Below are 230686 nucleotides of genomic sequence, written 5' to 3' on the forward strand. Positions count from 1 at the left end.
GCACGATGAGACACTCGATAGCAGCAACAGTGAAGCAAAACCAGTACATCCTACGTGTATACAGCAGTATCCCCACAGCGAAGACCAGCAATGACATTATCAGCATTGACGCGAACAAAAACATAATGAAAGTTGGCAGTGGTCCTACTATCACAACATTTTTGGCTAGGAGAAACTGCCCAAGTGAGGTAACGAAAAAGAACAGGCCAGCAACAATGTGCAAGGCTGAAAGCACTCTGACGTGAGTTTTGTCGGTCTCGTTGGTCATGGAATGTCCATGTTCTCAGTTGGATAACGGCGGCGACGACCGGGCCGCCGTGGTCGATCGCTGACTTCAACATGACGCGAGCGGCGGCTCCGCGTCAATCGCTTGGTTATCGGGCTTCGGACCCTGTAAAGACTATTCCGCTGGCTCGCCATCGACCTTGGATGTCGCGATGAGCATAAGCGCCATCCATTCCAGAATGGCCTGAAACACAAGTGCGAAGCGAAGCCCCACCACGACGCCAACGACAGCAAGCACCATCGCGCTGATGAAACCAAAGTACAAACCGACGTATCCAAAGACGACTGCGAAGATTGGAACGGACACATAGGGCGTCTGCTTCATCGCCACACGTAGCCGCTCAATGCACTCGCCATTTCGCTGTGTGTCGTTTGCGTAGTGATTCATGACGCTACTATCCCTTATCCGACAACGTTCGCCGTCACCGGCCGGCGAGAGTGAAACTAGCCATCGAAAAACGCATTGCCGCCGCTCCAGTGCACGGCTTGGAAATCCGGCGTCTACCCTGATATCTCAGTCAGCCCTCAATCGTACGGAGGATCCGAGCAGGGTTGCCAACAGCAACGACGTTTGCCGGTAGATCCCGCGTGACCACTGCACCTGCGCCAACCACCGTATTGTTGCCGATCGTTACACCAGGACAGACGATAACTCCGCCCCCAAGCCAAACGTTATCGCCAATGATGATCGGCTGAGAGCCTTCCCACTTCGCTTGGCGGGGCAACGGTTCAATTGGGTGAGTCGCCGTTAGCAGTTGGACGTTAGGTCCGATTTGAACGTCATCACCAATCTCAATCTTGCCGACGTCGAGGCAAATCAGACCCCAATTAGCAAAGGTACGGGCGCCAATGTGCGTCTGATACCCGTAGTCACACCGAAGCGGTGGGCGAATGACCGTGCCCTCGCCGACGCTTCCAAACAGTTCGCGCAAAATTCGGTCCTGGACTAGTTTGTCGTCACCGTTGGTTGCATTGAATGCAGCGATGAGTTTCGCCGCGTGGTTACCATCACGAACGAGTTCCGGATCGTCGGCAATGTATTGGTCACCGGCGAGCATTCGCTCGCGATTCGAACGACCATCGGGTTGGAATCGTTCATTCATGTATTGACGCCAGTAAACAAGGTTGCCGCCAAGAGAAAGCCTTCACGTGTTCGGATAACTCTGAATTCTTCAGTGGTTTGGGAAGAATGCCCGTCCGCTCTCCAGATTCGCCCCTAGCCGAAATCCCCTCCGGTGAGCGGTATTTTAACCGTTCTCCCCGAGTCGGGTGAACGACAAATCCACGCAATGCAAACCGATGGATACGCGTTGACCCTTTGCCTTCCTTCGGCACCAACTAGCAAAGGTCAGGCATGTTTTGAGGTGCGTTTCCGCATCCAGAATGACTGAAATTACACCGGTGTAACGGAGTTCAGCGAATCAGGGTGGAAGCCCAGTTTTGCCCGTTGAACGGGAGACGCTTGCCGCCGATCGTTGACGGCACGGCAGATCCATCCGTCGAAACGATCACCGACAAAAACCGCATCCAACGCGGCCGAACCGGCGAGCGCCTCGGGTGACGGTCACTCCGCCGCGCAGCACTCGCTGGGCGAGCAGATCGAAGCGGACAAGTATCTCCGCAGCGTCAAAGCCGCCGAAGGTCGCATGAGCCTGAAGCAAAAGATCGGCCTGGGCCGCTTCGTGCCGCCGGGGCGTTCGGATGACCGGACAATTGATTGGAGTCGACGGCAAGCCACTGACCAGCCGACACGAAAAGACGCGGCGGTCGCCGCTGGCCAAGTACGCCGCCGCCCAGACCACACCGGGCAACCGCCGGCACTGGGAAATGGAGGACCTACGGCCGGGAAAAGACCTCCGTCCCCTTTGGGGTCTCCTGTTGGTCACCTGGGCAAGAAACGCCTGATTCGAAAGAGTGGCGATTCAGGGCGCGAAAGCTCGCGTCTGCGATCAGGCTCCATCGCTCGAGAGCCGGATCGCGGTGATCGGCCAGAGATCTTCGAGCTTCGGATTTTCTACCAGAAGAAAGATCGGTGCCGAACTTGATTGCCCCATCCCCTTCGATCGGTTGGGGTGGGGGATGCAGATGTCGAAAGCCCGCGAAATGCGGGCTAAAACAGCGGAGGGCACGGGACTCGAACCCGCAGCCCCTTACGGGGTACCTCAGTTCCAGTGAGGCCGCTCACCAATTCGCTTACCCTCCTGCGGACGATCAGGCCGACGCGAGCGAAATCATCGCCCGATTCGATTGATCGTCAGTTCGCAAGCTTAGCTCCTGCGATCAGCTTCAAGAAGGCCTCGTTGTTTTCAAAACGGCCGAGCTGCTTGGTCAATTGTTCCATCGCGTCGATCGGATGCATTTCGCTTAGCGTTCGACGCAGCATGGTGACCGTTTCGTACGTTTCTTCGTCATGCAGCAATTCTTCGCGACGCGTTCCACTTTGGCTGATATCGATCGAGGGCCAAATGCGTCGGTCGGCCATCCGCCGATCCAAGACCAGTTCCATGTTCCCGGTTCCTTTGAACTCTTGGAAAATGGCTTCGTCCATGCGGCTGTTGGTGTCGACCAGGCAGGTACCGACGATGGTCAGCGAACCGCCTTCTTGGAACGCACGTGCGGTCGCAAACAGCTTCTTCGGGATATCCATTGCTTTGATATCCAGACCGCCCGACATTGTCGCGCGGCCGCGGCCGGTGCTGCCGACCCATTTATTGAAGGCACGGGCCAGGCGGGTGATCGAATCGAGCATCAAGAAGACGTCTTCGCCACGTTCGGCCAAACGCTTGGCCCGGTCGATAACCAGCTGGCTGAGACGGACGTGGCTGTCAACGTCCATGTCCAGGCTGCTGGCGATGACTTGTCCGCCCTGGACATTGCGGCGCATGTCGGTGACTTCTTCGGGCCGCTCGTCGATCAGCAGCACCATCAGCTTCAGGTCGGGATGGTTCTGTGCGATCCCGGCAGCGATGTTTTGCAGCATGATCGTTTTTCCGCTGCGTGGCGGCGCGACGATCAAGGCACGTTGGCCTTTGCCCAGCGGTGCCAGCAAATCGATCACACGGTTGGTCACCGGTTTTTGGCCGACTTCCAGGTGCAGCCATTCTTCCGGGTTGATCGCGGTCAAGCTGTCAAAGTTCTTCACGTTCAAATAGTCTTCCGGCGGCATGCCTTCGACTTCGGTGATTTCTTTGACGCGAGGACCCTGTTGGCGACGTGCCTGTTGGACCATCCCCTTGATGTAGACGCCCTGCCGAAGGCCGAAGCGTTCGATCATCGTCCCCGGCACGAAGGGATCGCTCCGTTCGCGGGTGTAATCGTTTTCTTCGCTGCGCAGGAAACCGTATCCATTGGGATGCAGTTCCAGGATGCCTTCACCGGCTTCCATGGGCGCATCTGATTGGAAATCGGCGTCACCGTTGGCCTGCGGGTTACCGCCATTGCCGCCACGACGGCGACGTCGGCCTCTCGATTTGGGCGCTCCATTATCGTTGCCCTGGCCATTGCCAGAGCCACTTCGGCTCCTGGGAGCCCTTTTCTTTTTCGCCATTTGTCATCCAAACCGCACGTTCATTCCGCGCAATCGCGGCCTAAACGTAAGCATCAAGAAAGGTCGCTGTGGTCCGAGAAAGGGAAAGAAAAACTCCGTCCGGTGCCGCGACAACGCAGCCGGTGGAATTAAATTGTTCTGGAATCGGTTTTGTTTCTGGAAAGTCAGTCAGATTCAGCCCGGCAAGGACCGATCTGTCGGCCAGTCATGACGACTCAGGGCCGTGACTCGTTAGATTTTCAACGGGTGAATTTCGGCTCCGCTCCGATTAAAACCCGGCCAGCGATCGATACCTGTGATCATGCCGTGCGATGCCGCCCATTTCGATTCATGTCGGGCGACGGATCAGAGAGAGACACTCCCGTGTCTGATTGGGAATGTCGACGGGATCAAATCCCGAGTCCCATGTTCTGCTCCCAAATATAGAACCCGTTCGCCCAATGTCAAGAGAAGATGTCGCGGGCAACTTGGGGGGATCGCGGCGACGCCGGCAGAGTTTGATGCGATAGCGGAGCCGACATTGGTCCGCCGACGTTGGGGCATTCGGGGGGATTTGCCGGAAAACTTTGCCTGGTCGGCAATTTCGGTTCAAGCGGTACGACCGTGGCCGTCGATGGTGGGTGATGGGGCGATCTGTCTGCCGTCGCTGAGGCAGCCCTAGACGCCACCCACCAAATTTCGCTACCTCCCCCAAGAACCATGATCCGGTCCCAATACCGGTTCGACGCGAAAAAGGAATTTTGCGATGTGCCGTCTCCTAACAAAACACGCCGCCATGACCGCGATCGCCATGGTCGTCGCGCTGGCCGGCTCATTCGCTGTGGCCGCCGAATCCGGCATCCCCTGGCAATCCAATTTGAAGCAGGCCCACGCCGAAGCCAGCCGTGACGGCAAGCTGCTGTTATTGCACTTTTACGGTGACAACTGTCCTTGGTGCGATCGGTTGGAAGCCGGTGCATTCCAGAACGGTGCCGTCGCCGCTGCGATCACATCGAAATACGTGCCGGTGAAAATTCACGTCGGCAAAGATCCCGCTATCGCAAAGATGTTCCAGGTCAAAAGTTTGCCGACCGACGTGGTGGTGACGCTGAAGGGCGAAAAGTTATCGCACAAGGTCAGCCCACAAGACCCGCGTCAGTACGTGGCGATGCTGAACACCGCGGCCGCATCGGCCGGCCCCGCCGCCGAACCCCAGACCATGATGGCGGCAAGCCAGCCGGCACCGACGCCCTCCCCTGCACCGGCGGCGACGCCGGAGCCGGCACCGGTGGTTTCGACCGTTGCGGGACAGACCAACAATCAATTTGCGTTGCCCAAAGCGGCAATCGCACCCGGCGGTGTTCAGGCGACGGCCGCCGGCGCTCGCACCGATGCAATGACGTTGGACATGCCGGCGCAGATCGCCGTGCCACCGACCGCCAATCAGCCCGCGGCCGCATCACCCCAAACGCCCGCGGTTCCACCCGCCGCAACCGATGCTGAGGCGGACGTCGCGGCCGCAGCCCCGGCTGTCGCGCCCAGCGATGACCTGCCTCCGCTGGCGCTGGAAGGTTACTGTGCCGTCAGTATCAACGAAGACTACGCTTGGGTCGAAGGCAAGCCCGAGCACGGCGTCCTGCACCTGGGACGCCTGTACTTATTCAGCAGTGCCGAAAACAAGCAAAAGTTCTTGGCTGATCCGAAACCCTACACGCCGGTGATGAACGAAATCGACGTGGTGCGGTTCTTCGAAGAAAAACGCATCGTTCCCGGAAAGCGTGATTATGGCGTGAAGGATCCGATTCATGGCCGCATGTTCTTCTTCGCTGACCAAGCGGCACGTGACCACTTTGAAAACCAATTCGAACGGTACACCGATGCCGCCATCGAAGTGATGGACCAAGCGATCGGCGACGCTAACCCGTAATGCTGGGATCAGCTTCGCCGCTGTCGCGGGCCCGTCGATCGGTTGTGGTTGGGCGCGAAAGGCTTGGCCGCGTGCCATGCCCCGAAGAAACCCATCAGTACCGGTTCACCGGTGAACGCTGCGACTGGGGCGTCGCATAGGACGGTCGAATCCCGTTCAGGATGGACACACCGGCGACGAAGCACATCGCGGCGACCAGCATGACCATGGTGCGGGCGGCGGTTCGTCCGAAACGCTCGTCCACGGCGCGGACGGATCGTAATTGAAAGGGCACTTGCCAGGGACCTAGCGCGACCGCCGTGGCGACGACCGCCAAAACCAGGGCGATGCCGCCCACCAGAGAATCGCCGTAACTCAAGAATCAAAATCGCGTTGACGGAGCCGGCGGCGAATCTGGCGGATCTGCAGTCGCGCCGATTCAACGTCCGGGTTGATGCTGAGACAGCGTTGCAGGGCACGCAACGCACCTTCGGGATCACCCAGGATCAGTCGGCATTTCGCCAAGCCTTGCCACGCCGGGTAATGGAATCGGCACCGCCAAAGGCATGCGTGATAGGCGGCTCGGGCTTGGTCGTAATTTTCCAAACCGTGCCAACAGATCGCCAATTGGTGATGGGCTTCGGCATACATCGGCGCTTGGTCGCACAGAATCATCGACGGTGCCAACGCGGCGGCGTGTTCGCCACCATCGTTCAGGTGCATCAGCTTCAGCAATTGCTGGTGATGCCGCGGGGCGGCCGAACGAATCAGCAACGCGCCAAAGGCGTCATCGGCGGCCAAGCGGACACCGCGGTCGGGATCGCTGATCGCACGTCCCAGCGGGTCGATCGTTCGGTGGTCTCCCAGCATGCCAAGTGCCAACGCAGCGGCACGACGCATTTCCACGTCGCCGCGTAACAGCAGCGACGCGATGGTCGTTACCGAGTAGTGTTCGTCAACTTGGGATGCGAATCGTGTCGAATCGGCCGTCGCCAAAAATTTGCGATAGGCGGTCGTCAGCCGGGTCGTCCGAACAACAGGTGAGGTCACAGCAATATCCGTCAAAGGGTGATGTTCGCAGTTCGGTCGCGAGCATCCTAGGCAGGTCAGCCGGAACGGCAACCAGGCATCCTTTGGCGGTTCAGGTCACCCGAAACGGTTGCGGCAGTCAAGACAACCCCGTCACTGCCGACGAGTCTAATTACGGGACCACCGCCCAACAACTCGCTAAGATGAATCCCAGGTGAATGTCCCGTGTCGGGCCGTCGGAGGGGACGGATGGCAAATCAGGTCGGGTCTCCAAAACTGCCTAAATTGCGTAATTGTTGCCGTGTTTTCTCTCTCGAATTCGACCGGATTTATTTCATCGGCCGGACACTTTCGATCCACGGGGCGTCGGCCGGCCTGGGCGGGGCTATGGGGCGTTTTGCTAGCGTCATGTTTCGCCTCCTCGCCCGATGCGGCGACACCGGAATCGATCGTCGCCGATCGCGAAGCCTATCGGACCTTGGCCAGCCCGATGACGATGCGGGCCGAAGGCCAGACCATCGGCCAGGTGGTCGACCAACTGGCGACCACGCGAACCCTGAATTTGTGGCGTCAGCGGGATCTGGACTGGGACGCCGAACTGCCCGAAATCAGTTTGGGACCCAGCGTTGCCGCCGCACTGCAGCAGGTCGTCGATCGGTTGGACGCCACCTTGGTCGTGCGCAGCGGCGTGGTGCTGGTCGGTCGGTCGGCCTGGATCGAGCGTAATTTGGCCGAATTGCATCGGGCCGAACTGGGTGGGGCCCAACTGAATGAGGCGCGTACCGTGGGCTCGCAGCGACGCACCACGGGGGCATCGGTTGCCCGCCCCGCCGCCCACTTGGTATCCATCCGCTGGCCCGACCTGATCACCCCGTCCGAGTTGGTCCGTCTGGCCCGGCGTGCCGATGGCGTGCACACCGCGGAACTGTCCCCTTCGGACATCGCCAGTCGACCCGAAGTTGATGATGAGTTTCCACATGATCTGTGGCCGGCCGGTCAGTTGATAAGGGTTGCACCGGAGTCGGTGGAATCATTGGTGCGAAGCCAGTTTGCCGCACAGTCTGAACCATCCGAGGCGTGGCAGGATCGCTATCCCGGCGTGATCGGCAGTGGTCGTTGGGGACGGCGGGTACGCACCGCTGTGGGAGCGGGCAGAATGTCGACCGCCAATGGAACCGTGACACTGACCGGAACCGCGGCGACGCACCGGGTAGCATTGCAAACACTGTTGCAAGCGTTCTTGGCGCGGGCGAAATCGGCGACAACGGGCAAAGCGGCCACATTTGATTTCAAGGTGGAAAATCAACCGGCGTCCCACGTGCTGGAATCGCTGGCGCACGCCGCCGAAGTTCCATTGCAGGTCGAAATCGATGAGCCGGCTCGGGTGCAACAGCGTGTGACGTTTTCGGCTGAAAAGAAAACGTTGGAGCAGTTGGCTCAGCAGGCGGCATCCGAAGCGGGTTTGCAGATCCAATTCCAAGCCGATCGCTGGATCATCCGCTGATGTAGGTGGCGGCCTGGATCGCCGATTCGAAGGTCATCGATTCCATCGCCTGTTGGCTGATTCGCACTTGGTCCACCGCATCGCTGCGGATCGGTCGAGCGATCTGAATGGTCGACTGGGACAGATCGATTCTTTCGCCACTTTCGCGTTGCAGAACGGGCATCGCATAGCCATCGCGTGGTCGGCGGATGACGGTCGCCATCGTGCCATCGGTCAGTTCCACGGTGCTGCCCAGCGGAAACAGGGTTTGGGTCAACAGGAATGCGCGAATCACGGTTGGTTCGAACAGACCATGTCGGGCCTGGTGCAACAGGATCCCGATCGCGTCGTGTGGCAGAATCCCAGGGCGACGATCGGTCGGCAGGATCAGTTGCAGGTAGGCATCGACCACGTTCAAGATTCGTGCGTACGGGTGAATCCGATTGCCCGATAGCCCGCGGGGAAATCCGACGCCGTTGTACTGCTCGTGAACTTGTTCGACGGCCAAGCGAATATGGCTGGCGACTTCGCCGACTTCGCTCAAGCACTGTTCCGACAGGATCGGGTGCTTGCGATAGGTCCATTGTTCGTCTTCGCTGAGCACGACGCCGACATGACGAAACTTTTCGTCCATCATGAAAAGGCCCACGTCGTGCAGCAGTCCGGTCGTCCCGATTTCGGATACCGCCTTGCCGTCGAGTCCCATTTCAACGGCGACCGCCATTCCCAGGTTGGCCAATTTCACGCTGCGTTCGGTCAAGTCACATTGTTCTTGGGCGCTTCCGAAGACGCTGACGGTTTGGTCGTGATCGTCGATCAGATTGCTGGTGAAACGCTGCGAAAGATCGTCGATGGCCTCGATCGTTTTCAATTGGTGTTTGGAAACCGCTTCGCGAATCTCATCCACCTGCTCGATGGCCGACGCGTAATCTTTCTTCAACGATTCATATCGCTTTTCATCCAACGGTTCGTCGAATCGATCCACCAAGAAGTTTCGCAGCGGCCGCCCCGAATCGAGTGCGGACTGTTCGGATTCCGCGTGCGTCGTGCGTTTGGCGGACGGCTCCTTGCGTTTGGAATCGTCTTTTTGGAATTGAGCCGCGTCTTTGGGGTGAACCTCCACCTGTTCGATCCCGCGGTCCACAAGGCCCGCGATGACCGATTCGGTGATCTCGGTGTTTGCACCGAGCAACAGCACACCCGATTGATCAACGATCGGATGCGAACAGACCACCCCGGACTGTAGGTCCTCGACCCAAATCGTCACATTCGCTGATTGCCCCATCAGCGGATCTCCCCATTTTGTCTGGTAACGTCCACAATAGGCTCTGGCAAAGCGCGAGGGTTGCACCGAGTCTGGTGCGTTTCCGCTTCGATTTTCTTGCCCTGCATAATGCAACGCTAGGTTCAAAACGCACTGATTGCCCTATGAATTCGCCCTTTCCGGCACAGAATGCGGGTGGCCGCTACGACGTGGTGGTCATCGGCGGAGGGATCGTAGGGTTGGCGACGGCCGTGACGGTTTTGCAGCGTCATCCGGAGTGTCGGCTGGCGGTGTTGGAGGCCGAGTCCGACGTCGGACGACATCAGAGCGGCAATAACTCCGGCGTGATCCATTCAGGTCTGTATTATCGTCCCGGATCGACCAAAGCAAAAACCTGTCGCGAAGGCAAGCAATTGCTGGAGCAGTTTTGCCGAGACGAGGGCGTTCGCTGGGACCGCTGTGGCAAGGTGGTCGTCGCCGTCAACGCGGACGAACGACAGCGGCTGGACCAGATCGCCGATCGGGCAACACAAAACGGCGTGGAGTTCGAGCGGATTGATACGGACCGGCTACGCCAGCTGGAACCGGCCGCGGCGGGGCTTGCCGCACTGCATGTGCCCGAAACCGGGATCGTCGATTATCCCGAAGTCTGCCGCGCCATGGTGCGCCGAATCCGTGCGGCCGGCGGACAGGTGATCACCGATTTTCGTGTCGATGCGATCGATGTGGCGGGGACCGATGTCGTGCTGAAAGCCGTCCAGCACGATGATCCGATCCGCTGCGACCGGTACGTCAATTGTGGCGGACTGCAATGTGATCGAATTGCTCGTGCCGCTGGGGTAAAGACCGACGTTCGCATCGTTCCGTTTCGCGGGGAGTATTACGAACTGAAATCGGAAAGCCAGCGGTTGTGTCGAAATCTGATCTATCCGGTGCCCGACCCCAGCTTTCCCTTTTTGGGCGTCCACTTCACGCGGATGATACAGGGAGGCGTTGAATGTGGTCCGAACGCGGTCCTGGCGATGGCACGGCACGGATACCGCTGGTCTGATGTGAATGTTTCAGACCTGGCGGAAACGCTTTCCTTCGCTGGTTTTCGAAAGCTGGCCGGAAAGCATTGGCGGATGGGGGCCGGCGAGATGTATCGCTCGTTCAGCAAGCACGCCTTCACTCGGGCGCTGCAGAAGTTGATCCCGTCGATCCGTTCCACCGATTTAAAGCCGGGACGTTCCGGTGTCCGCGCACAGGCGGTTACACCGGAGGGTGTGCTGGTGGATGATTTTCTGATCCAACGTGGGCCTCGATCGGTCCACGTGCTGAACGCACCGTCACCCGCCGCAACCGCATCGCTGGCGATCGCCCGTCACGTCGTCGACCGATTTGAATCGGAGGAAGACTGATGAACGGTTTGGGCGACCGGGAAACGGCGATCCACGCTGCCGATGATGTTCGGCAGGTTTAGTTGTCGACGCAGGTTTCCAAGAACCGGGCCAGACGGTGGAAATCGCTGTCGGGCTGGATGAAGCGGACCTTGGTGACCAGGGTTTCGGGGTCCACCAATTCTTGGAACGGCACAAAGTGCAGATCCAATTGTCCGGAGACCGACACCATAACACCGTTCAGCTTTTCTTCCACCAAGGCGCGATACGCACCAACGCCCAACTGGGACCCCAGCATGATGTCGTAGGCGTGCGGCGGTGCACAACGTGATTCGTAACCCAATTGCAACCCGTTCACCTTGCGAGTCCGGCCGGTGCGTTCGTTGTATCGTGCCGACAATAACCCGGACATCATGGCGGCCAGATTGACCGAGGAGATGTTAATGTGGCCGTGATCGTCGCGGCTGATGCCTTCCAGGTATTTCGACGGCAGGTATTCCGCCATGCCTTCGGCGACCACGATTGTTCCGTACTGGCGTCCTTCGCGTTCGCGGGCCAGCATCATGTCGACCATGCGATCGATGACCCGATCCAACGCCATGATCTTGCGTGTTTCTCCGGTTTCTTGGCTGACCACTTCTTCATCGGCCATGGCACCGCGGATGTCTTCGACGCTGAGGACCATGCTGGCTTCACCGGCGATCGCCGCACCATAGGCCAACCAGCCGGCACTGCGCCCCATCGCTTCGCACAGGAAGTAGGCCCGGCCGGCGGCGGCGTCAAAGTTCAGGTTGCGGATTTCTTCGGCCAGGGTTTCCACGGCGGTGAAGAAGCCGAAGGTGAAGTCGATGCCGCTGTAATCGTTGTCGATCGTCTTGGGCAAGTGGACGACGGGAAAACGCCTGGCTTCGGCCGGCAACCCGTCCTGGAACATCTTCAGCTTGTTGGCGGTCTTCAGCGTGTCATCGCCACCGATGCTGATCAGGGCGTCAATCTCCAGACTGCACAGACCTTCATAAACCCGCCGCAGGGGCGCGACCAGTTCCGGATCCTTCAGGTTCTCGGGGCTGCTGACGTGGCGGCCGGGGTTGGTGCGAGCCGTTCCGATCATGATCCCGCGACTGCTGCGGGCGTTGGTCAGCGTGTCATGGCTGAATCGGATGTAGTCGGTGCCTTCCTGCAGCGGTCCGGCGGCGCTGTATTCGGCCAGCCGACTGTAGCCGTGCTTGATGCCGAAGACCTGGGCGCCTTCTTCCAGAAACGAGAATGCCGCCGTGCTAATCACCGCGTTGGCTGCCGGTGCGGGGCCGCCGGCGAACAGGATGGCGACGCGTTTGATATCGAGGCTGTGATGATCAGAGGAAACTGGCATGACGAATCGGCTCGCGTGAACTGGATCGGCGACCAGGACGCCGGTCTTCATCGGACCGATTACGTCACCCGTTCGCTCGCGTGGTTTGGTTTTGGAGTCGGAAATTCTAGGCTTCTGGGGGCGACCGCCAAGACGGCTGGTCCCACCTGGGGTGAATCGCGGCCCTGTCGCGGGTGGATTCTAGGTGGCGTCGGCTTGTTCGATCGCCTCCTCGATGGTCGCCTGATATTCGGCGTCGGTCAGGTCGAAAATTTCTCGCAAACGCCCCAGAAGTTCCAGACGTTGGCCGTCCAGCGGTTCGTCGGCGGTGGCGGCCAAGAAGACGATCTGCAGGGCCAAACGCCGTTGCTGTTGGGTCCAGCGGCGGCTGACCGTCAAGATGTAGTGATCCGGCTTGATCCGGTTGTCGACGGCGATGGAACACAGTTGTCCCAATTCTTCGCGGTCGATCGGACGCTGCAAAAGATCGTTGGAAAGCGAAATCAGGGTGTCGATTTCGCCCGGTGTGATCTGTTGGTCGATCAGCACCGTCAAAATAGCCGACCGCAGGGCTTCGTCTTTGAATTGGGCTTCTTTGGCCGCTTCGTGGCTGTCGCGGTCCATCTCCAAAACGCTCAGATCCCAGGTGGCGTCACATCCGTCGCACTGGATGAATTCCTCGGCCGCCCCGACCGGCACGGTGGGGATGAAGTAAAGCGTCAGGAACGGTCGACGCGATCGGCGACGGTAAAACTCCGTCGTCCCGCATTGGGGGCAATAGAAACTGCCTCGGTCGCGGGTTCGGGTCAAGTTCATGGTGCCGATCAGGATCATTGACGGCGGGACCTCGCAGGAAAAGGAATCACCACGGGCGGCGGGTCACCGGCGAATACCCCACAAACGGGGCCCGGGCCACGCAACCGTCCCATGGCGGTTCGAAATGATTGGTTTGATTGAATCGAATGCGAAAGGCTTGACGATACAAGATCGACGTCCGCTGTTCATTCGACGCAGGAATCCCGTCCGCCATGGCCATTTTGCCGGTCAACACGACGCGCACCAGTACGCCACTTGCGACCCAGCGGCTGTTGTTCCAGCTGAACGCCGACCAAGTCGAACTGCAGCGGACCTATGATCAGCTGAGCACGGGCCGGCGTGTTTTGCGAGTCTCCGATGACCCCGCGTCCGCCGGACGCGCGTTGGTACTGCAACGTGGCATCGACCGCACCGACCAGTTGCAACGTAACGCCCAGGCGACCGAAGCATTCTATCAGTCGACCGATGATGCGTTGGCACGAATCGACGATGCTTTGATCCAGGCCCGCGGTGTCGCGGTCGAAGCGGCCCAAAACGTGTTGTCCGAAGACGAGCGGGCGGCGTTGAGCGCGACCGTCCAGCAGGCCCTGAATTCGGTCTTCACGGCGGGAAACGTGATGTTTCGCGACCACCAATTGCTGGGCGGGATCCTGGAAAGTGAAAACGCACTGAACTGGATCGACGGAGGCGTAAATTTTTCGGGGACCGAAGCGGTCGGGAACACCAAACTGGGCGGCGGTGTTTCCACCGCGATCAACGTCAGTGCGTCCGAAAGTTTGGGGCTGCTGTCGACCGTGGTCACCGGTGATTCGTTGGGGGCCGGGCTGGCCCGCGACACGCGGTTGGTGGATATGAAAGGCGGCGAAGGCGTTCAGCCGGGCATCATCCGTGTCAGCGACGGTGGTAACTTTCAAACCATCGACCTCAGCCGTGCCGCGACCATCGGCGATGTGGAAGACATCATCGACCAATACGATCTGAACGGTCGCCGATTGTCGTTTTCGATCACCAACGACACCGTCCGTCTGGAGTACAGCGACGGGCTGCCGGGGACTCTGGCCGTGGACGACGTGCCTGGTGGTACAACGGCCAGCGACTTGGGACTTTTCAACCCACAAGGGTTCACCGCGCCGCCGTTGACCGGGACGGGGATGGCGCCCCGGGTGACCACCGAAACGCGGATCGACCAATTGGCCGACGGTGCGGGGCTGGATCTGACCGGTGGACTTCAAATCAGCCGCGGTGGTCAAGATTTTGACATCGACTTGTCGGAGGCGGAGACGCTGGGTGACGTTCTGATCGCGATCAACCGCAGCGACGCCGATGTCCAAGCGGAACTGGATCAATCGGCCGGACGCATCGTGCTGAAAGCCCAGCGAAGCGGCGTCGATTATTCGATCGGTGAAAACGGCGGCGTTGCAGCCAGCAGCCTGGGGATTCGGTCCTCCGACGAACAGACTCGGCTGAGCGAACTCGGGGGCGGTCGAGGGTTGGTGCTGAACAGTCAAGACGATGATTTGGTCATCACCCGTCCCGACGGCGTCCAGCTGGGCATCAATCTGGAAGGTGCCGAGACGATCCAGGACGTCATCGATCTGATCAGCAATCATCCCGACAACCAGGACAGCCTACGCGTGCTGGTGCGTTTGAATGCGGTGGGCAACGGTTTGGAACTGGAAGCCCCGCCGGGCGCGGGAAACTTGGAAGTTTCACAACCCGGGCTGTCCGACGCGGGTTCACAGTTGGGGCTGATCCCCGACGGGGAAACCGTGGGCACCGGGGAATTGTCCGGCGGCTCGATGCGCTTGGTCGGTGGGGACTATGACCCACAGGAAGCCGGCGGAGCCCTTGATACGTTGATCCGGCTGCAACGTGCGGTGTTGGATGGTGACGTCGAAGAAATCTCGTTGTTGCAAGATCGCCTGGACGTTGATTTGGACCGATCCAGCCGGACCCGCGGCAGGGTCGGTGTGTGGAGCCAGAACCTGCAGCAACTCAGTGACGCCAGCGCCCAAGAATCTTTGCTGCTTCAGTCGCAACTGTCCGACGAAATCGACGCCGACTTGGCCACCGTGATCAGCGAAATGACGTCCCGGCAAACGGCGCTCGAAGCGTCCATGCGGCTGATCGGACAGACGTCACAAATCACGGTTCTGAACTATCTGTAGCGATGGTCGACTTTCCGTTGACGCCGTCCGTTCGGCCAAGCTGCACTTTCCGCATCGGTTTGTAACGAATTTGTCGATTCGATGAATGAACCGGTCGATACACCTAATGAACCGCGGATGTCCCTCGGTTCGATCTGCTGATTGACGCCTTCAAATGATCCGCAGCCATGCGTATTGAAACCAACCGATTCGGTAACCTTGTTCTGAACACCGAAGATCTGTTTCTGTTTCCACAGGGATTGATCGGTTTGGAAACGCTGCGGCAGTGGGCCCTGATTCCCGATCAACAGAACGACGCGGTGGCCTGGCTGCAAAGCGCCTCGCGCGGTGATCGGGCGATTCCGTTGATCAGCCCACGTGCTTTCTTTCCCGACTATCGGGTACACGTTGCCAGGCGTGAAATGGCGTCGCTTCACATGCGGCCCGGCGCCGAATTGTACGTGATGACGACGGTGTCCGGTCATGTCGGAAAATTGACGACGAACCTTCGTGCACCGTTGCTGTTGAACCTGGACAAGCGTCTGGGATGCCAAGTGATCACCAACGATGACCAGCCGATTCGGCAAGCGTTGCCGCTGGGCGCCCAAGGCCAGTTTGACATCGCACGCGCCGCCTGAATTGCGGGCAACGGTACGTCGCATTCTTTAAGATCCGAACGGGATCGCACGGGTATTGCTCGCCATCGGCGTTTCGCCCGGCGACGCGCATCACAATGGTCGCGCTGGTGACCCATCGTGGCGGAGTCACGATTGCGTTGTCCATTTTTCGGTTCGTCCCGACCAGCGTTTGCGGTCAACTCGCGTGGGCGATAAGGCCTAGCGGGTGGTCGAGCTGTCTGCGTGTGATTCGGCCATGGTTCAGCCGCATGCTGCGCGTGCCGTCATTGCTTCACCGATCGGACGAACCGAACGTTCTCTCGGTTCAAACCGCATCAACATGGTTGCAGTCGTTTCAAGGGGCGCGGCCGGGCGTTCCGTCAGAACCGGAAATGGTGGACCTTCAAAGGTGGTGGATCAATTGTCGCGCACTGTGCGTCGATAGCATGTCGTAGCGAGCGAGTTCTCCGGCGACCCCGTCGTTCGGACGGTCCGTCCCTGAGACCGACCCACAGGTCGAACTTGCACGCGGTGCCAAGACATCGATTCAACATGTGTTCGGTTTCGACGTCACGCCTTCAGTACCCTGCCCTTCATGTATCGAGGCCATCATGCTGGTCCTTTCACGACACCGCGACGAAAGCATCATGATCGGCGACGACGTCGTCGTGACCATCGTTGATATCCGTGGCGACAAAGTCCGTCTGGGAATCGACGCCCCGCAGTCCATCCCGGTGCACCGTCAAGAAGTTTACGACGCGATCCAACGCGAAAACAAACGCGCGACGCAGACCGGCAGCGGGGCGACCAAAGACGTCCGTCCGCCTCGGAACTGACGCGACCGTTGGGAATCATCCGATCCCCTATCGATCGGATGGAATCAGCGTTGACGAATCAGCCGACCGGGTCGATGCAATTCGATGGCGTCTGATTCGGTATTCCCATCGCCTTGCTGCGCTGGATGACGCATCGTTGCGCTCGGCGTTCGTGACGGATCGATGCACCGGAGTTCATGGTGATGGTCGCGTCCCCGAAGTGATGGGGCGCTACAAATGGATCGATTCCACGGGGACTTCCAACCAGTCGGTGATCAACACCCGCTGGATCAGCTTGTCGGGCAAATGCTTGACGACGACGTCCATCAGACGCGCGCGAACTTCGGCCTGCTTGGGATCTTGCAGCCACTGGACGTCGGCGGTTCGCAGCATACGCTCGGAATCTTCGACGATTTCCATTTTCATCTTTTCCAGTTGCTCGCGACCTTCCATATGTTTGGCCGGGTCGACGACCGCGTGCAATCGAAAATGATAAACGCTGTCTTTGTCCGTGACGGGTTGAAACCGGAAGTTGCCGATTTCGACGGCCGAGCTTTTCAAGTGTTTCAATCGGGCGACGCGGCTGCGCACGTACCCAATCACGGCGGCGTGAATTGCCACCATGATTAGGATCAGACCCGCAGCCCAAAAACGTCGAATGAAACTCACCTGAAAATTCCCCTCAGCAGTGCGTTGCTGCCGTCGATGGTCGCCGTCCTTGGGACTTGGTTCCCCGAAATCAAAGCTTCCTGCAGCCCAAGGCTAGGTCACCGACGATGACCGGCGGCCGAGGGACGAGAGAAATGAGTGGACAATCCGGGCGGTTCTTTCGACGTTTTGATCGCACAACCCGCATCGTCGCTACGTCCCCACCGAATCGGTGATGACGCGACGGGGCATTCCACTTCGGCAGACCTTTCGCTCGCGGATTGCCATCATGCCGGGGATGATCCAAACTTCCCCGCCATGAACGCTGCAAAAAACTCTTCCGCCGATTCCGGGGCCGACCCTGGTTCGGCGGCCCAAAATGTCGTCGCGATTCCTGCCGCCAACGGTGGACCCGCTTTTCGCTGCGGTTCTGGTCAACCGCTGATGCTGATCGCCGGCCCTTGCGTTTTGCAAGACGAAGACACTTCGATGCGGATCGCGGAGGTTTTGGCGGCGATCAATCAATCCGATCAGGTCAACGTGGTGTTCAAGGCCTCCTTTGACAAAGCCAACCGCACCAGCGCCGCGGCCAAGCGGGGCCCCGGGCTGGAACAAGGCGTGGAGATGCTTCGGCGGATCGGTCAGGCCAGCGGTTTGCCGGTGACCACCGACGTGCATTTACCCACACAATGCGGCGTGGCGGCTGAAGTCTGTTCGATCTTGCAGATCCCCGCGTTCCTCGCACGTCAAACCGATCTGGTCGTGGCGGCGGCGGAAACCGGACGCCCGGTGAATGTGAAAAAAGGCCAATTCATGGCCCCCGAAGACATGCGTCACGTCGTCGCCAAAGCAACCGGGGCGGGCGACGGCGGCGTCTTGTTGTGCGAACGTGGGACGTTTTTTGGCTACGGCCGTCTGGTCAACGACATGGCGGGTCTGGTCACCATGCGAAATATGGGTGTGCCGGTGGTGTTCGATGCCACGCACAGCGTCCAGCGACCCGGCGGACTGGGCGATGCGACCGGCGGCAACCGAGAGATGGTCGAACCGTTGGCCCGCGCCGCCGTATCAGTGGGTATCGACGCATTGTTTTTTGAAACCCACCCCCAGCCGGAACGGTCGCCCAGCGACGGTCCGAACATGATCCCGCTGGACCAGTTCCGCCCGCTGATCGATCGGCTGTTGCGATTGCGGCAGTGCGTCAACGAACTGGCGTCGATCCGCTAGCCTGTGACGGGCGGCCCATGCGAATCCGCTTGTCCGTTCCATTCCATCGCCGTTCTTTTCCACCGGTTTGTGCGTTTCTGCCGTGTCATTGCTCCGCCCCCTAAGCCTATTGCTGGTCGTCTGTCTGTTCGCCGGTTGCGGTGACGATCGAGATCTTGTGCGAGAAATCCAGGCCTCCCGTCAGGCTCGGGTTCAAACCGAATCAAAACAGGATCATTTGGGCGAAGCGTTCAGCTTGTTGCAGCGTTTGGTCGAATTGAACCCGACCCGGGCCCAGCAACAGATCCGTTTTCACCTGAACCAGTGGTTGCAGACCCGCGGCGACGTTCCGGCATCAGGAACACCGGAGATCGCGTCGACGCTGCGTGGCGTGGTCCCGCCGGAAGTCTTGGACGAACAAATCGGCGGCACGAATTTCGTCGGCGGCGATGTGAAGCACCTGCGTGATGCCTATCTGTTTCGTCAGATCGTCCAGTGGGTGGACCGTCCCGGCGAAACGGATCCGTTGTGGATGTCGTGGTTCGAAGACGGGGCCGGCGGATTGGACCCCGACTCGCTGGATTCGCTGCAGACCGCTTCGCGACTGTTCGATTGGACGGTGCGAAATGTTGCCTTGCAGCCTCGCGTGTTGACCCAACCGGCACCGGAGCCGCCACCGTTGCCCGAAGGTTTGGAGTTTCGCGGTGCCGGTTATCGGCAAAGCGATTACGAAACGATTTGGCGTGGCACCGGCGATGGACTGCAACGAGCCGGCGTCTTTGAACAACTGTGTCGCCAAGCCGGATTGGCCGCTGCCATCTTGGCGGTGCCTTCGGATGATTCCGGTCGACTGACGCCGTGGGCGGTGGGAGTCATGATCGGTAACGAAGTCTATTTATTCGAGCCCGAATTGGGGCTGCCGATCCCAGGGCCGGACCAAGTGGGCATCGCCACGCTGAAACAAGCCCGTCGTGACGAATCGGTGTTGCGGCGATTGAAGGTCCCGGGTTTTTTCGATTATCCGTTCGACAAGGCCGACGTCCAGCAAGTCACCGCGATGTTGAACCTGATGCCCGAGGCGGTCGCAACGCGGATGAAGTTGTTGCAGGAATCGTTGACCGGCCAGCGACGGATGACTTTGTACGTCGACGCCGACGATTCCAGCGAACGCTGGGATGCCATCGCGGGCGTCGCCGGGGCACGCTGGTGGCCGGTCCCGATCCAGGCGGAGATCTACCGAGCGGCGATGGAAAACCAGGCCATGCGAGACCCGTTCTTTGCGTTCTGGTACCAGTCGCAGTGGCTGATCATGGATGCCCAGGCGGAGATGCCACAAATGTTGTCTCAAGGCCGATGGCGACACCTGCACGGTGAATTTTCGGATGACGAAGACGATTTGACCGAGGGCGCGCGGACGCTGTACCTGAGTCAACGGGCTCCCGAGTTTGAAATCGCCGACTTGAGGATCGATTTGGAACTGCAAAAGGCTTACGGTCTGCGTCGGGAATTGGGTATGGACAACCAGCAGTTCGAAGCCCAGATCGCTCAGGTGCAAAGGTTGATGCGTCAGGGAAAGCGAACCGCCACCTATTGGCTAAGTCTGGTTCAGTACGACGACGGCCGCATCGAAACCGCTCGCAACTGGTTCGACAAGCGAGTGTTGGATCCGAACCAACCGACGCCGTGGGAACCCGCCGCACGGTACAACCTGGCTCGTACCGAAGAACAGCTGGGACAGACCGAGGCCGCCGTGAAGCTGTTGAAAACTGTCGGTGATCCCCAAGAACAGGGGAACCGGATCCGCGCGCGTCTGATCGGACGTGACTGATTTGGCAACCTCCCCCGCACCGCCGGATCGCCCCACGGTGGCGATCGTCGCTTGGCAAGCGATTGGAACGGTTGCCCCTGGTGCGGGTGTGCCCGTCGGCGGAATGGAAACGGCCGCGTGGACGTTTGCCACCGGCCTGGCACGCGACGAACGATGGCGTCCGATCTTCGTCGCACGCTCCACGCGGCGTTTGCCAAACACTCATCCCACCGGCGTGACCATCGCCGCCCATGTCGATCGCTGGATGCCCGTGCGACGTGCCGTGGCCTCGGCACTGTCTGACCGGCCGGTACGTTGGACCCCGCGGCTGATCTGGCAAGTCTTTTGCCTGGCGATCACCAAGCCGTTTCGCGCCGCCGATCCGATGCTGCGAAAACCGGATCCCAGATTGGCGAAATTGGATCCGCCGGACGTTTGGATCACGATGGGCGTCAATGCCGAATCGGCGGGCGTGATCGCCACCGCTGGTGATCAGCAACGGCCCTCGCTGGTGCTGGTGCAAAGCAACGAAGACCTCAATCCACGATTCGCCGACGACCCCCATTTCACGTCAAAGTATGGCGTCCAATCGGCCGACGTCATGTTTGCGATTCGCAACGCCACTCATTTCGTCTGTCAGAATCAATGGCAATGCGATCAATTGCAAAAACACTTTGGACGTGATTCTTTTCTGATTCGAAACGCCATTGATTTGCATCATTTCAATCAGTTGCGAGAACGTTTCGGGCCGACATCACCACGCGACGATGAATCGAATGCATCGTCCACGCTACCCTTCGACCAGCGTCCGGTTGATGTTTTATGGATCGGAAGATTCGAGAATTTCCACAAACGAATCACCACGGCAATTCAGATTGCGCGGCAAAGTCCGTCACTGAAGTTTTGCTTCATCGCCAACCCATCGGATCCGGCGGTCGAAGCGGATGTCCTTGCTGATCCGCCCGATAACGTTCGCTTCATCAGTCGGGTGCCCGCGAAAGAGATGCCGAACCAGTTTGCCCAAGCCAAAACGTTTCTTTGCACCGGAGATCCGCGTTACGAAGGGTTTCCCAATGTGCTGCTTCAGGCGGCGGCGATGGGGACGCCGATCGTGTCGTTGGCTGATTTTGACCAGTTTTTTCAGCGATCGGGGGCCGGAGTCGTTTGTGATGATCCGCGGAACGTGCCCGAGGTGCTTTCCGAATTCGTTACTCGACGGCGAAGCGTGGATCATTCGAAGGTATACGATTATCTGGAGACACATCACAGCGAACCGGTCATTTGTCGCCACCTGGCCGATTTGCTGGATCGCTGCCTTGACGACGTTCGGTAAGCGGTCGATACCGGATCTTAGTTCTGCCAACTTTTGAAAGGCCATCTCTGCCGTGCGATTTTTCGTCATCGCCCGCATTTTGCGGGAACTGTTCCGCGGTCCCGTTACCCCCGGGAAACGTCTGGAAGCCCTTCAAAAACTGGGGCAACAGTTGGTTCCGGGATACCGATTCATGTGGCCAAATCCGGACTGGTGCCTTCGCGAATCGTTCGACGCCTACCTTCGCCAACAAGGCGAAATGGACGGCTTCAACACGCACAAACGATGGATGTTGTCACAACTGTTGCGAATGACCTGGCAAGTCCCCGGTGACACTGCCGAATGCGGCGTGTATCGAGGATCGACATCGGTTTTGATTTGTCAAAGCAACCAGCGGTCTTCGCTGAATCGACATCACTATCTGTTTGATTCGTTTTGTGGGCTGAGCGCCCCTGATGCCAAACAGGACGGTGATTACTGGACCGAGGGCGATTTGTCGGTCAGCGAGCAAACGGCTCGCGATGCTTTGGCAAAGTTCGACCAAACGACTTTTTTGACCGGCTGGATACCGGAACGGTTTGGCGAAGTTGGCACCAAACGTTTCAGTTTCGTTCACGTCGACGTGGATTTGTACGAACCGACGCGACAGAGTGTTGAATTCTTTTACGACCGATTGAATCCGGGCGGCATATTGTTGTGTGACGACTACGCGACGGAATTTTGCCCCGGCGCCACACGTGCGTGCGATGAAGTCTTGGCCGACAAGCCCGAAAAAATGATCGCCCTGTCGCCCGGTGGTGGATTCATGATCAAAGGGTTGGAAACCGAAGCGGAGCCTTTCGCAACTTGAATCGCATCGTGGGCGGCGGATCGTTCTTCAGTGTTTGATCTGATCGTCCATCAATTCGCGACAGCGGACCATCGCCGGTTGCCAACGTCCGGCTTTTGCGTCATCGATGACCGACCGCAGCGCAGACGTCGCGTCGGTTGATAACTGACCGGCGCTGGCTTTGGTTTCGACTTGGTCTTGCAATTGTCCGATTGCGTCATCGTTGCGTCGGTTACACGCGTTGTACAACGCCATCGTCAAATCGTAGCCGTCGTCGGACAGCGGAGTCGTGCGAGGCCAAAAGCTGACGGCCAATCCGATCATCACGATGGCGGCAATCGAAAACCACAACCAGGGTGTCGACCAAACGGAGCGGTTTTGATTCACAGTCGACTCCAGTCGATTTGTTCGCGTTCGTTCATGCTGGACATCTCCGCCCACAAGATCAGATCGACGAAATTTGTGACGAAGCGTACTGATCCGTCGCCGTAAGCCACGTTGCCGCCGCCAACGTGCTGGCTGTACATCTGGCCGACGTGATAGGTCGGGAAATTGATCGGGTGGATGATGGGTTGCCCGGTGATATCCAATTCGCCTCCGGACGGACCGGCGTGCACCAACGTCAACGTCGCCGCGGCGTCGGCACCGTTTTCAGGCGACAGGAACTGTGGGTGCGTGAACGCCCCGGGCACGACACCGACCCACGTTTTTTCGCTGAGCGCCGATGCGTGTTCGCCGAAGAAAATCGTCTGGCTGGTGCCGTCGGTCACATCGCGAAATCGAGTGCGTGAATTTCGATAGAACGGGCCATCGGCAACGCGACTGGCGTCGCCGTCAATCTGTACCGTCCGAGTGGTGCCCTGATAGATATCGTCGAAAACGATTCCCACCGCGGCGGAACCGCATTCGCCCCAGCAGCTTTCTTGGCCATGGCTGGCCACGTAATGACTGCGGCCGACACGGATGTTGCGACCGGATATCGACAACGCATTTCCCGATTCATTCAAAACCTCGAAAGGTTGGTCACCACCGGTCGACGAGGGACACAGGTACATCGGTATGGTCGCCGCGATCGCGGCTTCGTTTTCCGGGTCCCAAACCGGTCGATCAAAGCGAATCTGATCCGCAACGGCGGTCTGTTCGGCGAAGGGCAGCAGCATCGATCCCCAGCCCCATCCCGAGCCCGCGTCCCAGGTCGTCGAATCGATGGTGACCCACGAGGGAACGCTTCCATTGCTGGTCGGATGCGATTGGTAGCCCGGTGGGAACTGCTTGAACGCCGAAGCGTAGTTGTGCGACGCCAGTGCGATTTGCCGCAGGTTGTTGCTGCATTCCATCCGCCGTGCCGCTTCACGCGCACCTTGGACCGCCGGCAACAAGAGTCCCACTAAGACGCCGATGATGGCGATCACCACCAGCAGTTCGACCAGGGTGAAAGCACCGCGTCGCGATTTGCGGTGGGTGGGAGCGTCATGCAGGCTGCGGAATCGAAAAACAGGAAAGATCATCAGGGCAACGCCAAAGCGAAAGGATGAACATGCGGCCGCGGTCACGATTGTCGCCCGGCCCGAGACCGGGGTTTAGCGCAAGCTAACATTTGCGGCGGTGTTGAAAGCCGACACTCTGATGGACTTTGAAAAAGCCATGCATCGTGCGGCTCCCTGAGTTAGCCTGTGCTAACTTTCTGAGGTGATGCTAGACCGCGCGGGCTGTGGCGGCAAGGGTGTGGCTGAAAAAATGTCGCACCTGGTTGAGTACGTCGTCCCGGGATAGGAGGACAGGTTCCACCTGAAAACGTCTTCGGCCCAACGGGTACACTTTATGGTTTTTGGCTGCCAGACTATGTCGCGCGGCGTTCGACATGCCGTCGGGCCAAAAAACAGCCGCTTTTTGGTTGGCGTTTGCTCCCGATTCCCGATCCAAATTCTTGCGATCCGATTTTTCCCGATCCTGTGACAGCGAACTCACACCAGCGGACCCGCGACGACCACGCCAGCGAAACGGCGGAGGACTATGTGGAAGCGATTGCCGATGCGATCGCCAAAAATGGGGTTTGCCGATCGGTGGACTTGGTGAATTTCTTTTCGGTGACGCATGCGACGGTGAATCGAACCGTGGCGCGTCTTCAGCGAGACGGTTATGTGACCACGGCGGCGTATCAGCCGATCGAATTGACCGAGGCGGGACGCCGCTTGGCGACACAAAGTCGACGTCGACACGCGGTGGTCTACGCATTCTTACGCGCGATGGGGGTCAGCGAGTCATCGGCCGCCGCCGACAGCGAAGGCATCGAACATCATGTCAGTGATGAAACCCTGGCGATGATGAAACGCGTGGTCGAAAAGGGATGGCCCCAGGCCTAGGCATGCTCGGTTGAGGCTAGGCTTGCTCGCTTGACGGATTCAGCGGTTTTTCCCACCGCTGGCCTTGTTGGGCGATCGTGAACTTTAGGTTCGTCAGTTGCTCGATGCGTTTGGTGTCATCTTGGTCGACGCTGGTTTCGACTTCGAAAATTCGACGATTCGGCAGTCCGCTAACGATCGATGCGATCAAGTACGATTCGTGTGACAGATCCGCGTCGGTACTGTCCATGCCACCGGTGCGAAAGGAACTGGACAAGTCCAGGATGGCTTTGTCCACGTTCATGACCTGGGATTCCGGGTCGCTGATCCACAGGACGACCTCGGCCAGAACGGTCCCACTGCGGTGATCGATTAGTTGGTGTTGTTCCAAGTCCAGGTGAGACATGGCGGACGCTTGACGAGCCGTTCGTGGGTAGATCGCAAACGAGTCGGTGCGAGTGGAGCGCCGCAGCATCAAGCTTTCACGACCCACCGGCGGACGATAGGTGCTGGTCGCCGCGGTCAGCGCCTTGGCGGTAATGGTGGGGGTGAAGCCTTGCCGCGACAGCAGCGAACTGGTGCGGGCGTCATGGCTGGGGACGCCAATCCCGTGACCGATCGGGGAAAGTCCCGCATAGCCGCACGTCTTGTCACGCAGCGGCCCGGTCAGCAATCGGGTGAAGCCTTTGCGGCTGGCCGCCGACTGAACCTCACGCAGCAGGTCGTCGCACATGGCCAGGCCCCCGTCGCCATCGAAGCAAATGGCGGCCAACACGGCATCATGGGGGGCCGCGGGGTCTTCGACGTGATAGGGGCCCAGTTCGCTGGTGAACGCTTCGTCGGCCGACAGAAAGTGGGCCCAGGCGTGGGGACGGTTTTCTTCGTCCACGGCGACCAGTAACTGGGTTGCATCAAAAAAAGTTCGCGCCAGAATCGACTGTTCGATCATCGGCACACTGACCGACGGCGGCGGGCCGACGGCGGACCAGTGTCGGATCCAAACTTCCAGCAGACCCGGCAGGTCCGCGTTACAAAATGTCCGAATTGCGGTCATGTAGAAGTCGGATTTGATGCGGTGGTTGGTGGATTGCCCAGCGTGTCAGCCGGAATTGACCCGACGGGGCCGTGTTGCAATGGATTCGGCCGGTTCGGTCACGATCTGTAAATTTTTAGCTTAGCCCGATTTTATCCCCGCCCGATGGGGCCGTTTGCGATGCCACGATCCAACAAAAATCGCCCCCACAAACTTCCCAGCGATCACCGTGCCCAGCAAGGCGGCATGCTGTTTCTGTTGTCGTTGGTGATCTTTTTTCTATCCAGTCTGTTGTTGTACGGGTTGTACGCGTATTGGCGTCGCGATGATCCACAGTCGCAGATGCCGCTGCCACTGACTTTTTTGATCAGCACGGGGTGTCTGCTGGCGATCAGCGGGCTCGTTCATGCGGCGACCCGGACCGTTCGACGACAGAAACGATGGCAGACCAGTATCTTACTGATTACCAGCAGCATCGCAGCGGTCCTGTTCATGTACGTCCAATTTCGATCGATGCGGACGATGATGTCGGGTTCCGATGTCGCCGAAGGGATCGGCCGCGGCGTGATCGGAATGGTGTTCGTGTTAGCGTTCTTGCATGCCCTGCATGTGGCCGGCGGGATCATTTCCCTGGCAATCGTTTCGGTGCGTTCGGTGTTGGGAAAGTACGATCATGAACGACACTGGCCGGTCGATTTCGCTGCCCACTACTGGCATTTCTTAGACGTGGTTTGGCTGATGATGCTGGCGACGTTTTGGATGACCACCGGCGGATTCGCTTAATCGATTTGCAACCGAATTTCTTCTTCGGCGTTCGCATTTCCGCTGGCCTGGAAATAAACCAAACGCCACCGGCGTGCTTGATCCTTATCGGCCATGTCGCGCAACCAGGGCAAAGCCGCCTTCCAATCCGCGGCCATGTGATCGCGGGCCATCTGATTCAGTTGATCCGGGGTGGCCTGGACGCCCTGACGCAGTCGTTCGTTCATCTTTTGGGTGCGATGAAACAACGATCGCTTCAACGCTTTTGCCTGGACGTATTGATCCAGCCATTGATCCGAGTCCGTCGTGGCACCCAGTTGCGCGTCACAGCGTGCCAGCAGGTACAGCGTTGCGACGTCTTTTTCGAACGTCTGCAATATGGGCAACAACGTCTCCTTGGCCTCCTGTGCCCTGCCCTGCTGCAACAGCGTTTTCCCCAGCATCAATCGCGCATCGTACAGTTCGGGTTGCAATCGAAGTGCTTGACGCAAATCAGGTTCGGCTTCCGCGGGGCGATTCAAATCGGTCAATAGCTGCGCCCGCCACATCAATGCTTCCGCGTCGTCGGGACGTCGTCGGATCAGTCGTTTGGCAATCGGCAGCGCGACGTCTTGGCGGTTTTGGCGTGCCAGGACTTCGATCAGCCCCAGTCGTGCGTTGTCAAAGTCGGGGTCCAAGCGTAACGCTTCGCGAAAGTACGTCTCGGCGGTGACGTAATCGCTTTGCGTGTTCAGCATTGCGCCCATATAGAACCGGGGCGTGGCTTGGCTCGGTTCGGACTGCATCCACTGCGAAAGAACGCCGCCGGCGGCGGCAAAGTTTTGCGTGTTCAGCTGGCCGATGGTCCACGCTTCAAACAACGCGTTCGTGTCGTCAGGGGCGCCTTCCAACAAACGCTGAAGTTTCGACGAACTGGCTTCGCCTGTTTCCTGCAACTGCAGCAATTCGGCTTCGCGGTCCAACCTTGGGAATTCGCCGGGTTCTGCGTCGACCGCCGCCAGTGTTTGATCGGCCAGTGTGTATTGCAGTTTCAATCGCGCGATTCGTGCGCGTTTGACGGCTTGTTCGGCTGGCGAAAGCGGCCAAACGCGTCGCTGTATGACTTCAGCGGCCGCGTCGTACTGCTGCGACGCCAATAGGTTGTCGTACTGTGATTCGACCTTTGCGTCCCAGCGGCCGATTCCCCACAGCACCGCGACAATCAACAAGGCGACCAGGGCGACGCCCAGTACCAACAATCGCCCGGGAGACGACCGCGGCTTGGTCGTGGGCGATTCGGGATCGTTGCCACGGTCGGCATCTTTATCGCCGGCAACCTGGGATGCTTGTCGGCCTGGGGGATTCCGTTTGCGATTCATCGGGGCGTTGGGCAAGCGTCACTGGGCCGCCGCTGGTTCGGCGGATTCGTCAGACGGAACAGGCCCGTCGATCGTGCGATTCATCCACCAAACGTACTCGGTTTGCGGCGTCATTTCGACGGTCAGTGGTGGAACATAAAGATCCAAATCGCCATCGCGGTCGATATCGATCAGTCGGCAGGTCGCCGCGTGGCACCGGTCGGTTTCCAAAACATGCGGTGCAAATTCCATGTCTTCGGTCTGTTCCAGCCACACGACCGACGGAAAGGAACCCGGGGGATAAGCGTCAACCTGATGCTGTGACAAAAGCGAACAGGCCGCGATATCCAAATCACCATCTTGGTCGATGTCGCCGACCGTCGCGGTGTACACCCCGGGCATGGGAAATAACTCGTGGGGCGTTAACGGAAACGTGCCTTCGTTTTCCAACCATCCGATGTGGTGAAACGGTTTGGCCATGTTGTCATCAAAGGTGTCGCCGCAGGTGTAAACCACATCCAGATCGCCATCTTTGTCCAGATCGACCACTTCGATCCCGCTGCTGCCGAGTGTCGGTGTGTTGCCGGTGTGCAGATTCTTTCGTTCCAGCTGCCCATCGCCACGGTTCAAATACAAGTCGATTGATTCGGCGTTCTGGGTCACCAGGGTGATCAGGTCATCCAAGCCATCGTCGTTGAAATCGGCAATCAGAATTTCGATGCATCCATCACGTGGGTCCAGGACCTCCGTTTCGAATTGTGGGATGCCGTTTTGGATTCCAGTCTGACGCATGATTTCGACGCCACCGGAGAAATACAGACCGAAATCCGCGATGATCAGGTCCAAGTCACCGTCCCCGTCGTAATCAAACGGCAGGGCGTCGGCCACCCGTGTCAGGCCCAAACGCAGTGCATGTCGGCGAAAGCCACCATCGCTTTGTCCCTGCAACCACCACACCGAACCTTGACGTTCATCTTGGGGTGCCATCGAACCCAAGTCGGAAACGACATAGTCCATGATTCCGTCGGCGTCCAAATCGGCTTCATGGATTCGTGACGGATTTCCGCCGCGGCCCAACAGCGTCGACGTCACGTCGACTTTGGACGCTTCGCCCGATTCGGAACGATGGAACTCCAGACGCTTGATGACGCCGGTCCACAAATCAGTCACCGCCATCGAAATCGCGTCTTCGGGAGTGCGTTTGTCGGCCAGCGGCAACGTCGATGACACCGCCATCAAGTCCTTTTCGCCGTCCCATCGCAGCGGCACGGCCTGGAACGTGGTGTCCAGCGATTTCACTGGTGGCGGAAACTGATATCCCGGCGGCGCGTCTTTGACAAAGTAGTCGACGATCGCCTGGTAATCGGGAATCACCAAGTCGTTGCGTCTGGATTGGTGATAAAGAGCGATCTTGTCCAGCACCTGTTGGGGCCAGTATCCGGCTGGCAAGTGCGTGGGGTCCGGCATCGGGTGACAGTCACCACAGAACGCCCGAATGGACGCGATGTCAGTGGGCGGTGCATCATTGGCGGCGACCCGGTGAAGCGGCAAGTCGTGCCGCTTCGATTGCGACGCGGCAACGAATGCCGCCGACGATGCACGCCGGTTGGGGCCTGAGGAATCGGACGCAGAAGGCCGTGGCAACGCCAACGTGGTGGCGGCCCAAACGGCAACGCCGAACAGGAAAAAGTTTCCGATTCGGCGTTTGGAAGTCCAGAATGCCGGACGAACTTTGGTGTCCGGCGTGGTGGGATCGGCGTGACGTGGATTCAAAGGTGGGTTGCCTTCGACTGCGCCGATGCCCGGCGATCAGATCGACGGTGTCGGCTCGTAAGGGATGTCTTCGATCAGGTCCATCGGTCGCGGGGCGACGTGCAGGCCGGCATCGCTGAGGATCGCATCGACGGCTTCTTGGCCGGCCTGAACGATACTTTCGCGGGTTTGACCTTTATAGTTCGCCGTGCTGGCGGCCGGGCCGATCGGACCGTCGAACTCCGACGAATCCAGATGCTTGACCAGTGCGACCAAGTCCAACAGACCTTGTTTTTCGGGCAGCACGCGGTCGGTCGGCTTCGCCGTCGATGCGTCGACCGAATCGGACAACGACGACAAACGGACGGCCACGATCTTGCTACCAGGGATTTCCGTAATTTGGTCCATCGCGCCACCGCCGATGATCCAATCAAAGGTGTCCAGCAGGTAGCCAATGTTGTCGGCGGTCGTCGCGGAGATCAACGCCATGAAGCCTTCGACGTCGCGAACGAAGGGGAATTGGACTTCGTCACCGGTCGGACAAGCCGAAAAACCGACGGCCAGTCGAATGTCTTTGGCGGCCAAAACACCGGCGATTTGGTCCAGGCGGCTTCGCTGGACTTCGAAGTATTCCGGGTAAGGCAACCGGTCGGTGCCCGAAGGGACACGCAAATAAGCACGTTCGACCTGCAATTCGGCCGCCAACTCCGTCAGCGGGTGCAGGGTGCCGACCTGTGCGGTGAACGCGTCATCATCGGCGTCCAGGTCGATGTCCAGTTCAAAACCACCAATTTTGATGTCGGCCGCCCGCAGGTACTTCGTGGCGTCTTCCACGCTCGTGCGTTGCGATCGACGCAGCATGTCCAACAGATCGACGTCCATCCCACGGAACGCGTAGGTCAGTGACAATTCGATCAATTCGCTTTGGCGGCCGTTGATTCCCAGGGCTTGAGGGGAAAAGTTTTTGAACATGGGCAAATGGGGTCCTACTGGTGACTTCTTTGTATTCGCAGTGGGCCGGCGGTCTGATTAAACCCGTCCGACCGGGATATTCATCGGCCCGCACAGTCGTCGGCGGGCGGGCAAATCGGCCATGGAAGCCGGTGGAATCGCCAACACGCATGGCCGGACCAGGCGGCGCGGCGACGGTCGTCCAGGACGATTGACAGCTTGAGGCGACCGGAGAGTATCGCAGAATCGCCCCGATCGGGCCAAGGGGCAATTGCCCCGGATTATGACAGCGGGCAAGATCGGCGGATCGGCCCTGCGGTAGCGCGCCGACCGGATCCACCTTTACCGAGCCTTCGCGAGTGACCAAGCCAGCGTCTTCGTCTGCCGATTTGCCGTCCGGCGCACGGTCCGGCGCATCGTCTGACCGGGCAAAAAATAACCCGGCGCCGGGTGATCGTCGCCCGGCACCGGACGCGGATCAGGCCGACCGGAAGGCTGATTCGTCGCGTCCGGAGGTCGTGTTTCTGGGCACCGGGACCAGTGTGGGGGTCCCCGCCATCGGCTGTGATTGCCCGGTTTGCCGCAGCAGCGATCCCAAAAACAAGCGAACACGCTGCGCGATCGTCTTTCGATTGCCCGACGGGGACCTCCTGGTCGACACCCCGCCCGATCTGCGGGCACAGTTGCTGCGGGAAGACATCGGGCTGATCCACGCGATCATGTTCACGCACGAGCACGCCGACCACCTGTTCGGGCTCGACGATGTGCGTCTGTTTCCATTTCGTCTGCACGCCCCCGTACCGATTTATTGTCAGGAACAAGTGGACGATCGGATTCGCAAGTCATTCGATTATGCGTTTTCCGATCGCGAGGAAACCCATCCGGGATCCAAACCGCGATTGGAACTTCGCCGCATCACTCATGATCCCTTCGAAGCGTTGGGCGTCCCGGTGACGCCGATCCCGATGCTGCACGGGCCACACTTCGAAGTGCTGGGGTTCCGCATCGGTGATTTCGCCTATTGCACGGACACCAACGGGATCCCGGACGCATCGATGGAGTTGCTGCGGGGCCTGGACACGCTGGTCATCGGTGCGCTGCGTTATAAACCCCACCCGACGCACTTCACCGTCGATCAGGCGATCGAAGTGTCTCGCCAACTGTCCCCCAAGCGGACTCTGCTGACTCATATCGGGCATGATTTGGATCACGGGCCGACCAACGAATCCTTGCCGCCGGGAATCGAGTTGGCCTACGATGGGTTGCGGGTCCCGTTGGTGGGCCTGTAAATCTTCACTCAGGTGGGATTGCCGAAAAAGCGCTTTCCACCCTGCCCTGCTCCCTTGCATGACCGGGTCCGCATCGAACGGACCCCACGGATGAAAGATTCGAAGCTGCGCCGTCAAATCGCGTTCGAGGCGGCCAGATTGATGTACAGCCGACAGGAAACGGAGTACTTCCAAGCCAAGATCAAGGCGTCGCGACGGACGGTGCGTGGCTGGGTCAAACCCGCCGACTTGCCCAGCAACGCCGAGGTCCGTGACCAGATCCAGGTGCTGACACGGTTACACGAAACCGACGCCGATGCCCGCCAAGGACGATTGGGGCGAATGCGTTTACGCGCCTTGTGGTGGTTGCGGCAACTGGACGCTCACCATCCCAAGTTGATCGGCAGCGTGCTGACCGGATCGGTCCGCGACGGCAGTGACATCGATATCCATGTCTTTGGAAATCATCCCGACGCGATCGCCGACGAAGTCGATTCGTTGGGGTTCGGCTGTCAGGTGGTTCGCAAGCAAGTGGTCAAGGACGGCCAACCGCGTGTGTTTACCCATATCCGCATCGCGGACGAGTTTCCGATTGAATTGACGGTCTATCCATTGAAATGGATCGGACATCGATTCAAAAGCAGCATCACCGGCAAAGCGATCGAACGGGCTTCGGCGTCGCAGCTGGAAAAGCTGTTGGTGTTCGCACACGATTACGATGCTGAGTCGCTGTCGACATCGCTGCGACAGATCCAGGGGCGTCCCGACCGTTTTCAAGTCTTCCAAGCTTTGATGGTCCCGCTGGAAAATGTCGTCCAGTCGCCACGCTGGCACCCCGAAGGCGATGCGCTTTATCACAGCCTGCAGGTGTTCGGTTTGGCCAAGGACGAAGCACCCTATGACGAAGAGTTCTTGTTGGCCGCACTGATGCATGACGTCGGCAAGGCGATCGATCCCGACGATCATTCGGTCGCGGCGCTGGAGGCTTTGGATGGCTACATCAGTCCACGCACCGCATGGCTGATCGCTCATCATATGGAAGCCCACAAGATTCACGACCACACGATCGGCGCCCGCCGCCGACGTCGTTTGGCATCGCATCCGTGGTTCGAGGATCTGTTGCTGTTGGGGGATTGTGACCGCGGCGGTCGCGTTGCCGGGGTGTCCGTCGATACGCTGCAGCAGGCACTGGATTACATCGAAGGCATCGAAGAAATGTTCGGCGGCGACCCGGTCCAGCCGTCGTGGTCACCCCACGACGCCGGCCCAATACGCTAGAAACATCCGCCACGGATCGCACGCAGTTTGCGACCCGTGGGATGTCCCGATCGCGTATCGTCCTTTGCCAAGGTCCGCCGATGACCCAAACGTCTGTCGACGCACAACGCTTCAACGCCAAGTTGGGGTTGGTTTTGTTTGTGGTGTATTTGTTGTGTTACCTGGGGTTCGTGCTGACCGGCGCGTTCGCGCCCGATGCGTTCGACCAAGTCTTGTTCTGGGGGCTGAATCTGGCGATCGTTTATGGGTTTGGATTGATCGTCGTGGCCATTTTGTTGGCAGGCATCTACGGCTGGTTTTGTCGTGTCGAACCGGACGATGAAGCTGTCTCGGCGACGGAGGATCGCTCGTGATTTACGACGCATCCGTCGCGGCAATCGTCGCCTTTGCGGCCTTCGTGTTGCTCACGCTGGGCATCAGTTTTTACCTGGGACGCCGTGCGACGTCGTCCGAAGGTTACTTCGCTGCCCATGGCCAGATCCCATGGGCGATCAATGGTGTCGCATTTGCCGGGGACTATTTGTCGGCGGCATCGTTTTTGGGCATCTGCGGAATGATCGCGTCGTACGGATACGACGGATTCCTGTACTCGATCGGTTATTTGGCGGGTTGGGTGGTCGCACTGTTCGTCATCGCCGAACCGATGAAGCGGCTGGGGCGATTTACTTTCGCCGATGCGCTGGATGCCAAGTTTCAATCACCCGGCATTCGCGCCGCGGCGGGCGTCAGCACGCTGGTCGTCAGTGTTTTCTATCTGATTCCGCAGATGGTCGGCGCCGGTGTGCTGATCCAGCCTCTGTTGGGACTGCCCCATTGGATCGGTGTCGTTGCAGTGGGTGCGGTGGTGATTGTGATCGTCGTCACCGCAGGAATGGTCAGCACGACCTGGGTCCAGTTTTTGAAAGGATCTTTGCTGGTCATCTTTAGCGCCGTCTTGGTGGCGATCGTTCTATCCAAGGGGTTGAAGGTCGACGATGGCGGATTCCAGTCGATCGGACCGCTGGATGAAAGCGAGGTTGCCCCCCAGCGAATCCAGACCGGTGACGCGATGATCGCGGGACGGACTGTGTTGACGCCCGATGATGGTTGGTCGGATGCCCAGGATTTCATTCGATTGGCGCGTGACGACAATCGAGGCTTCGATTTGTTTCGAATCGAACGCTCCGGTGCACAGGTTTGGTTGCGTCAAGCCCAGTCGGTTCGAAAAACGGACGCAGCGACGTTGATCGACGGGGCTCCTCTTGGACGCGATCCGGGCCAACGCGAATTACTGACCGGCGGCTATGTCAGTCGTTTGCCTGATGATCAGCAGCAAACCGGGCCACTGGGGCCCGCGGCCTATTTGGCGACGCTGCGTCAAAGCGAAGTCGTGCTTTGGAAAAAGACCAGTGTTTGGCACGATGATGAAACGATGTCGACGATCTACTATCCACAAGCGACCGAAGGTTCCCAGGTGCTGCGGCCGGGCGAACATCCACGCTTTCAAGGTATTCGTGGTGAAAGCTGGGTCGGCAAGATCAACTTTCTGTCGTTGATGTTGGCGCTGTTTTGTGGCACCGCTTCGTTGCCCCACATTCTGATTCGTTATTACACGGTCAAGGATGCCGCGGCTGCACGCAAAAGCACGATCGTTGGAATCGCGACGATCGGATTCTTCTATGTTCTGACGCTTTACTTGGGATTGGGCGCGATGACCAACGGGGCGCTCGACTTGACCAGCAACAACATGGCCGCGCCGTTGTTGGCACGCAGTTTCAATGATTGGTTGTTTGCGATCATTTCGGCGATCGCATTCACCACGGTGTTGGGCACTGTCAGCGGGCTGATCTTGGCCAGCAGCGGAGCCGTTGCTCACGATCTGTTGGAAGGCGTCTTTGGTCTGCAACTTTCGGGGACTCGTCAGGTCCGCGTGGCGAAAATTTCGGCGGTCATTGTCGGTATCGTCGCGATTGTGTTGGGGATTCTGTTCCAGGGCTTGAATTTGAGTTACCTGGTCGGCTGGGCATTCAGTGTGGCCGCCAGCGCGAATTTGCCCTCGTTAGTAATGTTGCTGTTTTGGAAAAGGACGACACGGCAAGGGATCGTCGCCAGCATTCTGGTCGGAATGTTCAGCTCGTTGGCGTGGGTGTTGTTGTCGGCCGATACGTTTGAATCGGTTTACGGTATCGATCCGGCTGGTGCGCCGACGCCGTTTGGCCAACCCGGGATCGTGACGATCCCCTTGGCGTTTCTGACTTTGATCGTGGTCTCGCTGATGACCGGAAATCGGTCTGGTGACGAAGCACCGGTTGCGGGATGATGGTGACAGCGGGTGTGCCGGTACGCCCGCCGGTTTCCTGTGAATTCAGGGCTGAAGTGACGGATCACCTCTCACCGAACTGGATCGATGCAAGCTTGGAAGCGACAGGCCACTGATGCCGCCGCGTATCTTTTGGTGCGGCTGTTGGTTTCGGTCGTTCAGGTATTGCCGGCCGACATGGGTGATCGAATGTGTCGGGTTCTGGCCTGGTTGTTGACCGGCCCGATCAAGATTCGCTATCGCGTCACGCGTGAAAACATCCGCCGTGTCTTTCCCGACGCCACCGAGGAGGAAGCCGCAGCGTTGATGCGGTCGATGTGGCATTCGCTGTTGTTGATGGGGTGCGAAATAGCCTGGGCTCAGCGTCGATTGCACCTGTGCAACTGGCCCCGTCACATTCGTTTTCGCCAGAACCGCGCGATGTTGCGAATTTTGTTGGGACGACGACCCACGGTGACGGTCACCGGGCACTTCGGGAACTTTGAAATCGGTGGCTACTTGATCGGGTTGATGGGCTTTCAAACCACGTCGATCGCGCGGCGGCTGGACAACCAATTCATCGATGCTTGGGTCAAGCGTTTTCGCAGTGCAAAGGGCCAGCACTTGGTCGATAAGGAAGGCAGCGCACCGGAGGTCGAACGGTTGCTTCGCAGCGGTGGGGCGTTGTCACTGTTGGCCGACCAACACGCGGGTGACAAAGGATGCTGGGTGAATTTTCTAGGCACCCCCGCTTCTTGTCACAAAGCCTTAGCGTTGTTCACGTTGTCATCGGGGGCCCCGATGTTGGCTGCTTACACGCGACGCATCGACGGACAACCAATGAGGTTCGAATCGGGATGCGTCGGCGTCGCTGATCCGGCCGACGATCCGGGCAAGGTCTGTGCAAGCGTGCAGACGCTGACTCGCTGGTACAACGCGCGGTTGGCCGAAGCGATCGACATGTCGGTGGAACAATACTGGTGGTTGCACCGACGCTGGCGTCAGCCGCCGCCAAAAATCGCCAAACGGCTGCAGAAAGCTGCGATGACACAGGCCGCATAGGCACGGTTGCGATGTGCGAATTGCCAGATGCCGATGACGGTGTGACGGCACCCTGCCTTTATCCTTCGGCCAGTTCTATCCGTCGGCCAGTTCCGCGGCTTTGACCGTGTTGTGCAGCAGCATGGCGATGGTCAATGGTCCGACGCCGCCGGGAACAGGTGTGATCGCGCCGGCGACTTCTTTGACGCCTTCAAAGTCGACGTCGCCGACCAGCTTGTCGTCGACTCGATTGATGCCGACGTCCACGACCGTCGCACCGGGACGGATCATGTCGGCGGTCACCAGCTTTGGGATGCCCACTGCTGCGATGACACAGTCGGCTTGGCGGACAACGTCGGCAAGGTTTTCCGTCCGGCTGTGTGCGATTGTCACCGTGGCGTTGGCCACGTCTCGGCCGCCTTCCGCGTCGCCTTGATTGGCCATGTTCGTTCGCTGTGACAGCATCGACGCGATGGGTTTGCCGACGATATCGCTGCGTCCGATCACGACGACGTGTTTGCCTGCGACGGGGCGGTCACAGCGATGCAGCAGTTGGACGACGCCGTGCGGGGTGCAAGGCAGAAAACGCGGCCGCCCCTGCATCAGCAATCCCACGTTGACGGGGCTGAATGCGTCCACGTCCTTCAGCGGCGAAACGGCGTCCAATACCCGTCGTTCGTCCAGTGGATCGGCCGACGATTCGGATTTGGGCAACGGCAATTGGACCAGGATGCCGTGTACGGTGGGATCGTGGTTCAGTTGTTCGATCCGCGCCAGCAGTTCGGTGCCGGTGGTGGTGGCGGGCAATCGGTCGACCGTGCCCGCAATTCCCGCTTTTTCGCAGGCCCGTTCCTTGTTGCGGACGTACACCTGGCTGGCGGGATCGTCCCCCACCAGGATCGCGCACAGCTTGGGCTGCGATTTCCCCGCCTGAACACGCCGGCGAACCTGTTCGGCGATTTCGGCTCGAATCTCCTGTGCGATCTGTTTTCCGTTCAGAAGCGTTGCGGTCATCGGTGGTCCAGCGACTGGCATAGTGATGAAGAAGAGCGGCCGTTATAGTTGACCAGACGTCGAAGAATGTGAAGGCTGGGCAAAGTCTGCCAGTCAGCGAATTTCGCGTCGTGCACTCACCATCGAATCCACTCGCGTTCAATCCACGCGGCTCGAATCCTAATACCCGACTGACATCCAAACTATGTCCACGGACGCTCCCAAGCTTAGCCCCGTCGAAGGGATCAAAGAAGGCAGCCAGTACCTGAAAGGCACCATCGGCCAAGAACTGCACGAAGATTCCGATCACTTCAACAAAGACAATTTGCAACTGTTGAAGTTCCACGGGACTTACCAGCAAGACGACCGAGACAAGCGGGCCGAGCTGAAGAAGACCGGCGGTGGCAAAGCCTATTCGATGATGATGCGGTGCCGGATTCCCGGCGGCCGATTGACGTCGGAACAACTGCTGGCCCACTTGGATCTATGCGATGAATTGGGGAATTCGACGCTCAAGATCACCACCCGACAAACGTTCCAGCTGCACGGCGTTGTTAAAGATGATCTGAAGGCTGCGATCGCACGCGTCAATGCGGTTGGATTGTCGACGCTGGCCGCTTGCGGCGATGTGAATCGAAACATCATGTGTTGCCCCGCCAAGCGGACCGGGCCGCTTCACAACACCATCCAACAATTGGCCGATGAACTGACCGTCGCCTTGGCACCACAGACGCCTGCCTATCATGAATTGTGGTTGACCAACGAACAGACCGGTGAAAAAGAACTGGTCGGCGGCGGTCCCGGCGAAGTTGTCGAGCCGCTGTATGGGCCTCGCTATCTGCCGCGAAAATTCAAAATCGGCATCGCTTTGCCCGACGACAACTGTATCGATATCTACACCCAAGACCTGGGCTTCCTGGCCGTCGTCCGCGACGGTGAAGTCGTTGGTTACAACGTCAGTGTCGGCGGCGGAATGGGAACCACCCCCAGTGCATCCAAGACGTTCCCCGCGTTGGCCAAGCGGATGGCTTTTGTAACGCCTGACCAAGCGGTGGATGTGGCCAAGGCGGTCATCAAAGTCCAACGCGATTATGGGAACCGCGAAGATCGCAAGGTTGCCCGTCTGAAGTACTTGATCGCCAATTGGGGCATCGAAAAATTCCGGCGTGCGGTCGAGGAATACTATGGCGGGCCGCTGCAAGATCTGACCGACGACGATGTGACCGATTTCGACGATCACATGGGATGGCAGGAACAAGGCGACGGCAAATGGTCCTATGGTCTGAACATTGAGAATGGACGGCTGTACGACAACGACCAGCGTCAGCTGAAAGCCGGATTGCGGGCGGTGTGCCAGCGATTTGCTCCGGAAATTCGCTTGACCAGTCACCAAAGCATCATCTTTTGTGACTTCGAAGAAGATCAGCGGGATGAACTGATCCAGATCTTGCGGGACCACAAGATCGTGACCACCGAAGACACCAGCACCGTGCGGCGTTGGTCAATCGCCTGTGTCGCGCTGCCCACCTGCGGTCTGGCGATCACCGAAAGCGAACGACGTCTGCCGGGAATCATTGATGGGCTGGAGCAACCTTTGGCCAAATTGGGTTTGGACAAGGAACGGTTCACCCTTCGCATGACGGGCTGCCCCAACGGTTGTGCTCGCCCCTACAACGCCGACCTGGCGTTGGTGGGCAAAGCCAAGAACAAGTACACGCTGTTCGCCGGCGGTGGTTGGCTGGGGAACCGTCTGGCATTCATCTACAAAGACTTGGTGCCCGACGCCGAGGTGGTCGATGAATTGGTGGCGATCTTCGCCGCGTTCAAAGCCAACCGCCAAGGCGACGAATCACTGGGTGAATTCTGTACCCGTGTCGGCCAGGAAGACTTGGCCGCCTTGGCTGCTGCGGCCCCCAAGCCGTAAACCGGCGATACGACCGCCCAAACCGTCCATTGGTCACAACTTTGGTTCCCTAGCGGGGACCAGCGTGTCCGACGGCGGTTTTGGCGTGCTGCGGCGGGCGATCGACCAACAGATCAGTGCCCAAACGCCACCCGCCGCCCATCCGGCCAAAACGTCGGTGGGATAGTGCACGCCCATATAAACGCGGCTGATCCCGACCAAGACGGTCACCAGTGCTGCCGTGGCCAGCACATAGACCCGCGCCCAAAAATGCTTCAGCACGGGAATGATCAACACACCCAGGGTCAGGTATACCACCGCAGACATCATTGAATGGCCGCTGGGAAAACTGCTGGTGTAAACGTCTGACAGATGCGGGACCACATCGGGGCGTGGTCGATCAAACACCCGCTTCAGCAACAAGCTGATGGCGATGCCGCTGGTGGTGGAGGCCACTAGGATCGCCGCCAAGCGTTTGGCTCGGTTGACCAGCAGGAATCCGGTTGCCGCAACGATCAACAGGGTCAGATTGGCGATCCCACCCAGGGCCGTGATGTCTCGCCCCGCTTCGCCCATCCACCGGGGGCCGATCGGAATGGACGGCGCGTCGCTCTGACGCATCAGGCTGACCGCCCAACGATCAAAGTTCTGTGTCGAACCATCGGTGACCTCATCGGCCAATTCGACGAATCCCCAGATGCCCAATACCACGGTGACCCATACCAGCATTGCGATGGGTTCGCGTCCGCGGATGAAGTGGATCACCCTCGCACTTCCCGTACGGATCAGTCGGGAGAAATGACGGTTTCGATCTGTTTTGGTCCGAGGATTGCCGCCCTTCATAAGTCTCCGAATGTGTTTCGTGCGAGGAATTTGATAACCGGGTATCGATTAACAATGGAACCGATGATGTCCGACGCGATCGCCACCACTCAGGCCGACACCGTTGCGGCGGCCGATGTGCTGTGGATTTGGAACCAGAGTTCGGGTCGGGGGTTGGATGTGAGCACCGCGCGTGCCGCCCAGTCCCAATGGGGCGGTCGTTGGTTGAAACTATCGCAACAAATCGATCTGGGCCAAGTCGTCGCGCGAGCCGTGAACGATGGGCTGCGCACCGTCGTCGCGGCCGGCGGCGACGGGACCGTCAATGCCGTTGTCAACGCGATCATGCAGCTGCCGTCGGAGCGACGCCCCGTTTTCGGCATTCTGCCGCTGGGCACCGCCAACGATTTTGCTCGGACGCTGGGCATGCCGGCGGATGTTCAGCAATCGGCCGCCGTCCTTCAAAACGCTCGAGTCATTCCTGGTGACGTCATTCGGGTCAGCGATGGGCGGCGCGACCGTTACTTTGCCAACGTGGCCGCCGGCGGAAACAGTGTCCGAGTCAGCGAACAACTAGACGATCAGACCAAGGCGTTTTGGGGGGCGTTCAGCTATCTGCGTGGCGCGATGGATGTGCTGCCCGATATGCGGTCGTACCACGTCGACGCTCGATCCGACGGTCATCGGGATCGGCTGGATTGTTGGGCCGTGATTGTCGCCAACGGTCGCACCAACGCGGGACACATCGAAGTCGCCCCGGAAGCATCGATTTGTGACGGGCGGATGGATGTCGTCCTGATTCGTGATGGCGAGGTTGCTGAAATGGCGAAGCTGGTGGCTTCCAATCTACTTGGTCGATTTCTTGAATCGGACCAAGTGCTGTTTCGCCAAGTCAGGTCATTGCAACTGAGCAGTGATCCGCCGATGCGGTTCAGCATCGATGGTGAAATCGACCAAGACGTACCTACAACGTTCGAGGTGATCCCCGCTGCAATCCGCATGATTGTGGGAGACGGCTTCGTCGTTCGCCCACCATCCTCGTCGCTCGCGCCGGCCACCTGAATGTTGGTCGCGAACGATCGAAGTCAGACGCGGAACGGCGGGCGACTATTTTCCGACCCGGATCAACGAATCTCGTGTGCGGATCAGCAATCCGTTTTTTAGCGGTACCGGGCTGGACACGGTGATTCCCGGCTGTTCGCCCAAGTCGTTCTGCGCGACCAATTCGGGAGAATCTGATGACAGCGGTCCGATCACGTAGGTCTGAGAATCTTCCGCCGTGACATACAAGTGATCGCCGGCGATCAGCGGTGAACTGCTGAAGGTCACTCGGCTTTTGGGCGTCGCAACGGTCCATTTGGTTTCACCGGTTTTTACGTCGACGGCGATGACCTCACCACGGTTCTGACGACCGTCTTCGATGAAGTAGGCGACGCCGTTTTCCACGGCAGGTGTCGGAACATCACTGCCGATGTCGTCGCGTTCCCAAATCACCGCATCACGACCGGCATTTTTTGCCAAACGATCCAGTGCGATGGCCGTCACGGTATCGCCGCGTGAATACGGGCAAATCAAGACGCCGTCAGTCACCGCGGGTGACGAAATGGAACGAAAGAAGGCTTCGCCGGCGGGATTGAACCCGCCCACCGTTCCCACGGTCATGCCATCGTTTACACGGTGCAGCGATGCTTGATCGGCCCCCAATACGGCGAACATGTCGATGCCGTTGACGTTGCACCGCACGGGAGTCGTGTAGCTTTGCGATGCTTCGACCGGTGCGTCGGTGTTTCGGTCGACTTTCCAGGCCACGTCGCCTGACTCGGCATTCAACGCCACCACGTATCCGACGCTGGTCAACGATCGCCGATCTTCGCCTTCACTGGAGTGCATCACCGGAATGATGACTTTGCCGTCGGCAATGATCGGTGAACTGCCCAGGTCCCACCACAATGTGTCCTGGCCGTACATATCTTGCAGGTTGTGATGCCAGCGAACGGTTCCGTCAGCTGAAAGACAGCCGACATCGCCGCTGCGAAAGTATGCGAACAGCGATTTTCCGTCGGATACCACCGATGGGTTACTGCCGCTGCCCTTTTGGTGCTTGCCGCCGCGATCATCGCCCAGTTCTCGTGTCCAGGCGACTGTTCCGTCGGTCAGATTGACGGCGATGACATGATTTTTGTCTTCGAAACCGGCGGTCAGATACGCGGTGTCACCCACGATGACGGGGGTGCTGCCGCCGCGTCCCGGTAAATCAAGCGTCCAGGCAATGTTGGACTCGCTGGACCACTGGACGGGATAATCGCCTGCTGGTGCGACGCCGTTTTGCTGGTTGCCCCGCCATTGTCCCCAGAACACATCCGTCTGGGCGTGGAGATGGGCGGCAGAAAACAGAATCAAACACGCCGCGATTCCCAGTGATGGATACCTTGGGCGTAAACGATTGCCGTGCATGAATCGGTTCGGAATCGGCTGATTCGAATGTTTTCGGTGACGACAAAACCGCGGTCGAAGACTGGGGGTGGGCATCGGCAGATTGGCTTGAATAGGCGGGGATTTCGGGCGGGATCATGACCAAAGGATTCGAGCGGCGGCCCTGCGAGCGGGTTGAATGTCTCGCGGCGACGATTGCGTCCTCGAGCCTTTGGCGCCCGATCATCTTAACGACCGGCGGACGAAATGTCCCTTTTTCTGGACCATCGGCTAAACTTCATCAATGCTTCCAGGTTTCAAAGACTGGTGATTCATCATGGGAGCTGACCATCGCAACGCCGCCCCACACTGAACGATGGTGATCGGACGCGGTGACGTTCCTGAACGAATACTCAGGCATGCCGCGTCAATCGTATGGATTTTCTAACAACGGGATTGTGTCTTTGCATCATCGACAAATGCGATCGAATGACCTGTGTTGTGGCGTGTGCCAGACGGGGCCGGTGCTGGCGATTTGGGGACTGTTGATCCCGTTTCAGGCGATCCCGGTGACGGCGGCAGATCAGCAGGACCCTTCGCCCGCACAGCAGCAACGCAGCACGTCAGATGTGACCGGCCAGGCCCAGACGCCACCACCGATCATCGCGACCGAGGGGGCATTGGCACCCGAACAACTGTCGTCGGACGATTATCGAATGCGTCAACGCACGACGTTGCAGATGTGGCGTCATCGCGACGCGACTCGACAGTGGGTGCGTGAAGCGGTGCGTGATCCAGATCCGGAAGTTTCCGGTCGGGCCCAATGGATCTTGGATCGATGGCGACGGGGGATTTTGCCCGACACTCCCCCAGAATTGTCCAAGCGACTGCAGGAGGTCGATCCGGCCGAAGCGATGGACTTGTTGTTAAAGGCTGGTCGCTTCGAAGCCGCTGCGGTTGCGCTCGATGAGTCCAGTGGGACACCCGCATGGGACGGTTTGCGTGACCGTGCGGCCACGTCGATAGAAAACTTGTATCCGTTGCTGGTCGCCATGGCCGTCTCGGGTGACAAGGTCCCTGACCTCGTAGACCTGATCGACCGCGTGGCCGAATCACCGTCGATGCTGGTGTGCCGTGCTGAAGTGATGCAAGTCATGGGCATGCCCGTTTCCAAAGACACATTGCTGCCCGATCGTTCCCAACGTTGGTCGGGCAACCAACAAACGATCAATCGCATACAGGTGTTGGACGCCTTAGGGCGACGTGACGACGCGATCGAGTTGGCCGAATCTGCTCTTCGCAGTGCACAGAAGAATGCGGCACAGAATAATACGGATCGGATCGGTGGGGCGCAAGCCGGCCCTGGCATCGCGGATGACCGTGCGTCGGACGTCGAATACGTCGACCAACTGCGCGAACTTCGCTATCGCTGTATGGCCTTGGACGGTCGCTGGCGCGAACTATGCGAATGGTTGGATGAAGTGGATGGATCCGCGATGTCGGCCATCGGTCCGCCACGTTCGTTGTCGTGGACGCGTCACCAAAGCCGTCGCTTGGTTGCCGCACATCGTGCCGGTGATTTGTCGCGACGCCAAGAAGCGATCGACGCATTGACCGGGCCCGAGTGGAAGACAACGAACGTTGCCGCGGGAGTGGATCGGAATCAGGCCGCGTTGATCGGTCAGCTGCGTTGGGGAACGCTTGCCAGTTGTGGCGAAATCGATTTGGCCATTGAAGTCCTTTCCGGAATTGATCCCTACGGTGCCGCAAACTTGGCCCGTGCGTCATCACGCTATCAGAATGTTTTTAAAGCCATTGGTTTGGCCGATGACACAGATGCGGTTGCCGATGGCCGTTCCAAACAAATCGCACGGCAATTGAATCTGGCGACACGGGACTGGTTGGAACGGGTCGCGTCAGCCACCGAAGATTCGACGACCGATGTGAACCATGTCCAGTTGGTGATTCGAAGTTTGTTGTGGTGCGGGCGTCGTGATTTGGCGTGGCAAGTGTGCCAGGAACTGTGTCGCCAGACCAGTATTGGACGCTATCCATCGCGATTGTTGGTTTGTTGGTCGCTTCAGCAGGCGGGTGAACTGGATTGGGCGGTCCGCTTTGCGCATGACCCCGATGACGATCAAGTCAGCGAATCGACGGCCAGCGTGCTGGCCAGTTTTTTTGGCGATGAAGGTGCCAACGGCAGCATGTGGGGACGCATTAGCCAAGTGCTGGCGTTGTCTCATGCCGGATCAAGCGTCAGAACACGCAATCGGTGGACCGCCGATCTTTTGCGCGGCCGTTTGCCACATTCATGGGATTCGGCGATCGATTTGGATCGGTTCAGCCACTTGCTGATGACCGCGCCGGCGACCAACCGACGCAGTCGGCTGACCCGCTCGATAGCGGAACCTGAGATTCATTCGGGCTACCCGCTGATGTTCCAGCGGTTGGGCCGACAAGACTTGGCTGATCTGTGGCAGACGGAATTGGTGCGGCGTGGTGATCGCCGGGCAATGTTCCTGCTGGCTGAACGACAACAGTTCTCCGGTGACGATCAGACAGCAGCGACGATCTATCGCAAAATTTTCGAACAGATTTTGCACCAAGTGCAAACGACAACGACGCCTTCGCCCAGCGCCGATGACGAAGCACTGGCGGTGCGAATCCTGGCGGCACAGTGGCGTTTGGCGAAACAGGGAACGGACGCTTCGGCCAGTCTGCACAGCGACCAGACCATGCAATTGTTGCTTTGTTCGCCCCAACCGCGTCATCGCCGCCGTGTGATCGATTACTTGGTGACACACGGTTTGGATGCGGAGGCCAAAGCTGCGTACCAGGGACTGTTGGCGTTGACCGCGCTTGATCCCAAGCATGCACGAGACTTTTCGGCAGCGGTGCACACCTACGCGGAGATGATTCACGAAACGCGTCCCTTTGACGCCGCGATGATCTTGGACCAAGCGGTGGTCACACTCTTGGACGTCCCTGATCGATCCGAAGTCACCTTCGTCTGGTATCCCACGGTCGTTGAGGGGTATCGGATGCAAGCGGCAATCGATGCCGGCGACGAAGAAGCCGTCGACAGATCGCTGGCTTTCATATCAAAACTGGATCCGTTGGCAATCGATCACGTCGAACGGTTGCTGCCCAAAGCGGCTGAGGCTGGCATGGACGATTTGGTAACCAAAACGCTGGATCGGATCGTTGATTTGGGCCATCAGCACTTTGCCAGCTATCCCAGTGACGCCATGATGCTGAATAACCTGGCCTGGGTACTGGCGGTCAACGACAGCCAATTGTCGCTTGCCCAGCAGTGGGCGTCGCGGGCGGTGCGTCTGGAACCCGACAGCGCCATCTATCGCGACACGCTGGCGGAAATCTTGTATCGCCAAAACAAAAACAAGCAGGCTGCCGCAATCGAGCAAGCCTGCTTGTTGGATACTCCGGCGGATCACCACCTGCATCAACAGGTGGCGAGGTTCAGAAAGCGACCGTAATCGGTGGTTGTCGCCGAAGAATCAGACTTGCAAGTGATCGTGTCGTGATGGCAAGAGACTATCGCGTGATTGTGCCGCGATATTCCGGAATCAGTGTGGCCTGTTGCGTGTAGCTGGTTTCGGTGGGGGCCGGCGGTGTGGCCAAAGACAGCTTGGTCAAGTCACGAATGTTGGGCGCCGTTTGAGGCATCACAAATAGATTCGGGTCACCACTTAGGATTTGGTTCACCGAGTAGTCACCGACTTCGATCATCAGATTCATCTCTGGTGCTTCTGTCGGAAGAAGTCGAAGCAGGATCTTATGCGGCAGCACGCAGGCTGGATTCTCATAAAAGCGATGGTCTGCCGTGCGACTTTCGGCGATCAGAATCTCACCACCGCCGATCGTCGGTTTCGTTAATAGTTGTTGTGTCACAAAACCGCCATCGGCGTCGATGTAACAAACGCGTTGATGGATCCCGTCGGGCATTCGGCTGCGTATTTCCAACAGTCCGTCGTCACGACGCACCGGACCTTGGATGACCAAGGCGGGATCCAAATGAACCAAGCCGATGGCTTCGATCAGCCACGCCGGATTGACCGGGATCGCGGCGTGCTGCAGTTGATTTTGATACTGGTCATGACGGGCGAAGTACATCGTCCGGCTCATCCCGTCGGGAACTTCGAACCAGAACACATCGCGGTTGCTGCCGATGTCCAACCCCGATCCCAGGATGATGGGAAGGCTGGCCCGCAGCCGAAAGTCCTTCTCACGTTGCAAATGAACGTTCGCGGTAAAGCGAGGCGTCTTTTGGTGGATGTCCTGAATCGATGCGGAGTTTGTTGAAAGTTGCTGGACCGCGTCGTTTCGGTTGACCGCTGCGATGACGTCGCTCAATTCCGGCACATCGGACAAGACCGGTGGCGGAGCAGGGAAATCGGTCACCTTTCGTTGTGGCATGCATGTCGCACCACCGCATACAAAGACGACGGCTATCATCAACCAGGCAGATAGTTGTCGGCCGAGTTTGGGAGCATTGCTGTAACGGGGCGTGGTCGTGCGAATCATTGATCTTCGTCGACCTCGCAATACAGCAACTCTTGCAGGTTTTGATTCAGCGCCTCGACTTCGCTTCGTCGAATTTCAGCGACCGGAATTTCCATCGTGTCGCCATCGCTGCCGACTTCGATTCGCAGGACGTCCGGCGATTCCGTACTTGTTTCGCTGGCGGTCGCCTCGCGAACGATTCTGCGACGCAGTAGCAGTAGGGCCAGCAAGTATTGATTCTTCCCCTGCGCCGGGTTTTCGCTCATTTGCCGCAGCAATTGAATCAGGACTTCCGGCGGCGCCAACGTCAGCTTCTTCTTTTCCGCCGATGGCATTTGGTTCTTCCACCAGCCGATCGCACCCTCGGGCGGTTCGGTCCAGGCTTCGGCGGAATAGTCGCGGCGTTCGAACTGTTCCCCGTCTTCAATGACGACGCTGTAGTACCATTCCGCTTCTTTCAGCGGACGGCCGAGCGTGAAACACCGTCGGGTGCATCGATTGACTTTGTATTCACCAAGCATTCGGATCCGTGCAACATCGGGGGACGCGTCGCGACGGTAGCAAAACGATGCCCGCCGCGAAAAGCGGAATCAGCGTGCGAATTTGCCGGAACGCCGCCGCCAAACCTTGGCGTCAACTAACCGGCGGAAAAGAAGCGAGACGACGAACCGCCGGGACCCACCGGTACTCGCACTCGGCGACGGCATTTGGGGCACGCACCGTCGTAGGCCGTTCCGGAATCATTCAAATAGATTCGGCCGTAGGTGCGACAGCATTCAAATCGAATGCCCAGGAACGGTTTGCTCTGCGGCGTATCTTCGGCTGCTTTCTGTCGCCCCTGGTTGGGCGTGTTGGTCAAATCCAGACGCGGTTGGGGGTCGTCCATGATCGCGATCGTCGAATCGATATCGTCAACGGGCGTTGGTCGTCAACAGAACGTCGGCCGGACGGCGTGTCCGCGTTGCTAGGGACGCGATTGCGGACGCGAGGTCTGTTCGTCTTCCAACTGTTCCAAGTGTTGTTTCAGTTGGCGTCGGGCGCGGTTCAGGCGGCTTCGAACGGTGCCAATGGAGATGCACAGAATCTCCGCGATCTTCTCATAGTCATGCCCCTCCATCTCTCGCAAGACCAGAATGGAACGATGGTCTTCGGATAACCTGGCCATGGCGACACGGATCATGGTCACACGCTCGGCACGCAGCAGGTTTTCGTCCACCGCGTCGGTGGTTGCCGTCAACTCGTGCCCGGCCGATTCACGTGCTTGGTCCAGGGAAATCTTGGCCTTTTGGCGACGCCGTCGCGTCAGCGCCGTATTGAAGGCGATGCGATACAGCCAAGTGAAAAATTGGCTGTTCTGCTGAAACGTGTCCAATTTGACGAACGCGCGGATGAAGGCTTCCTGTACCACTTCCTCCGCTTCGTCGGGCGACCCGGTCACCTGGATCATCGACGCGAATAAGCGATCCTGATTGCGACGCACCAACGTCGCAAACGCGTCGCGATTGCCGGATAGGGCGTCGGTGATCAGGTCGGACTCGTTGTCCACGCCGTCAGTCATGCCGGTCAGTGCGAGGAGGGGGGGCTGCAGGACGAGGTATTCTATCAGGGGACGCGGGGGGGAACCTTCGAAACGTCGCCCGCGTCGGATCGCCGCTATCCCATTTCGATTTCCGTCGCGATCATCCGCATTGCCGACGTCGATTACGCAACGGTGCCATCAGACGGGGGGATGACGGGAACACCGAAACCCAATGCGGACCGATAGGAATTCGCACCCGCCGAATCGACTTTGATCTTGGTGTCAGTTCAGATCCGATTTGTCATCACCCGACAGATGTCGCTGCAGATAGCTGGCACGTCGGATGTTGCGGTCCGATGAGGTCAAAACGCGACCATGCAGTTTTTGCAAGTGAGCCGGTTGGGTGTGGATGAACAGCTTGTTCAGCGTTGCCGTTTGAACATCGCTGATCAGCCCCAAATTGACGCCCATGCGAACCTTGGACAGGTAGTGCATCGTTTCTTCGCTGCTGATCTTTTTAGCCGTGCTTAGGATCCCCAGGGCGCGGCTGACATCGTCGTGAAGGTCTTGCTGGCCTTGGTGCACCAGGAAATCACGAGCCTTGCGTTCGTATTCGATGATTCGCGGGACCACTTCGACGCCGATCAGTTTCAACAAGTCTTCTTCGCTGTGGCCCAGCGTGACTTGGTTACTGACCTGGTAAAAATCACCGGTGTACTGGGACCCCTCGCCGTAAAGCCCGCGAACGGTGACATTGATCCGCTGCATGCTGCGGAACACCTTTTCGATTTCACCGGTGATAACCAATCCGGGCAGGTGAAGCATCACACTGACCCGCAATCCGGTTCCCACGTTGGTCGGACATGCGGTCAGGTAACCGAACTGCGGATGGAATGCGTACAGGATCTTGGCTTCCAGCTGGTCGTCCAGATCATTGATTTGGTTCCAGGCCGAATCCAAATCCAAACCACTGTGCATCACTTGGATCCGCAGATGATCTTCTTCGTTGATCATCACGCTGGATCTTTCCGACGGATCGATGGCCACGGCACGGGAACCGTCGGCGTCGGCGATTTCACGGCTGATCAACTGTCGTTCGACCATCAATTGACGATCAATTTCCGACAGTTGGTCCAAATCGATGTAGCAGATTTCGTCCCAACCACGCAACGATTCCATTTTGCTGCGGACGGTGCGTTCAATGCTCAAGCGGTCTTCATCGCTGCAGCGGCGGATGAAGGGAAAATCGGCCAGGTTGCGTGCCAATCGGATCCGAGTGCTGATGACGATATCGGATTCCGGGCCGGTGCCACGGAGCCATTCGCCACTGCGGTGTGCGAGATCACTGACGTCAGTTTGCAGCTTCACGAGGGTCCTTGCGTGCTGTTTTCGGTAGGTTCGTCACCGGCGTCGTCCTGATTCTCAGCAGCAGGACCGGACGTATCGCCCGGGTCTTCGATGACGGCGGGTTCCATTTCTTTCAACCGGTCCCGGATCTGCGAAGCCAATTCATAATCTTCGCGTTCGACCGCTTCTTCCATGTCACGCCGCAATTGAATCATTTCCGCTTGGGCGTCGGCCGTCGCCGCGGCGCGTCGGGGCCGTTTGCCGGTGTGCTCGGTGGCGTCGTGGATGTTGATCAGCAGCGGCTTCAGATCGGCTTCGAAGTGCACGTAATCATAGGGGCATCCCAGACGCCCCGAGTTACGGAATTCGAAAAAGCTGATTCCGCAAACCGGGCACTCTTTTTGATCCAGCTGTTCGATTTCTTCCTTGGTTTGACCCAGCTGCAGTTGCTTGGCAATCACACCGGCCAACGATGCGGTCGGGCTGGCAGATTCCTTTTGCAAAAACTGCTTGGCGTGCAGTTCACACAGGTGCATCACCTGCGGACCGTCGTCACCGGTCAATTCGGTGATATGGAACGTCGCCGGTTTTTCACAGTAATGGCATTTCATGACGCGTGCTTCCCCCCCGCAAGCCGGCGAAATCGAAACGTGGGGCGAAACCCTTGTTCAGGCGTCTCGCCAAATTCGGGTCAACACCTCGCCGACCGCGCCACAGACGGGCCGGTAATCGATCCGAGACCACCCACAGGCGGTCATTTGTGGATTCTATCGAGGCCATAAACACTGTCAACGTAAGTCCTTTTGACGGATCGGTTCCGCCGCACCGGATGGCGAATTCGCTGGTCAGACCGCTTGCACGTCCTTCATCGGCGTCCACACTTGCCAGTATCCGCGCGAAGGCCGACGGCGAAAATTTTTCGATTCGTTGTCGAACCCCCAACGGCGTTGAAGATTCTTGCCTGGTAGGAACTCAAGCCACCGACGGGATTTCCTTGGATCGTGGAGCCCCGTTTCGCCGATCCCTGTTTCGCCGATTCCGGTCCGCTCGCTCGAGGGAGCCGGCGCCACCGACGACGACCACCACCGCAAGCCCATGCACCAGCCCAACTTTGATGATTTTCGTTCGCTGGCCCAGCGGCACGACTTCGTGCCGGTTTATCGGCGAGTCCTCAGTGATACGCTGACTCCGGTGACGGCGTTCAAATTGCTGGACGACGGCGGTCCGGCTTGTCTGTTCGAATCGGTGGTCGGTGGCGAAAAAGTCGGCCGGTACAGCTTCCTAGCCACGCATTCGATGCGTCGTTTTACCGCGACAGGAAATCAAGTTCTGGTCATCGAAGACGATCAAACGGTGGAATCGTTTCAGTCCGATGATCCCCTGGACAGTTTTCGAAAGTATTTCCAGTTCACCGTCGCCGACCCCGAGGGCTTGCCCCCATTCATCGGCGGCGCGATCGGGTACGCGGGATACGATGTGGTGCGTTACGCGGAAAAGTTGCCCAACGCGCCCGAGGATGATCGGCAACTGCCCGATCTGGATTTCGAGTTCTATCACACCTTGTGCGTGTTCGATCACGTCGACAAAACCATCCTGGTCGTCCATCTGGTCGATTGTCGCGATGTGAAAGGCGACGGAGATTCGCCGGGCGGAAGCGACGCTTTGCAGCAGGCCTATGACGCCGGCAAACGCCAGGTGGATCAAGTCGTCCAGCGGCTGTCACAACCGCACAGCTTTCCCGTTCAAAGCGTCGCGGTCGTCGACGACACGCAGCCCCATCTGGAAGTTCAAAGCAACTTCACCAAAGAAGAGTTTTGTCAGGGCGTTCGCAAGTGCGTCGAATACATTCGTGCCGGTGACATCTTTCAAGTCGTCCCCAGCCAACGCTTGTCAGTCAAATCCGACATCGATCCGCTGGAGATCTATCGTTCGCTGCGAGTGGTCAATCCCAGCCCGTTCATGTTCTTTGTTCGGTCGCGTCAATGCACGTTGGTCGGATGTTCCCCGGAAATCATGTGCCGTGTGGATCATCGTCGCCTGACCGTTCGCCCGCTGGCCGGGACACGACGTCGTGGCAAGGACGATGCGGAAGACAAGGCTTTGGAACGCGAACTGTTGGCCGATCCCAAAGAACGTGCCGAGCACGTGATGCTGGTTGACCTGGGAAGAAACGATGTCGGCCGAGTTGCCAAATTTGGCACCGTCGATCTGACCGAGGTGATGGTGATCGAACGTTACAGCCACGTGATGCACATCAGCAGCGAAGTCCAAGGGGAACTGCGCGACGATGTCGATGCCTTTGACGCGCTCAAAGCATGCCTGCCTGCCGGTACGGTGTCAGGCGCACCGAAAGTTCGCGCGATGCAAATCATCGACGAAATCGAACCGCATCGCCGCGGCCCATACGGCGGCGCGGTCGGCTATATCGACTATCGCGGCAACATGGACACCTGTTTGGCGCTGCGGACCATGGTCGTTCAGGACGGAACGATCTATGTGCAGGCCGGTTGTGGCGTCGTGGCCGACAGTGATCCCGACGCCGAATACGAAGAAACGTTGAATAAGGCGAAGGCCATGATCGCGGGAATTGAAATGGCCGTTCGCCGATGCCGCCCCTAGGGGTTCGGCATCGGCAGATAGCAGAACAGTGGCCGATCAATCTTCGTTCCGGTCCTCGTCTTTCCAGTCGTCATCGTTGTCCCGGTCACGACGGTCGTCCCTGTCCCGTTTGTCCTCGCTACGGTCATGGGACGAGCTGACTTCTTCTTCTTCTTCTTCTTCTTGGCGTTCAACCTCCTCACGTTCGAATTCTTCGTCGTCTTCGAATCGATCATTCAGGTCGTCAAGGATCTCTTCCATCTCGCGCCGCAGCTGCATCACCTGCTCCCGTGCCTCCTCGGCTGATTCCCGTGCACTATCACGTGCATGTGATTTGGCTTGTTGAGTGATTCGTTCGGCCAGCTTGCGGGCGATGTCGCCGAAATCTTGTCCGTCGCGAAACACCTTGACGTCCACATCAAACTCGCGGCCCGTTTCCCGGTCGAAACGACGAACGATGGTCGGCGGAGTTTTGATGTTAGTGCCGCGGCTGGGAGCGTAACGAGTGGACGCACCGAGCGAGGTTCCCGGGCCACCAGCATGCGCGGTGGCATTTGGCATCGGGCCGATATCCCAGTTCAATGGGCTGGGTTCTCCCAAGAGATCGGCAACCCGCCGATTGATGATTTCCTCCCGCAATCGGTGTCGCTGTTCCAGGTGCTCTTGGACCGCTTCCAGTTGTCGCCGTAAGTTTTCGATCTCCCTCTCACGCCTTTCCAGTTGCTGCTGGAAAGCACGCTCGGTCACTTCGACCAATTCACGTCGGATGCGTTCTTGGTTCTCTTCTTGTCGTTCGCGTCGATACGCGTTGGCCAACTCTCGGGCTTCTTGGTCCAGACGCCGGAACTCGTCCGACGTCGGTTGATGATCGTGGTTTCCAGGCATCCCCGGCAGGGATGGAAAAGACGGCATGCTGCCTTTCACGGGTGAAAAAGCATCGAACGCTTGCGGCGGCACCGGTGCAACGGGTTGACGCCCTTCGGGGCGGTCCCGGCGTCTTTCGGCACCTTCACGCGGCGTCCCATCGGGACGTTGGGCGATGGCATAGGCTGTGGGGATGGCGGCGATGGCCGCAGCCACGCAAGCCCAGGTGAGGAACTTTGGGAGCTTGTTGTCATTCATCAGGCGTTTCTCCTGCGTCAGGTTCGGGGGCGGAAGGGGAAGAAGTCGTGGTGGATGAGGGAACACGAAAACCCGATAGACGGTCTCGCATTGCCGAGAGCACGGGATCCAGGCCGTCATCCCAAGCCGTCACGTCCGGCGGGATCGGTTGGTATGGCGGTACAGGCGATGACTGCGCAAAAGGGACATTGCTGGGCGGGTCGACAAGCGGCACCGAAGACCCTTGGCTCGTCAGATCTCCCCACGCCCAATCCGGCAAATTTTCAACCGCCGGAAGATCCGCCGCGTGATCCGGTGTAGCGATTTGTACCGGGGCCGGCCCGGGGGCACTTTGGGAATCGGATTCGGGAGCTAACCATTCTTGCGTGGCGATCGCGAAGATGGTCACGGCGGCTAGTGCCAGCACACCCACACCGATATTTCGAAATCGTGCCACATTCAACAGCAAAGATGACGTGCCGGCGGAAACGCAAAGCGACGAAGGAACGGGATGGTCGTGTGGGGCGGAATGATGCGACAGACAGCCGCGAATTAGCTCGGCGGCTTCGTCGGCCGATTGGATGCGTTGTGATCGGTCCTTGGCCAACATTCGATGAACCAAACGTTCCAACCACATCGGAATTCCCGACCGAATCGACGAGAGTGGGCGATGGGAATCTTCTTGAATCTGGGTGAGGACTCGTAGGGAGGACTCGCCGCGAAACGGCGGTCGGCCGGTCAACATGGCATAGAACACACTGCCCAGGCTGAACACGTCGCTGCGGGCGTCGACCGTCAACCCGCGTGCCTGTTCGGGGGACATGAACTGTGGCGTGCCGGCGATGGTTCCGCTGCAGGTTTGTCCCGCATCGTCCAACGCCTGGGCCAGGCCAAAGTCCGTCAGCATCGCACGGTCTTGGCCGTGATCCAGCAGAATATTGGCAGGCTTGATATCACGATGCACCAAACCTTGGCGGTGTGCGGCGGCAAGCCCTTCGGCGATTTGCAATCCGATCCGAAGGCAATCTTCGATGTCCAACGGACCGTTCGCATCGATGCGATCCTGAAGAGACCCGCCGGGAACATAAGCCATCACCAAATACGGCGGATCGTGATCGGCGTCGACCGAGTGAATGGGAACGACGGATGCATGGTTAACCGCGGCGGCGGCGCGGGCTTCGCGGTTAAAGCGGTGACGCGCAGGTCCGTTGGCGGCAAGATGTGGATGCAAAACTTTGATGGCAACGGGCCGCGAAAGACTGGGGTCCGTCGCCTGCAATACGATTCCCATTCCGCCCCAGCCGACCAAACGATGGATTTCGTATTGGTCCATCCGGCCCAGCCCGCCAGGGTTCGCCGAAGGTTCCAAATGCGGCAGAAAGCGTCGAATCTGGCCATCCGCTCCGGAACGCTCGTTCTGCCAAGGGTGCAGCGTTGTTTTCACGTCCTGGTCGGACAGAAACGTTTTCGCCTGGTCAAAGAACGCATCATCGGCGGCCATTGACTGCAGACGCTCGCGGCAAGTCGGGCATGATTCCAAGTGACGGGTGACGGCGGATTCTTGGTCGGATTCCAACGTCTGATCCAGCAGGCCTGTCAGCCACTGCGTCGGACAGTTTTCGGGGATGCGGATCATCGACTACGGCTCCGGTGCAGTGTGTTGTGTGACGACTTCGCGGATCCGTGCGATGATTCGACAGCGGGCGACGTGCACCTGCGATGGCGACAGATTCAATGCCTCGGCAACCGACGCAATCGATTCACCGTCGACACAGGTGCGCCAGAATGCTTGCCAGTTGACCGGGCTGAAACGAGGTTGGATCTTTTCTGCGGCCCAGCAAAATACTTGCCGCCGGTGTTCGCGATCGAACTTAGCCCCGACGACCTGATCCGGCGGTGCCGCGTCATGTTGCAGTTGGTCCCACTGGACCGCTTCGGGGCCGTCACCGAGCCCGGGGTGACGCGAACACTGTTTCAATTGATTGATGGTTTGATTGCGGGTGACCTGCCGCAGCCATGCACGAAAGCATCCGGTCCGTCCCGCATGTCGGAACTGCCCGATCGACCGACTGACGGACAGGCAAACCGTTTGGACGACTTCGCGTGCATCGGCGTCTTGAAGCCCACAAACGCGAGCCAATCGGTAGATCAGCGGCTCGTAGATCTCGTAAAACTCCGTCCAGGCCTGTTGGTCATCGTGATCCTTTAGACGGACCAGCAGGCTGTGGCGGGTTTCGGGCGACTCGGTCATCGACACGGGCATGGGGTCCGGCGGTTGGCGATCCGATTCGGCGGTCCGTTCCGCCTACGATCATAGAACAACTCGAACCGATTCGTCTTGCGCCCATGGGACCAAAAATCGCAAAAAAAACGGCGGCCCGGATGTCTCCGGGCCGCCCTGACGCTGTTTTTGGACGTGAAACTTCGGCTTCGACGTTTTATCGAAGTCGACTTTCGATTTGATTCCAAATGCTATCGGCAAAGCGATCGGTTTTTTCCGCAATCTTGTTGGTGATTTCGGCGATCGATTCATCCGCCTTCCGCATCAAATCGTTGGCTTGGTTTTGATGCGTGGCCAGCCATTGGTTCAGGCTTTGCGTCTGTTTCAAGTACTCTGCGTCAACCTTTTGTGTCAGCTCTTTCTTGCTTTCGGCAACCTGCAGTGAAACCGCATCACGGACGGCGCGATTCAAGACATTGCTGAGGTTGGAACTGACGTCGAAAGCAAGGTCGTTCCAAGTCCCGTTGAAGTTTGCGTCGACCTCAATGCGATCGACTTCCGAAAGGCTTTGACGCATGGACGTTACCAGTGCCGTTTCGGCCGCCGATGGGTCGACGTCCAATCCGACGTTGACGCCCAACTGTTTGCTGACCACGCGACCGGACAGGTGCCCGGCATCGTCGCTGATCTGAACCCACAGCTCGCGATCGCCGCCCGTGACGGTCAGGCGGACGTCGTCCCCGCTGCCCATCTCGATCGGTTTTGCTCGGGCACTGGGCCAATGAACGATCAACGTGTTCAGGTCGTTGCCGCCGCGACGATCGCGGACGATTTCAACGTTCACCAGTTCGGGGCCATCCAACTGCAAGCGTGCTTTGGTCGGTTCATCCAACAGTTGGGGATCGGGGGTGATGTTGGTAACCACCCCCGTCATTTCATACGAGTTGCCGTCCGCACGCATCAACCCGCTGACTTCGCACTGGCGGACCAATGTCACCGGTGGCGGGTTGTCGCCACGAAGGTCAAAGTACCGGCCACGCGATCGTTCTGATTCGGGGGCAAGGACGGTGTAGTCGGCGATGGTCTTGCCGCCTTCGAAGTAATCGCGAACCGTTTGAATTTCCTGACGAATCGAATTGGCGATCAAATCGATGCCGAAGTTTTTGGATTCCGACAGGTTGCCGGGGACGTAGGAATCGATCAACTCCATGTCCATTTGTTTGGCTTGCTGGAGCGCGGTCCAGTCCGTTCGCACCCGTGACGGCATGCTGTCGATCTGGTCACGGACTTGAACCAGTTCTTCACGCACATTCATGGCCTGTTCCAACAGACGCGGCAGTTCCGACGTGTCACGCAGCTTGTTGTACAGTTCGTCGCCGGACATCAGGTCACGGGCCTTGTCGCGGATCGACCGAATTTGACCTTCCAAGTTTTCGGCGCGTGCCATCAAAGCGTTGTAATCGGATTGCCATTGATCGCGGATCTGTTCGCCACGACGAATGGTTTCCAAATCGCCCGTGAAATCGTCCGCAAATTGTTGGGTTTTGCCGGTCAAGCCTGACAGCAACTGCCCCATCATTGACGGACCGTCGTCAACGCTTTCCGGTTCCACTTGGTCGAAGTGTCCGCTGGTTTGGCGGGCTTCACCGATCGTGATTCCCGTGATGCGGCCGCTGCTGGCCACGAACCGGCGATGTAGCAACGCGTTGCCGTCGATCACCAAGTCGATCGTGTCGGCGCGGAAAGCGTCCCGCATCGATTTGTCGCTTCGCGGGTCGGCGATGCGGACGTCTTGGTAACGAACGCGTGGCGGAAACATGCCGATCTGGGCGTGGTCGATTTCGACCTTTGCACCCGTGACCGTTTCCAAGCCGCGTACGGTGACGTACTTCGCGACCGGTCCCAGACCCCATCGGATTAGAAACAGAATCAGTACGACGATGAACAGTCGCGTGAAGACGAATTGCCAGCGGATCATGCTACGTCCTTTTGCTGAGAGTCACGCAATTGGCGAAGCAAAAAGTTCAACGCTTCGTCCATCTCGTCTTTGGATGTGCGGGTGCCGGCGGACGCGTCATTCGCGGCGTCGGCATCGTTTTCAGCCATGCGGATCACGTCGATCCGAGTTTCGACCGACGCGGCGGCCGGCTGGTCATCGAACGTACGTGCCGATGCCGTGTGTGCGGCGTCAATTCGCTGCCCGGTCGATGCGGCCGGCGACGTGACGTTCCGAACGTCTGACGGACGTGCCGTGGTTGTGCGTTCATGCGGCTTGCCGACGTGGCCATGGGGCTGGTCGACGGAAAGATCACCGCGACGTCGCGATGCGGTAGCCGTTTCTTGACCTTGTTCGTCCTGGACGTGCAGACGCTGAACCAATTGAAAAATCGGATAGGTCGCCAAGAAAATCGGCACCAGTAAAACCAGGCCGATCAGCAGGCTGCCCAAGACCACCGTGTTGTTCAGGTCGGTCCACGGGACCAGCGGCATTGCCCAGGCGTTGACCGCGGCGTCGTGGAAACGCGGTTGGTTCAGCAGAAACTGGCCAATTGTATCGCTGACCGGATCCAAACGTGGTGCAAAGATGGCTGTCAGGATCGCTGTCAACGCTGCCATGGCATGGTTCAGCCTTAACGACAATACCAGCACCAGCACGGCGATCGCCAGCAGGTTGCCATGAGGTATCACGCCCAACAAAAATCCGAACGCAACGGCCCAAGCCAACTGAGACGGGTGTTGTCGACCCGCGAAGGCTTTCCGCACATTATTTATGAGCTTGATCGTCCATAAGATCATCGGGTGCGTCTCCATCCGCACGAGTCACCGACGGTTGCGAAGGCAAAACGCGCAGTTCGCCCCTACCGCTCGGGTGTGTTCCAATGCCGTTATCGGTATCCTGCCGTCCAAACTTTCGGCACAGCTGATAAATTCTACCTTGTCGCTTTAATCCGACGTCAATCTGATTCGGCGTCGAAGGGGGCAGCGATCGCATGCGGTCGATTCAGGGGCTTCGATGGAAACGAATGACGACCGCATGAAACGTTCGCGTGAAACCGCTGGTGACCAAACGTGTCACGCGCTCCCACGACAATCCAAATTCCGAAACCATTCGGTGTGATTGTCGTACGCGTCGCCCGTCGCGTGATACCGCACGGCTGATTCGTCGGAAAAGCCCGCCGAATTTACCCTGTTGGATAATCATTTCTTGCTACCAGACTCCAGGCCACTTATTGCCATGCCGGTGAAAGCAAACAGGAAGTTTCTTGATTGGTCCAAGCCACTGTTGCACAGCGTGGTCGATACGCTGGCCGCGGACTTCCCCGTCCGCGAAGCGGGTTCTGGCGCTCCTGAGGGCTCCGGAGCAGGAAAATGCTGGCCGTTGTCATCCTTGTTGGTGGTCGTTCCAACCGCTCGTGGGAAAGTGTTGCTGGGCGATCGGCTGAAGCACGTGGCGAAGCAGCGAAAGGTCGCCCTGCACTGGCCAAAGATGGTGACGACCGGTGAGTTACCCGAATACCTGTACCGCGGCGACGGCGAAGCGGCGTTGCCGATCGAACAGACCTTTGCTTGGGCACGTGTGTTGCAAGAAGCTCGCATCCGCAGTGAACAAGATCCGGATGATCGTCTGGATGCTTTGATGCCGACACCGCCACCGGCCGAACCGTTAACGCAATGGTTAGAAATCGCCGCGATGATTCGCCGGACCCACGAAGCATTGGCGGCACAGGCGATTCGGTTTGATGAATGTTTGGATCATTGTGTCGGTCCGCGTGAAACTCAAAGCTGGCGTCTGCTGAATCGTTTGTATCCGCGCTATGTTCGCACCCTGGCGGATGCCGGATTGATCGATCCGCATCACGAACGATTGCGGGCCATGGAATCGGGCAATGCCGTCTGTGGTCGGACCGTCGTGCTGGTCGGAACAACGGATTTGAATCAAGGGTCGCTGCGGCTACTTGCCGACTGTGATTGCGAAGTCTACGCCTACATCGCGGCGCCGGAAAAGCAGTCTGATCACTTCGATGAATTCGGACGTGTCGCACCGGAACGTTGGAAATCGTTTGCGTTTGAACTTGATGACTCGTGCTGGATCAACGCTGATGATGTGCACGACCAGGCAGCGGCAGTGGCGGAGAGCTATGTCGCTTTGAAATCTGATTCTTCTGCTGAACGCCTGACCCTGGGGGTGACGGATGAGTCGCACGTGGTCCCGATCGAAAACCAAATGCGTTCGATCGACGCGACCACTTATCGTCACTTGGGTTGGAATCTGGCGCAAACGGCCATTGGTCGCCTGCTTCGTCAAGTCGCCGCACTGGTGGCCACACCGACGTGGGACAACTTGGCCACGTTGGTCCGTCATGCCGATGCGTTTCATCGTTTTGGCAGGGACGCTTCCCTGGCGCATTTGGACTCCTATCTGTCAGAACATTTCCCGGTCCGAATCGACGATCCGCCCGTCGAAGAAGCGTTGCCGAAATTTGCTGACGTGATCAAGGCAAAGGATGCCATTGTCGACTGGATCAAGCCGCTTAGCGGTCGTTCGCCCCAAACGCTTTCCGTTTGGTGCGGCATCGCCGCTGATTGGTTGCGTCAGACTTACGAAGTCGAACCGTTGGAAGATCTGCCGGATGTGGAACCGACCGATAGCGTTCCTGTCATTCCCTTCCGATCCAGTTTGGCGGAACGAAAGCGGTCAGAACTTGCCTTGGCAAAGACATTGGATCTTCTGGATCGTCTGGCGAATCTGAATGACCGTTTGGACCTTGTGGTCGATGCGGCGGAAGGCTTGGAATTGATCGTCCAGCGCATCTTTGAACTCAGGGTTGTTCAAGACAATGATCCAAGTGCGGTCCCAGTGCTGGGATGGTTGGATTTGCCGATGGATGACGCACCGTCGATGATCGTCACGGCGATGAATCATCCGTTTGTTCCTGAACCCGTGTCGGCCGATCCGTTGTTGCCATTGGCGCTGCGAAGCCGATTGACGACCGAAGGGAATGATCGGCGTTATGCCCGTGACGTTCACGCATTGGTTCTGTTGTCCAATTGCCGACCCGAGATTCGGCTGGTGGTCGGCAAAAAGTCTGCCGACGGAAGCCCGACACCTCCGACTCGGTTGATGGCGGCGGCTGAACCGGATCGCGTGGCGGCACGCTTGCGCAATCTACTTGTACCCGCGAACCGCAAAGAACGAATCGCCAATCGGTGGGATGGTGGGGCAAGTAAGACTCGTCTTCCCATTCCCGATCTGGGGGAAATCCAGCCGGTCAATGTGATCAGCGTCACGGCGTTCAAGGAATATCTGACGTGTCCGTATCGGTTTTATTTGCGACGCGTGCTGAAGCTTAGCCCATTGGACGATCGTTCCGATGAAATGGCGGCCAACCAATTCGGAAACCTCATCCACGACACCTTGGAAGCGTTTGGCAAATCCGATGTCGCCAATTCAGACGATCGTAAGGTGATCCAAGATGCCCTGTTGGATCATTTGAGCGATCTAGCCAAGAAGCGGTATGGCGATCACTGCAACGCAGCGGTTCGCATGCAAATCATGCAGGCCCAGATGCGTTTGCGACACGTCGCCAAAGCACAGGCCGAACGTCGTGCGGATGGATGGAAAATTGAACATGTTGAAAAACCGGTGGACGAAAAATCCGGCGGCCAAATCATCGTTGACCGGCAACCAATGGGTGTTCGCGGGCGCTTTGATCGTATCGACAGACACGAATCATCGGGTGCATGGGCCGTGTTGGACTACAAGACGCATGGCGACAAGCCGAATGAACGACATTTGAAACAAAAGAATGGTCAGACGGTTTGGGCGGATCTCCAACTGCCGCTTTATCGCTTGATGTTGCCGGCGTTGGGGATTCACGACGATCCCAAAACGGTTCAGTTGGGGTATTTCAATATCAGTGATAAAGAAACCGAAACCACGATCAATATCGCGGACTTTTCGGAGGAGTTGATGCAGCAGGCGATCCAAAAAATTCATGAAATCGTTCGTGCCATTCGTCTTGGCCACTTTGAGCCAACGGATGATCCCGTTCCCTTTGACGATTACCCGATGATCCTGCAAACCGGTGTGGCGTCGCAGATGTTGGGCCGCGAGCAAAGCGAAGTGGAGGAGGCGGTGCAATGAGTGCTGTTGCCGAGGATCGAAAAGCCATTCTGCAACTGAAACCGACCGTGGTGCGTGCATCCGCTGGTACCGGAAAAACGTATCAGTTGACCGCTCGATTTTTACGAATTCTATTGCAGGGGGTTCCGCCCGAATCTGTTCTGGCGACCACATTCACCCGGAAAGCCGCCGGGGAAATTTTGGCACGTGTATTAGAAGCTTTGGCCAAAGCGGCGGATGAGAAGGATCCGAAATCGCTGAACGGTTTGCGCGCTCAGGTCGACCTACCCACCCTGCCCCGCGCTCAATGCAGTCGGTTGGCCCGAGATCTGGTGTTTGACATTCACCGCTTGAAGGTGTCGACGCTCGATAGCTTGTTTTCAACGCTTGCCCGCAGTTTGCCATTCGAATTGGGACTTCCCGCCGGATGGAATTTGACCGATGAGATCGAAGAACGATGGCTGGTCGAATCCGCGGTCAACGACCTGGTGGCGTCGGCTGATCTGCCGGAGTTGCGTTCGCTGTTGTCGATGTTGTCCAAAGGACGAGTGGTCCGCAGCGTGTCCAATGAAATTCAGCGTGTGGTGACCGATGCGTATGCCATTCAGCGTCGATGCGACCCGGAGGTCTGGAATGCCGTGCAGGTTCCGCGGATGCCGGGGACGCAAAAGGTGGAATCGATGATCACGGATTTTCGTGCCGCCGATGTGCCACAGAAAAGCTTGGTCAAGTGCTTGAACAAGACAGCCGATGCGGCCGAGCAATCTCAATGGGACGAACTGGCCGAAGAAACTCTTTTGAACAACATCGTCAAAGCAAGACGCAGTCGCACGGAGGTCAAGTACGGCCGATCAAAGTTTCCTGATCAGTTGAATCCCAGTTTTGATGTTCTGCTTGAAAGTGTCCGAAGCCATTTTCTGGCATTGCTGGACGCGCAGAATCGAGCGACAGGCACCTTGGTGGAAACCTTTGATCAGCGGATTCAGCAAATGAAGGCCGCCCGCCGTAGGTTCAGCTTTGACGATGTGGCGGTTCGGCTGGCTGATTACTTCGGACAGTTCGATTCCGACCGGCACGATGTGATCGGAAACGATCGGTTGGATGCGCCGATCGATCACTTGTTGTTGGATGAATTTCAAGACACCTCGCCGATCCAGTGGGCGGTGCTGCGTCCCTTTGCGATTCATGCCACATCGGCCGAATCGTCCGACGACGATGAAACACGCACCGCCCGTTCCTTTTTTTGTGTCGGTGATACCAAGCAAGCCATTTATGGTTTTCGCGGCGGCGTCGCGGAGATCTTCGATTCGGTGACCGACGACTTGGACGGTGTCCGCACGGTCGAACAGAACGAAAGCTATCGCAGCAGCCCGGTGGTGTTGGACTTCGTCACCGACGTGTTCAAAAACTTGAAGGCGTCACCTCCTTCGGGGCCTCAGCGTGACTGGGATTCCGATGCGTTTCAAGCTGATGCCGTGCGACGCTTTCGCGAAGCTTTCCCGCCGCATGTATCAGCAAAGCCGGAACTGAAAGGACACGTCGCGATTTGGTCAGGCGACACTCCCGAAAACGCTGACGCGAATCCAAAAAAGGCCCAGTGGAAAGAAGCTTGCTTTGACGCAGCAGCCCGCGTCGTCACAGAACTTCATCTCGGATCTCCGGATCGCACGATCGGTGTCCTGACCCGGTCACGGCGGGCGGCGGCGGAGATGATGTGGCGTTTGGACGGTCGCGGATTGACCGTCAGCCAGGAGGGAGGCCACCCACTGACCGATTCAGCGGCCGTCGAATTGGTGTTGTCCGCTTTGATGATGGTGGAGCATCCCGGCGATGGCCGTTGGCGGTTCCATCTGATGCATTCACCACTGGGTGATGCCCTGTGTGAGGGCGTTGTCGATGAAGAAGCGTTTCACGGGATCGAGAATCGGATTCGCCAAAGCTGGACCGATGGCGGATTGGCTGAAACGGTTTTCTGGTTATGTGATCAGCTTCTGGATCGATGCGACGCTTCGGATGCCCTGCGTTTGAAACAGCTGACCCAACTGGCCGCGTCTCAAGCTTGGGTGGAAACCGGTCGGTTGAGCGACTTTGTCAGATTGGTTCGCGAGAAAGGTGTCGAACGCCCCCAGGCCGCCAACGTCCGGGTGATGACCGTGCACGCAAGCAAAGGGTTGGAGTTTGACGCCGTCGTGCTGCCGGATCTGGATGAACCGTTGACCCGTCGGCAAGGCGGATGCATCGCCGATGCCCCGTCGGTGACCGAACCCGCCACCGGTTTGACACGTTATGTCAGCAAGAAGCGTCGGCACTACCTATCACAGCGTTGGCAGGCGGCATTCGGACGCTGTGAAGCCGGGGACATGACCGAAGCGCTGTGTCTGTTGTACGTTGCCATGACTCGGGCTCGGCAATCGTTGCAGTTGGTCGTCCAACCAAAGGAAAAACGCAAAAGCGGTTCCGCCAAAACGGCCGCGGGCCTGATTCTGGATGCGTTGGAACTGGGGGATGTCCCTTCGTCACCGGAACAGCCGGTTTTCGAAGTGGGAGATCATCAGTGGTGGCTTTGATCGGCGGATTCAATTGCCATTTCGGTGTCCGCGTGTTCCGCTTCCGTCGGGACTCGTTCCAGCGTCACGCCGTCACCGGTATCGGGAATCAACCGGTACACGCGATCGGCGAACCGCACGAAGTGCCGAACGTCATGGTGGCTGATCATCAACACCTGAAAGCCAAGTGCGCGGCCCGCTTCTTGTACGATTCGAACCAAACGTGGCACCAAATCCGGATGTAGCCAGCAGTCTTGTTCATCTAAAACCAAGAACTTACGGTGCTTGGATTCGTCCAGCATGGTGATGGCAAAAAGCCGCAATCCGACTGAAAGAATGTTGGCAACCGAACCACCCTGCCCTCGGATAATGTCTTCATCAAATCCGTCACGTTGGACGACGAACTCAACGCTGGCCGCATCACGTTTGAGCGACGACGTCGCTTTGAAAACGATGGGCTGATCAAGAACCTCTTGCAGGGCTTTGGTCAGTGTGGTTTCGATGACACGCAACTGTCGATGAAAGACGTCTTGGCTTAATTTGTCCAACGCTTCGGTCACCGCATCAGCGATCTCCAGAAAGCCGTTCGCCTTTTCGATTTCCACAGACAGCGATTGCTTTTGACGCAGCAATTCTTCGCGTTTGCCGGAAAGCTTGTTCAAGCGACGACGCAGTTGATCCGCCGATACGGATACGTCATTGGTCGAGATCGGGGTCGCTGATTGTGTCGACGGTGTGATCGGATCATTCATTCCGCTGGTGTACCCGATTGGTTGTCCTGTTCGACCTGTTTCAGTTGCCGGGCAATGTCGTCAAGTAGGGCCTGATACTCCTGACGGTCTTTTTCATTCTGGGTTTGCATTTCGTCCAGCATCTTTTCCAGCTGCTTGATGTCGCTGGTGCCGAATTCCTTTTCCGCTTCCGCCTGCAGTTCTGCTAACTGACGATTGGCGGATTCCAACTCGGTGCCTGCTTTGATCCGCTGTTCGTTCAGCGATTCAAATTCGGTACGCAGTTGTTCGATGCTTTTCGCTGTCTCACGACTCATCAAGGCTGTCCTGATCGGGATGTTGGGTAACTTCGCCGGCAAGGCTAAGGATTTCTTGTCCGACTTCGGGTGCAAAATCATCAAGGTGGTCGTTCAAGAATTGGATCAATCCGGCACCTGTTTCCGTCTTGCGGGTGATCAATTCTTGGAGGTCCGCGATGAAACCGGACCCTTGTTCGTCGGGCGCCGATTCATCGGACTCAACGGCTTCATGAAAAACGTCGTCGAAGTGTTCGTGCGGGATGGCAATCCACTGCAATTGCCAATCGTTGCCCAAGTCATATTCGTTGACCACCGGTCGTTGGAAATCAAGATCGGAGCCCTTGTGTGTCAGGCAGACGACCGATGGGGTTCGTGATCGTGTCGCATCACTGCGTGTTCGGCGTGCAATGTTTCCCGCCGTGATCCAATGCGTTTCGCCGGTTTGGACCGGAGGTAACGGGCGATGGATATGGCCATTGATGACGACGTCGATACCCGAAAGCGGTTTGGGACGAATGCGACCAGCGTCCTCGTATCCGGGGATCAGGATGTCATGATGCGTCATCCAAACAACCAGGTCTTCGGTCCGGCGTTCGTACCGTTTGGGCAACTTTTCGCCCCACGATGTTCCCGATACCGCGACTTGTTTGCCGTCCACATTTCCGATCCAGGGGTGGTCTGCATCGATGCGTCGCAGCGTTCCGCTATTGAACAGGATTTGAATGCTGTCGTTTTCGCTGATGCGGTTTTCGCGGACGTCGTGGTTGCCATGGATGGCTGGCAGCGGCCGGGGGACGTTTTCGATGATTTGGCTAATCAGCCAGTTGGGATTGTCTTGAGGTAACTGAAACAGATCGCCCAGCAGAAATGGCTGAAGTCGGTTTTGGATAGCAAATTCCAAACACCAGCTAAACTTTTGCAGGATCGTCGACGGATAATCGTCCTTTCGAAAACCCGGAACACGGGCTTCCAAGTGTGGGTCACCGATGAACAGTAGGCCCCGAAACGCCGTCGGTTCAGTGTTTGAAACTTCGGTGGATGACAGCATCGTGTGGCGATTCAATGGGGCTGGTCGGGGTGTTGATGCAACTGTGGCATGGTGGACATCAAATCATTGACATTGATTTGCTGGCCGCAGGTTTCGCATCGCGGGTGTTGCTGTACCCAAGATTCCAAACGCTTGACCGCTGCGTCTTTCAGCGTTTGGGCTGCTTGAAGCTTCTCTTTTTGCGCGGCGACTGCGGCTTCGGCGGCAACCAGACGTGATCGGGTTTGCGACAACAGCGATGCATCCCGAGCGACAGGCACCGCATCCAAACGGTTCAACGAATCGACGATTTGAGCGAATCGTCGTCGGTCGGTTTGCAATCGACCCAGGGTCGCAATCAATCGAACCAGCGGTTTGGTTTCGATGGTCGCCGGCGGTGAAACCAACGCAGCCAATGATCGGTGGACGGCGTTCAGGCGGACGCATCGCGTTTGTAGACGCTCCAATTCAGCGACCATCGATTGGCATCGTTGGGCCGGCCGCATGTCCGGCGGAGGTTTTAGGCCGGAAAGCGAGCGGTCCAGGCGTTCACACTGTGAACGCCGTTGAGTGACCGAAAGAATGCCACGTATGCTCTGCGTGATCGGCCTGACGTCGCGAACCGTTGGTGGTTCGGCCAACGTGCGCAAAGCTTTACGGACCGATTGTGCCCGATTGCGGGTGGATTCGGCACGCTGCATTCGCTGCAGTGTCAAACGCAGCGATTGGGCTCGGTTGAAGCTGCTGGCAAGCGTCTCGGCACGATGGGGACTGGTATCCAGTCGTTGCAGCACGGATTGTTGGCTGATCAGTTCACGACAACGTTCCTGAGTTCGGCTGAGTTGTCTTAACAACTGTTGTATTCGCTCGATTCGCTTTGCTTGATCCTGAACGGCGTTGCCTTTTGCTTCCGCCGCATCCAAACGCTGTGACAGGTCATCCAACGGTTGATAGGCCGCCAAACGCTGATCCACCTGTGTCAGGTCCTGGGTCAGTCGCCTGTGTTCTGACTTCACTTCGCGGTGTCGATTCCGGTGCCGGTTCTGCATCGCTATCAGCAACGCGGCATCGGATGACGAAGCGAAAAAAGTGGCCGCACGGTTGCCCGATTCGTTCAGCAGAAAGACGGGAGATTTCTGTTCGCCGAAATGAATGTCGTATTCGGCTTTTCCATTGTCTCCACTGACCTTTGCCAGTCGAAGAACATCGTGCAGTGATTCGGGCGTTGCTTGACCGACGCGACCGATGTCTTTCCCGTTGATGGTGTAACTGACACCGGAACGCCGTCGCCAAGTGACGTTTTGTCCGTCATCAGTTTCAACGGTGACGCTGGATTCCTTAGCGCCATGACGGGTCACATGAGTCGTCCGACCGTTGCTGGCCAGCACCTGCAATGCCGCAACGATCGCCGATTTTCCGCAATTGTTTGGTCCCGTCAGCACAGTCAAACCATCGGCCAACTCGATCTCGGTCGACCGGTGAGACATGAAATTCTTAAGCTTGATTTTTCGAATCATGCCATTGGTTTTACCCGATCGTTCGGGATCAATCATCGGCGTCTGCGGCGTCTTTGATGACAAACTTGGCACGCAAGCGAGCCACTTCCGTGGCCAAGCCCGCTTTGGAAACGCTACGCAACACTTCGTTGAAATCTTTGTAGACCGCGGGCGCCTCATCCCGCGGATAGCGACGACAATTGGTCAGGATGTCGGCGTCGGTGAACGACTGGTCAATCGATTCTTGGTTCAATTCGCGAAACGCGCGTCGTCGGCCCAGCACGCGTCCTGCGCCATGATTGACGCTGTAGCAGCTGTCTTTCGCACCGGCTGCGGCGACCATCACGCTGGATCCCGCCTGCGGATTGCCGGGCAACAGAATCGGGTGACCCGTTTGGGCGAAGGGTGTCCGCGACAGCGCGGGGTGGCCGCCGGGAAACGCGCGTGTGGCACCTTTTCGGTGAACCCAACATGTCTGTTGGTTGACCGTTTCTTGCCGCGCGATGTTGTGGCTGATGAAGTACACCAGGTGACCACGCGTGCCAGGAATGACCTCTTGGAACGCTTCCAAGACCAATGCGTTGATCAACAAGTGATTGACGGTTGCAAAATTGGCGCCCAGTGCCATGTCATCCAAGTAACGATCGGCTTCGACACTGCCCAACGGGGCATAAACCAGTTGTTTGTCGCTACCCGGATAGGGAATCCCCCAATGGTCAAATTTTTGTTCCAAGGTCTGGAACTGATGCGAAGCCAAACGGTGTCCGATCCCGCGGGATCCGCAGTGCGATAGGAACGCTACGTGGCCATCGATTAACCCAAAGACTTTGGCGGTCGCTTTGGCACCTTCATCGTCCACGATCTGGACGACCTCGCATTCACCGAAATGGTTGCCGCCGCCATACGAACCGAGTTGCTGGACTTTGTCGCGAAACTTTTTGAACCCGCGTCGCTGGCGAAGTTCGTACAAACGCGACTTTAACGCATCGATTGTTTCGTCGTGTCCGCGATGGTACGCGTCTTCGCATCGGTCGGCCCAGTCGATCGGGATTCCCAGTCGCGACAACACGTCGGGCGATCCGCCGTCGGTCATTGCCGCACTGCCAATCTTTTCATCGATTCGTCGGGCTTTGGGGACGTCGCGGGAACCTTTTCCCATGCCGGTGGGAATTCGGCGACACACGGCATCGATCAATGCCCTGCGTGTCGATTTGTCTTGAACCGCATCCGCGGGCAGGTCCGTCTGCAGCAGGCTCATCGAACACTTGATGTCGAAACCGACGGGACCGGGATAGACGTGCGTGGGCGACGCCAGCACGCATCCGATTGGTGCACCGTACCCACAGTGTGCGTCTGGATTCAGCACCAGTTCGGTTACGCCCGGGGCGCAGCGGGAGTTGATGGCCTGTTGTAGGCAAAGGTCGTCGAACGTGTTGCGGATCGCTTCGGTACCAAACACCTTGACCGGGGAATGATGGTCACCGGCGGGCAGGATTGCGGTCGCCTCGCCGGTGGGAATCATGCTGGTTGTCATGGCTGGGTCCGCGCAGGAGTGCGACAAGTGGGTGGTCCCGATTCACGAAATGTAAATTCGAATTTTAGCCAACAGAGGCGATCGGGCCGATTTAGGTTCGCGGTTGTTTAGGACGCGGGATCGACGGTACGCAAGTCATCTTGTCCGGTGCGAAAGCTTGACGCTGGAAATTCACATGGCCGCGTTGGACGCAGTTAACGGCGATCGGCCACAACCACCGACGACAGCGTGGCGTTACGATTCGACCCATCGAGGCACTGACCGAACCACAGAGAACGTCGTGGGAATTGTGTGCGGCCGGTTGACGATTGTTTGCACCGGAGCGGCGTGCCCGAGTGAATCTGCGGATCAGGTGTCGCCCGGTTCGCTTTCCTGCGTCGGTGGCACCGAAGATTCCGGTAGTTTTTGAATTTTGGGGCGACGACGACGACGGGTCTTTTCAGGCACCATTCCCCGCATCGCTTCCATTTTCCCGAAGCACAGCAAGCGATCATTGGGCTCCAGCGTCCGCTTCAATCGTGGATTGGGAATCACGGTGGTTCCCCGATAAAGCGTCAGCACGTTGATGTCCAACTCGGGCAAGCCCGAACTGTCGATGGACTTTCCGACCAATTCACTGCCTTCGCGAATAAGGATCTCCGTGACCCCGTACCCGCGACTGACCGTCAGTCGTTGACGCAGATCCAGTTCGGGAAAGTCAACTTGGGCGGCCATGTACTCGATGATGGCACCGGCAATGTCTAGCTGAGTGCACGTTTCGATGCCCTCCAATCCAGGTGACGAATTCACTTCCATCACCTGGGGACCATTCGCACCTTCCAGCATGTCAACGCCGGCGACACGCAGCCCCATGATTTGGGCACATCGCACGGCGGTTTCGGCATAGTCGGCGGGCAGTTCGACCATTTCCGTGGTGCCGCCCCGGTGCACATTGCTGCGAAACTCATTGCCTTGGGCTTTGCGTCGCATCGCAGCCACCACGCGGTCGCCGATCACGAATGCACGAATATCGCGACCACGACTTTCACCGATGAACTGCTGCACCAAAACGTTCTGTTGGGTGCTCTGCAGCGTTTCGATGATCGCCTCGGCCACTTTGACGGATTCGGCCAGGATCACGCCGACGCCCTGAGTGCCTTCCAGCAACTTGATGATCACCGGTGCGCCGCCGACCCGATCGATCGCCGGCAGAATGTCTTTTCGATCGCGAACGAAGGTCGTCTGCGGAATGCCGATTTGATGTCGGCTAAGGATTTGAAGGCTGCGTAGCTTGTCGCGTGAATTGACGATCCCGGTGGATGTATTGGCGGTGAACACGTCCATCTGTTCGAACTGGCGAACGACCGCAGTTCCAAAGTAGGTGATTGACGCGCCGATCCGAGGCAACACGGCGTCATAGTCGCTAAGCGGCTTGCTGCGATAGTACAGGTCGGGATCACCCTGTTGCAGATCGATCGCGAATTTCAACGTGTTCAAGACGCGTGTCTTGTAACCGCGTTGCTGGGATGCTTCCAAGAGTCGCCGGGTGCTGTAACAGTTGGGACTGCATGACAGGATGGCCAGTTTCATCAGTATCCGAAGGGTGGGCGTCGTGTGATTGCGAAAGAACGGCGATAGAAAGGTGCAGTGTTGATGTCCTTGGTGTCGGCTGGTGGGGCCGGAACGAAGGGGGCTGCGGAGCCGCAAGGAAGGACTTAGCTAGATGGGCGTCGCGTGGACGGGCCCTTGGCGGTGCTGCGACGCAATCGCCCGCCCAGAAATGATTGGTTTGAATCCACCAAAAATCTGCCCCGTAGGGCTTCGCGTCCGACCAGCATGCGAAAACCCATCGCGTCGCGATTGGCAAGTGTTAGGTCGACCGGAAACTCTTCCCCCATCAACCTTAATGCCGTACGGATCACGATTCGCTCGCTGGCTTCGCCATTGCTACTGCGAATCATTCGGTGTTCCAAGATGGGGGCGGTGGCAACGATCGGTTGGGTATCGCGATGTTGATGCGGATGAATCGCAAACCGGACGAACTCCTTGCCTTGATCGCGAAACGTTTCCAAATCAAACGCGTGGAGCGCACTGCTGCGTGCTCCCGTGTCGATCTTGACCTTGATTCGTGGAACGTTCAGCTCCGGAAGACTAGCCCATTCGCGCCAGCCACAAACGAATAAAGGCGTGGTGCAGGCGGGATCTGTCGTGGGAGGCTGGTCTGGTGAATCGGTCGTCATGGCACGCGGGCTCCTGGCGTGTTGAACGGGCGAAACCCATCATCGTGGAATCAGCGATATCGATGGGGCAGCCTCAAGGGAGACGGGCCGAATGGATGGCAAACGGGTGGGGCGACCGTCGGTCCGATCCGACGGTCCGGGTGCGACACTTTGGCGGACGAACAAGTTCGACATCGCCATGGGCACACAGACGGGCGAACCCGAACCATTGTCGGAAACCGTCGCCAGAAATGCCACCAGGCTAACGCTGGTGCGTATCCAAAAAAGGACCGCGCCAACTGGGGCCCAACACAGAGTCATCGGGCGTGATGCCCGCTTCGACGTGCCCACGGTGATTCACCCAAGGATCATCGACCACGGTTTCAAAGGATCCCACCGTTACAAACCGGACGTGCCCGTCTTCATAAAGAACATTCAGCCCGCGACCACCGTGTCCCCACAATTCCGTCGGGCCACCATTGCCCCAACGCCCGGCCAGCGGAGCGTCGGACATGATGGCAAAACCGGCGCGATGTTCGTAACGCGGTGGGCGCAGATGCCCGCCATCACGGACCCCCAAGATGTAGGCGTAATTTCCGCCGGTGATCTGCTGCAAGCGACGCAACCGATCGACCGACGCGGCGTGCAAGTCTTCCAGGCGGGGAATGTCTTGCAGAAAAGATGCCATCGATGCGACGGGGATCGTTGGCGACTCCGGTGAGATGCCAACACCCTGCACGACCTGTGACGATGCGTCGGCGATGTCCTGATCCGACGTCAGCAACGGAAGATCGAACGAAGGGCACCAACGCACCGAACCATCATCCAACAGACCGGCTTCGTTCAATCGGACCGCGAAGACACCCGCATGTGCCTCCGGGCCGGTTTCATGGACGGCGGGCAAGCGATTCTGTTCCTGACGCGATACGAATTGCGTGATCGCCATGCCCAGTGATCGCAGTTGATTCTGACAGGCGACCTTGCGGGCTTCGAATCGACCGTTGGCGACCGCCGGCAATATCAAGGCAAGCACGACCGCCGCCGACATGGATGCAGCGAACCAGTCCTGCCACCGCCAACCGCCGCTGGCGATTCGCTCTTCAGTCGGGCTTAGACGAACCGTTCCGGCTTTGTTCGAGCTTCCCGCTTCGTCGCCCAGGCCCGTGTTTGCCGCGTCGGCAAACAGATTCTCGGCGAGCGGTGAATCGACTGACTCCGCATGCGGATCAGCCGCGCCCATCGGTGGCAGGGCGTCCAGTGTTCGGGCGACCAAGTCGATCGGCGGGGGTTCGACGGCATCGAATCCGTCTTCCAGTGGACGCAGCGACGCTTCGATCCGTCGCAATTCGTCCCGCAATTCTGGGTCGGACTGTAGCATCCGCTCGACCCGATCCATTTCGTCGGGGTCAAGGGCACCAAGCAGATATCCAAGAAGGTCTTCGCTCATAACAGTCAGCCGCTGGGATCCGAGAACTTACCGTCCTCAAGCACCTATCATCGAAAACGCCTTGAGAAAACCGGCAATCGAGGACTCATGATCCTCATCCCAGTGAACCACTACGCGCCGCCCAGTGGCATAGTTCATTCAGAAGCAATTTCATGCCGATTCCCTGCCATTGGAATCCTTGAAATTTGCAACCTCGAGGCACCGGGAGTTCGCCGCTGGCTGCGCCGCCTGCCAAAGCCCTGCCAAGAACGTCCAGACTTGGCTATTCCGCTGCTTCCAGCGATTGTTCGTGCGACTCGTTCCAGATCAGTCCCAGGCGATTGACCGCGGCGTGAATTCGGCTTTTGACCGTGCCGACGGGAATGCCAAGGATTTCAGCGGCTTCGCGATATTTCAGCCCCTGGTAGTACACCAGCTGAATGACTTGTTGCATCGGCGTTCCCAAGGACTGCACCGCTTCGTGTACCCAACGGCCGTTCTCTTCACGCGATGCCGCGGCCAGCGGATCCGTCAGCCCGCCGACCAATTTTTCCGACCAGGTTCCCGGTCGGCTGTCGTCATCGTCACCGATGGGGCGGTCCAGGCTGACCATTCGGTGTCGCTTATTTCGCCGCTGGACGTCGATCGCCTGGTTCGTCGCGATGGCGTACAGCCAAGGCCGAAAACGACGGGACGAGTCAAACTGTTCACATTTCAGGTGCACCTGCAAAAAGGTGCCCTGGAACGCGTCTTCGGCCATTTCCGCGTTGCCGATGTAGCGACGCAGGTAGCTGTAGATCTCCCGCTCGTAGCGGCGGATCAGCGTTTCAAACAGCGTGCGATCACCGGTCTGGCGGTATCGTGCGATCAGAGCCTCATCGGAGACTCGGTCATCGGCCAAATTGCGGGCGGATTCGTCGGTCATGGTGGGGTTCTTGACACTTCGGCAGGGAAATCGGTTCGGATATCTTCGGTGTCCGGACGCTAATGTCAAACGCGGATCAGAGCGTTGCATTCCGCACGCCGCCAACCACGCCCAAACGGACCCGACCGCCGCCCCCACGCAACCAATCCACTCGTGAACCGACGGCCTGTCCCCCAGGCGGGGTGTTGGGCCGGTCGGCCAGTGGTGTCAATGGCTGCCATTGCGCAGTTGGTCGATCTGCAAGGGGGGCGGAGTCACCGCTATTGTTGGCTTGGACCCCGACAAAGTCAAAGCAGATTCGACGCACACTGACGAATTGACAGACGTCGCGGGCGGCACACCCGAAAGAGGCAAGCGGTGTGCCATCAAGGGCCCCAACATTCCGATTGGTGGCACCTTTGGGGGATTCACCCAGGCCGCGCTGCGTTCGGTTTGTCGCACCAGCCATCGGTTTTGGCCGGCCAAGACCGCTCGGAAGGCTGCTGACGGTATACAAGACGATGACACCGGAAAGATCCTTGTCGATTGAAAAACGTCCAACTGCCCAGGCGAGTCCAAACCCCGAGCGGAAAGAACTAGCAAGCGGCCCGGTCCGATAACTGCGGTCACGGATAATAGCCGCGAAGATCGTTCGACCGGATCAGCATTTTCCCGCCCAACCCCCGCTGCCCCTTCGCATCCGCGAGCCACCGAATGGTGATGCCTCACGTGCGACCACCCCGCCCCCAGCAAACCCGGAAACTGCGATGCCCTGCAGACCCCACGTCCGTCGTGTCTTTCGTCACCAGACTCGCCCACGTTTTTCAGCCAGTCTTTTCGTGTCGTTGTTGGTCGCCGTTGCGTCCAGCGGATCGCCGACACTTTCGGCGGACGATCCCGATGTGGAACAAGTGGTGCTGGATCTGAGACATGCCGACGTCGAGAAGTTCGAGGCCAAGGCCTTCGTTCTGGACGCCAACGATGTGGTCGATCAGATGGTCGCGGCACGATTCGAAGTCGACGCACCATGGCCCGGCATCACCATCGAAGCCGATCAATTGTGGGGACACGTCGATGGAGCCTGTGATTGGTCGGGCTTTCAACAAGTTCAACTGGATCTGGTCAACGAAAGTGAACATCCGGCATCGATCCAGTTGCGAATCGACAGTGGACCGGACGACAACATCGTCAGTGTTACCCATTCATTGGATTTGGCATCACGTGCCACTGGCACGCTAGTCTTTCCGCTGAAGCGTCAAGCCCCTGAGCACTTGCAGGGCAAACTGTTTGGCATGCGGGCCGCTCCCGCAATGATCGCCGACAAGGCGGCGAATCATGTCGATCAAATTCGAAAACTGATTCTGTTCATGAATCATCCCGATCAGCCGACCAGCGTTCGAATCGGAACGTGGCGTCTGGTCGGTCGCTATCACGAAAATCAATGGTGGGATCCGAACAAGAATCCGTTCCCCATGATCGATGCATTGGGGCAATACGTGCATCGTGACTGGCCGGGCAAACTGCGATCCGAATCGGATTTGTTGGAGCGTCGCCGAACCGAACAGATTGAATTGGGACAACACCCCGGTCCGGATAACTGGAATCGTTTTGGTGGCTTCGCGACCGGACCGCAGTTGAAGGCGACCGGACGCTTTCGCGTTGAAAAATTCCAAAACCGCTGGTGGTTGGTCGACCCTTTGGGCAAGCTGTTTTGGTCCAACGGGATCGATTGTGTTCACGGCGGTAACGCCACCACACCGATCGATGACCGCGAGTTTTATTTTGCGGATCTTCCCGAACCAGAGTCACCGCTTGCACAGTTCTATTCGTCGGCCAGTTGGGCACCCCACGGGTATTATCAGGACAAAGGGCGTTATCGAACGTTCAACTTCACCGCCGCGAATTTACATCGCAAATACGGATCGGATTGGAAGAAGACGTTCGCGGCGATCACCCATCAACGTTTGCGCAGTTGGGGGATCAACACGATCGCCAATTGGTCCGATGCCGATATCTATCGCCGGAAACAAACGCCTTACGTTGTGACCGTGACGTCCGGTGACGCACGGATCCAAGGAAGCGATGGTTATTGGGGTAAGTTTCCCGATCCCTTTGATCCGCGGTTCGCACAGCAAACGCTGAAGCATGTCCAATCCAAACAGAACGACATCCGGTCAGAATGGTGCATCGGCGTTTTCGTGGATAACGAATTGGCTTGGGGCGACGAAACGTCGTTGGCGATCGCGACGGTAATGTCACCGTCGGACCAACCGGCCAAAGAAGCCTTTCGTGACGACTTAGTCGCTAAATATGAAAGCGTCGATAAGCTGAACGCCGCTTGGCAAAGTGACTATGCGTCTTGGCAAGATTGGATGCGGCGAACCGACAAGCCGTCAGAGACGCATGCCGAAGCCGACCTGAAGGCTTTCTATTCGCGGATCGCAGAACAGTATTTTGATGTCTGTCGGGACGCCGTAAAAACGACCAGCCCATCGACCCTGTATTTGGGCTGTCGGTTCGCATGGTCCAACGATCGTGCCGTCACCGCTGCAGCAATCTCCTGTGATGTCATCGGTTTCAATCGATACGCCTACTCCGTGGCCGACGATTCTTTGCCCCAAGGCGTGGATCGGCCGGCGATCATCGGCGAATTTCATTTCGGGGCGCTGGACCGTGGACTGTTCCACACCGGTTTGCGAGCGACTGAGAATCAAGACGCTCGCGCGAGGGCCTATCAAGATTATTTGACCGGAGCGTTGCGGCATCCGAATTACGTGGGGGCCCACTGGTTCCAGTACGGAGACCAAGCTGCAACGGGACGTGGGGACGGCGAAAACTATCAAATCGGTTTTCTGGATGTGTGCGATTCGCCCTACCCCGAGATGGTCGAAGCGTCTCGCCAATTGAGCTCCCAAATGTATTCGCTGCGTTTGGATCCTTGATCGGGGTCGCGGCCCTCGTGATGGCCAGGGGCGTGTTGCTGATCCGTCCGATACGCGTGGTCGGGTGCCGGTGGACTGGGCGGCCTGCCGATTCGTGCCCCGATCACTTTGGCAGGGGGATTGATGCAGGTGGTCCCCGCCTGGAGTCCGTTCCGGTCTGCCGTTAAAACCTTGCGTGTGAAGGCGGGCAGACAATCCGAACGAGAGGCCACCCAATATCGTGAATCTGCTGGACCAGCCCGCGGACGCCTTGGCGTCGAACGGATCAATGAAATACCGGTGGGCTCAGCCCGGCGATGTGAACGCGTTCTTTGGCCTGATGCTGGACAACTTGGCCGGCCTGTTGTTGATGGTCGGGTTGTTAAGCGGCGGGTTCGGGTTCCCGGTGGATTTCGCCGTCGGAGCCATGGTGCCCGGCACCGCTCTGGGAGTGTTGATCGGTGACTTGGCGTTCTTTTGGTTGGCGTTCCGCTTGGCAAAGCGGACGGGCAATCCCGATGTCACGGCGATGCCCCTGGGCCTGGACACACCGTCGACGTTCGGAATGGTGCTGTTCATTTTGGGCCCATCGTTCACCGATGGGGTGAATAATCTAGGGCTTGCACCGGAGCAGGCGGCGCTGCGGACGTGGCACATTGGCATCTGGTGCATCGTCATCAGCGGAATATTGAAGCTGGCGCTTTCGCCGACCGGTGAATGGGTTCGTCGGGTCGTGCCTCGTGCAGGTCTGCTCGGTTCCCTGGCCGCCATTGCACTGGCCATCATCAGCTTTTTTCCGTTGGTCGAAATTCTGGGGCATCCGCTGCCGGGAATGATTGCACTGGTCATCGTATTGATGACCTTGATCGGTCGGTTGCCCGTCCCGGGACGCGTCCCGGGGACGTTGGCCGCGTTGATTGTTGCCGGGGGTATGTATTACCTGATGTGCGCGATTGGGGTGGATGGATATGAATTTCCGAAAGCCATGACGGTGACTTGGATGCCCACCGCTTGGCTGGACAGCTATTCCTTTGGCTGGGTATCGCGTTTTACCGATGCCCTGCCCTATGTGCCGATCGCACTGCCATTTGCTTTGGCGACCGTGGTTGGCGGGATTGATTGCACCGAATCGGCCGCGGCCGCCGGTGACAAGTTTGACACACGCACGGTGCTGGGCATCGAAGCGGTGGCGACCTTGGCGGCCGGATTTTCCGGTGGTGTGATCCAAACAACGCCGTATATCGGGCACCCCGCGTATAAGGCCATGGGGGGCCGCGCTGCTTACACGTTGGCGACCGCGCTGGTGATCGGCTCGGCGGGCATGATTGGTTACTTTGCCTTTTTGAATGCCTGGATCCCCAAGCCTGCGGTGTATCCGATCTTGGTGTTCATCGGATTGGAGATCACGGCGCAAAGCTTTTTGGCCACACCAAAGCGTCACTTTCCAGCCGTCGCTTTTGCGTGTGTGCCCGCCTTGGCTTTTTTGGCGGGAAGCCTGCCGGGACAGATCTTCGGCGATGCTGCGACTTTGGAAGCCGGCTTGGGGCCTCAGACACTGGACCCACTGCTGGGAAAGAATCTGCAGGTGGTGACGATGCTGAGCAGCGGATTCATTCTGACCAGTCTGTTGTGGGCATGGATGCTGGCCGCCGGAATCGATCGCAAACTGAAAGTCGCCGCTGCGGTGATGGCGTTGTGCGGGACACTCACGTTATTTGGATTGATGCATTCCCCGTTACCCGGCAGTCAGTTGTTCGTTCCCTTCGGACCGGAATCGTGGGGCGAATTGGTTTTGGCACCTCAGTATCGCAGCACGATCTACGAATTCGTTGCTGGTTACTTTGTGGCCGCCGGCATGCTGTGGGGCTGGTCCTTGATGCCCACCCGCGGCGACGACATCGATTCGATCGAACACGCTTAGCGGATAGCTTATTTCATCGCAGACGTGGTCTTCGCGGCTGTCTTGTTTGCGGGCGGCGGTGATTTGCCGATTTGCAGTGTTTGCAGAGTCCGTGGCTGGTTGCGTACGCGAGTGATGATGACATCGAATTCGGCGGAGGGGATTTGGCGGGCAAAATCATTCGCCGCAGACTGGTTTTCAAACCATGCGAAAACGCCGGGACCCCAGCTGCTTTGTCCCACACCATGTCCGTCCAGTGATTTGGCTCGTTCAATAGTTTTCGCGACGACTGGACCGCGGTACGGTCCGCCTTGGACCTGCGCGAACAATTCACCGCTGTGATAGTTGTAACGGGCCACCGCGCGGGTGAAGCCGTCGAAGTCGCCAGCTTTTGCGTGGGGGACGATTTCTTCACAAAGCCACTGGGTCAACTGTTTGCGTTGTTCCGGTGTCGCGCGATCGATCGTGGCGAACAACTGTTTCTCTTGCCGGCCATGGACAAGCGACGTTTCCGCTTTCGGAATCAAGATGACCACCCGCCAGTGATTCGGTAAGTCGCATCGCGTCGCCAGCGGGCGGAGCACCCGGTCCGATTCGGACGTCGTCAGTTGACTGAAACTTTCAGGTGTTTCTTCGCACAAAAATCCGCCCTGGAAGTAGCCGTGGCAGCCGATCGCCGAACGGTGTCCCCGATCGGCGATTCGAACCAGCCGTTGCGGTTCTGGCGGCGTCCGGCCGGCGGCACAAAACAGGGCTTCACAGACCGCCAACGCCATTTGGGTGCCGCTGCCCAAGCCGCAATGGCGTCGCGGGTGCCGGGAGACATGCAGCCGGCACGATGGGATGCTTGGTGCATCAACGAACTGTTGCCAATGACGGGCCAGTCGATGGACGGAGGTGCTGTCATCGATTCCGGTGACGCCAAACGTACGGTCCGGCGTGATGGTGATTTCGACGCCGCCGTCTTCGATCATCACACCACAACCGCCGAACGGTGCCGCCGTATCAAGCAATCCGAAGTGCAAACGTGCACCGGTCCGAATGACGGTGGTTTGCACCTCGCCTGTTCGGCCGCGTGGCGGCGGATCATTTGGCGTGCTCATGATTCCAACCGCTTCTCGATGAAGTCGGCGATAGCGGCAAAGGCCTGCTGTTCGGTCTTTCCACCGGTCTTCGTCACCGCAATAGCGAATGGTTTCATTTGGTCACGAATGTCTTGGGCGTCCAGTAGATGAATACGGGTCGCCAAGATGCAGGCTTCGATCACCGCATGTTTGGCACGATTGAACCCGAAAAAAGGATCCTGGGTTCCCGATGCAACCATCCGTGTTTGCATTTCATATTTCGGATCGCCACCAGAGATGTCGGTGACGGCCACGGCAAACCAACGATGGCAACGCTTCAGCCGCCAAAATCCCTCTCCATCCGCTGCGGTCACCGGGACGACCAGCGAATCCGCATCAACCGAACCGATCGCGGTCTTTGCGAACAGGCCGACGTCGTCGCAGACATGGATCGTGGCCCGACCGGTTTCCAACAAGTTTGCGCAAGTGGTCGAGCCCACGTACGGACGCAGCACGAAACGCTTCAGCTGTGGACCGTCCACGACCGGGCCCAATGGTGCCAAGTTGATATGACCGTTTTGATCAATCGTGGTGACCAATGATTCCAGAATCATGGTTTTGCCACCGTATCGTGTTTTACGATCGGGGGCCCCGTATCGGCAGACGCCGGCGTTTGATGAAACCGGTCGGCGAGGTTCAGAAAGTTCTTCAGCGTGCGATCGCCTTCCGGGGTCAAAACGGATTCCGGATGAAACTGCAGCCCATGTATGGGATGCGTGCGGTGCGAAATTCCCATCACGATCCCGTCGTCGCTGCGCGCGGTGATGGTCAGTTCGCTGGGAATGGATTCCGGATCCACCGCCAGTGAATGGTAACGGCCGACTCGCATCGGATTGGGGCAGTCAGCGAACAATTGGTTGCCGTGATGTCGGATCAGGCTATCCGATCCGTGCACCGGTCCACAGCGGATGATCGACGCGCCGAACGCCGCACCAATAGCCTGATGCCCCAAGCAAATTCCCAGGATCGGAATGGATGTTCCCAGACGCCGGATGACGTCAACGCTGCAACCCGCATCGGCGGGATCGTGGGGCCCGGGCGAAAGGATGATTGCGTGCGGTTGCAGTCGTCGGCATTCATCCGGGGTGATTTGATCGCTGCGGACGACCGATGTCGGGTGGCCCAGGATTCGAAAGTACCGTGCCAGGTTATGGACAAAGGAATCGTAGTTGTCCAACACCAATAGCATGATTGTGGGGCGGCGACTTGAACGGCAAAACGGCGGGCTGGGACGATCGGGACGACCCCGGTCGGCAGGCTACATTCGCGGTTTTGCGAATTTAACCTTTTCGATCAGTTTGACAATTTGGTTGCCGTCTTTGTACCCACTGACCGCAGTGAACGCCCGGATCACGTTTTCGTATCGCAGCGAATAGTCCGCATCGATTTCAATTTCGGGGCCATCGTCGCCTTCAATCGGCGCCGTGGTGCCCACGATATCAACGATGCTGGCACGCAAACGATCAAACGCCGCGGGGTCATTGCCCAAAGGCGAATCGTTCAACAACATCGCCGACAAATTGCCATTGGCGTCGGCGGTCATCCGCAATTTCAGTGGTAAATCGGTCGGGTCGGTGACGGCGGCGGCATCGCTGGCCAATGGCATTCGGACGCTGAAGTCGCCCTCCATTTCGACGATCTTGAACGTCATTACAAAGAAGATCAGCAGCAAGAACACGACATCGATCATGCTGGTCATGTTCAGTTGGTTTTTTTCCGCGTCACGTTCGCCTCGGATTCTCATGATCGATCCTCCTTGGCGCGTAGCTGAAAGTTTTCCAACTGTTGTTCTTGAGCCACTTGGATGATTTCCTGGACTTTACCCGTTGCGGTGTCTTTGTGTGCGCGAATGATCACATTGGCGTCGGCCGGTGATTTGCCTTCGGCTTTGATCACAGACAACTCGCGATTCAAACCGATCCGCAACGTTTCGGTGGTGTAATCGTCTCCGCCCAAAAAGATCTGACCGTCTTTGGCGACGTGCAGGATGATCGGAAACTCCAACGGCGCATCCGGCGGTTTGACCAATTGGCTGTTGGGTAACACGACGTTGTCGTTGGATTCCGTTTGGGCAAAATTGATCAGCACCATAAAGAAAGCGATCAACTGGAACGTCATGTCGATCATCGGCGTCAGATCGCCTTCGGCCAGATCGATAGGCTTTCGCTTCAGACGCATTTACTTCGCCGTGTTGGTTTGGGGTTTCCAGTCTTCAAAACGGCTCATCAAGTTTTCACTGGTCACGCCGACTTCCAACAGCAATCGGGCCACTCGGTTTCGCAGCACGTTGTAAGCAGCGATCGCGGGAATCGCGACCGCCAATCCGACCAGCGTCGTGAACAGTGCCGTGGAAATGCCGCCGGCCAATTCAGCCGGCTTCGGAGTGGATCCACCGATGGCAATCGTTTGGAAAGCACTGATCATCCCCTGAACGGTTCCCAACAGACCAATCATGGGGCTCAGGTTACCGATCAACGCCATGTAGCTCAGGCGATGTTCCAGCTTCATGCTTTCTTCTTCGCCGACTTCCTGCATGCCTTCGATGGCCTTGTTGTATCCGCGTGACAGTTTGGCCAATCCGGCTGACAAGACCTGTCCCAGGACAGATTCATCGGTGCGTGCCAAGTCGTACGCCGCCTGGAATTCTTTGTTGTTCAGCTTTTCCTCGAAACCGTCGACCAGTTCTTGCGGGCACAAGGTTTCCCGGCGTGCGGCGACCAGATTGGTGACGAACAATGACAACAGGGCAACCGACAACAACAGAAAGACGCCCATGTAACCCGGCCCCAGCGATTCGTAGGTCCAGCCCAACAGGGTTTTGCTGCCGCCAGATGAATCGTCGTCCCCCGCGGCATCCACATCCGGGGCGGCGTCGTTCGCCGGCGGTGCGTCTGCCGGAGCCTCCGCAGCCGGAGCATCGCCGAATTCCAAGTCGGCCGCGTCCTGGCCCAAGACCAAGGGGCAATACGCGATCAGGACCAGCCAAGCCAAAGCGGCCGCACCGGCCGATCGCATCCAAGGTGTCATTCGTTCAAGCATCTTTAGGGGTCGGCAATCAGAATCCGAGAAACGGGTGGGTCAAGAAAAGCATGTCGGGCGACGGGACGCCCGCGGAAATTGGTTCACCGCAGAACCGCAATATAGTCTTCATTGGGCATATCCCGGATAGCGCTGGCTTAATTCCTGTTTTGCCTTTGCGCCACGTTCCGGTTTTCCGACTTTCGCCCAAAGTTGTGCCAAATGCGACAGTGACTCGGCATGGGATTGGGGAACGCTATTGAACATCAGTTCGGTATGCAGGAATGCCAGGACGGCGCCTTCGAAATCACCGGTTGCTTCGAAGATCATGCCGCGACTGTTGTAGACCTTGGATGCCAATTCCAGGTCCAGTGGGTCCAAGTCTTCCAGCACTGCATCGGCCAACTTGATTGCTTCGTCGTTGCGTCCGGACTTTGCGTAACATTCGGCAAGCTTGATGCGGCCCAGCGTTTTGGTTTTTGCCAGGGCGACGCTGTCCGCTTCGATGCCGGCGACCTGTTGCAAGTCTTCCGCGGCGGCCTCGGTGTCGCCTTTGGCCAGTTTTGCCGTTCCCGTCAAGTATTTGGAACGGACTTTGGTGTTTTTTGTCGGGGCCGAAGCGAGCGATTTGAAATAGGCGATGGCCCGATCATTGTCACCAAGTGCCAGCGCGAGTTCGCCCAGCATTTCGGCGGTCTGATAGAAATGCCAGCTGTTCGAATTTTCGCCGGCGAAGGCTCGCAATCCCGCGACGACCGATTTGCGATCTCCGCGACCGGACAACGCCAACTTTGCTTGGCACAATAGGCGATAAAACTGTACCTCGGTCCCGATCACCTGGCGTGGCACGTCATTAGGATCGACCGACTTCAGTTCTTCGAGGGCTTCTTCGTACTGGCCTTCCAGTGCGAACTGGCGACCTTTGACCAAGCCCGGTGGGTCGCCCTGCAGCAGCACCTTTTGGATATCACCGGCGGGAATGTTCTCGGTCTTGCCACCCGCCTTGAACGAAATTCCCTGACGAACCACTTTCTCCAAACGGCCGCTCATCACATCGCCGTTGTTCAGATAAACACGATCCGATTGCCCGCTGGCCGAGGTGCACCACAAACACGCGATGGCCATCGCTGTAAGCATGACCAGCCGGGACGATCGATTCGATCCAAGGTTGGTTCGTTGGTCAATTCGCATCATCGAAACTGTTGTTTGGGGCGGCAACGGCCGAAGGGAATCGGAAATCATGGAGTCATTTAGACGAAAAGACAGAGTTCGAACGAAGGATTTTGGGACGGTCGTGCAAAGCCGCTGAAGAGGAATCATTTGTTTTCTTCCAAACCGACCGCCGGGATACCCGCCGCGGTTTGAATGCGTTTGAGCAGGACATTGAACTTCTTCTTTTGTGCAGGCCCCCCCATGTCTGGATAAATCGCATGCACTTGGGTGATGTCCCGAATCGCTTGTTGAATCACGCGATTGTCGTTGGTCGCTTTGCCCATCAGGAACCGACAAAGGGCAACGTGGTACCGAGCGTCAAAAAATGTGTCACGAAACTTTGGTGATCGCGAGGTCGCCGAACTGATCTTGCCCCAGCCCCAGATGGTGTTTTTTCCATCCTCGCCCGGACGTCCGCCCAGCATGGCCGCCGAATAGGCCTTACCGGCAAGCGCAGGGCGAATGCTGCCGGCCCATTGTTCATACGTCAGTGCGGCTTCGACCTGCGCGTTCAGCATTTGTGGCGTTTCGCTCAGAACCGACTGAAATGCGTCCAAGGCGGCGGAATAATTTCCCAGCAATCGATTGGCACGTCCGCGTTGAAAACGCAACGCCGCCGAAGGCTTCGCTTCCTTTTCCGCCAATTTGTCCAAAGCGTCCGATGCCGTTTGAATCAGTTTTAATGACCGACCGGTTGCCTTCTGTTCGCCCGGCTGCATCAACGATTCCCCCAGAGTCAGCGACTCTTGGGCGACCCATTGGATGATGTCGGGATCGTTTGCGGTGGCACCGATGCGTTGCAGGAAAAGCTCAAAAGCTGTGATGAATCCATCACGCTGATTGGGGGCTGCGGATTCGATGTCGTCGCGTAAGTCACGCGCCAACGTGAACAGCGTGTTGGTCAAGCGGTCTTTGGCACCCGATTTATCTGCCGCTTGACGGAGATTCGTCATGGCAGCGTCGATTTGCTTGAACAGATCTTGTCGTCGCGACAAGTTGCCGACGTCTTGCTTCAGCAGAGCGACCAAAGCGTTCAATTCGGTGGCATAGACGTCCGTCAAGAACGATTCGGTCGGCGGATTGACCTTGCCGACCGTCGTGATCGGACCGTGGACCGGATGGCGGAGCGTTTTCACCGCATCATCCGGTGCATCGGATCGTAACTGGGCCTTGGCAAGGGCCAGAGAGGCAGCGATCGCCTCGGGGGCGACCAATTTTCCGACGATCGCATCCAGGCCGTCATCCAGCATGCCGATCGATCGTTGACGCATCGCGTCGGCAGCTTCTGCTTGCTGGTCACGACGCAGTTTGGAACTTTCGGTGAAGAAGACTTGCCCGGCCAAACGCTTCATCGCACCTTTTTCTGGGCCGTCGGGCAATTCATTGATCAACGTTTCAGCATCGTCCCACTTGTCTTTCCGCAAGGCGATACGAATCATCACGCCCTGTGCTTGGGCCGTTTGTGGATCGCCGGGCCAAGTCTTGGTCAAATACGATCCCAGGGTTCGAACCTGAGATGCCAGCCCATCATTGATGTCGTCACCCGATTCGACCAATAACTGTTGCAATGCCGACAGGGCCCACAGACCACAGGTCTTGCCGATTTCGGTGCCCGGTGCGGCGTACGCGGTGAAGGAGCCGACCGCCGCGGTTTCGCGATATCGACGTTCCTGCAGCAGCAAGTAGGTCAAGTATTGTCGCGCATCGTTGGCCAAGTTCAGATCGGTCGACTGGTCCACCAAGCCCAGGCCTTGTGTCAGCATTTCAATGCCCTTGGTACGCGCCGTGGTGAGGGCCTTTTCCACGTTGCGGATTTGGTCTTCCGGAGCCTTTGCGGCCGTCAGTTTTTGAATCTCGGTGGTCAACGTTTCGACTTGGTCCAAAATCTGGCGTGTCGCCAAGACAGCATCGTCGATGCTGGCGGGTGTATCGATTTCGACATCCGCAATTTCAGATCGTTCGATTCCGATTTCGGCCAAACGTTCTTTCACCGCCGCTTGGTGCGTCCCGGCAACTTTCTCCGCCGCCAACAACAAGCGGCGGGCATCGGTGACGTGCCGTTTGCGAATGGTCGCATTGATGCTCTCGTCTTTTGATTTCGAAAGGTGAGCGTCGGCCAAGGCCAAGCGAAAGTCTTGAACCGCGGGCAATTCGGCTTCGTCGGGGCGCAGAGAATCGGCGATGCGTTTGGCGCGATCCAGCACGACCGGAAAGTCAGCGGACGATTCATCGGTGGCGATCTGTAGCAATCCCGTGATCGCCTTGATCTTGCCTTCCCGCAACGGGTCCGCTTCGGGCTGTTCCAGCATTTCCAAATAGCTGGCTTTGGCGGCTTCAAATTTTCCCGCAACCTGCTGGACTTGTCCGCGTGAGACGGCGGCCAATGCGCCCGGAACGTAGTCGCCGTATTTGTCCATCAGCTCGGAGAACTGCGATTCGGCGCGTTCCAACAGCTTGCTGCCTTGCTTGGACGGATCGTCGTAGGTTTTTGCCGCCGACAATCGGGCCTCGCCACTGCTCAGTTGGGCCTGCAAAAATTCATAGCGAAAGCGATCACGCTGCGCGACTTTTTCGGGTTCTTTGGCAGCATCGATCTTCTGCCCACGCATGTCGCGCAGGGTGTCGCGAAGGTTTTCGGTGATCGTGTCGAATGTGACCGCGGCGTCTTGGTAGATCGATCTCGCCTGTTCCCGCTGCTGTGGTGTCGGATCGGCGGCCAGCAATTGACCGGCTCGGACCAATTGCAAACGTCCTAACTGCAGTCTTGCTTCGGAGGTGCGGGAATGATCCGGATACTTTTTGATGAAGGCCTGAAGTTGTTCTTCGGCCAGGCGAAAAGCGTTTTCCTGTTCGTCGGCTTGGCGAGCCGACAAAGCGGAATCGACGAAGACTTGAGCCCGTTCCAGGTCGATCGATTGACGCCACTGTGGATCGATCCCCGGATAGCGATCGATTCGGTCCAGGTACGCGGTGGCCATATCGAAATAGCCCGCTTGCCGCAGCGCATCAAGAAACCGTTTCGACGGTTCGCCGGCGGTCACGGTCGGTGACCATCCCAATTGGATTGTCACAATCGCCACGACAGAAAAAAAACAGCACCCAACCCCACGCGATCGACGCGCGTTGGTCGGTGAAAGCCGGTCCAATGGTCCGGCATCGGAGACGTCGCGATTCATAGGATAAGAGGTTAGTGGAATAGGATCGGGGACGACGTTCCGGGATGCGAAGACGTGTCTCGGATCAGATGCGGGTGCCAAAATCCTGGCGTGACGGGTCGATCGGATCACCCCACACCAGCCACTCCGACGAAGCGACACAGCGACTCCTATCCGTAAGGGCGATTCCTGGAGCCAAAGCGGACAGCAAATTGACGCGGCATCCCGGTCAATCCTTTCTTTTCACACCCACGTAAAATACACCTTAAGGTCGGTCGGAACCCGCTTCAAGCGATTGGCCGGTCCGCTTCGCCCCCAAATCCAAATGTCTCATGCGAATACCGTCACAGTTGGACCAAGACGGCCTTTACCCCATGCCAGGACGGCGATTTGCCGCGTCCGGAGGCCGGCCCGGGGGGGGGCAGTCTTGGCGAAAAGTCATTCGCTTGGCGATCGCACTGGCCCTCGTGCTGGTGGTCATGGGCCGAGCAGCGGATCCGAAATACTACCGCGTGTTCTTTCCCGAATCGCCGCAAAAGGTCGCCTTTGCTGCATCGGAACAGCCAGCCATTCGGCCCGATTCGCCTCAGCAATCACCGTCAGGCAATGCCGTCGACGAAGCAATCGCGGGACATGGCGACGCCGCGGAAGCCCCGATGGCAAAACCCGAACTTCTGGATTCCGGATCAGATCCCGTCGCGGAAACCGAGCCATCCAGCCGGGAATCGCTGAAAGGTGCCGGGAACGTATCGGATGAAGAATTGGCGCAGATGCTGGAACGCGTCGTCGACGGCGCAACCTGGCGTGGCGAAGACAACGAAGCGTTTCGGACGCTAAGGGCAATAGCCGATCGGGCATCGGCTGAGGATGCTGCGGAGATCGGTGTGTTGCCCCTTTTGCAGCAACCGGACCTATACCGTGGATCGAAGGTTCGCATTCGCGGAAAAGCCGTACGATGCGATGTTGTCGAAGACTACTTTCAAATTTGGATCAAGCCGGCCGATGGGACGAACCGCCCTGCCCTGGCAATCGTCAACCATGTTCCCGGTTCGTTGCGGAAACTATCGGGCGGCACCTACACCAATGGCCCCGAATTGGAAGTGATCGGGCGCTTTATCAAGCGTTTGGCCTATCGATCGGGGAAAGGTGCGGATGTCGTTCCGGTGGTCATCGGTCGGATTGATCAGATTGAACGATCGGCCGTTCCGGATGCTCTGTCCGCTTCCAATGCTTCGACGCCTATTTCCGCGGGCACATGGATTTGGTTTGCCGCGGCGTCAGCGGCGGGTGTCTTGCTGGCGGCCGGCATCTTCTGGCACAGCCAGCGTCAGTCCCGGCGCATTCGCGAACAACGTCAATCCGGTCGTGACAGCAGCTTGCACCTGAGCGTTTGGGTGTTGTTTTGGTGTCTGGTGGCTTCAGGCGAGAACGTACTGGCGGATTCCGCGCTGGAACTGATCAGTGGTTTTGATTCGGCACGCATGGAGAATGTCTTTCCCGTCGACGGTGAAGCGGTCGGGGAATTGGCGAAGCTCGTTTACCGACTGGATCGTCTGGACCCCACGTCGTTGGCCTCTCACGCGAATGCGGCTTCGCTTGACCAAGAACTCGGCTTGGGGGATGTGTCCGCTTTCCGAGGGAATGTGGATCAGATTCAGTCGATCCCGATCCCAGCGGATCTTCGGTCCTACTTGGAATTTCCCAAACTTTATCAGCTGATCATCCGGCCAACGGAATCACCGAAGGAAGCGTGGGCGGTGATCAGTTCGGCCGTTCCACCCGATTTGCAGACCGGCGATGTTGTTTGGGGCGTCGGTGTCAGCGTGCTGGGAACCGCGGTCGACGACATGGTGGTGCCGATACGATGTGCCTTGGCGACCGGTGGCCTTTCATGGCAGCCGCAAGAGATTCGCTCGGTTGGTTGGCGATTGCTGGCCGATCAGGGGTTCGATCTGGGTTTGCTGGATGACATTCGGCGCGCGAATCGGAAGCCGTTGCGGGCGGAAGATCAAAGGTCGTTCTACGCGATGATGGATGCATCCCGATACGTCACCGGCGACACGCCCACCCCCAAACGTGTGCCGATCGTTGACCTGTTGACCCAGCCGGAACGTCTGGCCGGTGACTACGTTCGAATCGACGCAGAATTGGTTCGCGTGACCAGAGTGCAGGTGGCAGCCGCGAGACAAGCGATCGGTGAGGTTTCCACAGCGTCGTACTATCAGCTGGACGCAATGGGAAATGTCGGTGACGTCGAAATTCAGATCGAAGCACCTGACGGCGGTGGTCCACCGCTGCGTTTGAAGAATCGCTTTCCGGTTTCCATCGTCGTCAACGAACTACCCGATTTCTTGAAAGTGGCGATGGCCGGCGATCCGGTCACCGCGGCGGTTCGCCAACCGGCGGTGGTCGATGGCTTCTATTACCGTCTGTGGAGCTATGAATCGGATCTTTCGCAGCGGGCACAGGGATCGTCGAACCAGTTAAGTCCCCTGATCATCGCGACATCGATCGATTCACGTTTGGTTCCCGAAGGTGATCCGATCGGTGTCGGGAGAATCGGATGGTTGGTCACCGGAGCCATCTTGCTGGGGGCGGTCGCGATCATCGTCTGGAACATGATGAATCGACGACGCGATCGAGTCGCAGGGCTGTCACGGCCCGAGCCCGAATTTGACCTGAACCGGCTGAATCCGGAAGACTAGCAGAGATAGTCCTGGCGTAGTTGCTGCAGGAAACTGAGCAGGGGCCTCGGTTTTCCACCGACGTCCAGCAATCCACTGTGGCTGTTGACGTGTGGTTCGGCATCGGACCAGCCGTCCCAGACGATTGCGTGCACGCAGTGTTTAGCCAGCAGTGCCTTCAACAATGGAACTGCGATCTCGGATTGCTGGGTGCCGCCATCGGTCCCCGACGCGGCGGGAAGGTTTGTATCACTTGGGGCCGTCGCGTTGGGGTCGATTCCGCTGCCGCCCGGTACGCCCATGTGCACCATCAACGGCAACCCGAGGGTCGACCACCGGTCAATCATTAGGCTGAAATCGACAACCGAACGTGGGTCGGTGTGGTCGTCGCGATAGTGGTACCGCAGATCCAATCCCAGTCCGGCCATTCCCAAACCGCTGCGGGCCAAAGCATCCGCAAAGTGCAGCGGTGAAATTCCGTTGCGTTCGCGTGAAAGATACTCTCCAAACGGCTGGTCGAAACTCATGATCGCCGGTGTGCCGGGATCCAAGCGACGGACCGTCTGCAGAATGCCGACGGCGATCCGCATCGCCTGTTCGTCGTCCAAACGGATCGGGCCTTGGGTGTTCAGCCCACTGGCACAATTCCAAAGATGAACCTTGCCCTTGAGTTCCTTCACCGTCTGCTCGGCGAACTGGATGATCGCGGTCAGCAAGGTTTCAAAGTTGTCTTCCAGCACGTACAGCCAGTGCGGCATCAAGCGGGTTCGAAAGTCGATCAGGGGACCACCGACCACTCGCAAGCCGTTTTCAATGCACCAGTCGATACTTTGCCTGGCCGCATCAAAATCGTAGCGGCCGTGGTCGTTTTCGATGTCGCCCCAATTCAACCGCACCATCGCGGCATTGAACGTCTGCTTGAACGCATCACGTGACGTTTCCGATGTAGGACCGGGGGGCAGGACCGATGCGGCGACCATCGTTCCGATCCGCGGTTCCTGGCGTTTGCGAAACGCGATCGATTGCGTGGTGTAGCTGTCGCCCAGACGGTCGATAGCTCGCTCGAAAAACTCGATCGCTTCCAAAGCGGCTTCGGGCGGGGAGCCCTTGCGGTCACGGTCACGCACCGAATCCAGGAAACGCTGAACGCCTTGGCGGACCAGTTGGTCGAACTGTTTGTCCAGGGTCAGGCCCGCGCGTCGCCAGATGTCCGCTTGGTTTTGAGCACGGTAACAACAACCGCGGGCCAATTCGACGAACAGTGAATACGGTTCCTGTGACTCGCGTAAGCTACAGGTGCTAAGCGTGCGGGGCCCTAAATCGCCGACCGGACAGACCAGATGCAATTTGCCGGAGGAATGGATCGCACGGCTGAGCGTCAGACGCGGCGCTTGATACTTCACCTGGCACTGCCAGGGAATTCCCTCGATGCCACATATGTACGCTTCTGACCAGCGTGTTTGGTCAAATAGTGATTGCGCCGAAGATGGGACTTCGAAGTGAATTTGCCCCATGGGCCAATGACCAACCAACCGACGGATACGAACTAGGCGAATTTTAGGGAAACCGACTCTGTCCCCAATCCGACCGGACGTGTCGGATTGCCGAGGGCGGGTTATCTTAGCCGCCTCACTTTGAACCTGCGAGACAGCCTGACGATGAATCCCGAATCCGAAAACCCGTCCGCCCAGATTCCCGCAAACTCTTCGGATCTTTATCAGTTCGACGGCAATGGGGCACTTCTGTCAACGGCTTTGCCGCTCCCCCGCCGCAGCGGTAAGGTTCGCGATGTTTACGATCTGGGCAGCCATCTGTTGATCGTCAGTACCGATCGAATCAGCGCGTTTGACTACATTCTGCCCAATGGCATTCCAGGCAAAGGCGAATTGCTGACCCGGATGAGCGGGTTTTGGTTCGATTCATTGGACGTCCCCCACCACCTGATCTCACTGGATGTTCCGGAAGACCTGGCGAACCAGTTTGATGTGACGCCGCTGGCCGGCCGAATCATGTTGACCGCCAAAGCCGACGTGGTGCCCTTTGAATGCGTCGTTCGTGGGTACCTGGAGGGCAGCGGGTGGCGTGAATATCAGGCCGGCGGTTCGGTCTGTAGCGTCGAATTGCCGGCGGGCCTTCGGCAATGTGATCGGTTGCCCCAGCCGATTTTTACTCCGGCGACCAAAGCCGACGAAGGTCACGACGAAAACGTGTCGTTCGACGTCATGGCGGCGGCACTGGGGGCCGAGCGTGCGAGCCATCTTCGCGGCCTCAGTCTGCAGGTCTTCAGCCGCGCCAGCCAGATCGCGGAAGACAAAGGCATCATCGTCGCGGACACCAAGTTCGAATTCGGTGTCGTCGATGGCGATCGGGTCATCTTGATCGACGAAGTGTTGACGCCCGACAGTTCGCGGTTCTGGTCGGCCGATGTTTATCAGCCCGGTCATTCGCAACCGTCGTTTGATAAGCAATTCGTTCGTGAATACTTGTCGCAATGCGGTTGGGACAAAAACAGTCCGCCGCCGGTGCTGCCCGCGGAAATTGTCGAAAAGACAGCCGAGAAGTATGCCGAAGCGTATCGTCGACTGGCATCGTGATGGCGAAGCGGTCGCGGTGATTCGGCGATGGGCTTTCTTCGCGCGGACGATACGGACGACCGCCTCAGGGCAATTCGTCCAGCGTTGGCGGTTCGGGCCGATGCTTTTCGTAAAACTTCGTGATGTCCAAACTGGCCCGACGTTCTTCTTCCATCAACTGAATGCGTGATTCCAAACGCTCGATACGTCGAGCCATTTGCGGAATCAGATCGATCGTTTCGTCGATCGGTTTGGGGCGCGGGACTTCCGGGTATCCCAGATGCCGATGCATGGCGGAAAACAGATAGACCGGATCTTTACGGCGGTTTGCCAATGCAATGCGGCCTTCCTTCTGGCCGAACAGGAACGGCCCCTTTCCGTCCAGCGGTAAGCCTTTTTCCTGCAATTGCGATTTGTAATACGTGCTGGCCAAATAAAGCAGATCGGCGAAATCAACCAGTCCGATTTGAGCCCGAAGATCCAAGATCCATTTGGCAAACGGCCGTGAATAGATCGGGTCACCGCTCATCGCCGTCAGCCCGCGGTCATAGTTCAGCCGATTTCGACACAACACTTCGAACTGGAAGAAGAAGGCCGCTTGGGATTCCGCCGGCGGATCATCGGTGACGTCATAGCCGGTCGGGCGTGCCGGTTGGTCGTCATTGCCACCGCGAGTCGGGGCACCGATTCGTGAACGAAATTCCGCGTCACCTTGCAGGACCAGCAATGCGGATCCGATGCTGAAACGTCCCGTGTCCTTTTCCGATTCGCTGATCAGATAAGTTTGAAACGGGGTGAAGTAGTGTCCCAATCGGCTCATCGCCGGTGACATCAAACCGCTGTGTTTCAGTTCGGTCAGCAGAAACGAAATGGCCAACGGCAAATTCGTCGTCGACAACAATTCGTGCCGAGTCTGTTCCAGCAGTTCCTGCATCGGGACTTGCTTGGCGATGCGTTCGCCCAGCAATTGAAACAGAAAGGCCTGTTCGACGTATTCGGTGCGGTCAAGTTTGGGGCTGGGTGACAACAAATGGCGAATCGTCGACGTGGGGAATCGGGCTCAGTTCGCGGATCAAGCGTCGTCGTACTTGCCCACGACGATGCAGGCGTTGTGGCCGCCGAATCCGAAACTGTTGCTCATCGCAATTTTGACATCAACATTGCGTTTCGTGTTCGCACAGTAGTCCAGGTCACACTCCGGATCCGGGTTCTGCAGATTGATCGTCGGGGAGATCGTGGACGTTTGCAACGTCTTGCACAAAATGACCGCTTCGATCCCACCGCTGGCGCCCAGCGAATGGCCCAGAGCGCTCTTGGTGCTGCTGACGACCAGGTTGTCGGCGTGCGATCCGAAGACCCGGCGGATCGCCCGGGTTTCGGCTTTATCGCCCAGCGGCGTGCTGGTTCCGTGGGCGTTGATGTAATCGATCGATTCCAGCGGCAAACCGGTGTCGGTGATGGCCGCATTCATGGCCGCCGCGGCACCGGTTCCCTCCGGATCCGGGGCGGTGATATGGCCGGCGTCGCTGGTCGTGCCGTAACCCAGCACTTCGCCGTAGATCTTCGCCCCACGATCAAGGGCGTGCTGCAGTTCTTCGAAAATCAACAGGCCCGCACCTTCGCCCAAGACGAATCCGTCGCGATCGGCGTCGAAGGGCCGGCTGGCTTCGGTGGGGGCTTCGTTCCGGGTCGAAAGCGCCTTCATGTTTTGGAATGCGGCCAAGCCCATGCCGGTGATCGCTGCTTCACTGCCGCCGGTGACGACGACGTCCGTTTCACCCAGGCGAATGCTGCGCAGGGCATCACCCATCGCGTTGGTGGCGCTGGCACAGGCGGTGGCCACCGCGTAATTGGGACCGGTCAGGCCGTAGGTGATGGAAATATTTCCGCCGGCGGCGTTCAGCATCATCTTCGGGACGGTGAAGGGGCTGACGCGATCCGGGCCCTTGGTCAGCATGCGGCCGATTTGCATTTCGATTTCGCCCAGGCCGCCGATGCCGCTGCCCAGGATCACACCGCAACGTGAGCGATCCATGCTGGTGAAATCGATGCCGCTGTCGGCGACCGCTTGTCCGCATGCATGGACGGCGAACTGGGTGAATCGGTCCAGCCGCTTGGCTTCTTTGGGTTCGACGTATTCGGTCACGTCGAAATTCGGAATGTCCCCGCCGAAGTGGATTTTGTATCGCGACGTGTCCATGGTGGTCAGTTCATGGATGCCGCTTTGACCGGCGGTCAATTGATCCCAAAACGTCGGAACGTCTAATGCGATTGGCGAAACAACACCGAGACCGGTGACGACAACACGACGTGACTTCGAATCGGGCATGATAATGGTGCTGTGGATGCCAAGCGGGGCGTGATGTGTTCCGCGTGTCTTGCCCGTCCCCGCTGGCGATTGCGACAGGCGGGCCAGATCAGCGGCCCGAGATGGCGTGGGGATCCGGCCGTGACGGGCATCATTTCGGATCGGGAAAAGAAATGTCGAACTTTGGTGGCACGGGCGGCGTTAAAAATTGCCGCCGATTCAAATGAATCAACCACGTGTGTCCGGTTTTGGGGCACGTGACGGTTTCGAATGCAAAGGAACTTTTTCTAGTCGCTGACCCATCGAGCGATGGCGACCGTAGATTCCGAAGATTCGAAACCGTGCCTTGGATGGACCGCAAAACGCGGTCCGGCGATCAGGCGTCTTCGCCCTTGGCGGATTCGATGAAGTCGACCGCTTCGCCGACCTTTTGAATCTTCTCTGCCGATTCGTCGGGAATGCTGATATCGAATTCTTCTTCCAACTCCATCACCAATTCGACGGTGTCCAGAGAGTCGGCGCCCAGATCGTTCACGAACGAGGTTTCGCGAGTGATCTTTTCTTTATCAACGCCGAGTTGTTCCGCGACGATGTCAACGACGCGTTCTTCAATACTAGCCATGGGCTGGGTTCCAAAAATTTTCGTTTATCAGGTTGGGACGGGGGGCTGTCACAGCCGATCGAATCGCAACGACTGGTTGACGGCTCATGGATTCAAGGAGCCCAAGACTTCGCTTCGAATGCGCTTTCGACCCGTCGGCGTGGCAGGAAAGATAGGTGAAAGATTAGAAATCCGTCAAGAACGGGAAACTGGATCAAAACGTGCACCGCAGCGGGCCACCCGTCGGGGGCCCCGGTGCGGCTTGGGTTATTGGATCAGGCCGCCATCGACGACCAGCGTCTGTCCGGTCACGTAGCCGGCGTCCGCCGAGGCCAAAAACAGGACGGCGGCGGCAACATCTTCGGGTTTGCCCAGGCGTTTGGCGGGGATCCGTTTGGTGACTTCGCCCAGCACGACGTCGCCCAATTCGGCGGTCATGTCGGATTCGATAAAGCCGGGGGCGACGCAGTTGCAGGTCACGCCACGGCTGGCCAATTCCTTACTGATCGTTCGCGTCATGCCGATCATCCCCGCCTTGCTGGCGGAATAATTGGCTTGCCCGGCGTTGCCGATCAGACCCGAAACGCTGGCCATGTTGATGATTCGGCCGTACTTGCTGCGACGCATCAGGCCGGCCGCGGCGCGACAGCATACGAAGCAACTGGTCAGATTCGTGTCGATGACCGAATCCCATTCTTCGTCGCTCATGCCCCGCATCAATTTGTCGCGAGTGATGCCGGCGTTGTTGACCAGAATGTCCAGACGTCCGTGCGTCTTGTGGACCGACGCGATCGCGTCGGCGGCTGCTTGGCGATCGGTGACGTCACAGGCGACCGCTTCGGCTTTGCCGCCGGCAGCTTCGATTTCGCCGACCGTCGCAGCCAGCTTTTCAGCGTTGCGGGCCATGCAAACGACCGTCGCACCGTTGGCACCCAATGCGACGGCGACGGCTTTGCCCAGGCCCTGGGAGGCACCGGTGACGATGGCCACTTGGCCGGAAAGATCGATTTGGATGGGTTTGTTCATGGGGTTCCCGGTTTCGGTGTGACGCCCGAAGTCGTTTCGGGGCGACAGGGCAAAAAGGGGGCGTTGAAAAAGTGGCTGGCTTTGACGGAGGCGGCGTGATCGCTAATCGCCGAAACCGTCGGTGGGGAATTTTCGATTGATCCGCTTGAGCGTGCCTCGCAAGACGCGGCCGGTTCCGGATTCCAAAAATCCTTCGACTCCGTCGTCCATCATGCGGCGGATCGAGGCCTCCCAAAGGACCGGGTTGACCACTTGGCGGGTCAACAAGTCGCGAATCTCGTCGGCCTTTTGGTGCGGCGACGCATCCACGTTGCTGTAGACCGGGATGCGGGTGTCGCGGATCGGCATTTCCTGCAACGCCTGCTTCAGTTGATCCACCGCCGGGGCCATCAGGTCGGTGTGAAACGCACCGGCGACACTTAACGGAATCACCTTCATCGCACCGGCTTCGCTGGCCAGCGGTTCCAGCCGAACCAAGGCCGAAAGGTGTCCAGATGTGGCGATGTTCCCCGGGCACAACAGGTTGGCCGGACGCAGGATTTCGTCGTCCTGGCGGGCGGCGTCACAGACGGCGGTGACCTGTTCCAGGTCCAATCCGACCACGCTGGACATGCCGCTTTCGACCGCATCGGCTGCCGCCTGCATGGCTTGTCCGCGACGCTGGACCAATCGCAGGGCGTCGGCAAAGTCCAGGCCATCGGCGAAACACACGGCCGTGTACTCACCCAAGCTTAACCCGGCGGCTGCGACAATTCGCTGGGCCATTTCGGGCTGTTCATCGGCGTAAACCTTGGCCGCGGCGATGCCCGTCACGAACAAAGCGGGCTGGCAGAATTCTGTCTGGTTCAGCTTTTCCGCCGGGCCCTCGAAACAGAGCTGGGCCAAGTCGTAACCCAGGATTTCATTGGCTTGGTCAAAAAGCTCGCGGGCCAAAGATGCTCGCTCGGAAAGGGCTTTGCCCATTCCCGGAACCTGGGCCCCTTGGCCGGGAAACAGAATCCCGACCCGTTGCACGTCGAATGTCACGGCTGCTGTCCTTTCTGTCAGAACCGGCAGAGTCCGATTCTGTCCGTCGACGTCCGGCCACGGCGACGACGGTCCGAAGCACAGCATCAGCCGTCTAGGTCATCGCAATTATCAGCGGGAATGCACGTGTTTTGATCCCACCGTTCGCAGCGAACCGCCGACGTTGATGAAGTGTTTATTCGTCTTTGGGTTCGACCACGGTGCGGCCCATGTAATACCCACACTTGGGGCACATGGTGTGCGTCGGCACGGCCGCGGAACATTGCGGGCAATAAGCGATTTGACGTTTCTTGACGCGGTCGTGGCTGCGTCGCTTGCCCGTCCGGCTGTTGCTGTGTTTACGTTTTGGAACGGCCATCGTTGGCGGTCATTCAGAAAGAAGGGATGTTCGGTTCGAGCCGCGTAGCTTACGAACGCACCGTGGAATCTGTCAACGCGGCCCGCGGCAATTTCTGGGCCAAGATTTTTGAGGCCGGTCGATTAGGGACAATAGCCCCCGATCCGCCCAGTACCACCGAATCCTGAACCGCAAAATCGTCAGGCGATGTGCTCGGCTCGGACCCCGACCAGCATGCCCAGGTTGATTCGGCTGGCGGCCAAGAAAGTGAACTGCACGTCAGTCAGGCCACAGCGTTTGGCCCGCTGGGAACTGGTTTCCAAGTCCCAGACACGGCCGCCATCGGTTTCGATTTCCAGCCGCAATGCCTCCAGCGTTTCGGCCAAACTGGGCTTGGCCGGGGATGCAAACAGATCGATCACGACCACGCGACCGCCGGGTGCCGCCAAACGAGTGGCAAATTGAAGCAACCGGTCGCCCGTCGCTTCGTCATAGGCATGCAGTCGCTGTGCCAGCAGGACCAGGTCATAAGTTTTGCCCGCCCACGGATGCTCCGTCGCCGCTTGATCCATCGGCAATTCGGCGACCTCCGCCGGGTCGGCGGGATGAAAATCGAACCGTCGTGTCAGGTCGATACTGGCCGCCATGTTGGCCGCCGCCACACGCGTCGCTTCATCGTCGACCGCGGTGATCGTCGCGCCGACGTCGCGAAACGCCATCGCACAACTCCAAACCGCACTGCCACACCCCAGGTCCAAGATTTTGGGTCCACGCGGTTCGTCGGCGCCACCGATGTTCAGGATTTCAGCCGCTTGAATCGCCGAAGCGGTGTGCACCCACTGGGTGGCCGCGGTGGCATCGAAATGGTCGCGAGCGCGAAAGGGCGCCGCGTCGTCCCCGCGGACCTTGTCGGCCAACTGACGCCATCGCCCGTCGCCGAGATCGCTGTCGTATTGGCACAGCAGTTGCGCCACCGGCGCGAGTGCAAAGTCGTCGTCGTACTGCTGGACAATGCCGGTCCGCACCAAGGTGGCCAACAATAAACGAGCCGGCTCCGAACGCAGGTTGAGTTCCTGGCAAAGCTGTTCCAGTGTCCGCTGGCCGTCACGTAATCCGTCCAGCAAGCCGACTTGTTTGGCGGTTCGCAACACGTGCGATACCGCATTCAACTGCATCAGTTCCTGGTACTGGTCGATGGTTTGGTCTTGGGCGGACAACGGCTTGGCGGCTTTCGGTGGTCAAAAAGAATTCGTTCGACGATTCGGCGTCACCGACCGGACGGCCAGATGACCCCACGATCCGATGCGTCAATCGGCCAAGGCCTTTTGCACCTTCTGAATTCGCCGCATGGTGTTTTCGAACTGGGCGTAATCCTGGCACTGGTATCCGTCGCTGGCGGCATTGGGCGGATCGGGATGGACTTCGATGATCAAACCATCCGCACCGGCGGCGACCGCGGCAACCGCCATGTCATGAACCATGTAAGTGTGCCCGGTCCCGTGGCTGGGATCGATGATCACCGGCAAATGGCTTTTCGAATGCAGGTAGGGAACGCTGGCCAGAGGCAAGGTGAATCGCGTGTGGGCTTCGAAGGTTCGGATACCTCGTTCGCACAGCATCACGCGTTCGTTGCCGCCATCCAAAATGTATTCAGCAGCCAGCAAGAATTCGTCCATCGTGGCCGATGGTCCCCGCTTCAGCAGGACCGCTTTGTCGCACCGACCGACGGCTTCCAAAAGCCGATAGTTTTGCATGTTTCGTGCACCGATCTGCAGCACGTCGGCGTACTTGGCGACCAAGTCGACTTCCTCAGGCGACATGACCTCGGTGAACACGGCCAAGCCGGTTTCGTCGCGGGCGGTGGCAAGCATCTTCAGCCCGTCTTCTTTCAATCCTTGGAAACTGTAGGGGCTGGTCCGTGGCTTGAACGCGCCGCCACGCAGTCCGGTCGCTCCGGCCGCCTTGACCGCTTTGGCGACTTCCACGATCTGTTCTTCGTTTTCGACGCTGCAGGGCCCTGCCGCGACGCCCAAGTGCCCGCCACCAGCCTGGAAATCACCGACGGTGATCACGCTGCTTTCGGGACGGACTTCGCGGCTGGCAAGTTTGTACTTGGCCACCACCGGCATGACTTCGGCAACACCATCACCGGCCTCCAGCGACGGAGCGTCTAGGACACGTTCGTCGCCGACGACGGCGACAACGGTTCGTTCGGTGCCAACGATGACGTTGGCCTTCAGGCCCATTTTTTCCACCCTCGCGACGGTGGATTGGACCTGCGCTTCGGTGGCGCCTGACTTCATTACGACGATCATTTGTGGGGCCTTGTGGATCGATTACCAAAAAAAAGGACGTCGCCGACGCCTGAGAAGTTCACGAGTTTGTCCCACGACGTCGATTCTTCCAACCGGACACCGCACGCAACGGGGCCCGGGGTCTCGGCGATCCCAGTCGGCTACGGCAGCGGTACTTGGCCGGGCCCCATCAAATACTTCAGCAACGACCGAACATCGTTCTCGGACATCGGTTCCAGTTGTCCGACCGGCATCAAGCTGACATCGGATTCGATCCTTTCCTCGATCTCATCCTTGGGAATCACGACCTGCTGTTCGGCGGTCTGAACGGTCACCGCATCGTCGTTTTCGTCACGGACAATTCCACCGATGATGCGTCCATCCAGCAGCAGAAAATTGGTCATGCGATAATCGCGACCGATCAAGGCGTTGGGGTCCAAAATGTTTTCCAACCAGTACCGCACGTCCGATCGGTTGGCCCCGGTGATGTCCGGCCCGATCTGGCCACCTTCGCCGAATAGCCGGTGGCACTTGCCACAATTGGCCTCGTATAGTTTGCGGCCAAGTCGGGCGTCGGCCGATGCGATCCCGCGCGGCGTCAGGATGGCTTGGTAACGCTTGAACTGCTGTTGCATCTCGGCGTCGCTGCGTCCGACTTTGCCCCAAACGTTTTCCAATCGTGAAAGCAGATCACTGTCTGGCGTACGTTGGGCAAGCGGAATGATCTGGCGGACCACGTACGCAGGCACGGATCGCGGATCGATATCACCACTTTCCATCGCCGCAACCAATCGATCGGCGTTGGGAATTCGCGTGACCAGTGCCGAAAGTGCGATCGTTTGCGTTTCCGCTGGGAATTGGTCAAATCGCGCGATGATTTCATCGGCGGACCCGGGATGTGACAATTGCCCCAAGGCGCCCAGGGCCGCGTCGCGGATTGCGGCGTCGTCCAGCAATCGGTGCAACTGGTCCGCCAATTCCGGATCGCCCGCTGTCATCAGCGATTGCAATGCTTGTTGTCGACGCACCGCGGGGTTGCCGGTGTCGGCTAAAACTTCCCGGAAATGCGGCAGGACCGTCGCGTCACCCAGTTGGACCGCCAGGTTGCGAGCCAAGCGTTGCACCTGAGCATTGGGGGCGTCGGCGAGCGCGTCCATCGCGGCCGGCCAAGCCGCGGGCATTTCAATACCGCCTCGGGAGATCGAGGCATCCAGCAAACGCTGCAAGATTGTCAGCCGCAGGCCACGCTGTTTCGGATCCGTCAATCGTATCGTCAACGATTGTCGGCCGTCGGCCGTCTCGGCGGTGCGGCGGATGACGAAATCCGGCAAAGGCTTCATCTGGCTCTCCATCGCGATCTCCAGACATTCGTTCGGGTGATCTTGCACCAGCGGTTCCATCGCATACCAGAACAGCCATGGCAGATTGCGGTCGTTTGCATCGATCGTGTGCTTGGCCAGCGATCGCAGAATCGGCAACCGCTGCTCCGGTGCAATCTTCTGTGTCGATGACGCGATCTTTCGGCGAACCGACGCGTTCGGTTCCGTTGACGCGATTTCTGCGATTCGCGCGGCGACATCGCGTGTCACGTCGCTTTGCTGTGTAGCGTGGTGAATCGCCCAGCGACGAATCACGGGGTCGGCATCTTGAATCCAGTGATCGATCGGATTGGCATCGGAGCCAAGAATCGCACCGGCCAGCCAGACGGCGCGACGTCGGCCTTCAGCAGTCGCCATCTGGCCGTGAAGGCTGACGATCTGTTCGTCGGACAGGTCCAAGACGCCATCGCTGTGACGCTCTTGCAGGATTCTTGCCGACTGCCTTGCCACAAAGCCATTGGTCCCATCCAAGTTGCGAATCAATTGGCTCGTGTCGGATGACCATAGGTCAAGGCTGGTTCCTTGGGCATCACCGTATCGGATTCGAAACAAACGCCCGTTGGTGCGGTCCCAAATTTCCGGATCGCGATGGTGACAGGTCTGAACGTCATGCCAGTCGGACGTGTACAACGCGCCATCGGGACCCACCATGATTCCAACGCCGACTTGATAGTGGTCCTGCGACAAGGCAAAGTCCGGGCGATGTCGGCCCACATACCCGCTGCCGTCACGTTCAACTTTTTCGCGGACGATGCGGTGGCCGTGCAAGTTGTGAAAGAACAAGTCGCCACGATACTGGGGCGGAAAAACGTCTCCGTCGTAGATAGCCAAGCCACAGTGCGCGTGGCCGCCGCCCAGGATGGAGGTGTCCATGGCGGCGGGCGGTCGAGTGGTCTTGTTTTCACCCCAATAGGCGTGTTCTTGAATCCGCCCGGCGAAGTGTGCGTGATCGGCGATCGTCTTGATGTCGTCATAGGTGTAGGGATTGAAGTGCCGTCCCGCTTGTCGCTGATATCGCCCACCCTGTGATAGGTGGTACAGGTGGGGAATGACACAGGCACTGATGAACCATTCGCCTTCGTCGTTGAAATCCACCCCCCATGGATTGCTGGTTCCGTGTGCGAAAACGTCGAACTCGTGACGCGTCGGATGGTACCGCCACACACCGGCATTCAATCGAACACGTTGATCTTCGGGGGTGCCCGGTTTGCCGACCTTGGAATGCGTGAAGACCCCGTGGCAACCGTACAGCCATCCGTCGGGGCCCCACGTGAAGCTGTTCAAAGTTTCGTGCGTGTCCTGGTGTCCCCAGCCATCCAGCAGGACCACCGGGTCACCGTCCGGGGTGCCGTCGTGATCGGCATCCGGAATGAACAACAACTCGGGAGCCGCGCCGATCCAGACACCGCCGAATCCGACTTCGATGGCACTGGCCAAATTGATGCCTTCGATAAAAGTCGACTTGGATTCGAACGTGCCGTCGGAATCGTTGTCGGCGAAGATGACGACGCGGTCTCTGCCCTGCCCCGCCGGCGCCTTGTTGGGATACGTGTGGCCTTCGATCACCCAAATGCGGCCGCGGGCATCAAAGCACATCGCGATTGGTTGGGTCAGATCCGGTTCACCGGCAATCAGATCCACTTCAAAGCCCGGTGGAACGATCATGTTTTCGGCGGCCTGTTGTGGAGTAAACCCCTCCACATACTTGGACTGATCGCGGCCTTCGGCGACCTGCCATTTGGGTTCGGCGGTCATCGCGGTGTCGGGGGCACGCAAGTGAACCGTCAGCCCGTGCTTGCTGCTGGACACAACGTCGACCCATGAATCCGCATTCAAGTCGGTGACCAGGACATCGACACCAACACCGCTGTCATCGTCGATCATATGGGGGATGAATTCCACGGATGATTCATCGCGAACGCAGCGGAACCAGACCAAAACCGGCGGCTGCAATCCGCCGATGTCTTTGCCGCGATGAGCCATGAAGCGTTTGCCCGTCACGATGTCTTTGATGCCGTCGCGATCCACATCCGCCATCGCAACGGCATGCAGTTGGCTGAAAGCGACGCCGTACGGGTTGTCTTGAGACGATTCGCCCATGATGTCGTGTCGCGTGAAGATGTCGCCGCCGCGGTTTTCAAACCACGCTAACCCGTAACCGTGTGCGTGCAGCGACGTCACGATGTCGGAATCACCGTCGCCGTCGACATCGTTGACGCAGATCTGAGATCCACCGGGATAGTTCCCCAAATCGTTCCAGCGTTTGGCGGTCCAAAGGGTTTCGGCATCATCGTCGGTGGGTTGTCGCCACCAATGACTCTTTCCGACCACGTCCAGCCGGCCATCCCCGTCAACGTCACCGACACCCATGCCGTGGGTGAATCGGTTCGGGCATGAACCGGGCCTTGAAATGGGTGTCCAAGTCCAGGGCTTTGTCGCATCGTCGCCGGATTGGTAATAGCCGTATTGGCTGGCATTGCCGCAAACAATTTCCGGGTTGCCGCCGGGGATCAGGTCGATGATTGCGGGCGATTCGTTATCGACCGGTCCCGTGATTTCATGAACGGGCCAATCCTGATCGACCGGTCCGACGTTCGGGTTGACGTACAGCCGCGCGGGCTTGCCGGGAAAGCCGATGACCAGAACGTCGGCGGCCCCATCACCGGTCACATCGGCGACGTGGCTAAAGAACTGATCGCTATAGACTTCCACCGGAAATTCTTTGGCCGGGGCGATTCGAAACCGCTGTTGAAAATCGGGACCCCGAAAACAAAGCGGGCCGGCGACGATGTCCAAGTGACCGTCGCCGTCCAAGTCGCCGGCCGATGCACCCTCGGTGAAAAAACGGTCATGAATTTCCTGTCGCTCCCAACCCGGTGCAACCGCATCGGCGGTCGCATCGTGTCCCGGTCGCACCCACAGGGTGATCAAAAGAAGCCCAAAAATGGGCCGAAGACCGGAGGACAACCGAATTCGAAACGCCATGGTGGGCTCCGTCGTTGCGATAAGGGGCGGGAAAAAGGAGGGCCGTTGCATCGCCGGACTTGGAAATGCCAGCGTGTGCACGTGTTCATGCGGGGGGCCGTCGTCGTGGTCACGTTTTCGCGTGACACGGGGCGAATCGACGCAGGCGGGAAAGGTCATCTTAAGGAATGCTGGCCGCAAAGGTGCCGTCTTTGCCGATTGAATCGATTGCGGAGGTGAAACAGAGAACTAGGATGGTGTCGCCCCAATAGGGGGACTGGGATTCTCACCTACAGCAGATTTCGAAATCACACGTCCATGAAATCGACTACCAGCCTCGGCCGTCTTCTTCGCCGCGTGCTCCCTGGTAAAGGCCCCCAGGTATCGAAATGCCGACGCATTGATTGGTCGATCAAGTCGTTGGAACCGCGTTTAATGTTGGCCGGCGATTTGGGGCAGCAGATCACCATTCTGGCTGCCGGTACGACCGGCGAAGAAACCATGGAGTTGCGGATCGACGATCAAGTCGTCCAAACCTGGGAAAACGTAGGCGGCGATCCCGGTGCTGGACAACTGGAAACGTTCACCTATCAAACAGATGGTCCGGTCAGCGCCAATCAAATCAAGGTTGCATTTACCAACGACCTTTATGATCCCGATCAGGGGATTGATCGAAATCTGGTTGTCGAAAGTATGGCCATCGACGGCGACGTGTATCGCTCCGATGACCCGTCCGTTTTCAGTACCGGAGTTTGGTTGCCGGAAGACGGGATCCAGCCGGGATATCGTGAAAGCAATTTCCTGGCGGCCGACGGATACTTCCAGTACCAGGAACCCGACACCACAGCGATCATCATCGATGCGGCGGGCAACGAAAATGACGAGATCATGGAACTTTGGATCGGCGACGCCAAAGTCCAAACGTGGGCCAACATTGGTGGCAATGCCTACAACAATACTTTCGAATCCTACACGTACATTTCTGACACCGATGTCACCATCGATCAGATTCGCATTGCGTTCACGAATGATTTGTATGTCAACGATGGCGAAATCGATCGCAATCTTCGTGTCGACCGGGTGACCATCGGCGAAGACGTTTATCAGACCGAAGCCCCGACGGTGTTTAGCACCGGTACCTGGGAACCCGGTGGCGTTGTTCCCGGATACAAGCAGAATGAATTCCTGCATTCCGACGGGTCGTTCTATTTCGGTGGCGAAGTCCAACCGCCACAGCCTGGCGTGATTTCATTGGCGTCCAGTAACGTCACGGTGGATGAAACCGCTGGGATCGTCGCGTTGGACGTCATTCGCAGCAGCGGTACCGATGGCACGATCACCGTCGACTATGCCACGTTCGAAAATTCTGCCGCCGAAGGCATCGACTACACACCGACCAGCGGTACGTTGACTTTTGTCGACGGCCAAAGCGTCGCGCAGATCCAGATTCCAATTCTGGATGACGATCTGGCGGAAACGGCTGAACAGTTCAATGTCACCATTGATAACGTGGTCGGTGGCGCGACGTTGCTGGCCCCACGCACCGCGACGGTGACCATCGTCGACGATGAAGTCTCGTTGCCCAACTATGACGACTTCGCTGATACCACTGGCTTGAGTATCAACGGCGACGCGGCGATCAACTCAGACGAATTGCGTCTGACGCCGGCAACCAATTGGAAAGCCGGCAGTGCCTTTTATGAAACGCCCATCGATCTTAGCAACGATGGATCCTTCCGGTCTGAATTCGGGTTTCGAATCACCGGTGGTTCGTCGGGCGCCGACGGCCTGACCTTCACCATTCAAAACGACCCTGCGGGGGCCGCGGCCATTGGTGCAAACGCCGGTCAATTGGGATACGACGGGATTGCCAATTCGATCGCCGTTGAATTTGATACCTGGAAAAATTCACCGTTTGACATCAGCAACAACCATGTGTCGATTGTCCAGGACAGCGTCCAGAATGCTTTGAAAACGACGGTGGCTGATTTCGATCTGAACGGTGGATCGCCTCTGTACGCATGGGTCGACTACAACGGCACCAGCGACGTATTAGCCGTCTATCTGTCCGATCAAAACGAAAAGCCCGAACTGGCCGCCATGAAGACCACGGTCGACTTGGAGACGGTCGTGGGCAATCAGGCCTATGTGGGCTTCACCGGTGCGACGGGCGGGGCCAACAACGTGCATCGGATCATTCGTTGGAATTTGGATCAACAAGATCCTCCTCAAGATCCGCCCACTCAGGTCTCCGATACGCTGGTCGCCGTCGATCAGGTTTCTGGGTTGATTGCGCCCACGGCGATCGACTGGTTGCCCGGCGGTGCGATGTTGATCGCCCAGCAAGGTGGTGTTGTCGATGTGGCGGTCGACGGCAATTTGCAGCCCGAACCGTTCATCGACATTTCTACGATCGTCAACGGCACTCGGGACCGCGGCTTATTAGACATCGCCGTCCATCCCGACTTTGAAAACAACCCGTACGTGTATCTGTTGTTCACCTATGATCCGCCCGAAGTCGAAGGCAAAACCGGTTTGGCCGGCCCCGATGGCAAAGGCAATCGTGCCGGACGCCTGATCCGCGTCACGGCGGATCAATCCGAAGGGTATTTGAAGGCGGTCGAAGGAAGCGATGTCATTTTGTTGGGCGCCAACAGCACCTGGGAAAACTTCAATGGCTTTGCCAACAGCACAAACGATTTCGAAGAGCCGCCGGCCGGGGAAGATGAGTTGGGCAATTACTTGCAAGACTTCATTCCCAGTGACAGTGAATCGCATACCGTCGGCAGTCTGGCCTTTGGTACCGATGGCATGCTGTTCGTGTCGATCGGCGATGGTGCCAGCTACAACCGCGTCGATCCACGTGCCGATCGGGTCCAGCACGCCGACAGCTTGTCAGGCAAGGTTTTGAGAATCGATCCGATCACCGGCGAAGGAGTCGCCGGAAATCCTTATTTCGAGGAAGGCGTGGATGATCCCAACGCCAATCGAAGTAAGGTTTATCAGATGGGGCTGCGAAATCCCTTTCGAATCAGCGTCGACAGTGAAACCGGCCAGCTTTACGTCGGTGATGTCGGGTGGACCAAGTGGGAAGAAATCAATGCCGCCGGTGCGGGCGCGAACTTTGGTTGGCCGTTCTACGAAGGTGGCAACGGTACCAGCTTGGTGAACCATTCTTATGCAAATACCTCTGAAGGCGAAGCGTTCTTCGCGGAAGACATTCCGGTCGATGCATCCATTTACGCTCTCAGCCATCAAGCCGACGGTATCAACGCGATCGTGATGGGCGACGTTTATCGCGGCGACGCATACGGCAGCCAGTTCGACGGCGACATCTTCTTCAACGACCTTGGCCAGGGGATCGTCCGGCACGCCACGATCAATCCCGATGGCACAGTTGGCGATGTCAACGTTTTTGATACCGGTGCAAACATCGTGGTCGCCCTTCGTCAGGGGCCCGATGACCTGATGTACTACGTCGATCTGGATGACGGGACTGTCGGCCGCTGGGAACTGGTTTGACCAAGATTCGGGACCTACGCGGTGTGCGTTGAAAAGCCACGGGCCGCAGCCGGCGCCCGACCACCGCAACCCTTCGGCCGTATCGCAATTGCCCGATGCTTGGTGCCACCACGGTGCAATCGTGGCGCACGTTTGGGGGCGACGATTTCTTTGCCGGGGGGCCGAGGTACCGGCGACACGCTTCGGCTAAACTACCGAGCACCGTTGATGTGTCCTACCTCCAACTTTTGCACCTTCCATGAAACGTCGATTTTTTAACTCGATCCTTACCTTTGCCGGCTTGGCTGTTTTCACTGCGTCGGGTTCCTCGGCAAACGCCAAGGAATACCTGAACGGCATCACTTGGGAAGAACCCGCGGTCGTTACTCCGGGCGTCATCAATTCCGATCCGCCCAGCGACGCGGTCGTTCTGTTTTCCGGTGATGATCTTTCACAGTGGAAGGTCAATGATTCTTGGAAAGTCGTCGACGGTTGTATGTTGACGGGCAAAGGCAAAGCGGTATCGATCCCGACATTCGGCGACTGCCAGCTTCACATCGAATGGTCGGCCCCGACGCCGGCCAAAGGTGAAGGCCAGGGACGCGGTAACAGCGGCGTTTTCTTGATGGACCGCTATGAAATCCAAGTCTTGGATTCCTATGAAAACGAGACGTATTTTGATGGCCAAGCGGGCGCGATCTACAAACAGACGCCTCCGGCGGTCAACGCCACTCGTCCCCCCGGGCAATGGAACACGTACGACATTTTTTGGACCGCGCCGCGATTTGACGAAGACGGCAATTTGGTCTCACCCGCCTACATCACCGCCATGCACAACGGCGTCCTGATTCTGAACCACTTCGAATTGAAGGGCGACACGCCATACAACCGCCCGCCGAAGTACAACGCCCACGATTCCGAAGGGCCGATCTCGTTGCAGGATCACGGTAATCCGGTTCGCTTCCGCAACATTTGGGTACGCGAATTCACTCCCGCTCAAGGCGAACAAACGCGGTCGCCCTATATCCGCGACGGTAAGAAAGAAACGCCGATCGAATCGTCAGGCGACGATCAAGAATAGACCCCGGCCAGCCGGCCCATGTTTGCGATAGGTGCGTGACTGATGACGGGACGCAGCGTCCGCCGAACGAAAAGGCGACCGGACAAGTTTCGGTTGCCTTACGGGGCCGGTTTCAATAGCTCCAGCGTCGCGGCCGTCATCGTCATGAATGCGGTGCGGAGCGATTTTTCCGCGTCGGGATAATACTGGCTGCTGTGCAAGCTGGGTGGCGGGATTTCAAGTTTTTCGTAGCGTTTCAAACGTGCCGATTCAACGGTCCCCAATCGATACATCAAAATCGGCACACCCTGTTTTCCGTATCGACTGAAATCTTCACCGCCCATCGATGGTTCACTGGTGCCGACCTGGTCTTTGCCGATGGCGGCGGCGAAAACGTCTCGCATTCGCGCCGCCAATTCATGGTCGTTTTCCAGCGATGGCGTCCCTTCACTGCGTGTGACGGTCGGTGCGTCCGCACGAAAGCCGGTGGCAATGTTTTTGGCTTTCCGTTCGATGGCCTCCAGCAAGTGTTGTCGAACCGCTTCGTCGTAACTGCGGACGGTCAATTGCAAATGACACTCATCGCCGATGATGTTGTGCTTCGTCCCCCCGTGAATGGAACCGACGGTGATCACCGCGGGCTTGCGAGGCGAAATTTCGCGACTGACGATCGTTTGCAGATCCACGACCAGCATGGAAGCCATGACGATCGGATCGATGGTTGTTTCGGGTGCCGATCCATGACCGCCCCGGCCGTGCATCGTGATGTCAACGCTGTCGACATTGGCTTGGGAATATCCGGGCATCAGTGAAACTTGTCCGGCAGGCAAATCATGGCCAACATGCAAAGCGATCGCGTAGTCCGGTTTGACGAACCGTTGGAACAAGCCATCGTCCAGCATGGATCGAGCCCCCGCACCACGTTCTTCCGCCGGTTGGGCAATCAGCATCAGTCTTCCCGACCAGTGATCGCGATGCGTGGCCAGAAAATGAGACACCGCCAAGACATTGGTCATGTGGATGTCGTGCCCGCAGGCGTGCATGACCCCCACCGTCGTTCCATCGCTTTGCGTGACCTTTTTGGTCGATGCAAACGGAAAAGGGGTTTGCTCCGTGACCGGCAATGCGTCCATGTCGCATCGTAACATGACGGTGGGGCCCGGTCCGTTTTCCATGGTCGCGACCACGCCGAAACCGCCCACGTTCGTGACGACCACGTAACCATCGTCGCGCCATCGATCCGCGATGTATTGCGACGTCGCTTTTTCTTCGAAGGACAGTTCCGGCGATTGATGCAATTCGCGATAGGTGCGCAGCCACGTCGGGGTGGTTTCGGAAAACCAACGCTCCAGTTCGTGCTTGACTTCCACCACCGCCGGTTTCATGCCCGTTGGTGACAGGGTGTCGTCGGCGATGACAATCGAACACTGGACGCTGCCGGTCGCCATCAGCGACACCACCAGAAAGATGAACCGTATGCGAATCAAAACCCGTGTCCTTTCCACCAGAATCACCCATGTCAAACATCGTCGCTGATGCCTAATTGTAGACTCGGGCGGCGGGCCCTGGCACGGTTTACGTGATCATGCTCGCATGCAAGGCGGCTTTTCGTGCGGGCTGTCGGCGTAGAAAACCCCGGGTTCCGGGCGGTTTTCGGCGATCGATTGTTCAAAGCGGTGGAAGATGCTTTCGCATCCTTGCGCAAGATTTTTCATGCGTCGAAGCAGCTTTGCGTCGTGCAGATTTCCACCCGCCGTATCAATCCGTTTGGATTGTTCGATCACTTTGTCCCAAAGGTCCGGCCAGGACGGTGGAACGGTCGTGACGACACCGGGGAATCCTAGCGTAAACTGCAAAGCCATCCGAACGTGTTCATCCGATTCCACCGTTCGGTACCACCACTGGCGCGTCTTGTCGACACCCTTTGGCCAACGCCCATAGCCCAGCGTCTTCATCCCCAGGATCGCCGTGCCGCGTTGGTTGGCCAATTCAACGATCTGTTTTCCAAAGCCGATGGTGTAGTATTCCGCGAAATTGATGGGGAACATCACCGTGTCAAAGTCGAAGTGACGTAACGCACGAAGCGCCGATTTTGTCGTGTGTGCACTGAAACCGATGTGCCTGATTTTTCCCTGCTTCTGTGCCTCCAGAATGCCTTCCATGGCACCGCCCGGCCCCAATGCTTCGACAACTTCTTGAGGCTTGATGAAGCAGTGAAGTTGATACAGATCGAAATAGTCCGTCTTTAACCGATCCAGCGAACGCTGTAATTCCGCCTGCATTCCGGCTTTGTCGCGAGCCTTGGTCTTGCAGGACAGCACGTAATCATTGCGGTTCAAGCCTTGCAAACCCTGCCCCATCTTGATTTCACATTCGCCGTCCTTGCCATAAGCGGGCGCGACGTCGAAGTAATTGACGCCACGTTCGAACGAATCATGAAGCGAACGTCGGGCCCCGGCGGCGTCGGTTCGCATCAATGCCAAACCGGGATACGTCGCAATCGAAACATGAATCGGCGTCCGTCCCAATTTTCGTCGCGGCATACCGTTAACCGGTTCGCCGCGGTGTGTTGGCGGAACGTCGGCGCTCGGTTTCTGGTTCATCCCCGCCAAATCGTCGGCCCGACCGGCGGCCGATTGGATCGACCCGATTCCCACGGTGGTTGAAACGGAACCTAAAAATGACCGGCGGCGCATGGTGCACCTTCGTGGGTAGGCGGGTTTCGAATGGGGGAAGAACCCAAAAGCTTGGGATGTGAATCTTCCTGCCGTCACGCTCGCGTGTCAAACTATTCCCACGGATGCGAGCCGATTTGTCGCAGCAACGGACCAGCCATCAGACAGGAACAAAAGTATTGACCACGACGCTGGGCATTTCCGCTTTCTTTCATGACTCAGCAGCGTGCTTGGTACGTGACGGACGGATTATTGCTGCCGCTCAGGAAGAACGATTCAGCCGCATCAAGCATGATGCCGGTTTCCCGGAATCCGCGATCCGGTACTGCTTCGATGCGGCAAAAATTTCGCCCGGTGATTTGGACCATGTCGTGTTCTATGAGAAGCCGATCCGGAAGTTTGATCGGCTGATGGAATCGTTTCTGGCAACCGCGCCGCGATCTCTGCGTCCTTTCACAACCGCAATGCCGTCCTGGATCAAAGGCAAACTGAATCTGCGAAAGACGCTTCGGCGCCGTTTGGACCAAGTTGCCGGCGATGGCCGACGGTACGGGGGCAAGATTCACTTCGTCGACCATCATTTGGCGCACGCGGCCAGTGCCGCGTGGACATGCCCCTGGCCCAACGCCGCTGTTCTGGTGTGCGATGCCGTGGGTGAATGGGCGACGACCAGTCTGGGCTGGTCCGACGGTCAGCAAATCCAGCTGACCCATCAATTACGGTACCCGCATTCGCTGGGGCTGCTGTATTCGGCGTTCACGTATTTCTGTGGATTCACTGTCAATTCAGGCGAATACAAGTTGATGGGGTTGGCGGCCTACGGAACGCCAAAGTATGCCCAGACGATCGAATCGAAATTGCTGAATATCGCTTCGGATGGTTCGTTTCGTTTGAATCAGGAGTTCTTCGGGTTTGTCGATTCGTTGAAGATGACCAATCAACGATTCGCTGATGTGTTCGATCAAACACCGCGAAGGGCGGATGAACCGATCACGGATTTTCATCGTGACCTAGCGGCATCCATACAAAAGGTTACCGAAGACATTCTGTTGCGAACCGCGAAGCATCTGCATCGTTTGCACGCTGCCGATGTCTTGTGCATTGCGGGCGGTGTGGCCTTGAACGGAAAGGCCAACGGGCGGTTGATGGTCGAAACACCGTTTCGGAAAATCTATGTGCCGCCAGCCCCCGGTGATGCCGGGGGTGCCGTGGGCGCCGCGCTGCTGATCGATCGCGCATCGGTGAACGACGCTGCTGTGGGGGACCGAGCGATTTCGCAATATTCGATGCAAAACGCGTGCTTGGGGCCGGTCTATGATTCACAGCAATCCAGTCAAGAACTACGGAAAATCGGTGCGAGCTTTCGTTCCTTGACGGACGACGCATTGATCGACGAAGTGGCCCGGCGTCTGGCCAACGGTCAAGTCGTCGGATGGATGGATGGGCCGATGGAATTCGGGCCTCGCGCCGTCGGCCGAAGAAGTATCTTGGCCGATCCACGCGGCGAAGACGTCCGCGATCGAATGAACAAGGCGATCAAGTTCCGTGAACCTTTTCGACCTTTCGCACCGGTCGTTCTGGCCGACCGAGTCAGCGAGTACTTCCAAGTATCGTGCGATTTTGAAAGCCCCTGGATGTCCTTCATTGTTCCGGTCAAAGCTGCGGCCGGAATCGCACCGGCGATTATCCATGCCGACGGCACCGCTCGGGTGCAGACATTGACCCGGGATCAGAACCCCAAGCTGTATCGTCTGATCCAAAGGTTCGATCGGCTGACGGGATGTCCGATGTTGGTGAACACCAGCTTTAACGTGAAGGACGAACCGATCGTTGCCAGCCCCGTTGATGCGTATCGTTGCTTCCGGAAATCCGGGATGGATTGTTGTGTGATCCAGAACCATCTTTTGGACAAACGCGAATCATGTTGAAGGCTTTTGCCCACAAGATGGCATCCTTCGCCGCCGTCGTTGCTCACGCGGTGACGACCGTGGCGTTGATCGTTGTTTATGTGCTGGTGGTATGGCCGATCGGCCTGTTTCGCAGGATCATGGGCAGCGATCCTTTGAGCCGTCGCGACAGAGCTCGTCCACAGTGGTTGCGTTGTGCGGTGGACAGTCGCGATCAGGACTATGATGCGATGTACTGAATCCACCGTTCATGGGCCGTCATGGGTATCGCGGCGATGCAACAACCGTACCGCACGCGGGTGTCAACCGAATGAAAAATCGCATTTCCGCCGAAGACCGACCGCCGGCCGATCCCGGATTGGTCCGCGAGTTTTGGCAATTCATCCGGCAGGAAAAAAAGTGGTGGTTGTTGCCGATCCTGGTCAGCTTGGCGTTGGTGGCATTGGTAACGGTGATCGCATCCTCACCCGCGGCTCCTTTCATCTACACGCTTTTCTAGACGCGGGGTGGTGCCGATGATCGCCTCGGTGGCCGTCGTACGTTCCAGCGACGGGGGCAGCATTGGCGGCCGGCAACTCGCACCTCGCCGGTCCGCTGGCTAAACTGTCGCTTTGCCTCGGGTGGTGTGACGTCGAACCCGGGGAACGACCCTCCTTGCTTCCACCCCGTTGAAACGCGATGAAACCCTTCCAATCCAAAACCGCTTCACGCCGTCAATTCCTGGCCGCATCGGCCGCCTCGGTCGCCGCAGCAACCATGGCGTCACGCGGCCTGGTTCCCTCCGCCGCATTTGCCGACAGTCACGGCGGCGATGCACCGTTCAAGATTTCGCTGGCCGAATGGTCACTGCACCGAACGCTGCGAGATGAATCCAAGTCACTGACTAACCTGGATTTCCCCCGTGTTGCCAAAGAAGAGTTTGGCATCGAGGCCATTGAATACGTCAACCAGTTCTTCATGGACAAGGCGGAAGACAAAACGTACTTGGCCGATCTGAAACAACGCTGTGATGACCACGGTGTCAAAAGCCTGTTGATCATGGTTGACCGCGAAGGTCGCATCGGCGATCCCGATGAAGCCAAGCGAAAGGAAGCGGTTGAGAAACACCACAAATGGGTCGACGCCGCGAAGTTCTTGGGATGCCACAGCATCCGAGTCAACGCCAGCAGTGCCGGCAGCTACGAAGAACAGCAAAAGTTGGCCGCCGACGGTCTGGCCCGTCTCAGCGAATACGCCAAGCCCCATGGTTTGAACGTCTTGGTTGAAAACCACGGCGGCTTGTCCAGCAACGGACAGTGGTTGGCCGGCACGATCGAAAAGGTTGGCATGGATAACTGCGGTACCCTGCCCGACTTTGGCAACTTCTACATCAAGCGAGGTGACAACCCCGAGATTTACGATCGCTATCAAGGGGTTCGCGAATTGATGCCTTTTGCCAAGGCCGTCAGCGCTAAGTCACATGACTTCGACTCGGAAGGCAACGAAGTCAACACGGACTATTTCAAGATGATGGATATCGTCATGGAGTTCGGTTACCACGGGTATGTTGGCATCGAATACGAAGGCCGTGAACTGGACGAATTCGAAGGCATTAAACGTACCAAGGCGTTGCTCCAGAAAGTCGCAAGCAAAGTCGCCCAGCCGACCGGCTAATTTTTCAAACCGTGGGCGGGCTGTGGTTCATCCCACAGCCCGTCGTCGCGGACTTCTTCCAACATCCGACGCACTCGTTCGGGATGTTGCCCGGCCAGGTCATTCTCTTCCGCCGGGTCGTTTGCCAGATCGAATAGACGCCATCCGTTTTCGGCGATCGCCGGGATACCGGTCTTGGAGCGTCGTTTCTGCGTCGGCGGATAGTTCACCAGTTTCCATCGACCGCGTCGGATGCCGACGGAGGTGTCTCCTTCGGAACTGGCCCAGTACAGGTATCGGTCTCCGCCTGCCGGGGTCTGACCCAGCAGGGCCGGCAAGTAGCTGACACCATCAATGGATTTGGGCGGGGCGACACCTGCCAGATGGCAGGCGGTCGGCAAAAAGTCCCAGAAAGCGGACGGCCAGTCACTGGTGGTGCCGGCGGAAATCTTCCCCGGCCATCGAGCGATGAAGGGGACCCGAATGCCACCTTCGTGCATCGAACGTTTCGACCCTTGTAGAACGCCGTTGCTGTCAAAAAACTCTTCGTCGTGACCACCCTCATGGTGCGGGCCGTTGTCCGACGTGAAGATCACCAACGTGTCTTTTGCGATGTCTTGTTCGTCCAGCAAGTCGAACAAGCGACCCATGTCGCTGTCCAAGCGGCCAATCATCGCTGCAAAACCCTTTTCCGGATTCGGCCACGATTCGTTCGCGTAGATGCCATAATCGGGAACTTCCATTCCATCCCCATGGACGCGTCCGGCTTCATTATTGGCGTGGGGAATCGTCAGATGCATGTGCAACAAAAAAGGGGCCGATGCATTGCGGCGTATAAATTCAAAAGCCTTTTCCACCATCACGTCGTGGCTGTAGGTCACTTTGGCTTTTGCCACACGGCCACGTCCATTGGGAACGTCATCGATAACGTTTCCTTTCAAAGTGACGACGCGATCATTTTCCCACAGAAATGCCGGATAGTAGTTGTGAGCGTTGGACTGGTTCATGTATCCAAACCAGTAATCAAAGCCGTTGTTGTTGGGATGCCCAGCGTTGTCGATTTCATCAGGCGTATCGACGTTTCCCAAAGCCCATTTGCCGACACCGCCCGTCGCGTAACCGGCGTCTTGCAACAGTCTGGCCACCGTGGTTTCCGAACCGGTCAAATTGTGGGATGCGTTGCCAATCAGTCGTGTGTGGCCGACGTGCTGGCCGGTCCAAAGCACCAATCGCGACGGCCGGCAAACGGTATGCCCGGCATAGTGATCAGTAAAACGAATTCCTTCGGCTGCCATTTGATCCAGGTTCGGAGTGCGGATTTTCGATTGCCCGTAACAGCCCAGGTCACCGTATCCCAAGTCGTCCGCCATGACGTAGATGATGTTCGGACGTCGCGTTGCCGATTGTTTTTCGTCCGCAGCTTCACGTGCCTGTTGGCGTCGCTTCATGATCCCTTCAAGTTTCTCGGCTTCCTTCTTCAGCACGTCGTTTGGGATGTTGGCTGGGGTGACTTCGGACCGCTGCAGCGATTCTTCGTCTGGGATGGTTCGCAAATAGATGTTGCGGAACCAAACCGGATCGCCATGGTCCTGTAGCCATAGTTTGCCACCACGATCGGAAAGATTGCCGCCGCGTTTGTTCAGCAGATCGACATGGAACTGCCATCGAGGATCTTCGTAGTCAAAATCAATGACCTTCACACCGTTGCACCAATGCTGAATCACGGTGTCCTTGCAGACGATGCGGCCGGTATTCCATTGACCGGCGGCGCGTGTCACATCACGTGACGGCTGCATGCAAAAATACAAAGACGCTGCGCTGGTTCGTGGGTTCGTTCCATCGCGATGCGTCGTGTTGTCCAAAATCTGGTATTCGTACTGGCCGGGCCGATAGTAGATGCCGCTGTTGCTGCCTTTGGCGACCTTCCATTCGAACCGTAGCTCGAAATTGTCCGGCAGCGGTCCGCCTTGATAGGTCAATGGTCCGCCCGAACCTTCACGTGCAACCACTCCGGAGTCGATCGACCAATTTCCTTGGTGCGACCAACCGTCCAGCGAATCGTCGGCCAAAAGCGAGGTGAATCCGGCCGGTGGTTCGTCTGCGTATCCCGCCGAAGGCAATTCGGTGACGCTTATCAAAAAGGATAGAAACGAAAAGCCGAACAATCGTAGCGTGAAGGAGCGTTTCATTCGCATGGCGGGAACCAATCGGTGATGAAGGTGGGGGTGGGGGAAAGACACTGTTGTCTGAAGGAGAACGCATCGCAAGATCTGTCGCCGCGATGGCGACCGGTCGATGCATCAAGCGGGTGAGCGGGTGATGTCGGCAGCCCGGTGTTTCTGCGGAATGGCTGGATGAACCGACCGGAATACGATCGGGTTATTCCGCTCGGACCTCTTGCAATTCCTTCACCCACATTCGGTGCATGATATCGTCAAACGCAACCAACGTGACGCGTCGAATGCCGGGTTCGGATAGCACCGCTTTGTGAACGGCGCGAACCGAGATCTTTGCCGCTTTGTCGATCGGAAACCGATATGCACCACAACTGATCGCGGGAAAGGTCACATGTGACAGACCCAATGAAGCGGCGATCCAGATCGCGCGTTCATAGCAAGACACCAGTTGCTGATATTCATCGTGCTTTCCGCCGCGATAGATGGGGCCGACGCAGTGAAGCACGTGCCTGGCGGGCAGACCGAATGCCGGAGTGATACGACAACCGCCCACGGGACAACGCACGTTGGGTTCAAGCTCAGGTAATTGTCGACAGGCTTCGCGTAGCGCGGGCCCGGCGACACGGTGAATCGCGCCATCAACGCCACCGCCGCCCAGCAGGGTTTGATTGGCTGCGTTGACGATGGCGTCGCATGGTATCGCGGTGATATCGCCGACTATGGTTTCGATGGAAGTCATGCGTTTGCCAGAGGTTCCAGGCCGCGAATTCCAGCGGACACGCTGCTGCCGAATTGATCAATTTCGATGCCCACGCCTTGCGCGATACCAACGAACAAGTTGGCAAGCGGTGTGTTCTGGTTGTGATCGTGAGCGACGTATTGGCCGTGCCGATATCCGCCACCGGCAACCAAAATCGGCAAATTGTGCCAATCGTGCGAGCTTGCGTTTCCGAGGTTGGAACCGTAGACGACCGTGGTCTGATCCAGCAGTGTACAGTCGCCTTCTTGGATACTGCGCAGCCCATCCAGAAACTTCGCAAATGCGGTGAATTCGGCCTGCTCGATCAATTTCAATTCTTCGATCTTTGCCGGGTCTTTCCCATGATGAGACAAGCCGTGCCAGTCGCTGGCAACGCCAGGAATCTTGGGCGCGGCATTCAGGCCGCTGATTCCAAACGTAACGGTTCGCGTGCTATCGGTTTGTAACGCAAGCGTGATCATGTCGTACATGGCCGCTTGACGCTCAATTGCCATCAACTTGTCGCGGATGTCGTCCGGTTCCTCCGCGTCAACCTTGGGTTTGGGACGCCGAACCCAGCCTTCCGACTGTGTCAGCCGGTGTTCCAGTTCACGAACCGACTGAAAATACTCTTGCAGCTTGTGTCGGTCGTTTGATCCCAGTTGTTTTGCCATCGTGTTGGCGCTCTGGGTGACGGTGTCCAGGATGCTGTGCCCTCGGCGTAGCCGAGCGATCTCCGATGCGATCTGTTGTTCGTTACCTTGCAGAAACAATTCGCGAAACAACTGGGATGGCGACGTGGATCCCGGAATCGGGACACCGCCGGATGTCCAGGAAAGGGATCGCCCCGATGTCGACAACGCCAGATACGGAAAGCGTGTCTGCATGCCGATTCGCTGTGCGATCAATTGGTCGATCGAGATCGTGTTCTTGAAACCAGCCAGACCGGGGCGTTGGGCCGATGTCAGGAATGTCAGCGACGACGCATGCCCGTTGTTGCCCTGTTGTTCGGGATGCGAAAGTCCTGAAAACAAGGTCACCTGGTCCAAGTGATCCCGAAGCTGATGCAGGTAGGGCGTGTTCGCCTTCAGGGGGCCCGGTTCCGATGGGAACAAAAACGGGGCATGGAACCCCAGTCCCGCACAAATCCACACCGAACGCTTGGGCGGCGGGCCGGTTTGCGTTTCCCCGGCCGACACGCGGTCCCGCATGCATTCCAGAAAAGGCAGACTGAGCCCCACCGCACCCCAACCACGAAGTAGTTGGCGTCGATGGATACGCTTCACGCGTGAGATGTTGTTGCGGCGGGATGACATGGCTGGAAGCTTCACTTGGTTCGAAAAAGTTCGCTGGCGACGACGCTGTGAATCAGCGAACGAAATCCGTATCCGCTGCTTCGCGTTGAATCAACGATACGATCGATCTCTTCGCGATCCGAAAAACCGGGTTCTCGTCCGATCGCGAACGTCAACAGTTTCTCGACAACGGTTTGCGCGATGCGTCGGTCATTGGCGGCGACGATCTCGCGGAATTGGACAAAGCCGTCAAAGCTGTCGCCTTGAACGGTTTGTCCGCTGGCATCGACCGGTTGAGCCAATCGGTATCGGACGGATCGACCGTCGACCCTGCGATTCACGCGATCACCTTCGCCCAGGCTACGGTATCGCGTCCGCCACCCGCCGACCGGATCAAAACACTCCAGCGCGAATCCCGGCGGGTCAATGATTTGATGACATGATTGACACGACACCAAGTTCCGGTGTTTGTCCAATTGTTCCCGCAGCGTTGCGGCGCCGCGGATGTCAGGTTCCACCCCGGGAATGCCCGGTGGCGGTGGCGGAGGGATCTGGCCCAAGATCCGTTCGGTAACCCATACGCCGCGGACGACGGGCGAGGTGTTCGTGCCGTTGGCACTGGATTTCAAAATGGAAGCTTGTGCCAACAAGCCACCGCGAACGTCCGACGGGTTCAATTGCACCAGTCGGATTTGCGGGCCGCCGACATCGGGGATCTGGTAGTGTTTCGCCAAGCGTTCGTTCAACATCGCAAAGCCCGGATCGATCAACTGGCCGCTGGGCAAATCAACCCGGATCGCATGGCGTAAAAACTCGTGCGTTTCGCCCTTCATCGAATGCAACAAATACCCGTCGTATTCGGGAAACAGGCGTTCGTCGGGATTGGTGAACTCGATTTCGCGCAAGTTCAACCAGGCGTCGGCAAAGTCTTGAATGAAACGATCACTCCGTTCGGATTCCAGCAACCGATCCACCTGGCGGCGTCGTTCATCGGGATCGCTTAGGCGTCCGTCGTCGGCAGCCTTTCTTAGCGAAGCATCCGGCGCGGTTCGATTCAGAAAGTAGGACAAGCGTGTCGCGACGGCGTGGTCATTCAGCTTGCCACTTGGTTCGACGAAGTACAAGAAATCGGGTGAACACAAAACTCCTGACACCGCCGTTCGCAACGCCTGCTCGATCGAAGCGCCGCGGTCACGTTCGCTGCGGTACAGACCCCAATACAACGCCACTTCATCGTCGCGGACGGGGCGGCGGAACGCCTGTGATGCGACTCGCCGAACCGCTTCGTGAACTTCTTGGTCCGGATCGTCGCTGACAATTTTAAAGGATGCCCGATAACTGGAGCGAAGCCGATGCTTTGGATTGCTGGGAGGAATTTCTCGGCGGTCCATTTCCCCGAAAATCAGTCGATGTCCCCGGCTAGGAAACTCATCCAACAACGGGCCGACCAAGCTGACATTCTTGATGGCCAGGCCTGGTCCCTCGTAATCGTCCGGGCCGGACTTTCGAATGTTGTACTGACCGGTATCCAAGCCCCAGGGAGTGATTTGGATCATGTACCGTTCATCGATCCATGCTTCCAATTGAATCGTGGTCGGTCGGCCGGGCGGAAAGCTGACATAGCCGTAGGTGGGTTTCTCCGAGCCACGTTGAAAGCTCGTGCCGCCGATGTGAGCGGTGATCGGTTGGTCGGACTGGTGGGCGTAACCGGTGACTTCAATTCGGTATCGCCCGGGTGTCTTCACGCTGGTGCCGCGCAGCATGCCGGTGGGGTAACCAAAGTCATCAAAAAAGACGACCGCATCATCGTCCAGCTTCTTCCACACCTTGCCGATAAACTGTCCGCCTTCGCGTGAATCTGCATAGCTGGCGTTGATCGTTTCCGCTGATGTGGGTGTGCTGGATTTTGCGATCGCGGCATCCACGACGCTGTCGGCCGCGTCAATGTACTGACGCAAATGAACGCTGGAGATGCCAAGCGCGTGGCCCACTGTATCAAAACCGTGTGCCTGGCCGTCTTCGGGCAATCGGTCCATCAAGTTGACGTGAGTCCCGAACATATCGTTCATCGTGTTCTGGTACTCACGGCGATTCAGACGCCGTAGCGTCGCGCCGTTGTTTCGACGATGTTGGTCTCGCAGGATTTCACCCAATGGCTGCAACAACACGGCGCGATCCCGGCGGGGAATCGTGTCATAGTCGGTCGGCGGCATTTCGCCACGATCGACGCGGTCGTGGATCCGAACCCAAATCGCATGATTCACGAGACTCGAATCGTTAAGTGTATCGAGGTCGATGGCCAAGCCACCTTCCTGAGCACCCTCCATGTGACAGTCGGCGCAGTACGACGTAAGAAACGCTGTCGCATCGTCGGACAAAGTCAGCACATCGGATTCGGTCGCCCGACTGTCGACGCCTAAGATGGAACCCACCGCGATCAAGCAAGTCATCCAGCATAGGCAACGGCAGTTCAATACTCGGGGCGTCACAAACGTTCTCCGCCGGGGAACCAAGGATCATCGTGGGGGAGTGTCGGCCAAAAAAACGACGACGCGCCAGTATATCCGCCGGGTCGGTCGGTTGCCGGTTTGTCAACGGGCCGCTCCTTCGCGGGGGCGATGTCGTTGCCGTGGCCAACGCTTGATCGTCAGCAATGTGATCCTTTAGGCTCCTTCGGCTGATCTGATCCCTCGGGACGCGTGCCGGCGAAGGCTGGTCGTTCGTTGTCCCGGCATGTTTTGTCCCCTTCTATTGATCCAGGACATCCACGGACGTATGAACGATTTTCCATTAAAGGGCCGCCGAGTCCTGTCGCTTGTCGGTGAAATCTACGAAGACCTGGAGCTTTGGTACCCCAAGTTGCGGCTGATCGAAGCCGGAGCGGACGTGGTTGTTGCTGGCCCCGAAGCAAATGCCCATTACAACGGAAAGCATGGTTATCCCTGTACCAGCGACGCTGCCATCGCTGACATGAATGCCGACGCATTCGATGCGTTGTTGGTCCCAGGCGGATTCATGCCCGACAAGTTGCGTAGGGACCCAGTGGTGTTGGACTTGGTGCGTGCGTTTGATGCATCGTCCAAACCGATCGCTGCGATTTGCCACGGCGGTTGGATTCCGATTTCCGCGGGGGTGTATCGGGATGTCTGCGTGACCGGATCGCCGGGGATCAAAGATGATCTGGTCAACGCCGGCGCGATTTACGAAGACGCGGCGGTTGTCGTCGATCGTCACCATATTACAAGCCGACGCCCCGATGACCTTCCCGAATTCTGTCGGGCGTTCATCGAGGCGATCGCGAATCAATCGGGTGAATAGCCGGCGTGGGCCCCAGTACGGATATCAAACGTACGGAAATCCAACGTTTGGTTCCGTGCTGTGAACCCGAGGCCCTTTAGCCCATGGTGGCCGAACGCCACCACTTGTGGTGCTTCTCTTCCAGTTCGTCGACGCTGGGATACGCGTATTGCTTGATCCCGGTGGAATCGCCCACATAAAAGCCGCTGGCTATCGTGCGGTAAAACGCGGTCAACGGTGGATCACGATCGACCGTCTTGGCGAACTTGGCCGGCTTGTTGGTGATTTCATCCAAGCAGTCTTCGATGTGTGCCGGATTGTTGTAGGGCAGATAGCCTGCCAAACGACCATCGCTGTCCCTGGCCACTTGCGTCTCGGCGAAGAAAATTCGCGGGACGCTGACCGGGTTGGCTGAATCGGTGATCTTTTTGGTGAACTCCAGGGGATCCAATTTGGTCACGACGCGAGGTGTCAAAGGACACAGTTCCGCATACATGAATGCTTCGCTGCGGCCGGCCGGTGCTTGATAGTCTTGGCTATCGAGCGTCAACACACGACCATCACGAGTGGTCAGGTGCAACTGCCCGTAAGCTTCCAGCGGAACATGTTCCATGACGCGATACACACTCATGTACTTACTGCGTCGCGGTTGCCCGGAACTGTGCGGCACGCAGCGTTCTTCCAATTGATCCAAATTCAGTTCACTTGAACGGAACGACGGATCCAATTCAAAGAAGACCACGTTACCAAACGTTTTCTTCCGCGTCCCTACGGCCATGTATGCGCCGAATTCTTCGGCCGATAAGTGCGACGCAACGAGAGCTTCGTGACGATAGCACATCAGATAAAGGTGAATGTCCATGATGATTTTGTCTGCAATGTGAATTGGGGTTGTTAGTAATCAGGTTTTCATTCAAGCCGGGCGATCAATTGCCCATGCCTAGGTAGGCACCGATCAGCGGCGCGAACTTCACAACCAATCCCGCAAAGACAATGCTGACCATGTTCATCAGCTTGATCAGGATGTTTAGCGAGGGGCCCGTGGTATCTTTGAACGGGTCGCCCACCGTATCGCCGACAACACTGGATTTGTGGGCTTCGGACCCCTTGCCACCGTGTTTGCCGGTTTCGATGTACTTCTTGGCGTTGTCCCAGGCACCGCCTGCGTTGCTCATGAACACCGCCATCGCGTAACCGGCACACAAACCGCCCACCAGCAATCCCATCACACCACCGACGCCCAGCACCAGCCCGACGCCGACCGGAACCAGCACGGCCAGCAATGATGGACGCAGCATTTCCTTCTGGGCACCCGATGTCGAAATCGCCACGCAACGTGCGTAGTCGGGGGTTCCCGTGCCATCCAAGATGCCAGGGATTTCATCGAATTGACGGCGAACCTCCAGCACCATTGCCATCGCGGCGCGACCAACGGCCTTCATCGTCATTGCTCCGAACACAAAGACCATCAAGACGCCTAGGAACACGCCGACCAATACCTTGGGGTTCATCAGGGTGATCTTGTAATAGTCCATGTAGGCTTCGAGACCGGCCGGCGGCATGGCCGCGATCTGTTCTTTCAAGCTGGCATCGGCGGAAAGTTCGCCCTCGGTGTTGTGACCGATCGCCGCGCCGGCGTGGTTGACGACCACATGAACCGGTTGGTCGTCGACCATGATTTCAATGGCGTTTTCCGAGTTGCTTTCGATCGCACTGACGGTGTAGTGATCGTTGTGTCTGCCATCGGCTGCATCACCACCGGGCAAGAACAGCCCGTACTTGCCGTGACCCAGCGGAACGATCGTGAAATCTTCCGTTTCGCTGTCCATGACTTCATAGGCCGCCGCAACTTCGCGGTGAATACCCACACGAACTTCTTCGACATAAGCGGCCAGCAAGGCCAGTGACGTCAGTGCAGCCGAACCGATGGCAAAGCCTTTGCCGATCGCCGCGGTCGTGTTGCCCAGCGAGTCCAAGGCATCGGTGCGCTCGCGGACTTGTTTGGGCAAGCCCGACATTTCAGCGTTACCGCCGGCGTTATCAGCGATCGGACCGTAGGCATCCGTGGCCAGTGTGATTCCCAGGGTCGACAGCATGCCGACCGATGCCATTCCGACGCCGTAAAGTCCCATGACCAAGTTTTCAAATCCATCGCACGCTGCAAAGGAAACCAGCATGCCAAGACTGACGGCCACGATCGGAATCCAAGTCGACAGCAAACCGGTCGCCACACCGTCGATGATCAGTGGGCCAGTGCCGCTGACCGCTTGATCGGAAATACCTTGCGTCGGTTTGTATTCGGCACTGGTGTAGTATTCCGTTCCGTATCCAATGATCAGACCGACGATCAAGCCGGTTGCCACTGCGATCACAACACCCCAGCAAACGCTGGACGGCAACAAAATTGGCATGATGATCATGGCAGCGATCAAGACCATGCCGCTGGAGCCCCAGATTCCTTTGTTCAATGCCATCATCAATTTTTTCATGGATGCGCCTTCTTCAGTGGCGACCAAGAAAATGCCTGCCAGCGAAAGCAGGATTCCCACACCGGCCAAGACCATTGGGGCACCCAGGAAGGCCAATTGCGCCGAGATCTTGTCGCCGAAACCTTCCGGAACGCCGCCCAAACTGACGGCGGCGACACCCAGTGCCATCGTTGCCAAGATCGAACCGGCGTACGACTCGTAAAGGTCGGCACCCATACCGGCCACGTCACCAACGTTGTCACCGACGTTGTCGGCGATCGTCGCGGGGTTACGGGGATCGTCTTCGGGGATTCCGGCTTCGACCTTGCCGACCAAGTCGGCACCGACGTCGGCGGCTTTGGTGTAGATCCCGCCACCGACACGAGCAAACAACGCTTGGGATGACGCACCCATGCCGAAGCACAGCATCACCACGGTGATCGTTTCCAGGCTCATCGGCTGGCCACCGAACACGACGTGGTGGAATTTGTACAGATACAGGAACCACAGGCTGATATCCAGCATGGCCAGTCCGACCACGGCCAGACCCATCACGCTGCCGGCGCGAAAGGCAATCTTCAGGCCACGGTCCAGCGATTCGCTGGCTCCCTGGGCGGTACGTCCCGACGCGTTGGTGGCGGTCTTCATGCCAAAGAAGCCGGCCAAGCCCGAAAAGAAACCGCCGGTCAGGAAAGCGAATGGAACCAAGCGGTGTTGGACTTCCAAACCGAACGCCATCACGGCCAACAGGCTGCTGACGACGATGAAAAAGATGATCACCACCATGTACTGACGTCGCAGATAGGCGTAGGCACCTTCACGGACGTACTTGGCAATTTCCTTCATGCGGTCGTTGCCTTCGCTTTGTTCCATGATCCATCGATAGAACATGAAAGCGCTGACCAAGGCGACCGCGGCGGTGATCCAAGTCAAGTGCCACCACAGCGGCAACGGGCGAGACTGGTCAAGAGCGGTTTCGACAATCTCGCCGGTGGCCTCAGACCCTGCCGCCGCAAGCGGCGGCAGTAACCAGTTGGAAAAAATGTCAGGGATGGAAGGAAGTACATGCATGATGGGACCTCGGGTTCCTGCGTGTGGAAGGGGGATCGATGACAGGCAGTCGACCGTTGGGCCCGACGCGACGGTTAGGGCAGCCATCGTTCTGGGCCGAAGGGATCGCGGTCTTCGCGATGCATCGGAGCTTACCGATTCAACTTTTGATCTGCTACGCAACAGCACACTCAAAACAGGCTGATGTGTGCGAGTGAGACGATTTGTCATCAGCTAGCAAACGCGTTGGCCATGAATCGCCACAACTTCAACGCACCGATAGGTTTTGGAGCGGTCATGATGCCGCCAAGAACGGGTGTCTACCGGACAATCTGTCGCTGAAGGCTGGGAAAATTCCCCGCACGCATTCACGAGATGCCGATCGGTTCAGTACCATTCGACTCGTTCCATCGGCCGACCGAACGTTCATCGTTTAGAGTGCCTCTGCGACACAGTGGCACACATTGGTTTCTGGTGGGACATGGTCAGTGTGGCGATTTGACGCAAATGGTTCTGTCGACCCGAACACAAGGTCGGCGCCTGAGTGACAGATCTCGACACATCGCCGAAAACGAATGTCGCAAACGCGATGCGTCGTCGAAGCGAAGTTGACGACCTTTTCGCTTTCACTAATTCAAGCTACACGCCGAGGAGATTTCCCGATGACACGTCACGTGGATGTCACGGAATTGGTACTGCGCGACGGGCACCAAAGCATTTTGGCGACCCGTATGGCGCTCGAAGACATGGTGCCGATCTGTGAGGAAATCGATCAGGCCGGTTACTGGAGTGTCGAGTGCTGGGGCGGGGCGACGTACGACTCCTGCATCCGCTTTTTGAATGAAGATCCATGGGAAAGATTGCGAACGTTTCGCAAACTGTTGCCCAATAGTCGGCTGCAAATGCTGTTGCGCGGCCAAAACTTGTTGGGCTATCGGCACTACGAAGACACGGTCGTCGACCGGTTCGTGGACAAGTCGGCCGAAAACGGCATGGATGTCTTCCGCGTCTTTGACGCTTTGAATGACATTCGAAATCTAAAGCGTGCGATGGAAGCGGTTCGCCGGACGGGCAAGCACGCCGAAGGCACGATCTGCTACACCACCAGTCCGCTGCACACCAACGACCATTTCGTCGAAATGGCCAAGCGGCTGCAAGACATGGGGTGCGATTCGATTTGTTTGAAAGACATGGCTGCCCTGCTGAAACCGCAACCCGCCTACGACATCGTCAAGGGCATCAAGGAAGCGTGTGGCGATGACATGTTGGTGCACGTTCACGTGCACAGCACCACTGGCGTCACCTTGGTTAGCTTGATGAAGGCGATCGAAGCCGGTGCCGATATCGTCGACACCGCGATTTCCAGCCTCAGTCTGGGACCGGGGCACAACCCGACCGAAGCTTTGGTCGAAATGCTGGAAGGCACCGGTTACACCACTTCGCTGGATAAGGAGCGGCTCAAGAAAATTAAACAGCACTTTGCAAAGATTCGACCCCGCTATGCCGAGTTTGAATCGAAATTCATCGGTGTCGAAACCGACATCTTCGACAGCCAAATTCCCGGCGGCATGATTTCCAACATGGAAAGCCAGTTGGCCCAACAAGGCGCCGCCGATCGGCTGCAAGAAGTGTTGGAAGAAGTGCCACGTGTTCGCGAGGTGTCCGGTTTCCCGCCCCTGGTCACTCCGTCCAGCCAGATCGTCGGGACACAAGCGGTGTTCAACGTTCTGATGGGACCCTACAAAGCGCTGACGGGTGAGTTTGCTGATTTGATGCTGGGGTATTACGGCGAAACCATCGCCCCACGTGATCCCAAGATCATCGAAGCGGCCGAAAAACATGCCAAGAAGTCACCCATCACCAAACGTCCGGCCGATTGTTTGAAACCGGAATGGGACGAACTTCGCGACAAAGCATCGGCACTGGACGGATTCGACGGTACCGACGAAGACGTGCTGACCTATGCAATGTTCCCGCAAGTGGCGCCTGGGTTCTTTTCGACTCGTGGCGAAGGACCAAAGAACCTAAGCAAAACCGCCGAACAGGTCGCTGAAGAAAAGGTCAAAGCCGAAGCGGCGCGGAAAGGCATCAAGTCCGAAGTCAATTATGAAGTCAAGCTTTACGGGAAGACCCATAAAGTTTCGGTAGAACCCGTTTAGTCCATACCGCAAAGGATCCCAAGCAATGACGGCGAAAGAGAAAGATACAATGGATGACTTGGTCGACGACCTGCGGCAGCGTCGTGACACGGTCATGCTGGGTGGCGGTGAAAAACGCCTCGAAAAACAGCGTGATCAAGGCAAGATGACGGCACGCGAACGGGTGGACAACTTGGTCGATGATGCCAGCTTCGAAGAATTCGGCATTTTCGCCGAACACCGCCAAACTCAATTCGGTTTGGGCGGTCGCGTCATCCCGGCCGATGGCGTGGTGACCGGTGCCGCATCCATCGATGGGCGTCTGGTTCACTTGGCCAGCCAAGATTTTACCGTGTTGGGTGGTTCCGCCGGCGAGGTGCATTCGCTGAAGGTCGCCGACGCGATGAAACGTTCGCTGAAGACGGGCAGCCCGTTCGTTTTCTTGAACGATTCCGGAGGTGCCCGGGTCCAGGAAGGTATTGATTCGCTTTCCGGCTACGGACAAGTGTTTCGATCCAACGTGTTGCTTTCCGGTGCCGTGCCCCAAATCAGTTTGATTTGTGGTCCTTGTGCCGGTGGTGCGGCCTATTCGCCGGCACTGACGGACTTTGTGATCCAAACTCGCAAAGCCCAGATGTTCATCACCGGTCCACAGGTGATCAAACAGGTGACCGGCGAAGAAATCACGGCCGAACAGCTCGGTGGTGCCGATTCCCATATGATCCACTCTGGCGTGGTTCACTTTGTCGCCAGGGATGACGCGGATGCGCTTCACATCTGTCGTCGTCTGCTTAGTTTCCTGCCGTCGAACAACTTGGAAGATGCCCCCATCGTTCCCTGTGACGACAACTTGGAACCCAATCCCGAGCTGAACAACATTGTGCCCGTCGACCACAAAGCCGGTTACGACATCCGTGCGGTGATCGCCGAAGTCGTCGATCGCAAAGACTTCCTGGAGGTCCAGGCCGGGCACGCGACCAACATGGTGGTTGGTTTTGCTCGAATCCTGGGACGAACCGTCGGGATCATCGCCAACCAGCCGATGGTGCTGGCTGGTGCGATCGACAACCATGCCGCCAACAAGGCGTCACGGTTCATTCGGTTCTGCAACGCGTTCAACATCCCGTTGGTCACGATGGTCGACGTTCCCGGTTATCTGCCGGGCGTTGAACAGGAATACAACGGCATCATTCGAAATGGTGCCAAATTGTTGTTCGCCTATTCAGCGGCAACCGTGCCGATGGTTCAGCTGATTTTGCGGAAGTCCTATGGTGGTGCCCACGTTGCGATGTGTTCACGTGATATCGGTGCCGATGCCGTGTTCGCATGGCCGACCGCCGAAGTGGCTGTGATGGGTGCCGAAGGAGCCGTGGAAATCGTGTTCCGCAAAGAAATGGCCGAAGCCGAAGACCCGGTGGCCCGCAGGGCCGAATTGATTGCGGAGTATCGCGAAGCGTTTGCGTCGCCGTATGTTGCCGCTGGTCGCCGGTTGGTCGACGATGTGATCGAACCGGCCGACACGCGAAAACACATCGCGCGTGCGTTGGAATACTTGCGAAACAAGCGAGACCAGCGTCCGCCAAAGAAGCATGGCTTGATTCCGCTGTAGGACGCCTTGCGGTCACACCGGTGTGGCCGTCTGGCGCGTCCATCCGTCCAATGCGTTTCCAACTTCGGAATTCTATGTTATGACCGACGATCAAAAGAATAACGATGAAATTGTCGCGATGCTGAAGTCGTTGCGGCAAGACATTCAGGGACTGCAGTCGCGGGTTGCATCGCTTGAAAAGGCGATGGAATCCGTTGAAAACAGCAAGCCCCCAATTGACGAACAACGGCTGATGATCATCTCCAGTGCGATCGCAGCCTACTTGGGTGTTAAACCACAGATCCGACAAATTCGCCTGATCAGTTCTAAGACTTGGGCACACCAAGGTCGGGCGACCATCCATGCTTCTCACGCCTTGGCACGTTAATTCATCAGGGAGATTCCAGTGAAACTAAAGATCAAAATTGATGGTGACGTGTACGAGGTTGAAGTCGACGTCGCCGAAGAAGAATCCCCGCAACCGGGGTTCGTTCCTGCCAGCGAAAGTTATCAAGCACCAGGCGTTGCTCCGCCGGCAGCGCCACCGTCCGGCGGCGGTGGTGGTCAAGTCGTCGAAGACGAAAGCAAGGTTTGCCGCAGCCCCGTTTCCGGTGTCGTGATCCGCGTGCCGGTTGAAGTGGGCGAAGAAATCGAACAAGACCAAGAATTGATGGTCTTGGAAGCGATGAAGATGGAAACGGTCATCACCGCGCCCATCGCCGGAAAAATCGCCAAGCTGAACGCTGAAGTCGGCGGCAGCGTCAAAGCGAATGATGTGTTGATTGAATTCGAATGATTCTTTGACCATCGATCGATCCGCAAGGAACGATCGCTAAGACAACCAAACACCGTGGCGTGCATCCACACGTTGCGGTGTTTTTCGTGCGCATCGGTACCCCGCCCTGCTCCGCTACGTCGCGCGTCGTAGAATCGATCGGTATTTCACCGGCGTTTCTTAGGGCAGCCCCGGAGCCCTGGGCCAATCTGATTCAGAAATCCAGTGCGGCTTGTCACGGGTTTCCCACAGCCAACGTTTCGGATCGGCATGTGGATTTTGCGTCGGGATGGGAGCACCCGTGCTGCGAATCCAATCGAACAAACGTCGACGCAGGTCGTCGGTCAGTTTGGGTCGCTCCGCTGCAAGGTCATGCGTTTCGGCAAGGTCCGCTTCCAAATCGTAAAGCTCCGTTCGCTGCCCGATTCGATATTGCCCCCTGGGGTCGACATGGTCGCCAAAAAACTCGATCAGTTTCCAGCGTCCCCGGCGAATGATCGCGGCCGGCGTGGCACCCCAGCGAAGATCGTATAGCGGCATGTACCAACACAGATCTCGCGTCGGAGCGACGTCACCTTGCAATACGGGGATAACGTTTCGTCCGTCCAGAGTCACGCCCGCGTCGGTGCCACCTTGCGATCGATCGACATCCGCGGCGGCGATAAACGTGGTCAACCAGTCGGTCACTTGGACCGGCGCGTCGATCGTCTTCCCCGCCGGAATGGATCCCGGCCAACGGACCAGGCACGGAACTCGGATGCCACCTTCGTAAACGGAGCCTTTTCCGGCACGCAACGGATCGCTATCAAATTCCTCCTTGTGGACGAGCATCGGTTGGCTGCCGTCAAGCGGCTGATCATTCCATTGGGGCAATGCAAGCTGGGTGTCGACACCACCGTTGTCCGAAAGAAAAACAATCAATGTGTTGTCTTCTTCGCCAGATGTATGCAAATGATCAAGGATTCGCCCGATGGAACGGTCCAGGTGCTCGATGGCGGCAAGGTAGGTGGCATTGTTCATGCCTTCGGCGGGATGTCCGGCATTCAAATACTTTTCCACCAGCGCAGGCGGCGCGGAAACTTTGCCATGCAGTGTGTGGTGGGACAGGTAAAAGAACCACGGTCCGTCGCCCGAATCATCAATGAATCGAATCGTCTCATCCGTCAGATGATCGACCCATTTGTCGCCTTCGTTTTGGCTGCCCGGCCCCGGTGGTGCGACAAAATCAAACCCGAATTGATCCGCCGAGCCAGCTTTCAGGAAGGTGTAGTGACCGTGCTCGTTGTTGGTCAAATGCCACTTGCCCGCCATTCCTGTTCGGTAACCGGCGTTGCGAAGCCAGTGTGGCATGTGGCAGCTTTGCGGATCCAAATTCTCACGATACAGCGGTTCGATCACCGGCGCAAACGGTGTTCCATACCAACCGATGACGTGCCACATGCCGTTACGCGGTGGGGACTGGCCGGTCAAAAGCGCCGCGCGTGTGGGGGTGCACTGGGGCGTGACGTAGGCCGACGTCAAACGCACTCCTTCGGTGGCCAATCGATCGATCGCCGGTGTCGATACCAACGTACCGCCATAACACGACAGCGATGAACAGCTTTGGTCATCGGTCAGGATCAGCAAGATGTTGGGACGGTCGTTTTCGGCGGAACAGAAGTTCGTTGCCGCCAAACAACACAGGCACACGGCGATCAATCGTTCCGCCTGCAAACGCCGGCGTAGTGACAGCAAAATCATTGTTGCGAACCCGAACAAATACTACACGTTTTCTGGAACAACAAAGGGGGCTCGCGGTGGCCGGGAAACCAATTGGTTGGCCTCCGCATCATCAACGAAAGTTTCCTTTTTCGGGTCAAAATTGACCGTGCGGTCGACCCGATAGGCGATGTTGGCCAAGTGGCACAGCGACGACGACATGTGCCCTTGAAGGATCTCCGCCGACAAGTCCTCGGGATTGCGTGATCGCAGGCTGCTGACCCAGTTTTGGAAATGCGGCAAGTCGGAAATCGGGCTTCCCGGTTCCGACGCGTGAGGCCCCAGTTCACGGTCACGACCCAGGAAGGTGTAGTAGCTGGAATAGTCGGGGAAGATCATGGTCCCTTCGGAGCCAAGGAAAATCACACCAACGGGAAAGTCTTTTTGCACGAACGGGTACTTGTCGCGGAAACCAGCTTCGGCGTTGGTGTACCAATCGCGAACAGCGAACTCGATCATTCGGCCATCGTCCCACTTCATGGAGGTGGATAGGACACCGGGGGTTTGGGCGCTGCTGTCATGGACTTCCTGTTGCATGAAGTTGGTGCCCACCGACGAAATCTGATTCGGATGATCGTCGATTTTGAGTCCCCAGCGAATGATGTCCATTTGGTGAACGCCCTGGTTCCCGATTTCGCCATTGCCGTAATCCCAAATCCAGTGCCAACGACGAAGTTGGAAATTACTGAACTCATGGACCGGGGCAGGACCGCACCAAGCATTCCAATCCAATCCATCCGGGACTGGACGCGGTGCGTGCTGGCCAAGATTGCCGCGGATCTTGTAGGCGATCCCCCGAGCGAAATAGACCTTGCCGATGATTCCGTCGTGTAATTGCCGAATGCCTTCGATAATGTTCTCGGACGAACGACACTGGGTGCCGTGCTGGACGATGCGGTCGTACTTTCGGGCCGCCTCCACCATCTTCCGGCCTTCGAAAATGTTGTGTGAACCTGGCTTTTCGACATAGGCGTCTTTCCCCGCCTGGCAGGCCAAGATGACACACAGGGAATGCCAGTGATTCGGGGTCGCAAAGGTCACCGCATCGATGTTTGGGTCATCGAAGACACGACGCATGTCGTCATAGGCTTCGATGCGATGGCCGGCCCGTTCGCTCCACGCCAACTGTGCCGACTTTCTCGGGCCTTCGTTGCAATCACAGACGCCCGCGAATTCGACGTTGGCCGAGGAGTCTTTTTCAAGTTCCACCAAACTTTTACCGTGCGCATTGGAACGCCCACCCATGCCGACCACGGCGATTCGGATCTTGTCATTCAAGTTTCGGCCGCGGACGACCGCGGGGGCGGATGCCGCACCGACCGCAAGCGTCTTCAGGATGCCGCGACGTGTCGGTTGGCGGGTGGGTTCATGCGTCATCGTGATTACTCCGCATCAAATGAATTTTGAGAATGGGGGGCGGTTTGAATGGATGTGGGCTTTGGTGAACGTGGCCTAATGATTTCGACCCGACGGTTGCCAGTGCTGCTGAAAAGTCTGACGAAGTTGCATTTCCGCTTCGGTGCCCAGGGCTTGATAGGTCGACCAAGCCGGCTTTGCCGGACCCAGTGGATGCCGCTTACTGACCAAGCCACGCAATCCCAGACGCAAGCCACCTTCGTTCGGATGGTCGATCGGTCGGTGATAGTCGAACGCGATGATCGACCCTAAATCACTTAGTTGCTTCCAAGTGTAAACCAAAGCGGCGCTTTGGCGTTGCAAGCTAGCGTCATCGGTTTCGGGGGCATGAAAACCTTGCTCGCTGCAGATGACTGGTCGAACGCGACCGGATGAATCCAACCATTCGGGCTGATTCAAGAAACGGTCCAGCACCGAAAGGTTTTTAACCGTGATCAACGGTGTGTCGAATGACTCGGTTGGCAAGTCATCATTCCAGGTATCCGATTCCCACAGGCTTTGTGGGTAGGGATGGTAGGCAACTCCCCACGGAAAGTCGCCTTCGGTTTGACCGTGTTTTTGCAACCACTGAAGCATCGCTTTGGGAGCATAAGTCTTGTTTTCCTGGCAATCCTGGGCGTTCCAGCGATGCGTCAGTGAAATGAAAACGCGGGCATTCGTGTTGAAGTGACGAACCACGGAATCAACCATCCGCATTGAACGAACGTAGTGGTCCATGAAGATGTCCATGGGCTGGGGGCCCATATTGGTCCACTGCCATCCGTAGTCCACTTCGTTGTGGATGATCCAGTGGTCAATGGTGCCGGCATCGGAATTTGATCCATAACGTCTGGCCAGTTCGATGACGACCGCGCGATAGGCCTGTGCGTGGGCTTGGTCGACCAAGTTCGGCATCGCATAGGTGCCGGCCAGATCGGCGTCAGGATGAACTAGTGGGGCGGTCGGCGAATTGGGAATAAGCAGAATGCCCGCCAATTGGATCCGGGCTTTCGATAGATAGGAAACCGTAGCATCCAGTCGCCGAAACCCGGCTTCGTCCAATTGATAGATTGCGTCGTCGCCGTTTCCGACTTGCCGCACGAGTGAATTCATGTTGATGTTGATGCTTCCGTGCTGCAGACCCAATTCGTCAAGCATCGTCATCGGAAACCGCGTCGTCAGGCATGTGAGCCCCTTCCGCACTTGGTGGTGTTCTTGTCCCGTTGGTGCCGATGCCACCGAAAGATCGGGGGAAAACCAGTGTGCCGCCGACAGTGGTGTGAAAGATTGGGGTGGGGCTTCTTGCCGAACAAGCTGGAATCGATCGCCCCACTGCGCTGCGCTACCAGCGGTGGCATTGGGAATGCGACATGTGAATGACTGTCCGTCATTGCCTTTTTGAACGATCCATCGATTGGCCAGTTCGTTCTGGGACGCCGCAAGGGCTGTGACCGAGTGAACGTTTCGACGAACCAAATAGACGGGGGCATCGGTCATGTCCACTGCAAACGATCCTTCCACGCGGATCGCATCTGGTTCCGCGCTGATGCGATCAATGCGGGCGGGCCAACTGCGTTGGTGGTAACCACGGATGGACGCCGCCAACGCCTGTTGTGCTTTCTTCTTGCCTTCGGATTTCCTGCGAATGGCCAACTCGCGGTCCGACATGGGACGCGTCTGTAATCGTCGGATTTTAATGTGCCTGTTGGCACGCCTTCCCAGGTCGATTCGGATTGCCGATGTGTCCGTGCCCTTCGTGTTCTCGCGTCGCAACTGGTCTAAGTTGATCGCGTATGGCATCCAACCTTCGGCTTTGGCGAAAGATTCCAAGTCGACCATCCCCGCCGCGCGAGCTTGGAGTCCCAAGTGCGCTTGCACGGAGTTGATCCCGTCTGGGCAGAAGTACTCCAAGCCAAGCATCCAATCGGTTTGCAATTCGGGACGCGAGGGAAGCGAAAGCCAAAGGTAAGGATCGTTTCCCGTCGTTTGGATGATCACAACGTCGTCTTGAATCGTTAGATCAAGATCATGCCACGACCTGATCGAACGGTTCGCATCCATGATCTTCGTTAAACTTGACCGATCAGGTGAAGCTTGTCGCGTTTCGTCGGAGCGACCACCAGCCGGCGTTTGCGCCTGGCACCACGCGTTCGCGCCGCAGCAACACAATAGACAGAGCACCAAGGCCAACATGCGGGGCCGACCATCGGCGGTGCCATGCCAATTCGGTCGAATCAAATCAGTCATTGTTGACGGAAGCATCAGTGCGGCTGGAACGATAGGTGGGCCGTGGGGTGGGACCCTAATTGTATCCTCGCCCACTCGGCTTTGCGCGATCGATGATCCGGTCCGCTACAATCGGGCGAAACTCAAATGTTGATGTGGATCGCGGTGACGGCAATGGTCAGAGAGTGAGCGTTACTGATCAGATTGTTGATTGTTGGCGGCATCGAAACCAAACTGGGACTTTTCGAATGAACCGTAGATGGATGATTGGTTTGAATGCCTTCAGAAAACGTGGTTCCGGACATTCCGGCGACGCAACCCGAGCGGTGGTGATCACCGGGATTGTTTGTGTGCTGATTGGCGGTGTCGTTGGCAACGCAAAAGCGGACGAATCGCGTCGACCCAATTTGATCTTCGTGCTCAGCGATGATGTCGCTCAAGGTGACCTTGGCTGCTATGGACAACAACTGATTCAAACGCCCCATTTGGATCAGATGGCGGCCGAAGGTACTCGATACACGCAAGCCTATTGTGGGACCAGCGTGTGTGCCCCCAGTCGATCATCATTTTTTACCGGTCTACATTGCGGCCATTGTCCGGTCCGCGGCAATTACGAGATGCCGCCGGAGGGACAGTTCCCTTTGCCCGACGAAACGGTGACGATTGCCGAAGTGGCCAAGGCGGCCGGCTACGCGACGGCAACATTCGGAAAGTGGGGCATGGGATTTTTCGATACGACCGGCAGCCCGATGAATCAGGGCGTGGACCACTTCTATGGCTATAACTGTCAGCGACACGCGCACAGCTATTTCCCGACGTATCTATTTGACGATGACCAGCCGTTTCGTTTGCCCGGCAACGATGGGCGGACGGTCGGTCAAACCTATGCACAAGAATTGATTCAGCAAGACATGATCCGCTGGGTTCGCGATCACGCCGACCAGCCATTCTTTTTGTTCTACGCGGTGACCTTGCCGCACGGACGACATGAAATTGACGACCTGGGCATCTATGCGGACAAGCCGTGGAGCTTGAAGGAAAAATCCTATGCGGCCCAGGTCAGCCGGTTGGACAGCGACATGGGACAACTGCTGTCCGTGTTGAAAGAGACAGGGATCGACGATGATACGCTGGTGTTGTTCAGTGGCGACAACGGTTCATCGTTCAGTCCGGATTCCGCCATGGGAAAACGATTTGAGCAAGCGTCCAACGGTTTGCGCGGATTCAAGCGAGGCATGTACGAAGGGGCCCTTCGCCAAGCGGCTATCGCCTGGTGGCCAGGCACCGTGCCCGCCGGTCGGGTGACCGATCAGCCTTGGGCGTTTTGGGATGTAATGCCGACCTTTGTTGAAATGGCCAGGGCCGAACCACCTGAGGGGTACGAAACCGACGGGCATTCGCTGGTGGACTTTTTGCGCGGCGGCGACGCACCCAAACGGGAGTACTTTTACTGGGAACTGCACGGTGGTCGTCCGATCCAGGCGGCGCGGTTCGGTGATTGGAAAGCGGTACGTATAGGGGTGGATCGCCCCATTGAGATCTATGATTTGGCCCAGGATCCCGCCGAATCAAACGATTTGGCCGAAAGTCGGCCGGATCTCGTGGCAAAGGCCGCGGAAATTTTTTCCGAAGCACATCGCGAAAGTCCTCATTGGCCGCTGAGCGGAAAAACGCAACAACGGGTGGATCGGGAAAAAGCGGCTTGGCAGATCACCCGACGAAGGAATGCGGAAACCTACGTGCCAGATGCGGCTCGCTAAGTCTTTCGCTACCGCTAACGCGTACCACCCAGTCGCGTTTTCTTGGTTAAACTAGTGGGCCTAGGCGACCGATCGTAAATTCAGTCCGGTGGAATCCATCGGGCGAAGCTCCCAACAGCGGACGTGCCAGGCTGAAATCCGCTGGCGTGAACGATCGCGTCGTGGCAAACCCACCTTTCTTTCCTTCCCGTTGAAAGACCCCTGTGATGACCAAAGATAACGCATCCAAATCCTCGGATCGGCGATCCTTTTTGAAGACGACCTCGGTCGCCGCAACCGGAGCGGCTTTGGCCGGCTCGGTGGCACGCACCGCACACGCGGCAGGTCTGGACGAAATCAAAGTCGTTTTGATCGGTTGTGGCGGTCGCGGAAGCGGTGCCATCGTCAACCTGTTCAACACCGAAGGCAACGTCAAACTGGTTGCCGTCGCCGACGCTTTTCCGCAAAAGGCCGAAGGTCTGCTGAACTCGCTTCGCAAGCGTAAACAGTATGCCGAAAAGGTCGCCGTGACCCCGGAAAACATCTACACGGATCTGAACGGCTACAAGGCCGCAATGGATGTTGAATGCGATCTTGTCGTGATCGCGACACCGCCCGCCTTCAAACCGCAGCAATTCGAACACGCGGTCAAGAAGGGCCGGCACGTGTTCATGGAAAAACCCGTCGCGTCCGATGCACCCGGCGTCCGTCGTGTTTTGGAATCCGTCAAGGAATCGAAGAAGAAAGATCTGTTGGTCGCGATCGGATTGCAACGACGTCACCAACCCAACTACCTGGAAACCGTTCGTCGCATCCACGATGGTGAAATCGGCGACGTGATTTCCCAGCAAGTTTATTGGAACGGCGGCGGGATCTGGTACCGCAACCGTACCGATGATCAAAACGAAATGGCGTTCCAGTGCAACAACTGGTACCACTTCAATTGGCTTTCGGGCGACCAGATTTGTGAACAACACATTCACAACCTGGATATCGGTTGCTGGGTCAAGGGTGAATACCCGGTCGAATGCAACGGCATGGGTGGTCGTGGGCAACGAATGGATGGCGATCCCACCAAGTCACAAATCAACGATCACACGTTCTGCGAATTCACCTTCGCCGACGGCAGCAAGATGTTCAGCCAAGGTCGTCACCTGAAGGGTGCTTGGACCCACGTCGGCGAACATGTGCAAGGTTCCAAGGGAACGGCCGATCCGAGCGGTTGGTTGGCTGGTGCGAACGAGTGGAAGTTCGATGGCCCGAATTTGAACGGCCACCAACAAGAACAGCACGATTTGATCGCTGCGTTGATGCGAGGCGACATCTACAACGAAGGTGAATACGGCGCGCTGTCCACGTTCACTGCGATCTTGGGCCGCGAAGCCTGCTACAGCGGCAAGGTTTTGAAGTGGGACGAGTTGCTGGAAAATGGACGCAACTTGGCGCCCAACATCGACGATCTGACCCTGGAATCGCAGGTGCCTGAAAGTGCACGTCCCGACGATGAAGGACGTTATCCGATTCCGGTCCCCGGCAGCTACAACCCATTTGCCTAATAAGGTTCTTGAATGCGTTTGGAGCCGAACGCAACAAGATCAATCAAACAAGAGCCCCCGGTCGCAGCCGATGCGACCGGGGGCTTTGCTTTTAAATTCTGCACGTGAACCTATCAGGCGATTCCATTGGCGGAGAATCGGTGACCGTCGCAATGCGGTCGCCAATTCGATGGGTCACTGCAGGCAATACAGAGCGTCGTTGCTTCGCACAAGTATTTCGGATCCTGCCGGCACGGGACTGGCGTTGACGCGACTGTCATCCAAGGCATCGTTGTGTTGAAGCATCTGAAATTCCGGCTTCGCGGCGATTACGAATGTCCCGCTGTCACGGGTCACGACATAGTATTGGTCTTCCGCCAACAGCGGTGATCCGTAGACGGTGCCGGGACGCGGTGACAGGCGTTCGCGATAGACGATTTCGCCATCTTCGGCGTTCAAGCAAAACGCCAAACCGCTGCGTTCATTCAGGAAATAAAGATGCCCGTCGTGATAGACCGGTGATGGAACGTTTGCGCCCGCACGTGCTTCCCACAGCGGTTCGACATCCCCACGTCCGCCTGCTTTGACGGCGACGGCGGTGTTGCGACGACCGCCGATGGCGTACACGATTCCGTCATGGCTGATGGGCGTTGGGCAGATATAGTCGTCAACAAAGGGGCACGTCCAAAGTGTTTTCCCGGTGGATGGATCGAACCCGCGCAAACGTCCCTTGTCGGCGAGTACCAATTCTTGGGTTCCCGTACCGACGTCGACCAGTAATGGGCTGCTCCATGACCTTTGGACATCATCGACACGCCAGGCTTCGGTTCCGTCGCTCTTGTTCAGCGCAACCATGCTGCCGCTTTCCACGCTGGCGTTGACGATGACCAAATCGTCAAACAACACAGGTGATGTTCCTGATCCCCAACCGTGAACACCGTCGCCGACACTGACTTGCCAACGTTTCTGACCGTCTTTCGAAACCGCTGCGACGCCGGAACATCCCAGAAAAACATAGATGTCCTGGCCATCGGTGACTGGCGTCGATGATGCATAACCATGCAACGCTTGGAAGCCTTCGAACGGTTTGTCACCACCATCGGATGGAAAGTCAACGGTCCACACGTGATCGCCGGTGGATCGACGGTACGCCGCAAGATGTCGTGATAGATCCTGGAGGTCGCCTGGCGAGTCTTCGTCGATTCCGTATCCGTCGTAGTACGTCACGACGACCAAGTCGTCCAAAACGATGGGGCAAGAACCGCCCGGTCCTGGAAGGTCCGTTTTCCACCGAACCGAAGTGGCCGCATCCCATTGGACAGGCAAGGAACCCTGTGAAGAGGTTGCCGAACCATCGTCACCGCGGAACTGTTGCCAGTCGTCGGACCATGCCAACGCACCGTGAAACAATAGGATCCAAACGCCAAAGATACGTGGGAATGTTCTGGACATGAGGGCTGCTGTGGAAGGAGGGCGTGAAGGGGAGGCGGAAGACAAATGACCCAAGGCAAACTCGTTTTGCAAAGCTTCCGCTGTCGTCTCAGTAGTGATTGATCATACCGAGACGCGACCGCACGTTGTGTATCGGAAATGCACCGTTTTGCAGTGCGTCGTATCGTCGCGGATCGAAGGTGCAGATTCATAAAACGCCGCGATTAGCGTGCTTTCAACGCACAGCTCACGACACGTGCGACTGTTCGTCTGTGGCACACCTTGCGACGATCCGCCCATAATCGCTCGAAAGATAAGACAGCGGAAAGGATCACCGCCGAGCGATTCGTGTCGAGTCCTGGAATGTCAGGATGTTCCTGGTCCCCGGCCGAATCGTGTTGCACCAACAGCGGAACTGGAACCGTGAAACCATGCATTCAGTTTTTTGAACACGTTGACAACGGTCGGACGTCGAAATCCGGTGGACGCGGGCTTGAAGTGAATTCGCCGACGCGCCGATCGCATGCCTTCGATGTTGCGCGGCAATGGTTGTGGGTTCATAGCAACGGGTTGCTTCGTCGTTCCTTCAGTGATTTCAGGGCGGAGACATGAAAGCCTCCGCTGTGGATCGTGGGACTTTGGGCTTGGTGGCTTTGTGCGCTATTGTCGTTGCTGTTGGTTGGATGGGCGTCCGGCCAAGTCAGCAGGTCCGCATGCGATTGCCGGGACAAGACGGCGCACCCGAGACGGTCAGTCTAAAAAGCGATGTGCTCGCCGTTCCGGTTCCTGGGCAACCGGTTGCGGGTGCCGGTGTGGCGGGCGTGACCGATGGAACGTGGACGGGATTCCGCGGGCCGGATGGCGGCAACGTCGTCATTGAAACACCGACGCTGCGGACCGATTGGTCGTCCGATGGTCCGGACAAGCAATGGGAAATCACCTTGTGTGAAGGATACGCCGGTGCGGCGGTTTCCAACGGTCGCGTGTACGTGTTGGACTATGACGAGGCGAATCAATCCGATGTGCTGCGCTGCTTGTCGTTGGCGGACGGACAAGAGATCTGGCGGAACAGCTATCCGGTTCCGGTGACGCGAAACCATGGCATCACACGAACCGTCCCCACGATCACCGGCCCGCTTGTCGTCACCCTGGGACCCCGTTGTCATTTGGCCGTATGGGATGCAACCACGGGCAAGAATCTTTGGCTGAAAAGCTTGGTGGCCGAGTACCAGGCCGTCGAACCTCGCTGGTACGTCGGTCAATGCCCTTTGGTGGATGAAGGAAAGCTGATTCTTGGCGTGGGCGGAACCGCATTGCTTGTCGCTTTGGATATCAATACCGGCGATGTGATCTGGGAATCAGCCAATCCACGTCAGTGGGAAATGACGCATTCCAGTGTTGTGCCAATGAATGTTGGTGGAACACGCATGTACGTCTACTGCGGCAGCGGCGGGATCGCGGGCGTGGACGCCGAAGCGGGAAAAATCTTATGGGACACGACATCCTGGCCGGTCCAATTCGCCCACGCCCCATCGCCCCTTGTGCTGCCGGAAAGTCGATTCTTGGTATCCAGTGGTTACGGATCCAAGGTCGGAGCAATCTTGTTCCAGGTATCCGATGCCGCCGATGCAGTTGACATCGTGAAGGAATTCACTCCCAAGGAATTCAATTCCGAACAGCAAACACCGATCGTGTACCAACAACACATCTTTGGAGTTCGCAAACGAGGTGGCGGCGTGTTGGTCTGCATGGATTTGGACGGAAACGAAGTTTGGTCCAGCGGGCGGGATCGATTCGGGCACGGACCTTATCTGATTGCGGACAACAAAATTTGGTTGTTGGATGATCATGGCACATTGACGGCGGTTCAAGCCAATACCGAATCCTACGAGCCCATTGCGCGGGCCGAGATCTTTCCCGATGGACATGACGCTTGGGGGCCGATGGCGATCGTGGATGGAAAATTGATTCTGCGTGAAATGACTCGGATGGCGTGTCTGGACCTTTTGTCGGAATCCGAACCTCAGGACTAACCACGGGACAAAGTGATGAATCGAATGCATGCTATCCCGATCGTTGTCGCCACCATCGCGATCGTCGGTGCCGCAGGCTACTTGGTGGTTGATCGACGCGTTAATCCCGACGTTCCGGGTTCCGCGTTTCAGCTGGATTTGGATCCACATCTGCGTCCCAGCGCTGAAGCATTCGAGTGGAAACAGGTTCGTAAGATTTCATTGGCGTTGCAGGATCCCATTGCGATCGAGGTCTCCAGTGCCGACTTTATTCTGGTTCTCGGGCGTCGGCCTGATCAACAAGGCGACGTGGTATGGATGGATCAGGCTGGCAACGTACACGGCGCAATGGAACTGTCGTTTGTTCCGCAATGCGCGACGATCGATTCCGCTGCATCCGGCGAAGTGCCATCGATTCTGGTGGCATCGGCCAACCAAGTGCATCGCGTCGATTTCGCATCACGGCAGGTAACACCGTGGGCTTCGATGTCGGCCGACGCCAATATCACCGCCATCGCGATGTCTGATACAGGGGTTTATCTGGCGGATGCGGGACAACGATTGGTTCACCACTTTGATCATTCAGCGGGGCTGATCAACCAATGGGATGGGTCTGATCGCGTTCCCGATGGTCGGCATTTCAACGTTCCCAGCAATCATTTCGAATTGCTATCCTCAGGCGACGGTTTGTTGTACGTCGTCAATCCGGGACTCCATCGCGTGGAGACTTATTCGTCGGACGGAAAGTTTGAACTGGCCTGGGGCGAAAGCGGTGTCGATGTCGAAAGCTTTTTCGGTTGTTGCAACCCCGTCCATTTATCCCGTCTGCCCGACGGTAGGTTTTTGACCAGCGAAAAAGGCATTCCACGCATCAAGGTCTATACCGCCGATGGGCAGTTCGATGGCTTGGTGGCCGCGTCGCAGGACCTTCAGGTGGATTCCAGCCGACTGGGCGATCCTCGCACCGACATGACGCCGGCCATTTTCGATGTCGCATCAAATTCCGCTGGCGAGATTTTGGTTCTCGATCCGCTGCAGCACTGTGTCCGTGTCTTCGCGCAGGAACGCGTGGCTGACCAAAGGGAACTTGCAGGCAACTGAGATGATTCCCATGAACGAGCGCAAACTGCAAACGGCCAATCATCCGAACTTGCGAGTCATTGATCGCCGGGAATGGTTCCGGCAATGGATGCGTGGTGGTGCGACGTTGGTGATTGCACTGATCGCGTACTTCCTTGTGCAGCGAAGAATGTCGGGACGTTGTATCGATCAGGGAACCGGCTGTGCCCAGTGTCGCCTAAGCGTGACATGTCAGATTCGCCAACCGTCATGGTCGGATTCACGTCCAAGGAGGCAGCGATGATGAACGCGGACCATCGCGAATCACGGCGTCAATTCGTCGGTGATATGACTCGGGCCGTTGGCGTTTTGGCGGTTGGTGCCGTTGCCGGCGGAGTGGCCGGACGCTCGGCAATCGGACAAGAAATGCGTTGGCAGATCGACCCGGATCGTTGCGTGGGATGCAGCGAATGTGCAACCGAATGCGTTTTGGATGAATCCGCGGTCAAGTGTGTCCAATGCTTTGACATGTGTGGGTATTGCGACATCTGCACGGGTTACCTGGATCCCAACTACACCGCCGTCGACACGGCCGCGGAGAACCAGCTTTGTCCGACCGCGGCCATCGAACGTCGATTCGTTGAAGAAAAAGCCGGCCAGAAGTTCTACGAATACACCATCGACCCCGAAGCCTGCATTGGTTGTGGAAAGTGCGTGAAGGGATGCGCGTTGATGAACGGTTCGCTGTACCTGCAGGTCATGCAGGACAAATGTGTGAACTGCAACGAATGTGCGATCAGTCGTGCCTGTCCCACCGAAGCATTCCTGCAAGTCCCCGCCGACCGGCCGTATCTGTTGAAACGCCAGGCACAAGAGTTGTTGACCAATAGGCCGACACCCACGGATCAATCGAAGGCCCTTCTGCAACAGGTGACGCTGCGATGATTGAAACGGTGTTGGTGGCGGGCATTGGTGAATCGTCGGCGACGTTGCAAGCATTCTTGTTGGGAAATCTGATTCCCACGCCTCAGTTTTCCGATCACGCCATTCCGGTATCGGAACAACCGGCGGCCAGTGGTTTCTGGTGGGAATGCTTGGACTTGAGTCTGCTTTTGGTCGCGCTAGCCCTGGCCAGCTATTTCGCCCTGGTTTCTCGTTCGCGTCGGTCGCTGTTTGGGTTGTCCGCGTTTTCGCTGGTCTGGTTTGGTTTCATTCGCCAGGGCTGCGTTTGTTCGGTGGGTTCAGTACAGAATGTCGCCTATGCGATGACCGACGCGTCTTATGCCGTTCCGCTGACAGTGATCGGGTTTTTCTGTTTGCCGATTCTGTTCGCACTCTATTCCGGGCGTGTCTTTTGCTCGGGCGTTTGCCCCTTGGGGGCGATCCAAGAAATGGTGGCTGTTCGAAACGTCCAGATTCCCAAATGGATCGACCATGGTTTAGGGGTGGTGCCGTGGATCTATTTGGGAGCCGCGGTCATCTTTGCAGCCAGCGGAGGCATGTTTTTGATCTGTCGCTACGATCCGTTCGTCGGTTTTTTTCGCTTCAGCGGAAACGCTGGCATGATTCTGTTCGGAACGTTCTTGCTGCTTGTCGGCGTGTTTGTCGGCAGACCCTATTGTCGCTTTCTTTGTCCCTATGGTGCTTTGTTGTCCGCGTGTTCCGGCGTCGCGCGATCGAACGTGCGGATTCCACCGGGCGACTGTATTCGTTGCGGTCTATGTCGCGATGCTTGTCCCTATGGTGCGATCGAGCCACCTAGCGAAACGGCCACCGATCAAGAAACAGTTTCGGGGAAACGACGTCTAATATTTGTCTTCGCTGCCACCCCGGTGTTGATCATCGGCTTGGCAATCATGGGCTATCGCCTTGGACCGGCTCTTTCGGGTTTGGAATTTGATGTGCAACTGGCAAGTCAGTTGCAGCATGAAGCGGCTGATCCCCAGTGGCCAACCAACGACGCCAGTGACGCGTTTCGCGCAGCGCAGGGCGACGCCGATCAGCTGTTGTTGGACGCGGTCGAAACACAGCATCGGTATCGCTACGCCGGTGTGGGGCTTGGTGTCTGGATTGCACTGGTCGTCGTTGGCAAATCGGTTTCTTTGTGTCGCCGTCGACAGCAAGACGAGTTTGTTGCTGATCGATCGGCATGCGTTTCCTGTGGGCGTTGCTTTGAATTCTGTCCCGTCGAACATGCCAAACAAGGCGTCGTGGGATTGCCAACGATTCAGGGGGAACATCGTCCATGAATCTGTTTCAGGTGTTCTATCGAAACCGCAACGGATTGTCGGTGGTTGCCACGTGGTTTCTGTTGTTCGTCGGAGTCGCGTTGTTCTTCGATTTCGGCGGCCGAATCATCGACCCGTATAGCGATTCAAAGTTGCAGCAATTGAAACTTGAATTGCGTGAACAACCGAATGACGATTCGCTGAAGCACCAGATCCGCGAACGTGATCAACATGTTCGACAACAGTATTTTCGTCGCAAGGCGTTCACTTGGTGGGGCGCACGGTTGTGTCTGGTCGGTGCGGTGATTGTGTTCCTGGCATCGCGGCGTTTGGGACCAATGTCCGATCCGTCGCGAATCCAAATACAGGGTGGTGATCCGGAACCAAGTGACTTTCATCGCAATTCAACCTGGGGCATGTCTGCTGTCACCGTTCTGGTTGCGGCATGTCTGATGGTGGCGGTGTTGTTGCAAAGGAATGGCCAACAAGACCTGTCAGCGGCACTCGCTGCGTCACGTGCGGTCGAAGATTCTGCTATCGAACGCGATCAAGCTGACGGTGGGAAAGCTGCCAGCGCCCTGCCTGAGATCCAGAATGTAGTGACGCCGGTATCGGCAGAAGAATTTGCGAGCAACTGGTATCGATTTCGTGGGCCACGGGGTGATGGAACCAGTGCAATGTCGTCTTTGGATTTTCGCTGGGATGCAGATACCGGCGAAGGCATCCTGTGGAAGGTGCCGGTCGAATGTCCCGGCAATGGATCTCCGGTGGTGTGGGGTGACCGTGTGTTTTTGGCGTCGGCGGACGAAACGCGACGTTGCGTTCAGAGCTTTTCGGTCTCCGATGGGACGCTGCTTTGGACGAAAGAAATAGAGCATCCGGATCCCACGCGTCCCCCCGTCGAAGTCAGTGAAGACACGGGCTACGCCGCATCGACGATGACCACCAATGGCCAATTGGCGTTCGCTATTTTTGCGGATGGATTGTTGGTGGCTCTGGATCGTGATGGCAATGAAGTGTGGTTAAGGGATTTGGGCCCACTGGAAAACATTTATGGGCACGCTTCTTCCTTGGTGCTGTCGGGTGACCGATTGATCGTGCAGTTGGACCAAGGCAGCAAGTCCGACAACGCATCACGAATCGACGTGTTGAACGTTGCCACAGGCGACGCGGTTTATTCCATTGCACGAGAGGTGCCCGCGTCGTGGTCGACCCCGATCGTCGCCAATCGAGACGGGCAGGATGTGTTGATCGCTTGTGCGGATCCTTGGGTCATCGCCTACAACCTAAGCGACGGATCCGAATGCTGGCGCTGTGCAGCACTACGCCAGGATGTCGGTCCGTCTCCTGTTTTTTCGGACCAGCACGTGGTTGTCGCGAACGAATCGCCCGGAGCGACGGCAATTCGTTGGGGAGGCACCGGGGACGTGACCGAAACGCATGTTGATTGGACAGCGGAATACAGCATTCCGGACACAACCAGCCCGCTGATCGTCGGCGACCTTGTCTTGATGCTGACGTCCTATGGAACTCTTGCGGCATACGATGCCGGCGCCGGTGGTGAACCACTGTGGGAGATCGATTACGAGGACAACTTCCAGGCTTCCCCCACGCGTTTTGGTGACGACGTCCTACTGGTCGGCGAAACAGGATTGTGCTGGACGGTTCGTCCCAGCGAAGACGGGTGTGAAACGATCACCGAATCGAACTTGGGCGAAGACTGTGTGACCAGCCCCGCCGTCGCCAACGGCAAGATTTTCCTGCGAGGTCGTGAACACCTTTATTGTTTAGGACCCCAGAAATGAGTGCGGTTGTCAAAGAAATGATTGGGGTGGATTCGCCAAAGACGGACGTGGATTTGGCATTCGTCGATGATGCCGTGCGTCGCATCGGACGTACCCCGGATGCCGTCGTTCCGTTGCTGCAGTCCATTCAAAAGCATTATCGCTATCTGCCATCGTCTGCGCTTCAGCGCGTCTGTGAATTAACCGACATCACCCCCGCTTCGATCGCAGGAGTGTCCACGTTCTATACTCAGTTTCGGCATCGGCCGATGGGACGCCATCACGTTCAGGTTTGCTGCGGAACGGCATGCCACGTGAAGGGGGCTGACCTATTGATCGAAACGCTTCGAACTGATCTGGGGATGGATCCGACACAGGATACCGATCCAAACCAACAGTTTACGATTGAACCGGTGGCATGTTTGGGATGTTGTACCCTTGCACCGGTGGTTCAAGTCGACGACCAAGTCTTTGGGCGGCTTGCACCTGCCGAAGTGGCCAAGAAGGTTCGATCAGTGGATGCGAAAGCACCTGGATCAAAGACCTCAATTGCGATGCCGCATCGGATGCCCGAAGGTGCCGGCGAAATTCGCGTCGGCTTGGGGTCATGCTGTGTCGCGCAGGGAAGTCGACGCGTGTTCGACAAGGCCGCCGCGATTGCGTCCGAGTTGGGCGTGGATGCCAAAGTCAAAAGCGTCGGATGCGTGGGAATGTGTCACCAGACGCCGCTGTTGGAAGTCTGCAAACGCGACGGCACGACCGAGACGTTCGCACGGGTGGTCGAAGCGGACGTCGATCGAATTTTGCGTTCAAGCTTTCCGCGGAAAAGCTTGCTGTCAAGATTTGCATCGGCCGCACACCACTTGTTGGATGTTGTTTACGAAGGAGAACCGCCGTCCGACGACGCAACGACACCGCTGGAAACCGAGTGTGGTCCGGTTTGTGATTTTCTGGGACCCCAGAAACGAATTGCCACTGATAACAGTGGTGCGATCGATCCTCTGGACCTTGCAGAGTACAAACGGTTCGGTGGTTTTGAATCACTGCGACGCTGTGCACTCGAGCGATTGCCGCAAGAGATCATTGACCAGGTACGTGTGTCTGGACTGCGAGGGCGCGGAGGCGGCGGCTTTCCGTCGGCGGCGAAGTGGCAAATCGTTTCGGACACGCAATCCGATCAAAAGTATGTCATTTGTAACGGTGATGAAGGTGATCCCGGCGCGTTCATGGATCGTATGCTGCTGGAATCCTTTCCCTATCGCGTGATCGAAGGTTTGGCGATCGCCGCGCTGGCTGTCGGGGCTCGTCAAGGATATTTCTATATCCGCGCGGAATACCCACTTGCGGTGACGCGTATTCGCGAAGCGATTGGGCGGTGCAAGGAAGCAAACATCTTGGGGCCAAACATTCTGGGAAGCGACCATTCGCTGGACTTTGAAATCAAAGAAGGTGCCGGCGCGTTCATTTGCGGCGAAGAAACCGCGCTGATTCATTCGATCGAAGGTGGTCGTGGAACGCCGCGTTTGCGTCCGCCCTACCCTGCCCAGTCGGGACTTTGGAAAAAGCCCACGTTGATCAATAACGTCGAAACCCTGGCGATGGTGCCATGGATTCTGCGTCACGGCGGCGAACAATACGCTGGCGTGGGAACACCGGCCAGCAAAGGAACCAAGGTGTTCGCGTTGACCGGAAAGGTACAGCGCGGAGGGCTGATCGAAGTCCCGATGGGAATCACGATTCGCGAAATCGTGAACTCGATCGGCGGCGGCGTGCCCGAAGGCCGGACATTCAAGGCGGTGCAGGTCGGCGGACCGTCGGGGGGATGTATTCCGGCGGAATTGGCCGACACGCCAGTGGACTATGAGGCATTGCGAGGTGTCGGTGCGATCATGGGAAGCGGTGGTTTGGTTGTTTTGGACGACACCGACTGCATGGTGGATATCGCGCGGTATTTCCTGCGTTTTACCCAGGACCAGTCATGCGGCAAATGTACGTATTGTCGTGTGGGGACCAAGCGTTTGCTTGAGATTTTGGATCGCATGTGCGAGGGGAAGGGAAAGAAGGCTGATCTGGCCACCCTGGAATCGCTTTGCGAAAGCGTCGCCCAAGGCAGCTTATGTGGACTTGGTAAAACAGCCCCCAACCCCGTTCTTTCGACGCTGAAGTATTTCCGAGATGAATACGAAGCCCACCTTCGTGGTGTGTGTCCCTCGGGGCGATGCAAAAACTTGATCTCATACCAAGTTCAAGACAATTGCATCGGATGTACGCTTTGCAGCCAACAGTGCCCGGTGGATGCAATACCAATGACGCCCTATCGCATTCATTCGATTGATGACAGTCGGTGCACACGATGTGACGCATGTCGAACGGTCTGTCCCGAAGATGCCATTCGAATCGTGTCGGGTCCACAAGGTGAATCGCGATGAGGAATACCGGCATTCGATTGATCGACACTTGGATCGTGAATTCATTGGGACGTCGATCCTGGAAACATGCGGGGCAAACAGCGATACAGGAGATTAGGGATGCCAACAATACGCATTGATCAGACGGATGTTGTGGTCGATCCCGGCACGACTGTCCTGGAAGCTGCCCGGTCGGTCGGGATTGAAATACCGACGCTATGCTATTTGAAAGGCTATGACCCATCAGCCTCGTGCCAAGTTTGCCTGGTGCGCGATGTTGCCACCGGACGCATGGTTCCTAGTTGTGCAACCACCGCGACCGATGGTCTGCAAATCGAAAGTGAATCGGATGAAGTCCACGCGGCGCGCCGGACGGCTCTGGAACTGTTGCTTAGCGAGCACGTGGGGGATTGTCTAGCGCCGTGCCACTTCGCCTGTCCCGCGCACATGGACATTCCATTGATGTTGCGTCAGATCGGTGATCAGGAATGGTCTGCAGCGATCGAAACGATCAAAAACGACATCGCATTTCCGGCCATTTTGGGACGCATCTGCACCAAGCCTTGTGAAAAGGGATGTCGACGAAACGCCGCAGATGACCCAGTCGCGGTGTGTCAATTGAAGCAAGTTGTTGCCGACAAAGACTTGGCGACCGGTGACGGTTACCAACCCGAACCAAGGATCGCATCTGGAAAACGTGTTGCCATCATTGGCGCTGGTTTGACCGGTCTGTCGGCAGCCTACTACCTGACTCGGCTTGGGCATCGATGCCAGGTTTTGGAGAAAGCGTCGCAGCCAGGTGGCCGGCTGCACGCATTGGGTGCCGATGCTTTGCCGCCAGCGGTTCTGGCATCAGAGATTCAGCGAGTTCGTCAGGTTGGGTTCGAATTGACCTGCGATCGAACGGTCCAGTCGGCGGATGAATTTACGACACTGTTGGACGACTTTGATGCGGTCCTGGTGGCTTGGGGCGAAGGCCAAATGCAGGCGGCACAGCGGTTGGGATTGAAGACGAACCGAAAAGGCATCCAGGTGGATCGTGCGACCTACGCCACGGATATCGATCAGGTATTTGCCGCGGGAAACGCCGTTCGTGGAAACGCACTCTTTGTACGCAGCACGGCGGATGGGAAAGAAGCGGCTGTTTGCATCGATCAGTACCTGACCCTGGGAAAAACGACCGGAATCTCTCGGTCTTTTTCATCTCGGATGGGAAAGGTCGCACCCCAAGAACTGGGTCAGTTTGTACAAGACGCCGGACACGCACCCTTGGCCACGGAGCAATTGGTGGTGGACGAATCGACCGGTGGTGTGGATTCCGTCACAGCCGCGAAGCAGTCCGGCCGTTGTCTGGCTTGTGGGTGCGTGGCCCATGGAAACTGTCGATTGGAACATTGGGCATCAAAATACAATGCCGACCCGGGACGATTTGGATCTCGTCAAGCGACCTACGAAGTGGTGGGTCGCGGTGGCGACGTTTTGTTCGAACCCGGTAAGTGCATCAAGTGCGAGTTGTGCATTCAGATCGCCTCAAAGTCCAAATCAGATCTTGGGCTGTCATTCGTCGGCCGTGGTTTTGATGTTCGCGTCGGCGTTCCGTTTGACCGTTCCTGGGAAGACGCCGTTCGCTCGGTTGCCCAGGAATGCGTCGATGCCTGTCCGACAGGGGCCATCTATTTTCGCTGGCGTGATGTCGACGTGGTGGACTTGGGCGAATCAAAGACGAAATCCCAATGAACAGTCATTCGAAGGAAGGTGCCGATTCTTGAGACGCTAGAAATTTTCGCAAGCGTGCCAAGTGATCGGTGTTGATCAAGTCGACGTTTGCGTCGACAAGAACTTGCCATAGGTTTTGGTCTTCGGGAGTGGCCCAGAATCGAAGGGTGCGACCCGCACGATGAGCCTTGGTGACGATCTGCTGCAGCTTTTGTTTGTCGTCATCTGCGATGGGGCCTGAACCCCGATAGGCGAAGTGGCTGGTCCATCGATCGCTGATCATTGGCATCAGGTGGGCGGGCATGTCGGAATCAAGGTCGCTCAGCCGACCATCAATTCCAGCGTAACGTGTCGACTGTTCAGCCATCATCTCGATCGGTCGGTTGCCGCTGATGACAACACTGATCGCACCGGTGACTTGCTTTCCGTCTTTGACGTGAGTCAACATAAAAGCGTACTCGGACAACAATTCATGCAGCGCCGCATAGGTCGTTTCGCCATTGTCTTTGATGTCGACCAGCAAGATGAATTCGATGGGATGCTGGTAAACCGATCCTTGGAATTTTCGGACACGGCGACTTAGCGGATCCAGGTACATTGACCTTAGCGTACGGTCGGGGCTGATCTGATCGGCATCGTGGGCCACCACCAAATCGCCGTCGCGCAGAAAGATGTCCGCTTCCACGCTTCCAAATCCGTTGGCCAGGGCATCCGTCAACGGCTGTGGGCGCGTGTAATCGTTGTGGGAATGTGCCGCCGGATAGACACGCTCCGGTGATTGCGATTCGGCGTTCTGTGGAGACCCGATCAGGGCAACGCACCATGACAAAATCAATAGGGTTCGCATCGAACAATCTCTACTTCATGAAATGATCACAAGATGTCGGTGCGCCGATAGAACACTCGGCCGCTGACATCCATCGGCACCTTAGCGATTGCCGATTGCGTGTGCGATCGGGCGCGGATGTTCACAAGCTATTTGACGGCATCGGTGATGCCGCACGCTGGCGGGACAGGCAGCTCGCCCAAGGCAGCTTGACTTTCGGTGAAAGAGAACATGCGAGTCGTGTCACCGGCGACCCACCACCCGATGTTCCAAGGCATTCGAGTGATGACGCGACGAGTTTTCGTCCGGTGTGATCATGACGACGCGGGGACACAGAAAACAGATCCACGCCGAATGCATCGAAACGCACGCGACCGACTCGAATGAGCCATTCAGACTAGTTGGCGGTGCAATGCCTTATGGGACGACCCATCGGCGAACATGGCAAAAATACTGCGGCGTTGGCCACGACGTGACGGTTTGGAACGATTGGGCGGATCGCGAACCGCAAGTTTCCGACCAGCGTTCTAGCTAAACGAAGCTAGCCCGCGATGATCGACCGTGATCGGATCTGCGGAACGATCGCGTTCGACGAATCCTGTTCCGCTTCGGCGGGAGGATCGCCCACCCAGTGACTCGATCGGCCTTGGATTGTGACCAGTCTTTTGAAGGGGTCGACGACCAAAGTGGCAAACAATGGATCTGCGTAGCTGACCCATTTTCGTGGTCCTCCCACCCAATGATACGAGGCCGAATTTACATGCAGGTACGGGATGCCACTGATCTCCAGCAGTTGGTCAATGTGCGTGTGTCCGTTCAAGCACAACACGACCTTGCGACGGTGAGCTTCAAGGATTTTACGAACAGCATCGGCATTGTCGACGGCGGCTCGTCCGGCAAGCGGTTGATGACTGCAAACGACGACGGGCCGGTCGGCGTCAGCCAAACTTTGGTCCAGCCATTCCAGTTGCTCGGGCCCGACGTAGCTCGGGTATCCACCATGTTGATCGTGTGTCGGAGAACCCTTGTCATTGCCGTCCAGCACCAGCACGCACAATGGGCCGACGTCATGGCGGTAAAAACGTCCAGGTATTCCCCACGATTCGACACAGGCGTCTGGCGTGTGTCCAAAATCCAGATCGTGATTTCCGATCACGTGAATCGGGTGCTTGGTGATCTCGTTGAACGAATCGACCAGCCGCTGATGGCGTGGCTCGGGGAAGGCAAAATCACCCAACTGAATCAGCGAATCGGGCGACGCTGTGGACATGCGATCCAGAAACATGCCTAGGCGATCTTGAGCATTTTTTGCCAACCCGACGTGCGGGTCGGCGATCAATCCAAAGGTGACCGGGGGACCGGCAACCGGTACTTCGGACAAGGCGGATGATGCGATCGTGATGCTGCCGGCCGCAAGCACGGGGAATAATCGACGTCGCGAGAGGGCTGGGGAATGCATGTGTTCGTTGCTCTTCGTCTGGAAACGATCGGCGTGTTGATCACGACGACATTGGAGGACGATCTGAGTTTGGCCGCCGCCGAGTGACGGAACAACGACTTCTTACGCAATCTTCATGGTTTCAGGGATGCTGGCGTCAGGAGTCGATATTCCGCCGCATTCCGAGTGGTAACGGTCGCTTCGGGTATGGCCGATGCGATGGATCGCCGACGCGATACAATTAACAGCACGTTTCAGTGATTCGCCAGGAAATTCGGACGACAAGGGTGACTTTGATGGCAGCAAGCACGGCCGAAACGGCGTTTCCAAAGCTGAACGAGAATGAGATGGCGATCGTGTCCGAAGTCGGCGATCTTCGTGAGGTTGCCGATGGTACTGTGCTTTTCCGCGAAGGTGATCGTGAGTTTTCTTTCTTCGTTGTTCGCGAAGGAACCGTCCGCATCACTGAGGCGTCGTCGGGAAAACCAAACGAAATTGCGGTTCATGGCCCCGGGGAGTTTACCGGCGACGTATCAATGCTGACCAATCGGCCTTCGGTGGTAACGGCCGTGGCGGTCGGGAATTGCCAGTTGATCGAAGTGCCGTATTGTCAGGTCCGCCAGATGATTGCGGATCTTCCGGAATTGAGCGACCGTTTATTGGACGCCTTTCAGGTCCGTCGCCGAATGTTGGAGGAGTCTGGGTTTCTGGGAATCCGAGTCGTCGGCGCGGCCAATTCTGGTGAAACGTTACGCTTTCGCGAGTTCTTTTACAAAAACAAAGTGCCTTACACTTTTATCGATGTTGCCAGTCCCCAAGGGCAATCTGCGATCAAGGATTGGGACATCAAAGACGAACAAACACCCGTCATCGCATGCAGCCAGAATGTCATCCCGCGACCTTCGCTTGCAAAGGTCGCCGAGTGTTTGGGGATCGCCAGAGATGTCCGCAGTCAGCCTTACGATGTGGTCATCGTCGGGGCCGGGCCGGCCGGTTTGGCGGCAGCGGTTTACGGTGCCTCCGAAGGTTTGGAAACCTTGTTGGTCGATAGTGTCGGACCCGGCGGCCAAGCGGGGCAAAGTTCGCGCATCGAGAATTACATGGGGTTTCCGGCTGGTTTGCCGGGAACGGAATTGGCCAATCTTGGATTTCTCCAGGCCATGAAATTCAATGCTGATTTCTTGGCTCCCGTTTCGGTCACCTCGGTCACTCCGACATCCGACGGCATGCATGAGGTGCAATTTTGTACGGGACAATCGGTCAGGACCAAAACGATCCTGATCGCCACCGGCGTTTCTTACCGACGGTTGCCCGTCGATGGTGCCGATCGTTTCGAAGGATCGGGGCTTTACCATTCCGCAACCACCGTCGAATCGCGGTCATGTCGGGATTCGATGGCGGTGGTGGTGGGAGGCGGAAATTCCGCTGGTCAGGCAGCGATGTATCTGTCGGGGCATGCCAGCGAAGTTCGATTGCTGATTCGCGGAGACAACCTACGCAAGAGCATGTCTGACTACCTTGCGCGTCGAATCGAATCCAATCCGAACATTCACGTCATGTTGAATACGGAAATCGATCAGTTGGATGGTGAAGATTGCGTCCGGCAAGTTGTCGTTCGTAACAACCAAGATCAATCATCCCAAACGCTTGGTTGCCAGGCCGTTTTTGTGTTCGTCGGTGCCAAGCCGCACACCGATTGGCTGGGGGATACGGTGGCACTGGATCGTCGTGGTTTCATTTTGACGGGGCCTGCTTTAAGACAGGCGGACGCGTGGTCGGCGTCGCGTGAACCCTGCGAACTGGAAACCAGCCGACCAGGAATCTTTGCCGCCGGTGATGTCCGCAGCGGAACGACAAAGCGTTGTGCGTTTGCCGCGGGTGACGGCGCACTGGGAATCACCTGTGTTCACCAATACCTTCAAAACCATGTCGAACACTCGGCAACTTCGGATCACCCGAACTGATCACGACTGTTCGGATTTCATCACCGGGCAGTGCTGAGGGATTTCTGAAACGCGTGCGCGAAGATACGGACTCCGGTGTCAAGCGTTGTTGGTTCCACCGACGCAAGCCGCTGCGGTATTCGTTCGCATAGCGACCCATGCGGCGGGTGGGGGAAACGCTGTCCAAAGGTGGCGACTGCGACGATTTGCGTCAGCCACCGCGTGGCTGATTTCGGTGTGAAAGCCGCTATGGTGCAAGTTGGTCGATCGGCCCACGGCACTCGCCGGTATAGGGCACTGCTCTGACCGCCGCCGCATTTTAACCGTCTTGGCGGAACGATCTTCCTTTCGGTCATTGATGGACTGAATGTGCGATATATCGTGATGTCGCGAGGTGTTTGTTTCGTGGAGTGTTCTGATGGATCCGCTGGCAATCGCGTTCGGTGCGGTCGTCGGATTGGCTCTTGGGCTGACCGGCGGCGGGGGCGGAATATTCGCCGTTCCCTTGCTGGTTTATGGGCTGTCGGTTTCACCCAGGGAAGCCGTGGGGATTTCTCTGGCAGCGGTGGGGGGAACCGCATTGCTGGGCGTGGTTCAAAGAGTCATCCGGCACGAAGTGGAATTCCGAACGGGAATCCTTTTCGCCGTCGCGGGCATGATCAGTGCTCCGGTTGGTGCGTTTGTTGCAACGCGGTTGCCGGGCGAGTTGTTGTTGGTGTTGTTTGCGGTCTTGATGCTAGTGGTGGCTTGGCAACTGTGGCACAAGGCGACTCATGCACCGGATGTCGCACCGAACAGTTGCCAGTCAGAAGACGGTGGTTCCGATCGCCGACGTTGCCAGCGGGATGCCGACGGTCAGCTTCGTTTGACTTCCCGGTGTGCACGCTTGTTGCTGCTGATCGGCCTGATGACGGGTTTCTTGTCCGGAATCTTTGGGATCGGTGGCGGGTTTGTGATCGTCCCGGCATTGGTCTTGGCCAGCGGTATGTCAATCCACCGAGCCGTCGGGACATCGTTGTTGGTCATCGTCTTGATCAGCATTAGTGGCGTCACGTCGCATCTCGCCGGCGGCAACGACATCTCTCTCTCGATCACATCCCTGTTCATCATCGGTGGTTTCGCCGGCATGTGGCTGGGAGGGGCGATCGGGAAGCACTTACCCGCAGCGTCACTGCAGAAGGTTTTCGCTGTCGCAATCGTGCTGGTTGCCATCTTTATCGTGTCGAAACAGATCGTCTTGCAAATGTCCCTTTAGACAGGAGTGTCCAAGGTGTTGTTGAAATATTTTTACGATGACAAGCTGGCTCATGCCTCGTATCTGGTCGGGTGTCAGCGAGCCAACGTTGCTCTGATTGTCGATCCAGGGCGTGATATCGAACAGTATCTTTCCGTCGCCAAGTCCGAGGGGATGGAGATCACGGCAATCGCCGAAACACACATCCATGCCGATTATGTATCGGGCGCACGTGAACTTGCGGAACGAGTCAATGCGAAGCTGTATGTTTCCGATGAAGGGCCCAGCGATTGGAAATATCAATACGCTTCCCAGTATGACCATCAACTGCTTCACGACGGCGACGAATTCTTGATCGGCAATCTGAAGTTCACGGTCATGCACACGCCCGGGCACACGCCGGAAAGTTTGTCCTTTCTGCTAACCGACATGGGTGGTGGTGCCGATCTGCCGATGGGGATTTTTACAGGGGATTTTGTGTTTGTGGGATCGATCGGACGACCCGATCTTTTGGAGGAAGCCGCGGGCATCGCAGACACCGCGGAACCCGGGGCGCGCGATCTGTTCGCATCGATCGAACGGTTTCGTGCCCTGCCCGATTACCTGCAGGTATGGCCGGCACACGGGGCGGGTAGCGCCTGTGGGAAGGGATTGGGCGCGATCCCATCGTCGACCGTTGGGTATGAAAAGCGGTTCAATCCGGCGCTGCAGTATCAAGATGAACAAGAATTCGTTCGTTACATCCTGGCGGATCAACCGGAGGCACCGAAATACTTTGCGGTGATGAAACGTGTCAACAAGCAGGGCCCTAAGGTTCTGGGGCCCAACCATCGGCATCAAATGCTGTCGGCGTCCGAGATTGAAGATGCCATTGCAACAGGAAATGTGGTCGATCTGCGTTCCGCCGATGCCTTCGCAGAAGCACACGTTCCTGGATCGATCAACATTCCCGTCGGAATGCTTGCGGGATGGGCGGGGTGGTTGTTGGACTATGCAAAGCCGACCTATTTGATCACCGGTGAAGAAACGCTTGAGGAAGCCGCCAGGGTATTGCACAAGATCGGATGCGATCAAATCGCCGGTGGTTTTGATGCAAGAGAGTTAATCGTCGCCGGGCACGCATCGGAATCCTATCGCAATCAATCCGTCGATCAACTGAGTGAGGCGGTGTTGTCCGGAAAAGTCACATTGCTGGACGTTCGATCGGCCGACGAATGGAATGCCGGCCACATTGAAAACGCACGGCATCATTTTCTAGGACGCTTACCGGAAACGGTCACATCCGTTTCGGCGGATCAGCCCGTCGTGGTGCAATGTCGCAGCGGAGCTCGATCCGCGATTGCCGCAAGCGTGCTGCAAGCGGCAGGGATTAAAAAGGTAACGAACCTAGCAGGTGGCTATATGGCTTGGAAATCAGCCGGCTTGCCCACGACCACACAAGACAAATCTGTGCCCGTGTGATCGTCAGGGCTTACCCACCGACAGAACAAACCTGACAACTTCGATTGACGATGAAAGAAAAAGAAACGATGGAAACCTTGGCTCGGTGCATGTCCGTTCGCGCCGTGACGTATTGTGGTTTGGTTTTGATGGCGACCGCTGTTTCCACATCCGCGTTTGCCCAAGACTTAGAACCGCTGCCCGATTCTGCAGCCTTATCATCAGATACCGTTGCGAAAGTGCAATTGGGAAAGAAACTGTACTTTGATCCGCGTCTGTCGGTGACCGGTACCGTTTCTTGCAATACTTGCCACAATCTGATGGAAGGTGGCGATGACGGTCGCATCAGTTCCATGGGCGTGCACGGGCTGACCGGAGCAAGAAATGCGCCGACGGTTTGGAATTCGGCTTTCCAAGGATCGCAGTTCTGGGACGGCCGAGCCCCGACGCTGGAAGAACAGGCCAAAGGTCCGCTGGTTGCGGATGTTGAAATGGGTATGGCGCACCATGATCAAGTGCTTCAGCGTATTCGTAAGATACCCAAGTACGTCGACGAATTTGCCAGCGTGTATGGATCCGGCGAAGGTGTCACCATTGAATTAGCGGTGGATGCGATCGCGGCATTCGAGCGTACGTTGATCACCCCTGGATCAGCCTTGGACCGATATCTAAAGGGTGATGCATCCGCGTTGACGCCCGCCCAAAAACGCGGCATGGAACTGTTCGATTCCGTCGGGTGCACCGAGTGCCATAGCGGCCCCGCTCTGAACGGATGGACGCCCGGCGAAGAGATCGAATACGCGGAGTTTCCGCGGTATGTCGATTCGCCGCTGGTGGTAAGGTATGACTTGGCTTCCGACACAGGGCGTGGTGCACTGACCGAGGAGGCGTTGGACGAGAATATGTTCAAAACACCGACACTGCGAAACATTTCACTGACTGCCCCTTACATGCACAATGGTCGCGTGCCGACGTTGGCCGAGGCTGTCGAAGTGATGGCAGTGACTCAGTTGGATATGGAGTTGGACGAACAAGAAGTCACCGACTTAGTACGTTTCTTGGAAGCAACCGAGGGGCCGTTTCCGGAAATCAGTCTTCCAAGGTTGCCATCGTTGTCGGGCCAATCGATCGTCAAGGATTGATCGGTCCAAAACAGCGTCTGTCGGCATGTTCAATCCGGTCCACGGGGAACCGGATACAATGAACGCGGCTTCGTTTGTTCCATTGTCTCAAGAGTACGTTTGCATTGACTGGTCGCCGGATTGTTTTGTTGGGCATCGGTCACACCAATGCCGATTTTGTCCGGCGTTGGATCGATCATCCGTTGCCCGACGTGGAATTGGTCTGTGTCTCAAAGTTTGACCAGGCGACGTACTCTGGAATGCTACCCGGAACCTTGGGGGGGCAATTCCGTCCTGATCAGATGCAAATCGATTTGCATCGTTTGGTGGACGATGCTGGCGGCAGACTGATCACTGACAACGTGGTCGCGATGGATGCGACGGCCAAAGAGTTGCAGTTGGACGGTGGGGATCGTTTGCGTTTCGACGTACTGTCGATCGGTGTTGGTTCCATCCCGGCGGGGTGTGAAAACTACACGGATGTGTCGGGCTTTGTTCCCATCAAACCGATGCAGACGTTTCTGTCTCGCTTGCACCAGGCACTGGACCTTGATCGTGCTGCAAGGACGCCATCGATCGCCATCGTTGGTGGCGGGGTCGCCAGTGTGGAAATCGCCTTCTGTCTTGATCAATGGCTACGTTTGCGTTCGTCTCAATCGTCGGCACAACTTCAGATCTTTTGTGCCGATCAGCACGTTGCAAGCGGAATGTCGTGCCAGAGCGTCAAGCGATTGGAAGCATTGCTGGCGAATCGTGGAATCAGTGTCGTCCCCAACGCTCGAGTGACCGATGTCCAGACCGGCAAAGTCGTTGTAAATGATGAAAATTCTTTTGGCGCCGACATTGTGGTTTGGGCGACCGGGGCCGCGCCGCCTCACGTCATTCGATCCTTGGGGCTTCCGACCGATTCGCGAGGTTTTATTGCCACCCAGAAGACTCTGCAATCAACGGGCGACCCCGCCGTGTTTGGCGTGGGAGATTGTGGAACCGTGGTGGATTCGCCACATCCCAAGGCAGGTGTCTATGCCGTCCGGCAGAGCCCGGTGTTGTGGCACAACATCCGCGCTTTTCTCGGTGGCCACACTTTGAAAGAATTTCGGCCGCAGAGTGACTTTTTGAAGCTGCTGAATACCGGCGACGGCAAAGCCTTGCTGGAGTATCACCGTTGGACGATTCATTCCCGGTGGTGTTTGTGGCTGAAAAATCGAATTGATCGAAGTTTCATCCGCGAGTTTCAACGCTAAGGCTGGTGTCGGCGCTTTTGGTTGAAATCGCACCGATCGGCCTTTTCAACCCAAGGCATTCATGGTTGGGCGTAGTGAAGGCTGTGGTCGTCGTGAGGGTCATCGAACGGTGTGTTGCTGGCCAGCGGATTGGCTTTTCGATCATCCAAGTCGATGGTGCCCAGGGGATACCTTCCGCCGACCCAGTAATTGGTGTTGGCGAATCGGACCGCTGGTTCACCATTTGCGGGATCCAAGATGGCTATCGCCAGGGTATAGGATCCTTCCATCGCGGGAAGTGAAAACGTCTGGCTCACAGGAACCTTCTTTGGTTGGATTTTCCATCGGGATGCTTTCGATTCCCAGGTTCCGGCGATTCCCGGCCAATCATCGCTGGACATCCAGGTCGGAGCCGTCCACTGATCCCCGGGAAGCCACGACCGCAGATCGACGTTCGCAAAAACTTGTTTCCAAACAGGCTTTTTAGTATTCAGATCAAGTAGCGAGATTTCCAGTGGCCAAGGGTAGTAAAAGGGAGCGGAGCCCTCGTTGCGCACCTTCACGGAAAAATCCAGTTGATTGCTCGTAACGGAAAACCTGGCTTCGTCGATGACGAAACGATAGCCCAGTGCCTTTTGAACTTCTTCTGCACCGGCGTTCGCCCCCGGGGTGTCGGGGGCGTACTTGGCAATCCACTTCAGTTGGGTGCAATGCAGCCAACGTATGCTGTTGATCACGTGGTTTCGGTGGATCGGATCGACCACTGAATCGGTGGGCGAAATGCCCGGTTGAGTTTCGTAGTCACCCCAGTTGTAGGCCACCTCGCCACCGATGTAGGCGTGTTTCCATCGGCCATTCTGGTTCAGCTTTGCGATCTCGTTTCCGTGCGGCCACATTTGCTGGATGTGCGCCCACGAATCCCAGTACGCACCGAACGGTTGGCTTTGAAATTCCGACCATGGATGTCGGACCGATACCAGTTTGTCCGGGAATGCTTTTTGAAAAGCATCCGCGGCGATTCTTTGCATTCTAGGAGTGGGTGATGGCGAATGTTGCTCGCCCCATTTTCCAAAGATTCCTAGTTCGACGAACGCGACTCGTGGATCATTGTTCCAGCACTGCCCCAACCGCTTGATCAGCCGCCGAAGTCGTCTTTCAAACTGGGGACTTGTGTAGTCTCCGGCGGTCATGTCGGAAGGCCAAAACTTTTGGTCTTCCTTTTCCCAGTGCAAGTAAACCCTTGGAATTGCTTTGATGTTCTTTTTCTCAAAGCCCTCCCATTTTCGATTCGATACCACCATGATCCGATCGATGCCGTCCGATTCATGGTTCTCCAATTCGTTCCAACGAATATAGGTGTGTTGTAGCGTCTGCCATTCGCTTCCTGAAGTGAATCCTTTCAACGGGTTTCGAAGTGCACCGGGATAAGCGACCGGTCGGTAAACGACCTCCTGTGCCAACAGCGTTGGTGCCATGAACGCCAATAGGAAGCAGGTGGCAATCGAATTGATCGGCCGGCGGTAGGACAATCGTTTCATCATGACTTCTTGGGGGCAGATTCCCGGGATGGTGATCCGGTAATGGATCGCCGGTGCTGTTCGACGCCCATGCAAAGGCTTGGCTTCTATGGGGCGTCACGTCGAACCAGAATCACCCAATCCTGATCAGGCTGTTCCGGTGGCAAACCGAGTCCTTGGGATGGGCCCCCTTTGACGGACGTGACGGTTCCGGTTTGTAATTCGCCTCCGTTTCGTGGATCGAACCATTGGATACGGTAGGAGTTTTCCGAATCGGGAAGGTCGATGGCCAGCTTCGATTCAGATTCTTTGGCCGGTCGGTAAACCACGTAAAGGTCTCCCGGCTTGCACAGGCAGTAACCGTTGCCTCGAACGATCAAGGCATCGTCGCTGGAACAATCCAACAACGGCAACTTGGATTCGAAGAACTCTTTTGCGATTCGGGTCTGTTGCCACAGGGATTCACGTGAACGCCAGTCTTCGGCCATCAGATCGTTGTGGTCGTATTCATAGCCGAAGTACCATTCGACGCCCGACGCACCGGCCATCAGGCTTCCCCACAGTACAGGCCCGCGGACTTGGTCGTGCATTGGATCGTCCACGTCGGGAACGGCGCCTCGTTTGGCTGGGCCGATTTCATCCATCGATTGAATCCACGGGTGTCCTGATTCGGTCGACAAGTGTCGCCATTTCAAGACATCCGAATGGACCCGTTTGGGATCGCTTACTTGCAACGAAACACCGTCAAGCATGTCGTGACCCAGCAGTGGCTTCAAAATGTGTTCCTGGGCATCGCGGGCGGCGTGCGAGTGAATCAGTACCGGGTGGTCATAGGGATCCGCATCGGCGAAAAAGTCGGACATTGCCATTTCTTGTTGAGGTGTTTGCCCGATCGGCGAAAAGTTTGCCGGTCCGTTTTCTTCACCCAGATTCCAGACAACCGCCGGGTGATGGGCAAAGCGAGAGATCAATTCGTGGTAATACAGTTGTCGAAATCGTCCGGTATCGCCCTCGTCCAGTAGGGTCTCATTCTCCGTTTCTTGGGTAACGATGTGCAGCAAGATCCCCTTTCGTTGCATGTGTTCGAAAACGATTTCCCACTGGTCCAGCTTGCTGCAGTCAAAGCGGGAAAAGTCGTCCGGTGATCGGTAGGGCCACACGTCTTTCCCATCGCCACCGATGTTCATGGTTAGGAAGTAGCACGAATTCATGCCCACCTGGGACAGGTAATTGAATGCGCCGATCAGTGACTTCCCCTTGCCGTCTTTCCAGGTCGGGTCCCCCGAAGTCCAGTCGGTCAAGTGTGCCGTGAATTGATGCAGATCTTTGGTCGTCTTTGCTTCGCCACGGCTTTCACTCTTTGCCATGCGATAGGTGTCATCAAAGTCCGCGTAGGCCAGCAAATTTTCCGGCGAATTCGCACCGCACTTGAGAAAAACCTCACCGCCGGGGGACATTCGAAAATAGTAGCCGTCGGAAATCACGCGGCCACGGCGGCGAAAATCAACGTCGTCGTTGTCATTCGTCGGCCAATCGGAAACCCGGATTCGACCGCTGGAGGAATCCAATGGTAACTCGGTTCCGGCACCGGGATCGGAGCGGATCGCGATCCAATCACCCCGCCGTAAACTGGCTTCATAGGTCCAGTCGCCCGGTTGGTCCAAGGTGACGCGGCATTGCCAGATTTGCCCGCTATCGGCGCTCGTTTCTGCGGCATCGCCGTCCGCCGCATAGAAGCCCCGGACGTTCAACTCCTGGTCTTCGTGTTGTAGTTTGACCAGCAAGCGTGTATCGGTGAACGGGTTGTCTTCGGCTGTTTCCGATGTGTCGGGGCCCTGGAAAGACAGTGTGATGGTCTCCAAGGTTCTTGCTTCCGACACGGAATCGGACGCTTGCCCGTGCGACAAACCGGTTAGGACAAAGACACCAAGAAGAAACGCGAGCTTGGGAAAACAGGAACGAGTCACGACCATGGAGCAAACCTGAACGATAGCGTGGGATCAATGTTGATCCCACCGATTGTATCCGTTCCGGGCGGCTAAAGATGGAGCGAAGCCAACCCTGGGACAGGTCGCCGGCAAAACGCTGCGAGACCGAGGTGCGCAACGTCACGTTCGCGATATGCCCTACAGGATTGGCTGTCTGTGTTTGGCATGGTGGCAGTCAGTGATGGCAAGAGGTGCGGCCAAGCAAATTTGCCCACCGAACGCCGTGCTCAGATGGTCGGGCGGCGCGGCTACACGCTTTCGGATGAATGCACGACCTGAAAGCCAATCCACTACATTGCTCTACGTGGGAAATAAGTCTCGTATGTTGAGGAGGTATGGTTGGTGAAATTCTTCAAGTTACCGTTGGTCGTTACTGCGATCGTCCTGCCATTGATGCTGATTGTTGGCGTCCTGGTCATGATGTGGTTGGACGGCCAGGGGCTATCCAATCGTGAGTTGTCCGAACGAGCGTCCAGGCTGGGATCGGCGACCGCGGTCATCGGATGCATCATCATCGCACCCTTTTGGTTCATCGCTGCAGCAAAGTTTGGAAAAGCCAAACGCGAATCGCGTCTCTAGCCGTTCACGCCGCTTGGACAGCAAAAACAACAACTACGAAATCGGCGTGATCCATGCTTTGCACATTCGTGATCAAGGCGTTGCGCCGAGCCCGACCGTCATGGCGAGCCAACCCGCTGGACGATCACCTGATGGGGGCCCTGATTTGTGTCCCCAAAGTCGACGTCAACGGAAAACGAGAACTTCCCGCCAGGCAAATCCATTCGGATTTTGTGACCACGGCGGTTTCCTGGTTCAATCGTTAGTGTTTTTGCGTAGTTGCCTGCTCGTACCGTGGCCTGACCGGAGCTTGGTGAGTCGGCGAAAACTAATTCAACGTCGTAGGTACCGGGTTTCATACTTTCCAACAACCAATGCCCGTTGGAATCGGCCGCCCAAGCTCGACCTTTGGTGTGACGCCAGTCTTGCCGGGTCAAGACCGTTGTCGGTTCATGATCAGTTCCGATGACGATCCGTGGTGGGGCATAATTGTTCGGACGCGTTGTACTGACATCGGCGAACCAAGCCTCGTACGCCTCCTGCAAGCGGGCCTTCACTTCGGGGAATTCATCGGACACGTCACGCTGTTGCCGAGGGTCTTCGTGGAGGTTGTAAAGCTCCAGTTTGGGTGGACCCGAAAAAGTCTCTTTCCCAAAGCCGCTGGGATGGACCAGCTTCCATGGGGCTTCGTGCAGCGAAAAGTGATGATACCGTTGCGGGACATCGCCACGGTGGGCTTGGATCACGACTTGCCGTTTTGGCCAATCTGCTTCGTCGTCCATCAGTAGCGGCAAAAAGCTACGACCGTCGATTTGCAGATCTGATGGCAGGTCCACCTGACACGCATCCATCAGCGTCGGTAAAAGGTCGATGTGGGCACACAATTCATCTCGTTCAACGGGAGCGGCGATCGCGGTTGGCCAGTGGAATACCAGTGGTGATCGCACGCCGCCGTCATCGACATGAGTTTTCATGCCTCGCATGTCGCCGACGTAACGCAGTGTGTTGGGGCCGTTGTCATTCAAGTAGATGACGATCGTGTTTTCACGGATCTTCAACTCGTCCAGCTTGCGCAACAACCGCCCGACGTTTTCGTCGATATTGGTGATCATCGCCGCGATCCGCGCAAGTTTGTCGACCTCCGCTGACAATCGCTTTGGTGGAAGGTCTTTGACGAGGATCGGACCAAAATCGGCCGTCAAGTAGCTCTGGTAAAGTTCTTTCGGGACGTCATGGAATGGTCCGTGTGGCGCATTGGTGGCGATGTAGGTAAAGAAATGGTTCTCTTCGGCGACCGCCGATTCGATGAACGACATGGCGGCATCGAAGTAGATGTCAGTGCAATAGCCTTTCATCGGGGTTTCGACCCCATTTTTGAACAGCGTCGGGTCGGTGTATTTGCCTTCGGCGCCGATTGGATCCGACGGTTGTCCGATACCGCCACCTCGATGCACCAGACAGTCTTGAAACCCTTGGTCCATTGGTCTCAAAGGGTAACTATCACCCAGGTGCCACTTGCCATAGATTCCCGTTTGATAGCCGGCGTTATGCAGCAATTCTGCGATCGTGACTTCCGCCGGATCCATCATTGCGCGTCCGACATAGGTGTCGATGCATCGGGTCCGATAGTTGTATCGACCGGTCATCAAGCTTGCCCTGGTCGGGGCACACACCGGGCTGACGTAGAATCGGTTCATCAGCGCGCTGCGTTGAACCAAGGCGTCCAATTCGGGGGTCTTGATGACTTCGTTGCCCATGAAACCGTAGTCGCCGACACCCTGGTCGTCACTCATGATGACAATGACGTTTGGACGTTCCAATGCCAATGCCGATGCCATCCAGGCAATCGACGTCAGTGTCAGCACGGCGGTCCGGAAAAACGCCCGATGGTGATCACCGACTTTCATGCGAACGATCCTCTAGTTGGATGGATTTGGGGTTGGTCAATTTGGATTCAAAGATGAATGTCGTCCCTTGCGTTGGACGAACAAGTCGCCAAGCAGGATCCATCCTTGATGTAACTTCCGTCTGGGGGACGGAGCGTGCAGTGTGACACGTTTGCCTCGCTCCTGGCACGACACGATGTCAAAGAGGACCAGCCGCGGATCTGCCAGAGCCGTAGCGATGGAAACACTCAATCGTTGCGTCGGCAAGTAGTATAGCGACCGGGGATTCAATCCGTTGCGTTTCGGACCGGGGTGACGCCATCAAGCCGACTGGATGGGGCAGCCGTTTGGGGATCGGAACATCGCGTGCCTTCAGGTGTTCGGATTCAGCCATCCATCGGGCTGGTTTGAAATTGCCGACAAAATGCTTGCTTGCCAAAAAACGTACCGTTTTGGACCAATCTGACGCCTGCTACAGTGACATCAATTCGTTCTGTTTTCATCTTCTATGAATCGGGTTTCGTGATGTCATTTCGTTCGCCTGCGTTGCGTGTCGCGTTTGTCGTTTTGCTCATGGGATGGTTGTTTGCTGGCGAAAGGCATTTGAAGGCAACGGATCCAGATCGCAGCAAGGTGCCGATGCGTTTAACTCCGTTTGAAGGTGAAATCGGCAAGACCTACAAAGACTCGGTATCCGACTGGCAAGGGCCCGTTGCCGCACCAGAAGGAGCCCCCAATGTTTTGTTGATCCTGTTGGATGACGTGGGGTTTGGCCAGACGTCCACGTTCGGTGGTTTGATTCCGACACCGAATTTGGACAAGTTGGCATCGGAGGGCATCAAATACAATCGATTTCATACGACGGCGATTTGTGGGCCTTCGCGTGCGGCGCTATTGACGGGCCGGAATCATCATCAATGCGGAAACGGATTTTTGATGGAGTGGGCTACCGGTTTTCCCAACTATTCCACGATGCTGCCAAAGAATACGGCAACCATCGCGGAGGTCTTGAAACATAACGGGTACAACACTTGGTGGTACGGTAAAAACCACAGTACGCCTGACTGGGAAACCACCGTTGCCGGTCCTTTTGATCGCTGGCCGACGGGGATGGGGTTTGAGTACTTCTACGGCTTTAATGCAGGAGAGACCCATCAGTACTACCCGGTCATTTTTGAGAACACGGTGCCTGTCGAGCCAAACAAGACGCCCGACGAAGGGTACCACTTCATGACCGACATGACCGACCGCGCAATCGCTCGGATGAAGCTTGCCAAGTCGGTCGCCCCGGAAAAGCCGTTCTTCATGTATTTCGCTCCCGGGGCGATGCATGCACCCCATCACGTCACCGCGTCTTGGCGTGACCAATTCAAAGGCAAGTTTGACATGGGGTGGGAGAAGTATCGCGACCAGGTATTCCAGAACCAGTTGCGGATGGGAATCGTCCCCCAAGGAACCCAGTTGACGCCACGTCCCGAGTGGGTTCCGGAATGGGAAAGCTTGAGCGATGAACAGAAAGACGTTTACTGTGCGTTGTTTGAGAACTTCGCGGGCTACTTTGCCTTTACGGATCACGAGGTAGGGCGGTTGTTGAATGCGGTGAAGGAGTTGCCCGATGCAGAGAACACCCTGGTGATCTACATCGTTGGCGACAACGGAGCATCAGCCGAGGGTGGGCCGGATGGAACCTTGAACGAGATTCGCAACTTGAACGGGTTGCCGACGGATTTGGACGAAGTTGCGACGCATTTGGATTTATTGGGTGGACCCGAGTCGGAGCCGCACTATCCCGTCGGCTGGGCATGGGCAGGCAACACCCCGTTTCAGTGGGTCAAGCAAGTGGCGTCCCACCTGGGCGGAACTCGAAACCCGATGGTGGTCAGTTGGCCGGCGAAGATTCAGCCCGATGAACGTCCCCGCGATGCATTTCTGCATTTGGTGGATGTTGTCCCGACAATTCTGGAAGCCGCAAACGTCCCGATGCCAGAACAGGTCAATGGAATCACGCAGCTTCCATTGGCGGGCAAGTCATTCATGGATAGTTTTGACAATGCCGGCTATCAGGGCAGGCAAAAACAATATTTCGAGATTTTCACCAACCGATCCATCTATGTCGATGGATGGAAAGCCAATGCCCAGCACACCATTCCTTGGCGACAAGATTTAGCACCGGGGAACTGGGATCAAGACCGTTGGGAGCTTTACAACTTGGAATCCGACTTTTCAGAAGCGAACGATTTGGCGGCGATGATGCCCCAAAAACTCGAAGAGTTGAAAGAACAGTTTGCTGCCGCCGCGGAACAGAACTCGGTTTATCCGTTCGATGATCGCGGCGCCGGTCGATTGGCCATTCCCAAGCCATCGGTTCCGGGATGGGACCCCGAGTCAAAGACATACATTTATTACGCAGGTGCCACCCGGATCGCTGAACCGGCTGCTCCGCCCATGAAAAACCAAAGTTGGTCGTTGACGGCCAGCATCGATGTCAACGAGTCGACAGCCGAAGGCGTGATCATGGGATTCGGGGGTGTTGCCGCCGGAATGGTGCTTTACTTGAAAGACGGCGTCCCGGTATTCGATTACAACTTTTTCGAGGAGCACACGATCATTCAAAGTCACAGTCCGGTGCCGAATGGTAAATCGGTGATCAGAGTGGATTTTGATTATGACGGTGGCGGTGCCGGGAAAGGGGCGACCGTCCGGCTTTCGGTCGACGACCAGTTGGTTGATTCAGCCGTCATGTCGGCGACCGTCGGGGGCCGTTGTGGGATCGACACGTTTGGCGTCGGCGCTGATACCGGACAACCCGTAACCAAGGACTATCAGCCCCCATTCGAGATTGTTGGTTCGATTGACAAGGTTGTGATCGAGATTCGATAGCCACTGTTTTCCTGTCACGCGGTGATCGATGGGCGTACATCGCGTGAAAGGAAGGCACATCAACCATGTGCTTCGTTGGACGCGGATCGTGCCCGCTGTTTACGGCATTAAGGCTGGATCAGTCGTTTTCCTATGTCGTGCCGATTGGCAAGGCATCGATTCTTGTCGGACGCATGGTGTTTTTGTTTGATAATGGTGCGTCACAGTTGCACACATCAGCGTCTCACCGGTTGCCAGGCTTGGCACCGGTGGGCAGTCGGTGTGATGGCAGTGCAACCGTCCCGCTCAAAAGGTCGGCTTTGATGCGTTTTTGGCGGGCGGTTGCGGAATTCATCGGCGGCGAATCAAGCCAGTGATGCGGCACAGTCAGCTGCACCGTCGGGCCCGATCAGTTGCAGGTTGTAGGTGTCCTGCAATCGCTTCATGATGTTGGGCGAAATGAATGCCGGCGCCGCAGGACCGATGCGGATGTTGGTGACCCCCAGCGACAGCAGGGTCAGTAAGACGGCGACGGCCTTCTGTTCGAACCAACTGAGGACAATCGTCAGCGGAAGATCGTTGACGGAACATTCGAATGCGTCGGCCAAAGCCGATGCCACCGCGATCGCGCCGAATGCGTCATTGCATTGGCCCATGTCCATCAGGCGGGGAAGGCCCAGGTGGGTGCCGTAATCAAAGCCATTGATTCGATACTTTCCGCATCCGAGCGTCAGGATAAAGCTATCGTGCGGCGTGGCTTGTGCAAAATCGCTGTAGTAGTTTCTTCCCGGCTCTGCGCCGTCGCAGCCGCCAATAAGGAAGAAGTGGCTGATCTTGCCTTCTTTGCATGCGGCGACGATCTCCGCGGCGCGGTCCAACAGGACTTCACGATGAAATCCGATGGTGCTGGTGCTGACCCAGTTGTCATCGCAGGGGGCACATCGCAATGCCGATTCGATGACCGGACCATAGTCGTCACCGTCAATACGAACGCCCTCCGGGACCGCGGTGACGCGTGTGTGGAACAGGCGGTCTTTGTAGCTCTCGCGTGGCAGCAGCAGGCAGTTCGTTGTGGCCAGTACCGGTCCTGGAAATGCGGCGAACTCGGTTTTCTGTTTTTGCCAGGGGCCACCAAAATGCCCCGCCAAATTTGGGTGATCGCCAAGGATCGGATACATATGTGCCGGCAGCATTTCGCCGTGCGTGTAGACGTTGATGTTGGTGCCTTCGACCTGCTTCAACACATTCAGCAAGTCCAACATGTCGTGCCCGGTCACCAAGATTCCCGGCCCTTCGGCGGTGCCATGCTTCACCTCCGCGGGACGCGGGTGGCCAAACATTTCGACGTGTCCGCTGTCGAGCAATTCCATGACGCGAAGGTTCATGCTGCCGCATTTCAGGACGAGTTCCAGAAGGCTGTCGACGTCGAAGTTGACGTTTGTCACTGTTGAAAACAGTGCTTCTTCGATAAACTCGCTAACCGATTCATCCGTCTTGCCCAGGCGGCGCGCATGGTGTGCGTAGGACGCCATGCCTTTGAGACCATACAGCAAGATCTCCTGCAGTGACTGAACATCCTCGTCTTTCCCGCACACGCCCGGGTGTTCGGCAATCATGCATCCACGCCCCTTGGAGGTTTGTTCGCATTGGTCGCACATCAGCGGCGGTCGGAATTCGTTCATCGACATCGTTGGATTCCCATGGAAGGGTGAATGGCATCAGATTCCAAGCGGCCATTATGGAGCCCGCATTGGATTTGTCCTTGACCAAGATCAAGGGAGCCACGCGATGAAAGAAGTTTCTGATCCGCGGTCAGTTCGTGATGTGTTGGCCGCTTGCGGATTGTTTCAGGGGCTGGATGATCAGCAGATGTTGTTGCTGTGCGACATGGGGCGTCGGTGCCGATACCGGGCCGGTGAAACGGTGTTTCAACAACAAACGCCCTGCCCCGGCATCTTCGTTGTCGATCACGGGTTGGTGCGTGTTTTTCGCAGCGGACCTAATGGGCAACAACACGTGTTGCACCTTTGTGGCCCCAATCAAACGTTCGCCGAAGTTGCTGCTATCGGTGGTTTTCCATTGCCGGCATCAGCCACGGCCGCCGAATCGACCGAATGTGTGTTGATTCCCACGGATCGGCTGCAAACGGAGTTGTCATCCAATCATGCATTGTGTCACCAGTTGCTGACGGGGATGGCGTTCTGGGTGCGCCATTTTGTTCAGCTGGTGGAGGACATCGCTCTGCGTGACGCGATGTCGCGCGTGACCCGGTTGTTGTGTGACCTGCCTTGCGACGCGAACGGCAGGATCGCCCTGCCCGGGTCCAAGAAAGACATCGCCAATCACCTGAACTTGACCAGCGAAACGTTCTCGCGTGTGCTGCGTCGTTTAATGGAAAAACAGGTGATTGAATCGGAGGGAAGCCGGACGATTCGCGTGTTGGATGCGGATGCCTTGGGTGACATCAGCGATCATCGAGAGTGAGCAGCCACCCGGTCGGCTGGCCGAAACGCAACGCGGCTTGAGCAACAGGGCTCGCCGGCGAGTGTGATGGAATCGGGTGGCCACACGGTTTGCTGCGAAACCGTGGTATCCATAAAGGCCGCAATGCGCGGTCGATTGACCCGCCTCAGTTCGATTCCGCAACGCTGGCCAGGCGGTCCGCTTCGTCGAATGTCTTAGCAACATCGGCTGGTGTCGACGATCCCATCAGCTTGTAGCACATGGCGATTGCTTGGCGACTGTAGTCGACCGATTCGGCCAGGATGCGGGCGGCTTCCTGGCGGGCGTGGAATCCCTTGCTGTTTTCGCTGGCGATGTAATCCAGCCGCCACATGGCTTTACGTTGCAGGTCGCGAACCGGCGCCAAGTCATCGTCGGAAACGCCGGCTTCCTGGGCGGCGATGATCGCGTCCAGCATCTCGGTCATTGCCGCGGCGGCACGATCGATCAGCTGCTCGGTTCGGTCTTGAATCACGGCCACGCGATCCACGATTTCTTGCTCGGGAATGTTGTGGCACGTTTGGCACGCCTTGTTGATGTTCAACATCGGACTACGAACCCAGTGGCTGCTGACCTTGGTCGCACCCTTCTTTTCGTAGGGCATGTGGCAGTCGCTACAGCTGACACCGCTGCGGGCATGTATCCCTTGGCTCCAAAGTTCAAACTCGGGGTGTTGTGCCTTGTAGACCTTCGTTCCCGTTTCCTTATGGACGTAGTCATAGAACTTTCCGCCTTCGGGGAATTCGGTGTTGTCCCATTCGGCTTCTAGTTGTTCCATCTTCAATCCGTTGCTCCACGGAAACGTCAGCGTCATCTTGTTGGCACAGTAGTACTCCACATGGCACTGGCCGCAGACAAACGATCGCATTTCCTGGCGGGTCGCCATGGTGTTTGGATCGTAGTTGCCTTTGCTTCCTTTGTCACGCCATTCCTGGATGCTTGGCAGGTGCGGGACCGGTGCATCGCTTTTGGCCAATTTGTCGATCCCCAAGATAAATCCCGGGCGGGTCACTCGGATCGACATTGTTTCCGGGTCATGGCAGTCGATACATGACACCGGGTGAGCGCCGCCCATGTGCGGATCGCCGTCCTCCGCTTTTGCGACACCGTCGGGGGTCTTGGTCAGTTCGGCGTGAACTTCCTCGTAATTCTTTTGACTGACCGCTTGGAACCCAGCCAAAACCGCGTCCCACTGGTAGCCTTCGGCCAGCGCTTCTTCAGTCGCTTCTTTGCCCATCGATTCCAAACCGATTCGTCGGTAAGTGGGAATGATCGAAGCGTGGCAGTGAAGGCAAGCGCCCGCTTGTTGAACCTCGGTGACGCGTTTGGTGACCTCTTGGTCGGACAGCATGTGGGCGTGGCCGCGTGCTTCGCGATAGTCAATGCTGAACGCATAGCCGGCGAACAATCGCTTCAGCCAAGGGTGCTTTTCCAGCTTGCTGGGCGGCAACGCGTGGTTGCCACCAAAGTCGGTGTAATCGTCGTTCACCGTCTTTAAGTAATCTTCGTATTGCTGGGGGAAATTCAGTCCCCAGGGTTTGGGGTCGGTGCTGACCTCGGTGACTTCGGCCACCTTCACGAATGGATTTCGGGCTTCCTGTTTCCGCTCGAAAATGTTCACCAACAATGCGACCACGCCGAAAGTGACCGCAGCCACGATCGCGGTTAATAGGGCCAGCCAGCCGAAACTGCGTTGGGTGTTCGATGACATGGTGATGCTGGATTCGTGAAGGAATGAAGAAAGAACAGTGAATGGCAATTCGCTTCGATCGGCGGATCAACGACCCGCGTGTCCGACGTCGGCGTGGCAGTGAACACAAGATTGCATGTCGCGGCCGGCGGCGTCGGGCAACATGCTGTGTACGACCGATTCGTGGCAGTGGATACAGGTGCCTTGCGTGACGCGACGATTGCGGGGTTTGATTCGGATCGGATCTTTGAAACCGCCCGTTGTGAATGCAAGAGAGTGAAAGAACCCGTTGTCAGCTTTGGTGACCCATTTGCCGATGGGGTGATGTGGCAAGTGACAATCGTTGCAAACCGCGACGTGGTGATGGCTGCTTTGCTGCCATGAATCCATGTGGCCCTGCATCACGTGACAGTTGACACACGTTTTGGGATCGTTGCTCAGATAGCTGGCTCCCTTGCCATAGCCGAAGGTGAACGTTCCGACACCGGCAAGAAGTCCAAGACAGCCTGCGAACAAATAGGCACCGGGCCCGAACAATCGCTTGCGAGACGGCTTAGGTATTGTGGGATCGTCTGGTGTATCGGAGTCCGATGATGTTCCATCGTGATCGGATTGCATTACCGCTGTCTCCCGCCCCGTTCGGCAATGGCGACTTGGAAATGGGCTACAAGACGATTGGTACGCCCAAGGTCGGTCGCTGGTCTACGCAGAGTCTATCGAATCGGACGGCTGGATTCCATCAGTCACCGGGGCCGTGCTTGATCTAAGTCAATTTCCTTGGTGGTCAGCGGCCTGTGGATGCCTGAATACCGTTGCTCTTCCAAACCACGCGAGCCATCCAAAGCGAATCATCTGGGATGCCCAGGCCTCATTCGCGTCAAAGTTCCGTTCGCAGGCCATCGAGACTCTGGATCACGCCTTACCGGCCGGCCATCGAATTCCGATGGCCACGAACCGCGGTTGCGGTGGCGTTTGATGGTCAAGCTTCTGGGGTCTCAGGTCGTGATCCCGTCAGGAGGTGGAGGGCGTGGATTTCTCCGGTGTGTTCGCCTGTCGCGGCATTCTACCTCTCGGCCTGCTCATTGTTCGCAGGTGGAAAAACGCAGTGTGCCCGCGACTTGGGCCGGGGTGCTTAGCTACTGCGCACTCAGAGCTCTCCGTGAAACTTTAGGGAAACGGCTTTGATGCGACTTTAGGGTTGCCTCCGGCCACCTTGTGTGCGTGTAGCGTTCGCGGTCACCGCCTTCGCTGAGAAAACGAGAAGGCTGCGACGTTCTGGCGCACTGCCTGCGATGTCAGCAACCAACGTTTCCGTCTCGGGCGCCTCGTTGCACCTGAGTCATTTCCAGTCTGCGGGGCGACGGCATCGATATCAAGGCACAAGAGTTGTTAAGCAAGATCAAGGGTCAGTTCGAAGAGTTAGGTCGCTGGTGTACGGCAAAGCGGTGGCGCACAGCGACCGTCGGGTGGGGCATGACGCAGGCCGGTGTCGCGTTAACGGTTTTGGCGTTGTCCGGGTGTGCGCCCGATAGTGTCACATTGGAAGATTTGGAGGCTGCCGCAGCAAAGGTCGATCTGGGCGACTTGGATGCCGAACAGTTGCTGCAAGAAAGTTCGACAAAGCTGGATTTGGAAAAGACCGACCTAAAGTTCGGCTTCATCAAGCTGACCGATTGCGCGCCGCTGGTGATTGCTAAGGAGAAAGGCTATTTCGCCGACGAGGGCTTGAATGTCGAAATTGAAGCCCAGTCGAACTGGAAGGTTCTTCTGGATCGGGTGATTGACGGGCAGTTGGACGGTGCTCACATGCTGGCCGGCCAGCCCATTGGTGCGACGATTGGTTTCGGTACGAAAGCCGACATCATCACCGCCTATAGCTTGGATTATAACGGAAACGGCATCACGGTCAGCAACGAGATCTGGGCCAAGATGCAGGAGAACGATCCAAAGTTGGCAGTCGACCAACCGGAGCACCCCATCACGGCAGATTCGCTGAAGCCGATCGTTGAAGAATATAAGCAGGCCGGCAAAGACTTCCAAATGGGAATGGTCTTCCCGGTCAGTACCCATAATTACGAAATACGATACTGGTTGGCTTCATCCGGAATTCATCCGGGCATGTACACCGCCCAAGATATCACCGGGGTGCAGGACGCCGATGTGTTACTTTCGGTTACCCCGCCGCCGCAAATGCCGGCAACTCTAGAAGCCGGCACTATCTTAGGGTACTGCGTGGGTGAGCCCTGGAACCAGCAGGCGGTTGTCAAAGAAATTGGTGTTCCCGTCACCACCAATTATGACATTTGGAAAAACAACCCGGAAAAGGTGTTCGGGGTGACGCAGCAATGGGATCAGCAGCATCCGAACACGCACGTTGCTGTTGTCAAGGCATTGATGCGAGCGGGCAAATGGCTGGATGCCGTTGATGAGGACGGCGTCTTTCTGAACCGCCAAGAAGCCTGCGAGATCTTAAGCCGAAAAGACTACGTCGGTGCGGACGCTGATGTGATCGACAACAGCATGACGGGCACGTTCGTGTTTCAAAAAACGGACGTCCGGCCCATGCCCGACTTCAATGTCTTCTTTAAGCACAATGCGACCTTTCCGCACTACAGCGATTGCGTTTGGTTTTTGACGCAAATGCGCCGCTGGGGCCAGATTACCGAATCAAAGCCGGCCCAGTGGTACGACGAAATGGCCAAAAAGATCTATCGGCCTGACATTTATCGTCAAGCTGCAGATCTGTTGATCAGTGAAGGAAAGCTGGATCCCAATGAGATTCCGGCGCCGGATTATGACGGCTATCGCGCGGCGTCCACCGATTTCATTGATGGGAAATCCTACGACGGCAAGGACCCACTGGGGTATTTGGCTAGCTTTGAGATCGGCCACAAAGAATAGCGTGTTTGGTAGCGATTTTTGACGGGCACGCGTTGTTCGTTGTCACGGAAGTCTGGTGCCGCAAGGATCGCGGCTGATCAAAAAGCGACGATGGTCGCATTCGATGACCACCTTTCAACAGATAAGAAGATAGTGATGAATTGGCGCGGAAACGCATTGCGGTTTTGCAACGTTGCGGGGTTACCCGTGTTGGAACCGTTCGTTCGGCTTGCGGCCGGCGAAGACCCGAAAGAACAGATGGCGGGGATTGCCAAGTTCATTTTGCTTCCCATCGTGACCGTCGGCATCTTTTTGGGGCTCTGGTCGTTGGCAGCGAAAACCATCGTCACAGGAAGTGCCAAATTGCCCGGGCCGGCGGCGACCTGGAACGCCGGTGTGGAACTGTTTGAGATGCATCAAACGCAAAAAGCGGCTGATGCTGCGATGCGTCAGGAAAAGCTGAATCAAGCCGTGGTGGCGATGGCCAAGGCACGCTTGATGGACGAGGCTGCGGCAAAGTCCAGCGGTGAAGAAGCGGAGAAGTACCTGGCTTCAGCCACGGCATTTCGCCAGGAGGCCGTGCGTGCGGCCAATTTTGTGCCTTCCAGTGCACCAACTTTTGTGGATCAAATCCTGACCAGCCTGAAGACCGTGTTTTTTGGCTTTGCCATCGCCACCTTGATCGCGGTTCCACTGGGTGTGTTGTGTGGTATGAGTCCCTGGTTCAACGCAGCCATGAACCCGTTCATACAGGTTTTCAAGCCGGTCAGCCCGCTGGCTTGGCTACCCTTGGCGGGGCTGGTCATTATCTGGGCGTATTCGGGGTCGACAGCGGGAGAGACGTTTTTCGAGAAGGCGTTTTTGATTTCTGCGGTGACCGTTTCCTTGTGTTCGCTGTGGCCCACGTTGGTGAACACCACCCTTGGTGTCGCAAGCGTTGATAAGGATTACATGAACGTTGCGAAGGTGTTGAAGCTTTCGTGGTCACAGCAATTGTTCAAGATCATCCTCCCGGCCAGCCTGCCTTTGATGTTCGCCGGGCTTCGTATCAGCCTTGGTGTTGGTTGGATGGTGCTGATCGCCGCCGACATGTTGGCCCAAAACCCCGGTTTAGGGAAATTCGTTTGGGATGAATTTCAAAATGGCAGCAGCCAGACGTATGCACGAATCGCGTTCAGCGTGATCATCATCGGCGTGATCGGGCTGGTCCTGGATCGCATCATGATCTGTCTGCGAAACATGGTCAGCTTTGGGAATCCTTCCCCTGCATGATGCCTTGTGCGCATCCGCTATCCGTTTCATCTGAAGATTTTCAACGAGACTGCACCTTTCATCCGCGTCGCTTTGCTTGATGCCTGGACGGAGAACCAATGAGTATTGCAACCAGTTCGGAGATAACGGCCGATCAGTTGGCTGTCATTCCGAAGTCCGTCGAGAAGCAGCCTCCGGCACCCACGCCGATCATGGCGGTGCGGAATGTCAGCAAGGGCTACGGAAGTGGCGCGACACGCGTGGGTGTGTTGAACGGGATCAATCTGAACCTGCGGGAAGGCGAGTTTCTGGCTGTCGTGGGTTTCTCCGGCAGCGGAAAGACCACCCTTGCACAATTGTTGGCAGGGCTGGTCAAGCCGGATTCCGGTGAGATCACGATGGATGGCGAACCGGTCACTGGCCCGGGGCCGGAACGGGGGTTGGTGTTCCAGAACTATTCGCTGCTTCCCTGGTTGACGGTCCGTGGGAACATCGCGCTTTCGGTCGACCGTGTCTTTCAGACTTGGTCCAAGGCGCAACGCCGTGAGCACGTCGATCGATTTGTTGAATTGGTGGGTTTGACACACGCCATTCATCGGCGGCCGCATGAATTGTCCGGCGGGATGCGACAACGCGTTTCGCTCGCACGGACATTGGCCATGAAACCAAAGGTTTTGTTGCTGGACGAACCGCTGTCGGCGTTGGATGCACTGACACGAAGCGTCATGCAGGATGAGATTTTGAAGATCTGGCAGGAGGAGAAACAGACCTGCCTGATGATTACCAATGATGTGGATGAGGCAATCTTGGTGGCCGACCGGATCGTACCACTAAATCCGGGGCCCAATGCCGGCTTGGGACCGGCGTTCACCGTTGGCTTGGATCGGCCCCGAGATAAGACCGAGCTAAATCATAACGAACGGTTCAAGCACTTGCGAAACGCAGTGACTAACTATTTGGTCGCCGTTCGGCAAAGGGCACGATCCCGAGACGCGCAAAAAGGCGGCGTTGTGGAGATTCAGCGTCCCGACATCCAACCGGTGGATCTGACGTTGCCTCGAAAAGCAATACTGAATTCACCCATCTGAAAAGGCGGCTACCGATGAAGGAATTTGTAGAGATTTTCAATCTCGGAAAAACATATGATACTCCCAATGGGCCGGCAGTCATCGTCGAGCAATTCAACCTGAAGATGGCTCAGGGCGAATACGTTTGTGTCTTGGGGCACAGTGGATGCGGGAAGAGCACCGTTTTGACGATGGTGGCAGGGTTGAACTCGATCACCACCGGTGGTGTGGTGATCGCCAATCGTGAGATCGATGGCCCTGGTCCCGACCGTGGGGTGGTGTTTCAATCACCTTGCTTGATGCCGTGGATGACCGCGATTGATAACGTTCTTTTGGGAGTGGATCAGGTCTATCCCCATGCGAAAAAGAGTGAGCGTCATGACATCGCTGCGTACTACCTGTCTCTGGTCGGCCTGGGAAGCTCGTTGCACAGTCGCGCGGCGGATCTAAGCCAGGGCATGCAACAGCGGGTCGGGATCGCACGAGCGTTTGCGCTCCGTCCAAAGATGCTGTTGTTGGACGAACCATTTGGCATGCTGGATTCGCTGACGCGGATGGAGTTGCAAGAAATCTTATTGGAGATCTTGGTCAAGGATCAGGTGACCACGATGATGATCACGCATGACGTCGACGAGGCACTATTCATGAGTGATCGCGTGGTGATGATGACCAACGGGCCGCGGGCACGCGTCGGTAAGATCTTTGAAGTTCCCTTTGATCGTCCTCGGGTGCGAACGGAGGTGCTGGAGCATCCTGATTACTACGACTTGCGCGGCGACATGATCGGATTCTTGGAAGAACAGGATCATAAGAAACTGGTGGCCGATGCTGCCAAGCGAGAGCAGGCCAAAGCGTCGGAAGAACAACAGATGGCGTCGGTGGGATGATTCACCGATTCGTCAGTCGCGAAAGAAATGGGGGAGACACTCGATGAACCAAGTCGCAACCTTGTCGTTGCCGCCGCACAGCTTTCTAACCGACGCAGTGGTGGCCAACGTCTCGGCTGAGGGTGTTTGTACCTTTGGCGACCTGAAACTAGATGCTGCCGCCGCCAAGTGCATTGCCGATCGCAATGCTCTGGTGGTCAAACAGTCTTCGGACTTGCCCGACGCTGTCGCGTCAGCGGTCTTCATCCCCGTTTTTGTGGAACAACGCATCACGTCACTGGTGATGTTGATGTCCCGCGATCAGATGCCCGCGGATTCGGAGGTTCCCGAGCCCGTCGGTGTGTTTGAAGTTTGGGAACCTGTGGGGCCGTACGAAGAAGTGGCGCTGTCCGGCGGTTACTACGGAAAAATGGAGCGATTTGAGAACGTCAGTTCATTCGTTCGTTTCGAACGCGGTACCGGTTTGCCCGGTCAGGTTTGGGAAAAACTGACTGCGGTCATCCACGACGATCTGGGGAATCACCCGGGGTTCCTGCGGGCCGCTGGTGCATCGGCCGACCTGCTTCAAACCGCGGTCGGCATCCCGGTGGTGGATCAAGACTTTGTATCCAGTGTCGTGTTGATCAGTTCCCATCGGTCGCCGATCTTTCGTGGTGTCGAAGTATGGCAAGCGGCGTCCGACGGATTTGACTTACTAGGTGGTGCATACGCTGACTTTCCCGATTCCATGCGGTTGAACCCTCCCGTACGTATCGCGACTGATGAAGGATGGCCCAAATTGTTGTCCGATGCGAAGGCGGCGGTTTCGAGCCTGGATGCTGGAGTGATTTATCCAGGGCGTGATGTGGGGGCTAGTGAAGGGCTACCGGATTCTGCAATCGCGATCCCTCGGTTCGACGGACAAGCACTTCACAGCTTTATCGTCTTGATGTTTTAAGGTTGCCGTCCACTATGCACGCGACAGACGTCACGACTGAATCAGAAACAGCCGGCGAATCAACGTTTGATTTGGTTGATCTGTTGTTGGAGGAGCAACAGCAGTTGTCTGCGGTCGAACTGTTTGCACGCCAAAAAGAAAGTGGGCACTGTGAATTGCCCGCCGACCGTGCTCCAGATCAAGCAAAGTACTATCGGTCATTGCTACCTGCGTCGTCGCCCACGCCTGAGCAGCAGTTCGCTTTCGAGGTGGACTTAGACGCCTGCAGCGGTTGTAAAGCGTGCGTTGTCGCCTGCCACACATTGAACGGTCTTGAGGAAGATGAGACTTGGCGATCGGTGGGTGGTGTGATTGCAGCCGAATCGGCACCGGCGTCCGGTGCGGCGACCGACGGTTTGCCGATCGCCATTGGTGTACGTCACGTCACGACCGCGTGCCATCATTGCGAAGATCCCGGGTGTTTGAACGGTTGTCCTGTCAAAGCCTATGACAAAGATCCCGTAACAGGGATTGTTCGTCACTTGGACGATCAGTGCATCGGTTGCAAGTACTGCACGATGATGTGTCCATACGAAGTTCCCAAATACAGCAAGCGTTTGGGAATCGTTCGTAAATGTGACATGTGTTACAACCGGTTGGCGGTGGGCGAAGCGCCTGCATGTGTGCAGTCTTGCCCCAACGAAGCGATCGAGATACGTCTGGTCGATCGCAGCCTTACCGAAGCCGACCGAAAGGCGGCTGGTTCGCGAACGATGGTTGCAGGCGCTCCATCGTCGTCACTGACCCTTCCCACGACGCGGTATGTCAGTCAAGCGGAATGGAATGGTGCCGCGGCGATGGATTTGGGCATCGATGAAGTGTCCGAAAGCCACTGGCCGCTAGCGGCACTGCTGGTTGCAACACAGATCGGTGTCGGGATGGTGTTGTGGGACCGGGTTAGTGCCCTGATTAGTCTCGTTGCCGGCAATGATATTTCAGGTGGTGCAACGCCGGTTTTGGCTTTGGTTGCCTTGCTGGTCAGTGGGATCGGATTGAACTTGGCTCCGCTGCATTTGGGGCAACCACTTCGCGCGTGGAGAGTCTTTTTGGGATTGCGAACCAGTTGGCTTTCTCGTGAGGCCGTGGTGTTGGGGAAATTCGTCGGGGCACTCGCGTTGGCGTGTCTGTTGATAAGCTTGCCGTCGATCCAGGCCTGGTTGCCCGAGAGTATTAACGAATCCATCGAAAATTACATTCCAACGTGGGCCGGTTCGGCGCTTCTGTGGGCAAGTTTGCCATTGGGCGTTGTTGGGCTGTATTGCAGCGCGATGATTTACATCGCAACGGGCCGGATTTGGTGGCGATTTGACCGAACGATGGTTCGCTTCGCCGGCACCTTTATCGTCGTGGGATTGATTGGGACCTTGGCGGTTGCCGCATTGATGCAGCTTGTCCGGAATGACGCGGATGTCGAGGCATCATCTTTGGCGTTGATGCTAGGATCCATCGCTGCGCTGGGGCTGGTGACCGCAAAGTTTGTATACGAGTGGCGTGTTCAATTGGCGCCGTCACGAAGTACCGATGATGCGATCGACCTGCGTTCACGACGATTGACCATCCGCTCGCTTTCCAAGCTACGGGGGGCACGAATTTTGGCGTTCGGTATCTCAGCGGCATCGCTGTTGGTCGCGACGATCGTGATTGTCACTGCTGATGCACCCACACCGCTGGTCGGGATGGCATTGGGAACTGCTTTAGTAGCGGCGGCAGGCGGCGACATGGTTGAAAGATTGCTGTATTTCATGGCCGTCGTCCATGATCGGATGCCGGGGATTCATAGGTAACGGAGCGATTCGATGAGTCTAGTGCCACCGGATTCCGTTTCGGCGGATCTAACCAAGGGATCGGACGAGGGTTTCCGATTCCAGTTGCCTCAGTTTTTGCAAGCTCGAACCGGGACGATGACCCGGGAACTGCTGTTGCAACCGGGCAAGCATGGTCTGGGAATGACACCGGATTCATTGCTTGCAGACACAACCACAACCGCCACGTGTGGTTACTGTGCGACCGGATGTGGTTTGCGATTGCATCTTCGCGACGGGGAAGCGGTCGGCTTGACTCCCGAAACCAACTATCCGGTCAACATGGGAATGGCATGTCCGAAAGGATGGGAGGCACTGCGGGTATTGGATTCGGAACACCGGGCCACACATCCATTGATGCGTGATCCGTCCGGGGAGTTGGTGGAAACCGATTGGAGTGACGCACTTCAGAAATTTTGTGATGGATTTCGGAAGGTTCAGCAGAACCATGGGCCTGAATCCGTCGCGTTTCTATCGACGGGCCAGATCGCCTGTGAAGAAATGGCATTCCTGGGGGCGTTGGCCAAATTCGGAATGGGGATGCGGCATGGTGACGGAAACACGCGTCAATGCATGGCGACTGCAGTCACCGCGTACAAAGAATCGTTCGGTTTTGATGCCCCGCCTTTCACTTACGCCGATTTCGAACAGAGTGATTGCCTGGTATTCGTCGGGGCCAACCCGTGCATCGGTCACCCGATCATGTGGGAACGCGTGCTTCGCAATCCCAATCAGCCCGACATCATCGTGTTGGACCCGCGACGCACCGAAACCGCGAATGCAGCCACGCAGCACCTGCAGCTTCGTCCAAAGTGTGATTTGAAAGTTCTTTATGCGATCACGAATGTTTTGATTGTCGAAGGTTTCGTTGATCATGAATTCGTCAACGCGCACACCAGCGGGTATGACGATCTGGTGCGTTGTGTTCGGGACTTCTCGGTGGAATCGGTTGCCGAAGAATCAGGGCTGGACGCCGAACGCATTCGAGAAGCTGCACGCACCATCGGTCGATCCGGCGCGGTGTCGTTGTGGTGGACGATGGGGGTCAATCAGAGTTATGAGGGCGTGCGAACGGCACAGGCCATCATTAACATCGCACTGTTGACTGGAAATATTGGACGACCTGGGACAGGTCCCAACAGCATCACGGGGCAATGTAATGCGATGGGGTCACGGTTGTGGAGTAACACGACCAATTTGTTGGGGCATCGCAAGTTTGAATGCGAACAAGATCGAGTGGACGTCGCCGACATCCTTGGGATTGATGTCGCCCGTATCCCAACGGAAGGAAGCTGGGCGTACGACCGAATCATCGATGGAATTAGAAACGGCGAAATCCGTGGGCTGTGGGTGATTGCGACCAATCCGGCCCACAGTTGGATTCAAAGAAACGAGCTGCGCGAATTGTTGGGGCAGTTGGATTTTTTTGTCGTTCAGGACATGTATCGCAACACCGACACGGTGGCACATGCTGATTTGGTGCTTCCCGCGGCAGGTTGGGGCGAGAAGGATGGGACGTTTATAAACAGCGAACGGCGGTACGGGCGCATCAAGAAAGTGAAGCGAGCGCCGGGACTGGCGTTGGCGGATTTCCAAATCTTTCGCGCGATTGCCCACGCTTGGGGATGCGGCGACATGTTTCGCGGTTGGACCGATCCTGAAAGCGTCTTCCAGATAATGAAACGACTCAGTGCGGGCCGACCTTGCGATATCACCGGCATCGAGGGGTTTGAACAACTGGATCAATGCGGCGGAATCCAGTGGCCTTGGTCAACCGAGGATGCCCAACGCGGTGCGCCCGAGCAAGAGCGGCGACTTTTTGCCGACGGTGTTTTTTGTACCGAAGATGGTCGTGCCAAACTGATCGTCGACCAAATCACTCCAACGCCCGAAACGCCCTGCGACGACTATCCATTTTGGTTGTTGACCGGGCGTGGTTCGGTCAGTCAGTGGCATACACAAACCCGCACCGACAAAAGTCCGGTTCTGCGGAAGCTTTATCCCAACCAGCCCTACATCGAAATCAACCCGAGCGATGCGGCCCGATTGATGATCACCAATGGTGGGCTTGTCAGTGTTCGTTCACGACGTGGGGAAGTCACTGTGCGATCCGCCGTGACGACCTCCGTTGCCGCCGGGCAGCTATTCATGCCGATGCACTATGAAGAAGCCAATGTGCTGACGCTTTCGCATTTCGATCCGCATAGTCGCCAACCTAGCTATAAGGATTGTGCCGTCGATTTGGAACCTTTGAAAGACTAAGACGCGATGTCAAACATGAACGGTTTTACGGAAGAACAAAAACAGTACCTTGCCGGCTTTACGATGGGCAGCGACGTCGCGCGTGCCGTCAACGGTTTACCTGTGGTCTCCGGAAGTGGCGCGACGGCTTCGGCAATCCGTATCGGATCTGGCGGAGCGTCAGTTGATGGGCAGCCTCTGGTTGCTGGACCCGATCAGTTGGCGTTGGAGGCCCAGGATCGCTTCACCGCTGCGGGGCAGAAGTTGGCAAAAGAAGAACAGGCGAAGCGGGACAAGAACCCGTTGGATATGTGGGACGAAATCATCGCACGCAGCGACGCGGGAGAGTTTCCGAAAGGAACCGATGTGTTTCTCCACAAATTCCACGGCATGTTCTACGTGACACCTGCGCAAGACGCATACATGATGCGTTTGCGAATTCCCGGAGGCATGCTTCGCGGGTGGCAATTGACCGGTCTAGCTGATTTGGCGGACCGATCTGCAGGCGGCTATTTGGACATCACAACTCGCGCGAATCTGCAACTGCGAGAGATCCCTGCTGACCAAGCCCGCAGCGTCTTGTACGGCGTTCGCGAACTGGATTTGGTCAGTCTAGGCAGCGGGGGGGACAACATTCGCAATTGTACGGCCAGTTGTCTTTCGGGAATCGACCCAGACGAATTGGTGGAGACGATTCCTTTTGCTCGCCGAATGCACCACTACATTTTGAATCATCGCGAGATGTATGGTCTTCCCCGGAAATTCAATATCGCTTTTGATGGCGGCGGACGCATCGCATCGTTGGACGACACCAACGACATTGGGTTTCGCGCCGTTCGTGTGCCGGAGTCCAGCGAGGGGCCCGATCTGCCCGCGGGTGTCTATTTTCAACTGACCTTGGGCGGTATCACGGGGCACCGCGATTTTGCACGGGACACCGGGGTCTTGTTGACGGGTGATGAAACCATGGCCGTTGCCGGTGCGATTGTCCGTGTCTTCGTCAAGAACGGTGATCGAACCGACCGCAAGAAGGCACGCTTGAAATACCTATTGGATGACTGGGGTTTTGACAAGTTCTTGGAAGAGGTTGAAGCCGAATGGGGCCAAAAACTTCGGCGAGTCGACGACGACCGCGTCGAGGCGGTGGACCATGAAGATCGCTTTGCGCATGTGGGGGTCCACCCGCAACGGCAAGTCGGCAAAAGCTATGTCGGCGTCGTCTTTCCCGTGGGGCGAATGACCAGTGAACAAGCGAGGGTTCTTGCCCGGTTGGCGGACCGCTACGGGAATGGAGAGATCCGATTGACGGTTTGGCAAAACCTGATTCTGCCGAACATCGACGATGCTGATCTTCCGGCAGTCTTGCAGGGGATCCGCGATTGCGGTTTGGAGTGGCAGGCCAGTTCGGTCCGAGCAGGATTAGTTGCGTGCACAGGGTCGGCGGGCTGTAAGTTTGCCGGCGCCGACACCAAGGCCAACGCTATGGAGTTGGCGACACATCTGGAGTCGCAATTTGACTTGGATGTTCCGATCAATATCCATCTGACTGGTTGTCACCACAGTTGTGCACAGCATTACATCGGTGATATCGGATTGATTGCATGCAAGGTTGAGAAAGGTGATGACATGGTCGATGGCTATCACATCGTTATCGGCGGAGGTTGGGGAAGTCGGCAAAAGATCGGAAGGCAAATCTATGAATTCGTCCCTTTTGAAAACGTTCCGGCTGTTGTCACCGCGGTGATCGCCGCATACATGGAAAGACGAAGCCAGGGCGAGTCGTTTGATCAATTTGCCGCCCGCCAAACGGATGATGAATTGAAAGGAATGGCCGTGGCCGTCAACTAACTGCTGTTGTTCTAGCATTTCCTATTTCAGATTCTTCTACTCGAGATTCAATACAAACGATGTCCAGCTTTATTCCTGATTCGGCACCCTTTAACGAAGAACAGCGTGCTTGGTTGAATGGATTCTTCGCGGGACTGACGGGGATTCAGGGGGATGCCGGAGCGGTCGGTCAAGCCGTGCTTTCCGGTGTCGATCAAGCCGCAATCACGGCTTCAACTGTGGAGGAACAGGATGACGATTGTCCCTGGCATGATCCTTCGCTTCCGATCGTCGACCGAATGGACATGGCGGCGGATCGCCCATTGAAGCGAAAGCTGATGGCCGCGATGGCGCAATTGGATTGTGGGTCGTGTGGCTATGTGTGTGAATCTTATGCCGAGGCAATTGCATCGGGCGACGAATCAAATCTGTCGCTCTGCAGTCCCGGCGGCAAAGAAACCAAACAGATGATCAAGAAGTTGTTGGCCGATGCGCCCGCAGAGACCAATGGGGCACCGTCGGGAAATGGCAGCGCGAAGTCAAACGGGAGTGCTGCATCGAAGAACGGCGAATCCGGGTACAGTCGGAAGAACCCGTACACCGCGAAATTGTTGGAATCGCGGTGTCTGAATTTGGAAGGTTCCGCCAAAGACACTCGGCATGTCGTCATTGATTTGGTGGGGTCCGGGATGAAATACAACGTCGGTGACGCATTGGGGGTCTATCCGACGAATTGCGGTGACTTGGTCGAACAGATAGTACGGACTCTTGCCGCCGATCCGAACGTTTCGGTGGAATCTCCGCTTGGTGGAATGAAACCATTTGCGCAATCGCTTTGCGAAGACTGTTGCTTGAAAGATCCCAGTGACGAATTGCTGGAGTTGCTAGCCGGTCGCGTCGTCGATGATTCGGTTCGCGATCAACTGAATCAGCTGATCCGTGACGGTGTTCCCGACGGGTTTGATGTTCTGGACGCGTTGGAGATAGCGAAAGACGTGCGTGTTACCTCCGGTGAATTCATCGAACGTTTGGAACCGCTGAACCCACGCCTTTATTCGATCGCCAGCAGTATGAAAGCGGTCGGCGACCAAGTGCATTTGACCGTCGGCAAAGTGACTTACGATCGTACCGGTCGCACCCGGAAAGGCGTTGCCAGCACGATGCTGGCTGATCGAATTCCACAGGGCGATTCCGTACGTGTTTTTGTGCAGCCGAACCACGCCGGTTTTACGGTTCCCTCGGACCCCGCATGTCCCATGATCATGGTCGGCCCGGGGACCGGGATTGCTCCGTTCATTGCGTTCCTGCAGGAGCGTGCCGCCACCAAGGCAACGGGTGAGAACTGGTTGTTCTTCGGTGACCAACACGAGTCAAGCGACTTTCTGTATCGCGATGACCTTCAACGGTACAAGGATGATGGTGTGCTGACCCGTTTGGACACCGCATTCAGTCGTGATTCCGAACAGAAATTGTATGTGCAAGATCGGATGACACAGAACGCGTCGGAGCTGTACCAATGGTTGCAGCGCGGGGCCTGTTTTTACATCTGCGGTGACGCATCACGAATGGCCAAAGACGTTGACCAAACGCTGCGTAAGATCATTGCGGACGAAGGCCAGATGTCGCCCGAAGCTGCAGACAAGTTTGTCGACCAGATGATTGCTGACGGACGATACCACCGCGATGTCTACTAGCGGAAAAGCCCACCCGACAGTGTGTGTTCGGATGTCGCATTGATGTCGATTGGCCTGTCAGACTTTAACGATTGCAGCAGATCTGGTGGGATTGGGCCATTTCGGCCGGCATGTAATGAAATTTCCTTCCCGTAATCCTAGGTCCGTGCCCTGGCAACTGGTCGATAGATCCATGTGGACACGGAAGGGTTTTGTGCGCCAGGCGGGAAAGATCGGGTGGCTGTCGAACGGCGCCCTGTTCGGTTGTTTCAATGCACCGATGAAGAGGTAGCAGTGCCCGCTGTTCCGTGTTGGAACGACCCATTACCTCTTGCAAGAGTGCATGAAGCAATGCATAGATCAAAAATTTTACGGATGCTTTGGGGCTCGCGGTGGATCGCCACTCCATTGGCCGCGGTGCTAATGGCCGCCGGTGCCAACGCGAATGACTATTTGGCGGCTGAGGGCGAGTTGCAGTCGGTCACCGTCCAAACGACGGGCGAAGAAATTTCCGGCGATTCGATTCAGCCGATGGTGGATTTCGAGGCGCTGGAGTCTGAGCAGGCGTACAACGCCCAAGTCGGGTTTCACGAATGTGCACCCGCAGCGACGTGCAACTGCTGCCAGACGACATGTTGCACCAAAGAGAAGAAAGAAGCTGCCACAAAGGCGATGAAATCGGCATTCGCCGGTGTCTTCTATGCCAACAAATTCGACTATTTGAACGATCCCTGCTATGACGGTCCGTCATTCTGCGGTGATTGTTTGAAGGGGATGTCGACGCCGCTGGGCACGTTAAGCTTGGGTGGCGAAACACGATTTCGCTATCACAATGAGCGGAACCACCGTGGCGTTGGAATTACAGGCCGTGACGACAACTTTTGGTTGTTCCGTCAAAGGTTGTATGCGGACTGGAAGCTAAACGACATGGTCCGGTTCTACGCCGAGGGCCTACATGCGGAATCGATGGGCGAACAATTCAACGCTCGTCCCATCGAAGTCAACAACATGGACTTCTTGAATCTGTTCGTGGATGTCAATCTGCTTAGCGGAAACGCTGGCAAATTGACGGCTCGTTTGGGGCGTCAAGAGTTGTTGTACGGTGCCCAGCGAACAGTATCGCCTTTGGATTGGGCCAACACGCGGCGAACGTTCGAAGGTGTTCGTTTGCTGTACCAGAACGATGATACGTCATTGGACGGATTCTGGACGGAGTTCGTGCCTGTCGATCCGCGTGATGGTGATGAAGGGGACAACAACCAGCAGTTTTATGGTGTCTACGGTACCCAGAAGAACACCGCATTGGGGCAGTTGGAAGGTTACTACCTAGGCTACGACAACGACACTGCGAATTTTTCGTTCCACACCATCGGTGGTCGCAGCAGTGGTAGTTCCGATGGCGGAATTCTGTATGACTTCGAAAGTGCGTACCAATTCGGTGAAAACAGCAACGGATCGGATCACTCCGCCGCTTTCGTCACCGCCGGCTTGGGGCGCAAGGTGAACACGGCTTTATGGAGTCCCACGGTTTGGTTGTATTACGACTACGCCAGTGGTGATGATGACTTTGCCAACGCTGCACCTGGTGACGACGGGTACAACCATCTGTTCCCGTTGGCCCACAAGTACAACGGTTTCATGGATCTGTTCGGGCGTCGAAACTTGCACGACTTGAACGTGTTTTCATTGACGCCGCTAAGCGACAAGGTCTCGTTGATCCTTTGGTATCACTACTTTGCGTTGGCCGAAGCCACGACGCCGTATAGTGTTGTCATGACGCCGTATAACACAACGTCTCCCGCGGGCGATCGAGAGCTTGGGCATGAAATTGACGTGCTATTCAATATCAACCTGAATCCACGCAACAATATTTTGGTCGGGTACTCGCACTTCTCCGCTGGTGACTACTACGACACGACGATGGGCTTGCCCGCCGGCGTCGCGGACGATGCCGATGCGGACTTCTTTTACGCCCAATTCCAAACCCGCTATTAATCGGCGGTGATGGCTTGGGGTTACGAATCGGGCGACGGCATTTGCCGTGATGCTTGACTGAAAAATCGAAACGAGACGGGTGGAAGTTCACGAGACTTTCGCCCGTCGTTTCGTTTCCGACCTACGTGTGTCGACTGAGTGCGTCTAGCTTTGCAAGGATGGTCGACACTTTCTGACGTTCGGGCGATTTGAAATGATGGAACGGTTCGGCCATGAAGTCACTGCAGATCTCCAGAATGGACAACGCGCTCTTGGTTGCCTTGATATGACGCGATGCGTATTTGCCGATTTCGTAGATCTGTTGCAGATCATCAATCGAACATTGGAAACGGACGCATGCGGCTTCATCGCCATCGCGAGCGGCTTGAAATGCCTGGGTGAAGATCTGTGGGAAGATGTTTGCCCCGCCGTTGACTCCACCGTCAGCTCCCATCTGGACGCCCGGGATCAACAGGTGTTCGGGGCCCAGAAAGAATGACCAATCCGGGCGATCATTGCGCAGGGTCAACAAGTCGGCGAAATAATCCATATCACCACTGCTGTCTTTGACGCCGATGATCTGATCGACCTCTGCCAATTGCCGAAGCGTTTCCGTTTCGAACTGAAGCTTTGTCAGTGCCGGCATGTTGTACAGCATCAATGGCAATGGAAGCTGTGGCGTCAGTCGACGGATATAGCCCAGCAATTCTGTTTGTCCAACCGGAAAATAGTAGGGCGTCGTCAGCACAAGTGCGTCGGCACCCGATTCGGCGGCGCTGTTGGCCAGCGAAACGCTTTCGATAAACGCGGTATCACTGATCCCAACCAAGACCGGAACGCGTCCGTTGACCTGACGACAGACAAGGTCGATCAGTTCACGACGCAGTCGGTAACTAAGGTTCGGGGCTTCACCCGTGGTTCCAAGTAGAAAGATCCCGCTGACTCCCCCCGCGATCACATGTTCGACCAAGCGATCAAGCCCATCGCGGTCCAGGGAGTCGCGATCAAGCAACGGTGTCACCAGGGGTGGGATAATACCCTCAAGTCGCTTCATTTCTGGGGGTGCCTTTGAAGAAGATGCCGACCGCAAAGCCGACAAGAATGATGGTGGTCGTGCCAATCACGGGGATCAGGAATGCATGCAGTCGGTCGTCTGTATCGGCCGCAGATGGGGCTGCGGTCAACTGTGGGATCGAAAGCCACAGTATTACGGACACTCCGGCTACAACGCCGGCGACCGCCGCAGTGTTCTGGACACGTCGGCTGATCATGCCAAGCAGAAACAGACCGCACATGCCGCCGCCAAAAATGCCCGACAATGTCCACCACATGTCTAATGCGCTCTGCGTCAGTCTGACGAGTACTAGTGAAAGAAGCGTGCCCAGGATACCCCACAGAATCGTCCCGGCATAAAGGACTCGCATTTGTTGTTGCTCCGATGCCCAGGGCGAAACAAAGCGTCGGTAAAAATCGCTCATGATCAGCGTGGCCGATGAATTCAAGCTGGTCGACACCGTGCTCATCGCCGCGGCAAAAACCGCCGCGATTAACAGTCCTGTCATTCCCGGTGGTAAAGACGTTCCGATGAAGTGCGGGAAAACACGGTCTCCGATGTCGGCAAGGTCCAAGTCGACCGCCGTTTCAGACTGGAATGCGTCAAATTCTGGCGTCCCCTCGTCCAGGCCGGATTGAAGAGCTCGTTGTCTGGCAACGATGTTCTCCACCGCCGCAATGCGCTCGGAACCCTGGGGCCGGTCGGCCCCGTAGTAGACGAAAAGGGTGGTCCCGATCAGAAAGAACAGCGCGCTGACCGGAACGTACAGCAGTCCGCCAAGCCAAAGACTCTTCTTGGCTTCGCGGTCTGAACTCGATGCGACGTATCGCTGGACATAGCTCTGGTCGATCCCAAAGTTTTGAAGGTTGATGACGATTCCATATACCAGCACCACCCAGAACGTTGGTTTGGTCGTGGACCATCCGAAATCCCCCAGCGAAAACTTGTCTCCGCTGTTGGCAACTTCGATGACCGCAGGCAATCCGCCGGGGACGTTCGCTAGCATCAGTCCCAAGCAAAGAACAGCGCCGGCCATCAAGACAATGGCTTGGATCGCATCAGTCCAAATCACCGCCAAGATCCCGCCGACGAAGGCATAGAAGGTCACGCAGATCCCCGTGACCACAAGCACCACTTGTATGTCCCATCCGAACAAAACCTGCATGGGCAAGGCCATCAGGTATAGCACCACCGCAATACGGGCGATTTGTGTCAACAAGTAAAACACGCTGGCATAGACACGTGCCCATACGCCAAAACGAGTTTCCAGTGCCGCGTACGCTGAAACTTGTCCCGAGTTTCGGTAGTAAGGAAGGAACCAACGGACGGCGATCCATGTGACCAGCGGGATGGAAAGCGAAAAGACAAACGGGTTCCAATTTCCGGCAAACGATTTTCCCGGAAGTGCCAAGTAGCTGATGCTGCTAAGGAACGTTGCAAAGATCGACAATCCACAAACCCAACCCGGCAGAGCGTGATTGGCCGCAGTGAAGCCTTCGGTGTTTCGTGTCTTTCGGTAAAAGAATGCTCCGATGCCCATGGTCGCCACGAAGTACAGGCACAGTACGACCCAGTCGGCGGGATGAAACGATGGGGTATGCATCGATAGATGGTCTCCTTGCCGGCGGGAGGATGGCGAAAGCGTTCGGGAAGGTGTGGGCGATGTCGCGCCGAAAGTAACCTAGCGAGTTGAAGCGTCCCACCAGCGATGGTCGTCGTCGATGATCCCAGCGAGCGAAACTTCAAGGCCATTGCGGATATGCACCGCCATCGCATCGCGGGCCGCATCGGGTTTTTTGCGTTGCAATGACGTTAGGATTCGCTTGTGGTCGTCGCAGGTCGCTTGCATCACCCCCGCGTCGTATCCGTGACGGGCCACCGAGAAAATTCCCGTCAAAAGGTGTGAATTACCGACGGTTCGCAGCATCGTGCGATTTCCCGTTGCCTCAATGATCAGCATATGAAAAGCCAAGTCGGCTTGTTCAAAACTGCGAACAGTCTTCTTGGGTACGCTTCTCGATGATGATTGACGCGTCCGTTCGGTCAACTGGGTCATGCGATCCAGTTGCTTGCCGATCTGATCAAGTTGCGATTGCTCGATCCGTTCGGCCGCTCGCGCGGTCGCGTAGGGTTCGATCGCTTCGCGCAATTCGTAGAGCTCGATCACTTCGTCGCGACTGATTTGTCGAACCACCGCGCCGAGTTGCGGAACCAATTCGACGAATCCTTCGTTGGCCAATTGGCCGATTGCTTCGCGCACCGGCGTTGCACTGATTCCGAGCTTTTTTCCGACCGGTCCGTAGCGGATGCGTGCGCCCGGAAGGAATTCGCCCTGGACCAGGCAGTTTCGAAGATAGTCATAGGCCCTTTGGGCGTTCGTTTCCTGCATCTGCTTGCAGCCTCCATAGAAGTCTATAGACTTATGGATTGTACGGCCAACTTGACGCCTGTCAAAGGACTCTCCACATGATGACCGCATTTCGGATCGCATTCCTTCTTTCCTTGTTTGGTGTTTCCGGCTACGGCCGAGTGATGGCTGCGGAACCGGATCAGTGGAAGTTGCAACCACTGAAGTACAACCATCCTGGGTTGCAGGTGGACTTGGGTGTGGGGCTTTGGGCCTGGCCACTGCCCATGGACTACGACGGCGACGGGGATATGGACCTGTTGGTTTCGTGTCCCGACAAGCCGTCCAACGGTGTGTACTACTTTGAGAATCCCACTCAGGATCCGTCGGTGAAGATGCCGGTTTTCAAAGCCGGGGTTCGGTTGGGACCGACCAAAACGAACACGCAGGTCAGCTACGTCGATGGGCAACCACGATTGTTGTTGGAGAACAAAGAACTGACCGGTTTTCGCGACGGTGATTTTTCCACCCAGCAAAGCATTTATCCCGACGCTCGTTTTCATCCCGGAAAGACACGGGCACGGATGTGGCGTTATGTGGATTGGGAAGGCGACGGCGACCAAGATTTGATTGTTGGCATCGGTGACTGGTCCGATTACGTCTGGGACCAAGCCTATGACGCGCAAGGACGCTGGCAAAACGGCCCGCTTCACGGCTATGTGTATTTGATCGAACGGACCTCCGGCGATGACTACGCACAACCTCGAAAGATTTCGGCCGGTGGATCACCGATCGACGTGTTTGGATGGCCCAGCCCGAACTTTGCCGACTTCGATGGCGACGGTGACCTGGATTTGATTTGTGGCGAATTCCTCGACGGGTTCACCTATTTCGAAAACGTGGGATCGCGATCGCAGCCATCCTATGCGGTTGGCGTCAAGCTGAACGGGGATGACGGAAGGCCGCTGGTGATGCATCTGCAGATGATCACGCCCACCGCTATTGACTGGGATCGTGATGGAGACATGGACCTGATCGTTGGTGATGAAGACGGACGCGTGGCGTTGGTGGAAAATGTCACGTCCGGTGAAGCAAGCACTCCGGTGTTTCGACAGCCGGTCTATTTTCAACAAGAAGCGGACACATTGAAGTTCGGTGCGCTGGCCACGCCGTTTGCGCACGATTGGGATGGGGACGGCGATGAAGACATCTTGTGCGGCAACACGGCGGGCAACATCGCGCTGTTCGAAAACCTGGACGGCAAGGGACAACGTTGGTCGGCACCCGAATTGTTACAGGTCGACGGAAAGGTCTTTCGGGTCATGGCGGGGCCCAACGGGTCGATTCAAGGTCCTGCGGAAGCCAAGTGGGGATACACCACTTTGTCGGTCGCTGATTGGAACGGGGACGGCGCTGATGACATCTTGGTCAATTCCATTTGGCCTCGCTTGACGCTGCTGCGCAATACCAAGAACGGTTTGACCGAACAGCCGTTGCCGTTTTGGAATCGGGAATTGCCGCCGCGTTTTTATTGGTGGAATCAACCTGCGGAAAACCAGCAATCCCAGTGGCGGACGACGCCGTTGGCCACGGATTGGGATCAAGACGGTCAGCTGGACTTGGTTATCTTGGACCAGGAAGGCTATCTGACGTGCCAGAGTCGAGCGACCGATCAAACGCGAGTCTTCGTCGACGAAGATGGCAAACCCGTTCGCATGAATGCGAAATCTGCCGGTGGAAGCGGGCGTATCAAGCTGGCGTTGGTCGATTGGGATGGTGACGGACGAAAGGACATCTTGACCAACAGCGAGAACGCGGTCTGGTGGCGGAACTGTGAAGAACGCGATGGGAAAACGGTGCTCAAGCGGATCGGGAACCTGGCCAAACGGAATGTCGCCGGTCATACGTCCAGCCCCGCCGTGTGTGATTTCGACGGCAATGGAAAGCCGGACCTGTTGGTGGGCGCGGAAAACGGCAGGATCTATTTCATTCGTCACGAAGACTGCACCCAGTTTCCTGCGGACCAGTTGGTGGCACGAAAACCGAAGCCGGCGGACAAGCCGCGATTCCCCGGTTTGGTCGACGACGAATTCATCTACACCAACTCGTCGTTCCCCCAGTGTCATGCATCGACGATCTGCGAAACGGACCGTGGTTTGGTTGCGGCATGGTTCGGTGGGACTCGTGAAAAGCATCCTGATGTCGGGATCTGGTCCAGTTATCACGATGGAAATCAATGGAAGCGACCGGTCGAGGTGGCCAATGGGGTTCAGCACGATGGCCTGAGATATCCCTGTTGGAACCCGGTGCTGTTCCAGCCGCCTGGTGACGCGCCGCTGATGTTGTTTTTCAAGGTCGGTCCGAACGCGCGCGATTGGTGGGGCGAGGTCATGTTCAGCTATGACGGCGGGCGGTCCTTTCGCGATCGTCGTCGCTTGCCGGAAACGATCGACGGGCCGGTGCGTTCCAAACCGATGCTCTTAAGTGATGGTACCCTGCTCTGCCCGTCTTCCAGCGAACACGATGACGATTGGCGAATGCACTATGAGATATTGTCGGATCTCCGGCACCCGGAACTGGGAACTTCGTGGCGAAGGATCGAACCGGAGAATCAACCGTTTCAGGTAATTCAGCCCAGTTTCCTGACGCATTCTGACGGCCGGATCCAGGCTTTGATGCGATCGAAGCATTCGAAGATCTTTCAAGCGGCTACGACGGATTCCGGAAATACCTGGAGCGAGATGACGGAATTGGGATTGCCCAATCCCAATTCGGGTATCGAAGCGTTGACGTTGGCCGATGGTCGCCACCTGTTGCTTTACAACCATGCCGGTGGCAATCGCAAGGACGGTTGGGGATCACGGCAAACGTTGCATCTTGCGATCAGTTCCAATGGCATTGATTGGAACAAGGCCGCGGTGGTTGAACACGTCGACAAAGGTGAGTTGTCATATCCGGCAATGATCCAGTCACGTGACGGCAAAGTGCATGTGACGTACACCTGGATGCGCAAGCGAGTGAAGCACCTGGTCATCGATCCCGATGGTTTGGAAACCGGTGCTGAACTGGGGTTGGACCCATGGGAAGCGAACTGAATCGCCCCAGGCAGGCTTCTGTGGTTAGATGTTAAAGAGATTCATGAAAGGTTCCGCGATGTCTTGGCGACGATTCGTTTGGTTGGTTGTGGCGACCGTTCAGATGGTTGCATTGACCTGCTGTGGACAGGTTGCCACGGATGCAAAGGCGGGTTCCGTATCGACACAGCGGCCCAATGTGATTCTGATCCTTGCGGATGATTTTGCGCTGGGGGATCTGGCTTCAAACAACGGTGGTGCCAGCCGGACGCCTAATCTGGATCGTTTGGCGGCCGAAAGTGTCCGATTCAACAATGCCTACAGCGGATCTTGTGTTTGCGCACCGGCCCGTGCAGCGATGTTGACGGGACGATACCCGCATCGCACCGGCGTGGTGACGCTGAACCAAGAAAATTACCCCAAGTTGTCTCGATTGCGATTGGACGAAACCACACTTGCCGATGTGCTTCGTGCAAACGGCTACGCGACCGGGTTGATCGGCAAGTGGCACTGTGGGATCGAGCCGGACTACCATCCAATGAAACGAGGCTTCGATGAGTTCGCAGGTTTCATCGGTCCCAATTCGTATTTTGGTTTTCGGTTGGATGTTAACGGAGCGGTTTCCAATGGCAACAAAGGGTATTTGACCGAGGAACTGACCGAGCGGGCGATCCATTTTGTTCAGCGTCACCATGGTGACCCGTTCTTTTTGCACTTGGCTCACTATGCGCCGCATCGGCCGCTGGAGGCACCGCAGGAATTGATCGACTTCTATGTCGACAAAGGGTTGGAGCAGTCCACGGCGACGATTTACGCGATGATCGAGGTGATGGATCAGGGCATCGGCAAATTGTTGTCCGAACTGGATCGTTTGGATCTGCCACGACGAACGTTGGTGATCTTTGCCAGCGACAATGGACCGGATCCCGTTACGGGAACGCGTTTTAATCTGCAGCATCGCGGCATGAAGTATGAGGTCTATGAAGGTGGAATACGTGTTCCGCTGTTCTTTCGCTGGGCTGGCCAATGGCCGTCGGGCGAGCGAGACCAAGTGGTGCAGTTCATCGATTTGTTTCCGACCATCCTGGACGTCTGTGGCGTTTCGCATCCGCCAAAGCTTCCGATCGATGGAGCCAGTTTGAAGGGTGTTTTATCCGGGGCCTCGGACCCACTTTCGCGCCCATTGTTCTGGCAGTGGAACCGCGCAAACCCCAACTACACGCACAACGCAGCGATGCGGATGGGTAACTGGAAGTTGGTGAAGCCTTTTGTGACCAGGAAATCGAACCCAAAGGATTCTGATTTGAAGCCGGTGCTGTTCGACTTGTCTGCTGAAGAAGCAGAACAAAGGGACGTGTCAGAACAACACCCAGAGCGATACGCCGAGATGTTGAGGGAGTTGAATGCGTGGAGCCGGGATGTGGAACGCTCGCGAAAAAGAAAGATGTTTGCCAACGGACAGTGATGTGACACAGCGACCCAAACGAGATTCGGAAATTTCAATTCTCAAGCTTCGATGTCAACGCCGTTCATGCAGCCGGCTTTGCACAATCGCCATCATGCTTGTGTGTGGTATCGGTATGGGGACCACCCACGCGAGTGACAACGTGCTGCTGATTTTGGCCGACGACTTGGGTTGGGCAGATTTGGGGTGTTACGGAAATCCATGGTTTGAGACACCTCATTTGGATCGTTTGGCATCCCAGGGCGTTCAATTCACTCAGGCTTATTCCGCGGCGCCGATTTGTTCCGCTTCACGTGCCAGTTTGCTGACGGGAAAATCCACCGCTCGACTGGGTTTCGAATTCGTCACCAAGGACCGGGCTGGATATCAGCCGGTGGTGACCCCGCTGCGTGCGCCGCCGTTCACGTTGGATCTTCCGCTGAGGGAAGTCACCGTCGCGGAATGCCTTCGCGATGCAGGGTATGAAACCGCTTTTTTCGGTAAGTGGCATTTGAATCGCCACCACGAACGATATTTGGGTTGGAGCCCGACGCATGGTCCAGCGAAGCAAGGGTTCCAGGTTGCCGAGGAAGATTTCGGTTGTCATCCCTATTCCTACTACAGCGACCATGCAAAGCGTGGTTGGGTCGAAATACCCGACGGTGAATTTCCGGTCGATTCAATGACCCGGCGGGCGATCGGTTTTTTGAAGAAGCCGCACGCTGGTCCGTTCTTCTTGATGGTGTCACACTTTTACGTGCACACGCCCGTTCATACTCGGGTGAAGTGGCTTTATGATCGCTGTTTGGCGAAGATTCCAGAAGATCATCCGCGGCGTGAAGCGTTGGCGAATTACGGGGCCATGGTTGCGACCCTTGATCATCATGTGGGTGAATTGTTGGCGGCGTTGGATTCATCCGGGCACGCCGGTTCCACCTTGGTCGTGTTCACGTCGGACAACGGCGGGCATCCAGAGTATGCCGGCAACGCCCCGCTTCGCGGATCCAAATGGAATTTGTACGAAGGTGGCATTCGGGTGCCTTTGCTAGCGCGGTGGCCTGGGAAAACGCCGCCAGGGGAAACCTCCGCTGCCATGGTGTCGGGCACCGATCTGTTTCCGACCTTTGCGGAGGTGGGTAAGGCGTCACCGCCGGGGGATTTGGACGGCCAGTCGGTTGTGCCCGTTTTCGTGGACCCTGAAACCTTAATTCAGCCGAAGCCCGTGGTTTGGCACTTTCCGTACTACCATCCGGAAAAACGGTTCGCCAAAGTGCCGCGTGCCATCGGGATCGATGATGGATACACCAGTCAAACGCGTCCTCATTCGGTGATGCGGTCGGGATCATGGAAGCTAATGCACTTCTATGAAGACGGCCGCGACGAACTGTATCATCTGCCCACCGATTTGTCGGAACAGACGGAACGATCACAAAGCGATCCCGCGATGGCGAAGCAGCTTCGTACTGACTTGGATCATGTGTTGAAGTTGCGCGGGGCTCGTATGCCGGTACCGCATCCCGATTGGCAGTCGCCGTCACAGTGATCCGTCAAGCGAATCGTTCAAGCGGCATGACGGTGGGGGAAAGTGCCGGCTGGTGTGACTGGTTGGTCGTCAGTCTTTGGTGAATTCCAAGCGGCGACATCTCGGGTCATCAAAGTCTTTGGGCCCTTCGGTTTCACCGGGACGGCAGGCGGCGATTTCCAGGCGACCGTCAGCGAAGCGATAGATGCCCAGCGATTCCTTGTCTTTGAATTCATCGATCGCACCATCCTTGATCGTCGCGTTGATTTGTTTGGGCGATGTGGACGGATCCAGGCTGAATTCTGCTTTGAACCATTCGCCCGTCTTCGGGTTGCGATACTCCAAGTTGGTTTTGGCGACCACCATCACGACCATTTCTTCGTCGTCGATGGCGGTCCATTCACCTTGCATCCGCTTCAGGTCCGATTCGGCGGAATCCCCCGCCGCGAGAGTCGCCAGCATTCCGGCGGCAAAGAGAATCAGCATCGTTTTCATGGAATCTTCTGCGTGTGAATCTGGCGGGACGGATTGGCAAGTATTTCTGGGTTGCGGCGACTGACCGCAACGCATCCGACGTGCCATCATACGGATCCGGGGGCCTTGGCCGCAGTCGTCAGCTCGACTTGCGGTGTGTTCGCGTGTTCACCGTTTGCGCGAGGTTGTTCTTGCAGAATTCCACCCTTGACACGTGGCGGCGACGCGGATGATGAAGAACCCATGTGCGGGCGTCGCTGAGAAAACCAAATGCGTTGACCCTCCGTAATGACGCAGGCATACTGGATTCCGCTGTCAAAATCGGCTGGGACCGGTCGCGCGTCGTTGTGCGTCGCTGCGTGTGCATTCTGGTCCTCTTCTTGCGCTGTAGTTATCTGTGTTCCCGTTTCAACGAGCTGTCGCCAGCCTGACCGTGCTGCTGTTGCTGATTGGCAACTTTGCCGGGTGGGTGCACGTCGGTTGCGTGAGTTCGTCGCACTGCATGTGCATCGGCGAAACGGAGTTGTGTTGCTCGGATGACGTTCATGACGGGCATGGCCACGGCACGGCCTTGGGCGGGCACCACGCATCGGGACATGCATCGGATTGTTGTCATCACGGGCATCCGCCTGACGTCGATCAGTGCCAATTGCCGCCGGGCGAACTAACGCCAGACATGCTTGCCGACGCGGCGGATGAACCCTCCGGTGATTCGTCGCCGGCAAAATCCCATGATTCGGATCGCTGTAGCGTTTGTCAGAATTTTTACACCGCGCGGAACGCCGCTCCGGTTGTGGTCGCCGCTGTCTGCTTCGGCACCATTGGCGTCGCTTTGGACGAAATTTGGGTCGACGTTTGTCTTCCGCGCGACGTTTCTCTTTCAAGCATCTCGTTACGAGGACCGCCGCAAGTCTGACCGACTTGCTGCTTTTTTCTTCGTTCTCGTAGATAGCTTGAGATGCGCTCATGTCGATTGCGCCTGATGCGTCCAAGGCATCCAGTTGGTTGGTCCGTGCGTTGACCACCGACTTTTGTCCCTGGGCGAATCGATTTGTTTATTGGTTGAAAGAACCCGTCGGCTGGTTCGTTTTGGCGACGGCGGCCAGCGTGATGATCGGCGCTTTTCTGGCACCGATTGGCTGGACGCTTGCGGCTGCTTTGGCGGCGGTCATTTTGGTGGGGATGGTCTGGCCGTGGGTCGCCGTGCGAGCGGTGTCCTGTCGTTTGACCCCGGAGGTCGACTGTGTCCACGAGGACGACCGATGCCACTTGGCCCTTTCCGTTCGAAACGTGTTGCCGATGCCAGTATGGGGCTTGGCCGTCGAAGGATTTCTGGATCGTGTCTGTGATGATGGGATGTCCAAGCATCCGCCAACGGCCGCGCTGGCGTATGTTCGGCCATGGGCGGTCAGCACGTATCGTTTTGGCGTCCAACCCGAATTGCGTGGACACTACCCCGATGGTGTGACGTCGTTGACGTGTTCTTTTCCGTTCGGGATTTGGACGGCGCGGCGCGAGTTGGGGGACGTATCGCGAGTGACCGTTTGGCCCAAGGTGTATCCCATTGCGGGCCAGACCGCGTTGACCGGGCGCCGTCGAGCCGAAACCGGCGACGGGAACCGGATTGGCCGATGTGGCGACATTGTCGGTGTCCGTGAATACCGGTTGGGCGATGCGGCCAAGCAGGTGAACTGGGTTGCTACCGCACGCGCCGATCGATTGATCGTTTCCGAACGCAGTGGTCCGGAATGTCCCAGGATCCACGTGGTGATCAGTGATCAGGCCGGAGGTTCGCGGGCCGAGCTTGCGGACCGAATCCGAGTGGCGGCCAGTTTGATGGCGAATTTGCATCGGTCTTCCATCCCGCTTCGAATTCGCATCGGCAATCGTCAAGTCACCCCGCGAGTCGGACGCGACGGATTCGTCCAGATCATGAACGCGTTGACCGATGTGCCGATCGACGGTGTGGATCAAGTCACGCGGATTGGCCGAGCCGACGGTCACACGATGATCGCGATTGATTCCGATGCCGACGGGAACCCTAGGGTCAGTATCAGCGACCCCGGACGAAATCATCGCATCAAAGCCGAACACGATGATCGGGTGATTCGCCGTGACTTGGCTCTGGATGACCAGTTATTGGCGTTGTGGACGGAGGTGCGTGATGCCAACTTGGTCGCGTAAACGTTTCGAAGCCATTGTGCTTTCGCTGATCGCCTTTGCGTCCCTGGTGCCGCTGCGGATGCCCGTGGAGCATCGGATAACGTATGTTTCCGAATTGGTTTGTCTATTGGTCCTGACCATTGCGGCGGCTTGGAGGCCGTCTCGGGTGCAACGTGTTGCAACATTGTTATTGCCAGTAACGCCAATCGCGTTCGCCGCGTTGGCGCGGTACATCACCACGCCCATCGCCTACGAAGTCACCATGTTGTCGGTTTTCGGTGCGGCGGCCATTGCAATGGCCGTTGGCGGGCGCGGGGAACGCTGGCATGCATTGTCGCTGGTGTCCAGTGGTTTCCTGGTCTTGTTTGCCGCTTCGATTTCCGATCACTCCTATGCCGTGGTGTATCCGCTGGCGTGGATTTTGGTGTGCGTTTGGCATTTGGTTGCGAACCACTGGGAACGCTTGGACCTGGCAATGCCCGATCAAGTTACGCGAACGTGGACGTTGCGTCCGGGATCGGTCTTGGTTGCGGCGGCCGTGTTGGCAGTGGGCGGCTTTGCCGTCAAAGACCGATTTACTGAATCGAAACACTTGACGTTTGGATTCATGCCGACCAGCGGCGGGTCGGATTGGTCTGACCCCGCGGCCAAACGTGGCGTCGGTTCGGGTGACGCCGCCATCGCCGCAAAGGACTTTGCCGAGTCTTTTGGTGCGGTGGATTCGGAGCTGTTTCTGGAGTCTCAAGAGTCGACTCTGTTCGACATGTTCAATGATTTGATCGGCGAACCGAAGAAGAAGAAGAACAAAATGGAACGTCGTCAGGCGATGGCGAACCAAAAGATCATTCCCAGTCATGAACGCGCCGCTAAAAGTGAACAAGGCGGCGGATCGTTTTCCACCGACCGTGTGCCGCCGGAGAAACACCAGCACTTTGATGATGCCAATGATCCAGGAATCGTTCAGTGGGATGGTCCGGTGGGAATTCGTCTGGCCATGCATCGTTATGACGCGTTCGATGGCATCGATTGGACACAAGAAAAGGATCTGTCCGAAGACGAGTTGTTGCGAGTCGATTTCGGTGAAGATGCTTGGTTCTTTGACCCGGGGCGAAATGATCTGATTCATCAAGATCCGGACAAGGTGCAGGTTGGGTTGCTGAAGGCGATCAAGTTGGGATCGAATCGTTTGCCTGTGCCGATGCTGACCGGTGGGATTCATATCAAAGAGGTCAATCGTCAAGATTTCTTCGGCATTCAGTCCGACGGATCGTTTTACATGCCGGGCCGGGACAAGGTGCCACCGCTGACGGTGGTTCACATCGCAAGTGAAAAGCTGACCGAGGATGAGATTCGAGAACATTTGGTTTCGTCCGAAACGGTCATTCCCTGTGGCATCGGAGAAATCGCCGACCTGGCGGAGCAAATCGTCGATGATCATGATCACCCCTATGATCAACTGCGGGCTTTGATCGGTTACCTACGAAGCAACGGTACGCTGGATCGACAGGCCGTGAGTGATTCGGATTTGCCAGTCAGCGAGTTTGCTGGATCCACGCGAGGCGGCAGCCATCTGTTTGCCACAACCGCTGCGTTGTTGGCCCGAGAAATCGGATTGCAATCACGTCTGGTCACCGGTTTTTACGTCCGCCCCAGCGGATTCGACGTGATCGCCGGTCACACATCGGTTCGGCCGGACGATGTTCACGTGTGGGCTGAAATCCGACTGAGTGATGGTCGCTGGTTCGAAGTGGAGCCTACGCCCGGGTACCGTGAACCTCATTACCATCCGTCGCTGTGGCTGCGTTGCCGCCAGTTCGTTGCCCGGCAATGGCCAGCCATCACGGCTGGTACCGTCGCTTGTTTTCTAGCGTATGTGACCCGCCGGATTTGGATCGACTGGATGTTGTATTTGGTCTGGTGGCTTGCCCCGGTGCTTCGTCCAAGACGTCGACTTGGTTTGGCGATGTGGACGATTGAAAGACGCGCCAAGTTGGTCGGTCAACGCCGACCGCGAGGCCAAAATCAGCGTGATTGGATGGAACAGCTGACACGCGATGATCACGGTTTGCAAACGGCTTGTCAGCAGTTTTGCGACGCCGCCGATCGCCTTTTCTATGGCGGTAACGATGACCGGGTTGAAAAGTCGTCCACCCGTATCGTTCGGCTCTTAAATACACAAACGATATCCAAGATTACAAAGGAGGCAGCCGTATGAGCGTTGCCACCGACGAAGAACAGTCAGATTGCCAGTCGCACGCCCAGTGGATCTCGGGGCTTCAGTTGCATTTGCGGCACGTGCTGCTCGGCAAGGACGAACAAATCGATCTGGTCATCGCTTGTTTGTTGGCGAAAGGACACCTGTTGCTGGACGACCTTCCGGGGACGGGAAAGACGACCTTGGCAAAAGCCATCGCCGATGCGCTCAACAGTCGCTTGGCCCGTGTCCAATGCACTCCCGATTTGATGCCGGCGGACATCACCGGTTTCAGTGTCTTTAACCAGAAAACACGGGAGTTCGAATTCCACGCGGGGCCCGTTTTTGCGGACGTCTTGTTGGCGGACGAATTGAACCGGACAACGCCACGGACCCAAAGTGCGCTTCTGGAGGCGATGGCTGAACGCCAAGTCACCATCGATGGAAAGCCGCACCCGCTGTCGTCAGCGTTCTTTGTCATTGCCACGCAAAACCCGATCGATTCACACGGCGCCTATCCGTTGCCGGAGGCACAGTTGGACCGCTTTTCGATCAAGCTGAAAATCGGCTATCCGGACCGTCAGGCTCAACTGCAAATCCTGGAACGTCAGGTGCTGGGCAGCGGCGACGAATCTGGCGATGGACCGAAGCCCGCCGCTTCGTCACTGACCTTGGATCAGTTGCGGCGTTTGCAATTGGATTCGCAAAGCGTGAAAGTTCATTCCCGTGTCAGCGAGTATTTGATCGATCTGGTGGAAGCATCACGCGATGACGCTGGTGTCGAATTGGGCGTCAGCCCTCGTGGGATGCTTTGCTGGCAAGCAATGGCCCAGGCTTGGGCGCTGATGCAGGGACGTGATTTTGTGACTCCGTCCGATGTCGCCAAAGTTGCACAGCCGGTTCTTTCGGTGCGGTTGCTGACTCGAGGGGAAGACGTCGACACGGTCATTGATCGAATCATGAACTCGGTCGCCACCCCGGAGTACAAGTGATGAATCGTCATGTGGTTGTAAGCAACGCTGGAGCTGAACACGAACCGTCGTTTGGCTTGGCGGTGCATCGTGTCGCCATGATGACACGTTGCGGGGTGGGGATCTTGGTGCTGTTGCTGCCCGGTTGCGGCGCCTCGGATTCTTCGTCGCCGGCGACCCCGGTGGGGCACGACGGCGAGATGGTTGACTTGCCTCTGTCTCTTGGTCAGCTGTGCGAGGAATCCAGAAACCTGGTCGGGAAATTGAAAGAGCAACCCGATCATGTCCCGTCGCAGCAAAGACTTTCGCAATTGGTCTCGCTGACGCCAGAGTATGCCGCGGATACTTCCATCGACGAACGGCAGTGGATTCCAATCTATGAGCTAAGCGAGGCGATTCGAACGTCGATCAATCGTCGGCCCCAGCAATGGGACGCCCCGCGGATCGACGAAGTGATTCGGCTGTGCCAGATCAGTGAAGACGCGTGGGAAAGCTTGGGGCCGGATGGCCAAAAGCAACGGTTGCTGGCTCTTGAACATCAACATCGTGAAGACGAGCACCATGATCACGACGACCACGACGACCACGACGAGCACGACGAGCACGACGACCACGGTGAGCACGATGAGCATGAGGATCGCGACGAGCATGATCAGCACGATGATCATGAAGATGACCATGACAGAAGGGCGGAACATTCACGACATCAATCGCCGGTGGATGGCCAGGCTCTCCTTGGTGGTTGCCGGATGGATGGTCCTGTCTTGGCGTCGGCGTTGAACTTGCTTGGTGAAGGGAGCCTGTCATGAACAGCCCGATTTTGAACGCGGTCTTCGGCGGTCTGTTGCGAATGACCGAAGCGTTGATGGCATCTGCACCAACGCTGTTGGTCGGCTTGGCGGTCGCCGCCATCCTGCGGTTTTACTTGGGAGCCGACGGAACGCGACGCCTATTCGGTGGCAACAGCTTGCGTGCACTGCCCCAGTCATGGGCGGTGGGAATGTTGTTGCCGGTGTGCAGCATCGGCGTCCTGCCGATCTTGATCGAAATGCGTCGTGCGAAATTGAAAGCCGGGGCGCTGTCCGCTTTTGCATTGGCCGCGCCCTTGTTCAATCCCCTGTCATTGCTTTACGGCGTCACGCTGTCGCGGCCCTATGTGATCTTGATGTTCGCGGTCGGTTCGCTGTTGGTCGTGACGTTGGTGGGGATGCTTTGGGATCGCTATTCGGCCGCTCGCGAAGGTGAGGATGCCTCGGTGGTCCTGGAGAGTGAAAAAGATCCTACGGACATCGGTGTGCGTCGCTTGTTTGCGGTGATCGGTTACATGTGCCGGCAACTGGTCGGTCCGGTCGGCGTCTGGACATTGGTGGCGGCGTTGGGCGTCGGGCTACTGGCCTGTTTTCTGCCGTGGGGAGCGTTGCAGCATTCCATCAATCGCGACGACTGGTGGGCACCCGCGCGAATGGCCGGTGTTGCGATTCCTGCCTATGCGACGCCGATGTTGGCGATGAGCCAGCTTGGGATGATGTTCCAGCACGCGAATTCTCCCGGCGCCGCATTCATTTTGTTGGTGATCGGTGCCGGGGTGAATCTTGGCACCATCGGATGGTTGGCTCGACATTTTGGCACCCGAAGTGTTGCCGTTTGGTTCACCTGTTTGATGGTCATCGTGGTGGGCATTGCCTATGCACTGAACCGGCCGCTGATCCCGCCGGGGGTCACACCATCGGACCACACGCATGCGTTTGATATCTATACGAATCCGATTCACTTTTTGGATTCGAACGTCGGCGCTTTCGCACGCGAAAAGCTTGCCGAGAAGTTTGGGCCGGTGGAGCAAATCTGCTTGGCGATTTTCGCGGCCATGGCGTTGGCTGGAGCTTCCCTGCGTTTAATGGATCGGACCAAAGGCGATACGACGGAATCGGTTTCGGCCGGTTCGGAATCCGTCGATACGCCGCCCGAGTCAACGATGCTGGGTTACGACCGCATTGTCAGTTCGCAAGTCGTTGGCGGCACCATGATCATTGGATTGATCGTTATCAGTGTGGTGATGTGTTACAGCTTCTATCCTGCCCCGGATGAGTGCATGGAAGAAATTCGGCTGATCCGAGCCGAAGCGATGTCTGCTGCATTGAGCGGCGACACCGAGCATGCGAAGTTTTGGGTGCCGCATTGGGACCAGTGGTCACGTCGTGCGGAGGTCGGCGCGTTTTTGCGTCGTGGCACGATCACGCCCTATCAACGGATGCAGGGATTCTTGTTACGCAAGAAGCTGGATTTGTTCGAACACGAATTGGAACACGAGCACGACGACCCGTTTGAGATCCGTGGCTTCGTCGACGATGTGATGGCAACCGATACACGTTGGCGGACTGCGTATCGCAAACCCTATGGATCCAGCGATGAAGAAGTTTCCGTCAATGAGGTGGTCATCCCAAGCGATCAGGACCTGTAACACGGTCTTCGTGCAGCGGCATCTTGGGTAATCTTGGTGACGACAGAAACGGTCACTCCATGCGATCGGATCTGAAGAGCCGGATGGCGTTGGGGGATTTGGTATGGACTTTGCTTCGAGAGCATTCAAGCAAAACGTCCCCATTCTCCAACGTCAGAATCTCCACCCAACCCATCATGTCGATCTCTACGCCTGCGAAACACTCTGCGTCGTCCAATCAAACCAACGCTTCTGATTTTTCTTGGCACGGATTCAAAACGCGTTCCATGCCCGAAGTCCCGTCTTGGGTCGAAACCTTCGGGAGATTTGGTCATGTGGCCAAGGGCGTTGTTTACTTCATCATTGGGCTCCTGGCGTTTCAACTGGCGATCGGTGCCGGAGGTGAAATATCCGGCTCGCGTGACGCCATTCGGGAAATTGGCCAGCAACCGTTTGGACAGTTCTTACTTGGACTGATGGCGATCGGGTTGATCGGTTTCACCGCATGGCGATGGGTGCAAGCGGTCAAGGATACCGAAGGCGCCGGGACCGAGGCCAAGGGGATCGTGAAGCGAATCGGGTATGCGGTCAGCGGCTTGGCCTATTTGTTGCTCGGCTGTTACGCCGGTTCGCTGGCTCTCGGATTCGGCAGTTCTTCCGGGTCTAGCAGCAATGGTGCTGCCAGCGGCCTGCTTGATTCACCCTGGGGGCGCGTCGTGCTGGGAATTGCCGGCGCGGTCACGATCGGCGTGGCCATCTACTTTGTTTATAAAGCGTACAAAGCAAAATTCATGACGAAGTACCGCATCGCCGAAATGAGCGACACCGCACGTGAACTCGCGTTAAAGGCGGGGCGATTTGGTTTGTCGACCCGTGGCGTCGCGTTTGCGATCATCGGAGGCTTTATTCTGGTTTCGGCAATCCGCGGCACTGCTGACGGACAGGTCGCTGGGATCAGCGATGCCTTGGCCGCGATCGCCGCTCAATCCTACGGTAAGTTGTTGATCGGCGTGACTGGATTCGGGCTGATGAGCTACGCCGTGCACCTGTTCTTGATGGCACGCTATCGCCGTTTCAACGTTGCGTCTTGATCGTCGATGTCAATCGATCGAAAGCGTTTGGCCAACAGCCCTGTGGCCTTCTCGGTGTGGATACCGGCGAAAAGGACTCCCGATTTCCCGTAAGGTTGGTGCGTCATCAGAACACCGTCGGGATCCACCACCGCCGACGTCGTTGTTGCACCCCGCAAAGCGCAGTTGACGGTTGCAAAGTAACAGGTGTTTTCCGCGGCACGACACAGGGCTGCCTTCTCGTGAAAGCTGTTCGCCGGATCGGCAAATCTTGACGGCAGATAATCCGTGGATTCCACGATTTCGAAGTGTGGGTGGAACACCACGTGTGCGCCATGGCGTGCGGCCCAGCGAACCGTTTCCGGATAACGCCAACCCTCGTGGCAAATCACGATGCCAAACAACAGTGGCCCGCAATGGAAAATCTTGCGGTTGCGTCCTTTGGTATAGACGGCTTCCTCCGAAGGATCCAGTTGAACCTTGTCTTGAAAGCCCGCACAAGTTCCGTCGGGATTTGTGACCCGTGCCGTGATCATGCGTCCGTCTTCTGCGACGCGTTCGGTTCCCAGGATGACGCCAATCTGAAGGTCGGCTGCTTTGTCATCCACCACGGCCCAAGCTTGATCCAGCCATGTTTCACTCGGCCGGCTCACAGATGGCTCGGTTCGATACCCCGGCAAGAAGCACTCGGGAAAACAAACGATGGATGCACCTCCCGTCGCCGCGGCCACCATCGTCTCCAATACGATTTCCAAAGCATGGTCAGCGTGGCGGGCGGGCTGCACGTTGGCAAGGGCGATGCGAATCGATGGCATGTTCGGATGGTGGTGGGATGCGATCTGCGGCAGCAATGGACACGGCAGCGGACGCTCGCGGTCGAGACCACTTTGGTCTCAATCCATTGTTCACGGTGCCGAACGAATGGTCGCAGCGGTTCGGGTTTGAAGTCGAAGGGGCCGCGTGGTGGATCAAGGATCGACATGGAAAACCAGCGGTCACCGTGATGAGGCTGGGCTGAGCCGTTGTTCGATGTAGAACTGGCGAGTCATGTAAGTATCCACATCCGGATAACCGTCGGAGGTGGGAAGCAGCGTGTCCCAATGATTCGGCCGAAACATGGATTGGCGGATGAGCGTTTGCCGCAGTGCGTCATCTGTCGGTTCTTCGGTGGTGTCCAACATCGTCGGCGGTATGGTTCCGTCGCCCTCGCGGCGAATCGCCCACCGCGGCGTTCCATTGGCATCAACATCAAACTGCGCGGCTTCTTGGGTGTGGACCTTGGTGGTCACTGCGATGCCCAAACCCCGGTCAACTCCCGGACGTTCAAAACCAACCATGAACGCGTAGCGACGTCCTGGTTGCAGCGTGATCTCATCTTCGTCAGTCAAGTCGAATCTTATATATCGAAGATGGCCGTCTTGAATCCCAAATGGTTCTCCGGGGCTGCGGCGGTACGCGTACCGTGTGGTTGGTGGGATCGATGTCGGAAAAACACCACCGGTCACACGTCGGATCGGACGATAGGTGACGCCTTCGACGTAATCGTCGGCGCGGTTGTACTTCATGTCAAAGCCATGTGTGGCACGCTGACCTTTGGTGGTTCCGTTTTCGTTGATGCGAAGTGTCTGGTCGGGAAGACCAACGACTTCGAAGAACTGCAGATACATTTCAGCGCCGGGTGTTCCGGCCATCACGGCGTTGTTGCCGCGTGCGGTTCGCAAGACGATCGCATCGACGGTCACATCATCGCCGTCAGGAATGTTGATCACTTGGCCTAGATCGCGATTGCGTTGGAAATAGCCGAATCCGTTGGCATTGGGGTTGCCTTTCCAGTCCAAGTGATCGGCGGTTTCATTGCGAATGCTGGTGTTGCCGCCGATCACGTCTTCGTCGCGTTCGATGTGATTTCGCAGGTGCGCGGGCGTGACGCCGGGATCAAACGTGTAGTGTTTTCCCAGGTCAGAGATGATCAGTTCCGCAGACGCCGGTGCGTGGCACGAAGCCATCCATAGGACCAGAAAGAGACCCGGCAGGGGACGAAGGGTGCTGCGGTGGAGCATGGCGGATCCTGGGGGCGACCGTTGCCGAAATGGGACGATGTCCAAAGTGTAATGCGCCGGCTGACCGCTGGTACGCGTTCAGGCATCCGAGGTGGGCCCGTGATCGGAATAGGCTGGGCAACCCCTTCGGCCCGAATGCTAAGCCAGGGACCGCACACATCGCACACTAATTGCATGTGCAGGGTGTTTGCTTTAGTCTGTGTCGTCTTTGGAGGCCACGGTTTCTGGCGGTGGATTTTCGATTCTTGGGTGGCCTTTGCTTTGTTGCCAAACATGAGTATCGACACGGCTGAGTGCACCGGTTCCGATCCCTTTCGCACCACGTTGGTCGGCGAATACATCCGGGTGTTGTTGTCGGTCACCGCAGTGGCAACCGCTGCATTTTGGTTGCTGACTGCCATGCAGGGGCCGGTTGCCGTATGTTTGGTGGTGGCTAATCTGGCGGTTCTGGCTACCTGTATGGATCGAGGTCCAGTCGGGTTGCTACGGATGCTGGGCCTGGTGACGCTGGCGGTGGCCGTGGCCGTGGCTGTGTCGCTGCGTCTTGGAGCCGATGATGTCCCCTGGTGGGGACCGATTTGGTTCCTGTCGCCCGGTTCGACGCTGGTTTCCCTTGGGGTTTTGGTCGCACGGGATCTGCTGGCGATGCTTTCGCGGCGAGGTCGCGATGGAATTGAAATGCAGGACTCGGGCGAATCGATCGAGATCAATCGGATGAGCGAAAAATCGAGTGAGGACGAGGGGCGGGCATCCGCTTGGTCCTATCGACGGATTGCCATCGTGTTGGCTTGTATCGGGATGGCCGTCTACATGATCATCATCCCATCGGTATCGGCGGTGCTCGATTCGCTGGCCGAGCGTCCGACCAGTTACGCGTTGGAAGACCTGACGGTGATGGAATTGGTGCGGGTTCGTACCGCGAAGCTTGCCGTGTTCCTGGTCTTTGCCGGCTTCGGAGCCTGTTTGGGCAGTTTTCTAAACGTCGTGGCGGCAAGTCTTCCGCGTGGCGAATCGATCGCCCTGCGGTCATCGGCATGCCCCCAGTGTCACACGCCGATCGGACGAATCGATAACCTGCCGATCTTCAGCTATCTGAATCTTGGCGGACGTTGCCGTCATTGCCATGCGGCGATCCCCGTGCGTTATCTGGCCGTCGAAGTCTTGGCGATGCTGATCGTGTCGCTGTTATTCTTCTGTGAATTGATCACCGGTGCGGCCAACGTTCCGGGATTTCCCTTTTATCAATTCACCGGAATCGTTTGGATCATCTTGTACACCAAGTGGCCGGTGGTCGGCATCTTTTTTTTCCACGTTGCCATGATGTGCATGGTGATGACGGTCGCGTTGATGGAACGCGACCGCCTGCGGCCTCCGGTCTGGTTTACCATCGCGTTGTGGGCGTTTTTTGCGTTGTTGCCGGTGTTGGTACCGACGCTGCGTCCGATCGACTTCGGTCGGCATCTGCCTTCGGTGCTGCAACTGACGATTCCGGGGCTTGCCGACCGGGCGGTGGCCGGTCTGTTGGGCGGAATCGTCGGATGGCTCATGGCATTGCTGGCCGACAGGATCGTGAAGCTTTCGCGCAAACGTGGTTTGGTGACGGCGTTTGTCCTGGTCGGCGTCGCGATGGGATGGCAGGCCGTTGTCACGATCACCGCGATCTATTTGTTGATCGTGTGGGGCCTGTCGCTTCGATCATTCGGCCGGCGGTGGATGTTTCGCAACGGGGCCACCGCGGTCCTGCTTGCCGCGGTGATTTTGCATCATCCGTTTTGGGAAATGATTGATCGATGCTGGTGATGATCCGACACGAGAAGTCGGATCGCTAGAGAGACACAAATTTCGGAGCGTCACGAGTCACTGCGAAGCGCAATTCTTGCAGCGTCCACGAAGCAGAATCTCGGTCACTTCGCCCACCTCTTCGCTGGCACGCCGGCTGCTCGCGGTCAGCTTGACGCTGTCCATGCAGCATACCGAACCGCAAACGGTGCAAACGAAGTGGGGGTGGGCGTCGGCGACCGTTTCTCCCGACCGCACTTCTTCGAAGCGATAGACGTGGTCCCCGAGTTCGGTCCGTCGCAGCAATCCCGCGTCGGTCATGTCGCACAGATTGCGAAACGCGGTGGCTTTGTCGATCCCGTTTTCGGCCAGACGCTCGGCGACCTCCGCGTGCGAAAGCGGCGAATCGGCATCGCGGACCATCTGTAGCGTGGCCAAGCGTGCGGGGGTCGCACGCAGGCCGGCAGCTCGGATCGAATCCCGGATGGAATCCGTTGTCGTCATCGCTTGTTTCATTAAGAAGGGTGGGGATTCGGGAGCGTCGTTTCAGCTGACGACGTTTACCGGACCATGGTCGTCGCAGTGGTCGCCATGGGGATGGTGCAAATGACCGTCGACCAAATAGTCGATGTGATCGCCATGCGGAATCGGTTCGTGCCCACAGCCTGGACCGTGCACGTGATTCGGGTCATGCCCGCTGCACTGGTGTGCCGGGGTGCACGTGTCGGGGTTGGTTTCGGTGACTTCCAGGGCGTGTTCGACCACCGTTCCATCAGGTTCAACGTGATGCATGTGACCATCATGAAGATAGTCGACATGGTCGCCGTGCTGAATGCCCGTGTGTTCGCAATCGGGCCCATGTTGATGATCGTGGTTTTCATGAACGTGCGACATGTCAGTTCCTTGCCGGAGAATTTGGAATGGTCAAGCGTCTTCCATTGCATGCATCACCCCGTTGGTCACCAAACGCGAAATGTGACCGTCGGCCAGACTGTAAAAAACATGCTTGCCTTCACGACGCGATCGAACGATCCGCTCGCTTTTCAGGACGCGCAGTCGTTGCGAAATCGCCGGAAGCGGTTCTCCCAATGCCTCGGCCAATTCCGAAACACAACAGGACCGAGCCTCCAACATGATCAGTAAACGCAGGCGTTGTGGATCACCCAACGCACGAAAGATGGCCGCGGCGCGTTCGCAGGCGACATCATCAAAACCGGTCAGCGGATGCTGATGGTCGTCGCTGCAGCAGCTGGGCGAATCGTCTTCGGTCGCGGCTGATCGGTGATTGGTCGGCGTTTTTTGCATGAATCTACAGTTGCATGACTGTGCAAGTGTAGGATCGTTTGCCGCTCGGGTCAAGCAATCATCTTGTCTGCCGCGTGCGTTTTCTCTGGTGGACTTGTTGCCGGCGGGCAGGCTCGGCCTGGGACCAAAACCGGATTCGGCAGCCCACGGCGGTATATGAAACCCGATTGCATCTGGGTATTTTGCCGGGATGAATACGTTTGCACTGCTTGCCGTCTATTGCTGCCTGATCGCTTTTGTCTCCTTGGCCGGTGGGCGTTTGACGTCGCTGATCCGGATGACGCACCTCCGAACCCAGCTGCTGATGAGCGGCGTGGGCGGATTGATGTTGGGCATCGCTTTGCTGCATCTGCTGCCACACGCCACTGAAATTCTGGGATCGCCCAGCCGTGCCGGCACGGGGGCACTGTTGGGGCTGACGTCGATGTTTCTGTTGATCCGGTTGTTTCACACGCACGACCATGGCGTGCCCGCAGTGGATGATTCAGGGGAATCGGCGGCAAGCGATGGTGAAGGACCCGACCATTCACACGGCGGTTCGGGATGTGATCACGAGCCGGTGTGCGACCATCACCATCGCCACGACCACGGATCGAAAGGCATCAGTTGGGTGGGGTTGTTTTTCGGGCTGTTGCTTCACACGTTGGTCGATGGCGTCGCGCTTTCGGCCAGCGTCATTGCCGAAGCCGATCACGGTGCGTGGCTGGGGTTGGCGGGACTGGGGACGTTCCTGGCCGTTGCCCTGCACAAGCCTTTGGACGCCTTCGCGATCACTTCGGTAATGAATCGCCAGCGTTGGTCGGTCGCCGCACAATGGGTCGCTAATTCGTTGTTTTCCCTGGCGTGTCCTGTCGGGGCGATCGCGTTCTATTTTGGCGTCAGCGGGTTGGTGGACCATCCAGATCTGTTGGGTTGGGGATTGGCCGTAAGCGCAGGATTCTTCATCGGAATCGCCCTGGCCGATCTGCTGCCGGAGGTCGCGTTCCATGATCATGATCGCGGCAAGCTAACTCTGGTGTTTCTGTTGGGAATCGTGGTGGCGTTTGCCGTCGAAAATCTGCCCGGTCATTCCCATGACCATGGTCACTCTGCTGGCCATCAATCGGCGGGAGATACGCACGACCACGGCCAACATGATCACAGCCATGCGGGCGGTCATTCGCACTAGCGGTTTTCTATCGGCGCGCTGGTGCGATCGGGCAGCCTTTGCGGCAATTGTTCCGCTGGGCTCGTCTTGCCGCGGCCGTCGTTGACCGCCTGATGTTCAGCGGCTGATGTTCAGCGACTGTTGGTCGTGAGCTATCTCGCGTGGTCGATACGCCGCGGCAATCACGTTCTGGATAGGGCGTTTCTGGTCCGCTCCCCCCTGCGTTTTGAAGGGTGGTTTCCGCGTGGCTCAAACGCTTTTGCAATTGGTGTGCAATAGCGATTGACGCCTCCCGTGCGCTCGCTAGATTTGCAATCGTTGTGCAGGAGCAGTTGTTGTGTTTTTGAGAGGTCCGTCATGTCAAAGCGGTACCGCGACGCTCGCGGTTTCACCTTGGTCGAATTGCTGGTGGTGATTGCCATCATCGGTGTGCTGGTTGGAATCTTGTTGCCGGCGGTTCAGGGCGCTCGCGAAGCGTCGCGTCGTATGTCGTGTAGCAATAACTTGAAACAGATGGCATTGGCCACGCACAACTATGAAAGTGCGTTCAAGGTCATCCCCGCAATGACGGGATCGAGTGACTTTTCGGTGCAAGCCAGGATTCTGCCCAACATCGAACAGGCCGGCTTGAGCGACCTGATCAACTTCGATCAGCCCTTGTTGACGGGGCCGCCCTGGATGGCCCGTTTCAATCCGAATCAGCGCCAAGCGATCGAAACGGTGGTGCCCACGTTTCAATGCCCGAGTGATCCGGGAGATCGCCTGTTTGAAACCACTTATGCCGACGGCGCCGATGGTTTTTCTGCCGGCCTGAACTACATGTTCAGCTATGGCAGCGGTACGGGGACCAACTACGACGATCGCTTCGAGACCGACGGCATGGTTTGGACCAATTCTTGGGCGGGTTTCAAGCACTGCATTGATGGGACGAGCCAAACCGTCTTGTTGGCGGAAACCGTTTTGGGAGACCAGTCCTCGAGAATGACCGAACCGTCGCCGGTCGGGCCGCATCGACGGACGGCCAACTGGAGCGGTTCAAGCAGCAATCCCGATGGGCCGGGATTCGTCACCGGTGGCGGTTTGATCGAAAACCCAGATCTGGAGACGGTTTTCCCCGACCAGATTTCTTCTTACAGCGGTACTCGTGGCCAGTCGTGGATCCGCGGCGTGCCCTATGCCACGGCCATCAACGGTTACCTGACGCCCAACCACCGCATCCCCGATGTCTCGTTGCACGGTCGCGGCTTTTATGCGTCACGGTCGTATCACCCCGGCGGTTCGCAGCACGCGATGTTGGACGGCAGCGTTCATTTCATCACCGAATCGATTGATCGGGAAACGTATCACGCTTTGTTTTCTCGCAACGGACGGGAGTCGGTGCAGTGGCCGGAATGATTGCGCGCATGCCGTCTGTCTTGGGTGGCTGTTGGCTGTGCGTCGTTGCGGGAACCCTGGGCTGCGGCGACGAAGGTGAATCGACGGACCTCTCCGGGGCCCCCGTCGTGTCGGTGGTTTATCGAGAGCAACCGTTGGCGGATGTCGAAGTTTCGTTAATGGAACGGGTCGATGGTGCTGTGATCGCCCAAGGTGTGACCGGCAGCGACGGGAAAGCTTACTTCCCTGACCTGCCCCAGCCCGAGCCGCAACGGTACTTCGTGCGGTTGCGATCGCTAGGTGATGGTGGCTGGATGTTGAATCAAAAGGTGGTGAACTCACTGACCGATACGACCCAGTTAAAGCCATTGAAGCAAGCGTCAACACAAGTCTTGGAACTGCCCTCCCACGCTGTTCGGACGCTGGCCCCCTGAGGATTTTGGAATGAAACCAATTTGTGATCCACGTCGTCTGTATCGTATTCGACTTGCGTACGGTTGCCTTTTGATTTCGGCTGTGCTGGCCAAACCCTCGCATACCCTGCTGGCAGCCGATACGTGGGGCAGTTTTCGCGCCGGCGGTGCATCCACGGCGGCATCACCGCTGCCCGTCCGATGGTCGGAAAACCAATCCATCGCCTGGCAACAGGAATTGATGGGCTATGGCCAATCGGCGCCAGTGATTTACGGCGGTCGACTGGTGGTCACATCCGTTGAAGGCTCGGGCTGTGAAACGTTGGTGGTCACGTGTTTGGATCTTCGCAGCGGCGAAACCCTTTGGATGTACCGGCATCGAGCATCGGCGACTCATCCGTCGACCTACATGTATTCGCGTGCCGCCCCGACACCGGTCGTTGATGCAAATGGCGTGTACGCGTTCTTTGAATCGGGGGATTTTCTGGGGCTGGACTGGTCAGGCCAACTGCGCTGGCATCGCAATGAGGCCGAAGCGTTTGGCAAGTTTGGCAACAACCACGGCATCGGTTCATCGCCCGCCGCCGATGATCATTCGTTGTATCTATTGATTGAGCATGACGGTCCGTCTTCTCTGGTTTCCATCTCCAAGGAAACCGGGCAAACCCAATGGAGCGTCGATCGTCCGTCGGTCAAGTCGTGGGCGTCGCCGATCGTTGCCAACGTTGATGGGCGCCATCAGGTGGTGGTCAGCAGCGGTGGATCGGTCTGCGGCTATCGCACCGACGATGGCAGTGCGTTGTGGCAGCTTGATGGGCTGGACGGAAACACGGTGCCTTCGCCTGTCGCGTCAGGCAATCGATTATTGATTCCCGCTCGCTTGCCGGAGTTTGCAGCCGACGGACAAGTCAAAGCGAATTGCTGTTTGGACTTGTCAAATATCTCCGATGGAAGCCCCGCGGTGCTTTGGCGTGCAGACAAAGCGATCAGTGAATACGCAAGTCCCGTTGTCTGTGGCGATTTCGCCTACTTCATCAACAAGGCAAGCGTGTTGCACTGCATTCATGTGAAGACCGGCGAAGTCGCCTATCGAAAGCGATTGTCGCTGGACTGTTGGGCCACCCCTATCGTTGCCGGCGATCTGATCTATTTCTTTGCCAAGAATGGTCAAGCCAAAGTGATTCGTAGCGGCGACACCTATGATGAAGTCGCCGTCAATTCACTTTGGGATCCTTTGTCTCCACCACTACCGACCCATTATGTCGAATCGACCGCGGCACAGACGCCGCATCATGGGCATGCATCGGTGGGGGAAACAACGGACGCTGACACGAATCATCACGCCGCCCAACAGCGTCACGGCGGTGACAAGCCACATGATGCTGGTGCGAGACCCGCTGGTGGAATGTTGGCTCGCCTGATGGCTGGCGACAAAAACGATGACGGAATTTTGGAAGGTGACGAAATCCCTGGAATGTTCCGCAGCATGCTGTCGCGTGTCGATGACAACGGCGACGGTCGCCTGGATTCCGACGAACTGAAAGCCATGGCCAAAAGCTTTGCCGAGCGACGTGCCGACGCGGCCGCCTCGGCACGCGATCCAATCGTCTACGGCGTCGCAGCAGCCGACGGTCGAATCGCGATTCGTACCGGCACGCGGATGTACGTCATTGCCGACGAAGGCTAGCCGCTGAATCAGCCGATGGCGGTGCCGGACCAAAGTGGGTGTCTTTCCTTTAGGTATGAATGATCCAATGATACGAAGAAATGTTTTGATTCTCTGGCTTATCGCCGCCGGTTTTTGCTCACCTTGTTTGGGCAAGGGGCGTGTGATCACGCGTTTGTTCTGGCAGGACGACGCCACGGCGACGGTACAGTGCGCCGATCTGAAAAAATCTTCCGACGGATGGACGCTGGCGCCAGTCGAAATTGAAGGCTTGCCGGAACTGGACACCATCGATCAATCGCTGGTTCAAATGCGGCAACACGATGGTTTACTGATTGTCGGTGTTCGCGATGCGGACGACGGTAACATCGGCAGTGGATGGTTTGCGATCGAATCAGGTGTGGTGGAAGAACCGCACGGTGACCATTCGCACTGGCGATTTCAACAATCGCCACGGGTGATCAGCTCTCGGATCGATTCGACACAGGGCAACCCGGCACACGTCTATCGATTCGACGATCATTTTGTATTGGCGAACGACCAACGCGACGGATTTACCGTGACGACCGCCGGTCAAATCCGACGTGCTGCGAATCCCAGTGATGCCACGTCGTTTCACTCCGGCGGTAACGGGCACATTACGCTGGCTGTTGTTCCGAATCGTGTCGCCTATGCGACCTGGATTGCCCCCGCCGGGGACGATGCGGGACGAGTGGACGTGGTCGGTTTGGGTGAAAACCAGGGACGTTCGTATTCGTTCCAGTGTCCGTCCGGAATGCTGCACGGTGCCGCGGTGAATTCCGGCAAAGCCTTTTTCGCTCCCGCCGACGGAGTCTGCTGGGTATCGGTGGACCCGGAAGTCGACGACGCCGACAACGTCAGCGTTCATCACCTTTCCCTGGGAACGGATGCCGACGATCAGCCGCTGCGGACGGGGGCATTCGAAACGATCGGACGCCATGTTTTGTTCGCCGCCGGCAAAGGCCCGGACACCAAATTTTGCGTCATCGACGCAGACGCTGCGAAGCCCACCGTCGACAGCCTGGCTTTTCCGTTGTCCGATGGCGAAGCAATGACAACCCCGGTGGCCACCAAGACGCGGTACGGTCAGACGTTGGCCTTCGCTTTCGTCGAACAGAAAGATGCACCGGAGAACGACAGGCTGAAAATCATCGATCTGGATGTCAATCGCGACGGCAGCTTTGAAGATCTAGCGCTGGTCGAAACGGTGGAAGTTGGCCCTAGCCAAATCGTCGGTCACGCCGGCCATCATTCCCTGACCGTGTTGCCAGATCGGCGTCACGCAGTCATCACCAATCCTGGTGATAGCAGCTTGTGGGTGATGTCGCTAACGGATTTTGACGTCTTGGCCAAGTTGGACTCCGGCGGCGCACCGACCCGCGTCGTCGCCGTGGGTGGCCCGTGATCGTGGGTGACCCGTAATTTGGTTGCATCAGGTCGCGGCTGTTCGAATGATAAGGTGGCCCGGTCGGACGGCCGAATCAGACGACCAGCCGCGCGGTGTAAAAGACGCCGATGCACAGGATCAGCCCGGCCCGAATGTAAGACCAGGGCAGTCGGGACAAATTTGATTTGGCCGAAAACAATCGAGTTCCAAACACCTGCACGATGATGCCGAAAAAGGTGATCGAACAGGCAATGCCGGCGGCGAACAGCCCGATGACGGCGTACGCTGCCACCGGTGTTCCAGTCGACATGCTGGTGAAATAGGCGGCCATCGCGGAGGGACAGGGAAGCAGGCCAAATGCGACGCCCAAAAGTGCACTCATCGAATAACTGGTGCGAGACCCAAACCCTTTCTTGGTGTCACAAGCATCGTCATGATGGCCGCCACAACTGCACTTCGAAGGCTTGCCGCGAAAAGCGACCGCCAGCATCCAAAGACCGACACACAAAACAAGGCCGGCACTGATCCACTGCATCGCCGAGGTGACCGCCACATCGTCGTGATGATGGTCGCCGGTGATCAGGTGATGGGAAAGGTGCACCGCTGCGGCGATCCCCATCATCGACAGACTATGCGCCGCCGCACTGGATAGGCCCATGACCAGAGGGTGCAGCCAACTTCGCCGCTCGCCAGACAAATAGACCAGCATCGCAGTCTTGCCGTGTCCGGGTTCCAACGCATGCAAAGCCCCCAGGCCGAACGCCAGGCCCAGGGTTAATTGATGAGCGTGATCATGCATCGTGTGAAAAGCCGCGTTTGGGGGTGGTGCTGATCCGTCGTGCAGTGTACGCCCCACTTTATCTGCCGGTTCGCTCAAAACCAGTCAATTTCGTCCGTCCCAACCCATCGCTGTGCCGTCGTCGCTGTGCCGTCGGCTGCTGTCGAAAGAGAGGCCTGTGCGTGGTCCAATCGGCGGTGACCTGCCCTGCCCTCATGATGATCGCTGGACTCGGCAGGATTCCACCGTCTTCCGATCTCAAATCGCCGGCCAGCCAAAGATTTTCGCGATTCCTCCTGCATGAAGACCGCCTTCCCCGCTGGTTCGCCCTAAGAGCTGAGATTCATTGCTCGTTTGCCTGATGGGATGCCGCAGCATTGACAAGCGTCCGCCAGGTTGGAAACCGATCCGCTGCGGCGCCGTCGTCCATCGCCGGGCCATTGACCAAGTGCCGTACAACCCGGATCAAATCAGGATCGAAATAGCTGGCGTACTCCATCACTCCCAATGCATCGGTCGGTTCATACAGTCGGCCGGTCCGGTACTTTTCAATCCCCGCAGCAGCACGGCGACGATCGAGATCGACTTTTGTATGGACCCATTCGGCGTGAGTTTTTTCGCCCATCGCATAAGGAACCAGAAAGTCCACCGACTTCTTGAGTGATCCACCTGCCGGCGAAGTCCACGAGTACAACGCGACTCCCTCGGCTCCCGCCAGCATTGCCAGTTCCATCGGCGGTTTCAGCGAACTGCCGTGGTAGGTCAAGCTGTCACGATGATTCAGGTCACGACTGCTGCCGTCCGCATAAAGGCTCTTTCGCACAAATCGCTTCACGCCTTCTTTGGCGGAATCGATCCAATCGTCGCGATCAAGAATCTGTCCGGCCATGGCCAACAGTCGAACACTCTTTGAATATCGATTGGTCAAATGGTCGGATGTCGCGACATGCTTTTCGTGAAGCTGTCCAATTCGCTGCACCCAGGCGTCGACACGCTGACGCTGCGATTCGCCAAACGATTCCCGAAGTGCATGATATGCCACCAACAACGGATAGAACTTGTTCTCGTTGACATCGTTGCCGGTCGGTTCGTAAGTCTCGGACCAGGCAGCAACCAAACGCCGCAGTGTCTTCGCGGCATCCTCGTCGCCAGTCGCTTGCCAGTATCGCACCAACACCGCGATCTCGCTCATCTGGTTCAAATGGGCAACGGTTTCGATCCGCCTCGGGTCGGTATTGACTAGACCTTCGTACTGAATCACCGCGATCGGTCGCGGGGCGATTCCGATCAATGGAACCGCATGCAGTTGAACTGACTTTGCCAACGCGGCAGCTTCCGTATCCGACTTCACCAGTTTCCGAAGTCTGGCCAGTTGCCCTTCGTCCAGCGGACTCACATCAGGAATCGAAAACTCTCCAACCTCTGACTTTTGGTCGTCGGAGGTGGCCGACCGTCGTGAAGACTTGCGTGCCGCCATGACGCGCGACCGAAGCTGTGCAGATAAGTTCTGCTGCATCCTGTCGTCATCGGCAACCGCGGATGTTTCACCCGGATCGGCGGACAGATCCGTCGCAACCGAAGCCACAACGGAATCTGGGTTGTTGTCTTTCCACCACTGCGTGTACCGATGCGTCGCGGTACGGATCGAGTGCCCGATCGTCGTGGCCTTGCCTATGCTGGACGGATAGGACGAATAGGCAGTGTCGCGGATTTCGGCGGACGGGTCATGAAGAACGGGCACAAGCGAGCGTCCTTGCAAGTGCGTGGGAAAAGGGACACCGGCCAGGTCGCAAAGAGTCGGATAGACATCAATCAATTCGACCAGCGAGGAAGTTGTCGTTCCCCGTTTCAGGTCGATTCCGGGATGGCGAATGATAAGCGGCACTCGTGTATCGACTTCAAAATTGGTGTGCTTGCACCACGATGAATGATCTCCCAGCTTCCAGCCATGGTCTCCCCAAAGAACGACAATGGTGTTGTCGGCAAGTCCACTATCGTCCAACGTGTCCAGCAGCCGTCCGATGTGCGCGTCGGTGTAGGAAACACAGGCGTGATAGCCGTGCAGCAGTCGCTGGTTCAGTTCCGTGTCCCATTGGGTTGGAGCTTCATCGGTTGGGACGTCACCATAGTGCTTGATCTCTCCAGGATTCAGTTTGGCTGCCTCGCTGGGGTATCCGGGCGGAATTCCTTTGTTTGGCGGCATCTGAAAATTGGTTCGCTGATACAGATCCCAGTACTTTTTCGGCGCGTTGAACGGAAGGTGCGGTTTGGTGAACCCGACGGCCAAAAAGAAAGGCTTGTCTTTGGCCAGCAACTTCGCATCAAGCATCCCATTGGCCGCGGATAAGGATGCGAATCTTTTCTCGGCGGCATTCGTTGTCGGTTCGTCAGCACTCGAAACCTCGTCCGCTGCCGGTGCCGCCGCTCGGCGACCAAGTTGCTTCAATAGTTTCACAGCAAGGTTGGCTCGTTGTCCGTCGATATACGCATGGTCCGCGACGTCGACCGACTCGGTGACTGGGCCTCGCTTGGGCCCCTTCGCCGTTTGCTTGTATGCACGGTCGTTGCGGTAATGCGTCTCAATGTTCTCTGGATCGACCCAGTGAGTCTCGTGCGAAAGATCAAACCAGCGATCCCAGTTGTCGCCATCAACCGCGTCATGCCCGACTCGCTCGTGATAGATTTTTCCAAGGCCGACTGTCAGGTAGCCGTGGTTCCGGAGTTGCTGGTTGAGCGTCGTTACGCCGGCCAGCTTTTTCCGCCAGTCTTTGACGTGATAGCTCCGCAGACCGGTCGATTCGGGATACAAACCGGTCATCAATGAAACACGCGAAGCCCCGCAAACCGCTTGGTTACAGTACGCGCGATCGAAACGTATCCCGCTGGCTGCCAGTCGATCGATATTCGGCGTGATCGCTTTGTTTCCATAGCACCCAAGTTCCGGGCGCAGGTCATCGACCGCGATAAACAGAATATTGGGCCTGTCCGCTGCGAAAGCGAAGGCGGGCAAGGCGAGTACGAGAATCGCAAGACGCAAGGCACATGATGCCAACGATCGGGGTAAATCAGCGACGTGCGAAGTTTTCGATTTCCGATTCGTCATGACGTTCGTTCTCTTGATGAGATGTCAGGTTTCAAAAACGTTGGCAGTTGACATGAGCTCACGTTTCCAGGCGTCGTCAGTATATCCTCGATACCGCCCGCGAGATCGCAAACACGGACTCTCGGTGTGCGACGTGTTCGGCCGAATCGGCTTGTCGCGCCAAATGGCCGAAATGGTTTAACGATCCGCGAGCAGTCTCTATGCGCGCTTGCGCGGCAAGTGATCTTCGCCCCTTATCTCGGCCCTTTATCGTGGCTGGACTCGCCAGAGTTCAGTCACCGTCGCCTCGACCTAACCATCACGCTGCCCTCACCAGCGCTCAAGTCTTCGTCTGCTCATCCAAAGATGCGTCGTCCACACGACCAACAATCATCGGCTCCCAAAAAGACCTCCATCCCCTCGGAGGCTTGTCGGCCATGCCTTCGCTCTCTGCCTCGGGAGCGTACCGATGAAACCGCAATGCCGTCACGGGGCCAAAAGACGACGCTACCATTTCACCTTGGACAGGCATCGGTGACGCCTTGGCAGAACCTGTGGGCATCGGCCCGAACCGATTTGGCCAATGGGCTTGGGATTCAAGGCGCAAGCAGCTGGATCGGCGACCAGGACAACACTGTGCTGAAGCACCAACTGATCCTTCGCGGTCGGAACTAAACCGAGCGGAACCGGTGCACCAAATGACTTGGACCCCTTCCGGGCCAAAATCGGTACCACCGCCGACGTTCGTGGGCGTCTGTGGACGCTTGCCGGAAAAAAGAAAAGCCGGAAAACACGTGGATTCACGTGTTTTCCGGCTTGGGCAGTACCCCCGCAAGGGCTCGAACCTTGGACCCAGGGATTAAGAGTCCCTTGCTCTACCAACTGAGCTACAGGGGCGTGTACTTCACGGAATCTTACCAAATGGATCGACTCTGACAACCAGTTCCATCGGCGTTTTACCGGACGGAATTGAGCGTTTTCGTGACCGCTTTTTCGACCCGCTTTTTGTCATTCGCCGGCCGATGCGGCGGGGACGTTCAGGTCGCGTCGAGGTTACGGAACGCCTGCAGCATGCCCTCGGCCTTGGACCAGGTTTCGTCCCACTCGGCCGCGGGATCGCTGCGTGCCGTCATCCCGCCACCGACGGGCAACAGCCAAGTCCCCGCGGTGGCCGTGACGGTACGAATCAGAATGTTGAAATCGGCGTCGATCTGCGAACTGATGTAGCCCATCGATCCACAGTAGGGGCCGCGGCGATGGGGTTCCAGTTCGGCGATCGTCCGCATCGCTTCGATCTTGGGCGCCCCGGTCACCGACCCGCCGGGAAAACAACACCGGATCAGGTCGACAAGACCGTGCGAGGGTTTCAAGCGACCGCGAACCACCGACACCAGGTGTTGAACGTATTGGTACTTTTCCAAACCGCACAACGTGTCGACCACGACCGAGTCGTCTTGGCAGACGCGCGACAGATCATTCCGCATCAGATCGACGATCATGATGTTTTCGGCCCGGTCCTTTTCGCTGTGACGCAACGCATTTCCGATCGTCTGGTCTTCATCGGTGCTCCGGCCCCGGGGACGCGTCCCCTTGATCGGCCGGGTGCTGACCAGACGGTCGCGGACTTGCAGGAAGCCTTCAGGCGATGAACTGAGGACCTGAAAATCGCCGGCGTCAAAGTAACCGGCAAAGGTGGCCGGGTTGGCTTGTCGCAGTTTTTCATACAAACGTGGACTATCGCAAACCGCGGGCGACGTCAAACGCTGGGCCAGATTGACCTGGAACGAATCGCCACGGCAGATCCGGTCGACGATCTGAGCGACGCTGGTCATGAAGCCTTGACGATCGAAATTGCTTGTCAGGTCGATTCCGTTTTTGGAAGCGGAATACACAGGAGACCCTGATGCGCCACTGGTGGGCTGTCGTCTCGGTGATCGGTCGACACCCGGGCGATCGGCAGACTTTGATACAGATGCCTCGCAAACAATTTGTTGCACCGGAGAGGCATTGGCAATCTTTTGGGCCAAGTCGTGGTCGTCGGTTTCCAGCCAACGCTGGAATTGATCCGCCCGGCAGACGGCTTGTTCTCGGGATCGTGTCGCGGTGCCGTCGAGAAATCCTTGACTGAACAACCAGTTTTGATTGGTGTGGTGGTCGGTTGCGATGACGACGTCGTACAGGCCGGCGGTCAGGGCGGATGTCGGCAGGTCATCATGCGGGCTGACGCCGACGGGTTCCAGCGATGCGCCCGCTTCGTAGCCGATGATCGTGGCGATACCGCCTTGAAACGGCGGCAAGCGGATGCCGTCGTCGTGTTGCAGGTTCCCAGCAGGCAATTGGTCGACCCAGTGTTGCAGTTGCGACCAGTCTAAGTGACCTTGCAGGGGTTGACCCGAAGGAAGATCACCGGGCGGGTCGCTTGCCGATGCGGGCGGAGCGATCTGGAGATTCAGTCGCAGCCAAGCGACCGGCGCGGCGGCCAAGAAGGAATATCGGTCCAGAGGACTGTCGGCGGGAGATTGATCTAGCGACGCGGTCGCTGAGTCGAACCAAACGCAACCAGGTAGCCGGCTGAAGCGGGAAAAGAGGTTCGCGGTATCGAATCGCTCGGGCAATCGCCGGACGACCGGCAATCCATCGTCGACGTCGTCACGTTCAGAACGTCGATTCAAAGGAACACCGAGAGTGCGATTTCAATGGAGAAAGTTTCGTCGGCGACACGATGCGACGACGGCCCCATGGGAACGGCGAAAGATCCATGGGCTACCGCCGGAGTCTACGACACCGCGACGGCATCATCGACGGGTTGACCACTGTGCCAATCGCGGAAATCCGTTTCACTGCGGTGCACGCGATGATAGACGGTGTCGCGCTCGACCGGTTCGCGTCCGGCTTCGGTGATCAGCCCGCGAATGTCGTCCACCGACAGGCACTGAGGCGTGGTCGCACCGGCGTCGTGGTAAATCAGTTCGTGCCGAACGGTCCCATCGATATCGTCGGCACCATAGGCCAATGCCGTTTGCGCCGTCGGGATACCCAACATGATCCAGTAAGCTTTGATGTGTTGAACGTTGTCTAGCATCAGCCGGCTGATCGCCACGGTCCGCAGATCCATCAGCGCGGACGGCTTCTTCAAGTTGTCCAGTTTGGTGTTGTCCGGATGGAACGCCAAAGGGATGAAGACCTGGAAGCCGCCGGTGATGTCTTGCAATTCACGCAATCGCATCAGGTGGTCGATACGGTGGTACGCCTGTTCGACGTGACCGTACAGCATTGTGCAGTTGGTACGGATGCCTAGTTCGTGAGCGGCTTGGTGGATCTGTAACCATTCATGCGTGTTGGCTTTGTGTTCGCACAGTTGGTCACGGACTTCCGGGTGAAAGATTTCCGCGCCGCCGCCGGGCATGCTGCCAAGACCGGCCGAACGCATGTCGTCCAGGACCCATTGCTTGGACTTCTTGGTTTGAAATTCGAACCAGTTGATTTCGACCGCTGTCCACGCCTTCAGGTGGATTTTTGGAAAATTGTCTTTCAGCAATGCGATCAGATCGCGGTACCACTCGTAGGGTTTCTGGTGATGCAGACCGCCGACGATGTGCATTTCGGTGCAGCCGTTTTCGGTGGCTTCACGGCCACGTTGCAGGATCTGTTCATCGGACATCGCGTAACCCTTGGGATCACGCAGGTCACTACGGAACGCACAAAAGCGACAGCGGTACACGCACACATTGGTCGGGTTCAAATGCGTGTTGATGTTGTAGTAGGCGACGTTGCCGTTTTTTCGTTCGCGGACCAGATTGGCCAGTTGACCGACGTCTTGTAGCGGGACCTCCGGGTCGTACAGAAAGATTCCATCGTCCATCGAAAGACGTTGGCCGGATTCGACTTTGTCGCGAATTTGGCGAAAGCGTGCGTCGCGGTCGGTCTTGTTCATGTTGGTTTCGCGCTTGGTTGGCGAAGGATTGAATCTGGCGAAAAAAATCGTGTCAGGCATCCGCGGGACAACCATCCCGACTGGTCGAGCCATTCCCGCTTGGGCAAAGCATCGGATCGGTTGATTAACCGTCACCACGCATGGGGCCGCAACGGCCGGTCGGGCTGCGGCGGTGGCGATTTTACGTCAGGCAATCGACGACGCCGACGACCAGGATCAGCAGACTAATCATGGCGTTGGTTTGGAAAAAGGCCTCGTTGATTCTGCGCAAATCGTCGGGGTTCACCAGGGTGTGCTGGCGAACGACCAGCATGACGACCAAGGCCATGCCCGCCAGGAAAGTCCACCCCAGCGGGGTCGATGCGGCCACAAACGGCAGGGCAAACAGCGCCACCAGCATCACCATGTGGAATGCAGCGGCGATCCGGAACGCGCCGGTCACGCCGAAGCGGGCGGGGATGCTGTGCAGCCCGCTTCGACGGTCGAAATCGGCATCCTGGCAAGCGTACACGATGTCGAATCCGGTGACCCAGGCGGCGACGGCCAGTGCCAGTACCAGTGGCGACACCAAGTCGATCGGCTGAGTGACCGAAATGGGCCCGCGGATGGCGACCCATGCACAGACCGGCGACAGCGACAGGGCGATTCCCAGCCACAGGTGCGCTGCCGAAGTGAAACGCTTGGCTAGGCTGTATCCGCACAAAAAAATGATCACCGGTACCGATCCGGCCAACGGAACCCAGTTGGGCCAAAACAACAACGTCGATGCGATGAACCCCAGAACGCACAGCGCGGTAAACCAGGCAACTTGAGCGGGTGAAAAGATGCCGGCGGGCAGATGACGGCCGGCGGTCCGCGGGTTGTCCGCGTCCAGTTTGCGGTCGGCCCAACGGTTGAAGGCCATCGCAGCACTGCGTGCGGTCACCATGCAAAGCAAAATGCCGACGATGTCGCGAAGCCGCAAACTGGGCCAATCGCCACTGGGCAACGGAGTCGACAGAGCCATCACGGTTGCCAGGGCGGCGAAGGGTAACGCAAAGATCGTGTGGCTGAATCGGATCAAGCCCAGCCAATCGCTGATCCCGCCGCGTCGGCCGGTGGATTTGGGCGCGGTGGAAGGATCGATCGGGGACGCATCAAGATGGTTCATGGCGCTTGTTTTAGGTTTCACCCCAACGACCAATCAATGCGTTGTCGACGTCCAACTGGTCCAGAATTCGGCTGACCACGAAGTCGACCAGATCATCAGGCCCGCTGACGCCGTGGTACCAACCCGGCATCGCGGGCAACACGACCGCGCCGGCGGCGGCGATGCGATGCATGTTTTCCAACTGGATGACCGACATGGGCGTTTCGCGGGGCACGATGATCAAACGGCGGTGCTCCTTTAGGTGGACTTCGGCGGCACGCTGGATCAGGTTGGACGCGGCCGCGCGGGCGATCGCGCTCAGCGTGCTGCCGCTGCACGGGCAGACGATCATCGCGTCGGTTTGAAAGGAACCACTGGCGATCGGCCTCATGAAGTCATCGTGTCGGTGAACGATCACTCGGGCGTGGTCATTCGCTGCCGCCGGCGACTTGGATTGCTGTGACCACCGGCCCGGCCAAGTGGGGCGGAAGTCCAGCAGGCACTGCACATCGGGATCGGCGACGTTGATGTCCAATCCACATTCCTGACGCAGCACCGCGGCACCGCTGGGGCTGATGGCCAGATGAATTTCCGCATCGCTGTGAAGAAGGGTTTGCAACAGGCGGACCGCATAGGGCGCACCGCTGGCACCAGTCATCGCCAGGACGAATCGTCGGGGGCGTTTTGAGGCTGTCATGTCGGCGGTGGGATGGTTGCGGAAAGTTCAAAGACCGGTTGGGGCCTGCAAAGACCATG

General features: G+C 57.3%; 175 protein-coding genes and 2 tRNA genes. 82 read left to right on the plus strand and 95 right to left on the minus strand.

Features of this window, described 5'->3' with window-relative positions; all coding sequences use genetic code 11:
- From HFP54_RS25130 to HFP54_RS00010, 3 genes are all read right to left on the minus strand, one after another.
- Positions 1 to 268 (minus strand): hypothetical protein (locus tag HFP54_RS25130; RefSeq protein ID WP_206035933.1); only part of this gene is annotated, 268 nt, incomplete at its 3' end.
- 132 nt (positions 269 to 400) lie between these two features.
- Entirely contained in the window at positions 401 to 673 is a 273-nt protein-coding gene (locus HFP54_RS00005; protein ID WP_168563623.1) for a hypothetical protein, read from the minus strand.
- Between the two features lie 130 nt (positions 674 to 803).
- The gene (locus HFP54_RS00010) at positions 804 to 1343 is read right to left on the minus strand and encodes a sugar O-acetyltransferase (protein ID WP_235951155.1); all 540 of its coding nucleotides are present in this window, start codon (positions 1341 to 1343) and stop codon (positions 804 to 806) included.
- 643 nt (positions 1344 to 1986) lie between these two features.
- On the opposite strand from HFP54_RS00010, the gene HFP54_RS00015 reads away from it, so the two are divergent.
- Positions 1987 to 2190 (plus strand): hypothetical protein, encoded by a 204-nt coding sequence (locus HFP54_RS00015; protein ID WP_168563625.1) that lies wholly within the window; start codon positions 1987 to 1989, stop codon positions 2188 to 2190.
- 214 nt (positions 2191 to 2404) lie between these two features.
- On the opposite strand, the gene HFP54_RS00020 is transcribed toward HFP54_RS00015, so the two are convergent.
- Both HFP54_RS00020 and rho read right to left on the minus strand, forming a co-directional pair.
- Positions 2405 to 2487 (minus strand) — tRNA-Ser (locus HFP54_RS00020).
- A 52-nt stretch (positions 2488 to 2539) separates the two neighbouring features.
- Positions 2540 to 3832, minus strand: coding sequence for a transcription termination factor Rho (gene rho, locus HFP54_RS00025; protein WP_145302461.1), 1293 nt, complete (start codon positions 3830 to 3832; stop codon positions 2540 to 2542).
- 775 nt (positions 3833 to 4607) lie between these two features.
- Here rho and HFP54_RS00030 point away from each other — a divergent pair.
- Positions 4608 to 5738 (plus strand): thioredoxin family protein, encoded by a 1131-nt coding sequence (locus HFP54_RS00030; protein ID WP_235951156.1) that lies wholly within the window; start codon positions 4608 to 4610, stop codon positions 5736 to 5738.
- A gap of 94 nt (positions 5739 to 5832) precedes the next feature.
- Here the strand turns inward: HFP54_RS00030 and HFP54_RS00035 are convergent, their stop codons facing one another.
- The gene (locus tag HFP54_RS00035; protein WP_146411185.1) at positions 5833 to 6096 is read right to left on the minus strand and encodes a hypothetical protein; all 264 of its coding nucleotides are present in this window, start codon (positions 6094 to 6096) and stop codon (positions 5833 to 5835) included.
- The gene (locus tag HFP54_RS00040; protein ID WP_196784362.1) at positions 6093 to 6767 is read right to left on the minus strand and encodes a HEAT repeat domain-containing protein; all 675 of its coding nucleotides are present in this window, start codon (positions 6765 to 6767) and stop codon (positions 6093 to 6095) included. Before HFP54_RS00040 ends, HFP54_RS00035 begins: the two co-directional genes overlap by 4 nt.
- 376 nt (positions 6768 to 7143) lie before the next feature.
- Between HFP54_RS00040 and HFP54_RS00045 the strand changes: the two genes are divergently transcribed.
- A complete protein-coding gene (locus HFP54_RS00045; RefSeq protein ID WP_168563626.1) occupies positions 7144 to 8250 on the plus strand; it encodes a hypothetical protein in 1107 nt (368 codons plus the stop codon).
- On the opposite strand, the gene HFP54_RS00050 is transcribed toward HFP54_RS00045, so the two are convergent.
- Positions 8240 to 9514 (minus strand): HD-GYP domain-containing protein, encoded by a 1275-nt coding sequence (locus tag HFP54_RS00050; protein ID WP_168563627.1) that lies wholly within the window; start codon positions 9512 to 9514, stop codon positions 8240 to 8242. The two genes, HFP54_RS00045 and HFP54_RS00050, sit on opposite strands and share 11 nt — an antisense overlap.
- A 143-nt stretch (positions 9515 to 9657) precedes the next feature.
- On the opposite strand from HFP54_RS00050, the gene lhgD reads away from it, so the two are divergent.
- The gene (gene lhgD / locus HFP54_RS00055) at positions 9658 to 10893 is read left to right on the plus strand and encodes an L-2-hydroxyglutarate dehydrogenase (RefSeq protein WP_168563628.1); all 1236 of its coding nucleotides are present in this window, start codon (positions 9658 to 9660) and stop codon (positions 10891 to 10893) included.
- 58 nt (positions 10894 to 10951) lie between these two features.
- Here lhgD and HFP54_RS00060 read toward each other — a convergent pair whose 3' ends face one another.
- On the minus strand, positions 10952 to 12244 hold the full coding sequence (locus tag HFP54_RS00060) for a 6-phosphofructokinase (RefSeq protein WP_146411197.1): 1293 nt from the start codon (positions 12242 to 12244) through the stop codon (positions 10952 to 10954).
- 180 nt (positions 12245 to 12424) lie between these two features.
- Positions 12425 to 13039 carry a TerB family tellurite resistance protein gene (locus HFP54_RS00065; protein WP_235951157.1) on the minus strand — a complete coding sequence of 205 codons (615 nt, stop codon included), beginning with the start codon at positions 13037 to 13039 and terminating at the stop codon, positions 12425 to 12427.
- A gap of 212 nt (positions 13040 to 13251) precedes the next feature.
- On the opposite strand from HFP54_RS00065, the gene HFP54_RS00070 reads away from it, so the two are divergent.
- The 3 genes from HFP54_RS00070 to csrA all read left to right on the plus strand — a co-directional run bounded on the left by HFP54_RS00070 (position 13252) and on the right by csrA (position 16639).
- Positions 13252 to 15207 (plus strand): flagellin N-terminal helical domain-containing protein, encoded by a 1956-nt coding sequence (locus tag HFP54_RS00070; RefSeq protein WP_168563630.1) that lies wholly within the window; start codon positions 13252 to 13254, stop codon positions 15205 to 15207.
- Positions 15208 to 15374: 167 nt separating this feature from the next.
- On the plus strand, positions 15375 to 15824 hold the full coding sequence (gene fliW / locus HFP54_RS00075) for a flagellar assembly protein FliW (protein ID WP_145302435.1): 450 nt from the start codon (positions 15375 to 15377) through the stop codon (positions 15822 to 15824).
- A 590-nt stretch (positions 15825 to 16414) separates the two neighbouring features.
- Positions 16415 to 16639 carry a carbon storage regulator CsrA gene (csrA, locus tag HFP54_RS00080; RefSeq protein WP_145302432.1) on the plus strand — a complete coding sequence of 75 codons (225 nt, stop codon included), beginning with the start codon at positions 16415 to 16417 and terminating at the stop codon, positions 16637 to 16639.
- 210 nt (positions 16640 to 16849) lie between these two features.
- On the opposite strand, the gene HFP54_RS00085 is transcribed toward csrA, so the two are convergent.
- Positions 16850 to 17287 (minus strand): hypothetical protein, encoded by a 438-nt coding sequence (locus HFP54_RS00085; RefSeq protein ID WP_196784360.1) that lies wholly within the window; start codon positions 17285 to 17287, stop codon positions 16850 to 16852.
- A 297-nt stretch (positions 17288 to 17584) separates the two neighbouring features.
- Between HFP54_RS00085 and kdsA the strand changes: the two genes are divergently transcribed.
- The 4 genes from kdsA (at position 17585) to HFP54_RS00105 (ending at position 22441) form a co-directional block, all read left to right on the plus strand.
- Positions 17585 to 18493 (plus strand): 3-deoxy-8-phosphooctulonate synthase, encoded by a 909-nt coding sequence (kdsA, locus tag HFP54_RS00090; protein ID WP_168563631.1) that lies wholly within the window; start codon positions 17585 to 17587, stop codon positions 18491 to 18493.
- 82 nt (positions 18494 to 18575) lie between these two features.
- Positions 18576 to 20300, plus strand: a complete 1725-nt coding sequence (locus HFP54_RS00095) for a tetratricopeptide repeat protein (RefSeq protein ID WP_168563632.1) — start codon at positions 18576 to 18578, stop codon at positions 20298 to 20300.
- Complete coding sequence (locus HFP54_RS00100) at positions 20293 to 21612, plus strand: glycosyltransferase family 4 protein (RefSeq protein WP_168563633.1); 1320 nt, start codon at positions 20293 to 20295, stop codon at positions 21610 to 21612. The genes HFP54_RS00095 and HFP54_RS00100 overlap by 8 nt, the downstream gene beginning before the upstream one ends.
- A gap of 52 nt (positions 21613 to 21664) precedes the next feature.
- Positions 21665 to 22441: a TylF/MycF/NovP-related O-methyltransferase gene (locus HFP54_RS00105; RefSeq protein WP_146411215.1), complete on the plus strand. Its 777-nt coding sequence runs from the start codon at positions 21665 to 21667 to the stop codon at positions 22439 to 22441.
- A 27-nt stretch (positions 22442 to 22468) separates the two neighbouring features.
- Here the strand turns inward: HFP54_RS00105 and HFP54_RS00110 are convergent, their stop codons facing one another.
- On the minus strand, positions 22469 to 22807 hold the full coding sequence (locus tag HFP54_RS00110; RefSeq protein WP_168563634.1) for a hypothetical protein: 339 nt from the start codon (positions 22805 to 22807) through the stop codon (positions 22469 to 22471).
- Positions 22804 to 23928 (minus strand): DUF1559 domain-containing protein, encoded by a 1125-nt coding sequence (locus HFP54_RS00115; protein WP_168563635.1) that lies wholly within the window; start codon positions 23926 to 23928, stop codon positions 22804 to 22806. Before HFP54_RS00115 ends, HFP54_RS00110 begins: the two co-directional genes overlap by 4 nt.
- Positions 23929 to 24372: 444 nt before the next feature.
- Between HFP54_RS00115 and mntR the strand changes: the two genes are divergently transcribed.
- Positions 24373 to 24783, plus strand: coding sequence for a manganese-binding transcriptional regulator MntR (gene mntR / locus HFP54_RS00120; RefSeq protein ID WP_146411224.1), 411 nt, complete (start codon positions 24373 to 24375; stop codon positions 24781 to 24783).
- Between the two features lie 16 nt (positions 24784 to 24799).
- On the opposite strand, the gene HFP54_RS00125 is transcribed toward mntR, so the two are convergent.
- A complete protein-coding gene (locus tag HFP54_RS00125; protein ID WP_146411227.1) occupies positions 24800 to 25816 on the minus strand; it encodes a hypothetical protein in 1017 nt (338 codons plus the stop codon).
- Positions 25817 to 25975: 159 nt separating this feature from the next.
- On the opposite strand from HFP54_RS00125, the gene HFP54_RS00130 reads away from it, so the two are divergent.
- Positions 25976 to 26578, plus strand: coding sequence for a cytochrome c oxidase subunit 3 (locus tag HFP54_RS00130; protein WP_145302406.1), 603 nt, complete (start codon positions 25976 to 25978; stop codon positions 26576 to 26578).
- On the opposite strand, the gene HFP54_RS00135 is transcribed toward HFP54_RS00130, so the two are convergent.
- The 3 genes from HFP54_RS00135 to HFP54_RS00145 are packed head-to-tail and all read right to left on the minus strand — an operon-like array spanning position 26575 to position 30618.
- Complete coding sequence (locus HFP54_RS00135; protein ID WP_168563636.1) at positions 26575 to 27915, minus strand: tetratricopeptide repeat protein; 1341 nt, start codon at positions 27913 to 27915, stop codon at positions 26575 to 26577. The two genes, HFP54_RS00130 and HFP54_RS00135, sit on opposite strands and share 4 nt — an antisense overlap.
- Positions 27916 to 27933: 18 nt before the next feature.
- Positions 27934 to 29667 (minus strand): FG-GAP repeat domain-containing protein, encoded by a 1734-nt coding sequence (locus HFP54_RS00140; RefSeq protein WP_168563637.1) that lies wholly within the window; start codon positions 29665 to 29667, stop codon positions 27934 to 27936.
- Between the two features lie 36 nt (positions 29668 to 29703).
- Positions 29704 to 30618 carry a TIM barrel protein gene (locus tag HFP54_RS00145; protein WP_146411236.1) on the minus strand — a complete coding sequence of 305 codons (915 nt, stop codon included), beginning with the start codon at positions 30616 to 30618 and terminating at the stop codon, positions 29704 to 29706.
- A gap of 497 nt (positions 30619 to 31115) precedes the next feature.
- On the opposite strand from HFP54_RS00145, the gene HFP54_RS00150 reads away from it, so the two are divergent.
- The 5 genes from HFP54_RS00150 (at position 31116) to HFP54_RS00170 (ending at position 36483) form a co-directional block, all read left to right on the plus strand.
- The gene (locus HFP54_RS00150; protein ID WP_197137573.1) at positions 31116 to 31886 is read left to right on the plus strand and encodes an MBL fold metallo-hydrolase; all 771 of its coding nucleotides are present in this window, start codon (positions 31116 to 31118) and stop codon (positions 31884 to 31886) included.
- A gap of 90 nt (positions 31887 to 31976) precedes the next feature.
- Entirely contained in the window at positions 31977 to 33143 is a 1167-nt protein-coding gene (locus HFP54_RS00155; RefSeq protein ID WP_168563638.1) for an HD domain-containing protein, read from the plus strand.
- A gap of 80 nt (positions 33144 to 33223) precedes the next feature.
- Positions 33224 to 33496: a DUF485 domain-containing protein gene (locus HFP54_RS00160; protein ID WP_197136035.1), complete on the plus strand. Its 273-nt coding sequence runs from the start codon at positions 33224 to 33226 to the stop codon at positions 33494 to 33496.
- The gene (locus HFP54_RS00165; protein WP_168563639.1) at positions 33493 to 35442 is read left to right on the plus strand and encodes a sodium/solute symporter; all 1950 of its coding nucleotides are present in this window, start codon (positions 33493 to 33495) and stop codon (positions 35440 to 35442) included. Before HFP54_RS00160 ends, HFP54_RS00165 begins: the two co-directional genes overlap by 4 nt.
- Positions 35443 to 35529: 87 nt before the next feature.
- Positions 35530 to 36483, plus strand: a complete 954-nt coding sequence (locus HFP54_RS00170; protein ID WP_168563640.1) for a lysophospholipid acyltransferase family protein — start codon at positions 35530 to 35532, stop codon at positions 36481 to 36483.
- Positions 36484 to 36558: 75 nt separating this feature from the next.
- Here HFP54_RS00170 and HFP54_RS00175 read toward each other — a convergent pair whose 3' ends face one another.
- Positions 36559 to 37476 carry a bifunctional 5,10-methylenetetrahydrofolate dehydrogenase/5,10-methenyltetrahydrofolate cyclohydrolase gene (locus HFP54_RS00175; protein WP_146411249.1) on the minus strand — a complete coding sequence of 306 codons (918 nt, stop codon included), beginning with the start codon at positions 37474 to 37476 and terminating at the stop codon, positions 36559 to 36561.
- A gap of 184 nt (positions 37477 to 37660) precedes the next feature.
- On the opposite strand from HFP54_RS00175, the gene HFP54_RS00180 reads away from it, so the two are divergent.
- Positions 37661 to 39379, plus strand: a complete 1719-nt coding sequence (locus tag HFP54_RS00180; RefSeq protein ID WP_146411251.1) for an NADPH-dependent assimilatory sulfite reductase hemoprotein subunit — start codon at positions 37661 to 37663, stop codon at positions 39377 to 39379.
- A 33-nt stretch (positions 39380 to 39412) separates the two neighbouring features.
- Here HFP54_RS00180 and HFP54_RS00185 read toward each other — a convergent pair whose 3' ends face one another.
- Entirely contained in the window at positions 39413 to 40123 is a 711-nt protein-coding gene (locus HFP54_RS00185; protein WP_315853818.1) for a phosphatase PAP2 family protein, read from the minus strand.
- A 141-nt stretch (positions 40124 to 40264) separates the two neighbouring features.
- On the opposite strand from HFP54_RS00185, the gene HFP54_RS00190 reads away from it, so the two are divergent.
- Positions 40265 to 41242 (plus strand): diacylglycerol/lipid kinase family protein, encoded by a 978-nt coding sequence (locus HFP54_RS00190; protein ID WP_235951158.1) that lies wholly within the window; start codon positions 40265 to 40267, stop codon positions 41240 to 41242.
- Between the two features lie 45 nt (positions 41243 to 41287).
- On the opposite strand, the gene HFP54_RS00195 is transcribed toward HFP54_RS00190, so the two are convergent.
- Complete coding sequence (locus HFP54_RS00195) at positions 41288 to 42634, minus strand: BamB-related PQQ repeat family beta-propellar protein (protein ID WP_168563642.1); 1347 nt, start codon at positions 42632 to 42634, stop codon at positions 41288 to 41290.
- Positions 42635 to 43071: 437 nt separating this feature from the next.
- Here HFP54_RS00195 and HFP54_RS00200 point away from each other — a divergent pair, with 437 nt between their 5' ends.
- Positions 43072 to 46089, plus strand: coding sequence for a hypothetical protein (locus HFP54_RS00200; RefSeq protein ID WP_168563643.1), 3018 nt, complete (start codon positions 43072 to 43074; stop codon positions 46087 to 46089).
- A 58-nt stretch (positions 46090 to 46147) separates the two neighbouring features.
- On the opposite strand, the gene HFP54_RS00205 is transcribed toward HFP54_RS00200, so the two are convergent.
- The 6 genes from HFP54_RS00205 to HFP54_RS00230 form a co-directional block, all read right to left on the minus strand.
- Positions 46148 to 47137 (minus strand): hypothetical protein, encoded by a 990-nt coding sequence (locus tag HFP54_RS00205; protein ID WP_146411259.1) that lies wholly within the window; start codon positions 47135 to 47137, stop codon positions 46148 to 46150.
- Positions 47134 to 47637 (minus strand): hypothetical protein, encoded by a 504-nt coding sequence (locus HFP54_RS00210; RefSeq protein WP_168563644.1) that lies wholly within the window; start codon positions 47635 to 47637, stop codon positions 47134 to 47136. Before HFP54_RS00210 ends, HFP54_RS00205 begins: the two co-directional genes overlap by 4 nt.
- 116 nt (positions 47638 to 47753) lie before the next feature.
- Positions 47754 to 48002: a hypothetical protein gene (locus HFP54_RS00215; RefSeq protein ID WP_146411263.1), complete on the minus strand. Its 249-nt coding sequence runs from the start codon at positions 48000 to 48002 to the stop codon at positions 47754 to 47756.
- A 78-nt stretch (positions 48003 to 48080) separates the two neighbouring features.
- Positions 48081 to 48674: an RNA polymerase sigma factor gene (locus HFP54_RS00220; protein ID WP_146411265.1), complete on the minus strand. Its 594-nt coding sequence runs from the start codon at positions 48672 to 48674 to the stop codon at positions 48081 to 48083.
- Between the two features lie 243 nt (positions 48675 to 48917).
- Complete coding sequence (locus tag HFP54_RS00225) at positions 48918 to 50003, minus strand: protein arginine kinase (protein ID WP_146411268.1); 1086 nt, start codon at positions 50001 to 50003, stop codon at positions 48918 to 48920.
- A complete protein-coding gene (locus HFP54_RS00230) occupies positions 50000 to 50593 on the minus strand; it encodes a UvrB/UvrC motif-containing protein (protein ID WP_146411272.1) in 594 nt (197 codons plus the stop codon). The genes HFP54_RS00225 and HFP54_RS00230 overlap by 4 nt, the downstream gene beginning before the upstream one ends.
- A 484-nt stretch (positions 50594 to 51077) precedes the next feature.
- Here HFP54_RS00230 and trpE point away from each other — a divergent pair, with 484 nt between their 5' ends.
- Complete coding sequence (gene trpE, locus HFP54_RS00235; protein WP_168563645.1) at positions 51078 to 52601, plus strand: anthranilate synthase component I; 1524 nt, start codon at positions 51078 to 51080, stop codon at positions 52599 to 52601.
- 36 nt (positions 52602 to 52637) lie between these two features.
- On the opposite strand, the gene HFP54_RS00240 is transcribed toward trpE, so the two are convergent.
- The 5 genes from HFP54_RS00240 to HFP54_RS00260 all read right to left on the minus strand — a co-directional run bounded on the left by HFP54_RS00240 (position 52638) and on the right by HFP54_RS00260 (position 58698).
- The gene (locus HFP54_RS00240) at positions 52638 to 53702 is read right to left on the minus strand and encodes a hypothetical protein (protein WP_168563646.1); all 1065 of its coding nucleotides are present in this window, start codon (positions 53700 to 53702) and stop codon (positions 52638 to 52640) included.
- The gene (locus tag HFP54_RS00245) at positions 53695 to 55317 is read right to left on the minus strand and encodes a serine/threonine-protein kinase (RefSeq protein ID WP_168563647.1); all 1623 of its coding nucleotides are present in this window, start codon (positions 55315 to 55317) and stop codon (positions 53695 to 53697) included. Before HFP54_RS00245 ends, HFP54_RS00240 begins: the two co-directional genes overlap by 8 nt.
- A gap of 3 nt (positions 55318 to 55320) precedes the next feature.
- A complete protein-coding gene (locus HFP54_RS00250) occupies positions 55321 to 55944 on the minus strand; it encodes an RNA polymerase sigma factor (RefSeq protein ID WP_146411284.1) in 624 nt (207 codons plus the stop codon).
- A gap of 175 nt (positions 55945 to 56119) precedes the next feature.
- The gene (locus HFP54_RS00255; protein WP_168563648.1) at positions 56120 to 57880 is read right to left on the minus strand and encodes a TIGR03545 family protein; all 1761 of its coding nucleotides are present in this window, start codon (positions 57878 to 57880) and stop codon (positions 56120 to 56122) included.
- Positions 57877 to 58698: a TIGR03546 family protein gene (locus tag HFP54_RS00260; protein ID WP_146411290.1), complete on the minus strand. Its 822-nt coding sequence runs from the start codon at positions 58696 to 58698 to the stop codon at positions 57877 to 57879. The genes HFP54_RS00255 and HFP54_RS00260 overlap by 4 nt, the downstream gene beginning before the upstream one ends.
- A 445-nt stretch (positions 58699 to 59143) precedes the next feature.
- Between HFP54_RS00260 and HFP54_RS26055 the strand changes: the two genes are divergently transcribed.
- Both HFP54_RS26055 and HFP54_RS00270 read left to right on the plus strand, forming a co-directional pair.
- Positions 59144 to 62047 (plus strand): PD-(D/E)XK nuclease family protein, encoded by a 2904-nt coding sequence (locus HFP54_RS26055; RefSeq protein ID WP_168563649.1) that lies wholly within the window; start codon positions 59144 to 59146, stop codon positions 62045 to 62047.
- The gene (locus HFP54_RS00270) at positions 62044 to 64593 is read left to right on the plus strand and encodes a UvrD-helicase domain-containing protein (protein WP_168563650.1); all 2550 of its coding nucleotides are present in this window, start codon (positions 62044 to 62046) and stop codon (positions 64591 to 64593) included. The genes HFP54_RS26055 and HFP54_RS00270 overlap by 4 nt, the downstream gene beginning before the upstream one ends.
- Here HFP54_RS00270 and HFP54_RS00275 read toward each other — a convergent pair.
- From HFP54_RS00275 to HFP54_RS00315, 9 genes are all read right to left on the minus strand, one after another.
- Positions 64578 to 65324 (minus strand): DNA repair protein, encoded by a 747-nt coding sequence (locus tag HFP54_RS00275; RefSeq protein ID WP_235951159.1) that lies wholly within the window; start codon positions 65322 to 65324, stop codon positions 64578 to 64580. The genes HFP54_RS00270 and HFP54_RS00275 overlap by 16 nt on opposite strands.
- Positions 65321 to 65620, minus strand: a complete 300-nt coding sequence (locus HFP54_RS00280; RefSeq protein WP_146411299.1) for a hypothetical protein — start codon at positions 65618 to 65620, stop codon at positions 65321 to 65323. Before HFP54_RS00280 ends, HFP54_RS00275 begins: the two co-directional genes overlap by 4 nt.
- A complete protein-coding gene (locus HFP54_RS00285; protein WP_168563651.1) occupies positions 65610 to 66650 on the minus strand; it encodes a metallophosphoesterase in 1041 nt (346 codons plus the stop codon). Before HFP54_RS00285 ends, HFP54_RS00280 begins: the two co-directional genes overlap by 11 nt.
- An 11-nt stretch (positions 66651 to 66661) precedes the next feature.
- Positions 66662 to 68182, minus strand: coding sequence for an AAA family ATPase (locus tag HFP54_RS00290; protein WP_315853819.1), 1521 nt, complete (start codon positions 68180 to 68182; stop codon positions 66662 to 66664).
- Positions 68175 to 69659, minus strand: a complete 1485-nt coding sequence (locus tag HFP54_RS00295) for an RtcB family protein (RefSeq protein WP_235951160.1) — start codon at positions 69657 to 69659, stop codon at positions 68175 to 68177. Before HFP54_RS00295 ends, HFP54_RS00290 begins: the two co-directional genes overlap by 8 nt.
- A gap of 348 nt (positions 69660 to 70007) precedes the next feature.
- The gene (locus HFP54_RS00300) at positions 70008 to 71228 is read right to left on the minus strand and encodes a RimK family alpha-L-glutamate ligase (RefSeq protein ID WP_146411309.1); all 1221 of its coding nucleotides are present in this window, start codon (positions 71226 to 71228) and stop codon (positions 70008 to 70010) included.
- Between the two features lie 125 nt (positions 71229 to 71353).
- On the minus strand, positions 71354 to 71878 hold the full coding sequence (locus HFP54_RS00305; protein ID WP_146411312.1) for an ATP-dependent zinc protease family protein: 525 nt from the start codon (positions 71876 to 71878) through the stop codon (positions 71354 to 71356).
- Between the two features lie 241 nt (positions 71879 to 72119).
- Positions 72120 to 73304: a hypothetical protein gene (locus HFP54_RS00310; RefSeq protein ID WP_168563653.1), complete on the minus strand. Its 1185-nt coding sequence runs from the start codon at positions 73302 to 73304 to the stop codon at positions 72120 to 72122.
- 262 nt (positions 73305 to 73566) lie between these two features.
- Positions 73567 to 74208, minus strand: a complete 642-nt coding sequence (locus tag HFP54_RS00315; RefSeq protein WP_146411318.1) for an RNA polymerase sigma factor — start codon at positions 74206 to 74208, stop codon at positions 73567 to 73569.
- Positions 74209 to 74954: 746 nt separating this feature from the next.
- Between HFP54_RS00315 and HFP54_RS00320 the strand changes: the two genes are divergently transcribed.
- Together HFP54_RS00320 and HFP54_RS00325 are read left to right on the plus strand one after the other, a co-directional pair.
- Complete coding sequence (locus HFP54_RS00320; protein WP_168563654.1) at positions 74955 to 77129, plus strand: beta-agarase; 2175 nt, start codon at positions 74955 to 74957, stop codon at positions 77127 to 77129.
- A gap of 268 nt (positions 77130 to 77397) precedes the next feature.
- Positions 77398 to 79029, plus strand: a complete 1632-nt coding sequence (locus HFP54_RS00325; protein WP_390656499.1) for a permease — start codon at positions 77398 to 77400, stop codon at positions 79027 to 79029.
- Positions 79030 to 79037: 8 nt separating this feature from the next.
- On the opposite strand, the gene HFP54_RS00330 is transcribed toward HFP54_RS00325, so the two are convergent.
- The 8 genes from HFP54_RS00330 to HFP54_RS00365 all read right to left on the minus strand — a co-directional run bounded on the left by HFP54_RS00330 (position 79038) and on the right by HFP54_RS00365 (position 87442).
- Entirely contained in the window at positions 79038 to 80111 is a 1074-nt protein-coding gene (locus HFP54_RS00330; protein WP_168563655.1) for a GHMP family kinase ATP-binding protein, read from the minus strand.
- Positions 80108 to 80686, minus strand: coding sequence for a DUF447 domain-containing protein (locus HFP54_RS00335; protein WP_146411327.1), 579 nt, complete (start codon positions 80684 to 80686; stop codon positions 80108 to 80110). Before HFP54_RS00335 ends, HFP54_RS00330 begins: the two co-directional genes overlap by 4 nt.
- Complete coding sequence (locus tag HFP54_RS00340) at positions 80683 to 81321, minus strand: anthranilate synthase component II (protein ID WP_168563656.1); 639 nt, start codon at positions 81319 to 81321, stop codon at positions 80683 to 80685. The genes HFP54_RS00335 and HFP54_RS00340 overlap by 4 nt, the downstream gene beginning before the upstream one ends.
- A gap of 69 nt (positions 81322 to 81390) precedes the next feature.
- The gene (locus tag HFP54_RS00345; RefSeq protein ID WP_146411333.1) at positions 81391 to 81876 is read right to left on the minus strand and encodes an ExbD/TolR family protein; all 486 of its coding nucleotides are present in this window, start codon (positions 81874 to 81876) and stop codon (positions 81391 to 81393) included.
- Positions 81873 to 82310, minus strand: coding sequence for an ExbD/TolR family protein (locus HFP54_RS00350; protein WP_146411336.1), 438 nt, complete (start codon positions 82308 to 82310; stop codon positions 81873 to 81875). Before HFP54_RS00350 ends, HFP54_RS00345 begins: the two co-directional genes overlap by 4 nt.
- On the minus strand, positions 82311 to 83171 hold the full coding sequence (locus HFP54_RS00355) for a MotA/TolQ/ExbB proton channel family protein (protein ID WP_168563657.1): 861 nt from the start codon (positions 83169 to 83171) through the stop codon (positions 82311 to 82313).
- Positions 83172 to 83279: 108 nt separating this feature from the next.
- Positions 83280 to 84344, minus strand: coding sequence for a tetratricopeptide repeat protein (locus HFP54_RS00360; RefSeq protein WP_168563658.1), 1065 nt, complete (start codon positions 84342 to 84344; stop codon positions 83280 to 83282).
- Positions 84345 to 84466: 122 nt separating this feature from the next.
- A complete protein-coding gene (locus tag HFP54_RS00365; RefSeq protein WP_168563659.1) occupies positions 84467 to 87442 on the minus strand; it encodes a hypothetical protein in 2976 nt (991 codons plus the stop codon).
- A 407-nt stretch (positions 87443 to 87849) separates the two neighbouring features.
- On the opposite strand from HFP54_RS00365, the gene HFP54_RS00370 reads away from it, so the two are divergent.
- A complete protein-coding gene (locus HFP54_RS00370; protein ID WP_168563660.1) occupies positions 87850 to 90222 on the plus strand; it encodes a hypothetical protein in 2373 nt (790 codons plus the stop codon).
- Here the strand turns inward: HFP54_RS00370 and HFP54_RS25380 are convergent.
- Positions 90219 to 91604 carry an endo-1,4-beta-xylanase gene (locus HFP54_RS25380; protein WP_315853820.1) on the minus strand — a complete coding sequence of 462 codons (1386 nt, stop codon included), beginning with the start codon at positions 91602 to 91604 and terminating at the stop codon, positions 90219 to 90221. The genes HFP54_RS00370 and HFP54_RS25380 overlap by 4 nt on opposite strands.
- A gap of 255 nt (positions 91605 to 91859) precedes the next feature.
- Here HFP54_RS25380 and HFP54_RS00380 point away from each other — a divergent pair, with 255 nt between their 5' ends.
- The gene (locus tag HFP54_RS00380; protein WP_168563662.1) at positions 91860 to 92795 is read left to right on the plus strand and encodes a phosphoribosylaminoimidazolesuccinocarboxamide synthase; all 936 of its coding nucleotides are present in this window, start codon (positions 91860 to 91862) and stop codon (positions 92793 to 92795) included.
- A gap of 64 nt (positions 92796 to 92859) precedes the next feature.
- Here the strand turns inward: HFP54_RS00380 and HFP54_RS00385 are convergent, their stop codons facing one another.
- The 9 genes from HFP54_RS00385 to HFP54_RS00425 form a co-directional block, all read right to left on the minus strand.
- Positions 92860 to 93801 (minus strand): hypothetical protein, encoded by a 942-nt coding sequence (locus tag HFP54_RS00385; protein WP_168563663.1) that lies wholly within the window; start codon positions 93799 to 93801, stop codon positions 92860 to 92862.
- Between the two features lie 45 nt (positions 93802 to 93846).
- A complete protein-coding gene (fabF, locus tag HFP54_RS00390) occupies positions 93847 to 95103 on the minus strand; it encodes a beta-ketoacyl-ACP synthase II (RefSeq protein ID WP_168563664.1) in 1257 nt (418 codons plus the stop codon).
- Between the two features lie 355 nt (positions 95104 to 95458).
- On the minus strand, positions 95459 to 95704 hold the full coding sequence (acpP, locus tag HFP54_RS00395) for an acyl carrier protein (protein ID WP_145302269.1): 246 nt from the start codon (positions 95702 to 95704) through the stop codon (positions 95459 to 95461).
- A 246-nt stretch (positions 95705 to 95950) separates the two neighbouring features.
- Positions 95951 to 96709 carry a 3-oxoacyl-[acyl-carrier-protein] reductase gene (gene fabG, locus HFP54_RS00400; protein WP_168563665.1) on the minus strand — a complete coding sequence of 253 codons (759 nt, stop codon included), beginning with the start codon at positions 96707 to 96709 and terminating at the stop codon, positions 95951 to 95953.
- A 102-nt stretch (positions 96710 to 96811) separates the two neighbouring features.
- On the minus strand, positions 96812 to 97735 hold the full coding sequence (gene fabD, locus HFP54_RS00405) for an ACP S-malonyltransferase (RefSeq protein WP_168563666.1): 924 nt from the start codon (positions 97733 to 97735) through the stop codon (positions 96812 to 96814).
- A 175-nt stretch (positions 97736 to 97910) separates the two neighbouring features.
- Entirely contained in the window at positions 97911 to 98093 is a 183-nt protein-coding gene (gene rpmF / locus HFP54_RS00410; RefSeq protein ID WP_145302258.1) for a 50S ribosomal protein L32, read from the minus strand.
- Positions 98094 to 98272: 179 nt separating this feature from the next.
- Positions 98273 to 99289: a class I SAM-dependent methyltransferase gene (locus HFP54_RS00415; RefSeq protein WP_168563667.1), complete on the minus strand. Its 1017-nt coding sequence runs from the start codon at positions 99287 to 99289 to the stop codon at positions 98273 to 98275.
- Between the two features lie 90 nt (positions 99290 to 99379).
- Positions 99380 to 100387: a 3-deoxy-7-phosphoheptulonate synthase gene (gene aroF / locus HFP54_RS00420; protein ID WP_146411370.1), complete on the minus strand. Its 1008-nt coding sequence runs from the start codon at positions 100385 to 100387 to the stop codon at positions 99380 to 99382.
- 140 nt (positions 100388 to 100527) lie between these two features.
- Entirely contained in the window at positions 100528 to 104730 is a 4203-nt protein-coding gene (locus tag HFP54_RS00425; RefSeq protein WP_168563668.1) for a PVC-type heme-binding CxxCH protein, read from the minus strand.
- A 297-nt stretch (positions 104731 to 105027) separates the two neighbouring features.
- Between HFP54_RS00425 and HFP54_RS00430 the strand changes: the two genes are divergently transcribed.
- Positions 105028 to 108231: a carbohydrate-binding domain-containing protein gene (locus HFP54_RS00430; protein WP_168563669.1), complete on the plus strand. Its 3204-nt coding sequence runs from the start codon at positions 105028 to 105030 to the stop codon at positions 108229 to 108231.
- Between the two features lie 238 nt (positions 108232 to 108469).
- Complete coding sequence (locus tag HFP54_RS00435; protein ID WP_146411378.1) at positions 108470 to 109291, plus strand: 3-keto-disaccharide hydrolase; 822 nt, start codon at positions 108470 to 108472, stop codon at positions 109289 to 109291.
- Between the two features lie 98 nt (positions 109292 to 109389).
- Here HFP54_RS00435 and HFP54_RS00440 read toward each other — a convergent pair whose 3' ends face one another.
- Entirely contained in the window at positions 109390 to 110757 is a 1368-nt protein-coding gene (locus HFP54_RS00440; protein WP_235951162.1) for a M20 metallopeptidase family protein, read from the minus strand.
- A gap of 96 nt (positions 110758 to 110853) precedes the next feature.
- Complete coding sequence (locus HFP54_RS00445; RefSeq protein ID WP_168563670.1) at positions 110854 to 111873, minus strand: aldo/keto reductase; 1020 nt, start codon at positions 111871 to 111873, stop codon at positions 110854 to 110856.
- 251 nt (positions 111874 to 112124) lie between these two features.
- On the opposite strand from HFP54_RS00445, the gene HFP54_RS00450 reads away from it, so the two are divergent.
- The 4 genes from HFP54_RS00450 to HFP54_RS00465 all read left to right on the plus strand — a co-directional run bounded on the left by HFP54_RS00450 (position 112125) and on the right by HFP54_RS00465 (position 115505).
- Positions 112125 to 113873, plus strand: coding sequence for a carbamoyltransferase family protein (locus HFP54_RS00450; RefSeq protein ID WP_206035937.1), 1749 nt, complete (start codon positions 112125 to 112127; stop codon positions 113871 to 113873).
- Positions 113867 to 114091, plus strand: coding sequence for a hypothetical protein (locus HFP54_RS00455; protein ID WP_168563672.1), 225 nt, complete (start codon positions 113867 to 113869; stop codon positions 114089 to 114091). The genes HFP54_RS00450 and HFP54_RS00455 overlap by 7 nt, the downstream gene beginning before the upstream one ends.
- A 71-nt stretch (positions 114092 to 114162) precedes the next feature.
- Positions 114163 to 114351, plus strand: coding sequence for a DUF5989 family protein (locus HFP54_RS00460; protein WP_146411390.1), 189 nt, complete (start codon positions 114163 to 114165; stop codon positions 114349 to 114351).
- Positions 114352 to 114530: 179 nt separating this feature from the next.
- Positions 114531 to 115505, plus strand: coding sequence for a sugar phosphate isomerase/epimerase family protein (locus tag HFP54_RS00465; protein ID WP_168563673.1), 975 nt, complete (start codon positions 114531 to 114533; stop codon positions 115503 to 115505).
- Here HFP54_RS00465 and HFP54_RS00470 read toward each other — a convergent pair.
- The 4 genes from HFP54_RS00470 to HFP54_RS00485 form a co-directional block, all read right to left on the minus strand.
- Positions 115502 to 117679: a sulfatase-like hydrolase/transferase gene (locus HFP54_RS00470; RefSeq protein ID WP_206035938.1), complete on the minus strand. Its 2178-nt coding sequence runs from the start codon at positions 117677 to 117679 to the stop codon at positions 115502 to 115504. The genes HFP54_RS00465 and HFP54_RS00470 overlap by 4 nt on opposite strands.
- A 184-nt stretch (positions 117680 to 117863) precedes the next feature.
- Positions 117864 to 118400: a macro domain-containing protein gene (locus HFP54_RS00475; RefSeq protein ID WP_168563674.1), complete on the minus strand. Its 537-nt coding sequence runs from the start codon at positions 118398 to 118400 to the stop codon at positions 117864 to 117866.
- Positions 118397 to 119716 carry a DUF1552 domain-containing protein gene (locus HFP54_RS00480; protein WP_168563675.1) on the minus strand — a complete coding sequence of 440 codons (1320 nt, stop codon included), beginning with the start codon at positions 119714 to 119716 and terminating at the stop codon, positions 118397 to 118399. Before HFP54_RS00480 ends, HFP54_RS00475 begins: the two co-directional genes overlap by 4 nt.
- An 11-nt stretch (positions 119717 to 119727) precedes the next feature.
- A complete protein-coding gene (locus HFP54_RS00485; protein WP_168563676.1) occupies positions 119728 to 122145 on the minus strand; it encodes a DUF1592 domain-containing protein in 2418 nt (805 codons plus the stop codon).
- Positions 122146 to 122428: 283 nt separating this feature from the next.
- On the opposite strand from HFP54_RS00485, the gene HFP54_RS00490 reads away from it, so the two are divergent.
- The gene (locus HFP54_RS00490) at positions 122429 to 123013 is read left to right on the plus strand and encodes a type 1 glutamine amidotransferase domain-containing protein (protein WP_168563677.1); all 585 of its coding nucleotides are present in this window, start codon (positions 122429 to 122431) and stop codon (positions 123011 to 123013) included.
- Positions 123014 to 123089: 76 nt separating this feature from the next.
- Here HFP54_RS00490 and HFP54_RS00495 read toward each other — a convergent pair whose 3' ends face one another.
- Positions 123090 to 123854, minus strand: a complete 765-nt coding sequence (locus tag HFP54_RS00495; protein WP_146411418.1) for a hypothetical protein — start codon at positions 123852 to 123854, stop codon at positions 123090 to 123092.
- A 64-nt stretch (positions 123855 to 123918) separates the two neighbouring features.
- Entirely contained in the window at positions 123919 to 126531 is a 2613-nt protein-coding gene (locus tag HFP54_RS00500) for a sodium-translocating pyrophosphatase (RefSeq protein ID WP_168563678.1), read from the minus strand.
- A 641-nt stretch (positions 126532 to 127172) separates the two neighbouring features.
- Here HFP54_RS00500 and HFP54_RS00505 point away from each other — a divergent pair.
- The 4 genes from HFP54_RS00505 to HFP54_RS26060 all read left to right on the plus strand — a co-directional run bounded on the left by HFP54_RS00505 (position 127173) and on the right by HFP54_RS26060 (position 131032).
- Entirely contained in the window at positions 127173 to 128669 is a 1497-nt protein-coding gene (locus tag HFP54_RS00505; RefSeq protein ID WP_146411427.1) for a methylmalonyl-CoA carboxytransferase subunit 5S, read from the plus strand.
- Positions 128670 to 128718: 49 nt separating this feature from the next.
- Positions 128719 to 130257, plus strand: coding sequence for an acyl-CoA carboxylase subunit beta (locus HFP54_RS00510; protein WP_146414195.1), 1539 nt, complete (start codon positions 128719 to 128721; stop codon positions 130255 to 130257).
- Between the two features lie 79 nt (positions 130258 to 130336).
- Positions 130337 to 130624, plus strand: a complete 288-nt coding sequence (locus HFP54_RS00515; RefSeq protein ID WP_146411431.1) for a hypothetical protein — start codon at positions 130337 to 130339, stop codon at positions 130622 to 130624.
- A gap of 18 nt (positions 130625 to 130642) precedes the next feature.
- Positions 130643 to 131032, plus strand: a complete 390-nt coding sequence (locus tag HFP54_RS26060; RefSeq protein ID WP_146411434.1) for an acyl-CoA carboxylase biotin carboxyl carrier protein subunit — start codon at positions 130643 to 130645, stop codon at positions 131030 to 131032.
- 159 nt (positions 131033 to 131191) lie between these two features.
- On the opposite strand, the gene HFP54_RS00525 is transcribed toward HFP54_RS26060, so the two are convergent.
- The 3 genes from HFP54_RS00525 to HFP54_RS00535 form a co-directional block, all read right to left on the minus strand.
- Positions 131192 to 132751 (minus strand): sulfatase-like hydrolase/transferase, encoded by a 1560-nt coding sequence (locus HFP54_RS00525; RefSeq protein ID WP_168563680.1) that lies wholly within the window; start codon positions 132749 to 132751, stop codon positions 131192 to 131194.
- Between the two features lie 21 nt (positions 132752 to 132772).
- Positions 132773 to 134146 carry a Gfo/Idh/MocA family protein gene (locus tag HFP54_RS00530; RefSeq protein WP_168563681.1) on the minus strand — a complete coding sequence of 458 codons (1374 nt, stop codon included), beginning with the start codon at positions 134144 to 134146 and terminating at the stop codon, positions 132773 to 132775.
- Between the two features lie 75 nt (positions 134147 to 134221).
- Entirely contained in the window at positions 134222 to 136225 is a 2004-nt protein-coding gene (locus tag HFP54_RS00535) for a DUF5722 domain-containing protein (protein WP_168563682.1), read from the minus strand.
- Between the two features lie 437 nt (positions 136226 to 136662).
- Here HFP54_RS00535 and HFP54_RS00540 point away from each other — a divergent pair, with 437 nt between their 5' ends.
- Complete coding sequence (locus HFP54_RS00540) at positions 136663 to 138150, plus strand: arylsulfatase (RefSeq protein ID WP_206035939.1); 1488 nt, start codon at positions 136663 to 136665, stop codon at positions 138148 to 138150.
- A 206-nt stretch (positions 138151 to 138356) separates the two neighbouring features.
- A complete protein-coding gene (locus HFP54_RS00545; RefSeq protein ID WP_145302188.1) occupies positions 138357 to 139685 on the plus strand; it encodes a Gfo/Idh/MocA family oxidoreductase in 1329 nt (442 codons plus the stop codon).
- 174 nt (positions 139686 to 139859) lie between these two features.
- On the opposite strand, the gene HFP54_RS00550 is transcribed toward HFP54_RS00545, so the two are convergent.
- Positions 139860 to 141116, minus strand: coding sequence for a BamB-related PQQ repeat family beta-propellar protein (locus tag HFP54_RS00550; protein WP_168563684.1), 1257 nt, complete (start codon positions 141114 to 141116; stop codon positions 139860 to 139862).
- Between the two features lie 587 nt (positions 141117 to 141703).
- On the opposite strand from HFP54_RS00550, the gene HFP54_RS00555 reads away from it, so the two are divergent.
- From HFP54_RS00555 to HFP54_RS00590, 8 genes are all read left to right on the plus strand, one after another.
- Positions 141704 to 143128 (plus strand): BamB-related PQQ repeat family beta-propellar protein, encoded by a 1425-nt coding sequence (locus tag HFP54_RS00555; RefSeq protein ID WP_168563685.1) that lies wholly within the window; start codon positions 141704 to 141706, stop codon positions 143126 to 143128.
- 15 nt (positions 143129 to 143143) lie between these two features.
- Positions 143144 to 144208 carry an NHL repeat-containing protein gene (locus tag HFP54_RS00560; protein ID WP_168563686.1) on the plus strand — a complete coding sequence of 355 codons (1065 nt, stop codon included), beginning with the start codon at positions 143144 to 143146 and terminating at the stop codon, positions 144206 to 144208.
- Positions 144209 to 144218: 10 nt separating this feature from the next.
- Complete coding sequence (locus HFP54_RS00565) at positions 144219 to 144470, plus strand: Mtc1 family protein (RefSeq protein ID WP_168563687.1); 252 nt, start codon at positions 144219 to 144221, stop codon at positions 144468 to 144470.
- Positions 144467 to 145111, plus strand: coding sequence for a 4Fe-4S binding protein (locus tag HFP54_RS00570; protein WP_197136077.1), 645 nt, complete (start codon positions 144467 to 144469; stop codon positions 145109 to 145111). Before HFP54_RS00565 ends, HFP54_RS00570 begins: the two co-directional genes overlap by 4 nt.
- The gene (locus HFP54_RS00575; protein WP_168563688.1) at positions 145108 to 146415 is read left to right on the plus strand and encodes a 4Fe-4S binding protein; all 1308 of its coding nucleotides are present in this window, start codon (positions 145108 to 145110) and stop codon (positions 146413 to 146415) included. The genes HFP54_RS00570 and HFP54_RS00575 overlap by 4 nt, the downstream gene beginning before the upstream one ends.
- Entirely contained in the window at positions 146412 to 148199 is a 1788-nt protein-coding gene (locus tag HFP54_RS00580; protein ID WP_168563689.1) for a BamB-related PQQ repeat family beta-propellar protein, read from the plus strand. Before HFP54_RS00575 ends, HFP54_RS00580 begins: the two co-directional genes overlap by 4 nt.
- Positions 148196 to 150607 (plus strand): NAD(P)H-dependent oxidoreductase subunit E, encoded by a 2412-nt coding sequence (locus HFP54_RS00585; protein ID WP_206035940.1) that lies wholly within the window; start codon positions 148196 to 148198, stop codon positions 150605 to 150607. Before HFP54_RS00580 ends, HFP54_RS00585 begins: the two co-directional genes overlap by 4 nt.
- Positions 150608 to 150706: 99 nt before the next feature.
- A complete protein-coding gene (locus HFP54_RS00590) occupies positions 150707 to 152323 on the plus strand; it encodes an FAD-dependent oxidoreductase (protein WP_168563690.1) in 1617 nt (538 codons plus the stop codon).
- A gap of 4 nt (positions 152324 to 152327) precedes the next feature.
- Here the strand turns inward: HFP54_RS00590 and HFP54_RS00595 are convergent, their stop codons facing one another.
- Positions 152328 to 153149: a phosphatidylinositol-specific phospholipase C/glycerophosphodiester phosphodiesterase family protein gene (locus HFP54_RS00595; RefSeq protein ID WP_168563691.1), complete on the minus strand. Its 822-nt coding sequence runs from the start codon at positions 153147 to 153149 to the stop codon at positions 152328 to 152330.
- A 520-nt stretch (positions 153150 to 153669) separates the two neighbouring features.
- The gene (locus tag HFP54_RS00600) at positions 153670 to 154587 is read right to left on the minus strand and encodes a metallophosphoesterase family protein (protein ID WP_168563692.1); all 918 of its coding nucleotides are present in this window, start codon (positions 154585 to 154587) and stop codon (positions 153670 to 153672) included.
- Positions 154588 to 154862: 275 nt separating this feature from the next.
- Between HFP54_RS00600 and HFP54_RS00605 the strand changes: the two genes are divergently transcribed.
- The 5 genes from HFP54_RS00605 to HFP54_RS00625 all read left to right on the plus strand — a co-directional run bounded on the left by HFP54_RS00605 (position 154863) and on the right by HFP54_RS00625 (position 161548).
- Positions 154863 to 156530 (plus strand): FAD-dependent oxidoreductase, encoded by a 1668-nt coding sequence (locus HFP54_RS00605; RefSeq protein WP_168563693.1) that lies wholly within the window; start codon positions 154863 to 154865, stop codon positions 156528 to 156530.
- Between the two features lie 397 nt (positions 156531 to 156927).
- Positions 156928 to 157764, plus strand: coding sequence for a sulfite exporter TauE/SafE family protein (locus HFP54_RS00610; protein WP_168563694.1), 837 nt, complete (start codon positions 156928 to 156930; stop codon positions 157762 to 157764).
- A gap of 15 nt (positions 157765 to 157779) precedes the next feature.
- A complete protein-coding gene (locus HFP54_RS00615; protein ID WP_168563695.1) occupies positions 157780 to 159204 on the plus strand; it encodes an MBL fold metallo-hydrolase in 1425 nt (474 codons plus the stop codon).
- Positions 159205 to 159254: 50 nt separating this feature from the next.
- A complete protein-coding gene (locus HFP54_RS00620) occupies positions 159255 to 160325 on the plus strand; it encodes a cytochrome-c peroxidase (protein WP_206035941.1) in 1071 nt (356 codons plus the stop codon).
- A gap of 104 nt (positions 160326 to 160429) precedes the next feature.
- Positions 160430 to 161548, plus strand: coding sequence for a slr1591 family oxidoreductase (locus HFP54_RS00625; RefSeq protein ID WP_168563696.1), 1119 nt, complete (start codon positions 160430 to 160432; stop codon positions 161546 to 161548).
- A 59-nt stretch (positions 161549 to 161607) separates the two neighbouring features.
- On the opposite strand, the gene HFP54_RS00630 is transcribed toward HFP54_RS00625, so the two are convergent.
- Both HFP54_RS00630 and HFP54_RS00635 read right to left on the minus strand, forming a co-directional pair.
- Positions 161608 to 163065: a DUF4832 domain-containing protein gene (locus tag HFP54_RS00630; RefSeq protein WP_168563697.1), complete on the minus strand. Its 1458-nt coding sequence runs from the start codon at positions 163063 to 163065 to the stop codon at positions 161608 to 161610.
- An 86-nt stretch (positions 163066 to 163151) separates the two neighbouring features.
- On the minus strand, positions 163152 to 164906 hold the full coding sequence (locus tag HFP54_RS00635; protein ID WP_168563698.1) for a DUF5060 domain-containing protein: 1755 nt from the start codon (positions 164904 to 164906) through the stop codon (positions 163152 to 163154).
- 468 nt (positions 164907 to 165374) lie between these two features.
- Between HFP54_RS00635 and HFP54_RS00640 the strand changes: the two genes are divergently transcribed.
- Positions 165375 to 165611, plus strand: coding sequence for a hypothetical protein (locus HFP54_RS00640; RefSeq protein ID WP_168563699.1), 237 nt, complete (start codon positions 165375 to 165377; stop codon positions 165609 to 165611).
- A 98-nt stretch (positions 165612 to 165709) separates the two neighbouring features.
- On the opposite strand, the gene HFP54_RS00645 is transcribed toward HFP54_RS00640, so the two are convergent.
- A complete protein-coding gene (locus tag HFP54_RS00645) occupies positions 165710 to 167497 on the minus strand; it encodes an arylsulfatase (RefSeq protein WP_168563700.1) in 1788 nt (595 codons plus the stop codon).
- 552 nt (positions 167498 to 168049) lie between these two features.
- On the opposite strand from HFP54_RS00645, the gene HFP54_RS00650 reads away from it, so the two are divergent.
- Positions 168050 to 170356, plus strand: coding sequence for an arylsulfatase (locus HFP54_RS00650; protein ID WP_168564144.1), 2307 nt, complete (start codon positions 168050 to 168052; stop codon positions 170354 to 170356).
- Between the two features lie 344 nt (positions 170357 to 170700).
- On the opposite strand, the gene hcp is transcribed toward HFP54_RS00650, so the two are convergent.
- Complete coding sequence (gene hcp / locus HFP54_RS00655) at positions 170701 to 171996, minus strand: hydroxylamine reductase (RefSeq protein WP_168564145.1); 1296 nt, start codon at positions 171994 to 171996, stop codon at positions 170701 to 170703.
- Positions 171997 to 172123: 127 nt separating this feature from the next.
- On the opposite strand from hcp, the gene HFP54_RS00660 reads away from it, so the two are divergent.
- Positions 172124 to 172819, plus strand: coding sequence for a Crp/Fnr family transcriptional regulator (locus tag HFP54_RS00660; RefSeq protein ID WP_206035944.1), 696 nt, complete (start codon positions 172124 to 172126; stop codon positions 172817 to 172819).
- Between the two features lie 145 nt (positions 172820 to 172964).
- Here HFP54_RS00660 and HFP54_RS00665 read toward each other — a convergent pair whose 3' ends face one another.
- Complete coding sequence (locus tag HFP54_RS00665; protein WP_168563701.1) at positions 172965 to 174548, minus strand: ammonia-forming cytochrome c nitrite reductase subunit c552; 1584 nt, start codon at positions 174546 to 174548, stop codon at positions 172965 to 172967.
- Between the two features lie 66 nt (positions 174549 to 174614).
- Positions 174615 to 175145, minus strand: coding sequence for a cytochrome c nitrite reductase small subunit (gene nrfH, locus HFP54_RS00670; protein WP_168563702.1), 531 nt, complete (start codon positions 175143 to 175145; stop codon positions 174615 to 174617).
- A gap of 855 nt (positions 175146 to 176000) precedes the next feature.
- Between nrfH and HFP54_RS00675 the strand changes: the two genes are divergently transcribed.
- From HFP54_RS00675 to HFP54_RS00720, 10 genes are all read left to right on the plus strand, one after another.
- On the plus strand, positions 176001 to 177428 hold the full coding sequence (locus HFP54_RS00675; RefSeq protein ID WP_168563703.1) for a CmpA/NrtA family ABC transporter substrate-binding protein: 1428 nt from the start codon (positions 176001 to 176003) through the stop codon (positions 177426 to 177428).
- Between the two features lie 135 nt (positions 177429 to 177563).
- Entirely contained in the window at positions 177564 to 178679 is a 1116-nt protein-coding gene (locus tag HFP54_RS00680; protein ID WP_168563704.1) for an ABC transporter permease, read from the plus strand.
- Positions 178680 to 178777: 98 nt separating this feature from the next.
- A complete protein-coding gene (locus HFP54_RS00685) occupies positions 178778 to 179746 on the plus strand; it encodes an ABC transporter ATP-binding protein (RefSeq protein WP_168563705.1) in 969 nt (322 codons plus the stop codon).
- A 14-nt stretch (positions 179747 to 179760) separates the two neighbouring features.
- Entirely contained in the window at positions 179761 to 180612 is an 852-nt protein-coding gene (locus HFP54_RS00690) for an ABC transporter ATP-binding protein (protein WP_168563706.1), read from the plus strand.
- A gap of 43 nt (positions 180613 to 180655) precedes the next feature.
- The gene (locus HFP54_RS00695) at positions 180656 to 181549 is read left to right on the plus strand and encodes a GAF domain-containing protein (protein WP_168563707.1); all 894 of its coding nucleotides are present in this window, start codon (positions 180656 to 180658) and stop codon (positions 181547 to 181549) included.
- A gap of 14 nt (positions 181550 to 181563) precedes the next feature.
- The gene (locus HFP54_RS00700; protein WP_168563708.1) at positions 181564 to 183372 is read left to right on the plus strand and encodes a DmsC/YnfH family molybdoenzyme membrane anchor subunit; all 1809 of its coding nucleotides are present in this window, start codon (positions 181564 to 181566) and stop codon (positions 183370 to 183372) included.
- Positions 183373 to 183384: 12 nt separating this feature from the next.
- Complete coding sequence (locus HFP54_RS00705; protein WP_168563709.1) at positions 183385 to 185652, plus strand: molybdopterin oxidoreductase family protein; 2268 nt, start codon at positions 183385 to 183387, stop codon at positions 185650 to 185652.
- Positions 185653 to 185658: 6 nt separating this feature from the next.
- The gene (locus HFP54_RS00710) at positions 185659 to 187479 is read left to right on the plus strand and encodes a NirA family protein (protein ID WP_168563710.1); all 1821 of its coding nucleotides are present in this window, start codon (positions 185659 to 185661) and stop codon (positions 187477 to 187479) included.
- A 59-nt stretch (positions 187480 to 187538) separates the two neighbouring features.
- Positions 187539 to 189152 (plus strand): sulfite reductase subunit alpha, encoded by a 1614-nt coding sequence (locus HFP54_RS00715; protein WP_168563711.1) that lies wholly within the window; start codon positions 187539 to 187541, stop codon positions 189150 to 189152.
- A gap of 330 nt (positions 189153 to 189482) precedes the next feature.
- Entirely contained in the window at positions 189483 to 191126 is a 1644-nt protein-coding gene (locus HFP54_RS00720) for an alginate export family protein (protein WP_235951164.1), read from the plus strand.
- A 121-nt stretch (positions 191127 to 191247) separates the two neighbouring features.
- Here the strand turns inward: HFP54_RS00720 and HFP54_RS00725 are convergent, their stop codons facing one another.
- From HFP54_RS00725 to HFP54_RS00735, 3 genes are all read right to left on the minus strand, one after another.
- Entirely contained in the window at positions 191248 to 192159 is a 912-nt protein-coding gene (locus HFP54_RS00725) for a dihydrodipicolinate synthase family protein (protein WP_168563712.1), read from the minus strand.
- A complete protein-coding gene (locus tag HFP54_RS00730; protein WP_168563713.1) occupies positions 192146 to 193762 on the minus strand; it encodes a sodium:solute symporter family protein in 1617 nt (538 codons plus the stop codon). The genes HFP54_RS00725 and HFP54_RS00730 overlap by 14 nt, the downstream gene beginning before the upstream one ends.
- Before the next feature lie 78 nt (positions 193763 to 193840).
- Positions 193841 to 194548 (minus strand): GntR family transcriptional regulator, encoded by a 708-nt coding sequence (locus tag HFP54_RS00735; RefSeq protein WP_168563714.1) that lies wholly within the window; start codon positions 194546 to 194548, stop codon positions 193841 to 193843.
- A gap of 77 nt (positions 194549 to 194625) precedes the next feature.
- Between HFP54_RS00735 and HFP54_RS00740 the strand changes: the two genes are divergently transcribed.
- From HFP54_RS00740 to HFP54_RS00750, 3 genes are all read left to right on the plus strand, one after another.
- Entirely contained in the window at positions 194626 to 197601 is a 2976-nt protein-coding gene (locus HFP54_RS00740; RefSeq protein WP_168563715.1) for an exo-alpha-sialidase, read from the plus strand.
- A gap of 43 nt (positions 197602 to 197644) precedes the next feature.
- Positions 197645 to 199045: an arylsulfatase gene (locus tag HFP54_RS00745; RefSeq protein WP_168563716.1), complete on the plus strand. Its 1401-nt coding sequence runs from the start codon at positions 197645 to 197647 to the stop codon at positions 199043 to 199045.
- 94 nt (positions 199046 to 199139) lie between these two features.
- Positions 199140 to 200567, plus strand: a complete 1428-nt coding sequence (locus tag HFP54_RS00750) for a sulfatase (protein WP_235951165.1) — start codon at positions 199140 to 199142, stop codon at positions 200565 to 200567.
- A gap of 69 nt (positions 200568 to 200636) precedes the next feature.
- Here the strand turns inward: HFP54_RS00750 and HFP54_RS00755 are convergent, their stop codons facing one another.
- Entirely contained in the window at positions 200637 to 201041 is a 405-nt protein-coding gene (locus HFP54_RS00755) for a TIGR03067 domain-containing protein (RefSeq protein WP_168563717.1), read from the minus strand.
- A gap of 376 nt (positions 201042 to 201417) precedes the next feature.
- Here HFP54_RS00755 and HFP54_RS00760 point away from each other — a divergent pair, with 376 nt between their 5' ends.
- Genes HFP54_RS00760 through HFP54_RS00775 form a run of 4 tightly spaced genes read left to right on the plus strand, consistent with a single transcriptional unit; the run spans position 201418 to position 206369 of the window.
- A complete protein-coding gene (locus HFP54_RS00760; protein ID WP_168563718.1) occupies positions 201418 to 201936 on the plus strand; it encodes a hypothetical protein in 519 nt (172 codons plus the stop codon).
- Positions 201937 to 201986: 50 nt separating this feature from the next.
- Positions 201987 to 203204, plus strand: a complete 1218-nt coding sequence (locus HFP54_RS00765) for a DUF58 domain-containing protein (RefSeq protein ID WP_146411556.1) — start codon at positions 201987 to 201989, stop codon at positions 203202 to 203204.
- Positions 203185 to 205398 carry a transglutaminase-like domain-containing protein gene (locus HFP54_RS00770; protein ID WP_168563719.1) on the plus strand — a complete coding sequence of 738 codons (2214 nt, stop codon included), beginning with the start codon at positions 203185 to 203187 and terminating at the stop codon, positions 205396 to 205398. The genes HFP54_RS00765 and HFP54_RS00770 overlap by 20 nt, the downstream gene beginning before the upstream one ends.
- The gene (locus HFP54_RS00775) at positions 205395 to 206369 is read left to right on the plus strand and encodes an AAA family ATPase (protein ID WP_168563720.1); all 975 of its coding nucleotides are present in this window, start codon (positions 205395 to 205397) and stop codon (positions 206367 to 206369) included. Before HFP54_RS00770 ends, HFP54_RS00775 begins: the two co-directional genes overlap by 4 nt.
- Before the next feature lie 362 nt (positions 206370 to 206731).
- On the opposite strand, the gene HFP54_RS00780 is transcribed toward HFP54_RS00775, so the two are convergent.
- Complete coding sequence (locus HFP54_RS00780; protein ID WP_206035945.1) at positions 206732 to 207046, minus strand: hypothetical protein; 315 nt, start codon at positions 207044 to 207046, stop codon at positions 206732 to 206734.
- 107 nt (positions 207047 to 207153) lie between these two features.
- Here HFP54_RS00780 and HFP54_RS00785 point away from each other — a divergent pair, with 107 nt between their 5' ends.
- Positions 207154 to 208806, plus strand: coding sequence for a permease (locus HFP54_RS00785; protein ID WP_168563722.1), 1653 nt, complete (start codon positions 207154 to 207156; stop codon positions 208804 to 208806).
- Between the two features lie 176 nt (positions 208807 to 208982).
- A complete protein-coding gene (locus HFP54_RS00790; protein ID WP_146411570.1) occupies positions 208983 to 209876 on the plus strand; it encodes a DUF1206 domain-containing protein in 894 nt (297 codons plus the stop codon).
- Here the strand turns inward: HFP54_RS00790 and HFP54_RS00795 are convergent.
- Together HFP54_RS00795 and HFP54_RS00800 are read right to left on the minus strand one after the other, a co-directional pair.
- Positions 209849 to 210670 carry a carbon-nitrogen hydrolase family protein gene (locus tag HFP54_RS00795; RefSeq protein ID WP_168563723.1) on the minus strand — a complete coding sequence of 274 codons (822 nt, stop codon included), beginning with the start codon at positions 210668 to 210670 and terminating at the stop codon, positions 209849 to 209851. The genes HFP54_RS00790 and HFP54_RS00795 overlap by 28 nt on opposite strands.
- A 180-nt stretch (positions 210671 to 210850) precedes the next feature.
- Complete coding sequence (locus HFP54_RS00800) at positions 210851 to 211915, minus strand: hypothetical protein (RefSeq protein ID WP_168563724.1); 1065 nt, start codon at positions 211913 to 211915, stop codon at positions 210851 to 210853.
- A 273-nt stretch (positions 211916 to 212188) separates the two neighbouring features.
- Here HFP54_RS00800 and HFP54_RS00805 point away from each other — a divergent pair, with 273 nt between their 5' ends.
- Entirely contained in the window at positions 212189 to 213715 is a 1527-nt protein-coding gene (locus HFP54_RS00805) for an A24 family peptidase (protein ID WP_168563725.1), read from the plus strand.
- Between the two features lie 57 nt (positions 213716 to 213772).
- Here the strand turns inward: HFP54_RS00805 and HFP54_RS00810 are convergent, their stop codons facing one another.
- Genes HFP54_RS00810 through HFP54_RS25140 form a run of 3 tightly spaced genes read right to left on the minus strand, consistent with a single transcriptional unit; the run spans position 213773 to position 214999 of the window.
- A complete protein-coding gene (locus HFP54_RS00810; protein ID WP_146411582.1) occupies positions 213773 to 214210 on the minus strand; it encodes a Fur family transcriptional regulator in 438 nt (145 codons plus the stop codon).
- A 30-nt stretch (positions 214211 to 214240) separates the two neighbouring features.
- Entirely contained in the window at positions 214241 to 214588 is a 348-nt protein-coding gene (locus tag HFP54_RS25135) for a hypothetical protein (RefSeq protein ID WP_197136114.1), read from the minus strand.
- Positions 214589 to 214618: 30 nt separating this feature from the next.
- Positions 214619 to 214999, minus strand: coding sequence for an ArsR/SmtB family transcription factor (locus HFP54_RS25140; RefSeq protein WP_196784339.1), 381 nt, complete (start codon positions 214997 to 214999; stop codon positions 214619 to 214621).
- 190 nt (positions 215000 to 215189) lie between these two features.
- Between HFP54_RS25140 and HFP54_RS00820 the strand changes: the two genes are divergently transcribed.
- The 5 genes from HFP54_RS00820 to HFP54_RS00840 all read left to right on the plus strand — a co-directional run bounded on the left by HFP54_RS00820 (position 215190) and on the right by HFP54_RS00840 (position 221025).
- Positions 215190 to 216167, plus strand: a complete 978-nt coding sequence (locus HFP54_RS00820; protein WP_168563726.1) for a ZIP family metal transporter — start codon at positions 215190 to 215192, stop codon at positions 216165 to 216167.
- A 336-nt stretch (positions 216168 to 216503) separates the two neighbouring features.
- On the plus strand, positions 216504 to 217541 hold the full coding sequence (locus tag HFP54_RS00825; protein ID WP_168563727.1) for a DUF1559 family PulG-like putative transporter: 1038 nt from the start codon (positions 216504 to 216506) through the stop codon (positions 217539 to 217541).
- A gap of 8 nt (positions 217542 to 217549) precedes the next feature.
- Complete coding sequence (locus HFP54_RS00830) at positions 217550 to 217954, plus strand: hypothetical protein (RefSeq protein WP_168563728.1); 405 nt, start codon at positions 217550 to 217552, stop codon at positions 217952 to 217954.
- Positions 217955 to 217964: 10 nt separating this feature from the next.
- Complete coding sequence (locus tag HFP54_RS00835) at positions 217965 to 219620, plus strand: BamB-related PQQ repeat family beta-propellar protein (RefSeq protein WP_168563729.1); 1656 nt, start codon at positions 217965 to 217967, stop codon at positions 219618 to 219620.
- 85 nt (positions 219621 to 219705) lie between these two features.
- Positions 219706 to 221025, plus strand: coding sequence for a hypothetical protein (locus tag HFP54_RS00840; protein WP_235951166.1), 1320 nt, complete (start codon positions 219706 to 219708; stop codon positions 221023 to 221025).
- Positions 221026 to 221101: 76 nt separating this feature from the next.
- Here the strand turns inward: HFP54_RS00840 and HFP54_RS00845 are convergent, their stop codons facing one another.
- The 7 genes from HFP54_RS00845 to HFP54_RS00875 form a co-directional block, all read right to left on the minus strand.
- Positions 221102 to 221806: a HoxN/HupN/NixA family nickel/cobalt transporter gene (locus HFP54_RS00845; protein ID WP_168563731.1), complete on the minus strand. Its 705-nt coding sequence runs from the start codon at positions 221804 to 221806 to the stop codon at positions 221102 to 221104.
- Between the two features lie 322 nt (positions 221807 to 222128).
- Positions 222129 to 224795, minus strand: a complete 2667-nt coding sequence (locus HFP54_RS00850) for a sulfatase-like hydrolase/transferase (RefSeq protein WP_235951167.1) — start codon at positions 224793 to 224795, stop codon at positions 222129 to 222131.
- Between the two features lie 896 nt (positions 224796 to 225691).
- Positions 225692 to 225764, minus strand: a tRNA-Lys gene (locus tag HFP54_RS00855).
- A 140-nt stretch (positions 225765 to 225904) separates the two neighbouring features.
- Complete coding sequence (locus HFP54_RS00860; RefSeq protein ID WP_235951168.1) at positions 225905 to 227539, minus strand: anthranilate synthase component I family protein; 1635 nt, start codon at positions 227537 to 227539, stop codon at positions 225905 to 225907.
- A 104-nt stretch (positions 227540 to 227643) separates the two neighbouring features.
- Positions 227644 to 228801 (minus strand): aminofutalosine synthase MqnE, encoded by a 1158-nt coding sequence (gene mqnE / locus HFP54_RS00865; protein WP_145301912.1) that lies wholly within the window; start codon positions 228799 to 228801, stop codon positions 227644 to 227646.
- 181 nt (positions 228802 to 228982) lie between these two features.
- On the minus strand, positions 228983 to 229951 hold the full coding sequence (locus HFP54_RS00870; protein ID WP_168563733.1) for a 4-hydroxybenzoate octaprenyltransferase: 969 nt from the start codon (positions 229949 to 229951) through the stop codon (positions 228983 to 228985).
- 10 nt (positions 229952 to 229961) lie between these two features.
- Positions 229962 to 230627, minus strand: a complete 666-nt coding sequence (locus HFP54_RS00875) for a UbiX family flavin prenyltransferase (protein WP_168563734.1) — start codon at positions 230625 to 230627, stop codon at positions 229962 to 229964.
- Between the last annotated feature and the right edge of the window lie 59 nt (positions 230628 to 230686).

Origin of the sequence: Crateriforma spongiae (genome assembly GCF_012290005.1) — a bacterium.
Taxonomy (GTDB): Bacteria; Planctomycetota; Planctomycetia; order Pirellulales; family Pirellulaceae; genus Crateriforma; species Crateriforma spongiae.

Bases quoted from the DNA above. Each gene is read 5' to 3' on its own strand.
- HFP54_RS00005 (WP_168563623.1), bottom strand. From the start codon at position 673: ATGAATCACTACGCAAACGACACACAGCGAAATGGCGAGTGCATTGAG.
- HFP54_RS00010 (WP_235951155.1), bottom strand. From the start codon at position 1,343: ATGCTCGCCGGTGACCAATACATTGCCGACGATCCGGAACTCGTTCGT.
- HFP54_RS00015 (WP_168563625.1), top strand. From the start codon at position 1,987: ATGACCGGACAATTGATTGGAGTCGACGGCAAGCCACTGACCAGCCGA.
- rho (WP_145302461.1), bottom strand. From the start codon at position 3,832: ATGGCGAAAAAGAAAAGGGCTCCCAGGAGCCGAAGTGGCTCTGGCAAT.
- HFP54_RS00030 (WP_235951156.1), top strand. From the start codon at position 4,608: ATGACCGCGATCGCCATGGTCGTCGCGCTGGCCGGCTCATTCGCTGTG.
- HFP54_RS00050 (WP_168563627.1), bottom strand. From the start codon at position 9,514: ATGGGGCAATCAGCGAATGTGACGATTTGGGTCGAGGACCTACAGTCC.
- lhgD (WP_168563628.1), top strand. From the start codon at position 9,658: ATGAATTCGCCCTTTCCGGCACAGAATGCGGGTGGCCGCTACGACGTG.
- HFP54_RS00060 (WP_146411197.1), bottom strand. From the start codon at position 12,244: ATGCCAGTTTCCTCTGATCATCACAGCCTCGATATCAAACGCGTCGCC.
- HFP54_RS00065 (WP_235951157.1), bottom strand. From the start codon at position 13,039: ATGAACTTGACCCGAACCCGCGACCGAGGCAGTTTCTATTGCCCCCAA.
- HFP54_RS00070 (WP_168563630.1), top strand. From the start codon at position 13,252: ATGGCCATTTTGCCGGTCAACACGACGCGCACCAGTACGCCACTTGCG.
- fliW (WP_145302435.1), top strand. From the start codon at position 15,375: ATGCGTATTGAAACCAACCGATTCGGTAACCTTGTTCTGAACACCGAA.
- csrA (WP_145302432.1), top strand. From the start codon at position 16,415: ATGCTGGTCCTTTCACGACACCGCGACGAAAGCATCATGATCGGCGAC.
- kdsA (WP_168563631.1), top strand. From the start codon at position 17,585: ATGAACGCTGCAAAAAACTCTTCCGCCGATTCCGGGGCCGACCCTGGT.
- HFP54_RS00115 (WP_168563635.1), bottom strand. From the start codon at position 23,928: ATGATCTTTCCTGTTTTTCGATTCCGCAGCCTGCATGACGCTCCCACC.
- HFP54_RS00125 (WP_146411227.1), bottom strand. From the start codon at position 25,816: ATGACCGCAATTCGGACATTTTGTAACGCGGACCTGCCGGGTCTGCTG.
- HFP54_RS00130 (WP_145302406.1), top strand. From the start codon at position 25,976: ATGCCACGATCCAACAAAAATCGCCCCCACAAACTTCCCAGCGATCAC.
- HFP54_RS00135 (WP_168563636.1), bottom strand. From the start codon at position 27,915: ATGAATCGCAAACGGAATCCCCCAGGCCGACAAGCATCCCAGGTTGCC.
- HFP54_RS00145 (WP_146411236.1), bottom strand. From the start codon at position 30,618: ATGTTCAAAAACTTTTCCCCTCAAGCCCTGGGAATCAACGGCCGCCAA.
- HFP54_RS00155 (WP_168563638.1), top strand. From the start codon at position 31,977: ATGAAAGATTCGAAGCTGCGCCGTCAAATCGCGTTCGAGGCGGCCAGA.
- HFP54_RS00160 (WP_197136035.1), top strand. From the start codon at position 33,224: ATGACCCAAACGTCTGTCGACGCACAACGCTTCAACGCCAAGTTGGGG.
- HFP54_RS00170 (WP_168563640.1), top strand. From the start codon at position 35,530: ATGCAAGCTTGGAAGCGACAGGCCACTGATGCCGCCGCGTATCTTTTG.
- HFP54_RS00175 (WP_146411249.1), bottom strand. From the start codon at position 37,476: ATGACCGCAACGCTTCTGAACGGAAAACAGATCGCACAGGAGATTCGA.
- HFP54_RS00180 (WP_146411251.1), top strand. From the start codon at position 37,661: ATGTCCACGGACGCTCCCAAGCTTAGCCCCGTCGAAGGGATCAAAGAA.
- HFP54_RS00190 (WP_235951158.1), top strand. From the start codon at position 40,265: ATGATGTCCGACGCGATCGCCACCACTCAGGCCGACACCGTTGCGGCG.
- HFP54_RS00195 (WP_168563642.1), bottom strand. From the start codon at position 42,634: ATGCACGGCAATCGTTTACGCCCAAGGTATCCATCACTGGGAATCGCG.
- HFP54_RS00200 (WP_168563643.1), top strand. From the start codon at position 43,072: ATGCGATCGAATGACCTGTGTTGTGGCGTGTGCCAGACGGGGCCGGTG.
- HFP54_RS00205 (WP_146411259.1), bottom strand. From the start codon at position 47,137: ATGATTCGCACGACCACGCCCCGTTACAGCAATGCTCCCAAACTCGGC.
- HFP54_RS00210 (WP_168563644.1), bottom strand. From the start codon at position 47,637: ATGCTTGGTGAATACAAAGTCAATCGATGCACCCGACGGTGTTTCACG.
- HFP54_RS00215 (WP_146411263.1), bottom strand. From the start codon at position 48,002: ATGGACGACCCCCAACCGCGTCTGGATTTGACCAACACGCCCAACCAG.
- HFP54_RS00220 (WP_146411265.1), bottom strand. From the start codon at position 48,674: ATGACTGACGGCGTGGACAACGAGTCCGACCTGATCACCGACGCCCTA.
- HFP54_RS00230 (WP_146411272.1), bottom strand. From the start codon at position 50,593: ATGAAATGCCATTACTGTGAAAAACCGGCGACGTTCCATATCACCGAA.
- trpE (WP_168563645.1), top strand. From the start codon at position 51,078: ATGCACCAGCCCAACTTTGATGATTTTCGTTCGCTGGCCCAGCGGCAC.
- HFP54_RS00240 (WP_168563646.1), bottom strand. From the start codon at position 53,702: ATGAATGACAACAAGCTCCCAAAGTTCCTCACCTGGGCTTGCGTGGCT.
- HFP54_RS00245 (WP_168563647.1), bottom strand. From the start codon at position 55,317: ATGATCCGCATCCCCGAAAACTGTCCGACGCAGTGGCTGACAGGCCTG.
- HFP54_RS00250 (WP_146411284.1), bottom strand. From the start codon at position 55,944: ATGCCCGTGTCGATGACCGAGTCGCCCGAAACCCGCCACAGCCTGCTG.
- HFP54_RS00255 (WP_168563648.1), bottom strand. From the start codon at position 57,880: ATGATCCGCTGGCAATTCGTCTTCACGCGACTGTTCATCGTCGTACTG.
- HFP54_RS00260 (WP_146411290.1), bottom strand. From the start codon at position 58,698: ATGATCTTATGGACGATCAAGCTCATAAATAATGTGCGGAAAGCCTTC.
- HFP54_RS00270 (WP_168563650.1), top strand. From the start codon at position 62,044: ATGAGTGCTGTTGCCGAGGATCGAAAAGCCATTCTGCAACTGAAACCG.
- HFP54_RS00275 (WP_235951159.1), bottom strand. From the start codon at position 65,324: ATGAATGATCCGATCACACCGTCGACACAATCAGCGACCCCGATCTCG.
- HFP54_RS00280 (WP_146411299.1), bottom strand. From the start codon at position 65,620: ATGAGTCGTGAGACAGCGAAAAGCATCGAACAACTGCGTACCGAATTT.
- HFP54_RS00285 (WP_168563651.1), bottom strand. From the start codon at position 66,650: ATGCTGTCATCCACCGAAGTTTCAAACACTGAACCGACGGCGTTTCGG.
- HFP54_RS00290 (WP_315853819.1), bottom strand. From the start codon at position 68,182: ATGATTGATCCCGAACGATCGGGTAAAACCAATGGCATGATTCGAAAA.
- HFP54_RS00295 (WP_235951160.1), bottom strand. From the start codon at position 69,659: ATGACAACCAGCATGATTCCCACCGGCGAGGCGACCGCAATCCTGCCC.
- HFP54_RS00300 (WP_146411309.1), bottom strand. From the start codon at position 71,228: ATGAAACTGGCCATCCTGTCATGCAGTCCCAACTGTTACAGCACCCGG.
- HFP54_RS00305 (WP_146411312.1), bottom strand. From the start codon at position 71,878: ATGACGACCGATTCACCAGACCAGCCTCCCACGACAGATCCCGCCTGC.
- HFP54_RS00310 (WP_168563653.1), bottom strand. From the start codon at position 73,304: ATGAGCGAAGACCTTCTTGGATATCTGCTTGGTGCCCTTGACCCCGAC.
- HFP54_RS00315 (WP_146411318.1), bottom strand. From the start codon at position 74,208: ATGACCGACGAATCCGCCCGCAATTTGGCCGATGACCGAGTCTCCGAT.
- HFP54_RS00320 (WP_168563654.1), top strand. From the start codon at position 74,955: ATGCCCTGCAGACCCCACGTCCGTCGTGTCTTTCGTCACCAGACTCGC.
- HFP54_RS00325 (WP_390656499.1), top strand. From the start codon at position 77,398: ATGAAATACCGGTGGGCTCAGCCCGGCGATGTGAACGCGTTCTTTGGC.
- HFP54_RS00330 (WP_168563655.1), bottom strand. From the start codon at position 80,111: ATGAGCACGCCAAATGATCCGCCGCCACGCGGCCGAACAGGCGAGGTG.
- HFP54_RS00335 (WP_146411327.1), bottom strand. From the start codon at position 80,686: ATGATTCTGGAATCATTGGTCACCACGATTGATCAAAACGGTCATATC.
- HFP54_RS00340 (WP_168563656.1), bottom strand. From the start codon at position 81,321: ATGCTATTGGTGTTGGACAACTACGATTCCTTTGTCCATAACCTGGCA.
- HFP54_RS00345 (WP_146411333.1), bottom strand. From the start codon at position 81,876: ATGAGAATCCGAGGCGAACGTGACGCGGAAAAAAACCAACTGAACATG.
- HFP54_RS00350 (WP_146411336.1), bottom strand. From the start codon at position 82,310: ATGCGTCTGAAGCGAAAGCCTATCGATCTGGCCGAAGGCGATCTGACG.
- HFP54_RS00355 (WP_168563657.1), bottom strand. From the start codon at position 83,171: ATGCTTGAACGAATGACACCTTGGATGCGATCGGCCGGTGCGGCCGCT.
- HFP54_RS00360 (WP_168563658.1), bottom strand. From the start codon at position 84,344: ATGATGCGAATTGACCAACGAACCAACCTTGGATCGAATCGATCGTCC.
- HFP54_RS00370 (WP_168563660.1), top strand. From the start codon at position 87,850: ATGCGAATACCGTCACAGTTGGACCAAGACGGCCTTTACCCCATGCCA.
- HFP54_RS00380 (WP_168563662.1), top strand. From the start codon at position 91,860: ATGAATCCCGAATCCGAAAACCCGTCCGCCCAGATTCCCGCAAACTCT.
- fabF (WP_168563664.1), bottom strand. From the start codon at position 95,103: ATGCCCGATTCGAAGTCACGTCGTGTTGTCGTCACCGGTCTCGGTGTT.
- acpP (WP_145302269.1), bottom strand. From the start codon at position 95,704: ATGGCTAGTATTGAAGAACGCGTCGTTGACATCGTCGCGGAACAACTC.
- fabG (WP_168563665.1), bottom strand. From the start codon at position 96,709: ATGAACAAACCCATCCAAATCGATCTTTCCGGCCAAGTGGCCATCGTC.
- rpmF (WP_145302258.1), bottom strand. From the start codon at position 98,093: ATGGCCGTTCCAAAACGTAAACACAGCAACAGCCGGACGGGCAAGCGA.
- aroF (WP_146411370.1), bottom strand. From the start codon at position 100,387: ATGATCGTCGTAATGAAGTCAGGCGCCACCGAAGCGCAGGTCCAATCC.
- HFP54_RS00425 (WP_168563668.1), bottom strand. From the start codon at position 104,730: ATGGCGTTTCGAATTCGGTTGTCCTCCGGTCTTCGGCCCATTTTTGGG.
- HFP54_RS00430 (WP_168563669.1), top strand. From the start codon at position 105,028: ATGAAATCGACTACCAGCCTCGGCCGTCTTCTTCGCCGCGTGCTCCCT.
- HFP54_RS00435 (WP_146411378.1), top strand. From the start codon at position 108,470: ATGAAACGTCGATTTTTTAACTCGATCCTTACCTTTGCCGGCTTGGCT.
- HFP54_RS00445 (WP_168563670.1), bottom strand. From the start codon at position 111,873: ATGAACCAGAAACCGAGCGCCGACGTTCCGCCAACACACCGCGGCGAA.
- HFP54_RS00455 (WP_168563672.1), top strand. From the start codon at position 113,867: ATGTTGAAGGCTTTTGCCCACAAGATGGCATCCTTCGCCGCCGTCGTT.
- HFP54_RS00460 (WP_146411390.1), top strand. From the start codon at position 114,163: ATGAAAAATCGCATTTCCGCCGAAGACCGACCGCCGGCCGATCCCGGA.
- HFP54_RS00465 (WP_168563673.1), top strand. From the start codon at position 114,531: ATGAAACCCTTCCAATCCAAAACCGCTTCACGCCGTCAATTCCTGGCC.
- HFP54_RS00470 (WP_206035938.1), bottom strand. From the start codon at position 117,679: ATGCGAATGAAACGCTCCTTCACGCTACGATTGTTCGGCTTTTCGTTT.
- HFP54_RS00475 (WP_168563674.1), bottom strand. From the start codon at position 118,400: ATGACTTCCATCGAAACCATAGTCGGCGATATCACCGCGATACCATGC.
- HFP54_RS00480 (WP_168563675.1), bottom strand. From the start codon at position 119,716: ATGTCATCCCGCCGCAACAACATCTCACGCGTGAAGCGTATCCATCGA.
- HFP54_RS00485 (WP_168563676.1), bottom strand. From the start codon at position 122,145: ATGACTTGCTTGATCGCGGTGGGTTCCATCTTAGGCGTCGACAGTCGG.
- HFP54_RS00490 (WP_168563677.1), top strand. From the start codon at position 122,429: ATGTTTTGTCCCCTTCTATTGATCCAGGACATCCACGGACGTATGAAC.
- HFP54_RS00495 (WP_146411418.1), bottom strand. From the start codon at position 123,854: ATGGACATTCACCTTTATCTGATGTGCTATCGTCACGAAGCTCTCGTT.
- HFP54_RS00500 (WP_168563678.1), bottom strand. From the start codon at position 126,531: ATGCATGTACTTCCTTCCATCCCTGACATTTTTTCCAACTGGTTACTG.
- HFP54_RS00505 (WP_146411427.1), top strand. From the start codon at position 127,173: ATGACACGTCACGTGGATGTCACGGAATTGGTACTGCGCGACGGGCAC.
- HFP54_RS00510 (WP_146414195.1), top strand. From the start codon at position 128,719: ATGGATGACTTGGTCGACGACCTGCGGCAGCGTCGTGACACGGTCATG.
- HFP54_RS00515 (WP_146411431.1), top strand. From the start codon at position 130,337: ATGACCGACGATCAAAAGAATAACGATGAAATTGTCGCGATGCTGAAG.
- HFP54_RS00525 (WP_168563680.1), bottom strand. From the start codon at position 132,751: ATGATTTTGCTGTCACTACGCCGGCGTTTGCAGGCGGAACGATTGATC.
- HFP54_RS00530 (WP_168563681.1), bottom strand. From the start codon at position 134,146: ATGACGCATGAACCCACCCGCCAACCGACACGTCGCGGCATCCTGAAG.
- HFP54_RS00535 (WP_168563682.1), bottom strand. From the start codon at position 136,225: ATGGATGCGAACCGTTCGATCAGGTCGTGGCATGATCTTGATCTAACG.
- HFP54_RS00545 (WP_145302188.1), top strand. From the start codon at position 138,357: ATGACCAAAGATAACGCATCCAAATCCTCGGATCGGCGATCCTTTTTG.
- HFP54_RS00550 (WP_168563684.1), bottom strand. From the start codon at position 141,116: ATGTCCAGAACATTCCCACGTATCTTTGGCGTTTGGATCCTATTGTTT.
- HFP54_RS00555 (WP_168563685.1), top strand. From the start codon at position 141,704: ATGAAAGCCTCCGCTGTGGATCGTGGGACTTTGGGCTTGGTGGCTTTG.
- HFP54_RS00560 (WP_168563686.1), top strand. From the start codon at position 143,144: ATGAATCGAATGCATGCTATCCCGATCGTTGTCGCCACCATCGCGATC.
- HFP54_RS00565 (WP_168563687.1), top strand. From the start codon at position 144,219: ATGAACGAGCGCAAACTGCAAACGGCCAATCATCCGAACTTGCGAGTC.
- HFP54_RS00570 (WP_197136077.1), top strand. From the start codon at position 144,467: ATGATGAACGCGGACCATCGCGAATCACGGCGTCAATTCGTCGGTGAT.
- HFP54_RS00575 (WP_168563688.1), top strand. From the start codon at position 145,108: ATGATTGAAACGGTGTTGGTGGCGGGCATTGGTGAATCGTCGGCGACG.
- HFP54_RS00580 (WP_168563689.1), top strand. From the start codon at position 146,412: ATGAATCTGTTTCAGGTGTTCTATCGAAACCGCAACGGATTGTCGGTG.
- HFP54_RS00585 (WP_206035940.1), top strand. From the start codon at position 148,196: ATGAGTGCGGTTGTCAAAGAAATGATTGGGGTGGATTCGCCAAAGACG.
- HFP54_RS00590 (WP_168563690.1), top strand. From the start codon at position 150,707: ATGCCAACAATACGCATTGATCAGACGGATGTTGTGGTCGATCCCGGC.
- HFP54_RS00595 (WP_168563691.1), bottom strand. From the start codon at position 153,149: ATGCGAACCCTATTGATTTTGTCATGGTGCGTTGCCCTGATCGGGTCT.
- HFP54_RS00600 (WP_168563692.1), bottom strand. From the start codon at position 154,587: ATGCATTCCCCAGCCCTCTCGCGACGTCGATTATTCCCCGTGCTTGCG.
- HFP54_RS00605 (WP_168563693.1), top strand. From the start codon at position 154,863: ATGGCAGCAAGCACGGCCGAAACGGCGTTTCCAAAGCTGAACGAGAAT.
- HFP54_RS00610 (WP_168563694.1), top strand. From the start codon at position 156,928: ATGGATCCGCTGGCAATCGCGTTCGGTGCGGTCGTCGGATTGGCTCTT.
- HFP54_RS00620 (WP_206035941.1), top strand. From the start codon at position 159,255: ATGAAAGAAAAAGAAACGATGGAAACCTTGGCTCGGTGCATGTCCGTT.
- HFP54_RS00630 (WP_168563697.1), bottom strand. From the start codon at position 163,065: ATGAAACGATTGTCCTACCGCCGGCCGATCAATTCGATTGCCACCTGC.
- HFP54_RS00645 (WP_168563700.1), bottom strand. From the start codon at position 167,497: ATGAAAGTCGGTGATCACCATCGGGCGTTTTTCCGGACCGCCGTGCTG.
- HFP54_RS00650 (WP_168564144.1), top strand. From the start codon at position 168,050: ATGGGATGGTTGTTTGCTGGCGAAAGGCATTTGAAGGCAACGGATCCA.
- HFP54_RS00660 (WP_206035944.1), top strand. From the start codon at position 172,124: ATGAAAGAAGTTTCTGATCCGCGGTCAGTTCGTGATGTGTTGGCCGCT.
- HFP54_RS00665 (WP_168563701.1), bottom strand. From the start codon at position 174,548: ATGTCATCGAACACCCAACGCAGTTTCGGCTGGCTGGCCCTATTAACC.
- nrfH (WP_168563702.1), bottom strand. From the start codon at position 175,145: ATGCAATCCGATCACGATGGAACATCATCGGACTCCGATACACCAGAC.
- HFP54_RS00675 (WP_168563703.1), top strand. From the start codon at position 176,001: ATGACGCAGGCCGGTGTCGCGTTAACGGTTTTGGCGTTGTCCGGGTGT.
- HFP54_RS00680 (WP_168563704.1), top strand. From the start codon at position 177,564: ATGAATTGGCGCGGAAACGCATTGCGGTTTTGCAACGTTGCGGGGTTA.
- HFP54_RS00685 (WP_168563705.1), top strand. From the start codon at position 178,778: ATGAGTATTGCAACCAGTTCGGAGATAACGGCCGATCAGTTGGCTGTC.
- HFP54_RS00690 (WP_168563706.1), top strand. From the start codon at position 179,761: ATGAAGGAATTTGTAGAGATTTTCAATCTCGGAAAAACATATGATACT.
- HFP54_RS00695 (WP_168563707.1), top strand. From the start codon at position 180,656: ATGAACCAAGTCGCAACCTTGTCGTTGCCGCCGCACAGCTTTCTAACC.
- HFP54_RS00700 (WP_168563708.1), top strand. From the start codon at position 181,564: ATGCACGCGACAGACGTCACGACTGAATCAGAAACAGCCGGCGAATCA.
- HFP54_RS00705 (WP_168563709.1), top strand. From the start codon at position 183,385: ATGAGTCTAGTGCCACCGGATTCCGTTTCGGCGGATCTAACCAAGGGA.
- HFP54_RS00710 (WP_168563710.1), top strand. From the start codon at position 185,659: ATGTCAAACATGAACGGTTTTACGGAAGAACAAAAACAGTACCTTGCC.
- HFP54_RS00715 (WP_168563711.1), top strand. From the start codon at position 187,539: ATGTCCAGCTTTATTCCTGATTCGGCACCCTTTAACGAAGAACAGCGT.
- HFP54_RS00720 (WP_235951164.1), top strand. From the start codon at position 189,483: ATGCATAGATCAAAAATTTTACGGATGCTTTGGGGCTCGCGGTGGATC.
- HFP54_RS00725 (WP_168563712.1), bottom strand. From the start codon at position 192,159: ATGAAGCGACTTGAGGGTATTATCCCACCCCTGGTGACACCGTTGCTT.
- HFP54_RS00730 (WP_168563713.1), bottom strand. From the start codon at position 193,762: ATGCATACCCCATCGTTTCATCCCGCCGACTGGGTCGTACTGTGCCTG.
- HFP54_RS00735 (WP_168563714.1), bottom strand. From the start codon at position 194,548: ATGCAGGAAACGAACGCCCAAAGGGCCTATGACTATCTTCGAAACTGC.
- HFP54_RS00740 (WP_168563715.1), top strand. From the start codon at position 194,626: ATGATGACCGCATTTCGGATCGCATTCCTTCTTTCCTTGTTTGGTGTT.
- HFP54_RS00745 (WP_168563716.1), top strand. From the start codon at position 197,645: ATGAAAGGTTCCGCGATGTCTTGGCGACGATTCGTTTGGTTGGTTGTG.
- HFP54_RS00750 (WP_235951165.1), top strand. From the start codon at position 199,140: ATGCTTGTGTGTGGTATCGGTATGGGGACCACCCACGCGAGTGACAAC.
- HFP54_RS00755 (WP_168563717.1), bottom strand. From the start codon at position 201,041: ATGAAAACGATGCTGATTCTCTTTGCCGCCGGAATGCTGGCGACTCTC.
- HFP54_RS00765 (WP_146411556.1), top strand. From the start codon at position 201,987: ATGTCGATTGCGCCTGATGCGTCCAAGGCATCCAGTTGGTTGGTCCGT.
- HFP54_RS00770 (WP_168563719.1), top strand. From the start codon at position 203,185: ATGCCAACTTGGTCGCGTAAACGTTTCGAAGCCATTGTGCTTTCGCTG.
- HFP54_RS00775 (WP_168563720.1), top strand. From the start codon at position 205,395: ATGAGCGTTGCCACCGACGAAGAACAGTCAGATTGCCAGTCGCACGCC.
- HFP54_RS00780 (WP_206035945.1), bottom strand. From the start codon at position 207,046: ATGTTCCGCCCTTCTGTCATGGTCATCTTCATGATCATCGTGCTGATC.
- HFP54_RS00785 (WP_168563722.1), top strand. From the start codon at position 207,154: ATGAACAGCCCGATTTTGAACGCGGTCTTCGGCGGTCTGTTGCGAATG.
- HFP54_RS00790 (WP_146411570.1), top strand. From the start codon at position 208,983: ATGTCGATCTCTACGCCTGCGAAACACTCTGCGTCGTCCAATCAAACC.
- HFP54_RS00795 (WP_168563723.1), bottom strand. From the start codon at position 210,670: ATGCCATCGATTCGCATCGCCCTTGCCAACGTGCAGCCCGCCCGCCAC.
- HFP54_RS00800 (WP_168563724.1), bottom strand. From the start codon at position 211,915: ATGCTCCACCGCAGCACCCTTCGTCCCCTGCCGGGTCTCTTTCTGGTC.
- HFP54_RS00805 (WP_168563725.1), top strand. From the start codon at position 212,189: ATGAGTATCGACACGGCTGAGTGCACCGGTTCCGATCCCTTTCGCACC.
- HFP54_RS00810 (WP_146411582.1), bottom strand. From the start codon at position 214,210: ATGAAACAAGCGATGACGACAACGGATTCCATCCGGGATTCGATCCGA.
- HFP54_RS25135 (WP_197136114.1), bottom strand. From the start codon at position 214,588: ATGTCGCACGTTCATGAAAACCACGATCATCAACATGGGCCCGATTGC.
- HFP54_RS25140 (WP_196784339.1), bottom strand. From the start codon at position 214,999: ATGCAAAAAACGCCGACCAATCACCGATCAGCCGCGACCGAAGACGAT.
- HFP54_RS00820 (WP_168563726.1), top strand. From the start codon at position 215,190: ATGAATACGTTTGCACTGCTTGCCGTCTATTGCTGCCTGATCGCTTTT.
- HFP54_RS00825 (WP_168563727.1), top strand. From the start codon at position 216,504: ATGTCAAAGCGGTACCGCGACGCTCGCGGTTTCACCTTGGTCGAATTG.
- HFP54_RS00830 (WP_168563728.1), top strand. From the start codon at position 217,550: ATGCCGTCTGTCTTGGGTGGCTGTTGGCTGTGCGTCGTTGCGGGAACC.
- HFP54_RS00835 (WP_168563729.1), top strand. From the start codon at position 217,965: ATGAAACCAATTTGTGATCCACGTCGTCTGTATCGTATTCGACTTGCG.
- HFP54_RS00845 (WP_168563731.1), bottom strand. From the start codon at position 221,806: ATGCATGATCACGCTCATCAATTAACCCTGGGCCTGGCGTTCGGCCTG.
- mqnE (WP_145301912.1), bottom strand. From the start codon at position 228,801: ATGAACAAGACCGACCGCGACGCACGCTTTCGCCAAATTCGCGACAAA.
- HFP54_RS00870 (WP_168563733.1), bottom strand. From the start codon at position 229,951: ATGAACCATCTTGATGCGTCCCCGATCGATCCTTCCACCGCGCCCAAA.
- HFP54_RS00875 (WP_168563734.1), bottom strand. From the start codon at position 230,627: ATGACAGCCTCAAAACGCCCCCGACGATTCGTCCTGGCGATGACTGGT.